This window comes from Clostridium estertheticum subsp. estertheticum (assembly GCF_001877035.1).
Lineage (GTDB): Bacteria > Bacillota > Clostridia > Clostridiales > Clostridiaceae > Clostridium_AD > Clostridium_AD estertheticum.
The window spans coordinates 3,574,821-3,805,506 of sequence record NZ_CP015756.1; the positions used below are offsets into that span (position 1 = coordinate 3,574,821).

Below are 230,686 nucleotides of genomic sequence, written 5' to 3' on the forward strand. Positions count from 1 at the left end.
TACCTATTTCAGCTACAAGATAATCTACCTTCACAAGCAATCACACTCCTTTTATTCTTCCTCTTCTTCATTATCAGGAAGACCCATTAACCTTTTAATTATGAATGAGGCAACAGAGGTGCCGTTTGATCCACGTCCAAAACCAACATCCATTCCGTTTGCTTTAGCTATTTCATCTGTTACTTGTGTACCACCTGAAACAAGTATAATCTTATCTCTTACTCCCTTTTCTATACAAAGATCACTAAGTTTTTTCATATTCTTTGTATGAACATCATTATGACTAATTATTGTACTACATAGTATCGCCTGAGCTTTTGACTCTATAGCTGCATCTACAAGTTTTTCTATTGGGCATGAAGTTCCAAGAAAAATTGCTTCTATACCAAATTTTTCAACTCCACCATGTTTAATATCAATGACTTCACGAACTCCAACTGAATGTTCATCTTCCCCAACAGTTGCTGCAACAACCTTTATTGGATGCTGCTTTACATAATCTTTCATTTGTTGATCTGATAGTGATTTTCTTCTCTTTGGAAGAACTAACTCATCACGTTTTATAGGTGTAAAATCACATACTCCTTTTATTTCAATGAGGGTTCCTTCAGCCTTTTGTAACACTTGTTTATGAACAATTTCTACATTTTTCAAATTCATTCTCTTGCCCATTTCAAGGGCTGCCGCCTCACTAATCTGTTCATTTTCCGGTATACATAAAGTGATTTTTACGTACCCATCTTTTGCCCATTGAACTTCAGGAATTATAGTACCATCTTCTTTAACTTTTTCCATTCTCTTAAATACATTATCGTTATCATCTAATTCATCGATGTATACAATTTTAGAATGATTACACAAGGTACATTCGTCAATAGCATCACAAGGTTTTTTATACTCTTTAGGAATATTATTATATCCAAAATGACCACAAACCGGTGCAAAATAATCTGATTCTCTCTTAACTATTGTTCCGACTGCATCTCCACCTAAAATTTTTCTTGCAATACCATCATCATTTCTTTCTGGGTACTGACCTGAGTCAATAAAAAATCCAGAATCTACAGCTTTAAAGTATCCACCAACCTCTAATATTTCCTCAAAGAACAAAACAGCTCTTTCCTGAATTTCTCTTGCCTTTTCTGGTAAATATCCTGTTTTCTTAAGCTCTATCATGTCCATTAATCCATCCATACCTATAAATGCCTGTTTAGCTGTATTAATAGCATGAATATTATTATAATGCCAAGGAACATTACGTCCTTCATCAGGAGTTATTGTACTTTGAATATCTGCTGATGTTAACTCAGATATTAAAAGATTCAAAGTATGTCCTACTGTAGCTTCTCTTTCACAAGATTCTATATATTTAGTATTCATTTGAGCTCTCATTTTATATTTTTTGAAAAACTCCCTTAGAGCAACTGCATAAGGCAAGTCATATCTCATACAAGGTGCTGGTGCTGATGTTGGAGGTACTGTCGATAAAGAAATATTTTCTGGTTTCATTCCAACAAGCTGCGAAAAACAAGAATTTATAGCATGTTGCACCATAAGTTCTGGCATTACCTTATAACCCTTCATAGCTGTTGCATTTGCATTATGCGCACCATCTATTTGAAGCATTCCAGCATGTGCCATGATGCCTTTTGCAACTGCAGCATCAACAAAAGATCTAACCATATTAATATTTCTATAAAGTACATTGTATTGTGGATCTTGATGGGCTCCATTAACCCCTTCTTCTGCAAACATAACTGCTACATCTGGACCTGCAACGCCAGACACATAGGAATGAAAATTAATCTTTCTACCCACTTCTTCTTCTATTAAATCTATAGCTTTTCTTGTTGCTCTAATTTCTTTTCTAGTTATTGGTACCCCACCAAACCCTTCTGGGCTTCCTTCAAGTAAACCATCAAAATGACTTTGTCCCATTGTCCTAATAACCATTAGATGATCCGCACCGTGCCATGCTGCCATTCTCATTCTTCTTATATCATCTTCAAATCTACCTGAAGCAATTTCTGTGGTAATAGTAGCTCTTGGTTGTGGGTCTATATTTCCAAAGCTCCTTGCTGCTGGAAGAGGTTGACTCTTCTTTAAAGGCGATGATATTTCATGATATGTGAATTCACCAACTTTTCCAGTTTCATTTTTTTCTCTCCAATGCCATCCTCTCCATTTAGGCTCATACTTATCTAGATCCTTTAATATTTCTTCTACATTAAGTTTTGTATTTTCCTCTAGCTTTTCCTGCATTAATTGTCACTTCCTTTCATTTTTTCAGATACGACATCCCAGCCTATTCCTTTAGAAAGTTCCACTCCTGCTTTAATATAATCAATATTTTTAAGCTTTGCATAAGTTAAAATTACATTTCCTATCCCCTTGCCAAGTAAGTTCCATTTAGTTCCATAAGATATTATGGGCTGAGCTTGCAAACTAGAAAAGCCCATTCTAAGTACTACAGAACGTTCAATAGCTGGTGACGTATGAGTATATGCTAAATCAACCATAGGTTTTACTACTTGATTTGTAAGACTCCAAAACCTGTCATACAATTGATCATTTGTTAAATTTTTTAAATGTTCTCGTCTTTTCTCGAAATCATCTTCTCTTTTCATAAATTAAATACCCCTTCCTAACATATTTCGACGTTATGTTGTTTTAATATTTCTACAATTTTTTCTTTGGGCAACTTTGTTTCCAATGACAAAAATTCAATATCAACCTGCTGCGCTTTATTCTCACCTAATTTCTTAATTACATTTTTCATATATGATTTTTTTAACACTTCCATATCGATATCAGTGACTTTCACCTTTGATGGATGAGATGGAATTACTATATTCTCACCTGGTATTTGCTCCTTTGGATCACCAACATAAACTTTAATTCCATTTTCTTTAGCAAAATTAAGTTGAGGTAATAAATGTTTCCCAGCTCCCGTATATTCAGTCTCTTGAACAACTATGATAGCATCATCATCATATTCTTGAGCAATTGCAAACGCCGCTACTAAGGATACATTTCCTGCTGGTCCTCGCTCGAGTCCTTCAAGCTGTGCTAATATTTCAGTCATCCAAAATACATCACCCTGAGTAGTTGTTACATATCTATCTAAATATCTTAAAGGTCTAGCCGCACTTCTAGGTACATCTGACCTATCAGGATTCGTCATAAATGGAATCCCAAATCCTGTATGACCTGTAGTAAACGATTTCTTGTTGAAGTCTATATCAGATGCCATATGAAGACCCGAAAGATCAACTGATGCTCCTATTATCTTTGTCTTTGTAGAACCAGCTCTAATAAGCCCTCTTGCCGTACCAGTAACATTGCCACCACCTGCATGAGTTATAATAACAGCATCCGGTTCTTTCCCTAATTTTTCTCTGCACTGCTCAGCTATTTCATAGCCTAATGTTTCAATTCCTGCTACTCCATAAGATGAATATAATGAAGCATTATAATAACCTGTATCTTCAAGTATTTTTAGGTAAGTATAAAACAATTCAGGACCTACAGAAAGTCTAACAACTTCTGCTCCAAATCCTTCACATTTTCTTCCTTTTTCTAATATCTCTGGTTGCCCTACTTTTCTTGAATCATAACATTCGTTTGCTATTATACATTTAAGTCCTCTTATATTTGCTTGAGATGCAACTGCGGCTCCATAATTACCTGAAGTAGCTGCTCCTACGCCAGTATATCCTCTCTTCATTGCATCAAATACAGATACACACGCCCTTCTATCTTTAAAACTTCCGGATGGGTTAGCGCTTTCATCTTTTACAAATATTCTAGCCGCATGTCCAGTCGTTGAAACCTTTCTTGCAAGTTTTGTTAAATTTCTTAATTCTAGAAGTGGAGTATTTCCTACTCCCACCTCGTTTTGAATTCTTTTAACTTCTTCAAACGAATATTCAACATCTCTCATCAAAGCCTCATAATCAAATGAAATCTTGCCAGTTTCATATTTACTATAATCTATCCCTATAGATTTTAGAATTATATCATTCTTTCTAGACATAAGCTTTTCATATTTATTCACAATGTATAACCTCCTATTAAAATAGATTTAAATTCATTATTTTACTGAGATATAATCTCTCTAGCTTGTTTTCCTATATTACTTATTTCATCAACATACTTACCATATGTGTGGTAATATCCTGGTTCTATTTGAACGACTATTCCTCTAGCGATTCTACCTACATTAGTTTCAACATGTACCTCATTTCCTAATTCACAATCACTGAGACACTTTCCACGTATCCAGCATTTAAGAGGAGTTTTCTTTGTCTCATCTGGAATATTTTTTGCTCTATCTTTTGGTGTTAAAACGATCTCTTCTACTTCAACCCAGGTGCCTTTTTTAATCATAATTTTACCTCCCTAAATCAAAATTATTATTAAGGTATTTTATTAATATGCTTATTTTAGTAGTAGCAATTATCATGCCAAATAAAAACGCACGTATTTAAGCCATTGCTTAAATACGTGCGTTTTTTATTTGCAAAATATTCTGCATGTTTGATTATAATAAAAAGTTTCAACTAATAATTCCCAGTAGATTCAGTGTCTTCTCAAGTTAACTATACATGCAAAATGTTTTGCATGTATAGCAAATAATCTTGCTTATTTTAATAATCTTATATTATTTTATGTATTTTTATTTTATATTGAAGATTTTGTCTTGAAATACTAAGTTCTCTAGCTGTTTTACTAACATTATAATTATTCTTTTTTAATATTTTTTCGATTATTTCTTTTTCAATATTACTCATATAACATTCTAAATTAAATCTTCCATCTAAATTTGATAAAACATCACAAGTATTTTGGTTATTTTCATATACAATCCTAGAATCAAAATAATTTTCTGTTAGGATCGAATTATTATCTGCCATATTCATTGCAGCTTCAATAACATTTGTTAATTCACGAATATTTCCTGGCCAACTATATTCTTTAAGTTTTCTCAGCATATTATCATCTATACCTTTTATATTTTTACCTAAGATTTTATTATATTTTTCAATTAGTTTTTCTACAAATAAAATAATATCATCTTTTCTTTCTCTTAACGGAGGAATATCTATTCTCAGCACACTTAACCTATAATAAAAATCCTTTCTTAATTTACCACTTTCTATAAGTTTCTGTGGTTCCTCATTTAATGTGGCTATTATTCTTACATCAATGTATATACTTTTAGTGCTCCCAATAGGCCTTATATACCCGTCTTGAAGTACTCTTAGAAGTTTAGATTGAAGATACGGTTCCAGCGAATTAACTTCATCTAACAAAATGGTTCCATGATTTGCTTCTTCAAACAATCCTTTTTTATTCTCAGCTCCTGTAAAACTTCCCTTTTCTGTACCAAAAAGCATTCCTTCTAACAATAGGGCAGGAATAGCTGCACAATTTATAGGAATAAACGGCTTATCTTTTCTTAAACCACAATAATGAATACTTTGAGAAAAAACTTCTTTTCCTGAACCAGTTTCAGCATATAATAGTACGGATGAACTTGACATACTAGCCTTTTTAGCCTTTTCTATAATACTTTTCATAACAGAATTATCACTATAAATATCACTAAATATATAATGTCTATTCATCTTTTTATCTAAATTTTGTAATTTACAAATGTTTTCCGTTAACTCTTTTAACTGAGTCATGTCTTTAGCTATTTCAATTACTGCTATAACCTTATTTTCTAAAGTTACTGGAATAGTGGTATTTATAGTAGTCACTTTCTTCTTGTATCCATTACCATAATGTTGTATTAAATCTACTATTTTTTCACCAGACTTTAATACGTTCATAAGTGTAGACTCATCCTCTTTTACATCCTCTAGATACTCATTAACCTTTTTACCTATTACCTCTATAGGTTCTACACCTTCTACTTTTCCCATAACACTATTGTAATATATAGTTCTGCCTTCACAGTCTATTACATGAATTCCTTCCTCCAAATTTTCTAATAAACAGCCCAATATTTTCTCAGCATTTGGAAATTCATTATCCATTTTTTAGATTTAGTGAGCATTGTATTATAAGTATACAAACACACTAAATACTCACTTCCTTTCTATATTCCGTATATATTATGTTAAAGCTTTCTTTTATATATTTATTTAATTTATATTGAATTTCACATGTAAAGCATATCATACAAATTATAGAAATGCTACATTACATTGGAACTTATACAAAAAGTAAAAAGTGAATTTCACCCTCTCATATGGGGTGAAATTCACTTTCAATAAAAAAATATTCTTACCTTACTGAAAATTTGTATATTGTTTTATGATTGTAATTTTGTTTTGCTTTAAGTATTGGTGAATCAAAATTCTTAGTATTAATAGCATTAGGAAAATATTGCGTTTCAAGGCATAAAGCATCTCTTTTATTATATGTTGCGCCACCTTTTCCTAGCTCTAGTCCCGTAAGAAAGTTTGCTGTATAAAACTGTACTCCTGGTTTAGTTGTATAAACTTCCATAACACGCCCACTTTTTTCATCGTAAACTTCGGCTGCCTTTTCAAGTTTTTTACCAGTAGTATTAATTATATAGTTATGATCATAACCATTACCGAACACAATTTGTTCATAACTACTTGATATATTCTCCCCAACATATGTTAACTCTCTAAAATCCATTGGAGTATCCTTTACATCGGCTATTTCACCCGTAGGTATAGCATTTTTATTGTTCTTTGTAAATTTATCAGCATTAATCATAACCTTATGTTTTAAAATATCTCCTGAGCCCTGACCTGATAGGTTAAAATAAGAATGATTAGTAAGATTTACTATAGTATCTTTATCAGAGATAGCATTATACTCTATTTTTAATTCATTATCCTCAGAAACCGTAAACTTAACAGATACATTAAGATTTCCTGGATATCCTTCCTCACCGTCAACGCTAAGGTAAGATAATTCTATACTATCACTCGTATCTTTTGATCCGAGTTTTTCTTCCCACACCTTTTTATCAAATCCAACTATTCCACCATGTATATGATTTTCGCCTTCATTTTTAGCTACATTATACTTAGTTCCATTGATCTCAAAACTTGCAGTTCTTATTCTATTAGCAACTCGACCAATTGTTGCTCCAAAGAAATAGTTGTACTTTCTATAATCTTCTAATGTATCGTAGCCTAAAACTACATCATCAAATTTGCCATTACTTCCTTGAACCTTTAATGATACTAATGTTCCTCCATAATTACTAACCTGCGCAACCATACCTTTGGAGTTTTTTATAGTGAAAAGATATACTTCCTTTCCATCTATTATACCAAAATTTCTTTTTATACTCATAACCCACTCTTCCCTTCTTATATACTATATGTCCATCAAATAACTTTTCATATTTATTTGTATAAAACAATTTATTTTATTATATACCATATAATTGTTATACATAATATAAAGTTACATAAATGTAGTATTTATATTATTTTTTTACTTGTAAAAAATATTTCTTGCATGGTCATTAACGAAGCCCCCAATATAGATGCGTTTTCTTTTAATTTTGAAAATGATAACTGGCATTCTTCTTTAGTGTAAAAACTATTTTTTTCAAAAACCTTTTTCATCAAAAGTTCTTTAAAATACTCTTCATAGTAGGCAATTTTTCCTCCTATAATAATTTCTTCAGGGTCCGTTATTAAAATAATATTTTTAATTCCTTCTGCAAGATAATCAATATAACTATAGAGAATTTCTTTTGCCTTTTCATCCGCTTTAGTTAGCCTAAAAAATTCTTTTAAATTTTTATCCTTTACATTAAATCCCTCGTTATACTTGTTTATTAATGCTTTTTCAGAAGCATATAGTTCAAAGCATCCTTTTTTGCCACAATTACATTGTTTTCCATCTTTTACTATAGTCATATGACCAAACTCACCAGCACGCTTATTATTTCCCTTGTAAAGATTGTCATTTATCATTACTCCTGCACCTATTCCCTCTGTTATAGAAACAAAAACTAGATTTTTTATAACTTTATCAGGATTCAAAAATGTTTCAGCATAAGCTGCTGCATTTGCTTCATTCTCTATAAAAAATTTATAATTATATAGTTTTTCATATTTTTTAAAATCTATATTGTTTAATTTTAAATTTGGTGCATTTACCAAAAGCAGTTCCTCTTCATTCACAGTACCCGGAAGCGAAAAACCTACACCAATTATCTTATCCTTTGGTATATTAAAACCATTAACTAATTCATCCACACATTCTTTAATCTTATCCATTATTGTATCTATACTCTCAATGTCTTCTGATAATTTAAATTCATCTTCTTTAATTATCTCGAGATTAAGGTTAATTAATGCGATTCTTATTTTACTAGGAGTTATACAAACTCCAAATGAATATCTAGCATCTGGTAAAAATCTTACAATAATTGGCTTTCTTCCCCCTGTAGATTCAGCTACTCCTGCCTCATCCAAGTATCCCTCTTCTATAAGCTCATTTACATTACTAATAACAGTAGGGATGCTTATATGAAGTTCTTTTGCTATTTCCTGTTTTGTAATCTGACTTTTATTATATAAAAGTTGTATTATATTCTTTTTATTTATTTGTTTAATAGTTTCTTGATCTAAAATTTTAAACTTTTTCAAAAAATCACCCATCCTACCTAGTCTTCCTTAGAATCTAACTCGCTTAGTTCTTTAAATTTATCTTTTAAGCAGCCATAAAGTGAAGCATAAACCTTATATGTTTTATCATATTTATCAACATCTTTTTCTATTGGCATTATAATATCTGTTATCTTGATTAATGAATTACAAGCATCATCAACATTATCATAAAGTCCACAACCTACTGCAGCCAAAATTGCTGCTCCATATGCAGGCCCTTCCTTAGAATTTATTGAACTAACTTTTAAATTAAATACACTTGCTAATATTTGCTTCCAAAGCGTGCTTTTTGAACCACCACCACTTACTCTTACTTCTTTTACTTCTACGCCCATACTCTTTAAAATCTCTAAAGAATCCCGAAGACCAAAACATACTCCTTCAAGAACAGAACGTGTCATATCACCCCTGGTATGAGTTATATTTAAACCTATGAATGCCCCTTTTGCATCAGGATCACTATAAGGTGTCCTCTCTCCCATAAGATATGGTAGATAAATTAAGCCTTTAGAACCTGCAACTGAATTTTCAGCCTCTGTTAGTAAGACTTCAAAAGAATTCTCCATTGTATCTAAATTTATATTATCATTCCACCACTGCAAACATGATGCTGCTGAAAGCATGACTCCCATTTGATGATATCTACCATTTGCATGACAAAATGAATGCAATCTATTCTTACTATCTACTGAAAACTTTTTGTCACAAGCAAATACCACACCAGAAGTACCAAGTGCTACAGAAACTACACCACTATCAACGGTCCCTGTCCCAACAGCACCTGCTGCTTGATCTCCAGCCCCTGCAACCACTAGTGTTTCCGTAGAAAGTCCAGTAACCTTTGCAGCCTCAATACATACTCTTCCCGTTACTTGATATGATTCAAATACTTTAGGTAAAACTTCCTCATTTATTTCTAAAATCTTCAACATTTCCTTAGACCATTTTCTATTCTTAACATCAAACATTAAAGTTCCTGATGCATCAGACACATCTGTTGCAAACAACCCTGTAAGTTTAAATCTTATGTAGTCTTTTGGCAACATAATCTTATATATTTTATTATATATATCTGGTTTATGTTTTTTAACCCATAATACCTTAGGTGCGGTAAAACCGGTTAATGCCATGTTAGCCGTATATTTAGAAAGTTTATCCTGCCCTATAACATTATTTAGATATTCACATTCTTCTTGTGTTCTTTGATCACACCACAAAATTGCAGGCATTAATACCTTATTATCTTTATCCAAAAGCACTAAGCCATGCATTTGACCACTAAATCCTATTCCTTTTATTTCATCTGATTTTAAACCACTTAACTTAATAATTTCTTTAATGCCTTCTTTTGTGCCATCCCACCAGTCATCCGGATTTTGCTCTGCCCACCCTATATGTGGGTAACTTATTTCAAAATTTTTAGTAGCAGTGTTTACTACCTTGCCACTTTCATCCATAATTATAATTTTCACTGAAGAAGTACCTAAGTCAATCCCTAAAAAATACATATTTATCCCCCCAAGAGTTTAATTTGATCTCTATTTTATATCTATATTGTAATCGTTTCACTAAACTTTTTCAAGTGATTTTAAAAAGATTTTAGAAAATAAAAATGAACTATAGACCCAAAAATAATTCGTAAATATTGCATTGTTACATATTCCTTAATTCTTTATAATTGGATGCCACAATACCACTGTAGTACCTTCTCCATAAATACTATGATATTCCAATCCAAACTCTTCACCATATGTCAATTTTATTTTTTCATTTACATTGAAAATACCATATCCAATTACATCGTTTGAGGTTGTTTTACCTTTTAACATTTCATTTATCTTCATTAATTTTTCATCCTCTATGCCTATACCATTATCCTGAATTACAAAACAAATTTTTTCATTTTCAATCATGCCACTTATTTTAATATGACCACTACCTCTTTTTTCCTTAATACCATGATAAATTGCATTTTCTACAATTGGCTGCAATATTAATTTTATTACACTTAAATTTAATATTTCCTTCTGCATGTTAATTTCGTAATTAAGCTTATCCTCATACCTAATTTTTTGAATTAATAAATAGCTTTCCACATGTTTAATTTCTTGAGATATTTTAATGTTCTCCTCCCCAGCACTTAATCCAATTCTTAAAAGATTAGTTAAATTATAAGTTATATCAACTATATCTTGTGCATCATGTTCTTGCGCCATCCATTGAATTGTATCTAATGTGTTATATATAAAGTGTGGTTTTATTTGAGCATGTAATATACTTATCTCAGCTTTTCTCTTCTTTTTAGCTTCCGTTTCCACTAACATAATTAGATTTTTGATTTCTCTAACCATATTATTAAATGCATTTCCAAGTTCACCAATTTCATCATCGTATTTACTATTAAAAACCACATTGAAATTTCCTTCTTCAGTCTTTTTCATAAGCCTCTTAAGTTTTGAAATAGGCCCTACTATAGACCTTGTGAAAAATGTTGCTAATATTTCCGCGATAAGTAAAGTAATTATAGCAATTATTATGGAGTAATATACTAAAGAATCTATGACCTTTAAACTTTCATTTAGAGGAAATACTTCAACAGTTTTCCACCCTGTATAGGTTGAATTTCCATGAATTATTTTATAATCATTTTCCTTAATTCTCTTAATTAAAATTTCACCACTTAAGTTATCAGTCCACTCACTTTTTATTCTATATACTATTTTATTAACTGGTGAATATACTATTTCACCATTGTTATCTACAATATATACAAATCCATTTTTTGCAGGCTTAGCATGTTCAATTACACTTTTTATAATATCTAGTTTCATGTCTATGAGAATTACGCCAATACATTTACCCGTTTTCTTATCAACTACAGCCTTTGACATAGATACCACATCATCAGCACTGTATTGAAAAACATTATTAATATTTCTACCTACAGGTTTACTAAAAAGATGCATAGTAATGGGATTTTTCGCTGCATCCAAGTACCATTTTTCTTTTGTAAGTGCATCTCTTGAAATTCTGCCCATAACATCACTTACAAATGTATCATCTTGTTTAACTATCATTATCCCTGCTATCTCTGAATGAAATGTAGTGAAACTATTTATAGCCTTAGATGACTCCTCAACCCGCATACTATCACTATCTTTTTTGTTTATACTACTGTTAGTATTGTTGCAAAGAAAGCTTAGAATTCTTGGATCCTCAGATAAATAATTAATTATATTTTCTGTATCTTTTATATAAAAATCAATATTATTACTTATTTGACTTACCATTTGCCTTATATTTTCATTTTGTTGATTAGTAATTGAATTTTTATATAACAAATTCCCCAAAATCGAAATCGTAACTATCGGTATTAAAATTACTAGGGAGAAATAAAAAGACAATTTATATTTTATACTTTTATCAAAGAAAATTTTTACAAATTTATTCATCTTCTCTCCTCCTATTAGTTTCATTACCATCATAACCAAAAATTATAATTTGTACAATAATTACATAGATAGCAATTTTTGAATTAAAATCATTCTGTGTTAACTCTCTCTTACTCTTTAGACGCGACATGAAAAAGAAGTATCTAAAAATAAATTTTAAATACTTCTTTTGGTATTGATTACATCTAAACTTTCATTGTTATTGCTACGGTCTTTTTCTTTTCGTTACTTATTACAATTACCCTTTGAAGAACAATAAAGATAAATAACAGTAATCCAACTACAATTTTTGTCCACCATGAGTTCAAGGTTCCATCGAACATGATTAAACTTTGAATAATCCCAGTAGTTAGCACACCAAACATTGGCCCTATTGGGTATCCAGATCCTCCTGTTAATAGTATGCCCCCTATTACGCAAGCTGCTATGGCATCCATTTCAGTCCCATTACAATGTAGCCCATAACCTGAAAGCGTATATATTGTGAATAACAAGCCTCCTAATGAAGAGCAAAATCCAGATAGGGTGTATACCAAAATTTTAGTCCTTGCAACTGGAAGTCCCATAAGCATTGCAGAATTTTCACTTCCACCAATTGCATATATAGTCCTACCAAATTTTGTGTATTTAAGCATATATGCCGCTACCGCTACTATAAGTAAAGCTATTATTACATTAATAGAGATAAACGCCCCTGGTAAAACAGGCATTCTAAAAGCAGCAATCTTAGTAAAAACTGGATTAGTTATAGTTATAGTATCTATACTAATAAGGTAGCTTGAACCTCTAGCAAAAAACATACCTGCTAGTGTTACAATCCAAGGATGAAGTTTGAATTTTTGAATTAAATATCCTTGAACTGTACCAAAAACAACACCTATTAACAGAACAAAAATCATAACAATAAATGGATTTACACCTTTTCTTAGTAGGTCTGCACAAATCATACTTGTGAAAGCGATCATAGCACCCACCGAAAGATCAATTCCACCTGTGAGTATTGCGAATGTTTCTCCAATGGATATAACAATTAAATACGCATTATCAATAAATAAATTTGATAATACCTGTGCTGAGAAAAAACCATCATATAACACCGAACCAGTTAAAAACATAATTATGAATAGAGTTATCGTAGCATAAATAGAAATATACGCAGGGTTTAACTTAAAGTTTTCTTTTCTAATCTTAACTTGTTTCATATTCTTTCCACCTTCTTTGCATTCAGATTATTTTTATTATGAAACAATCTTCCGTTAAACATTTTCCTGAACTCTGTAGTTTGAATTAAGCACACCACAATTACGACAACAGCCTTTACAACTAAGGTAACTTCTGGTGGTACTCCCATACTATAAATTGTGGTTGTTAATGTTTGGATAAATAATGCCCCTATAACAGTTCCGCCTATATAAAACCTTCCCCCTGCCATCGAGGTTCCTCCAATAACTGTTGCAAGAATAGCATCCAATTCAAGCCACAACCCTGCATTGTTTGCATCTGCACATTTTATATTTGAACATATAATAATTCCAGCAATTCCAGACAAAATACCGCAAATTACATATAGAGAAAAAATTACTCTTTTAGAATTAATACCTGCAAATTTGCTGGCACTGTTATTCACTCCTATAGATTCAACAAATAATCCAAGAGCAGTCTTTCGCATTAAATAAAATACAATCCCTACAACTAAAACTGTTATATATACTGCAAAAGGTATAACCCAATAACCAGTACCTATAAAAATAAAAGTTTTATTTGTAAATGTTAATATTTGTCCACCTGTTACTAACTGTGCAATACCTCTACCCACTATATACAAAATCAAAGTAGCGACCATGGGTTGTACTCCTATATACGCTACTAGCATTCCATTCCACATACCACAAATAAGTCCAACAAATATACCCGCAAGTATAGCAAGAGGGACATTACCACTCATAACAATAACAGATGCTGAAACAGAAGCACTAATAGCGATGATAGATCCCACCGAAATATCTATCCCTTGCGTTGCAATAACAATGGTCATTCCAATGGATATAAGAATAAGTGGAGCCGCATGGTTAATTATGTCAATTAGGTTTCCATATAAATGACCATCCCTAATATTAATGCTTACGAAGCCAGGTCTAATTACAAAATTTAAAAATATTAATACAATTAAAGATGCTACTGGCCAAAAGATCTGCATTGCATAAAACTTTTTAAATATATCTTTAATTTTGTGCATTGTTTTTACCCTCTCCCTGCAATTGCTTGCATAATATTCTTTTCTTGTATATCTTCCCCAATTAGTTCTTTAATGATTTTTCTATCTCTGAGCACAAGCACTCTATCACAACTTCTTACTATTTCCTGAAGTTCTGAGGAAATAAATAAAATAGTTACCCCCTCACTCGCGAGCTTAGCAATAAGTTTTTCAATTTCATATTTTGCACCTACATCTATGCCTCTTGTAGGTTCATCCAAAATCAAAAGCTGGGGATCTGTAGCAAGCCACCTTGCTAATATTACTTTTTGCTGATTTCCACCACTTAAATTATCAATTCTTTGTTCCATACTAGGTGTTTTAATAGACAATAAATCTATATACTTTTTAGCTATTTCCTGTTGCTTTTTAATTGACAAATATTTAATTATCCCACGTCTAGACTGAATAGCTAGTATTATGTTTTCCCTAATAGTTAATTGTCCAACAATACCTTCTACCTTTCTATCTTCAGGACAGAAACCAAAACCATCTAAAATTGCTTTTTTAGGATAAATATAAGAGTATTTCTTTTTTTTAATCTCAATGGTACCATGATCTGATTTATCTATACCAAAAATCAGCCTTGCAATTTCGCTTCTCCCTGATCCTAAAAGACCAGCTAGTCCAAGCACTTCTCCTTTTCTAATATCTATATCAAAGGGTTCAATTGTACCCTTTTTCCCAAATTGATGTGTTTCGATTAATTTCTCTCCACTAAGTTTTCTAGTAGTATTTTTAAAAGTGTTATTTAGCTTTTCTACTTCACCAATATCTTTTCCAATCATCTTAGAAATCAAATCAATACGAGTAAGATTTTTAGCCTCATAAGTTCCAACAAATTCTCCATTTCGAAGTACCGTAATTCTATCTGAGATTTCATAAACTTGATCTAGGAAATGAGTTACAAATAAGATTGACATTCCTTCTGATTTCAATTTTTTCATTACAACAAACAATTGTTTTGCTTCATTTGCATCTAAACTTGATGTTGGTTCATCTAATATTAATATACCCCTTGAAATATCCACCGCACGTGCAATTGCAACCATTTGTTGTATAGCAACAGAATAAGTAGATAATGTTTTTTTGACATCAATTTTTAAATTCAATCTATCCTCTAATAGTTTTGTAGCATTTTTATTCATCTCATTCCAATTAATACTCTTATTCTTCATAGGTTCACGGCCAATATAAATATTTTCAGCTACAGTAAGATTGAAACACAAATTAACTTCTTGATACACTGTACTTATGCCATGTTCTTGTGCATCTCTAGTAGAAGAAATAAAAATTTCTTTTCCATTTAATATTATTTTTCCTTTATCTATTTTATACACACCAGTAAGTACTTTTATTAGTGTTGACTTTCCTGCTCCATTTTCTCCCATAAGAGTATGGATTTCACCCTTTGCAAGCTGAAAATTTACAGATGATAAAGCGTTTACACCAGGAAATGTCTTACATATATTTTCCATTTTCAAAACTACATTGTTATCTTCCATCTTTTTTTCCCCTCCTTTTAACCTGGATATAGAAAAATCTATTTATAATATAAGAGCAGGATATTGTATAACATTCCTGCTCTTATATTAAAATTTACAAGTTAATATTTTCTGTTTGGTAACTCTGCGGTAGCTTGAGCTGCGGTGAATACACCTTCTTTTGATTTAACCCATCTATCTATTGGTTTACCTGCTAAAATTAATTTTGCAGTATCTAATAATTGTGGTCCAAGTAGCGGATTACACTCAACAGTTGCATTTGCTTTTCCATCAACCATAAATTGGAAGTATTCTTTAATACCATCTACTGCTACTACATATATGTCTTTTCCAGGTTTCTTTCCAGCTTCTTCAATGGCCTGAATTGCTCCTATAGCCATATCATCATTATGTGAAAATAGAACATTGATGTTATTTCCATCTGATTTCATGAAAGCTTCCATAACTTCTTTACCCTTTGCACGTGTGAAATCACCAGTTTGTGATTTTACGATCTTATAATTCGGGCAATCTGCAATACCTTCCTTAAACCCTTTTTGACGTCCAACCATAGCACTTGATCCAACAGTTCCTTGGATTTCAGCTATATTTAATTTTGCTGCTTTCCCAAACTTGTCTACTAATATTTTTGCCACTTTTTTTCCTTCTGCTTCCATGTCTGATCCTAAGAATCCAGCATATAGAGATTGATCTGAAACCTTTACACCTCTATCTACTATAATTACTGGTATCTTTGCATCTTTTGCTTCTTTTAATACTGTGTCCCAACCATTTTCAACAACTGGATCTAAAGCAATAATATCAACTTTTTGTGCTATAAAAGATCTAATAGCTTTTATTTGATTTTCTTGTTTTTGTTGCCCATCTGAGAATTTTAATTCAAATGTTGGATCTAAAGTTGGAATCGTTTTTATTGAAGCAGTTTCTGCTGTTCTCCAGCCACTTTCCGCACCAACCTGAGCAAATCCAATAACTTTTTTCTTCGAAGTATCAGTTGCAGTTGGCGTCGCTTTAGCCCCATCAGTTGTAGCCTTCGTACCACATCCAGCAAACATTGTAGTCACTAGAATAGCTGCAGATAAAAATGCAATAATCTTTTTGTTTTTCATTAATAAACCCCCTCTAATATTATCATTGTATCGTTTACAAGTATTATATATCTATTTTACATTACTGTATTTACACTAATCGGCTATTTTTTACACTATTTGGAACAAAAAAATATAACTCTGCATTTGCAGAGCTATATTAATATTTCCTATTCTTAAATTCTTTTGCTGAATTTATTTTTGTAAAGACATCCTCAGCATTTACTATTTTCAATGGAACTTCAATACCTTCCATTATTTGCTGAGCAGTTTTCATTAATTGAGGCCCGAGTAGTGGGTTGCACTCTACAGTACTGTACATTTCTCCTTTTTTTATAGAAAGCAATGCTTGCTTAGTAGCATCTATTCCAATAACAATAATATCTTTTCCTGGAACAAGTCCAGCATCTTTTATAGCGTCAATAGCACCAAGTGCCATATCATCATTAAGAGCGAATACTATATTTATTTTTTTATTCTTTGAGTTAATAAATTTTTTCATTACTTCCTTTCCCTCATCAAGATTAAAGTTTCCAGTACCTTCTGCTACTATTTTATAATTATGATGGTCTTTAATTACTTCATTAAATCCCAATTCTCTTTCAATTTCAGGAGCTGAACCTATAGTTCCTTTAAGTTCGAAGATATTTGCTTCTTTATCCTTAAAGTGTTCTATTAATAATCTTGCAGCACGTCGTCCCTCCTCCTGAAAATCTGAACCAATATTACAAGTCCAGAGCGAATCATCTGAGTCAACACTTCTATCACATAAAATCACCGGAATACCTGCATTTTTTGCCTCAAATAAAACATCGTCCCACCCGGTCTTCACAAAAGGTGAAAATGCAATTATATCCACTCTCTTTTTTATTAGTTCTCTAATTAATTGTTTCTGATCCTTTTGGGTATATCCTTCTTCTCTAAAATCTAAATTAATACTGGCATCATTTGCTGCATTTTTAATTGATTTTGCATTTGCATCTCTCCATCTACTCTCTGACATCAATTGAGCATACCCTAGCACTATGTTTTTATTATCCACTAAATTCTTTGATTTATTATTTAAATATTGATTTACGTTTCCAATAGTAATTTTATCACTCTTTAATATTATTTTTTTTGGTATGTCACTCCTTTTATTTAAAATATCCATTGCATAATTTACAGCTTCGCTTCCACCCGTTTTACAGGTAAAAGTACCACTTAGAATTCCCTTAGAAACCAAATCTAATCCACTATTTTCTCCAGTAAGACCATCTACCCCAATAATTTTTATGTTTTTAAGCCCTAATTTGTAAACAGCTTTATAAGCCCCTAATGCCATATAGTCATTATGTGCAAAAATAACATTTACGTCTTTATCTCCTTGTAAAGCCTGCGTAACTTTATCTTCTGCTTCATCTCTTTGCCAATTACAAACTATGGTGTTAGATATTTCAATATTTTTATGATCTTTGAGAACCGATCTAAAGCCATTACTCCTCGATATAACAGGTGAAGAATCTGATAAACCCTGAACCTCGATAACTTTACCTTTACCTTGTCCAATTAAATTTATAACAAAATTTCCTGCTTTAGTACCTATTTTTTCATTGTCTGGTCCAATATATAATGAGTAATCATAGCCTTCAACAGCTCTATCAAGAACTATTACTGGCATTGATTTATATACTTGTCTCACTAATGGTGTCAATTTATTTGAATCATTTATAGATACAATTAATAAGTCCACCCCATCATCTACAAGTTCATTTATATCTTTTTTTTGTTTATCTGTATCTCCTCCAGCATCTTTATACACAATTTTTATATTTTTATATTTTTTTGACGCCTCTATTATTTCATCATTCATAGAAATTCTCCAAGGTTCTGTCAAATTTGCTTGAGACATTCCAATAACAAATTCTACGCCTCCAGATTTTTTTATGCAAATTGATTTAATAATAATTGCTGAACTAGCAATAATAAGGACTAACACAAATAAATATATACCTTTTGCTCTAATGTATTTAACCAATCACATACTCCTCCCCCTATATTCTGTTGGGGCAAACCCCATAACCTTCTTAAATGCCTTGCAAAAGTAATGTTGGTTACTATATCCTACAGCCTGCGCAATTTCATAAATCTTATATTTAGGATCATCCATCATACAAATAGATTTATTAATTCTATACTTTGTAAGATAATCAATAAAAGAAAGTCCCGCTTCTTTTTTTAATAATTTGCTTAAGTAAGAAGAACTTAAATTAAATTTATCTGCTACATCGCCTAAATTTAAATCGTTTACATTGTAATTGGTATCTATATATCTAGTAGCTAAAAGAACTATAGGTTTATAAGCAGCTATTTTATCTATACTAGCAATAATTTCATTATACGTGTTTTTTACTCCCGAGATACCACTTAGGCTCCTTTTGTGTTCTATAATTACAGTAAAGTGTAAATAATAATATATTTTATTTTCAATTTCATTTGCTATGTTTAACCAATCGTAAGCATTCATAACATTACTAATTATAACAATGTTATTATCTTCATCAGTATATGTTATTTCTGGCTTAACTTTGCTCATTAACTCAAGTGTAACATTAATTAACGCAAAATTTAATAGTTCTCTATCCCAGTTTTTTGAATATACCTCATGGTTTAACCTTTCTATTACTTTAATTACTACAACTTCTATGTCAGCATCGAAATTATATTTAAAAAATTTTAACTCATTTAATATTTCCGCGTATTCATAACTTCCATTTAACCAATTATTTAAAAAAGCTTGTTTTAACATATCAAAATTTTCGTCTAATCGTCTGTCCGCCCAATCTAAATATACTTTTTTCTCTTCATTCTTTCTTATTTCTTGTATTGCTTTATTTACTGTATCTATAAGCACTTCTTTTGGAACTGGTTTTAAAAGATAATCAAATGTTTTAAGCTTCAGTGCCTCATGCATATACTCAAACTCATCATATCCTGTTATTATTATTATAATACAATTTTGGTCTTTTTCATTCAATTTTCTAATAAGCTCCAAACCATTTAAAAATGGCATACATATGTCTAAAAAGATTATATCAGGTTTTAATTTTTCTGTTTGATTTAATGCTATTTCACCATCTTCAGCCTCACCAACCACTTCAATATTGAACTCATTCCAATTTAAGGCATTTCTTAACCCCTTCCTAATCCTTGGTTCATCGTCAGCAATTAAAAGCTTATACATAACCTTCACACTCCAGTAATTTTATAAGGTTTCTTACATATAATATACTACTAAATTTTGTAAGTGTAAATTTATTTCTCTACTCTCGTTATTACTTTAATTTTTTTATGGTATATTATTGGTATGATTAAAATAAAAGGTGGTTAAAAATATGAATGAAACAATAAATTTATTAAAAAATCACAAATCTATAAGAAAATATAAAGATCAACCTATCGAGAAAGAGAAGGTAAAAACCATTATTGAATGTGCTCAATGTGCCTCAACTTCTAGTTTTATTCAAGCCTACACAATTATAAATGTAGTTAATATGGATAATAGGAAAAACATAGCCCATCTTGCAGGGGATCAAAGTTATGTGGAGAAGTGCCCTTTATTTTTAATTTTCTGTGCGGATTTAAGCCGTAGTAAGAATTCATGTGAAATTAATGATAGAACTATGGCTGAGGTAAATACTGAAACTTTTATTTTAGCAACCGTGGATGCATCTCTTGCTGCTCAAAATGCTTTAATAGCTGCCGAATCCCTAGGCCTAGGTGGAGTTTATATAGGTGGAATTCGAAATAATCCAGGAGAAATATGCAAGATCTTAAACATTCCATCTGGTGTATACCCTGTATTTGGAATGTGTATTGGTTATCCGTGTGTTAATCCGGATAAAAAAGAGAGGTTACCTCAGGATGTAATATTTAAAACAGATGTATATAACATAAATGGTGATGCATCGTTAATAAAAAAATATGATACACATATTACTGATTATTATGAGAAAAGAACTAAAGGTAAAAGATTCGATACATGGACAAATCAAGTGTCTGGTTTAATGAGCAAACCTCAAAGGCCTCATATGAAAGATTTTTTAGACAAACAAGGATTTAAATTTAAATAACCTAAAATATCATGCCTCTAGGCTGCTATAATAGCACATTACTATATCATAAAAAAATATTCCCATACATAACCATTTTCAAACAAGCTTGAAAATAAATATGTATGGGAATATTTTTAAGTTACATTTTTTTGCCTTATGCTTAATTTTAATAATAATTATATATTGTTCTATTTGCACATATTTATGAAATATTTATGAATTTCTAAGTTATTTGTAAGTTCCGGATGGAAAGCTGTAACAAACATATTATTTTGTTTCACTGCTACAATTTTATCGAAAACTTTGCATATTATTTTAACATTACTTGTCACTTCTGTAATTACTGGCCCACGTATAAAAACTAGCGGCAAGGGTTCACCTGAAATCTCACTAATTATAACCTCTCTTTTAAAACTATTAATTTGGCTTCCATAGGCATTTCTTTTTACTTTAATATCCATAACTTTAAGATGTCCATCTATTTCGCCCTCAATAGCTTTAGCAAGTAAAATCATACCAGCGCAAGTTCCCCATACCGGTAATCCTGAAAGTATTTTATTCCTTAGAGGTATAAGCATTTTTGTCTCCCTTAAAAGTTTACCTATTGTTGTACTCTCACCACCAGGAAGTATTATTCCATTTATCCCTTCCATATCTTCAAGTTTTTTAACCTCTATCCCAACATGACCAAGTTTTGTAATATGATTTATATGCTCGATAACATCTCCTTGAAGTGATAAAACACCTATTTTCAACTTTACCAACCTCTCTTGGCAAACTTCTCTTTAATTTCACTTATCTCTATGCCACTCATTGCTTCCCCAAGATTTTCTGAAACTTTTGCAACAACTTTTGGATCATTGTAATATGTAGTTGCAAGTACTATTGCTTTTGCCCTAGCTTCCGGATTTTCTGCTTTAAAAATTCCTGAACCTACAAAAACTCCTTCTGATCCAAGTTGCATCATAAGTGCTGCATCAGCCGGGGTTGCTATTCCGCCTGCTGCAAAATTTACTACTGGAAGTTTACCATTTTTCCATACATATTCTATTAAATTAATAGGTGCCCCAAACTCTTTAGCAATTGTCATTAGTTCTTCTTTGGGAGCATTTTTAACTTTGCGAATTTCATCCATTATACATCTCATGTGCCTAACAGCTTCTACCACATTGCCTGTGCCTGCTTCACCTTTTGTTCTTATCATTGCAGCACCTTCTCCGATTCTTCTTAGTGCCTCACCTAAATTTCTTGCTCCGCAAACATAAGGAACTTTAAAATCCCACTTATTTATATGATACTGCTCATCTGCTGGAGTCAAAACTTCGCTCTCATCTATAAAATCCACCCCTATTTCTTGAAGAATTTGCGCTTCAACAAAATGGCCTATTCTACCCTTAGCCATTACTGGAATAGTTACCGCAGCCTTTATTTCTTTAATCATTTTAGGGTCAGACATTCTAGCTACTCCACCTTCTTTTCTAATATCTGAGGGCACTCTTTCTAATGCCATTACCGCGCAGGCCCCTGCATTCTCTGCTATTATTGCCTGCTCAACATTCACTACATCCATGATTACTCCACCCTTTAACATCTGAGCCAAGTTCTTGTTTATTTCATATCTTTCCATAATAAACCTCCCCTTAAAATATTTATTAGACGAAGTATATCATATGTTTATACAGTTTGAATAGTGTATCCATACAATATTTAAGTTGAATGAAAAATAAAAAAGACTTTACAAAGTGTTATTTTACTAATATACTTAAGGCAAATAATAACTAAATAAATTAAACAAGGGGAGCTCGCACCAAGAGCTGAGAAAGAGATATTATCGCTGACCCTCATAACCTGATTTGGGTAATTCCAACGTAGGGAGTTTATTACAATGTTTTTTGTTGCAAGCTCTTTATGAGCTTGCTTTTTTTTATTTCAAAAATAATATAACTGTAAGGGAGACTATAAAATGATGTATACAACTCAAATGGATGCTGCAAAAAAAGGTATTATAACTGAAGAGATGAAGATAGTTGCAAGGAAAGAAAATATGCCAGAAGAGGTTTTAAGAGAAAAAATATCAAGAGGCGTAGTCGCAATTCCTGCTAATAGAAATCATAAAATATTAAGCCCTGAGGGAGTTGGGGAGGGTTTAAAAACAAAAATCAATGTAAACCTAGGTATCTCAAAAGATTGCTGTGATATTGATGAAGAAATGAAAAAGGTACAGTTATCAATAGATATGAAAGCTGAAGCTGTTATGGATTTAAGCTCATTTGGTAAAACTGAAGAATTTAGAAAAAGGCTTATTTCAGATTCAACTGCTATGATAGGTACTGTTCCAATTTATGATGCCTTAGGTTTTTACGATAAAGAATTACAGGATATTACTTCAAAAGAATTAATAGATGTTGTAGAAAAACATGCAAAAGATGGAGTTGACTTTGTAACAATACACGCTGGTTTAAACACAGCTACTGCAAATGTATTTAAAAGAAACAAGAGAATAACTCATATTGTGTCTCGAGGAGGATCGCTCCTATATGCTTGGATGGAATTAAACCATAAAGAAAATCCTTTTTATGAACATTTTGATGAAATACTAGAAATATGTCAAAAATATGATTTAACTTTAAGCCTTGGTGATGCATGTAGACCCGGTTGCATTAATGATGCAACCGATGCTTGTCAAATTCATGAATTAATGGTACTTGGTGAATTAACCCTGAGAGCTTGGGAAAAGAATGTACAAGTTATCATAGAAGGACCAGGACATATGGCAATAAATGAAATAGAGGCAAATGTATTGCTTGCTAAGAAATTATGCCATGGTGCACCTTTTTATATTTTAGGACCCCTAGTTACAGACATTGCTCCAGGATATGACCATATTACAAGTGCCATAGGAGGTGCTTTAGCTGCAAGCGCAGGAGCTGATTTTCTTTGTTATGTAACTCCAGCAGAACATTTAAGACTTCCGAATGTTGATGATGTACGTGAAGGAATTATTGCATGTAAAATTGCAGCTCATGCTGGTGATATAGGCAAAAAAATTCCAGGTAGCCGCGACTGGGACAATGAAATGAGTACAGCTAGACAAGCTCTTAATTGGAAGAGAATGTTTGAACTTGCAATAGATCCAGAAAAAGCCATAAGATATAGGAAAGAATCAATGCCAGAAAATGCTGATAGTTGCACAATGTGTGGTAAAATGTGTTCTGCAAGAACTATGAACAAGATAATGCAAGGTAAAGATCTTAATATATTAAGAGATGATTCATAAATTTTTATGACCTTATTTTAAATAGAATAAAGAGTATGCAGAAATCTTTTCTGCATACTCAAAAAAATATGTGATCTTCATCACACACTTTTAAAATAACCACTTAACTTTTCTCTATCAACTATGAATTTTCTATGTTCTATCTTAACCATCCCCATGTTTTCTAGCTCTTTTACGGCCCTTGAAATAGTTTCCCGAGAGCTACCTAACATATCTGCCAAATAGGTTATACTTATTTTAACATCTATTAAAACACCTTTTGGAGTTTCTAATCCATAATCTCTAGACAACTTCCATAGCTTAGCAGCTACCCTTTTATCCATTTTAGTAGGAACAGTGTTTTTAATCTGCCTATACAATCGTCTTATTTTCTTGCTCATAGAGTATAATATAACCTCTGTAAGCTTAAAATCTTGCTGCATAATATTTAATAAATCTCCTTTTAATATGCTTATAATCTCACTGTCTTCAAACGCTTCACAACTAATCGAGCTTGTATAGTTATCAAAATTCACTTCATTTACAATCTCACCTTTATTCAAAATGTAAATAACCCTCTTTTGACCTTTTTCTGATAACCTGTACATTGATACCTTTCCTTCTAGCACTATATATATGTTATTTAAGCGTTCTCTTTCACCAAACAACATTTGTGATTTCTTAAAATTTTTTAATACAACTTTTTCTCTTATTAAATCTAAAGTTTTATCCTCAATACATTCTAACAAAGGAAGGTCTCTTAATTGCCTAATAGTTACTTGTGGCATTTTAACTTCTCCTTATGACCTCAGTATATTTATAAATATATATCATTTTACTAATCATTCTCTATTATACTATGATTACTGCAAATTGGATATAAACAAAATAAAAGCACCCTATAGGATGCTTTTATTTTTGTAATATATTATTTCTCTTTTGATATAAACCAATAGGCTGCTCCAATAAACACTGCTCCACCTACAAAATTACCTAACGTAACCCAAATTAAATTGTGTGCTAGTCCCACTATTGAAATCGCTGCGCTGTGAGGAATCATTAGGGCTGTCGTAAGTAATGTCATATTTGCAATACTATGTTCAAACCCTGTAGTTATAAATGCAAATAGGCACCAAAAAATCATTATAAGTTTAGCTGTTTCTTCCTTTAATTTAATAGAACACCAAACTGCTAAACAGACTAACATATTACAAAGTAATCCTTTTAAAAATAATTCTATACTTGGCGATGCCATTTTTATTTGTGATGTTTTTAGAATAAATTCTGCTGTACTTCCTTTTGCAAGTCCCGAACCTACAAACATTGCTGCAAGAGCTGCTGAACCCACAAAGTTACCTATAAAACTGTATATCCAAATATTTGTTGAGTCAAGCCACGAAACTTTCTTTTCTAAAGAACCTATTGTCATAGTCATGTTATTTCCTGTAAAAAGTTCAGAGCCAGCCATTATTACAAGACTTAAGGCAATCCCAAAAGAAGCTCCCATAACAATTTTTGTTGCTGGAGACGTTGCTTGTGATAATAATCCACCGATAGTAAATATTAATAAAATTCCAAATCCCACATATATACCGGCCAAGACCGAAGAAGTGAGGTACCTCATTTTGCTCTTTTTTAATAATTCAGACTTTTTTATCGCTGAGGCTGATACTTTGTTAATTTCTTCACTAAACACAATAAATCATCTCCTTAATAAAATATAGCCATACTATATCATTATAAAAAATGAAAGTATGTGACTAATATCACATACTTTCTAAATTTATTATTAATTTTTTTATATCTTAGGATTTTATCCAAGTATTTTTGCTAAATCGTCCTCTGGCGTGCTTATTGCTCTAAGGTCAAATGTATCAATTAAAAATTGTAATACATTTGGACTTAAGAACGCTGGAAGTGTTGGTCCAAGATAAATTCCTTTTACTCCAAGCGACAATAATGCTAATAAATCAGCTACAGCCTTTTGTTCATACCAAGTTATAATGAATGAAAGTGGCAACTCATTAATTGAGCATTCAAATGCATCAGATAGTGCATTAGCTATTCTAACAGCAGAATATGCATCGTTACATTGACCTACATCAAGTAACCTTGGAAGTCCTGCTACTTCACCAAATTCCAATTTATTAAAACGGTATTTCCCACAGGCTAATGTAAGAATAATACAGTCTTTTGGGACTTGCCTTGCAAATTCAGTATAATAATTTCTTCCTGGTCTTGCACCATCACATCCACCGATTAAGAAGAAGTGTCTAATCTTCCCTTCTTTAACAGCACTTACAATCTCGCCTGCATGACTCAAAGTTGCTTTATGGCCAAATCCTACTGTAATTTCCTTAACTTCCTCATCTTTTTCAAAGCCACCAAGTTCCAAAGCTTTATTTATTATTTCAGAAAAATCCTTATGCCCCTTCTCATCATTAGATATATGTTTTAATCCTTCCCATCCTACAACACTTGTAGAATAAATTCTATCTTTATAAGAATCTCTTGGTTTCATTAAGCAGTTTGTTGTCATTAAAATGCAACCCGGTATACCATCAAACTCCTTTTGTTGATTTTGCCATGCTCCTCCAAAGTTACCTACTAAATGTTTAAATTTATTAAGTTTTGGATATCCATGTGAAGGTAACATTTCACCATGAGTATAAATATTTATTCCCTTACCTTGTGTTTGCTCAAGTAACATTTCAAGGTCTCTTAAGTCATGACCCGAAACTATTATAAATGGTCCTTTCTTAATGTTTACATTTACTCTTGTAGGTGTTGGAGAATTGTATTTCTCATTATTTGCTTTATCCAATACCTCCATAACCTTAACACTCATCTCGCCAGTTTTAACTAAGTAAGCAATAAGATCTTTTAAATTTAAACTATCATCAGTAAGTACTGCTAAAGCTATAAAGTAAAATTCATCTACCTCATCACTTTGATATTTAATAAATCTGGCTTGATGTGCATACGCCGCAATTCCTTTTAATCCATATTTTATAGTTTCACGAACAGAGCGAATATCAGCATCTAAATCTTCATCATACATAATTCCTGCTTTTTTAGCATCTTCAAGTATTTGCTCTTTTGTATCACTTAAATTATATAGAGCCTCCTTGGTATTTACATTTTCTCCTGAAGCTTTTTTTCTAATCTCTTCTTTATTTATTTGTGATCTTCTGAGCATATCCATATGAGACTCAGGGTCAAAATTTACATTAGTTAATGTCATAAATAATGAATTCTCAACAAATGAGACCAATGACTTATCAATTTTTTCACCTTTAGCTAAAAGTTTGCTAGCGTAACAACTTATTCCTTTTAATTGATATATTAGCAGATCCTGCATTGCCGCAATCTCTGGTGTTTTACCACATACCCCTACTTTTGTGCAACCTTTACCACCGAAAGTTTGCTCACATTGAAAACAAAACATTTTTCCTTGCATATGTACGCCTCCTAATTAGTTGAAATAACCTTTTACTATTTTGCACATTTTTTACGTGAATATACCAAATAATAAGTAATAGTTATTTTACTATATTTATAGGTCTACCTTTTGCAAATTGAATCAAATTATCTACCGCTATATTCATAAGACGCTCCCTAGATTCTTTTGGTGCCCATGCTATATGTGGTGTAATTAAACAATTTTTAGCTCTCATAAGTGGATTATCCATTTGAACCGGCTCCACTGACATAACATCTAATCCAACACCTGCAACCTTACCACTATTTAGAGCTTGCGCTAGATCCTCTTCAACAATTAAAGGTCCTCTAGAAGTATTTATTATAATAACGCCATCTTTCATTTTCTTAATAGATTCCTTATTTATTATTCCCTTAGTTTCCTCAAACAAAGGACAGTGTAAACTTATAACATCAGCCCCTTCATATAACTGGTCTAATTCAACATATTTAAAAGTATCTGATATTAATGACTCCTTCTTAGATGGATTATATGCTAAAACATTCATACCAAAAGCTTGCGCAATTGTGGACGTAACAACACCAATCCGTCCCATACCTATAATACCCATTGTTTTGCCAGCAAGTTCAATCATAGGATAATTCCAAAAACAAAAATCCTTACTATTTGTCCAAGCACCTTTTCGAACGACTTCATTATGTTCCCCTACATGATGACATATTTCGAGTAACAGAGCAAAAACAAATTGCGCAACTGAATTAGTACCATAAGCTGGAGTATTGGTAACTATAATACCCATCTCCTTTGCGGCTTTTGCATCAACTACATTGTATCCTGTTGCAAGAACCCCGATATATTTTATTTTAGGTAACTTTTTTAAAGTATCCATACCTAATGGTGTTTTATTTGTAAGAATTATCTCGCAATCATAAGCTCTATCTACAATTTCATCAAAGCTTGTTCTATCATAAACTTTTAACTCACCTAATTTTTCAAACTCTTTCCAAGATAAATCTCCTGGATTTAAAGTGAATCCATCTAATACTACTATTTTCATATATTCCTCCTATAAACATATTTTTTGTTAATTAAATTAAAACAAGGTATAGCGTAAACACTATACCTCAAACATCATTTCAATACTTGCACCTGGCGGAACCATAGGAGATGCCATCTCATCTGGAGCGACCCTAAAATCAATTACAACAGGACCATCCCATGCTATTGCTTCTTTTAATGCATCTACGACCTGTCCATTATGATCAACCCTTATACCTTTAACTCCAAAACCCTCTGCTATTTTTACAAAATCAGTATCTCTCTCAAGTGTTGTACTAGAAAATCTTTTTGAGTAAAACACATTCTGCCATTGCCTAACCATACCCAAAACACCATTATTTAATAATATTATTTTAACTGGTATATTATATCTTGCAGCAGTTCCAAGCTCATTAAGATTCATTCTAAAACTCCCATCCCCTGCAATATCAAAAACCATTTCTTTCTTTCCTATACTTGCTCCTATTGCGGCTCCAAAGCCATATCCCATAGTACCTAGTCCCCCAGAGCTTATAAAAGTTCTTGGTTTCGTATAGGTGAATGCTTGAGTTGCCCAAATTTGATTTTGGCCTACCTCTGTAGTTATTATAGCATTACCTTTTGTAATTTCATAAAGTTTTTTAATTACATAAAGAGGAGTTACACTTTCAAATTCATTTATTTTTATGACTTTTTCCTTGTCCTTTTGAATTAGTTCCTTTGTACAAGTTGTCCATTCATTTGATTCCCGACCTTTTAGATTTTGTAGTAATTTTATTAATACATCGGCTACATTTCCAATTACCCAGCAATCCGCCTTAATATTTTTTGAAACTTCTGCTTCATCTATATCGATATGGATTACTTTAGTGTTTGCTGCAAAAGTAACCGGATCGCTAATAACTCTATCACTAAATCTTGCCCCAATTGCAATTATTAAATCACTTGAGGTTATGCACCTATTAGAGGCAAAAGTTCCATGCATGCCAAGCATCCCCGTGTACATAGGGTGTAATCCACTAAATGCACCTAGTCCCATCATAGTACTACATACTGGGCATTTTAATTTATCTTGAAATGATAATAATAACTCCTCAGCGCCAGATATATTACACCCACCACCGACTACAATTATTGGTTTTTTCGAGCTTTGAATTGCAGAAATAGCATCATCAAGTTGGCTTTCTTTTACGACTTTATGCTCGATTATCTTTGGAATTTCAGGAAAGTATTCGCACTCCATGCCAGTTATATCCTTAGGTATGTCTATAAGCACAGGTCCTGGCCTTCCACTCATTGCAATTCTAAATGCTTTTCTTATTGTAGGTGCTAATTCATTAATGTCTTTCACTAAAAAATTATGTTTTGTAATAGGCATTGTTATACCAACAATATCAACTTCCTGAAAAGAGTCTTTGCCTATTAATGTTGTTGCTACCTGCCCAGTAATTGCAATCATAGGTACAGAATCCATATAAGCAGTTGCAATCCCTGTAACAAGATTTGTAGCCCCAGGACCTGATGTTGCAAGGCATACGCCAACCTTTCCAGTTGCTCTAGCATATCCATCAGCAGCATGCGCTGCCCCTTGTTCATGAGAAACTAATATGTGAGTTATATCCTCAAAAGAATAAATTTCATCATATATATTTAATACTGCTCCACCTGGATACCCAAATATAGTATCGGTACCTTGCTCTTTAAGACACTCTAGCAAAATTTTTGCACCGCTGCACTTCATATTAATTCCCCCTTAATTCATATAATAAAGAGAACCAAGTTCATATTGAATTTTCAGAACTTGGTTCTCAAATATAATATTAGTAACTTTTATTTTTATTGCTCCATTTTAAATATTAAATCTATCTTATTTTTTATTCCAAGACATCATTTTTCTAAGCTCAGCACCAACTTTTTCTATTTGATGTTCGCTTTCTATTCTCTTTGTTGCATTAAAGAATGGTTTTCCAATTTGATTTTCTAAAAGCCAATCTCTAGCAAAAACTCCCTTTTGAATATCAGTTAATACGCCTTTCATAGCTTTCTTTGTATCCGCAGTTATTATTTTGTTTCCTGTAATGTAGTCACCATATTCTGCAGTATCACTTATTGAATATCTCATCATATTTAAACCACCTTGATTTATCAAATCTACGATAAGTTTCATTTCATGACAACATTCAAAGTACGCCATTTCTGGTTGGTATCCAGCTTCTACAAGAGTTTCAAAACCTGCTTTTATAAGTGCTGTAACACCACCACAGAGAACTGCTTGTTCTCCAAACAAATCTGTTTCAGTTTCTTCCTTGAAAGAAGTCTCCATAACACCAGCTCTTGCGCCGCCTATTCCTAAAGCGTAACCTAAAGCTACTTCTTTTGCATGTCCTGAAGCATCTTGATGTATAGCTATAAGACATGGTACTCCCTTGCCCTCTAAAAACTGACTTCTAACTGTATGTCCTGGTCCCTTTGGAGCTATAAGGAATACATCAATATCTGCTGGTGGAACTATTTGACCAAAATGAATTGCAAAACCATGAGCAAATACTAAAGCCTTATTTTTTGTAAGATTTGGCGCGATACTTTCTTTATACACTTGTCCCTGCTTTTCATCATTAACTAGGATCATTATAATATCTGCAGCTTTAGCTGCTTCTGCTGCAGTTAAAACAGTTAATCCTGCTTTTTCTGCCTTTTCCCAAGATTTACTTCCTACATAAAGACCAACTACAACATCTACACCATTTTCTTTTAAGTTTAGTGCATGTGCATGTCCTTGACTACCATATCCTATTACTGCAACCTTTTTTCCTTTTAAATTATCTAAATTACAATCACTTTCATAATACATCTTAGCCATTATTAATTCCCCCTAATTTTTATCTATATTTTTAGATTATTACGCCAGCGCCTCTTTGCATTGCAATAAATCCACTACCGACTATTTCTAAAATTCCAAACGGTTTAATTAAATTTTCAAAAGCACATAACTTGCCGTTATCACCTAAGATTTGAATAATTAATGTTGTCGGAGTTACATCTATAACAGAAACTCCAAATATTTTTCCTATATTAATAATTTCTTGCCTATTATTGCCTTCAGCTTTAACTTTTACAAACAACATTTGCTTACAAATAGAGTTTTCATTATCTAATTGCTCAACTTTATGAACATCCTCTAATTTCCTTATTTGTTTAATTATTTGGTCAATGCCTTCATCATCCCGAACTTTAGTTAATAAAGTTATTCGAGCTAATTTTTCATCTTCTGTGTGACCAGAGGAAACAGTATCAAGATTAAAACCTCGTCTATTAAATAATGAACATACTCTTGTTAATACTCCTGGGTTGTTGTCAACTAAAATTGACAATACATGTGAAATCAAAATATCGCCTCCCTTTCCACAAGTAAATAATTCCAAGTTGACTTGTAATTCGTACCAAACATTTTATGTATCGTACCATCTATAAATTGAATTGTCAACCAAATTCAGAATACTTTTTTTATTGACTTGTTGACATATTTTATTATTCGTAGTATATTATCTTTCAAGCATATTTTTAGAAAGATACTGTTTTTTTAAATCTTATTGATATAAAAATAGTCATTTATATATTTTATAAGAGCTTAATATATTGACAAGCAGTCATTTGTTTGATAAAATTATCGCTAATATAATAAAAACTTTGACAGGGACAAATAGGCATCAGGATGTTTTACAGAGAAGGGATAAAGCTGTGAACCCTAAATAATCAGATGTTGAAACTTACCCTCGAGTTGTGAACTTAAACTAAGTTACACTTAAAAGTGTATTCACTCTTAAAAGTGCGCTTATTAGTAGGTTTTACCGGTGTAATCCGTTATCTTAAAATAAGTTATAAATATGGGTGGTACCGCGACGGACTCTTCGCCCCAGTGAAGATGTCTGTTTTTTTGTACCCTTTTTTTAGTCCAAATTTATCAAAACATTCTGTTAATTTCATTTTAGAATATTCTTCAAGATAAATAACAACTTAGAAAAAGCTTTTAAATTTTATAAAGGAGGTTCAATTATATGGGAATGACGATGACGCAAAAAATACTAGCATCACACGCTTCAATGCAAGAGGTAAAGGCCGGCCAATTAGTTATGGCAAATCTTGATTTAGTTTTAGGTAATGATATAACAACACCTGTTGCAATAAATGAATTTAACAAAATGGGTGTTAATGAAGTTTTCGATAAAAAGAAAATTGCTATAGTTCCAGATCATTTTGCTCCAAATAAAGACATAAAATCTGCTGAGCAATGTAAGTGTACCCGTGAATTTGTATATGAAAAAGGGATTGAAAATTACTTTGAGGTAGGACAAATGGGGATAGAGCATGCATTATTACCAGAAAAAGGACTTGTAGTATCTGGAGATGTTGTAATAGGTGCTGATTCTCACACTTGTACTTATGGTGCTTTAGGCGCTTTTTCAACTGGAGTTGGCTCCACTGATATGGCAGCCGGAATGGCTAGTGGAAAATGTTGGTTTAAGATTCCGGAAGCAATACAATTTATTTTAACTGGCAAAATGCAAAAATGGGTTTGTGGTAAGGATGTAATTCTCCACATTATCGGAATGATTGGAGTGGATGGGGCACTGTATCAATCAATGGAATATACAGGACCTGGAGTTGCAAGCCTTTCTATGGATGACAGATTTACAATATCTAATATGGCCATTGAAGCAGGTGCCAAAAATGGAATATTTGAAGTTGATGATAAAACTTTAGAATATGTAAAAGAACATTCAACGAAAGTCCCTGTAACATTTAAGGCTGACGCTAATGCAAAATATTCAAGGATAATAAAGATTGATTTAAGTACTATAAGACCAACAATAGCCTTCCCTCACCTTCCAGATAACACCAGAACTATTGATGAGGTTGGCGAAGTTAAAATTGATCAAGTAGTTATTGGTTCTTGTACTAACGGAAGAATAGAAGACCTTAGAATGGCAGCAAGTATCTTCAAAGGTAAAAAAGTCGATCCTAAAATAAGAACACTAATCTTTCCTGCTACTCAAAAAATTTACCTTCAGGCCCTTCGCGAAGGTTTAATTGAAATATTTATAGAGGCTGGAGTTGCAGTAAGTACTCCAACTTGTGGACCTTGCCTTGGTGGATACATGGGGGTACTTGCAAATGGTGAGCGGGCTTTGTCTACTACAAACAGAAACTTTGTTGGCAGAATGGGACATCCCGGAAGTGAAGTATATCTTTGCAGTCCAGCAATAGCAGCATCATCAGCAATAACCGGAAAAATTTCGTCTCCAGAGGAGGTAATGTAATGTTTAAAGGAAAAGCTATAAAATATGGTAATAATGTAGATACTGATGTTATAATTCCTGCAAGATATCTTAATACCTCAGATGCAAAGGAACTTGCATCTCATTGCATGGAGGATATAGATAAAAATTTTACTAGCAAAGTTAAATATGGTGACATAATGGTTGCTGGTAAAAACTTTGGTTGTGGATCTTCAAGGGAGCATGCCCCTCTTGCTATAAAAACTTCAGGAATTAGTTGTATAATCGCTGAAAACTTTGCAAGAATATTCTACAGAAATTCAATTAATATAGGTTTACCAATACTCGAATGCACCGAGGCTGCCGAGGATATTGAAGAAGGAAATGAAATAACCGTTGATGTTATTTCTGGAGTTATTACAAATACCACAAAAGGAAAAACTTACATGGCAATACCATTTCCAGCATTTATGCAAGATATCATAGCTTCGCAGGGACTTATTAATTATCTTAAAGAAAGGACTGAGGATTAATGAAAAAAATAGCAGTAATTCGTGGTGATGGAATCGGACCAGAGATTGTTAATGGTGCAATTAAGGTACTAGATGTAATATCTAAGAAATATAATACCCCATTTGTTTATACACATCTTTTAATGGGTGGGGTAGCTATAGATGAAACTGGATTACCTCTTCCAAAGGAAACAATAGACATTTGTAAACGGAGTGATGCGGTTTTACTTGGTTCTGTCGGTGGTCCTAAGTGGGATAAACTTCCTGGTGATAAAAGGCCTGAAGCTGGACTACTCGGAATTAGAAAAGCCCTTGAGGTTTTTGCAAACCTAAGACCTGCTATTCTTTTTCCACAATTAAAGGAAGCTTCAGCTCTTAAACCAGAAGTTCTTAAAGGTAATATTGATATTATGGTTATACGCGAATTAACAGGTGGTATATATTTTGGTGAAAAATCTAGAATAGACCTACCATCTGGTGGCCAAAAAGCATGGGATACAATGGCTTACTCAACTTATGAAATAGAAAGAATAGCCCGTGTTGGTTTTGAAACTGCAAGAAAAAGGACCAAGAAGCTTACATTAGTTGATAAAGCAAATGTGCTTGAGACCTCAAGACTGTGGAGAGAAATTGTTCTAAAAATGTCTGCTGATTACCCAGATGTAACTCTTGAAGTACAATTAGTTGATAGTTGTGCAATGCAACTTATAAAAAATCCAGGACAATTTGATACTATTCTAACTGAAAACATGTTCGGTGATATCCTAAGTGATGAGGCTTCAATGCTTACTGGATCGCTTGGAATGTTACCTTCTGCAAGTTTAGGTAATGGCACTCTTGGTATATATGAACCAATACATGGCTCAGCACCAGATATTGCAGGTAAAGATATTGCTAACCCAATTGCAACTATAATGAGCGTAGCAATGATGCTTAGATATAGTTTTAATATGGAAAGTGCTGCAAAAGATATTGAAGATGCAGTATCTAAAGTTTTAGATACTAAATATAGAACAGTTGACATTATGGGCGCAGGCATGAAATGTGTTGGAACTATCGAAATGTCAAAACTTATTGCAAATGAAATAAAATAGACATATTTATTTTAATATTCTAAAGGGAGATGTTTAAATTGTCATATAAAAAATATAAACCCTATGGTGGTATAAATATTAAGGATCGTCAGTGGCCTAATAAACTAATTGAAAAGGCTCCAATTTGGTGTAGCGTTGATTTAAGAGATGGCAATCAATCTCTTCCTATTCCAATGAACGTTGATGAGAAAGTTAAATTATTTAAACTTCTTGTAGCTATTGGTTTTAAAGAAATAGAAGTAGGTTTCCCTTCCGCCTCAAATACTGAATATCAATTTTTAAGAACACTTATAGAAGATGATCTTATTCCAGAAGATGTAACTATTCAAGTTTTAACTCAATCAAGAGAACATTTAATCAAGAAAACCTTTGAAGCCCTCAAAGGAGCAAAAAAAGCAATTGTGCATCTTTATAATTCAACTTCAGTTTTACAGCGAAGAGTTGTTTTTCACAAAAGTAAACAAGAAATTATTGATATTGGAGTAACTGGTGCAAAACTTCTAATGAAATACAAAGATAAATACCCAGAAACAGATTTTTCTTTTGAATATTCTCCTGAAAGTTTTACTGGAACTGAGCTTGAATACTCGCTTCAAATTTGTGAAGCTATATTGGACGTCTGGAAGCCAACATCATCAAAGAAGGTTATTTTGAACTTACCATCAACAGTCGAAATGGCCACTCCTAATATTTATGCAGATCAAATTGAATGGTTCTGCAGGAATGTTAAAATGAGAGAAAACATTATTATAAGTCTTCATACTCATAATGATAGGGGTACTTGTACTGCGGCTTCCGAGCTTGGAATTCTTGCAGGGGCTGACAGAATTGAGGGTACACTGTTTGGGAATGGTGAACGAACTGGAAATCTTGATCTTATGACTATGGCTTTAAATATGCATGTTCAAGGAATAGATCCTAAATTAGATTTTTCAAATCTTTATGAGATTGTAGACATATATGAATTATGCACAAGGATGAAGGTACATGAGCGTCATCCATATGCTGGTAAACTTGTATACACAGCATTTTCTGGATCACACCAAGACGCAATCAAAAAAGGACTTAAGGCCCTTAAAGATGAGAATAATAATTATTGGGATGTTCCATATCTTCCAATTGACCCACATGATGTGGGACGAGATTACGAGGAAGTTATTCGTATTAACAGTCAATCCGGTAAAGGCGGAGCTGCATTTATAATGGAAAATGAATTTGGTTTTATATTACCTAAGGCTATGCAGGCTGACTTTGGCAATCTCGTGAAAAATAAGACCGACCTACTTGGTACAGAACTATTAGGAAATCAAATTTATGATTTATTTGAAGAGGAATACTTAAACTTAAAAAGTCCAAATTTATTGAAAAACTATACCATTCAATCAGTACAAAATGTTGAAACAGATGAAAATATAGTAAATATTAAGGCTCTAATTTCAGTAAACGGGAAAGAAATGAATATTTCCGGTGTAGGTAATGGTCCAGTAGATGCATTCTTTAATGCGCTACATAAATCAAATATTAATGGCTATAACTTTATATCTTATGATGAACATGCTCTAGGTAGTGGCTCAAATTCAAAAGCTGCCACTTATATACAAATAGAATACAATGACAAAAGGTATTTTGGAGTTGGTGTTTCTGCAAATATTGATACAGCTTCACTAAATGCTTTATTTAGTGCTATTAATAGAAAAAGCTAACATAATAAAAGGAGTTTGAGTATTACACTCAAACTCCCTTTATTATGTTTTTATAAGGTACTCTAATTATTGCTAATATTCTACTTTTTATTTAATCTATAACTTCTTAAAATTTGATCCATAATTTTGTTTGTTCGTGCACCACTAATTCCTGTACTTTTGCATACATCCAAACCGTTAATTTCGTTTACGATACTTTGAATTAATTGCGTCTGAATATGTACGGGTTTTTTAATATTAAATGAAGTAGTGCCGCCAATCGTTGTCAATAAAACCGGTTCCTCTTCAAAAGTTGAAAAAGATATCTTCCCTAAACTTCCAACAATCTCATTCATATCATAATTAGAAAAACTTGAGAAACACCAAGTCCCTGTTCCCTTGACACCAGACTCAAATGCTAGTGAAGCTGTCACAATATCTTCCGCCTCATATAATTTGGCTTGATTATCAGCATAACCGCAGGCTTCCTTAATTGGTCCCAAGATATAATCTAAAACATCTAATGTATGAGAAGCAAGGTCCATAAACTCTCCTCCTCCTGAAATCTCAGGAATAACTCTCCACGGAAATTCACCAGACTTTGAATCTATTTTTAATGCTTTTTTATATAATACAACTGTAACGAAACGTATTTCTCCAATTTCACCTGAATCAATTAATTCTTTAACCTTATTAAAACGATCTAAAGCCCTCCTGTAATATGCAACAAATAATGGGACTCCAGCATTCTCACACGCCTGTATCATATCAGTGCATTCTTCAAAATTGCGAGCCATAGGTTTTTCAACATAAACTGGCTTTCCAGCCTCTGCACATTTTAATGTATATTCTTTATGAAATGCAGGTGGCGTAGCTATATAAACAACATCAACATCAGGGTCATTTATTAATTCTTCTGCATTATCATACCACTTTGGCACATTGTGGCGAGTCGCATAATCCTTTGCAAGTTCGCCATTACGCCTCATAACAGCTACCAATTGTGAATTTTTTGCCAGTTGAAATCCTGGACCACTTTTAACCTCAGTAACATCTCCACATCCAATGATTCCCCAACGTATTGTCTTCATAGCAATCTATCTCCTTTTTCATTATATTCATTTAAAACTTTATTTCAGCTACATAATCTTTATTACTTATATATTTTAATATAAGTATATCAAAAATATATAGTATTAGTAAAGATTTTCAATTCAATATTTATATAAATTTAAAAAGATATTACTGAAAGTATTTTCTTATAATATTAACAAAACAAAAACACCAAGTAAACTTAGTGTTTTTTTGTAACCTAACGACAACCTACTCTTCCAAAAGGTCACCCCTGAAGTACCATGTTTGCATTGAAGCTTAACCGACTTGTTCAGTATGGGAACGAATGTTACCTTCAGGCCATAATCACCAGATGAAAATACAAATATTCTTTAAAATTAAGTTTTATTTAAACTTGAACAAAATAAAAACACTAAGTAAACTTAGTGTTTTTTTATAACCTGGCGACAACCTACTCTTCCACAAGGTCACCCCTGCAGTACCATCGGCGCATTGAAGCTTAACCTTCGTGTTCGGTATGGGAACGGGTGTTACCTTCAGGCCATAATCACCAGATGAGAATATAAATATTCTCTCAAAATTGCACAGTATTATCGCATTATTAATATTAATTGTTACTTATGTTATCTTGGTCAAGCCCTCGACTTATTAGTATTAGTCAGCTGAACATGTTACCATGCTTACACCTCTAACCTATCAACCTGGTGGTCTTCCAGGAGTCTTACTTGCACCACACTTACGTGTGGACAATGGGAAATCTCATCTTAGGGTGGGCTTCACGCTTAGATGCTTTCAGCGTTTATCCCTTCCAAACATAGCTACCCAGCGATGCCACTGGCGTGACAACTGGTGCACCAGAGGTTTGTCCATCCCGGTCCTCTCGTACTAAGGACAGCTCCCTTCAAATTTCCTACGCCCGCGACGGATAGGGACCGAACTGTCTCACGACGTTCTGAACCCAGCTCGCGTGCCGCTTTAATGGGCGAACAGCCCAACCCTTGGGACCTACTTCAGCCCCAGGATGCGACGAGCCGACATCGAGGTGCCAAACCTCCCCGTCGATGTGGACTCTTGGGGGAGATCAGCCTGTTATCCCCGAGGTAGCTTTTATCCGTTGAGCGATGGCCCTCCCACGAGGTACCACCGGATCACTAAGCCCGACTTTCGTCCCTGCTCCACTTGTAAGTGTCGCAGTCAGGCTCCCTTCTGCCTTTGCACTCTTCGCGCGATTTCCAACCGCGCTGAGGGAACCTTTGGGCGCCTCCGTTACTCTTTCGGAGGCGACCGCCCCAGTCAAACTGCCCACCTAACAATGTCCTGTGACCAGATTCATGGCCTCCAGTTAGAACCTCAGTACTGTCAGGGTGGTATCCCAAGGATGACTCCACACAGGCTGACGCCCATGTATCGTAGTCTCCCACCTATCCTGTACAGACAATACCGAAATTCAATGCTAAGCTACAGTAAAGCTCTACGGGGTCTTTCCGTCCAATCGCGGGTATCCAGCATCTTCACTGGAACTACAATTTCGCCGGATGTACTGTTGAGACAGTGCCCAAATCATTACGCCATTCGTGCGGGTCGGAACTTACCCGACAAGGAATTTCGCTACCTTAGGACCGTTATAGTTACGGCCGCCGTTTACTGGGGCTTAAGTTCATAGCCTCGCCGAGAGCAAGCTCTCAGCTAACTAATCCCCTTAACCTTCCAGCACCGGGCAGGCGTCAGCCCCTATACATCAGCTTTCGCTTTAGCAGAGACCTGTGTTTTTGCTAAACAGTTGCTTGGGCCTATTCTCTGCGACCTACTTACGTAGGCACCCCTTCTCCCGAAGTTACGGGGTCAATTTGCCGAGTTCCTTAACAGTAATTCTTCCGATGGTCTTAGGATTCTCTCCTCACCTACCTGTGTCGGTTTGCGGTACGGGCACCAATATCCTCGATAGAGACTTTTCTTGGCAGCGTGGAATCAGATACTTCAGCAATAAATTGCCTTCCCCATTACATCTCAGCGTTAAGAGCAAACGGATTTGCCTGCTTGCTCCGCCTAAATGCTTAGACACACATCCAATAGTGTGCACATCTTATCCTCCTGCGTCATCCCATTTCTAATAACGTCCATTGGTGGTATCGGAATATCAACCGATTGTCCATCACCTACGCCTTTCGGCCTCGGCTTAGGTCCCGACTAACCCTGAGAGGACGAGCCTTCCTCAGGAAACCTTAGGTTTTCGACCGTTAAGATTCTCACTTAACTCTCGCTACTCATGCCAACATTCTCACTTCTGTACCGTCCACCACTCCTTACGGTATGACTTCAGCCAGTACAGAAAGCTCCTCTACCGCTTACACAATTGTGTAAACCCATAGCTTCGGTGGTAAGTTTTAGCCCCGGACATCTTCGGCGCAGGATCTCTTGACTAGTGAGCTATTACGCACTCTTTGAATGAGTGGCTGCTTCTGAGCCAACATCCTAGTTGTCTTAGAAATCCCACATCCTTTTCCACTTAACTTACACTTTGGGACCTTAGCTGATGGTCTGGGCTGTTTCCCTTTTGACTACGGATCTTATCATTCGCAGTCTGACTGCCGAAATAAAAGTATATGGCATTCGGAGTTTGATAGGGTTCAGTAACTGTTGTCAGCCCCTAGCCCATTCAGTGCTCTACCTCCATTACTCAATTAATCGACGCTAGCCCTAAAGCTATTTCGAGGAGAACCAGCTATCTCCGAGTTCGATTGGAATTTCTCCGCTATCCACAGCTCATCCCATGGTTTTTCAACACCAACGTGGTTCGGACCTCCACGGAATTTTACTTCCGCTTCATCCTGGCCATGGATAGGTCACCCGGTTTCGGGTCTACGACATGCAACTAGAACGCCCTATTCAGACTCGGTTTCCCTTCGGCTCCGTACCTTAAGTACTTAACCTTGCTACATATCGTAACTCGTTGGCTCGTTCTACAAAAAGCACGCCGTCACACATAAAAAGTGCTTCGACCGGTTGTAGGCACACGGTTTCAGGTTCTATTTCACTCCCCTTCCGGGGTTCTTTTCACCTTTCCCTCACGGTACTTCTTCACTATCGGTCACTAGGTAGTATTTAGCCTTGGGAGGTGGTCCTCCCAGCTTCCCACAAGGTTTCACGTGTCTCGTGGTACTCTGGATTAGATCTGACTGTTCTTCCTTTTCATTTACAGGCCTATTACCTTCTGCGGAGCAGCTTTCCAGCTATCTTCAATTAAAGAATTACAGTATTTATGATCTATCCTCAACCCCTAAGTCAAAGACTTAGGTTTGGGCTCATTCCCTTTCGCTCGCCGCTACTTAGGAAATCGATATTTCTTTCTCTTCCTCCGGGTACTTAGATGTTTCAGTTCCCCGGGTGTACCTCTGCATACCTATTTATTCAGTATGCAGTACATAGTTGTTACTATGTGGGTTCCCCCATTCGGAAATCTTTGGATCACAGGCTATTTGCGCCTACCCAAAGCTTATCGCAGCTTAACGCGTCCTTCTTCGGCTCCTAGTGCCAAGGCATTCGCCATGCGCCCTTTGTAGCTTGACCTATGATTTCGTCTATTACTAGACGCGTCTATTTACATAAACGTTTTGTTTCTTAATATTAATTTTGCGAAATCATAATAAATTAACCTATAACCACTTACTCGTATTTTACAATACGCAAGGTGGATCTAAATCTTTTTAAAATAACTTTATACACTGTGCAATTTTCAAAGAACATTTTAAGAAAAACTATCAATTAATTAACTCCTAAGAGTTAATATAATTAGTCTCTCAAAATTAAACAGAGAAATAGGAACGAGTAATTACAATAGATATTTTGAAGAATAATTAAATTCTTCTATTGCATCGACCGAAGTCAATACATCTACTCCCTAGAAAGGAGGTGATCCAGCCGCAGGTTCTCCTACGGCTACCTTGTTACGACTTCACCCCAATCATCGATCCCACCTTCGGCCGCTGGCTCCTTACGGTTACCTCACGGACTTCGGGTGTTACCAACTCTCATGGTGTGACGGGCGGTGTGTACAAGGCCCGGGAACGTATTCACCGCGACATGCTGATTCGCGATTACTAGCAACTCCGGCTTCATGTAGGCGAGTTGCAGCCTACAATCCGAACTGGGATGAGTTTTTGAGTTTGGCTCCACCTTGCGGTCTTGCATCTCTTTGTACTCACCATTGTAGCACGTGTGTAGCCCTAGACATAAGGGGCATGATGATTTGACGTCATCCCCACCTTCCTCCCGGTTAACCCGGGCAGTCTCACTAGAGTGCTCAACTTAATGGTAGCAACTAATGATAAGGGTTGCGCTCGTTGCGGGACTTAACCCAACATCTCACGACACGAGCTGACGACAACCATGCACCACCTGTCACCTTGTCCCGAAGGACTTCACTCATCTCTGAGTTATGCAAGGGATGTCAAGTCTAGGTAAGGTTCTTCGCGTTGCTTCGAATTAAACCACATGCTCCGCTGCTTGTGCGGGCCCCCGTCAATTCCTTTGAGTTTTAATCTTGCGATCGTACTCCCCAGGCGGAATACTTAATGTGTTAACGGCGGCACCGAGGTTCGACCCCCGACACCTAGTATTCATCGTTTACGGCGTGGACTACCAGGGTATCTAATCCTGTTTGCTCCCCACGCTTTCATGCCTCAGCGTCAGTTACAGTCCAGTAAGTCGCCTTCGCCACTGGTGTTCTTCCTAATCTCTACGCATTTCACCGCTACACTAGGAATTCCACTTACCTCTCCTGCACTCTAGACACCCAGTTTCAAATGCAGCACCCAAGTTAAGCTCGGGTATTTCACATCTGACTTAAATGTCCGCCTACGCATCCTTTACGCCCAGTAAATCCGGACAACGCTTGCCACCTACGTATTACCGCGGCTGCTGGCACGTAGTTAGCCGTGGCTTCCTCCTCTGGTACCGTCATTATCGTCCCAGAAGACAGAACTTTACAACCCGAAGGCCTTCATCATTCACGCGGCGTTGCTGCGTCAGGGTTTCCCCCATTGCGCAATATTCCCCACTGCTGCCTCCCGTAGGAGTCTGGACCGTGTCTCAGTTCCAATGTGGCCGATCACCCTCTCAGGTCGGCTACGCATCGTTGCCTTGGTGGGCCTTTACCTCACCAACTAGCTAATGCGCCGCGGGTCCATCTCAAAGTGAAATTCCGAAAAATTCCTTTGATGTTAAGATCATGCGATCAAAACATATTATGCGGTATTAATCTCCCTTTCGGGAGGCTATTCCCCTCTTTGAGGCAGGTTACCCACGTGTTACTCACCCGTCCGCCGCTAATTGATCCCGAAAGATCGCATCGCTCGACTTGCATGTGTTAGGCACGCCGCCAGCGTTCGTCCTGAGCCAGGATCAAACTCTCAATTTAAAAGTTTACACTTTTTTAGTTGAAATAATTAATCTGCGACAACTGTTAAGTTGTTACGCAAGCTCATTACATACTTTTTAGTCTTACGACTAAAATATTACTTTTACTAAAGTAATTGACTGGTTAAAATAAAATATTATTTCATTTCTTTACCTATTTCTCTGTTTAATTTTCAAAGACCAATTTGCTTTGTCATCATGTGACGACTTCTACTATGATACTAGGTTTTTCTTGTTTTGTCAACTACTTCTTTAAAATAAATTAAATTGTAATTAACAGTTAGTTTAGTGTGCCACTTCTATGTGACGACAAGGAGTATTCTATCATAAATATATAAGGTAACTTTTCAAATAAATAGATTCTAATAAGATTAACTCTATATTTCTACATATAGGTCTAAATAATTCAATATACCACATTCGGATACGCATGGATAAGTTACACAAAAATAGAGACTGTCAACATTATTGCCAATCTCCTAGACCTATATTTCTAAACACTTTTCTGATACTTAGCTACGTACTCATAAGATAAGAAATATGCTCTCAAATCTTCCCCAACAATGCTACAAATACTATTTAATAACTTATTATCTTCTTGTGTTAATTCATTACTATAATGAAATATAAATTGATTACTATATCCGCACTCATTGAAAATTTTGCATATGTCTGGTAATGTAAAAAATTTATTATTACTTCTATTTATAATAGAATTTTCATTGTACATAAAACTTCCCTTTAATAACTCTTTTATAACTGAGTGATGCATTAGGTTAGGAATAGTCGCAATTACATATCCACCTGGTTTTAAAAATCTTTTTATTTCATTCAATAGTCTCCAGGGATCTTTACTTAACTGAAGTCTATTCCCAAGTATAATATAATCAAAAAAATTTATCTTATCTTCTTTAAACCTCATACAATAATCTACTTCAAAATCAGACTCCATTAACTCTAGAACCTTCCCACCTAATTTTGCCAGACTCTCATTTGTTTCAATTCCATATATCTCAGAATTAGGATACATATATTTAAGCTTAAGTAATGTAGCTCCGAGTCCACAATCAAACTCAAGAATATTTAGCCTTTTTCCTTTCGGCTCATTTACACGCTCTATTATGTCAAATTTTAATGTGCTGGCTACATTAGGATTAAATCCCCACTTATCCTCAATTTTTTTACGATTTTCCTTTAGGAGATTGTTAAATTTAGTAGAATCTTTATTAAACGATGAACTACCAAAATGATGTATAAAGCTGTCATTACAAAGTATCATCTTATATCCGGCTTCTATAATTCTCATGCATAGATCATCATCTTCGAAATTTCCTGGTGTAAATCTCTCATCCATATGTCCAATTATATTGAGAACATCTCTCTTTACAATCATACAAAATGCCACAAGTCTCGTTTTCTCTTCCCATTTATTTGGGTCTGAAATATTATTGTCATCAGCAAATGGAATCATATCCTTAACATCAATATAAGGCACCATTACAGACTGATAATTAGAACAATTATTAGTTATAGATGCGGCTGCTCCAAATTTTTCATCACTGTAAAGAGCTATTTTAAGATTGTCAAGCCACCGTGGAGTAACTACAGTATCATTATTTAAAAATAAAATATCATTTTCTTTGTCCGATGCAGCTATTCCAATATTGCATCCCTTTGGGAAGCCTACATTTTCATCATTTAAAATAACTTTTATATCCTTTTGCTCTTTAAGCCATTCCCTCGTTCCATCACTAGAATTATTATCAACTACAATTATCTCATAAGTGTTTTCTTTAGTATATTTCCTTATGCTATCAATACATATGTGGTTATAAATAAGATTGTTGTAAGTTAAAATTATTATTGAAGTTTTTCTGCTTTCAATCATTACTTTATCACTTCCTCTAACACTTAGTGCAACGAATTAAACCTCAATTACATACTATTCTTAGCGTTAAAAAGTGTACCTGCTATTTATAAAATACACAACTTATATTACTGTTTTTTATAAACAGGTTTCCTATTTTAAACCATAGCATATTATATACTGTAGATTTTTTTAGGAGGCTTATATGATAACTATTAGTTTATGTATGATTGTAAAAAATGAAGAGGACGTTTTAGGTAGGTGCCTAGAATGTGTTAAAGATATCGTTGACGAAATTATTATAGTAGATACTGGTTCCACAGATAATACGAAAAAAATTGCTTTAGAATATACAGACAAAATATTTGATTTCCAGTGGATTGATGACTTTTCTGCGGCTAGAAACAATGCTTTTTCTAAAGCAACTAAGGATTATATTCTTTGGCTAGATGCTGATGATATGATTCTTGAAGAAGATATAAAGAAATTTAAAGAGCTTAAGCAAACTTTAACTCTAGATGTTGATAATGTAATGATGATGTATAATGTGGGCTTTGATGAAACTGGAGCCGTTACCTTATCATATTTTAGAGAGCGTTTATCAAAGAGGTCAAATAATAGTCAATGGATGGAGCCTGTACATGAATGTTTACTAATTGGAGGAAATACTATAAATACAGACATCTGCATAACACATAGAAAAGAACATGCAGCAGTACAAGGTAGAAATATATCCATCTACAAAAAAATACTAGCACAAGGAACCCCCTTAACACCAAGAGGACTTTTCTATTATTCTAGGGAGTTATATCAAAATGGATTTATTGAAGAAGCAATAAAATATTTTAATGAATTTTTAGATACTGAACATGGCTGGGTAGAAGATAATATAAGCTCATGTTTTGATCTTTCTAAATGTTATAACATTATAGGTGATAAAAAAAGTATGCTTAAAATATTACTTCGAAGTTTTGAATATGATACTCCAAGGGCTGAAATATGTTGTAACATTGGAACTTATTATTTTGAATCTTTAGATTATAACAAAGCTATCTTTTGGTATAAACTCGCAGCAAATCTTGATAAACCAGTTAATAGCTGGGGCTTTATATCTCATGATTTTTGGGGATATATACCCAATATACAGCTCTCTGTCTGCTATGATAGGTTAGGTGATAGAGAAAATTCCATAAAATTTAATGATAAAGCAGCTGAGTATAAGCCTAATTCTCAAGCTGTACAACAAAATAGAGATTATTTTAAAAGAACTGCCGTATAACTCATTGATACTTTAAATTTAATTGAGAATATATTATTAAAAATTTTCTTAACCATATTCTCTAATGGGAGATAATTAAATGGAAAACAAAAAAATATTTCTAACTGGAGGCGCTGGTTTTATTGGCTCTCGCATAATCGAAATGCTTCGAAACAATAACGAAATCTTAATTTATGATAATTTAACAAGAAATTCTATTAAATACACATCACTACTAGGTAAGAAAAATATAAATTTAATAAAAGGAGATATTTTAGATTATCTCTCTCTAAAAAAAGCTGTAGATGATTTTAAACCCAATGTTATAATTCATCTTGCTGCAATAGCAGGTATAGAAACCGTTATTAAAAATCCAGTAAACACTATGAAAGTTAATATGATAGGAACTGCGAATATTTTAGAGGCATTAAAGGACTATGCAAACTATATAGATAAATTTATTGATTTCTCTACAAGTGAAGTTTTTGGTACTTATGCCTATAAAGTAGATGAGAAATGTACAACAAACCTGGCACCCGTTGGTGAGGCTAGATGGACTTATTCAGTAAGTAAACTTGCAGCGGAGCATTTAACACACAGTTATTATAAAGAATACGGCCTTAAGGTTGTTACCATTAGACCATTTAATATATATGGTCCAGGTCAAGTTGGCGAAGGTGCTGTCCATCAATTTATAATGAGAGCAATTAGAAATGAACAGATACAAATACATGGTGATGGTGATCAGATTAGATCCTGGTGTTATATTGAAGATTTTGTTAATGGAATATCATTGTGTCTTGAGAAGGAAGAAGCGGTAGGTAATTCCTTTAACATTGGAAATCCTAGAGGAACTATAACTATTGGAATGCTAGCACAATTAATAAAGCAAATTGCGGGCTCTAAATCAGAAATTATTTATGTTCCCAAAAATTATGTAGATGTTGAATTAAGAGTACCAAATATAGACAAAGCTGTAGACTTATTAGATTATAGTCCCAAGTATGATTTAACTTCAGGCTTAACAAAAACTATTGAATGGTATAGGAATTTAGAAAAATAGCCTGGCCCTGATACACATGATTATTTTATATGTAGTATAGCAATGTTAATCATTACTATACTATATTTCCTTGTGCATACAATTAACATAATTATTTTTTATTCTCTTGTTTTTTTTACTTTTGCAGGTACACCTACTGCAATAGATAATGCTGGTATATTTTGATTTACTACTGCATTTGCACCTATTATACTTCCCTCTCCAATTGTTACCCCAGGAAGAATTACAGCTCCTATTCCAATATTACAATTATCTTTTATATTTATTGGTAAATATTCTAATTCTGAAAATAAAATTAAAGCATCACCTTTTGTTTCTTTATGCTTTGCTCCATGAATTTTTACCATTGGTCCAATCCCAACATTTTTACCAATAATAATACCTGCTGCGCCATGAATAAAACATTGTTGACCAATCCATGTGTTAGACCCAATCTTTAGAATGGAGTTGTAATATCCTTTTAATATAGTATCATGACCTACATAAACATTATCGCCTATTTCAATATTTTCAGGAAAAATTATTCTCACACCATCCTCAATTATAACATTTTCCCCACACTTTTTAAGCTTAGTCTTGTCTGGGATTCCTGCTCCTTCGCTTTTCCATAATTTGTACTTCATCTCAAATTTGTCCTTCTTTCTTTAATGACATGAAAAATAATTCAAGTCCCTCATTTAAATTCATCTGCATATTATAATTCAATGACCTACATATTTTTTTACCACTTCCCATTAAATTATCTATATCATTGTGACAATATATAAACTTAGGCTCATGAACGTTTATTATAAATGCAATTTTTCTACAAATCTCTTCTATAGAAATAAACTCATTACCACAAATATTAAATGTCCCCTCCAAATCATTTTCAATAATATTTTCCATTATATTTACAACATCAAAAATATGAATTGGATTAATTATTGGCAGCCCCTTTTTGTTCAACATAATCTCATTTTTCTCTAAAATATCATTAAATAAGTTACCGATTAATCTACCCTTTTGTCCGTCACCATACGGAAAAAACAATCTTAAAATTACAATAGATAATTTACCTTTATATAATTCACATATTTCTTCAGAAAAATATTTACTTAATGAATATATTTCCTTTGCATTACAAATATCATTTTCATCCAATATATTTTTTCTAAATCCATATACACCTCCAGTTGATACTAGAATAAATTTCTTTATTTTATTTCTTACGCCAAATTCTAATAATTCCAAAGTCGATTTTACATTAATATCTATATAGTCAGATTTGTTTATATTATCATTGCCTACTATTGACGCACAATGAATAATAACATCTACATTATCGATGAATAAATCATCTAAATTATCCTGTAAATTCCAAAATATATTATCACACATTAAATTTTTATTTCTTCCAATATTTATAATATAGTTTTCGTTATTTATAGAATTTATTATGTTTTTCCCTATAAATCCTGTTCCACCGGTTATTAATATTTTCTTAGACATAATTATTAAAAATCCCTTCAAAATATATTCAGATAATTCTAAGTTTATATTATTTGTAATATGCAAACTTAGAATCTCTGTTAATAATATTTTATTACTCTCAATTATAGAATATTCCTTAAATCATTTAGTATTGATTGAAACCATACACTAACTCATTCTGATATAAAACATGTATAAAAATAATCACAAAATACTATCAATAGAATATTATATGTTAAGTTAAGTTATGTTAATGAAGTATAAGGATGTGCTAAAATGACAAGTATTATAATACCATCAACTAAAAGTCTTACAGTAACAACCAAAATTCCTAATGGAAATATTAATGAAAAAAACATAACTGTAGGAAGTGATGGATTATATACTTATTCAAGCTTTTTATTTTTTGATATTTCGAAAGTACCAAGTAATGCTGAAATATCCAATGCAGAACTTGTATTATTTAAAACTGATAATTTCTATAATGACAACAAAAAATGCATTTATATATATCCATTGTTTGACTACTTTAGTACTTTCACCACTTACAATAATCCTCCTGAAGTTAACCATATTATTCAAGGCAGTCTGTATCCCCTAACATCTAAAATATCAGTTACGTCTAATCTCACGAAGATTGTTTCATTATGGTTTAGGAATGCATTATCCAATAAGGGGATAATTCTGTGTAAAAAAAACAATGATTTTATCACAACCTTTGGTTCAGCAATATGTAGTGATAAATATCTAACTCCATTTATAAAAGTTGTTTATAGAATTAAGAATACTATTATAATACATGAAAATAGAAACCCTATGAAGGTAATATATTCTCCTTGTCCCTGTAATTGCCCATCTTATCCAAACCCTCCGATACCACCAGTACCTCCAGTACCAACAATAAGAAAAGTTGAAGTTAAAGGCATAGTAGCTCCTTTTTCAATATATTTAATAATTGTAACTTTATCAGTAACTAGAATTGGTACTGGTCATATTGATAATTATTATGTGACTGATGAATATGATAATTCAGCAAGTAGCACTCCACTTGCAATCGACAAATTTTATGATATTGCGGTTATTCCACAAGAAAATCCAGGAGATACTGAAAATATCAGTCTTTCTGGATCTTATAAAGGATAGTTATAATTAGGGGGAAATACAATGAATGAAATAAGTCTGTGCATGATTGTAAAAAACGAAGAAAATTACTTGCCTAGGTGCCTTGAAAGTATTAAAGATATTGTTGATGAGATAATTATCGTTGACACAGGATCTACAGATAGAACTATAGAAATTGCTAAAAGTTATGGTGCTAAAGTTTATTACTATAAGTGGAATAATAATTTTAGTGAAGCTAGAAATGAATCATTAAAATATGCTACTAAAGACTGGATATTAATATTAGATGCAGATGATGAATTACATGATGACTATAAAGAAAATTTTAAGGTATTGTTAAATACCCAATTGAATGAAGATACACTTTATTTTTTTGAAACATTAAGCTACTATGGAGATATTGTTGATACCAATTGTATCACTGTTAATTTAAACCCAAGAATGTTTAAAAACAACCGTGGAATTCACTATGAGGGAAGAATTCATAATCAGTTAGTATATGTACAAGGTAAATCTGATACAATCTGTAGTTCTATAAAAATACATCATTATGGATATTTGAATAAAAGCATAATCTCTAAAAACAAAAGAGATCGGAATATTACCATTTTAAATGAACAAATAAAAAAAGAGCCCACTAATAAATTTAATTACTTTAATCTAGGCAATGAGTATACATCTTTAGGTGATGTAAAAAAAGCTCTTAAATATTATTATAAAGCCTATGAAAATTTTGATCCTAATACCGGATTCAGTTCAATATTACTTTTACGAATAATTATTTCAAATTATAATATACAAGAATACAATGAAGCACTAAGCTTTATAGATATTGCATGTGGATATTATCCAAAGTTTACCGACTTGTATTTTTATAAAGCTCTTGTCTATAAAGATTTAGGCAAACCTACACTTCAAATAAAAGCCCTAAAAAAATGCATTGAACTTGGTGAACCATCCTCTGAATTGAAGTTTTTTCATGGGACTGGAAGCTTCAAAGCTTATTATGAATTAGGTAATAGCTATATGAGCCTTAATGATTATGATGCTGCATATGATTATTATATTGAAGCTACAAAATCAAACCCTAATTTTATAGACCCTTTCTATTGCATTTGTCATATATTAAAGGAAAAACACACATCTATTGATGAATTTAAGTGCATTATGGAAAGTTTGTTTTTAGATTTTCCGACTTCTTATACTCTTATTGCAGATATATTCTATAATGAAGGATTCTATAAAATATCATTAGAGTATATTGAAAAATGCGTAAAATCAGGCATTATTACTGAAAATCTTACAATGTTAAAAGCTAAATGTTTTGTTAGAACTAATGACTTTGATGAATGCATTAATATAGATACTATAGATGAAACTTCTCCTACTCACGTGCATCTATCAATGTATAAGGCTTTAAGTAGCATATTAAACACTAACTATGATTTTGCATCATCCATAGTAGGTAGTTTTAAAGAAAACACTTTATCCCAATACAATAAAAAACTACTTAATGTATATTCTGAGTTAGTAAAATTATTCACAAATGAACCAACCGCTATGTTATCTGAAGATGAAAATGAAAAAGATTATATTATTATTATACTAGAGATTTGTGAAATACTGCTTATAAACAATAAGTTTGATGAATTAAAGATAGCCGTAAACTTGCTTAATTTAATAAATAATAACTTTGCGCTTCTTTACCTTGGGAAACTTTATAATAATTATGGATATATAGATATCGCTAAAAAGGAAATAATACGTTCCATAAAGGAATTTGATATATATGATTCAGTTGGACTAGATATACTAAAAAAATAGATTTAATAAAAATTGTGAGGTACACTTCTGTGCCCCATTTTTTCTATCTCATATAGATTAATATTATAGCTTTTTAATAACAAAACATGGAATCAATGACCCCATGTTTCTTTATCTTTAATCTTTAATTTTTAATTTTAGTAACCAAAGTTTACAACAGTCGCTACGGTTTCATTACCATGCAATTTAGGTGAGATAGCCATACGAACTGTAGTTGAAATTGCTAATGCTGTTGATGTTGCTGTATTATTATAATTCATTTCTCTATAAAAAACTTGTTGAGTTGCAGTTCTTGCCGCATTAGTACCACTAACTGTGAGTGTAACCATAACACGAGCGGTAGACCACCCAGCAACGGTTCCTGTAGTTGCTACGTCATAATTAGTACTAGATGATGGTGTATCAAAACTTACTGCCAATCAAAACATCTCCCTGGATCTGATTTTGGGGATTTCTCATCCCTCTATAATATATGTAATTTTTGCTTTATTGTGTCAATAATATATTAAAAGTATCTTAATAACGTATAACACCTTCTTCCTGAATAAGAACATTCCTAAAAAAGGAACATATTATATTACAAGAGTTAAATGTAATTATATAACTTTTTACTATCTTTTAAAGGGAGACGTCATGATGGAGAATATAAAAGTTATCCATGGAACCATGGAAATTGCCAATCAAATGCATACTATTACAAAAGCATTACAAGGATGCAACATAGAAGCAAAATCTGTTAATTACTATCCTAGTTACTTAGATTACAAATCAGATTATACTCTAAATCTATTTTCGATAGACATTAATGAGGCTGACAGATTGAGTAAAGAATTAGCTATAAATTTAATAAATGAAAATAATATCTTTCATTTTCATTTTGGAACAAGTCTTACTTTGGATTATTCTGATTTGCCGATACTAAAAAATTTAAACAAAAAAATGTTTATGCAACATTGGGGCTCAGATGTAAGGCTTTATTCTGTAGCATCAAAATACAACCCTTACGTAAAGGTAAAAGCTACAGATGAAAAAGAAATAATAAACAAACTTGAGTTTTTGGGGAAATATATTGATAACTGCATAGTTTCTGATGCTGAATTATATGAGTATGTCAAAAACTTTTATAAAAATGTGTATTTAATAAAACAAGCTATAGATATTAAAGACTATACCATAAAGAGCAAAAAAATTAATCATGAATTATGCATTGTGCATGCTCCTACCTCACCAGAGATAAAGGGCACTGATTCAGTACTTAAAGTCATAGAAGCATTAAAGGATAAGTATTCTTTTAATTTTAAATTAGTACAGGGAATGTCTCATTCAGAGGCGATAAAAATATACGAAGATGCAGATATAATAATCGACCAATTGCGAATCGGATCTTATGGTTTACTCGCCATTGAGGCTATGGCAATGGGTAAGACAGTCATAACCTTTATTAGTGATCCTATGAAGGATAAATACCCTAAGGAATTACCTATTATTTCAGCAAATCCGGATACCTTAAAGGATACTCTTGAATATTTAATTATAAATAAAGATATGCTAAAAAAAATAGGGGAGGATGGTAGAACTTTTGTAGAAAAGTATCATGATTCAAACCTAATAGGCAAAAATCTCTTAGAATTATATAAAGGGTGCTAATTATATTAACCCAGCTTAACTGCTGCACCCTTTGTCAAATTTCTACCTCTTTACCACTGATTTAGAACATCTATAACATAATTAATTTCTTCCTCACTCATTCCATACCACATTGGTAAACTTAACACAGTATTTGAAATCTCTTCTGCTATTGGAAAATCACCCAGCTTATAACCTAAATCCTTATAAGCCTGTTGAAGATGCAATGGTATTGGATAATGAATTAAAGTTCCTATTCCTTTCTCTTTCAAATACTGCTGTAATTCATTTCTATACTCTGTCCTCACAGGAAATACATGCCATACTGAATCCTTAACTAGATTTATATTTGGAAGAATTAATTTACTATTATTTATTCTTTCAATATATAGCCTTGCGATTCTTTGTCTATCATTGTTCCATTTATAAAGATACCTTAGCTTTACTATTAAAATTTCTGCTTGTATTTCATCAAGTCTTGAATTGACGCCCCTATATTCATTGTGATATTTAATGTCTGAACCATAGTTTCTTAATGCTTGAACCTTTTGTGCTAAATTAATGTCATTGGTGAGAATAGCTCCGCCGTCACCTAATGCTCCCAAATTTTTTCCTGGATAAAAACTATAACCAGCTGCATCGCCAAGACTTCCTATTTTTTCGTCCTTGTACATCGCTCCATGAGCTTGCGCTGCATCTTCGATAAATTTCAAATTAAATTTTTTACATATCTCTCTCACTTTATCAGCCTCTACAGGCCTACCATATAAATGAACAGCAATAACTGCTTTTGTTCTTTCGGTTATAGCTGCTTCAATTTTATTTACATCTATATTAAATGTTTTAATATCAGGCTCCACTAAAACTACCTTGGCTCCGACACTCGAAACTGCTAAAGCAGTAGCTATATAAGTATTAGATGGTACAATTACCTCATCACCCTTACCTATGTCATAGCCCCTCAATATAAGGCAAAGTGCATCTAATCCATTCCCACAACTTATACAATAATTAGTATTACAATACTTTGAAAAATCCTTTTCAAAATCTTCTACGCTCTGGCCTAATATAAACCAATTTCTATCATATACTCTTTTAAACGCTTCTATAATCTCATCTCTTATTTCACTATGCATTGGTTCAAAGTTTAAAAATGGTACCATCACTAAAATCACTCCCTAATATCTTTTAACTGCCTCTTGCATATAAAAATCAAAATTCCTTATATAATCATTTTCATTATAATAATCCGATGCAAGTACTAAAAGAACCGCACCCTCACTAAAATCACACATTTGTCTCCATATATATGGTCCAATATACAGACCAACTGATGCATTGTCTAATATAAATTCACTCTCTTCTTTTGGGTTTTTAACCTTAATTTTCACAGAACCATTAAGACATATGAGCACTTGATGAAGTTTTCTATGTGCATGGAAACCTCTTTCAATCCCTTGCGGTACTTTTGTAATATAATAGATACGTTTTATATCAAAAGGTACATCCACCATTTGCTCTATAGGTGTTAAATCACCATATTTACTATTTATATTTATAAATTTAAGCAATGAACAATTATACATGTTGTTTCTCCTAAATATTAGTGTTAAATACATTTTAAAAATAAATAAATTATTTTAAATTCTCACCTTTTAACCATTGCTCATATCCCAACTTCTCCCAAGGCATTCCCCTAGCAAAGGTATATTTCCATGGATAAACTTGCTCCCCAGTCTGCCTATTTTTTATATTTTGTATTGTAGAATTCCTCTTTGCTGGATTACCAACTACCAATGTTTCTTTTTCTACATTTTTACTTACAACGCTGCCTGCTCCAACTAATGAATCCTCACCTATATTTACTCCGGGTAAAATTATACTACCAGCAGCAATTGCTGCATAAGCTTCTACTGTAACTCCTAACAATGTTTGTGATGGTGGAGTAGGATCATTAGTTAATATAACATGTGGGAAAATCCATACATAATCCTTTATTACACTTTTTTCTCCAACAAATACATTACTATGCAGACTAACATAATTCCCTATACTACACTCTTCTTGTATATCAGACAAAGTTCCAACTCTAACGTTATCACCTATCCTTGACCTTTCTCTTATAGTTACTCTATGACCAGTCTGAAAATTATTTCCTACAATTGTTTCACCATATACAATTGTATCGCTCCTAATTAGTGCATTTTCTCCAATAACTAGAGGATGTCCCTTATTCAACCTGTCAGCATAAAAATCCATTAAGTATTCTCCAAGAATACATCTGACTCCAATATAACTTCCTTTTTTTATATGAACATTATCCCTTATTATTACTCCATAATCTATATAACAATTCTCTTCTATTATTACGTTATCACCAATAATTACATTCTCTTTAATTATTGCACTATCTGAAATCATACAATTATTCATTCAATCCCCCCTATTAATAAGTAGTGAATTCGGAAACCCTTAAGTCCCCTATATATCTCAGTCCCAGAGGGACAACTTTTATGCTTTCCCCCCAGAATTTCGAACAAAATTTAAAAAATATTATATTTAATTGAAAAACACTTGACATATTTGGTAAAATTTAAAAACCATTTTATATGGTACTAATTACCTAGTAGATTGTGAGGTGTTTTTTAAGTTAGGTATCTGGCGTTCTCATGCCTAATATCAATTATTTCTTATTAACAATACGTTACCATTTTATATCAGTAATAAAATTACCGTGGAGTTTTATTCTAAAGCTTTGAGCAAACTCTATATCCTGGATTTAGATATCCTTAAATCACTACTTAAACCACGTTTTTCTACTACTGGCAAACCTTCAAATCAACAACCCGAGATATCTCGTTCTTTTATTTTAACGTCTGAACTCCATTTTAGCAACATTTCAAAGTGGATAGAATTTCTCAAAGCTACCCCAATTTTATCTTATGCCGTAGGCGGTTCACCCAGTAATATACCTGGTGTAGGTAGTCATTATGATTTTATCACTAGGTTATGGCTTGAGAATTATGACGTTGAACAAGAACGGCAAAACTCTCTTCATCCATTTAAGAAAAAGCCACGTAAGAAATTTGGTAAAAACCGTTGGTCTTGGTGGACTACCTTGCATTCTACTAATATTCACTTGGATGCAAGAATTAAAGTTTCAAAGTTTAACTTTATATCTATTTTAGAAAAATTAGCTTTACAAGTAGCTCAATTTAAATAACTACCACCTTTTTTCATATAAATACATTTTATAGGTTAGCTTTACTATGCTCATTTTTATCAATTTACATTTTAAATACCAACAAATGAGCAAGTCTAATGAACCTACGGTTTAAAACACTTTTTCTTTAGCCTTTGTTAAATTAGCGATTAGTTTCCGAATTCACTAAACGTTTGATAATATAATATGCTGGAAAATCCATACATAATCTTTCATTACACTTTTCTCCAACAAATACATTACTATGCAGACTAACATTCTTCTATTATTACATTATCCTTAATAGTACCAGTATCCCAAATTAGGCAATTATTCATTGACACCCCTCATATTAATATCTTCTCACTCATTACTACACATGTTACCTTACAACAAATAGTGATATATTTATTCTTAATTATACGTGCTAAATTAACTTAATAAACATATCCATTTTTAATTAAAAGGCTCCAAAATAGGTCATAATCTTCTACCTCATTTTTTATCGTAAGTTCCTTATTTACTTTATGATTATTTACCATATTATATATATTGATAATTTTATCTTGAGTATCCAATATATGATTTTTTCTTATGCTATTGTTAATATCTGTATACTTATTGTATGTTTCTATGCTACCGTTTTTTATCTCCTTAATTTCCTGTATAATTTCATTTATATTGTTATAACTACATGTTTTAAACTCTTCATCAAATTCAGTTAAAATAGGACAATGATAATTTGTAAACTTTATTATATATAATCCATATATTGCTGCATCTAATAGTGATGTCATACTTCCCATCATAAAACAATCTAAATAAACATCTGCTATTTTATAAAAATCTTCTATTTCTGTTAATAACCCTAAAGCTTTTATTTTTCCATTGGTTTCAACACCTATATCATGCCATTTTCCTTCATCTGTAGGCCCAATTATATAGGCTCTACAATTATCTGTCTTGTCAACTACCTGTTTTAAAATGTTAATATAATTATTATCGTTAATGCTTCTAAATTTATAATTTGATGCAATAGTTAAAATAACAGTTTCCTTTTCTCCAATATTATATTTTTGCCTTATAATATTTCGATCAAAAGTTTTTTTAGTTTGCAGTGGTATTGGTAATATACAAGAGTTAATACAACTCCTTCTGCTTAAAGTCAGTTCTTGGCCCGAAGTTCTCATATCTACCACCAAATCGGCAATACTCGCACCAAGCCAGAAACAATGATCACCATGATTCATATAAATTATTGGTGGTCCCCCCTCTACACCAAAAGCCATTACTGGAATTGGATCCATCATATGCATATGAAGTACCACTATGTCTGCCCATTCATATGCAAGTTTTCTAAGTTTTGCTGCCCTATCAACATATTTATTACCAACATCTGCAAGAGAATAGGTCCATCCTCCTGCCTTTTCAATCTTTTCTAAAACCCATTGTGGAGTGGTTTCTATTTGCCATGTAGTTACTAAAGAATGAATGGAATCAGCATCTGCTTCTATCCAATTACTTAATAATCTTGTATGCCCTCCTGTAGGGTAACCCTCACTCAAAACGTGCAGCACTTTTCTTTTTCCAATATTTTTATCCTTTATTACATAATTATTCTGTTGTAAATTATTTGCACATACTAAAAGCATATTCTCTATTTCAGGAGACATATAAAAACCGGGATGATACAATGAAGCCTTCTCTGCAAAACCATAGGCATTTCTTGATGCACTCTCATAATCACCAAGTAATAAACTATTTTTCATCCACAAAACATAATTTTCTAAAATCTTTTTATTCTCAACCAACACATTCATAGCATCTTCTCTTTTAAAGTCGAATAAGTCCTCAGATTCACGAATGTTTCTATTTGATATAATTGAATATTCTTTTAAAAATTTTTTCCCTTGTTCTTCGAGACTATCTTCAGTGCCATAATCATGTATACACCATGTTTTTTCCTGTCTTGGAACTACAATCTTTAATCCACTTTTTTTAAATTCCATACACTCAGAAATATCATAAAAATGTAACCCATCAAATATATCCTCTCGCCATGGTATATCATTTTGAGTCACCATTATAAGCCCATCAATTGCTTCAACAACATCATATTTTTCTATAATATTGTTGAATTTTAAAAGTTCAATAGACCCACTTCTGGAAATACATACTTCACCTACTTTTCCAACATCCTCCCACCATAAACCACTATCTGGCAATCTTTTTGCCCCAACAACACCTATTAAACCAATATTATTATTATCAATAAAAATATTCAAAACATCAGCTATAAAACTTTTATTTACAATATAAGTATTGCTATGAAGAAATACCTTATATTTAGCATCTGTTAGCTTTACTCCTCTGTTATATGCCTCCGCATAACTATCAGTATCGCTTATACTAATTACTTGTAATTCGAATCCTAAAGGGACTTCTAAATTATTAATATTTGAAACACATTTTTTATACTGTTTTTTATTTAATACAAAACTTATAAATGCAATTTTATTACTATTCATAAATCGCCCCTCAATTATTTTTATTTATCTCCACAACCTCTGTTTAATTTTTTATCCATACTCATGAAATATTTTGTGTATATTTGTGTATATATGATAAAGTAAAGAACTTATTATTTCTCTCATTAAAAATTATCACTAATAATTACATTCCCCTTAATCATAATGTTATCCATAATTAGTAAACAGTTTATTTAATATTTGTCACATTAATAAATAGAAAAAACATTTCTTTTTCTTCTATAAACCTATATTCTTCATCATACTAAGCTACATATCCAGCCAATACAAGATAATTTGATTCTCAAAAACACTTTACAATATTGCTTATAACCTCCCCATCAAAAAGTAAATAATCACCAGTAGCTAAACTAATTGCAATATTTAGATTCTTAACTGTTCCTAAATTATTAGTATTCATAAATCAATCTCCTCTCGCTTAAACTATTCATTCAAAATTTGATCATTTTCATTTAAAAAAGAATTAATTTTGTTACATAGTTTTGTCCATTCAAAATTCTCTTTTGTATAAATTTGAATATCCTTGCACACTGTTTCTAATCTTTCTTCATTGGAGCAAACTGTTATAAGCTCATTTGCAAGAGAAACATAATCATTTATAGGAAATATACTTCCATATTTTTTGTCATCTGTAATATCCCATGCAGGATCTATATCTGACGAAATTATATAACAGCCTTTGTTAGCCGCTTCTGAGAATACGTTTGGGAATCCTTCACACCTTGAGGTAAGGCAGAATATTTTTGCTTTCCTATATTCTTCTTCAATTAATTCTCTATCGTTAATTCTTCCAGTAAAAATAATTCTATCTTTTAGTTCAGGATTAATATTCATAAAATTGTCAACATAAATTTGAAAATTTGGGTCTATACCACCTATAAGTTTTAGCTTCCAATTAATTAGCTCTTTTGCCGCTATTTTAAATGCCTGAAGCAAAATCTCTGTAGCCTTTTCATATATTCCTAATCTTCCTACCGTAATGATAGTGTTTTCTTTCTCTTTGTATTCTATATTTTTATTTAAACCAACGTTATAATAACCATTTGGTATATACTCAATTTTTAATGGCCACTTTTCATGAAGTGTTTTTTTAAGATTTCTACATTCCACAGAAATGAGAGAACACTGATTTAACAATTCAAGAGTATCCTGACCGAATACAATTCTCCCTAGCCAGTGAACATTTAAATCAAGTTTCAAATAAACTTTTCCCTTTGGATTAATAGATTTAAATCTTTGTATCATTAGTAAATTAAAATCATAAAATCCTATAAGCAATAGGATATCAGTATTTTCCAAAACATTGTTAATTGTATCGTCATCAATGGTATAGTGCATTGTTATGCCTTCCCTTGTTACTTCATCGTAATTTTCTTGATTCTTCCTACATAAAATGTGACTGTTATAATTCAGATGCTTATTGAAAATCATAGTAATTACGCCTAAGTCTTTACATAATTCTGCATTTACAAAACTGGGCCAGTATAAAGTGAAATTTTTTTTCATTTTAATTATCATTCCTTTCCCTAAGCTTTCTAATATCCATTCGGATTATTTATTTGCCAGCGCCAAGCATCAAGGCACATATCTTGAATGTTTTTTTCTGCACTCCACTTTAAAATAGTTTTTGCTTTTATAGGATTTGCATAACACTCAGCTATATCTCCCAATCTAGGCTCCGATATCACATATGGTATCTTTTTATTCGTCGCCTTTTCAAAGTTTTTAATTACATCTAAAACACTATATCCCACTCCAGTTCCAAGGTTATAAGGCTCGATACCTCTAGTTTTCATGATTTTTTCTAAAGCTTTTAAATGTCCCTTAGCAATGTCTACAACATGAATATAATCTCTAACTCCTGTGCCGTCATGTGTAGCATAATTAGCACCAAATATACTTAATTTATCTCTTTTGCCCACTGCAACCTGAGTTATAAATGGCATCAAATTATTTGGTGTTCCATTTGGATCTTCACCTATTCTTCCACTTTCATGAGCACCTATAGGATTAAAATATCTTAATATAGCTACACTCCACTCCTTATCTGATGCATATATATCTTGAAGAATTGTTTCTATCATTAACTTAGTTCTACCATAGGGGTTAGTAGCACTGAGAGGAAATTTCTCACTAATCGGCACACTTTTGGGCATTCCATATACAGTTGCAGAAGAACTAAATACTAATTTTTTCACATTATACTTTCTCATTTCTTCACAAAGTATAAGTGTTCCTGTAATATTATTATGATAATATAGTATTGGCATTTTTATAGATTCCCCTACAGCCTTAAATCCAGCAAAATGAATTACAGCCTCTATATTATTTTCAGAAAAAGCCTTTTCTAAAGAAACTTTTTCTAAAATATCTATCTCATAAAATTTCAAATGTTTTCCTGTTATTTCTTGAACTCTTTTTAGTGATTCCCGTTTGCTATTAGAAAGATTATCCACAACTATAACTTCATATCCTGAATTTAATAATTCTACACAAGTATGACTTCCAATATAACCTGCTCCCCCTGTTACTAATATCTCCATATATGATTTTCTCCTTTTTAATTACAATTTTCATACAATTTTCATACAATTTATCATATGGAAAATTGGAAGTAATAGTTCCAAATCATATTATTCACCTTTCAAAATTTATGCACTATAAACTCTTCTGGAACTTAGCTACATACTCATAAGATAAAAAATGTCCTTTCATATTAGCACCCACAATACTGCAAATATTATTTAATAGTTCATCATCTTCTGGCGTTAATTCAGTATAGTAATGAAACACAAATGGATTAATATATCCACACTCATTAAATAATTTGTGTATATCTGTTAAAGTGAAAAATTTTTTATTACTTTTATCTAAAATTGAATTCTCATTGTACATAAAACTTCCATTTAATAACCCTTTTACAACTGAGTGGTGCATTACGTTAGGAATCGTTGCAATTACATATCCTCCAGGCTTTAAAATTTTTTTCACTTCACTTAATAGTTTCCAAGGGTCTTTACTTTGTTGAATTCTATTCCCAAGAATTATATAGTCAAAAAAATTCGACTTATCTTTTTTAAAATTCATTTTATAATTTTCTTCAAACTCCCCTGACATTACTTCTAGAATTTTCTCACTCAGCTTTGCTATATTGGGATTTGTCTCTATTCCATATACCTTAGCGTTAGGATACTGATACTTTAATTTAAGTAGCGTTGCCCCGAGTCCACAATCAAATTCAAGTATATTTAATTCATTCTCTTTTGGCTCATTTATACGATCTATTATGTCAAATTTTAATGTGCTACTGACGTTAGAATTAAAACCCCATTTATCCTCAAGTTTTTTACGGTTCGTTGATAACACATTACTAAATTTAATATAATCTTTACTAAAAGATGAACTTCCAAAATGATGTATGAAACTGTCATTACAAAGCATCATCTTGTATCCTGCCTCTATAATTCTCATACATAAATCATCATCTTCAAAATTTCCAGGTGTGAACCTTTCATCCATAATGCCAATCTTATTAAGAACATCTCTTTTTATAAGCATACAAAATGCTACAAGCCTAACTTTTTGTTCCCATTTGTTAGGGTTTGATATATTAGTAGCTTCAGTAAATGGAATCATATCATTAACATCAATATAAGGCACACTTATAGACTGATAATTAGAACAATTGTTAGTTATAGATCCAGTTGATCCAACTTTATCATCACTATATAAACATTCTTTAAGGTTATCAAGCCACCTAGGCGTAACTACAGTATCATTATTTAATAATAAAATATCATTTTCTTTATCAGATGATTCTATTCCAATATTACATCCCTTTGGAAATCCAACATTTTCATCATTTAAAATAGCCTTTATATCCTTTTGCTCTTTAAGCCATTCTCTTGTTCCATCAGTAGAATTATTATCCACAACGATTATTTCGTAGGTATTCTCTTTAGTGTATTTTCTTATGCTATCAACGCAAATGCGATTATAAACAAGATTGTTGTAAGTCAAAATTATTATTGAAGTTTTTCTATTTGCGATCATTACCTTATCCCATCCTTTAACACTTAATGCTACAAAATATGCTCCACTTACATATTATTCTTAGTATTGAAAAATGTACCTACGTGTTTCTAAATTCATATTTAACGTTGCTTGCAATAACGGGAGTCTACTTAATTACTTTTTATTTATAAATTTGTTTCCTATTTTAAACCATAGCATATTATATACTGTAGATTTTTTTTAGGATGTTTATATGGTAACTATTAGTTTATGTATGATTGTAAAAAATGAGGAAGATGTTTTGGGCAGGTGCCTTAAGTGCGTTAAAGATATTGTTGACGAAATAATTATAGTAGACACAGGTTCTACAGATAATACAAAAAAAATTGCGCAAGAATATACAGACAAAATATTTGATTTTCAATAGATTGATGATTTTTCTGCTGCTAGAAATTTTTCTTATTCTAAAACAAAAATGGATTTTATCCTCTGGCTAGATGCAGATGATATTATTTTAGAAGAAGATATAAAAAAGTTCAAACAACTTAAGCAAGACTTAACTCTAGATGTAGATAATGTAATGTTGATGTATAACGTAGGCTTTGATGCAAATGGGACAGTTACCCTATCATATTTTAGAGAACGTTTATCAAAAAGAACAAATAATTCTAAATGGTCAGAACCTGTTCACGAATGACTAGTAATGGGATGAACTATTAAAAACATGGATATTTGCATAACACATAGAAAAGAACATGCAGCCATAAAAGGTAGAAATATTTCCATCTATAAAAAATTACTTGCAGAGAAAAAACTTTGAGTCCAAGATGGCTCTTCTACTATTCCAGGGAATTATTTTAAAATGGATTTATTGAAGATGCGATTAAATATTTAAATAAATTTTCATATACAGAAAAAGGCTGGGTAGAAGATAATATAAGTTCCTGTTTTGATCCTTCTAAGTGTTATAACCTTGTAGGTGATAAAAAAAGTATGCTTAAGATACTACTTAGAAGCTTTGAATATGATACTCCAAGAGCTGAGATATGCTGATATTCTATGATTTATGTACTTGTATCCTGATTGTTTTAAAATATTTTCATCAAATACACGCCCTGCATAATTTACCTTTGTTTGGCCAGCTATAAATTTTTCATTTATTTTTCTTAAACCATATATCTCTTTAACCCGTTCGAATATTTCCTCGCGTATATTTTCTTCAGTTCTCATAATTATAGATCCTCCTATATAATTCTATTGTTTCTTTTAAGCCACTATATATATCTACCTTTGGCTCCCATTCTATAATTTCTTTAGTTTTATCATTATCTCCAACAATCTTCCATATTTCCTGCCTTCTATCTTCTAACGCTCCAATATTAACTCTAAGATTTGGATTTTCTATACTCTTTACAATTTCTACCATTCCCTTAAGAGTCACTTCATTATTAGTACTAATATTTATTATTTCGTTTTTTCTATTTAAATTATTATAGGAGCAAATATATGAATTTACTATATCATTTATAAATACATAATCCCTAACTTGCTTGCATGAAGTCAGGTTAACCTCTTTATTACTTAATGAACAATCTACTATATATGGAATAAATCTATTCTTATTTTCTATCCCACCATAGATACTAAACAGCCGTAAATTCATACCCTCTTTAAATGTAACTTGTCTATAGCCATATTCAAACTCTGACCCAGTATTTATAAAAACTTTAAAGTTTTTAAAGTTTTTAATATTTTTAATAGATTCTATTGAATTAATAGTACCGTTTATATTAATATCAATAGCTTTTATATATCTGTCTGCGCTTTGTGTAACTCCATATGCTGCCGCATGAAAAATAGCATGAGGTTGTATTTTATTTGTTACAGTTGAAACTTCTTTGGAATCAGATATATCACAACTATATACCTCTGTATTTTTATTGAATCTTAATATTTTTCTACCTATACCAAACACTATTGCTTCACGTTTCACTAATTCTTCTACTAGATGTCTACCCACATAGCCATTATACCCTATAACAATTACTCTCTTACCTTTTAAACTTCTTTTCATTATTTATCTAGTATCCTCCTAATTCATATACACACTTTTCATAAAAACTAATTTGGTTTTTACAAAAGTCGTACATATTATTATGCTCAGAAAATCTTTTATACCAATCAACCGTCATCTGAATACATTTAGCCATATCCCAAACTGATTTCCAATTCAGATAAGTTTTGGCCTTGGATATATCTAATAATAAATTTGCTTCATGAAACTCTTCACTACTAGATAAATCCACCCACTTACCAACACCCCAATTTTTTATAATAGCACTTATAACCTCTTCTACCTTAACTATAGAATGATCTTCTGGCCCAAAATTCCAGCCACCACAATACCTTTCCTTTTGAACATCTTTGATAGTATCTATAGCAACCCAGAATCCATTATGCTCATAAACCGCAAGTTGATTATCTTTTGCAAGATTTCTTATAGGTTCTTGTTCAAAGAAACAATCTTCACTCCCTAAATATTTAAATACTTCTTTATCATTTCTCCTTTCTAGCCAATGCATAAAATAAAATCATTAAATCCATAACTCGAATATATTTTCATTATGTACCATAAAATCGGTTTACCACCTATCTCAACTAATGGTTTAGACCGGTATTCTGTTTCTTCGCGCATACGTTTTCTCTTACCACCACAAAGTATTACTACTTTCATCCATGCTCACCACCATAATCATTTTTTATATTTCTATATTTCTACATAACTTATGAATACTACAAATAGTAAGTGCATAATTCTAGATAAATTTTTCATTTTTATAATTATTAGTTCAAATAGGTCACATGAATCTAAGGTATTAACTATACTAATGTATTATGATTATTTTTACGCTTTTAATATATTGTTTTTTATAAAAATGTATTATTAAGTATAAATTTCTTAAGGAGGCAAAGTATGAAAGGTATTATTTTAGCAGGGGGATCTGGAACACGTCTTTACCCAATTACAAAATCAATATCTAAACAGATATTACCTATATATGATAAACCAATGATATATTACCCATTATCAGTGTTGATGCTATCAGGTATAAAAGACATATTAATTATTTCAACGCCTAGAGATATAACTTCATTTGAGGAGTTGCTTTCTGACGGTAGTTTTCTAGGTATTAATATACAATATGCTATTCAAACATATCCTCGTGGACTAGCTGATGCATTTATTATAGGGGAACAATTTATAGGACATGATAGGGTGGCTTTAATCCTTGGAGATAATATATTTCACGGTTATGGTTTTACTAAGAGGTTAAAAAATGCTGCAAACAGGGAAGTAGGAGCTACTATTTTTGGGTACCATGTAATCAATCCAAAGGATTTTGGAGTAGTCGAATTCGATGAAAATAATAATATATTATCAATTGAGGAAAAACCTGAAAATCCAAAATCAAATTATGCAGTTTGTGGTTTATATTTTTATGATAATGATGTAATCGACATTGCTAAAAATGTTAAACCATCTAATAGAGGTGAGCTAGAAATCACTTCAATAAATAATGAATATCTAAAAAGAAAAAATTTAAAAGTAGAATTGCTTGGAAGAGGCATGGCTTGGCTTGATACAGGAACCCATAGAGGACTTTTAGATGCTGCAAATTTTGTGGAAACGGTGCAAACAAGGCAAGGATTGTATGTCGCTTGCATTGAAGAAATTGCTTATTTAAATGGTTTTATAGATAGGGATCAACTCTTAGAAATATCCGAGCCATTAATAAAAACACAATACGGAAAATATTTAATAAATGTAGCTCATGAGAATAACATTACTAATTTTTAATATAAAGGAGCGTTAATGTAGATAAAAACTTATTTAGTAACTGTTGAAGAATTTAATTAGGAGGTACTTACTTTTTTAGTAAGTCCTCCTTAATTTCATTTCTAGTTTCTCATGAAGTATGAGATTGAATAATCAGGTAAAGCTTGTTTCTTAATATTAGGATAATATTGCTTTAAAACACTATTTATTGCTTACTGCAAATAGTCTTTTCTATTAAAACTTTGAATAATAATACTCACCTTATCTAGTTTTTAATATCCACTTAAAATAACAACGTTATTCTTCTCGCTACTACCAATAAGCTTCTTCATTAAATTTATTTCCAAGCATATATCATCAATAAACTTTTCAACTTTTATATCTAAAGTATTTAAGTATTTAACAAAAACTTTTCCCTTAATTTCATCATTTAAATAAGAAATCATTTCGCATACAAACTGTCCACCATAATTATAAATCTGTTGAAGTAACTCACCTCTTTTTTTCATATAAACAAAAGCATCCTTCACATTAAAAATATCATTTTTAATGCAATAATAATTTCCAACACATTGTGATATCAATCCTAATGCTAGTTTTTTTCATTTATTGTTTTACTTAAGGTATCGCCATTAATTCTTCTAACATGAACATAATTATTTAAAACTACTACTTTTTTGCCTGAATCATTAGAAAACAGTCTTATTAAAGTAATACAATCTTCTGCTGCTATAAACATGCTATTGGGCCTACATTGTATTAATTGCTTTGTATTTGCAATTGAACCTGTTAAAAGCGCCTTCATCTCTGATGTTATTATAATATCTTTGCGCGATTAAATAAAGTAATTAATAAAGTACAATCATCCAAATTAACTTCATTTAGTTTTTTACTATTTAAGAATTCTTTAACAATATTTATTATGCTATCTTTTTTTAATGCCTTTAATTACATTCTCAATTGAAGTTATTTGTTTTTCTAATGAATAGTTTTTAGCAATATACTCTTTGTATTCTTTAGAGTTATATTCATTTGAAACTACCATTTCAACGCATAAGTTATAGTTCCTAGTCATATCTTTCACCTATACGTTTCCCTCTACCACTATAATTAATTAAGAAAATTTTGTTTATACATACTATATAACTTATGTGTATAATTTTGGATAGATTTTCAAATGCCATAGATTCACTGTAAATATTTTAATAAGTCTAAAATCCCTTCTGATTAATAAAAAATATCCCAACAAAAGTTGGGATATTCTACATTTCGTGCTTGTAAGCTCTGGATAACTTGATTAATTTATATAACCCTAATACTTAAACCATAGTCATGACCAGCCATTATTTAATTGTCTTATTTAGATTATATTTAGTGCCCTAGTAAGTGCCACAGATGGGGATACAATATTAGTTCCAGAAACTGTGACATCAATCCTATACGTGTGAGGTAAAGCATCTATAACTATATCAACCCATGTCAAATTTGGAATTTCTCCCGAAATACGTGTTGCAGCACTAGCAAAATCCTTATCTTTTTCAATTGTCACAGAAGCAATAGAAGTTCCATCCTTTAACAGACTATATAAAATCGTATACTGAGAAGTAGCACTAGCTGTAGTAGTTATCTCAACTTCTGCCATAGAATCTATTTTTAATAATTGACCAGCAGTACTGGTTATTGACGTAGAAAGAATAGTAACAGGAGTTCCTGTTGGAAGATTTACGGAGGTACCATTTGTTTGTGTAAACCCAATTGTTCCTCCAGTGGCTCCTGTTGCCCCAGTTACACCAGTGGCTCCTGTTTCACCAGTAGTTCCAGTGTCTCCTGTAACTCCAGTTACACCTGTTACACCAGTTGCACCAGTAACTCCCGTAACTCCAGTAACTCCAGTTACCCCTGTTGCTCCGGTATCACCTGTAACCCCTGTTGCACCAGTATCTCCGGTTACTCCAGTTGCTCCTGTGTCACCAGTAACACCAGTAACTCCAGTTACTCCAGTTACTCCAGTGGCACCAGTATCACCAGTAGATCCTGTAACTCCTGTTACCCCTGTTGCTCCGGTATCACCTGTAGTTCCAGTTGCCCCAGCATCACCAGTTGCTCCTGTTACTCCAGTATCTCCGGTTACACCAGTTGCTCCTGTTACTCCAGTATCACCTGTAACCCCTGTTGCACCAGTATCTCCGGTTACTCCAGTTGCTCCTGTGTCACCAGTAACTCCCGTAACTCCAGTTACTCCAGTGGCACCAGTATCACCAGTAGATCCTGTAACTCCAGTAGATCCAGTAACTCCAGTTACACCTGTTGCTCCGGTATCACCTGTAGTTCCAGTTGCCCCAGTATCACCAGTTGCTCCTGTTACTCCAGTATCTCCAGTTACCCCTGTTGCTCCGGTATCACCTGTAATTCCAGTTGCCCCAGTGTCTCCGGTTGCTCCAGTGTCTCCCGTAGTTCCTGTTACTCCAGTATCTCCAGTTACACCAGTCGCTCCGGTATCACCTGTAACTCCTGTTGCACCAGTATCTCCGGTTACACCAGTTGCTCCTGTGTCACCAGTTACTCCAGTATCACCAGTAGATCCTGTAACTCCCGTAACTCCAGTTACTCCAATGGCACCAGTATCACCAGTAGATCCTGTAACTCCAGTAGATCCAGTAACTCCAGTTACACCTGTTGCTCCGGTATCACCTGTAATTCCAGTTGCCCCAGTGTCTCCGGTTGCTCCAGTGTCTCCCGTAGTTCCTGTTACTCCAGTATCTCCAGTTACACCAGTCGCTCCGGTATCACCTGTAACTCCTGTTGCACCAGTATCTCCGGTTACACCAGTTGCTCCTGTGTCACCAGTTACTCCAGTGGCACCAGTAGATCCTGTAACTCCAGTTACCCCTGTTGCTCCGGTATCACCTGTAATTCCAGTTGCCCCAGTATCACCAGTTGCTCCTGTTACTCCAGTATCTCCAGTTACCCCTGTTGCTCCGGTATCACCTGTAACTCCAGTTGCTCCTGTGTCACCAGTAACTCCCGTAACTCCAGTTACTCCAGTGGCACCAGTATCACCAGTAGATCCTGTAACTCCAGTTACCCCTGTTGCTCCGGTATCACCTGTAGTTCCAGTTGCCCCAGTATCACCAGTTGCTCCTGTTACTCCAGTATCTCCAGTTACCCCTGTTGCTCCGGTATCACCTGTAATTCCAGTATCACCAGTTGCTCCTGTTACTCCAGTATCTCCAGTTACCCCTGTTGCTCCGGTATCACCTGTAACTCCAGTTGCTCCTGTGTCACCAGTAACTCCCGTAACTCCAGTTACTCCAGTGGCACCAGTATCACCAGTAGATCCTGTAACTCCAGTTACCCCTGTTGCTCCGGTATCACCTGTAGTTCCAGTTGCCCCAGTATCACCAGTTGCTCCTGTTACTCCAGTATCTCCAGTTACCCCTGTTGCTCCGGTATCACCTGTAATTCCAGTTGCCCCAGTGTCTCCGGTTGCTCCAGTGTCTCCCGTAGTTCCTGTTACTCCAGTATCTCCAGTTACACCAGTCGCTCCGGTATCACCTGTAACTCCTGTTGCACCAGTATCTCCGGTTACACCAGTTACTCCAGTGGCACCAGTATCACCAGTAGATCCTGTAACTCCAGTTACCCCTGTTGCTCCGGTATCACCTGTAACTCCAGTAGATCCAGTAACTCCAGTTACCCCTGTTGCTCCGGTATCACCTGTAACTCCAGTTGCTCCTGTGTCACCAGTAACTCCCGTAACTCCAGTTACTCCAGTGGCACCAGTATCACCAGTAGATCCTGTAACTCCAGTAGATCCAGTAACTCCAGTTACACCTGTTGCTCCGGTATCACCTGTAATTCCAGTTGCCCCAGTGTCTCCGGTTGCTCCAGTGTCTCCCGTAGTTCCTGTTACTCCAGTATCTCCAGTTACACCAGTCGCTCCGGTATCACCTGTAACTCCTGTGTCACCAGTTACTCCAGTGGCACCAGTAGATCCTGTAACTCCAGTTACCCCTGTTGCTCCGGTATCACCTGTAACTCCAGTTGCTCCTGTGTCACCAGTAACTCCCGTAACTCCAGTTACTCCAGTGGCACCAGTATCACCAGTAGATCCTGTAACTCCAGTTACCCCTGTTGCTCCGGTATCACCTGTAGTTCCAGTTGCCCCAGTATCACCAGTTGCTCCTGTTACTCCAGTATCTCCAGTTACCCCTGTTGCTCCGGTATCACCTGTAATTCCAGTTGCCCCAGTGTCTCCGGTTGCTCCAGTGTCTCCCGTAGTTCCTGTTACTCCAGTATCTCCAGTTACACCAGTCGCTCCGGTATCACCTGTAACTCCTGTTGCACCAGTATCTCCGGTTACACCAGTTGCTCCTGTGTCACCAGTTACTCCAGTATCACCAGTAGATCCTGTAACTCCAGTTACCCCTGTTGCTCCGGTATCACCTGTAACTCCAGTTGCTCCTGTGTCACCAGTAACTCCCGTAACTCCCGTAACTCCAGTTACTCCAATGGCACCAGTATCACCAGTAGATCCTGTAACTCCAGTAGATCCAGTAACTCCAGTTACACCTGTTGCTCCGGTATCACCTGTAATTCCAGTTGCCCCAGTGTCTCCGGTTGCTCCAGTGTCTCCCGTAGTTCCTGTTACTCCAGTATCTCCAGTTACACCAGTCGCTCCGGTATCACCTGTAACTCCTGTTGCACCAGTATCTCCGGTTACACCAGTTGCTCCTGTTACTCCAGTATCTCCAGTTACCCCTGTTGCTCCGGTATCACCTGTAACTCCAGTTGCTCCTGTGTCACCAGTAACTCCCGTAACTCCAGTTACTCCAGTGGCACCAGTATCACCAGTAGATCCTGTAACTCCAGTTACCCCTGTTGCTCCGGTATCACCTGTAATTCCAGTTGCCCCAGTGTCTCCGGTTGCTCCAGTGTCTCCCGTAGTTCCTGTTACTCCAGTATCTCCAGTTACACCAGTCGCTCCGGTATCACCTGTAACTCCTGTTGCACCAGTATCTCCGGTTACACCAGTTACTCCAGTGGCACCAGTATCACCAGTAGATCCTGTAACTCCAGTTACCCCTGTTGCTCCGGTATCACCTGTAACTCCAGTAGATCCAGTAACTCCAGTTACACCTGTTGCTCCGGTATCACCTGTAGTTCCAGTTGCCCCAGCATCACCAGTAACTCCCGTAACTCCAGTTACTCCAGTGGCACCAGTATCACCAGTAGATCCTGTAACTCCAGTAGATCCAGTAACTCCAGTTACACCTGTTGCTCCGGTATCACCTGTAATTCCAGTTGCCCCAGTGTCTCCGGTTGCTCCAGTGTCTCCCGTAGTTCCTGTTACTCCAGTATCTCCAGTTACACCAGTCGCTCCGGTATCACCTGTAACTCCTGTTGCACCAGTATCTCCGGTTACACCAGTTGCTCCTGTGTCACCAGTTACTCCAGTGGCACCAGTAGATCCTGTAACTCCAGTTACCCCTGTTGCTCCGGTATCACCTGTAATTCCAGTTGCCCCAGTATCACCAGTTGCTCCTGTTACTCCAGTATCTCCAGTTACCCCTGTTGCTCCGGTATCACCTGTAACTCCAGTTGCTCCTGTGTCACCAGTAACTCCCGTAACTCCAGTTACTCCAGTGGCACCAGTATCACCAGTAGATCCTGTAACTCCAGTAGATCCAGTAACTCCAGTTACACCTGTTGCTCCGGTATCACCTGTAATTCCAGTTGCCCCAGTGTCTCCGGTTGCTCCAGTGTCTCCCGTAGTTCCTGTTACTCCAGTATCTCCAGTTACACCAGTCGCTCCGGTATCACCTGTAACTCCTGTTGCACCAGTATCTCCGGTTACACCAGTTACTCCAGTGGCACCAGTATCACCAGTAGATCCTGTAACTCCAGTTACCCCTGTTGCTCCGGTATCACCTGTAGTTCCAGTTGCCCCAGTATCACCAGTTGCTCCTGTTACTCCAGTATCTCCAGTTACCCCTGTTGCTCCGGTATCACCTGTAACTCCAGTTGCTCCTGTGTCACCAGTAACTCCCGTAACTCCCGTAACTCCCGTAACTCCAGTTACTCCAGTGGCACCAGTGGCACCAGTGGCACCAGTATCACCAGTAGATCCTGTAACTCCAGTAGATCCAGTAACTCCAGTTACACCTGTTGCTCCGGTATCACCTGTAGTTCCAGTTTCCCCAGTATCACCAGTTGCTCCTGTTACTCCAGTATCTCCAGTTACACCTGTTGCTCCGGTATCACCTGTAGTTCCAGTTGCCCCAGCATCACCAGTTGCTCCTGTGTCACCAGTAACTCCCGTAACTCCAGTTACTCCAGTTACTCCAGTGGCACCAGTATCACCAGTAGATCCTGTAACTCCAGTAGATCCAGTAACTCCAGTTACTCCTGTTGCTCCGGTATCACCAGTTACACCTGCTGTTCCGGTATCTCCTGTAACCCCGGTTGCTCCGGTATCTCCAGTTACTCCTGTTGCTCCAGTTACTCCAGTTACTCCAGTTGCTCCGGTTGCTCCTGTAACCCCAGTTGCTCCGGTTGCTCCTGTCGCCCCTGTTATACTTCCTACTTCTTCGGTAATTTCACCTAACACTAAATTTGCTTTTACCGATACTAAAGAAGAGTAAAATACGGTATTAGAAGTTAAATTAATTAACCTTAATGCTATTGGTGCTGCATCAACTTGTATAATAGCATACCCCACAACCTCAGTATTTTTAATAGGTGAATTCCCTATTAAATCATCTCCTTGAGATGTTTGAATTGAAAAAGTTACATTACTTGCGCCTATAGATGCCTGAGTTGCTACCCACCAGTTGATAAAATATCTTCCTGGCTTATTTATTACTATTTCACCAGTTAGTGCGTTATAAACTACATCTCCATAACTGTTTACCACAGTTTCAAATATTACATTAGAGTTTGTACTTACCGATCCAGCTAATTGTCTTTGAATTTGAAGACCTATTGTATCCAAACCGTTCCCTCCTTAATTGCAATAACTTTGAGTGTTATTGCTCTTTCATATTATGCCGTTGCATCATAATGTGCGATTAGATATTTAACACATATTTAATTAACTTATCCTTTAGACCAACATAGAATTGTTGACATTAATCCGACTTCCTTTTACTTAACATTATAAAATTATTCCAGTTACACTAATATGCTTTCTTTCACATAGATAAAAAATCACCTAACCTTATGATAGACTTACTTGAGGTTCTCCATATATAAAATCATTAACAAGCTTGTTTTTCGTTCTAACAAATAGTAATATAATGGCCCATAGCTGAGTACGGTCTCACTCATCCATGGGCCTAAATTTAAAATGTTACATTAAAAATTGTTAAATCCGCTCTAATTGGAGTTATACCGAAGCCTATTGTACCATCAGTTACATTTACAAGTTGTAATGTTACTGGACTTGCGATCACCTCAATTAGGGCATTTCCACTAATTGGTCCAGTTTGGAGAGGACTTGACGCTTGTATATCATCACCCTGTGAAGTAGTAATTGAGAATGTAATTACTGTATCCGCTCCACCGACTATACCATCTGTAGAAACCCACCAATTAATATAAAATACGCCTATTTGTGAAATTGTTATCTCACCTGTTCCAGCATTATAAGAAAGAAATGCTGATAGGTCATTTATAACTGTATCAAATATGACCGGTGCTCCAGGACCAACAGATACTGTGTCCGGATCTTGTAGCTGAACCTGCAGTCCTCTAAGCTGAGTTGTAAAACCAGTTGCTCCAGTAGCTCCAGTAGCTCCTGTTACTCCAGTAGCTCCTGTTACTCCAGTAGCCCCTGTTATTCCTGGGTCACCTGTTGCTCCTGTAACTCCTGTTACTCCGGTAGCCCCTGTTATTCCTGGGTCACCTGTTGCTCCAGTAACTCCTGTTACTCCAGTAGCCCCTGTTATTCCTGGGTCACCTGTTGCTCCTGTAACTCCTGTTACTCCAGTAGCCCCTGTTATTCCTGGGTCACCTGTTGCTCCTGTAACTCCTGTTACTCCAGTAGCCCCTGTTATTCCTGGGTCACCTGTTGCTCCTGTAACTCCTGTTACTCCGGTAGCCCCTGTTATTCCTGGGTCACCTGTTGCTCCAGTAACTCCTGTTACTCCAGTAGCCCCTGTTATTCCTGGGTCACCTGTTGCTCCTGTAACTCCTGTTACTCCAGTAGCCCCTGTTATTCCTGGGTCACCTGTTGCTCCTGTAACTCCTGTTACTCCAGTAGCCCCTGTTATTCCTGGGTCACCTGTTGCTCCAGTAACTCCTGTTACTCCGGTAGCTCCGGTAGCTCCGGTAGCTCCTGTTGCTCCTGTTGCTCCTGTTGCTCCTGTAACTCCTGTTACTCCGGTAGCTCCGGTAGCTCCGGTAGCTCCTGTTGCTCCTGTTGCTCCTGTTGCTCCTGTTGCTCCTGTTGCTCCTGTTGAACATACGACACAACAGTGACATCTATCACACTCATTACATCTATCACATCTATCACATCTATTACATCTATCACATCTATTACATCTATCACATCTATCACATCTATCACATCTATCACATCTATCACACTCATTACATTTTGAGTCACAATTATATCTGTAAGACCTACTTGAACTATACTTTCTACTATAATAGTCATCAGTCACACCATCATCAAGAGCATGCCAATAATAATTCTTTTTACTTTCACTATAATCTCTTTCATCAATTTTATCTTTATTCATAGTTGTCCTCCTAGCAGTAACAATTTTATATAAACTGCTTATATATGTTATTCCAATAAAGACAAACTGCTACATAATATTCTTATAAATGTATAAAATACACTTATAATGTTAGTGATGCAATTCTTGTCACTTAATTCACATTTTCTTTAATAAGAATAAAATAACTATTCAACAAGCTTTCGCTTCCTCTGTTGATATTCCTCACGACATCAAATAAAAGAAATAAAATCACCCCAATTATAATTGTATATAATTGGGGATCATTTCACTAATTCATTTCGCAAATTACAACTTGCAACATTCACTCTATTTAATAAATTTGAAGTTCTATTGAAAATATATTTTCATAAACTTCCGTTGTAATTTTCAGAAAAGTTTTTATTTAATACTATAATAATCAACATGATTATCAAATTATACTATTGTAATACCAGCACTAGCATAACCAGTTACAGTATTGATAAGTGACAAACCTGCAGCAGTTGAAGAAAACACCATTAGTAATCGTGTTTGTGCAGTAACAGGTATTGAGAGGCCCGTGGTAATCCCATTACTAGTTCCTCCTAATCCAACAATTCCTGTAAGAGGTGGGGCTAAGGTTGCTACTGCACCTGGTATTGGTGTGAAAGTATTATCTGGTGTAGTAGAACTATACAATTGTGCGGTAATAGTTACTGTTGACCCTACTAACGCTAATGCAAGTACATTACTATAGTAAGCTGCTACTGATGTTATAGTTCCATCTCTTGGAACAGAAAAAGCGAAATTAAGCAGTATGCCCGCACCACCTGTAAGGTCTATGGTTCCACCAAGTAGTGAGACACCTGGAGCTGAACTTCCGAACCCAACAACTCCACCAGTACCTACTAATCCTCCTAAAATTGTTGTCATTACAATAGGAATTCCTGATGCAAATGGTATAATAGCTCCTAATCCTGTCGCTCCAGTTACTCCAGTAGTTCCTGTATCACCTGTTGCCCCCGTTATTCCAGTAGCACCAGTTACTCCAGTAATTCCAGTTGCTCCCGTTATTCCAGTGTCACCTGTTACTCCGGTAGCTCCAGTAGCCCCAGTTGCTCCTGTTATTCCAGTGTCACCTGTTACTCCTGTAGCTCCGATAGCACCCGTTACTCCAGTTGCTCCTGTTATTCCAGGGTCACCTGTTACTCCTGTAGCTCCGGTAGCACCCGTTACTCCAGTTGTTCCTGTTACTCCTGTTGCACCGATAGCACCCGTTACTCCAGTTGCTCCTGTTATTCCAGGGTCACCTGTTACTCCTGTAGCTCCGGTAGCACCCGTTACTCCAGTTGCTCCTGTTATTCCAGGGTCACCTGTTACTCCTGTAGCTCCGGTAGCACCCGTTACTCCAGTTGCTCCTGTTATTCCAGGGTCACCTGTTACTCCTGTAGCTCCGGTAGCACCCGTTACTCCAGTTGCTCCTGTTATTCCAGGGTCACCTGTTACTCCTGTAGCTCCGGTAGCACCCGTTACTCCAGTTGCTCCTGTTATTCCTGTAGCTCCAGTAGCACCCGTTACTCCAGTTGCTCCCGTTATTCCAGGATCACCTGTTATTCCTGTAGCTCCCGTTGCTCCTCCAGCAGCTCCTGTTGCTCCAGTAGCCCCAGTAGTTCCCGTTGCCCCTGTTATTCCAGGATCACCTGTTACTCCGGTAGCTCCGGTTGCTCCGGTTGCTCCGGTTGCTCCTGTTGCTCCCGTTGGGCACACTTTACAGTGATGTCTGTGACATCTGTCACATTTGTCACATCTGTCACATCTGTCACCTCTGTCACATTGGGAATCGCAATGATCTCTACACTTTTTTGAATTACGCTCTCTACTGTAATCAGGGTCACGCTCATCACGAGCATGCCAATAATTCTTTCCACTTTCAATATAATCTATCTCATTAATATAATTAAATTCGTCTTTATGCATAATTTACCCTCCTAGCAGTATCATTTTTGAAAACTGCTACTATATATTATTCCAATAAATATTTCATGCTACATATTTATAATAATTACAATTATCTTATGGGAATTATAATAATAGGAGAACAACTACAGTTACACACTCAGTGCAATTGTTTTAAAACTATTACTTAATATTATGTCAAAAAAATTTTATTAAAATGTAAAGTAAAAACACCCTAACTTTAATATTAGAGTGTTTTTAGACCATTAAATATATAGTATTTATATTATCTTCATAATTTTACCTTTAAAGCAATAAACACAAATGTAATTGCTATAGAAACATTTGCAATATCTTGAGTAACACCCGAATTTTATTGAGTTCCAGCCGCAGAATCATAACTACTACCATCATGAAATAAAGTATCCTTATTTGCTTCCGCACTTGAAATTATAAACAATGCAAACGGAGATGTTTCAACCGTCTACCATTCTATCAAAGATTACATCCATATCTAAAGGTAAAAGCTGAGACACATCAGTGTTTTAGCGTTATGGCAGCCGATAGATATGCACCTATGCGGCTTTTTGCATTACTTTGAAATTTGCTAACATAAAATTTTCTTGATATATATCATTCTAAGCCATCTAATTGACCTAAATTTAATTTTTACCCTATCAATACAACCGTCATAGAAGCATTAGCATTAGTTTGAGTACCACCTGCAAGTGTTTGTAACGTAACTGCTGCAGCGCTAGTATGATTTCTTAGAGCTAATATATCACCAACACCAGCTTGAATAATTACACCACCTGGATTTTGTTGAGTTCCAGCCCCAGATCCAAACGTTCCACCATTAACTGGAGCACCATTTTGAAATAGAGTGAACTGGTTTGGTTCCACAGTAGAAACAATAAACAATACAGAATAGAAACCAGCAGTAATAATAACTAATGAAGCTGTTCCAGCTACATGGTTAACTCCTTGCAAAATTCCATTATTATCAAAATTAACATCAGTTTCTAATGCTACAACCTGTGCACCTTCATTAAATATTGTACCAAATACGCCTGCTAATCCGCCAGTAGCACCAGTCCCTCCAGTAGCTCCTGTTGCTCCAGTAGCCCCATTTGGCCCAGTTGCCCCAGTAGCTCCATTTGGCCCTATTGCTCCAGCGGGTCCAGTTGCTCCTGTAGGACCCGTCGGTCCAACCCCTGGCCCTGTTGCTCCAGTATTTCCCGTTACTCCAGTTGCCCCAGTATCGCCAGTGGGACCAGTTATTCCTGCAACCCCAGTAGCTCCATTTGCTCCTGTTGGGCCTGTAGGACCAATTAATCCAACTCCAGTATCACCCGTAGGACCTGTTACTCCAGTTATTCCTGTAACCCCGGTAGCTCCATTTGCTCCTGTTGGACCTGTAGGACCAGTTAATCCAACTCCAGTAGCTCCGGTTACACCGGTTGCTCCAGTATCACCCGTAGGACCTGTTAATCCAGTTATTCCTGTAACCCCAGTAGCTCCATTTGCTCCTGTTGGCCCTGTTGGACCTGTTGCTCCAACTCCAGTAACCCCGGTTACTCCCGTTGCTCCAGTAGTTCCTGTTACTCCAGTTGCACCAGTTATTCCCGTTGCTCCTGTTAGACCAGTAGTTCCAGTTACTCCCGTTGCTCCGGTAGCCCCAGTACCTGGTCCTGTTACGCCAGTACTACCTGTTGCTCCTGTTGCTCCTGTTGCTCCTGTTGGACACACTTTACAACAATTTTTATTACATCTATCACACTCATCACATCTGTCACACTCACAACATCTATCACACTCATCACATCTGTCACACTCATCACATCTGTTACATTTACTAGATTCATCATGTCTATGCCAATAATGATTCCTTTTACCCTCAATATAATCTATTTCATTAATATAATTAAATTCATCCTTATGCATAACTTAACCTCCTAGCAGTATCCTCATTAAAAACTGCTACTATATTGTATTCAAACAAATGTATACTGCTACAAATGTAAAATTGATATTTAAAATAAATAAATTGAAAGAGGATATAATAGATTTTCTCTAACTATGTCTATATTTAATATTAATATATATTTATAGAAAATTAAGTATAGAATAATGCAATTAATTTAACGCAAAAAAGACACTAAGTAAACTTAGTGTCTTTTTCTATTACCTGGCGACAACCTACTCTTCCACAAGGTCACCCCTGCAGTACCATCGGCGCATTGAAGCTTAACCTTCGTGTTCGGTATGGGAACGGGTGTTACCTTCAGGCCATAATCACCAGATGAGAATATAAATATTCTCTCAAAATTGCACAGTATTGTCGCATTATTAATATTAATTGTTACTTATGTTATCTTGGTCAAGCCCTCGACTTATTAGTATTAGTCAGCTGAACATGTTACCATGCTTACACCTCTAACCTATCAACCTGGTGGTCTTCCAGGAGTCTTACTTGCACCACACTTACGTGTGGACAATGGGAAATCTCATCTTAGGGTGGGCTTCACGCTTAGATGCTTTCAGCGTTTATCCCTTCCAAACATAGCTACCCAGCGATGCCACTGGCGTGACAACTGGTGCACCAGAGGTTTGTCCATCCCGGTCCTCTCGTACTAAGGACAGCTCCCTTCAAATTTCCTACGCCCGCGACGGATAGGGACCGAACTGTCTCACGACGTTCTGAACCCAGCTCGCGTGCCGCTTTAATGGGCGAACAGCCCAACCCTTGGGACCTACTTCAGCCCCAGGATGCGACGAGCCGACATCGAGGTGCCAAACCTCCCCGTCGATGTGGACTCTTGGGGGAGATCAGCCTGTTATCCCCGAGGTAGCTTTTATCCGTTGAGCGATGGCCCTCCCACGAGGTACCACCGGATCACTAAGCCCGACTTTCGTCCCTGCTCCACTTGTAAGTGTCGCAGTCAGGCTCCCTTCTGCCTTTGCACTCTTCGCGCGATTTCCAACCGCGCTGAGGGAACCTTTGGGCGCCTCCGTTACTCTTTCGGAGGCGACCGCCCCAGTCAAACTGCCCACCTAACAATGTCCTGTGACCAGATTCATGGCCTCCAGTTAGAACCTCAGTACTGTCAGGGTGGTATCCCAAGGATGACTCCACACAGGCTGACGCCCATGTATCGTAGTCTCCCACCTATCCTGTACAGACAATACCGAAATTCAATGCTAAGCTACAGTAAAGCTCTACGGGGTCTTTCCGTCCAATCGCGGGTATCCAGCATCTTCACTGGAACTACAATTTCGCCGGATGTACTGTTGAGACAGTGCCCAAATCATTACGCCATTCGTGCGGGTCGGAACTTACCCGACAAGGAATTTCGCTACCTTAGGACCGTTATAGTTACGGCCGCCGTTTACTGGGGCTTAAGTTCATAGCCTCGCCGAGAGCAAGCTCTCAGCTAACTAATCCCCTTAACCTTCCAGCACCGGGCAGGCGTCAGCCCCTATACATCAGCTTTCGCTTTAGCAGAGACCTGTGTTTTTGCTAAACAGTTGCTTGGGCCTATTCTCTGCGACCTACTTACGTAGGCACCCCTTCTCCCGAAGTTACGGGGTCAATTTGCCGAGTTCCTTAACAGTAATTCTTCCGATGGTCTTAGGATTCTCTCCTCACCTACCTGTGTCGGTTTGCGGTACGGGCACCAATATCCTCGATAGAGACTTTTCTTGGCAGCGTGGAATCAGATACTTCAGCAATAAATTGCCTTCCCCATTACATCTCAGCGTTAAGAGCAAACGGATTTGCCTGCTTGCTCCGCCTAAATGCTTAGACACACATCCAATAGTGTGCACATCTTATCCTCCTGCGTCATCCCATTTCTAATAACGTCCATTGGTGGTATCGGAATATCAACCGATTGTCCATCACCTACGCCTTTCGGCCTCGGCTTAGGTCCCGACTAACCCTGAGAGGACGAGCCTTCCTCAGGAAACCTTAGGTTTTCGACCGTTAAGATTCTCACTTAACTCTCGCTACTCATGCCAACATTCTCACTTCTGTACCGTCCACCACTCCTTACGGTATGACTTCAGCCAGTACAGAAAGCTCCTCTACCGCTTACACAATTGTGTAAACCCATAGCTTCGGTGGTAAGTTTTAGCCCCGGACATCTTCGGCGCAGGATCTCTTGACTAGTGAGCTATTACGCACTCTTTGAATGAGTGGCTGCTTCTGAGCCAACATCCTAGTTGTCTTAGAAATCCCACATCCTTTTCCACTTAACTTACACTTTGGGACCTTAGCTGATGGTCTGGGCTGTTTCCCTTTTGACTACGGATCTTATCATTCGCAGTCTGACTGCCGAAATAAAAGTATATGGCATTCGGAGTTTGATAGGGTTCAGTAACTGTTGTCAGCCCCTAGCCCATTCAGTGCTCTACCTCCATTACTCAATTAATCGACGCTAGCCCTAAAGCTATTTCGAGGAGAACCAGCTATCTCCGAGTTCGATTGGAATTTCTCCGCTATCCACAGCTCATCCCATGGTTTTTCAACACCAACGTGGTTCGGACCTCCACGGAATTTTACTTCCGCTTCATCCTGGCCATGGATAGGTCACCCGGTTTCGGGTCTACGACATGCAACTAGAACGCCCTATTCAGACTCGGTTTCCCTTCGGCTCCGTACCTTAAGTACTTAACCTTGCTACATATCGTAACTCGTTGGCTCGTTCTACAAAAAGCACGCCGTCACACATAAAAAGTGCTTCGACCGGTTGTAGGCACACGGTTTCAGGTTCTATTTCACTCCCCTTCCGGGGTTCTTTTCACCTTTCCCTCACGGTACTTCTTCACTATCGGTCACTAGGTAGTATTTAGCCTTGGGAGGTGGTCCTCCCAGCTTCCCACAAGGTTTCACGTGTCTCGTGGTACTCTGGATTAGATCTGACTGTTCTTCCTTTTCATTTACAGGCCTATTACCTTCTGCGGAGCAGCTTTCCAGCTATCTTCAATTAAAGAATTGCAGTATTTATGATCTATCCTCAACCCCTAAGTCAAAGACTTAGGTTTGGGCTCATTCCCTTTCGCTCGCCGCTACTTAGGAAATCGATATTTCTTTCTCTTCCTCCGGGTACTTAGATGTTTCAGTTCCCCGGGTGTACCTCTGCATACCTATTTATTCAGTATGCAGTACATAGTTGTTACTATGTGGGTTCCCCCATTCGGAAATCTTTGGATCACAGGCTATTTGCGCCTACCCAAAGCTTATCGCAGCTTAACGCGTCCTTCTTCGGCTCCTAGTGCCAAGGCATTCGCCATGCGCCCTTTGTAGCTTGACCTATGATTTCGTCTATTACTAGACGCGTCTATTTTCATAAACGTTTTGTTTCTTAATATTAATTTTGCGAAATCATAATAAATTAACCTATAACCACTTACTCGTATTTTACAATACGCAAGGTGGATCTAAATCTTTTTAAAATAATTTTATACACTGTGCAATTTTCAAAGAACATTTTAAGAAAAACTATTAATTAATTAACTCCTAAGAGTTAATATAATTAGTCTCTCAAAATTAAACAGAGAAATAGGAACGAGTAATTACAATAGATATTTTGAAGAATAATTGAATTCTTCTATTGCATCGACCGAAGTCAATACATCTACTCCCTAGAAAGGAGGTGATCCAGCCGCAGGTTCTCCTACGGCTACCTTGTTACGACTTCACCCCAATCATCGATCCCACCTTCGGCCGCTGGCTCCTTACGGTTACCTCACGGACTTCGGGTGTTACCAACTCTCATGGTGTGACGGGCGGTGTGTACAAGGCCCGGGAACGTATTCACCGCGACATGCTGATTCGCGATTACTAGCAACTCCGGCTTCATGTAGGCGAGTTGCAGCCTACAATCCGAACTGGGATGAGTTTTTGAGTTTGGCTCCACCTTGCGGTCTTGCATCTCTTTGTACTCACCATTGTAGCACGTGTGTAGCCCTAGACATAAGGGGCATGATGATTTGACGTCATCCCCACCTTCCTCCCGGTTAACCCGGGCAGTCTCACTAGAGTGCTCAACTTAATGGTAGCAACTAATGATAAGGGTTGCGCTCGTTGCGGGACTTAACCCAACATCTCACGACACGAGCTGACGACAACCATGCACCACCTGTCACCTTGTCCCGAAGGACTTCACTCATCTCTGAGTTATGCAAGGGATGTCAAGTCTAGGTAAGGTTCTTCGCGTTGCTTCGAATTAAACCACATGCTCCGCTGCTTGTGCGGGCCCCCGTCAATTCCTTTGAGTTTTAATCTTGCGATCGTACTCCCCAGGCGGAATACTTAATGTGTTAACGGCGGCACCGAGGTTCGACCCCCGACACCTAGTATTCATCGTTTACGGCGTGGACTACCAGGGTATCTAATCCTGTTTGCTCCCCACGCTTTCATGCCTCAGCGTCAGTTACAGTCCAGTAAGTCGCCTTCGCCACTGGTGTTCTTCCTAATCTCTACGCATTTCACCGCTACACTAGGAATTCCACTTACCTCTCCTGCACTCTAGACACCCAGTTTCAAATGCAGCACCCAAGTTAAGCTCGGGTATTTCACATCTGACTTAAATGTCCGCCTACGCATCCTTTACGCCCAGTAAATCCGGACAACGCTTGCCACCTACGTATTACCGCGGCTGCTGGCACGTAGTTAGCCGTGGCTTCCTCCTCTGGTACCGTCATTATCGTCCCAGAAGACAGAACTTTACAACCCGAAGGCCTTCATCATTCACGCGGCGTTGCTGCGTCAGGGTTTCCCCCATTGCGCAATATTCCCCACTGCTGCCTCCCGTAGGAGTCTGGACCGTGTCTCAGTTCCAATGTGGCCGATCACCCTCTCAGGTCGGCTACGCATCGTTGCCTTGGTGGGCCTTTACCTCACCAACTAGCTAATGCGCCGCGGGTCCATCTCAAAGTGAAATTCCGAAAAATTCCTTTGATGTTAAGATCATGCGATCAAAACATATTATGCGGTATTAATCTCCCTTTCGGGAGGCTATTCCCCTCTTTGAGGCAGGTTACCCACGTGTTACTCACCCGTCCGCCGCTAATTGATCCCGAAGGATCGCATCGCTCGACTTGCATGTGTTAGGCACGCCGCCAGCGTTCGTCCTGAGCCAGGATCAAACTCTCAATTTAAAAGTTTACACTTTTTTAGTTGAAATAATTAATCTGCGACAACTGTTAAGTTGTTACGCAAGCTCATTACATACTTTTTAGTCTTACGACTAAAATATTACTTTTACTAAAGTAATTGACTGGTTAAAATAAAATATTATTTCATTTCTTTACCTATTTCTCTGTTTAATTTTCAAAGACCAATTTGCTTTGTCATCATGTGACGACTTCTACTATAATACTAGGTTTTTCTTATTTTGTCAACTACTTCTTTAAAATAAATTAAATTGTAATTAACAGTTAGTTTAGTGTGCCACTTCTATGTGACGACAAGGATTATTCTATCATATATATAATAGGTAACTTTTCAAATAAATAGATTGTAATAAGATTAACTCTATCTTTCTACATATAGGTCTAAATAATTCAATATACCGCATTCGGATACGCACGGTAAAATGATTTAAATATTTGTAATATTTAAAATATATTATAACTAATATATTTTATATGCCAATGGTCAACAAAAAGGTTGCAATGAATTATCATTGCAACCTTTTGTTAATCTACATTATAATTAAAGACTATATAATTAAAAACTATTTTTCGTGTTGTATTGGCTCTGTACTAAAACTAGCTTCTTTTAGATTCACAACCTTAGTTTTATACTTCACCTTATATCCTATCCATAAAGCTAAAAATAAAGGTAATCCAATATAAGATGCAATAACATTTTTCCAATCTATTGAATTAGCTGTAAAATAAGTTACGCCTTGTCCTAATATAACAATAACACATAATATTAGTGCAAGAATTGGTCCAAACGGGAAAAATTTTGCTTTATATTTTAATAAATTCATATCTTTTTCTTGTGCTACAAATGCTTTACGAAAGCGATAGTGACATACTGCAATTCCTACCCATGCTATAAATCCAGCGAGTCCCGAAGCTGCAACTAACCACATGTATACTGTTTCTTGAGCATATAAACCTACTAAAAAAGATGCAGATGCTACTAATGTAGTAAGTAATAATGCATTTATAGGAACGCCGCGAGAATTTACCTTAGAAAGAGCCTTTGGTGCCCTTCCTTCCCTTGCCATTGCATATAACATACGGCTAGCCGCATACATTCCAGAGTTACCACATGAAAGCACCGATGTTAAAACCACAGCATTCATTATACTTGCAGCTCCAGCAATACCTGCTCTTTCAAAAATAGTGGTAAAAGAGCTTGTTGTAACTCCCGCCTGTGTAAAAGGTATCAATGCACTGATAATAAATATTGCACCTAAATAGAATATTATAATTCTCCAAAATACACTATTAATTGCTTTAGGTACATTTTTTTCTGGATCTTCACTTTCTCCAGCAGCAATACCAACAAGTTCTGTTCCCTGAAAAGAGAACCCAGCAATTAAGAAAACCATTAATATACCTTTAAATCCAAATGGGAATGGTCCTTTAAGACCACTTTTAGGATCTAAAAACGTAAAATTTGAAAGCCCAATATGATGTCCCCCAATTATTCCAAAAATCATTGCGACACCAACTGCCAAAAACACTAAAACTGCTACAACTTTGATACCTGCAAACCAAAATTCTGATTCTCCATAAGCCTTAGCCGAAAGCATATTTAACCCGAATAATAACACTAGGAAAGAAATACTCCAAACAAGTGCCGGCACCCCTGGAAACCAGTATTTCATAATCATAGCTCCTGCGACCATTTCAACCGCAACAGTAATTGCCCAGTTATACCAATAATTCCAACCTAACGCAAATCCTAATGCTGGATCAACGAATCTTGATGCATATGTTTCAAACGAACCAGTAACCGGCATAAATGTAGCCATCTCACCAAGCCCTGTCATTAAAAAATATACCATTATTCCTATAACGGTGTATGCTACTAACGCTCCACCAGGACCTGCTTCACTTACTGTTCCGCCTGAAGCCAAAAACAGTCCTGTTCCTATTGCTCCACCAATAGCAATCATGTTAAGGTGACGAGACTTTAATCCTCTTTTTAATTCATTTGTCTTTACTTCACTCATTATAACCTCCCTTAATTTATTGCTATCTAATTCTTAAATATTATTCAACGAAGTAACAAACTTCGCTAATTTAATCATTCCAACGCTAACATCATTCAATATATTTTACACCATTACTATAGCTATTAGCAATAAATAAAATCCATATTAAGATATTTTATTATTCTCTTTACGACTATTGATTTTTTGTCCGATATGGTATAACGTAAAGAATCATAATCAAACAAAATTTAGGGGTGCACAATATGTTTTTAATACCAAGTCCAAAACATTTAGATATAAAAGAAGGTACATTACAGCTTAAAAGAGACACAGAGATAGTCTTAGATTATCAATGTGGTTTCGATGACTTAAATGCTGCTATTTTATTACAAGATGAAATTAAGCAGCAATTGGGCTTCAATTTATTAATAAATAAATCTTTTGACTGTAATAGCAATAAAGTTATAATTACATTTAAAAAAACATCAGGTCCGAAAGAAGCTTATAGCTTAACTATTGATGGTAACAGCATCGAAATATGTGGTGCTACTTCCATAGGCATATTTTATGGAGTACAGACATTAAGACAACTTATAAGACAAAACGGGGCTTTACTCCCAAAACTTAAAATTGATGATGAACCCTACTTTTCTAATCGTGGATTCTATCATGATGTTACAAGGGGCAAAGTACCAACACTTAAAATGCTTATGGAGCTAGTTGATAGGGCGTCTTTTTATAAAATAAATCAGTTACAACTATATATAGAGCACACTTTTGCATTCAAGGGCATGAGTGAAATTTGGATGGACAAAGATCCACTAACATCTGAAGAAATTTTAATACTAGACCAGTATTGTAACAAAAGACATGTCGAGCTAATTCCTTCATTATCTACATTCGGTCACATGTACGAAGTGCTTAGATCAAAATCTTTCAATGAATTTTGTGAACTAGAAAACAGCGAGGGAGAGGAATATTCCTTTGAGCATAGAATGAATTCACACACACTTGATACAACTAACGAAGGTAGCATAAAGCTTGTTGAAAAAATGTTAATGCAGTATATCCCTCTATTTAGTTCAAACACATTCAATATATGTTGTGATGAAACTTTTGAATTAGGTAAGGGAAAAAGCAAAGCCCGCGCTGATGAGGTTGGAGTTGGAATGTTATACGTTGGATTTTTAAACAAAGTAATAGACATAGTAAAGAAAAAAGGCAAGCGAGTTATGTTTTGGGGGGATGTGATTTTACATCATCCAGAACTTTTAAGTAATATAAGTAAGGATGCCATTTGTCTTAATTGGGATTACAATGAAAATGCCAAAGAAGATGGAACAAAGACAATAACTGAATCAGGTATGGAGCAATACGTATGCCCAGGTGTATGGGGTTGGAATCAACTAGTGAATAAAGTTGATAAAGGTTTTGAAAATATAAAAAGAATGGTAGCCTATGGTGTAAAATATGGTGCAACTGGCGTTTTAAATACTGACTGGGGTGACTTTGGTCATATAAATTTTTTAAGTACCTCAATTCCTGGCATGGCTTACGCAGCCTCTTTATCATGGAATCCAGAAGGAGAAAAAGACTTTGAAAATGTATATAAAGCCATATCTATAATAGAGTATGGCGATGACTCACTTAAACTTGTTTCACTACTTAATCAATTATCAAAGAATCAAGTTGTGGGATGGTATGAACTAGTTGAATGGAAAGAACATTTTAAGAATGATTTAGATATTAAAAAGAGTTTGCGCGATCTTGATTGGGAAAAAATTTTAGAGGGGTATAACCTAGCTTGCGAAATAGAAGATAAGTTCACTAGATTATCTAATAAGGTACGCATAAACACATTTGATCTACAAGAATTTATTGTCTCAGCAAGAGCAATTCAGTTAGTAGATAGCTTTTTCTTAAACTTACTAAAGAATGAATATGCTATGAATGAAATAAATACAGTATTCACGCCAAGAGATCTCGCTGAAAATCTTGAAGTGTGGTTCTATGATTTTACAAAAATATGGAGAACACGCAATAAAGAAAGTGAATTATATAGAATTCGCGATATTATATCCTACACTTGTAAATATTTAAGAGGTATACGCCTCCTTGCTTGTTAACAAATTTCATTTTCAATATAAAATAATAAATAATTTTATTGTTTTTTTATCCTAACTAAGAATAATATATTTTAAAATGGGCATATTTGAAATAAAAAGAACTTTATAAAAAAATTTATGCACCCATAATAAATTAATTATTTTAATAGGAGGATAACAATGAAGCAGATATTTATAAGGATTAAAAAAGGCGATAATTTTTACAATAAAGATATGATGGACTCAACTTGCGTTGAAAGAATGGATTGGTATAACACATTAAGCAAAGGACAAATAATGAGTGTATTAGAGGAATTTGTAAATAATAACATCTCAAAAGAAAATAATTTTCATTAATCTATAAATATAAAGCTGACACCGTAAAAATGATGTCAGCTTTTATATGTCATTTTTAATTTACGACATTAATTGGTTTTCCCTTTATAAACGATTCTATATTACCCGCCATGAGTTCAATCAATCTTTGCCTAGACTCAAAACGTCTCCACCCTATATGTGGAGTTAAAATTACATTTTCCATATCAAACAAGGGATTATTAATTTCTGGTGGCTCCGGGTCCTGAACATCTAACGCAGCTCCTGCAATATCACCATTTTGCAGAGATTTTATTAAATCAGTTTCTTTTATTATCGCTCCCCTTGATGTGTTTATTATAAAAGCAGAAGGCTTCATTAACTTAAGCCTCTCCTTATTAATTAGGTGTAATGTATCTTTTGTTAAAGGGCAGTTAATCGATACAAAATCACTCTGTTTGAGCAATTCTTCAAGTGAAGCAAAGTGTACATTTGGGTTCTCCCATGATTTCTCTGATCGACTATATATAATAATATTCATCCCTATTGCTAAGGCAATTTTTATAACCTCACGTCCAATGGCACCATATCCACCTATTACTCCAAGTGTTTTGTTTTGAAGTTCAAAATGTGGCAACTGTAAATGTTTATTATAATTATCAAAGTTTTTTTCTTTGAGCATAATTTGTTGTTGTATTAATGAAGAACTAAAGTTCAGTATGTAGGTAATTACTAGATTTGCAACTGCTTGTGTGCTATAGCTAGGAACATTGCAAACTGTAATACCTTTTTTTCTTGCGCAAGCTATATCAATATTGTTATAGCCTGTCCCAGCTTCGCATATAAGTTTAACAGAGGACGGGAACTCTGATATTAATTTACCACTCAAAGGTAATTCCTTCGTAATTATAATAGTTTGACCTTTAACTCGCTCTAAAATTTTTTCATTTATATTTTCATCATATTTTGTGAAAGTGCTTAGTTTAGTTATCGACGAAAAATCTAGTTTATTGTCAAAGTTAAGTTTTGCTAAATTCAAAAATACAGTGTTTACCATGTATGTGCCTCCTAGATAATTAATTTTTATAACTAATACTACTACTGTTTGCTTAAAAAATATAGTCTTTATACAAAATGAACTATTTGAAATAGGATTTTCAAACAAAACCCTATATATGTCTTCTCAGATGTTTTAATGCATTTTTTTCTATCATAGCTACTTGTTCTTTTGATATACCTACCTCACTCGCTGCCTCCATTTGAGTTTTTCCATTAACAAATCTTAAATTTGCAATTAATTTTTCCATAGAATTTAATTTTTTCATTGATTCTCTAATCGATATATTCTTTTGAAAACTATCCTCTAAATTTTTGTTGTCTTGTTTTTTATCCATTTCATAAATTTCATCCACGTCTTGATAATAAATTGGATTAATTAACGATATAGGATCTTGGATAATATCTAAAGCTAATACTATGTCCTCGCTAGTTAATTCAAGTTCTTTAGCTATTTTAGATATAGTAGGCTCTTTATTGTCTTGTTTCACTAATCTGTCTCTAACTTGTAACACTTTATATGCAATGTCTTTTAAATATTCACTTACTCTTATTGAATTATTGTCTTTTAAGTACTTTTTTATTTCTTCGATGATCATTGAAACTGCATATGTTGAAAACCTATCATCTCGATTTAGGTCGTAATTATCAATAGACTTCATTAAACCTATACAACCTACATGAAATAATTTTTCTACCTTTTCACCTCTGTTGCTAAAATGCTTTATCACACTTAACACTAATTTAAAATTTCCTTCAATAAATTTTTCTCTACATTCATATTCTCCATTTTGTATCCTAAATAGTAACTCATGTATTTGTTCTTCTTCCAATACCGGTAATTTTAAAGTATTTACCCCACATATTTCTATTTTATCTAACATCATAAGGCTTTCATTCCCTTCAGAGTATTTGTTTTTAAATTATGTCCTTATGATGTATTTATTATACTAAAGACAAGCTATAATATTTTGTAAATATCATGTTATATAAAAAATAGAAATATAGCAGTACTAACCTCAGCGTATATATAATAACAACAAAAATAACGCCATGTAAATATCACTCCTTTTAAGTTAATATTTGCATGACGTTTTTAACGATATTTCAGAAGGAAAGTCCCCAACTTCAATAAGTGGGGGACTTTCCTTCTGAAGTCGTTAATCTGCAGCTCCGCAGGAGATGATTTAATTAGATGTCAGTTATAATTTACATTTAGTCTTATATTTTCGAGTCCTTTATAACTTCCTTGAGTACCTTCGAAGATTCAAAGAGTTCTGTCTTCTCTTCCTCATTAAGATTAACCTCTAATATTTTTTTTACTCCATCTCTACCTACAACTGTTGGCACTCCCATATAAATGTCATTAATTCCATATTCACCTTTTAATAAAGATGATACTGTAAGAATAGAATTCTCATTACTTAATATTGCTTCAACTATCCTTTTAATAGCTAGAGCAACAGCATAATAAGTTGCACCCTTCTTTTGGATAATAGTATAAGCCGCTTCCTTTACTTCCTTATATATATTATACTTAAGCTCTCCATCACATTTATTAGGACATGTAGAACAGAACTCCTCAACATTCATACCTGCAATACTAGTTATACTCCATGCTGCAATTTCTGAATCCCCATGTTCACCCATTATATAGGTATGAATATTTCTTGCATCAATTTCAAAATGTTTACTAAGCAAGTATTTAAATCTTGATGTGTCAAGGACAGTACCAGAACCAATTACCCTATTACTTGGAAAACCTGATAACTTATAAGTTATATAAGTTAATATATCAACAGGGTTTGACACTACTAATAATATAGAATTCGGGCTAAATTTTACAACTTCCGGGACTATGCTTTTAAATATTTTTAAATTTTTAGAAATACAATTAAGCCTTGTTTCACCAGGCTTTTGACCAATCCCCGCTGTAATAATTACTATATCTGAATCTTTAGTATCCGAGTACTCTCCAGAAGTTATCTCTATTGGCCTTACGAAGGAAACACCATGTGATAAATCCATTGCCTCTCCTTCAGCTTTATTTTTATTTATATCTACAATTACAATTTCAGTTGCAAGTCCTCCATTCATTAGAGCAAATGCTGTAGTTGATCCTACAAATCCAGCTCCAATAATTGATATCTTATTTCCTTTTGTTCTCATAAAAAGACTTCCTTTCTTTACTAACATTATATACTAATTAATAATTAATATCAACTAGGTTTGTTTTATTAATAAATTAAAATTATTGTTTTCTTTAAAAGTAATATCCTCACAACCATATATACGTATATTATATTCATCTAGTATTCCCTTTAAAATGTCACTAAATACATTTCGTGTAATGCTAATATTTTTTATATTATATAATAATAATGGTGTTTTATAAATATTGTTATCCGAAACATAATTAAATCCATTATCTTTTATAACTATATTGTTACTTATCATTTTATTAGGATTATATATCTCTAGCCCACCAAATAATTGTGAGTTTTGAATTGTTATATTAGTGCAATTCTGAACTATATAAACTTCACCGCTCTCATCAAAATGACAACCATCAATTATAATTTTATAACAACCAATATTTTCTGAGGACACATTACATATTAAATGTACCTTTCTACCTTGTGCATTATACCCAGACTCTCTTTCTATGACATTTATCGCTAAGCAATTAATCATCCTAGCATTAAATATATTACTATCCTTTATTGCACTAAGCCTAAATGAATGTTTTTTACTATTTCTTGATATACAACTATCCAATATTACATTATCAATTATTAAATTTTTATTATTAATGGAAGATGAAACAATAGCATAAGCTGTTTGTGGTGCATTTGTAACTATAATATTTTGAAGAATTATATTTTTAGCATTACATACTCCTATCCCATTTATATAGGTAGAACTAGAAATTTTCTCTACGCAATAGATACTTAAATCTCTAATAACAATGCTTTGCGCAGGAATTATATTGCCTGTATACTTTCCAAGTAATGGATAGCTTAAATTAGGTGTTAACCCATATACACTTAACACATCTCCAAAAACACCCTTAAAATCTTTAGTTCTCTTAATTATTGAGTTGTTACCATCAACAATTAAATTTTTACCGTATAACACAATCTCTTTATTACATAGATATACTTTTTCATTTTCAAAATTTAATCTATCTATATTATTATCGAAACAATATTTTATTGCACTTTGAATGGCTAACGCATCATCTATTACTCCATTTCCTATAGCTCCAAATTCATAAACATTTAATTCTATCAATTTATCACCTCTATAGATAATTAGTTGTTGTATCCTTTACATTGCAAAAAATTTACATTAACTATTTAGTACTACCTATGCTCTTCATAATAATTAACGCTGTATCCTCTATAGCTCTTTTAGTAACATCTATAGTTAAACACCTTGTCTTTTTCATTATTTTTTCGGCAAAATCTAATTCATCGAGTATTCTTGCGTCATTAGAATATTGAAAACTAGAATTAAGTCCACTAAATTTGTCCATTCTATGTTTTCTAATTTCAATAAGCTCAAAAGGATTTATTGTAAGCCCTATAATCTTTCTTCCTGGAATATTATACAATTCTTCTGGAACAGGGACTTCAGGCACTAACGGTATATTTATAGCCTTTACTCCCTTATTAGCTAAGTACATACATAATGGTGTTTTTGAAGTTCTTGAGACACCAATGAGAACTACGTCCGCAAGCTTTATTCCATTATAATCACGACTATCATCAAACTGAATAGCAAATTCCATAGCTTCTATTCTTTTATAATATTCCTTATCCATATTCCATATTGCCCCGGGAATATATTCTGGCTGTTTGTTTAATAACTTAGATGCAAGACCTATAACTGGTCCTAAAATATTTGATATAAATACCCCTTTTTCTACACATCTTTGGACTAGGAATTCCTTCACATCTACCATAATAATAGTTGAAATAATCATTGCTTTCGAATTGTCTTCTATTTTACTAATAAATTTATTAACATCTTCAGCTGTTTTAATATATGGTACTCTTTTTATTATAATACTACCTGGAAACTGACTTTCTACTGATTTCGCTACAAGTTCTGCTGTTTCTCCTATAGAATCCGATACCGCATATATTGTTAACACCTTAACATCATCTACCTTCCTAATTTAGGTATTCATCTTATACTATTATTATGATAATTATATTAAATTATCCTTCCTTAATAGATCATATAATGTTGGTTTTAAATTAAATGAAGTCATTAAATCATTAACCTCGGACAAAGCCTTTTCTTTTATCTCATTTGGTATATTAGCTTTTATTGCTCTAATTAATATGTTTTTTGGAGACTGGTCTATATCTATAAATTCTAAAAGTTGTGTTTTGTATCCGGAGTACTCAAGAATATTCGCACGCGCTGCATCTGTCATAAGTGCTGAAACTCTTTCCTTTACTATTCCATACTTTGTTAGTATAGCTAATGATTCCGTTTTAATTTGACTATTAAATTCATGTTGGCAGCAAGGAACAGAGAAAATCATTCCACTATTCCACTTTATTGCATTATATAAAGCATAATCAGTAGCGGTATCACATGCATGTAATGTAATTACCATATCAACCTTATTTTCATATTTAAAGCCATTTATATCTCCTAGCTCGAACCTCAAATTTTCATAATTATATCTTTTTGCTATCTCGTTACATTTTCCGATTACATCTTCTTTAAGATCAAGTCCTATCATTTTTACATTAATTTTCTTAATTTCAACAAAGTAATAATATAATACAAATGTTAAATAAGACTTACCGCATCCAAAATCTATTATAGTAAGTTCTTTATAATCGTTATTTTTAATTTCATCATCAATAACTTCAACAAATCTATTTATTTGCTTATATTTGTCATATTTAGAATTAACAACCTTGCCCTCTTTTGTGAAGATCCCTAAATCTATAAGAGGCTCGATTATCATACCCTCTTTAAGAATATAATTTTTTTCTTTATTATGACCCTTACTTGTAAGCTTTTCATTATCACTCATTTTGTGACCTAAATGAACCTTACCTTTTTTTGATATTTTCAAATCGAAGGTTGTAGTACCAGCCCAAGCATCAAGTTGTTTATATTTCCCTTGTACGTATTCCAAAAGTTTTTCCTCTAAAATATCAACATTAATGTTTTCATGAAAAACCTGTTTATCAGTCGTTTTTTCTATTTGGTAATATTGTTTTTCATCATCTTCCTTCAATACAAATATGATTTTATTATATTCTACGTCCTTATTAATTTTATTGCTAATAACTACCTTTATAATATCTTGTTTAACTATTTCTTCAATTGCTTTCTTTAAGTCTTCCATTTTTAGCACTCCTAGTAATTTATTTTAACTAATTCTCTATCTAATAAGATTATTATATACCAAGTTAATTAATACTAACACTTTAAATACCCTATTTATATTAAATAAAATTAAGGTACAGCTTCTAATAAAAACTGTACCTTAATTTTGTACTAAACATTACTCAGTGATTTCTTTTTTATTCATTACATCCTTGTTCTTTTTTAATTCTACAATCCATACTTTAACGCTTTCAACTAATATTATTGCAAGCATAATAACTAATATAGTTGACATAACTGCAAGTACTATTTTGTTTTGCGGAATATAATTATTGAATATATTTTCTATAGCTGCTGTAAATGTAGTAACCGATATAAATATAAGTGGCAAAACTGTAATCAGCATATACTTTTGTTTACCATTTTTTATTAAAAATGTAGTACCAATTGCAAATGCTATTGCTGCGAGTGTCTGGTTTGCAACACCAAATAATGGCCAAATGGTTGATACATTTCCTGTATAAAGAAGATATCCCCATGAAAATGACATTAGAGCACTAAATAATATTATATTACCCCAAGAATTCTTTTTAGCAAACGGTTTATATACCGAAGCTGCTAAATCTTGTAATAAGTATCTTCCAATTCTAGTTCCAGCATCTATTGTTGTTAATATAAATAGTGCCTCGAACATAATGCAGAAATGATACCAATAAGCCATTAATTTAGTTAATCCTGGAATTTTATAAAATACATATGACATACCTACTGCAAGTGATACCGATCCACCTGGTCTTCCTGCTAACTGCTCTCCAACCATTCCTGAGAGCATTGGAAGTTCCTTTGGTATCATGTTAAGTTTATCAAATACTGCAGGTAATGAGTTTATTGCAAAATAATCTGCTGTTGGAAGTACTGAAGCTGCAATTAAAGCCATTAAAGCTATAAAAGCTTCTATTAGCATACACCCATATCCTATTGGGAGTATATCTTTCTCATTTTTTATAAGCTTTGGCGTAGTTCCTGAGCTAATTAGTGCATGAAATCCTGATAAAGCACCGCAAGCTATTGTTATAAACAGGAATGGGAATACTTTTCCTGGAATAATTGGACCACCACCATGAACATATTGAGTTATTGCTGGCATTTGGAGTACTGGTCTTACTATAATTATTCCGAGTGCAAGTGCACCTATAACTCCGAGTTTCATATAAGTACTTAAATAATCCCTTGGTAACAATAAAAGCCAAACCGGAAGTGCCGCTGCGAAGAAACCGTATACAGCAAGTATAATAGACATTTGTTTAGCATCAAAAGTTAAAAATTGTCCAAATGCTGTATGTTGAATAAATGGTCCTCCAACAACCCCTACCATAATGAGAGCCATTCCAATTACTGTAGCCTCTGCTATTTTTCCTGGCCTTATATATTTCATATAGATTCCTATAAACATAGCTACTGGTATTGTGAACCCAACTGTAAATGTACCCCATGGGCTGTTAAACAATGAATTGACAACGGGTATTCCAAGACCTGCCATTGTTATTATAAGTATAAATAGAACTGCAATAGAGGTAACCAAACCCATTTTCTTACCAAAGTAAATTTTAGCAAGCTGCGCTATTGATTGACCATCATGTCTAACAGATGCAAATAGTACCACCATATCATGAACACCACCGCCAACTACTGCGCCGATCAATATCCATAAAGTTCCTGGTAAGTATCCAAACTGTGCTGCAAGGACTGGTCCTATAAGTGGCCCTGCACCTGCAATAGCCGCAAAATGATGTCCTAGCAGCACCCATTTATTGGTTGGTATAAAATCTCTCCCATCATTATGTACCTCTGATGGAACTTTGTTTTTTTCATTCAGAACCAAAACCTTAGCGGCTATAAAAGCACCATAGGTTCTGTAAGCAATAATAAGAACAAGAGCGGCAACGATTACTAATACAATAGAATTCATAACACTTACTCCTCTCAAAATATATTTATAAGTCAAATAACTAGTGTAACTATATTATATTGCTACACTTATTCACCGTAAATATATTTGCGGTGAAGTGTAACATTTAATGGTCTAAGTGTACAATAGTTGCTTTGAATAGTATTCATAAAATCGTTATCATTTAATTTGTATTTTATTTTTTTTCAGCTATAATTTAATTATAAGATAAAATAAGGATGTGAATTTATATGTTATATTTACAACTAATGGAGGGAATGTCACTTGTTGCTCTAACCGCATATATATTCAGCCATTCGAACACATTCAAGAAATTAATTAAAAATAGTATAAATTTAAGGGATAAAGTAATTATGATAATTTCCTTTACTATATTATCAATACTTGGAACCTATATTGGTGTTGATATTCAGCCTCACGCTATTGCAAATACTAGGCCTATTGGAGCTATTGTCGCAGGAATGATGGGCGGACCTATTGTTGGAATTATAGTTGGTGCCATTGCAGGATTTCATCGTTACACTTTAGGTGGCTTTACTGCCGTTGCCTGTGGAATTGCAACTGTTATCGAGGGCCTTACAGGTGGACTTATTAGACTATATTTAAAGGATAAAAATTTTAGCATTAAGACAGCATTTATTGGTGGATCTATTGCTGAAACATTTCAGATGTTATTAATACTATTAATAGCAAAACCTTTTTATCAAAGTCTCGCCTTAGAAAAAGTAATAGCACTGCCTATGATATTAGTAAATTCTCTTGGTGTTGCAATCTTTTTGGACATAATAAACAGAATAAAAATTGAAAATGCAAAAACCGGAGCAATACAAGCACAAAGAGTACTTGCGATTTCTAAACAGACTCTATTTTACATGAGATTAGGCTTAAGTAAAAACACCGCAGATAAAATAGTGAAAATAATATATAAAATTGGTATTGTGCAAGGTGTATTTATAGCTGATAAAAAGACACTTCTCTCTTACTGTGGAGAGTCTTTATCCGAAATTTTATTATCGCATAATTTAGGTTCTGTATTTTCGCAAAATAGCTCTAAAATTATTAAATTTAAGGATAAATTTAAAGATGAAGTGTTTTACTGTGTTCCACTACTGATAAATGAAAATAAATTTGAAGGTATACTAGGATTAAAAGTGAAAAGTGAAAAGGATTTAGACTCTTATTTTATTGAATTCTGCCAGGAACTAGGAAGCCTACTTTCCATGCAAATTGAACTTTACACGTTAAATAAATTAGCAGAAGGGGTCCAAGCGGCTGAGCTTAAATCACTAAGAGCTCAAATACATCCACATTTTTTCTTTAATGCGTTAAATACTATATCCTGCTTTTGTAGAACAGATCCAATGAAAGCAAAAGATTTAATTCTAGACTTATCAAACTACTTTAGGAAAACTCTAAAAAGGGATGATGATTTTGTAACATTAAATGAAGAAATTGAATTAATTAAGTCATACCTTCATATAGAACAAGCAAGGTTCGGACCGAGACTTAAGGTGTATTTTAACATTCCTATGGAAATATTAAATTTTAAAATACCTGTATTCTTACTTCAGCCCCTAGTAGAAAACTCAATAAAACATGGAATTCATGGTAAAAAAGATGGTGGCTCTGTTTTTATAAATGCTGAAGATACATCTGACGATATTATCTTTGAAGTAACCGATACTGGTGTCGGAATGAATCCTCAAAAGTATAAAGAAGTAATAACGAAATGGCCTGGTATTGGTCTTAAAAATGTAAACGATAGACTTATACTTTTGTATGGCCCACAGTATGGAGTAGATATTAAAAGTGTTTACAATGAAGGAACAAGAATAAAAATAATAATACCAAAGGGGTGATGAAAGTGGGTAAAATAAAGTGCATTATTGTTGAAGATGAAATGCCCTCAGCATCGGAGCTTGAATATCTTCTTTCACAGTATAACTTTATTGAGGTTATCGGCACTGCGTACGATAATATTGAGGCAATAGATTTAATAAATGATGTTACCTTTGACGTTGCATTTTTGGACATAAATATTCCCCTTGGAAGTGGCATGGAACTTGCAAGACATATAAAGGATGAGAATAAAGCAATAGACATTGTATTTGTGACTGCCTACAACATGCATGCCATAGAAGCTTTTGAAATACAGGCATTTGATTATATACTCAAACCCTTTGATGAAGATCGCATCGCAACAACTATTAATCATTTAAAAGAAAAATATATGGTTAATAAACAAGATCAAAATGATGTTGTCAATATAATTAGTGAACTGATCAATAACTTAAATAAAGTTGATATAAATTTAAAAAAGATTCCTTGCGTAGAAAATGGCGTTATTAAACTAATAGATGTTAACACTATATATTATTGTTATACAGAAGATGAAAGAACCTATGTTAAGACATATGATAAAAGCTACTTTACAAATTATACCCTTTGCAAAATTGAGGCCAGAACTAATTTCTTCAGAGTTCACAGAAGTTATCTTGTTAATATAGATAAAATCAATGAATTGTACTCATGGTTTCACGGGACTTATAAATTAGTTATTAATGATATAAAAAAAACTGAAGTCCCCGTAAGTAGAAGCAATGTTCACAAACTAAAGCACCTACTTGGTATATAGAAAAATTTAGTTTATAAATTTTTCTATTCCTACTGCTATTCCATCATTTATAACATCGCATGTTACCTTTTTAGCATGACTTTTAACTTTTTCGCTTGCATTTCCCATAGCAATACCACATCCAACTGACTCTAACATTTCTATATCATTTATACCATCCCCAAATGCATAACTATTTTCTACAGGAATATTTAAATGATTGAGTACTCTCATTATTCCAGATGCTTTTGTTTCCCTACTAGAATAAACTTCAAAAATATTACTTGATATATTATGGTTACAATCAAATTCATCCCCTTGTAATGATAGACAATATTCTTCTGCCTCTTTGCTTTTACATAACATCTCCATTTTATAAATATCAATATCACTAATATTGTACTCGCTCTTTATATACTTCCTTGATATATTAAAACTATCATAATATGCATATAGATCTTCACATTCACTCTTCATATATGAATATTTTTCACCTTCCAATATATACTCAATATTAAATTTCTCAAAATTATTTACTATTGTTTTTACAACATCTTTCTTAATTTCTTGTTTGTAAATTAATTCTTCTCTAACTACTACTTGTGCACCATTAGTAAAAACAAAACCGTCAAAACCAAATTTTAATAATTCTTCACTTATAAACGCATATGGTCTACCAGTTGCAATAAAGATATAATTACCCTCAGTTTGTAATTTTCTAATAGATTTTTCAACTTCTTTCGTAATTTTTGTAATTCCTCTTGTACAATCAATTAATGTACCATCTATGTCAAAAAATATTACCTTTTTCATGTTTTAATCTCCTCTTTAGTTCTTATTTAATAAAAAATTTTATGTTCTATCTATATGATAAAACATCAGTTACAACTTGTCCAATATTTAAGCTAAAATAAGTCATGGGATATTTCTTATTTTGAAATACCCCATGACTTTTTTAAGTTGTTTTTATATAAATATAAGTGATCAATTAAAGTTATTGTTTTATCTATTTATTTGTGTCCTCAAATAACATATTTCCATGTATTCGTCCCTCTCGAGTTGCCTTATGTATTCATATTCTTTTATATACATAAATCTAATCTTTATTTCCTTTTGGTCTAAAATTTGATCCTCCTCATTATCGATATTTCTTGTAATTTTTTCTGCCTCAATTAACCTATCATTCCCATTATTAATTCTAAGCTTATATATACTTATATCGCTCTTATCCCAATATTCTAAATGCATAGCCTGTAGTATTATACTCCCACAATTAGAGCATTTTATGTATAGTTGTTGTCTAACTTTTTCAATAGTTACTTTGTTATTATCACAATTTTTACATACGATAGTTCTAAACATATATATCACCTCCACTATTTTTATGTTATAAATCAGAAATTTATAACATAAAAATAACACCCATTTCTGAGTGCCTTTAATTCTCTTATATCATTTTCATACTATCATTTTTATTAATTCGTCATATTGTTCTCTTGTTAACGATATAATTGTACCTCGGACTTTTATACCATTCAAAAACTTATCTTTAAAAATATCATTTTGCTTTACTTCTTCAATACTTATGGGGAACTGAATATCTTTAGTTTTTATTACATCGATTACCTGTATTCCATCTTTATTTAAATGCCTTTCTCCCGTTATTTTACCGAGTGCCACAAGTTCCCTCTGTTTTCCTGAATTATATCCAATGACTAAATCTCCAACCTTTACCTTTGAAAAATATTTTCTAGTCCCTCCTTGTTCGTTTTTTGAATTCCATTCTTCCATCTGACCAATTCCTAAACTTTTTGTCCAGCTCCAAGGATTTTTATCATCATGAGGGTTCGCATTTATCCACCAATAATTCATTTTAACAACTCCTAATTATTTTTTAATGTGTAATAATTACTTTATTGATTATTAAAATCACTTTTCGCCATTTGTATAGTAGGTAAAATAAGCTCCAAGGCTATACCCCAGAGCATCATTAACTTCTCTTTAATTTACAAAGTATTTTCATTTTGTTAGCCCTGCTAAGTTGCTTGCTCGACTCATTATACCATAATTTGGAAATAAATCTAGCTATTATTTTACTTTTATAGAGTATTATATAAAACTTTTAACATTTTCATTATTTTTCATCTTATACATACCTATTAGAAAAAATGCTAGTGCAAATGCTACAATTATTCCAAGTAGTGGAATAATTGCTACAAACGTTTTTCCGTTTTGTAACTGCCTAATGGCTTCTAATGCCCAAGTTTGTGGTAAAAAATTTGCTATTTGCTGCATATTAGGCATCATATCAATTGGCCAAAAACATCCAGATAACATACAAGTTGGTGTTATTATTAAAGTAGCCATAGCCCCTGCTTGCTTTGTCGTGGTTGAAAAAGCAACTAATAAAATACCTAATGTTACGCAAACAAATCCAAACAAAACAAGTATGCAAAGTAGCTGCAAATCAGGTATCCCAGTAGTTAATTTTAGAATGTACTTCGATACAAATATTACTAAAATTGATTGCGCTACAATTATACACATATTCGCAAGTATATTTGCTCCAATATATATTCTGCTACTAACCGGAGTCGTAAATATTCTAAAGTAAGTCTTGTCTTTTTTCTCCTTCAAAATAAGACCTGAAGTTGCAGTGGCACCTTGAAGCATTAACATTATTAAAAGCCCTATACTCTGAACGGTCTTTAATTTATCCCTAGATTCATCCTTAACTATATTTTTATGCACTGTAAGGGTCTGAACCTTAAAACCTTCATAAAGTTTATTAAAGGTAGCTTTATCTTTACGTGATGCCTTTCCAATCAATATTATACTTTTAACATAATAATTCACGTAGTTTTGAACCCAAGCGGTAGCCTCCTCACCTTTAATTGAAGTTATTTGTATTTTTTCCATTGTTCCATTTGAAATATCTTTGTCAAAGTTTGAAGGCATTGTAATTACACAATCAACTTTACCTTCTGTAACTAAGTTATTTATGTCACTTTCATTAACTTCTTGGATTTTGAATTTATCCTGACTATTTAAAGCAGCAACAAAATCTTTAGATATTACTCCATTTTGTGCCTTATTACTTATTCCTACTTTTATCTTTGAATCCATTGATGAATAAGCAGCCATAACAAACATAACAATTATAACTGGGAGAATTAAGTAAACTATAATACTAGATTTTTTTCTAAACGTAATCTTTAATGTATTAAATGTCAATAAAAATAAATTTCTCAAATTAAACATTCTCCTTTCTAAATAACAAGGAATAGATAGCAAGAAAGACTACTGCTATACCTATATTAATCAAAATTGCATATGAAACCTTACTATAATTATTATTATAAATCACATCAAATATGGATCTATTAGTCCACCTCACAGGTGATAAATAGGTTATAACTTGGAATGTCTTGCTTCCAAAACTATCTACACTCATATAACTTCCTCCGAGGAATACCATTACGGGTATCATGAAATTTAACACTCCATTTGCCACATTTTCGTTTTTAAAAATAAAAACAAGTCCTACACCTATGCTTATTGCCATTATTATCTGGGAAATAAAAATTAATAACACAGTAAAAATATCATTTCCCCAATTTGAATGAAGAACAAACTTACTAAATATAATAACAATAGCAATTTGAAGACTTGTACCTATAACTCCCCCTATTGTTTTTCCTATAAGAAACTCATATTTTTTAACTGGACTTATTAAAATTCTATCTCTAGTTTTTGAATTTTTTTCACTGGCAATTCCAAAAAGTCCAGTCATTCCTGCATACATAATTATCAGTGCTATTTCTGCTATTGTATAATAATCTAATGAGGATGGCGCATCCCCTTTATTAACAGAAGTTATTGTAGAATAATCCGTTTTTTTATCACTTATCAAGCTATTAATTATACTTGGATTTACCTTGCTAACATCCATAATCACATTAAATTCTTGTACATATGTGGATAAAATACTTTCAACCACACCAGCCTTAAGGTTTTCTTGTCCACTCTTATAAAACTCTATTTTATTATTACTTTTCATTTCTATAATTGCGTCATACTCTTTAGATACTAATTTTTTCTTAGCAGAATCTATATCATTCATTTTTGTAAATTTTATTTTAAACTCTTTTCCTTTTTCAATAAAGCCACTTCTAAAATTATCAGAGATATCACCAGTTCCTTCAATGTTATATAAAACTTTAGGTGTACCAATATCAATAGAACTATTAAAACTTGAGTTAAATGCGGCGCTAAGCACAACTATTAATGCCATTGGGAATAATATCATCATTGCCATTGATTTTTTGTCTCTAAAACTGTGTTTTACTTCCTTTATAATTATAAAAATAATATTCATCTTATCACCTCTAATCCCTTAACTTTCTACCGGTCAATGTTAAAAATACAGTTTCAAGATCAGGTACTTTATTTTCGATATTTCTAATAGGAATAACATTATCTGTGAAATATAAAATTATCTTATCCAAATTATTAATTTCCTTTAAACTGTCAATCTTAATTTTGTTTTCATTAACTATAACACCTGTAACTCCCTTTATTTCCTTTAACTCTTCTTCCTTTATTACCTTGCCATCAATAACTGTAACCTCAACAGTATTTTTGTCTGTAACAATAGATTTGAGTTCTTCTTTTGTGCCAGAAACAATAACCTTTCCGTGATCAATAATGCTTATCATTGTTGAAATCGCTTCTATTTCTTCCATATAATGCGTTGTATAAATAATTGTACATCCAAGCTTATTTAATTTGACTACAGATTCAAGTATATGATTCCTTGATTGTGGATCTATACCTACTGTTGGCTCATCCATTATTAAAAGCTTAGGTGTATGAGCAATTGCACATGCTATATTTAATCTTCTTTTCATTCCCCCAGAAAAACTCGCAGGGAAACTCTTAGCTTTATCTGTAAGACCTACAAATTCTAAAGCATCTATTGCTTTTTTATTTAATTCTTTACCTCTAATTCCATAAAGACTTGCAAAGAACTTTACATTCTCAAAGCAAGTTAGATCTTCATAAACTGCTATATCTTGAGGTACTACCCCAATATTCATCTTTGCACTACTTGAATTTTTTTTATTATCTATTCCAAGTATGTCAATAGAACCTTTTGTTGTTGTTATCAGTCCACAAATCATATTTATAATAGTACTCTTACCTGCACCATTAGGCCCAAGTAAACCGTATATTTCTCCTTTTTTTATGGAAAGGTCAATATTATCAACTGCCGTAAAGTCTCCAAACTTTTTAGTCAATCCAACTATTTTTACAATATCCAAAATAATACCCCCTTAAAACTCTCTATATTTAATCACTTCTATGCTTTTATTATATAAAAAAAAGACTTCCACTATAAGTATAGAAAGTCACTTTTTTGGTATGACAAAAGTCATATTCTAATTATTCCCACCTTTTAAATAATAAATAGCAATCTGCGTTCTATGTTCAGGGCTAGTTTTATTTAAAATTGATGTAATATAATTTTTTACAGTACCTTCTGAAATAAACAACCTTGCTGATATCTTTCTATTAGATAATCCATCAGCAATTGCCTGCATTATCTCCATCTCTCTAATAGTAAATAGATCCTTATTTAACTTACTACTATTATCACTATCTATTCCTTTTAATACCTTATCTATTATGCCTTCTTGCATAACCATATTTCCACTGTTTACTACCTTTATTGCAGCTTTAATTTTATCTGGAGAATTATTTTTAAGAATATACCCCTTCGCACCATAACGAATTGCTGCATTTATATATTCATCTTCATCAAAAGTAGTAAGAATAAGGCATTTAGTTTTCGTCTTTAAAGAAATTTCCTTTATGGCCTCTACACCATTGAATATTGGCATTCTTATATCCAAAAGTGCAACATCTACTTGATTGTTCAAACAATATTCTACTGCCTCTAGTCCATTTTCAACGCATCCCATTACAATAAATTCTTCATCCAACCCAATTATTATTTTTAGACCTTCCCTAATCAATGAATCATCATCAGCAATTAAAATCTTAATTGGCAATTTAACACCATCCTTCCACACTCTTTGTTCTTTATATAGGGAACAGCATAATTACTGAAAACCCACTATAACCATCAAAAATAACTTTCCCATTTAGATTCATAGTTCTTTCTTCTATCCCAGATAACCCAAGTCCTTTCTCTATTCTTAAACATCCTATTCCATCATCCTTTATTTCTACCTTTATTAAAGTATTAAGAACCTCCACATTTACCTTAACATTATTAGCTTGTGAATATTTAATTATATTTGTAAAAACTTCTTGAATGTTGTCGCAAATAACCTTCCACTCAATGTATGTTATTTTATCTAGCTCATTACTATAATACAATTTCGCATTAATTTTCCCTTTATTTTTAAACTCATCTACAAGTAACTTAAGCTTATTTATACCTAATTGTTCAACTTCAGGTTTAATATTTTTAAGCGTAAATCTTATGCTCTCCATACCCTCTCTAAGTACATTTGTTATATTTTGAATAATAAGTTTGCTTTTATTACTATCCTTGTCCACAAGAAGTTTAGCCGCCTCTAGTTGCATTAAACTGCCTGAAATACTATGACCTAATTTGTCATGTATTTCTTGAGCAATATTATTTCTTTCTTGCAATTGTGATGTATATATAATTTGTTTTTTATATTCTATTTGATCATTTAATTTTGCTCGCAACTTATAGTTTTTCTCTTTAAGAGAATCATTACATATAGTGAGTTTTACTATCGTCCTTTCACTTTCTAAAATGAAATAGTATGCTACTAGGCTAATCAAAGATGATCCGAGATATTCGTATATCATAATCTTATCATTAATAATAAGAACAGACATTATTAAACCACTCAAAATATATACAAATTTTATTTTACCCATAAATATTTCATAAAAGTTTATTGGTAATAATATTAGAAATATAGGGGTAACAAAATAACTACAAAGTAAAAGTACAAAAACAGATATACATAAAAAAATAAGTTTATGTACTCTACTTGAAGCTAAAGCCTTGCATACATTAATAATCACATAAATTAGTAAGGATATAACCACTATATAATTACTACAAAGAGAATTAAAGTTCCCTTTTACAGATAAACTACTCACATAAATTAGTATTATTAATTTATTTATCAATATCCAACTTTCCATAATCTCACCTCTACCTAGTACATAATAACATAAAAAACTCCGAGTTATTCTCAGAGTTACTTTAGTTATACATATTTTCTATTAATTTCTCCCTGTGCTTTATTTGCGATAATTAACTCTGCTGCCCTAAATACGTTTCTCATGTTCATCCTCCTCCATTTGTGCTAATAATTAAATCATAAAAATATTTTAATTTAACGACATTTCATAAGGAAAATCTCCCACTTCTATTTGCTAAACCCTAATTTTTTATCCACTCTTAATTGCTCCAAATAAAAGTTTTAGCTGGAATATAATCATATATAAATTTAGCATTTTTTAAAGCTAATCTTACACATCCGTGAGATACAGGAACTCCAAGTGTGTTATCTATAATATAATTTCCACCTCTATCATATAGTACACTGTGAAATAAATAATTACCCCTTATTTGAGTATAGTATTTACACCTAGCACCTCCAGACGATATAAAATACTTACCCTTAATTCCCACAGCAAAATTACCTTTAATTGTAGGGGTGCTTGTCTTTCCAGTAGAACAAACCATAGATGTGACAAGATGCCATTTCTTATAAGACCCCTTAAATATATTTACCCTTTGATGATATATATCAATCCATATAAAATAGGAAGTAGCGCTCCAAATATTCTTACTGTTTATAACTTTTTCTAGTTGATTATTTGTAGTTACCGATGAATATACAGGTTTTGGTACATTTGTTTTTATAATATTATTTTTCATTAATATATCATTGTTTTGATATATATTTACTTGAGTAAGAGGATTTTTTACAGTTGCATCAGCTTTATAATCTAAAGTAAATACAATTAAAATAATTATAAATATAAAAAGAATACATGATAAATGACTTTTATTCATACTAATACCCCACTTTTTTAAAAAATCTATCCATTTTCTAACAGTATATTCCCTTATAATTTAAGTGCTACTAAAATCTAAAATCACAAAAAATAAAGAATTTGCTACAAATGCATCTCGCATATGTAACAAATCCTTATATAATTCAATAACCTTTTCAACTTAGGTATCTACCACTTTTGGGTAGATATCTTTTATAAATTCTATTATATTTTGAATTTCTTTATTTCATTATCTAATTTCTCAGATAATGCTTGAAGTTCACTAGAGTGTTTTGCAAACTCCTCCATTGTCGCTGTTATTTCTTCAGTCGAAGCGGATACTTGCTCTGACGCAGCTGCCGTTTGTTCTGATATAGATGAAATATTCTCAATTTCTAATACTGTAGATTGTTTTTTCTCATTTACATCAACAATAGATATCTTTATCTCTTCAACCTTAGTAATCATGATATTAATTGATTTTAATATTTCACTAAATATATTTTTAGTCTCACCTACCGCCAACTCCTGTTCATCTACTACTGTTTGAGTTGATTTAATTGCCTCTACCGCTGTATTTGACTTTTTCTGAATATTAGCAATAATCCCTTTAATATCCTCTGTTGAATTTTTTGATTGTTCCGCAAGTTTTCTTATTTCTCCAGCAACTACGGCAAATCCCTTACCTGCTTCACCGGCCCGTGCAGATTCTATGCTTGCATTTAACGATAGAAGACCCGTTTGCTCTGTAATACTTACTAATGTTTCAGAAATAGCATTTATTTGCTTAGTGCTCTCATTCATATCCTGAATTATTTCATTAACTTCTTTAGTTGATGATTTAGTTTTATTTGATTTTTCAATTAAGGTGTCCATCATTGACAGTCCTTTTGTTCCTAAATCTTTAGTCCCAGTCGAAATTTTATCCATTTCATTTGAATTGTTACTAATTTTATCTAATCTATTTGACAAATCCTCCATCTCTAAAGCACCATCTTGAGCACTTTGAGCTTGCTGAGTTGCACCTATTGACACTTGCTCTATTGCACTTGAAACTTCACCTATAGAAACTGTCACCTCCTCCGACATACTTGCAAGAGTCGTTGATGTTTCAGCTACCGTCTTTGATGAATTTGTAACATTGTTCATAATTCCAGATATATTTTTCATCATAGAATTAAATGATATAGCTAAATCTTCAAACTCATCTTTTGTTGATGCTTTAATAGATACCGTTAAGTCTCCCTTCGAAGCCTTTGCAAAAACATCTTTTAGATTATGAATATTATAAGCTATTCCCTTACTTAACACTAAAGACATACCTATAGAGATTAATGCCATTATCAATATAATTAATATAGTTGTATGTATTATAGACTTCGTGTCATTTGATAGTTCACTTTGATCTAATGTAGCCACTAACTTCCAACCTGTTAATTCATTTGTTTGATATACTCCAAATTTCTTTGAACCATTATCATCATAATTAACGAAACCACTATTTTGCGACTTTGCGTTATTCCAAAACGGTAACTTAGAAGCCATATCTGTGTTAATAAGTTTCTTTACAGGGTGAGCTAAAACCTTACCTGAAACCTCAGAAATAAACACATATCCTGTATTCCCTAATTTCTTTGTGGATATTTGCTCTGCAAGTGTGTTTAATGTTAAATCTATTTCTACAACGCCAACTACTTTACCATCTTTCTCCACTGTTTTTGCAAGCGTAATAATACTCTTTTTAGTTCCATCATCTATATATTCTGGAGTTATTATAACTTGACCTTTGTGCTCTAAAGCTTGTTTATACCAAGAGCTTTTAGTTGCATCGTAACCAGGAGACATTGTAGCATTCGGATATGTTTTAAACTTGCCTGTGGTTGTTCCGTAAGATATATCAAGTATATCTTTGTTACTTTCTGCTACACCTTTTAATAAATCGGGTATATAATTTATATTATTACCTGTATCAACATTAATAATATTATAATTATTAGATGTCAATGAAAGCATATTTGAAAATCCATTTAAGTAATTAGATAACCCATTATTTATTTCTGTAAGAGTTTGTGTGCTTGTTACCGTTAATTTATTATTAAGAATTGATTTCGACTGTCTATAAGAACCAATACCTAGTATAATTAATGGAATTATACAAATTGATACTAGACTAATAATTAATTTAGTCCGAATACTGTTTAGTTTTAACTTTTTAGATTTAATTTTAATTACCCCCAAGCCATTCTTATTTTGATCCACTTACAATATTCTTCATAAATATAAATAAACCTCTATATTTGTATTAATTTATATAAAAAGTACAAAGTTATCTATTATGATTTTTTTTTATTGACTTTTTTGATCTTTAATGTTAAACTTTCTCTTAAATTAAGAATATTGTTGATGCGAAGATGGAGAGTATAATTTTATCAACTTAAGTTACAGAGAGTCGATGTTTGCTGAGAGTCGATACTAAGTAAAAGTTACAAATCACTCCAGAGCTGCTTGCCAGAACAAAGTAAGGGAAGCCGGTTAGCCCCGATAGAAGGCTTAGGTTTTAACGAACCGAAAATAGAGGTATCTTTTTTTAAGATACAATTAAGGTGGTACCGCGATTAACACTCGTCCTTGGATTTATATCCAAGGACGAGTTTTTTTATTATAAAATAATATAACTAAAAACATAGGAGGCTTATATATGCAAAAATCAGCATTAAAATCATTATCAAATCGTACATTAGAAGATCATTTTTTAGAAATTCAAAAGGCGCAGGCAAATTTAAATGGTGTAACTTTAAAAACGGGCCTTATATACAGTGACGTATTTAGTAATGAATCTGGGAATTCCGTTTATATTAAACCTGAAAATCTACAAATAACTGGTGCCTTTAAACTTCGTGGAGCCTATAATAAGTTGTGTAGCTTAACATCTTCGGAAAGAGAAAGAGGGGTAATTGCATCATCTGCTGGAAATCATGCACAAGGAGTTGCATATTCTGCTCAAAAGTTAGGTATTTTAGCTACCATAGTAATGCCTAAAACAACCCCTCTTATTAAAGTTGAAGCCACGAAAAGCTATGGCGCAACTGTAGTTTTATTTGGAGATTGTTATGACGAAGCTTATACAGAAGCAAAAAGATTAGAGAAAGAACATAATTATGTTTTTGTACACCCATTTGATGATTTGGATGTAATGTATGGCCAAGGTACCATAGCCTGCGAAATAGTGGAAGAAATAAAAGACATCGATTGTATTCTTGTGCCTGTTGGTGGTGGTGGGTTAATTGCAGGAATTGCACTTGCAGCAAAGGCCTTGAACCCAAGCATTAAAATAATAGGTGTAGAACCTGAAGGTGCAAAAGCAATGAAGGATTCTATTGACTGTAAAAAAGTCGTACACCTTGAAACAGTTTGCACTATAGCTGATGGTGTGGCTGTAAAAAAACCTGGAGACCTATCCTTTGAGATCATCAGAAATTACGTAGATGAAATTGTAACTGTTTCAGACTTTGATATAATGGAATCCTTTCTTCTTCTTTTAGAAAAGCACAAACTTATTGCAGAAGCTTCTGGTGCCTTATCATTTGCAGGACTTAAGAAAATAAAAGAAAAAGGTAAAAAAGTAGCCTGCGTTTTAAGCGGTGGAAATATTGACGTTGTTACAATATCCTCGATGATAGATAAAGGTTTAGTTTCAAGGGGAAGACTCTTCTGCTTCAGTTTAGAAATGTCAGATATTCCTGGAGAATTAGTCAAAGTTTCAACTATCCTTGCAAACGCATGTGCCAATGTAGTTAAACTAGACCATAATCAATTTAAAACTAATGATCGTTTTATGCAAGTTCAACTTGAAATTACTGTAGAAACAAATGGTCATGATCATGTTAATGCCATTATAAATGCATTAGGTAAAGAAGGATATAAAGTTAATAAAATATATTAATTCATTGTTTATAAAAATAGAGATAGTAACCGCTACCTCTATTTCTTATATTATCATATTCCCACCAGATGAGAATATATATACTCTCAAAATCTGACTTCATTTAAATTTGGACAAAATAAAAAACACTAAGATAAACTTAGTGTTTTTTTTAATAACCTGGCGACAACCTACTCTTCCACAAGGTCACCCCTGCAGTACCATCGGCGCATTGAAGCTTAACCTTCGTGTTCGGTATGGGAACGGGTGTTACCTTCAGGCCATAATCACCAGATGAGAATATAAATATTCTCTGAAAATTGCACAGTGTTTTCGCATTTTTATTATTATATCTTGGTCAAGCCCTCGACTTATTAGTATTAGTCAGCTGAACATGTTACCATGCTTACACCTCTAACCTATCAACCTGGTGGTCTTCCAGGAGTCTTACTTGCACCACACTTACGTGTGGACAATGGGAAATCTCATCTTAGGGTGGGCTTCACGCTTAGATGCTTTCAGCGTTTATCCCTTCCAAACATAGCTACCCAGCGATGCCACTGGCGTGACAACTGGTGCACCAGAGGTTTGTCCATCCCGGTCCTCTCGTACTAAGGACAGCTCCCTTCAAATTTCCTACGCCCGCGACGGATAGGGACCGAACTGTCTCACGACGTTCTGAACCCAGCTCGCGTGCCGCTTTAATGGGCGAACAGCCCAACCCTTGGGACCTACTTCAGCCCCAGGATGCGACGAGCCGACATCGAGGTGCCAAACCTCCCCGTCGATGTGGACTCTTGGGGGAGATCAGCCTGTTATCCCCGAGGTAGCTTTTATCCGTTGAGCGATGGCCCTCCCACGAGGTACCACCGGATCACTAAGCCCGACTTTCGTCCCTGCTCCACTTGTAAGTGTCGCAGTCAGGCTCCCTTCTGCCTTTGCACTCTTCGCGCGATTTCCAACCGCGCTGAGGGAACCTTTGGGCGCCTCCGTTACTCTTTCGGAGGCGACCGCCCCAGTCAAACTGCCCACCTAACAATGTCCTGTGACCAGATTCATGGCCTCCAGTTAGAACCTCAGTACTGTCAGGGTGGTATCCCAAGGATGACTCCACACAGGCTGACGCCCATGTATCTTAGTCTCCCACCTATCCTGTACAGACAATACCGAAATTCAATGCTAAGCTACAGTAAAGCTCTACGGGGTCTTTCCGTCCAATCGCGGGTATCCAGCATCTTCACTGGAACTACAATTTCGCCGGATGTACTGTTGAGACAGTGCCCAAATCATTACGCCATTCGTGCGGGTCGGAACTTACCCGACAAGGAATTTCGCTACCTTAGGACCGTTATAGTTACGGCCGCCGTTTACTGGGGCTTAAGTTCATAGCCTCGCCAAGAGCAAGCTCTCAGCTAACTAATCCCCTTAACCTTCCAGCACCGGGCAGGCGTCAGCCCCTATACATCAGCTTTCGCTTTAGCAGAGACCTGTGTTTTTGCTAAACAGTTGCTTGGGCCTATTCTCTGCGACCTACTTACGTAGGCACCCCTTCTCCCGAAGTTACGGGGTCAATTTGCCGAGTTCCTTAACAGTAATTCTTCCGATGGTCTTAGGATTCTCTCCTCACCTACCTGTGTCGGTTTGCGGTACGGGCACCAATATCCTCGATAGAGACTTTTCTTGGCAGCGTGGAATCAGATACTTCAGCAATAAATTGCCTTCCCCATTACATCTCAGCGTTAAGAGCAAACGGATTTGCCTGCTTGCTCCGCCTAAATGCTTAGACACACATCCAATAGTGTGCACATCTTATCCTCCTGCGTCATCCCATTTCTAATAACGTCCATTGGTGGTATCGGAATATCAACCGATTGTCCATCACCTACGCCTTTCGGCCTCGGCTTAGGTCCCGACTAACCCTGAGAGGACGAGCCTTCCTCAGGAAACCTTAGGTTTTCGACCGTTAAGATTCTCACTTAACTCTCGCTACTCATGCCAACATTCTCACTTCTGTACCGTCCACCACTCCTTACGGTATGACTTCAGCCAGTACAGAAAGCTCCTCTACCGCTTACACAATTGTGTAAACCCATAGCTTCGGTGGTAAGTTTTAGCCCCGGACATCTTCGGCGCAGGATCTCTTGACTAGTGAGCTATTACGCACTCTTTGAATGAGTGGCTGCTTCTGAGCCAACATCCTAGTTGTCTTAGAAATCCCACATCCTTTTCCACTTAACTTACACTTTGGGACCTTAGCTGATGGTCTGGGCTGTTTCCCTTTTGACTACGGATCTTATCATTCGCAGTCTGACTGCCGAAATAAAAGTATATGGCATTCGGAGTTTGATAGGGTTCAGTAACTGTTGTCAGCCCCTAGCCCATTCAGTGCTCTACCTCCATTACTCAATTAATCGACGCTAGCCCTAAAGCTATTTCGAGGAGAACCAGCTATCTCCGAGTTCGATTGGAATTTCTCCGCTATCCACAGCTCATCCCATGGTTTTTCAACACCAACGTGGTTCGGACCTCCACGGAATTTTACTTCCGCTTCATCCTGGCCATGGATAGGTCACCCGGTTTCGGGTCTACGACATGCAACTAGAACGCCCTATTCAGACTCGGTTTCCCTTCGGCTCCGTACCTTAAGTACTTAACCTTGCTACATATCGTAACTCGTTGGCTCGTTCTACAAAAAGCACGCCGTCACACATAAAAAGTGCTTCGACCGGTTGTAGGCACACGGTTTCAGGTTCTATTTCACTCCCCTTCCGGGGTTCTTTTCACCTTTCCCTCACGGTACTTCTTCACTATCGGTCACTAGGTAGTATTTAGCCTTGGGAGGTGGTCCTCCCAGCTTCCCACAAGGTTTCACGTGTCTCGTGGTACTCTGGATTAGATCTGACTGTTCTTCCTTTTCATTTACAGGCCTATTACCTTCTGCGGAGCAGCTTTCCAGCTATCTTCAATTAAAGAATTGCAGTATTTATGATCTATCCTCAACCCCTAAGTCAAAGACTTAGGTTTGGGCTCATTCCCTTTCGCTCGCCGCTACTTAGGAAATCGATATTTCTTTCTCTTCCTCCGGGTACTTAGATGTTTCAGTTCCCCGGGTGTACCTCTGCATACCTATTTATTCAGTATGCAGTACATAGTTGTTACTATGTGGGTTCCCCCATTCGGAAATCTTTGGATCACAGGCTATTTGCGCCTACCCAAAGCTTATCGCAGCTTAACGCGTCCTTCTTCGGCTCCTAGTGCCAAGGCATTCGCCATGCGCCCTTTGTAGCTTGACCTTTGATTCTGTCTATTTACATAGACTATTTTACTACTTAATATTAATTTTGCGAAATCATAATAAATTAACCTATAACCACTTACTCGTATTTTACAATACGCAAGGTGGATCTAAATCTTTTTAAAATAATTTTATACACTGTGCAATTTTCAAAGAACATTTTAAGAAAAACTATTAATTAACTCCTAAGAGTTAATATAATTAGTCTCTCAAAATTAAACAGAGAAATAGGAACGAGTAATTACAATAGATATTTTGAAGAATAATTAAATTCTTCTATTGCATCGACCGAGGTCAATACATCTACTCCCTAGAAAGGAGGTGATCCAGCCGCAGGTTCTCCTACGGCTACCTTGTTACGACTTCACCCCAATCATCGATCCCACCTTCGGCCGCTGGCTCCTTACGGTTACCTCACGGACTTCGGGTGTTACCAACTCTCATGGTGTGACGGGCGGTGTGTACAAGGCCCGGGAACGTATTCACCGCGACATGCTGATTCGCGATTACTAGCAACTCCGGCTTCATGTAGGCGAGTTGCAGCCTACAATCCGAACTGGGATGAGTTTTTGAGTTTGGCTCCACCTTGCGGTCTTGCATCTCTTTGTACTCACCATTGTAGCACGTGTGTAGCCCTAGACATAAGGGGCATGATGATTTGACGTCATCCCCACCTTCCTCCCGGTTAACCCGGGCAGTCTCACTAGAGTGCTCAACTTAATGGTAGCAACTAATGATAAGGGTTGCGCTCGTTGCGGGACTTAACCCAACATCTCACGACACGAGCTGACGACAACCATGCACCACCTGTCACCTTGTCCCGAAGGACTTCACTCATCTCTGAGTTATGCAAGGGATGTCAAGTCTAGGTAAGGTTCTTCGCGTTGCTTCGAATTAAACCACATGCTCCGCTGCTTGTGCGGGCCCCCGTCAATTCCTTTGAGTTTTAATCTTGCGATCGTACTCCCCAGGCGGAATACTTAATGTGTTAACGGCGGCACCGAGGTTCGACCCCCGACACCTAGTATTCATCGTTTACGGCGTGGACTACCAGGGTATCTAATCCTGTTTGCTCCCCACGCTTTCATGCCTCAGCGTCAGTTACAGTCCAGTAAGTCGCCTTCGCCACTGGTGTTCTTCCTAATCTCTACGCATTTCACCGCTACACTAGGAATTCCACTTACCTCTCCTGCACTCTAGACACCCAGTTTCAAATGCAGCACCCAAGTTAAGCTCGGGTATTTCACATCTGACTTAAATGTCCGCCTACGCATCCTTTACGCCCAGTAAATCCGGACAACGCTTGCCACCTACGTATTACCGCGGCTGCTGGCACGTAGTTAGCCGTGGCTTCCTCCTCTGGTACCGTCATTATCGTCCCAGAAGACAGAACTTTACAACCCGAAGGCCTTCATCATTCACGCGGCGTTGCTGCGTCAGGGTTTCCCCCATTGCGCAATATTCCCCACTGCTGCCTCCCGTAGGAGTCTGGACCGTGTCTCAGTTCCAATGTGGCCGATCACCCTCTCAGGTCGGCTACGCATCGTTGCCTTGGTGGGCCTTTACCTCACCAACTAGCTAATGCGCCGCGGGTCCATCTCAAAGCGAAATTCCGAAAAATTCCTTTGATGTTAAGATCATGCGATCAAAACATATTATGCGGTATTAATCTCCCTTTCGGGAGGCTATTCCCCTCTTTGAGGCAGGTTACCCACGTGTTACTCACCCGTCCGCCGCTAATTGACCCCGAAGGATCGCATCGCTCGACTTGCATGTGTTAGGCACGCCGCCAGCGTTCGTCCTGAGCCAGGATCAAACTCTCAATTTAAAAGTTTACACTTTTTTAGTTGAAATAATTAATCTGAGACAACTGTTAAGTTGTTACTCAAGCTCATTACATACTTTTAGTCTTACGACTAAATATTACTTTTACTAAAGTAATTGACTGGTTAAAATAAAATATTATTTCATTTCTTTACCTATTTCTCTGTTTAATTTTCAAAGACCAATTTGCTTTGTCATCATGTGACGACTTCTACTATAATACTAGGTTTTTCTTATTTTGTCAACTACTTCTTTAAAATAAATTTTTATTTAAAATCTATTAAATTGTAATTAACAGTTAGTTTAGTGTGCCACTTCTATGTGACGACAAGGAGTATTCTATCATATATATATAAGGTCACCTTTACCATAAGTATATTCTAATAAGATTAACTCTATATTTCTACATATAGGTCTAAATAATTAAGTATTCCGCATTCGGATACGCACGGTAAAATGATTTAAATATTTGTAATATTGCTAATGTTTAATAATTAGTATCTATTAAAGATAACTTAACATACCATAACTACTTTTAATGTCTAAAGTTAAAATCCATCAGATTTCTCTTATGGATTTTAACATAGACATAGTATCCTTTTGCAATCATCAATGTTGTATGTTTTTACAAATTATTTTCTATTTATAAACTTGCATATGCTCCATCCCAAACTATATTCTTATAACTAATCGGATCAGTATCTCCTTCTGTACTTATAACAAGTATTTTTGAATCCTTATTTAATTTTAATTTTTCAGATATTTCTTTTAAATTATCATCACCTAAAATCAAGCTCACCATTCCCAAACAAACTGCGCCAGATTCTCCAGAAATAACTTTAGGATCTCCCTTTAATGGATTCCCAAGTATTCTCATACCCCTTGCCGTTACATAATCAGGACAGGATATATACATATCAGCATAATCTCTTAAGATTCCAAAGCTAACAATATTGGGTTCTCCACATGCAAGTCCCGCCATTATTGTTGGCATATATCCTGTCACTACATGGGGTTTTCCATCTTTTTCTTTAATAGAGTTAAATATACATGCTGCCTCATTTGGTTCAACTATAGTGGTTATTGGTCTGTCTGCGCCAAATTCAGCTGCTAAATATCCTTGTATACTTCCAGCGAAAGAACCTACACCTACTTGTAGAAATACATGAGTAAGAATATCTCCTTCCTCCTTTATCTGCTCTATTGCTTCATCTATAAGTGTTGCATATCCTTGCATGATCCAAGTTGGAATATCAGTATAACCTTCCCAGGCGCTATCTTGAACCATTACTCCATTATGCTCATCTGCATACTTATTTGCGAGTCTTACAGCATCATCATAATTTAAATCTGTTATTGAAGCTTCTGCTCCCTCTTTTCTTATATTATTTAATCTTACCTCCGAAGATCCTTTTGGCATAAATACTACTGATTTTTGTCCTAACTGCTTAGCTGCCCAAGCAATCCCTCTACCATGATTACCGTCAGTTGCCGTAACAAAAGTAATATCTCCAAGCTTTTCTTTAATCTCTTTAGATCTTAGTTTTTCAAAAGAGAGCTCTGAAATGTCCATATTTAATTTATCAGCAAGGTATTTACCAACAGCATATGAACCACCCAGTACTTTAAAAGCATTTAGTCCAAATCTATAAGATTCGTCTTTTACCCATATGTTACTGACTCCTAATTCTTTAGACAATTCCTTTAAACTATGAAGTGGCGTTACTTTATATTCTAAAAAGCTTTTATGGAAACTCCTAACCTTTTTAACTTCTTTCTTATCAATAAATTCTACAGATGCTTTCTTATTATCTACTTTTCTCGAATCTTCATTAGTAATGTATTTTATTGATTCTACATCTCTCATAACAACCTCTCCTATATAATGTATTTTATTATAAAATCATTTTCTTATAATTTTACCAAATATCATTTTTTCTGCTAAATTAAAATATTCATCTAGATCAAATTTGCCCTCATCAATAAGATATTGCAAAGAAGCTCCTAACATTAAGGACACAGTTAAATATGGCAACATGTCCAAATACTTTTGATCCTTTTCTTCTATTTGCTCACCTTTACTTAAAACCTCTCGAATACTCTCACGCCAAATTTCAAACGTATTTTGAAACTTTAATCTTATTTCTTCATTCACTGTTCCTTGAACCCAATAATCAATTTGTGTATAATCAAATTTTTTCTTGTTGAGAATATCATTTTTTTTCTGATCAAAAAAGCCTCTAATATTTTGGTTTACAGTTTTATTTTCCAAACTAATATAATTTTTACGATCATTAGAAAATTCTTCTTGCATCTTATCTAAAAGAGAAATCAATATATCATTTTTTGATGTGAAATGATAATGTAAATTTGATTGACTCATATTAGCCTCCTGCGCAATCATACGCATACGAGTACCACTAATCTTCTCTTTCGACACGATTTCCATTGCAGCATCAAGTATCTTTTGTTTAACATCATTAGACATAAAATAATATCCTCTCTCTCTTGTAATATTTAAAATCGCAAACAAATTTATAATTTTTCTTGCTTTAAATGTTTCAATATTATTATATAATTTTACACAAAAGGAAGTAAAATATATCTTAGAAGGAACAATACGGCAAGTATATATACAATTGGACTCAGTTCCTTTTGCCTACCTGTGGCTATTTTCATTATTGGGTAGAAAATCATAGCAGCTGCAATTCCATTAGCTATACTATAAGTAAAAGGCATTAGTGCTATAGTAAAAAACGCTGGAAGTGCTTCTGTAAAGTCATCGAAATTTATATTTTTAATGGTAGACATCATTAAAACGCCTACTATCACAAGTGCTGGTGCTGTTGCCTGCCCAGGAACCAATCCAACAAGGCCTGAGAAAAATAGTGATAGAATAAACAATACTCCTACTGTTACTGAAGTAAGTCCAGTTCTTCCTCCTTCTGAAACGCCAGCTGTAGATTCAACATATGTTGAAACTGTACTTGTTCCTAAGAAAGCACCTGCAGTTGTTGCTACTGCATCACACAAAAGGGCTTTTTTCATTCTTAGCACCTTACCAGTCTCGTCAAGCATCCCTGCTTTTGTAGCAGTTCCAACAAGTGTTCCAATAGTATCAAAAAGATCAACTAAACAAATTGTTATAACAACCATAAAAACACTAAGAATAGCACCACCTACCGAAGTACCTCCTTTTGATAAGAGACCACTAAAATCAAATGCTGCAAATGTAGGAGCAAGTGATGGAGGTGCACTGAAAACATGTATATTTGCAAGGGATGTAATTCCAAGTGGAATACCTATTATTGTGGTTGAAATTATTCCAATAAGAATTGAACCCTTAACCCCTCTAGCCATCAATATACCCGTTATTGTAATTCCTATTATAGTAAGAAGCGTCCCTGCCTTTGTAAAGTTTCCAAAACCAACTAATGTTGCTTGATTTGCAACTATTACGCCACCAGATTTAAGTCCAATAAGAGCTATATATAATCCAATACCTCCAGATATTGCATACTTTAGATTCTGAGGTATCGCATCAACTATCTTCTCTCGTATCGAAGTTACTGTAATAATTATGAATAATATTCCTGACATTAATACACATGATAACGCCTGATGCCAAGTGAATCCTAGTGTTAGACATACTGTATAAGTGAAAAACGCATTAAGACCCATCCCTGGAGCCTGAGCAAAAGGCAAATTAGCATAAAATCCCATTATAAATGTACCAATAGCTGCTGCAATGCAAGTAGCTACAAAAACAGCAGATACTATTGGATCAGTACCTACAGTAAACTTTGTAGCCGCATCACCTATTGCGTTTGCTGAGTTCATACCAGCTAGTTTTAGAATATTAGGATTGACAAATATAATGTATGCCATTGTAACAAAAGTAGTGATTCCAGCAAGTATTTCTGTCTTTACATTCGATTTATTTTCCTTCAAATGAAAATAAGATTCCAAAAATGAAGATTTTTCTTTAATTATATCGATTTTCATAAAATAACCCCCAAAATTATATTGATTATCGATTTTTAAAAACAAAATTCTGGTTCTTCTATTTCTCTGCCAGCTACATATCTTACTTTTATATTTCTATCATCCCCAGTATAAATAAACCTTTGAAACCTTTCTTCTATTGAAAATGTTTTAAAAGTTGGCATACTACTGTCATCAATGACTAGAGCATCAAATTCGTATCCCTCTTCAAAGCTCCCCACTTTTTCAAAGAATTCACCTCCACCTTTTGTTGCAAGATAAAATAATTCTGATAAATTTAAAGGTTTGTCTACCCTCCCACTTTCAATCCATTTTATATTTGAAACTTGAGCAGCATTTACTATGATATCCATCATTGATAATGAATTTCCTGCTGATATATCACTTCCAAGGCCTACTTTAACTCCTTTTTCAAGCAATTTTCTAATAGGCGCATTGCCACTTGCTAAATTACAATTTGAACTAGGACAATGTGCTATAAATACCTTTTTTCTTGCCAAAAGTTCTATTTCATCTGCGTCAACCAAAACACAATGAGCCATTATAGTAGGTACATCTCCAAGTAATCCAACTTCATTATAGACACTCGTATAGTTTTTACAATTTGGGTGAAGTTCTTTAACAAAACTTATTTCGCTATAATTCTCACTCAAATGTGACTGTATAGGAGCATTATATTCTTTCGCAAGAATTCCAAGATTTTTTAAAAGATCAAAACTACAACTTGGAACAAATCTCGGTGTTACTATAGGTTTTACTAACTCATATTTGTTTGTGTATTCTTTAAGTATTTCCTCTGTATCACGAATTGAGTCCACTGCTGTTTCTGTTAAATCTTGTGGAGAATTTCTGTCCATATTAACTTTCCCTACATATGCTGATAGGCCAGCTCGCGCAAACATATCCATTAGTAACTTTGTTGACTCTTTATGGATTGTAGCAAAAACACATGACCTTGTTGTTCCAAATTTCCACAAATCTCTTATTAAAGATGAGTATACTTTTTTAGCATAACTAATATCTACATATTTAGCTTCCTCAGGAAAAGTATACTCTTCAAGCCATGGCATTAGTTCCATATCTAGCCCGAGTCCCAAATTTGCAAACTGTGATGCATGCAAATGTATATCTACAAATCCAGGTATTATCATTGCATTCCCATAATCTATTACTTTTAAATCTCTAAACTCTTCAGTAAGTTTTTTATAAACACCTTTGACAAGATTTCCTTGCACTACTATATATCCATTCCTAATTACCTCATATTCACCAAATACTTTAGTAAATATGATATTTCCTTTAACTGCATAATCAATGCGCATTAAAAGCCCCCCACTTTTACTACTACTTAAATAGTGTATTCCCTACTTATTTATCTTTCTAAAAATATATTTACCAAGAGGTTCTTTTTCAACCAATTCCCCATTAGAAATTACTTTATTTCCTCTTAAAAACTCATGTAGTACTCTACCCTGTTGCTCAAATCCTTCAAAAAGATTGTAATCTACCTTTTGAGTTTGATTAACAGCTGTAATATATGATTTAAAATTAGGATCCCAAACTACTATATCTGCATCACTTCCAATAGCGATTGTTCCTTTTTGTGGAAACATTCCAAATGTTTTTGCTGCATTAGTTGAAGTTATTGCAACCATTTCATTTATACTTATCTTGCCACTTACTACTCCATAAGTATAAATTAGCCCCATTCTATTCTCCACACCTGGCGCTCCATTTGGAATTTTTGTGAAGTCGTTAATTCCAATATCCTTTTGCCCTTTGTAATTAAAAGAACAATGATCTGATCCAATAGTTTTTATTTCTCCCTGGCTTATGCCTTTCCACAATGCTTCCTGATCATAATCTTTTCTAAGTGGAGGTGAGATCACAGATTTTGCTCCCTCAAAACTATCACTCTTTTCTTCTCCATAACATGAATCATTTAAAAGTAAATACTGAGGGCAAGTTTCAACAAAAACTTTTACTCCTCTTTTTTTAGCATCAAGAATACTTAGTAAACCTTCTCTTGAACTTAAATGCACAATATATACCGGTGTATCCATAATCTCTGAAAAATTTAAAAGTCTTGTTATAGCTTCTCTTTCAGCTTCAACTGGTCTAGTCCTAACATGATAATATGGAGAAATATGACCCTTAGTTTTTGCCTCATTTATAAGTTCATCAATTACATCCCCATTTTCACAGTGAAAGCATAACAATGTTTTGGTTTCTCTGCTTTTTTTAAGTGCTTTTAATATTACTCCATCATCCACTTGAAGATTACCCTTGTAAGCCATATATAGCTTAAATGAAGTTACTCCTTCTTTGATCATTTCTTCCATTTCAAGTGCTACTTCATCATTCCAGTCGGTGATACCCATATGGAAACCATAATCACAGTAACAAACTCCAGCAGATTTTTCATGTTGTGCATGAAGAGCCTCTTTTAAAGACCCTCCCTTATTTTGAGTTGCATAATCGATTATTGTAGTAGTTCCACCAACAATTGCAGCTTTTGTTCCACTTTTGAAATCATCTGCTGTTGTCATAGTGCCCACATTTAAAGCAAAATGTGTATGAGTATCTATTCCACCAGGTATAATATAACAACCATGAGCATCTATTATTTCGTCATCTGTTTTTCCTAAATCACTACCAATTGATCTAATTTTATCGTTTTCTATTCGCACATCTGCATAATAAGCATCCACTGCAGTTACGACTTTACCGCCAATGAGCAAAATACCCAAAGATAAGACTCCCTTCTTAAATATATATATTAATTAATAAAATATCTACATTATTTTCCAATTGTTTTGTTCATATAAATTTTGGGTATTAATGCATACATCGCTGCACATTTAACCAATTCATCTTTCCATGTTTTTTCATTTGGTGCATGTGCTTGATCTTCATGTCCTGGTCCAAATCCAATACAAGGTATATTGTATCTACCCATTATTGACACTGCATTTGTGGAAAATGTCCATTTATCAACTAATGGCTCCTTGTTAAAAAGGCCAATATATGATTCTACAAGTGTTTGGCAAGCAACATGCTGCTCAGGCAAAACCCAAGTTGGGAAATAGCACTCCGTTGGATAAATAAGCCCGGTGTATGATGGTCTTTCATAATTGTACATTTCCACTTCAGCTTTTGCTTCTTTTACAGAAGGTAGATCTTTTATTTGCGCAATGGCATATTCCCATGTTTCTTTATCAGTAAGTCTTCTGTCTATTGAAACTGAACATCCATCTGCCACAGCGCACCTTGAAGGTGATGAAAAAAAGATTTCAGATACTGTTAACGTTCCTTTTCCAAGGAAAGCATTATCAATTAGTCTCTCATTTAACTCCTTTAATTCATTAAGTATAGGTGCCATTTTAAATATAGCATTATCTCCTCTTTCTGGTGCGGATCCGTGACAGCTAATACCATGTGTTGTAACTTTTATTTCCATGCGTCCTCTATGCCCTCTATATATATTACAAGAAGTTGGCTCAGTAATTACTACAAATTCAGGTATTATTTTGCTCTCATTTATTATATACTGCCATGGCAATCCATCACAATCTTCCTCTTGAACTGTACCTGTAACTATTAATGTATAATCATCCTCAAGATGAAGTTCCTTAATAATTTTTCCTGCATAAACCATAGAAGCCATTCCGCCTTCTTGATCAGATCCACCTCTACCACCTATCACTTCATCGTCCTCATACCCTTTATATGGATCATTTTCCCATAAATTTATATCACCTATTGAAACTGTATCGATATGTGCATCCATAGCAATAATATGTTTTCCATGTCCTATATAACCGAGTATATTTCCCATAGGATCTATGTCTACCTTATCAAATCCAACCTTTAACATTTCTTCTTTAATTCTCTCAATTACCTTTTTTTCATTAGAGCTTTCACTTGGAATTGCTATCATATCTCTTAAAAACTTAAACATATCCGATTTATTTCTTTCTGCTCTCTTTAAAATCTCTGCCTTATTTATAATTGCTCCCATTGATAACCTCCAATATTTTTTTATATTTCAACTATTTTAATCAATAATTATATTGCTTTCCATGCCTTAAAAGCGCTTCCAGACATCACTTGCAAGTTCTCTACTTCTTGCCATAATTTTTTCTTCATCAATGTTAACTAATTTTCTATTTTCCATAACAACCCTGCCGTTAATTATTGTTGTATCAACAGATCGTCCATTAATACCAAAGATCAAATGACTATTAATATTATTTTCATTGATTGGTGTTGGAGGATTGTAATCTACTATTATGATATCTGCCAATGCTCCTTCTTTTAAAATACCAACTTTTCCATCAATAAATCTCTCAGTAATTATTCTATTATTATTAAATAGCATATCTGGAATTTCATTCCACGCAACTGTAGAGTCGCCTTTTACGTGTTTATGAATAATATTGGCTACTTTATAAGATTCCATCATGTCTGTCGTATATCCATCTGTACCAAGCCCTAATAATATACCCTTCTTGTACATTTCAAGAATAGGAGCAACGCCTACTGCATTTCCCATATTAGATTCAGGGTTATGAACAACTATTGTATTTTTTTCTTTTAACAAATCCATTTCTTTTTCTTTAATGTGAATACAATGTACTGCTATTGTCTTATCACATAAAGCGCCAGCATCATACCACCGCTCTACAATGCCTTTGCCATACTTTTGCATGCAGTCCTTTGCATCTTCAATACCTTCACCAGTATGAACATGAAATCCAGTATTTAAATTTACAATTGAATCTAAACATTTATATAAAGTTTTGTCTGATATCGTCATTGAGGCATGAAGCCCAAACATTCCTTTGATCATATCATCATTTTTATTATTACAATATTTAATGAATGCTACATTTTCTTCAATACCTTCATCGCATTTTTTTTCTCCATCTCTATCTGAAGTTTCATAACATAAATTACTTCTAATTCCTATTTCTTTTGCTGCATCTGCAATTTTAAATAAACTTCCAGTAACTGCACTCGGACTTGCATGATGATCGAAAACAGTTGTAACTCCATTTCTAACTTGATCAATCATAGGTACAAGCGCACTATAATATACATCCTCTAAAGTCAATGTTTTATCAAGTCTCCACCATAAACCTTTCAGTATTTCAGATAATTTTGTAGCTTTAGGACTGTCACTGGCCATTCCCCTAGCAAAAGTACTATAATAGTGCATATGAGTGTTTATAAAACCTGGCATAATAAGTTTGCCCTCCGCATTAATAAACTCTGCATCGCTATATTTGTTTTTAAGGTCCTTCGTTATTCCAATCTCTACAATCTTATTTTCAATAACAGCAATACATCCATCATCAATAATTGGTTTAAAATTATCCCTTGTTATAACTTTTCCGTTCCCGATTAATAACATACTTTTCCACCCCCAGTATATAAAATCTATTACTAAAGTATATACTCATAATTATTTATATAAGTTTTTATAATACTAGACATTTCCTTAGAAATAGATGTTTTCTGTCCTATAGTATGGCTTATAATATTGCCTTCCTCAGTCCTTATAAGACAAATACCCTTTTTTATATCTTCAATAAAAAATCCTTTGTTTTCACTATTCTCAAAGTCTTCTTTGCTCCAGAAAACCGTTATTTTATCCTTGTATGGCTTTCCCTTGTGGGGACAAAATATGCCACAGTTACCACACTCATTACACATACCATCTAAATGTATAATTTGATGAGTCGAAGCAAAATCCCCTTCTACCTTAACAACTAAATTTGCTCTGTTAGGGCAAACATCCACGCACAACTCACATATACTATTACAAGATAAACATCTTTTTGCATCATCTTCATCTAATTTTGGATCTATTAATATACCCTTCCTACTATATATAGCTTTTTTATCAACAAAAGAATTACTCAACTTAAAATCTGAGCTTAACCCTTCTTTTATAAGAATATCTTTTGCAACTGTTTTTGCATCTGCTATTGACTTAACAATTGTAGCTGGACCTTTTTTTAGATCACCAATAACATATACATCTGAAATATTTGTTTCTAATGATTCGTTAACAATTGGGAAATTTTTAGCATCCAAGTTTATGTCATTTTCTCTTAACAAATCACTATCAATTTTTTCACCTGTTGCTATAATAACTGTATCTGCATCTATCATTATCATTTCTCCAGTACCAACAGGGGCTCTTCTTCCCGAATTATCCATATTACCTAACTTCATTTTTTCACAAGAAAGTAGACCATCCTTAATAGAAATTGGTGAAAGGAGTTCTTCAAGTAAAATACCTTCTGAAATAGCAAGTTCTATTTCCACCTTATCAGCCGGCATATATTCTTTAGTCCTTCTATAAATAATTGAAACCTTTTCTACACCAGCCACTCTTTTAGCTACTCTAACTGCATCCATTGCAACATCTCCGCCGCCAATGACACAAACATTTTTGCCTATTGAGACATTTCCATTTTCTTTCTTACATTTTTCTAAAAATGAAATAGCATTAATTGCTTTATTTCCCTTATCGTCTAGTGAATTTTTCCCAGGTTTCCATGCCCCTATAGCAAGCACTACATAATCATAATCTTTTTTCAGTTTCTCTAATCTAAAGTTTTCATCAATGCTAAATTCAAATTTAACACCTTGACTTTTAATCATTTCAAAGTCTTTTTTTATCATTTCAGAAGAAATTCTAAACTCAGGTATAACATAAGTAACTGCTCCTAATGCGCTTTCCCTTTTATCCCTAACAGTTACGTCCACGCCATTTCTTCTAAGAAAAAGCGCTGTAGAAAGTCCTGCTGGACCGGCTCCAATGATCACAACTTTTTTGTTAGTTTTTATATCTGCTGGCTTAATATCTGCTGTAAATTTATCCTGAGCATTTAAAACAGCAACCTTTTTCAAATCTCTAATTGAAACAGATTCGTCATAATCAAGTCTAGTACATTTATTCTGACACTTATGATTACAAATAGTCGCTGTAATTGCTGGCAGGGCATTATCTATAGCAATTACTGAAAAAGCCTCATCATATTTTTTCTCTCCCACCAAGTCTACATATTGTGGAATTTGCTGATTAATCGGACACCCTATACTGCAAGGTGCTATTGCACAATCATAAATCGGAAGTTCAGATGTAAGTTTCCTACTCTTTACAATACGTAATTCTTTACGATAGTGCTTATCATTTAATGCTTGCTTAGCTAAATTCTCCAGCAGTTTTATATTGATTCCTGAGAATTCACCATCAATGTACTTTTCCACTTTATTAGCCATTTGTGTTATTCGATAGTAACCACCTGGCTTCAAAATGGAAGTTGCAAACGTTATTGGTCTAATCCCTGTAGACAAAATTTTATCTAAATTAAAAAAGTCTGCTCCACCTGAATAAGAAATCTGTAAATCGCCATCAAATTCTATAGCTAATTTACTTGCTAAAGAAATAGATAATGGAAATAGCGCACGCCCTGACATATACATTTCCTCTCCTGGCAATTCATTATTATTAATGTTAGCCGGAAGTGTATTGGTTAGTTTAACCCCTATTTCTAAATTTAGTTCTTTTGCAAGCGTTTTTAAACGCCTTAACATTGAGACGCCATCTAAGTACTGCAGGTCATTTGTAAAATGTTCTCCATTTAGAGATATATAATCATAACCCATAGTATTTAAGGTTTCACGAACAAACTTTTCGCCAAGAAGTGTTGGATTCATTTTTATATAAGTATAGAGCCCCTTGTCTTTAAGAAAATAAGTAGCAATCCCCTCTATCTCGCTGGCAGGGCATCCATGCATAGTAGATATTGTAATAGATTTACAAATAGTATGTGAAATTCTGTCCAAATCTTCCTTTTTAAATTCTGAAAACATGTCCATATGAAAAAGAAGGGTTTGTACGCATTCCTTCCAAATCTTTGTAGAAGATGCATCACGCATCCCTTCAATATAAGCATCTATTTTAGCTGATTTTATTCCACTTAAATTATATCCTACACTCATATTAAACATGAAATCTCTTTCGCCTGAAAATTTAAGTTCTTTCATCAAAACATGAAGTAAAAACCATGCTTTCACATATTCGTCAAATGCTTCTGATACTTTTAGTTCCGTAGACCACTCTACATTGTATCCCTCATCTTGTGCGTTGATACATGGTTTAGCTACTGTTATATCTTCACCATCAATAACCTGTACCGTTTTTAATTCAATAAACCGACTTCCAGTTAAATATGCACAAACAATATTTTGTGCTAATTGAGAGTTTGGACCTGCTGCAGGGCCAATTGGTGAGGTAAGCTTTTCATTAAATAACGTAATTGTCTTTCCCGTTTCATTATAATAAAATTTATCTTTACGCACGCCGAAAATAGATCCCTTTGTCTCTAATTCTTTTGGAATCCAAGTAAGCATTTTTTCAAAAGGAATTAATCTCATCTTATCACTCATAAAAACACTCCCCTAATACATTTTTATTATGTTACCTTACCCCAAAAATCTTCCGTTCTTTGAATTTATAAGTGTATCAAGTGTTTTCTGTGGGCTTTTAACCTTACTTAGGAATATCATAGCCGCTATTATATAAGGTTTATAGCTAGCTTCTTTATAAAGTGGTGTGCGGTAACGATCAAATACGGAAGCTTCAACTTCTCCAACTTCGCAACTAACTCCAGAGATATCAGCTGGTAGACAGTGAAGATAAAGTGCTTCTCCATTCTTTGTTGTGCTCATAAGTTCCTCAGTGCATTGCCAATCACTATGGTTAGCATTTTGTGCAAGTAATTCTTTTTCAAGTAAATCTATACCAGCCTGGTCACCCTTTGAATATAAATCTGTACGTTTTTCCATAGCAACAAAAGGAGCCCAGCTTTTAGGATATACTATGTCCGCGTCTTTAAATGCTTCCTCCATAGAATTTGTTTTTGTAAATGAACCACCAGATTTTATTGCATTTTTCATTGCAATTTCTTCGACTTCACTCATAACTTCATAACCTTCTGGGTGTGCAAGAACTACGTCCATTCCAAAACGAGTTAATAATCCAATTACACCTTGAGGAACTGAAAGTGGCTTACCATAGGATGGAGAATATGCCCAAGACATAGCTATTTTTTTGCCTTTTAAATTTTCAATACCTCCAAATTTATTTATAATATGAAGAGCATCAGCCATACATTGAGTAGGGTGATCTATATCACATTGTAAACTAACAAGCGTTGGGCGTTGCTCTAAAATGCCGTCTTTATAACCATCTTGTACAGCACTCGCCACTTCACGCATATAAGCATTGCCTTTTCCAATATACATATCATCACGGATACCAATAACGTCAGCCATGAAAGAAATCATGTTAGCAGTTTCTCTTACTGTCTCACCATGAGCAACTTGAGATTTTCCTTCATCAAGATCTTGAACTTCAAGGCCTAAAAGATTACAAGCAGAAGCAAAACTAAATCTTGTACGAGTAGAATTGTCACGGAATAACGAAATTCCAAGTCCACTATCAAAAATCCGTGTTGAAATATTTTCTTCTCTCATTTCACGAAGTATATCAGACACAGTAAATACTGCCTTAATCTCATCGTCTGTTTTTTCCCAGGTCAATAAGAAATCATTATTGTACATGTTTTGATAATCTAATTTTTCTAAACCTTCCATTAACACTTTGATGTCTACCATAAATATCACTCCCTATTATTAATAAATAATCCAAAGTTGTAATTTAAAACCAACTGACTAGTTGATCTAATTTTATTATATAGCGCCCCCTTTTGTCAACGATCAATTGACTATATATTATGAATCTTTGTGCTAATCATACCTAATCACTTCTATTACGATTATTAATCCTTTAATTGACTTTTAATTACTTTTATAACTTTTAATACCTCAAACAACTACGATACTATCCTCAGTATAATTTCTAGAATATTCCTTGAAATCTTTGGCAATTTATATTACAATTTATAAATAAAATAAGGGGGTGTCAATCTTGACAATACCTACACAGAGTGATAATTCTGAAAAAAGACAAAAGACAACAGGTGGCATAATTGTTGCAACAGGTTGGTCATCAGGAGAAAATGAACCACATCCATTACTAAAAATGGGTTCAATCACTGCAGTAAAAAGGATTGTTCTAACCTTTCAACAAGTTGGAATATCCCCAATTGTGATTGTTATTGGGTACGAGGCTGAAAAAATTGAACATGACCTGGCTGATTATGGCGTTATATTTTTGCTAGATGAGAAGTATGAAACTTCACAAATGTTTGATTCTGCAAAAATCGGACTATCTTATTTACTAAATAAATGTGATCAGATAATATTTAATCCTGTAAGCATTCTTATGTTTACACCTGAGACCATTAAAAAAATGATGGAATGTGGAAAAAATTTACTTTCACCATCTTATCATGGAAAAACTGGCCATCCCCTTTTAATATCTTCAGAATTAATTCCAAAAATATTAAAATACAATGGAAATACTGGAATGCGAGGTGCCATTAAAAATATTGGGGTTGAAAGGCAATGGATTGATATAGACGATGAAGGTATTCTTCATGATGCGGATGATATTGATCGCTCAAATGAACTTTTAAAAAAACATAATCAACTTATCTTGCATCCTTTTGTTAGAATAAGCATTGAAAAAGAATTTATGTTTTTTAATTCTAAAACAAAATTACTTTTGATTTTAATAGAGGATACACAATCTGTACGGAATGCATGCAAACATATTGCATTGTCTTATAGTAAAGCATGGAATATGCTAAATGAGCTTGAACAGGAATTAGGTTATACCGTAGTTGAAAGAAAACAAGGTGGCAGAAATGGTGGAAAAACATATTTGACAAAAGAGGGCACTGAATTTTTAAAAAAGTATCAGCAATTTGAGCAAAATGTACGCAAGTACGCAAAAGATGAATTTATCAGATTATTTTAGATTTTAGAATTTTATAAAAACCAAGTTCTTTTCACAAACAATTTGATAAAAAACAACCTCTGCTTTATAATGAATCTAATAACAAATTAGTAATTTATTGTAAATGGGAGGTTATTTATGTTTACCTTAAATGTCAATGGCAAAGATTCAGTTTGTAATACTGACAAACCTTTATTATCTTATTTAAGAGATGATTTAAGAATTACTTCTGCAAAAGATGGATGCAGTGAAGGCGTATGTGGAACATGTACTGTTTTAATAGATGGAAAAGCGGTGAAAGCTTGTGTACAAAAGGTTTCTAAATTTGTAGGAAAACATATTTTAACAGTTGAAGGCTTAACTCCTCGCGAAAAAGAAGTTTATGAACATTGTTTTGCAGAGGCTGGTGCAGTTCAGTGTGGTTTTTGCATTCCTGGAATGATAATTTGTGCAAAAGCATTACTTGATACCAATTTAAGTCCAACAAGAATAGATGTGAAAGGAGCAATTAATGGCAACATTTGTCGTTGTACTGGTTATAAGAAAATTGAAGAAGCTATTTTAATGGCAGCAAAATATATAAGAGATAATCTTCAAATACCAGCCTCTCCAAGTGAATTGAAAATGGCACAAAGATTTAAACGTGTTGATGCAGCTGAAAAAATAAATGGAACAGGCATTTTTGTAGATGACATTGAATTACCTGGTATGATTTATGCAAAAGCCGTTCATTCTAAATATCCAAGAGCTATTATAAACAAAATTGATATTAGCAAAGCCGCGGCTCACCCAGACTGTGTGAAAATTTTACTAGCTAACGATGTTCCGATTAATGTTATTGGGCATATAAAACAAGACTGGGATGTACTTATGGCTGAAGGTGAAACTACCAGGTATGTAGGAGATGCACTGGCCCTGGTAGCAACATACCATAAAGATAAACTGGATGAAGTATGCCAATTGGTTGAAGTTGACTACACTGAATTGAAACCGATTACGTCACCAACTGATGCTTTAAAGGCGGATTCACCTTTAATTCATGCTGATGGAAACATTATGAGCCGTGCTATCCTTCAACGTGGAAATGCAGCAGAGGCAATTAAAAATTCTAAATATGTAGTAACAAAAAAATATCGAACGCCACCTCAAGAACATGGATTTATGGAACCTGAGTGTGCAATCGCTATGCCTGAAGGAAAAAATGGAATCTTGCTATACTCAGGTTCACAGTCTGTGTATGATGAACAACGTGAAATATCAAATATGCTTCAAATCCCTAAAGATAAAGTACATTGTCATTCCCAACTTGTCGGAGGTGGCTTTGGTGGCAAGGAAGACATGAGTGTTCAACACCATGCAGCATTAATGGCATGGCATACTAAAAAACCAGTTAAAGTCAAATTCACAAGACAAGAAAGTTTAGATTATCATACTAAGCGTCATCCAATGGACATTGAGTTTACTCTAGCCTGCGATGAGAACGGTTATTTAACAGCAATGAAAGGTTTTATTATAGCGGATACAGGTGCATATGCATCTCTCGGTGGACCTGTATTAGAGAGAGCATGCACACATGCAGCTGGACCATACAATTACCAAAATATTGACATTCTAGGAATGTCAGTTTATACCAATAACGTTGTTAGTGGAGCTTTCAGAGGATTTGGCGCAACACAAAGTTGCTTCGCTACTGAAAATAATATTAACCTACTGGCAGAAATGGTAGGTATTACGCCTTGGGAAATCCGTTATCGTAATGCAATACGTCCTGGTCAAATATTACCAAATGGTCAAGTAGCAGATGAAAGTGTCGCTATGGCAGAATGTTTGGAGGCTATTAAAGATGTATACGAATCAAGTCCATATGCAGGTCTTGCTATAGCATTAAAAAATAGTGGAACAGGTGTAGGTAACAAGGACATTGGGCGTTGCATTTTATCCATCGAGGACGGTAAAGTTCATATTCGAACATCTGCTGCATGTATGGGTCAAGGTATTGCAATAATGTGCACTACTGTGCTTTGTGAAACAACTGGTTTAGACCCTGCTCTTATTATCCACGAAAGAGCCGATACTGTTCGTACACCTAATGCAGGAACTAGTACTGCTTCTAGGCAGACCGTAATTACTGGAGAAGCTATAAGGCGAGGGTCTGAAAAATTGAAAGTAGAATTAGATAAGGGATTAACGCTTAGTGATTTAGAGGGACAAGAATTTTATGGAGAATATTCTGCTAAAACAGATCGTATGGGTGCTATAAAAGAGAATCCGATTAGCCATGTAAGTTATAGTTATGGAGCTCAAGTTGTTATCCTAAATAAGGACGGAAAAGTTGAAAAAGTGGTTGCGGCATTTGATGTTGGAACACCAGTTAATATCCAATCTGTTGAAGGACAAATTGAAGGTGGCATAGTCATGGGACTTGGATATGCAATGACTGAGGAATTTAAAGTTGAAGAAGGTTATCCTAAAACAAAACTAGGTACATTAGGGCTTATGAGAGCAAAGGATGCTCCAAAGCTTGAGGTTATTCTTGTACATGCTAAAGGAAAAATCCCTGAAACTTATGGAGCCAAAGGTTGTGGTGAACTATGTTTGATTCCAACAGCTCCAGCATGTTCCCATGCTTATTACAGATTAGATGGCAAATTACGTACACAACTACCATTAAAAGATACATTTTATAAAAAGTCGAAGAATAAATAATATAGAATAAAGAATATAAATAAGCATAGTATTTAGAAAGTGAGGTATGCAATTGGAAACTAATGGTATCATACTTGTTGCTGGTTTATCAAGTCGTATGGGAGAATTCAAACCACTTTTAAAGATAGATGGTAAAACTATGATTGAGCACAGCGTTGATAGTATGCTCTATTCTGGTGTAAATCAAGTCATTGTTGTATTAGGATATCGAGGTGAAGAAATTGAAGTTCTACTGAAAAGTAAATATGATACCTCTAGGTTAGTATTTACACATAACCTAAGATATGCAAAAACAGACATGTTAGCCTCTGTAAAAATTGGAATTGCGGCGCTTAATAACTGTGATGCATTTTATCTCCTTCCAGGAGATATGCCAGCAATTGACACTAAAACCTTTCTTAAGGTGAAGGAAACCATGATAAATAGTAATGCTATGATAGTATTTCCTACTATTGATGGGAACCGTAAACATCCACCCTTGGTTTCACAAAGTTGTATAAATTATATACTTCAGTTTCAAGGAGAAGGCGGTCTTCGCGAAGTTTGGAAATTTTTCAAAAATAAAATAGAAACAATTCCTGTAGATGACTACGGTTGCACCATTGATGCGGATACAAAAGCAGATTATCATAGGATTGTTAATTACATGGAGAGTAAGAGTAATTATAAAGTTTGAGGTGTTTATACAAATGCCTATTAATTAAATCTATACGAGGAGGAACTAAATGGAATCTATTAGTAATTCTGTAAAGAAAAAAGACCATGATACAAAAATAAGCGGTCGTGCACTTTATGTAGATGATCAAGTTATGGAGGATATGAATTATGGTAGACTATTACACTCCGCAAAAGCAAAGGCACGTATAACAAATATTATTCTTCCTCAATTACCAAAGGGTTATTTTATTGTTGACAAAAATGACGTACCAGGTATAAACCTCGTTCACATTGTTCTTGATGATACTCCTGTTTTTGCCAACGATACAGTAGAATATGTTGGTGATCCGATTTTGATGGTTGTCGGTCCAGATTTAAAAAAAGTAGATAAAATATTAAATGAAATTGTTGTTGTTTACGAAGAACTAGTACCAATTCTTGACATGCTTAAATCTGACACTGTTTTTTTTAACTATAACTTTGAAAAAGGAGATATAGATAAGGCCTTAAAAGAAGCTGATCATGTTTTCATAGAAACTTTTCAAACCGGTTACCAAGAACAGGCATATCTTGAAACACAAGGCATGATTGCTTATCCTCATGATGGACGAATTACCGTACGTGGTTCTATGCAGTGCCCCTACTATATAAAAGGTGCAGTTTCCAAAGCAATGGGTTATGAAGACAAGGATGTCCAAATTATTCAAGATGTTACTGGTGGTGGATTTGGTGGCAAAGAAGCCTTCCCATCAATTCTAGCCTGTCAAATTGCTGTAGCCGCAAAAAAAGCAAACAAACCAGTTAAAATAATTTTTGATAGACGAGAAGATATGGAATACACTTCAAAACGGCATCCATCTATTAGCACATATAAAGTAGCTATTAAGGACAATAGAATTACTGGAATGGATATTGATGTTATGTTTAATGGTGGAGCATATACCACACTTTCGGCTGTTGTTTTGCAGCGTGGTTTAATTTGTGCAAATGGTGTATATCGCATAGATAATCTTCGCGTTGCTGGGCGTGCTATGAAGACAAATACTGTGCCTTGCGGCGCATATCGTGGTTTTGGTGCACCTCAAACTTTCTTTGCAGTAGAAATGATCATGGATCATATCTCAAAAAAAATGGAGATCGATTCACTAGAACTTAAAGAAAAGTATATGGTTAAACAATATGATTCTACTTCTACAAGTGGAAAATATCATTTCCATGTGCCACTACCTGAAATGATAGATCGAATTGATGTTCTTACTGATTACCGTGCAAAACGAGAATTATATAAGAATCAAACTGGCAGATATCGCAAAGGTATCGGTCTGTCTATGTATTATCATGGATGTGGTTTTACTGGTAGTGGGGAGAGAGACCTCATTAAGGCTGTAGCAAAAATCAGGAAAAACAAGGATGATACAGTAGACATTCTCGCAAGCAACGCAGATATTGGTCAAGGCTTAAAAACTACCTTCTGTAAGATTGTTGCGGATACCCTCGGAATTTCTTACGATAAGGTATCAAATATTAATCCAGATACAGATCTTGTTCCAGACTCAGGTCCAACTGTTGCAAGCCGCTCGCTAATGACCGTTGGAGAATTACTTAAGCGTGCAGCGAAGAGGCTTAAGAAGGAATGGAAATCTGGAGAAGAACAAATTATAGAAGAACATTTTGTTGAACCTGATTTTGTAATCCCTTTTAATATAGAAAAATTCAGAGGAGATGCATATCCAACCTATTCATGGTCTGTAAATGTTATTGAAGTAGAATTAGACACACTTACAGCCACTACAAAAATTCTTGGAGCATGGGGCATTTTTGATGTTGGCGTTCCAATAGATATGAATATAATACGAGGACAGATGCAAGGTGGATTCCTTCAAGGTATTGGTTATGCCTCTATGGAACAAATGGATTACAATGATAAAGGCATGATTCGTAATAATAATTTAAGTGATTATACAATACCAACATCCGTTGATGTACCAAATCTTGTGACTGAAATAATGAATAATCCATATACCCACGGCCCATATGGAGCCAAAGGTGCAGGAGAACTTCCTCTCGTTGGAGCGGCTCCAGCTTATGTTGAAGCAATGGAAAATGCGCTTTGTGAAAACCTATATAAAGCTCCATTTACAACAGAAGATACCATGAAAGTACTACAAAGGGGGCTTAAATAATGATAAAGTTTATACTTAATGGAAAAGGTATTACATCCATTGCCAATGCAAATCATAGATTGCTGGATGTACTTCGAAATGAGTTTCACATAACTGGAGTAAAATGTGGCTGTAAAGAGGGAGAATGCGGTGCCTGCTCTGTCATTCTTGATGGAAAATTAGTTAACTCTTGCATGGTAGCTATGGGTAGCATAGAAGGAAGTACTGTTATTACCATTGAAGGTTATCGCGAAACGAAGCGTTTTGATGTTCTTAGTAGCGCATATTCATCTGTTAGTGTTGTCCAATGTGGATTTTGTATTCCTGGGATGATACTAGCGTCTGAATGTATCCTTGTCAAGAATCCAAATCCCACTGAAGCAGATATTCGTGATGGAATTTCTGGAAATCTTTGTAGATGCACCGGATATAATTCAATAGTTAATGCAATTGGTATTGCAGCAAAGGAGGGTAAAGGATTATGGTAAATAAATATCTGCCAACATCGCTTACTAAAGCATTAGATATCCTTGCAACTGAAGTCGTCACTCCTTACGCTGGAGGTACGGATTTAATGATTAAACCAGATGAAAATGTAAAATATTTGTTTCTTAATAAAGTAACTGAGATGAAAAACATTGTAGAAGATGATAAGTATATCCGTATTGGTGCTGCCTGCAGCTTTACTGATATTATTGAAAATAAACTTATACCTAGCATTCTAAAAGAAGCATCCGCAGAGATTGCAGCGCCAGCAATCCGTAACTTAGGTACTGTAGGTGGTAATATTTGCAATGGATCTGCTAAGGCTGATAGTGCATTAATCTTTTTCTTGGCGAACTGTAAATTACGCCTTGTAAGTAACAACAGTGAGCGTGTAATTCCAATTACTGAGTTCTACCTAGGTAAAAAAAAGACTTGCATTCATTCTGATGAACTACTAGTTGAAATTCTTATGAGTAAAACAGGTCTTAATAATTATTATTATAAGAAGGTCGGTGCAAGAAATGCTTTGGCTATCGCGAGAGTATCTTTTGCCGGAGTTCTTAATGTAGAAAATGGTAAAATTTCTAACTGCTCTACTGCATTTGGTGCAGTAAGTGATATTATCATAAGACGGGCTGATATCGATGTTATGCTTGTTGGCAAAACTATTGAAGAAGCTAAAATTGTAAAAGAAGATTATTTTAAAAAATATGATCAGGCGATTTTACCTATTAAAGGTAGAATTTCTGCTGAATACAGGAAAACTGTATGTATGAATTTACTTCGTGACTTTCTTGAAAGCAATGGAATTTAATTCGTAATATTAATAACCTTAGCACATTTAAACACAAATTCAGTTTACAAATATATTCATTTTATTAATTAATTGTAAACTGAATGTTGCTTTACTATAATAAAACCAGCCTAATTAATTAGAATGAAGGTGGAGAGATTAACGTTTTTGTTATTGCCATGTAGTTAATGTGTAAACAATACACTCTTTTAACATTAAAAATTCATATCTTTTTAGGGGGTTATATCCATGTCGAAATCAAAAAATGTAGACATTGTAAAGATAGACAAAATAAATGAAATGCTTCCAATTGCTCAACTTGCTACGCTAGGCCTTCAGCATGTCCTTGCAATGTATGCAGGCGCAGTTGCTGTGCCTCTAATTATTGGTGGTGCTGTGGGTTTAACACCAGCCCAACTTTCACTTCTAGTGGCTGCTGACTTATTCACTTGTGGTATTGCGACACTATTACAAGCAATTGGAATAGGATCCTATGTAGGAATTAGGCTACCCGCAATTTTAGGTTGTACATTTGCAGCTGTTGGCCCACTAATCATTATAGGAAAAAGTTTAGGAATGCAAACTGCCTATGGCTCAATAATGGTCGCCGCAATCATAGTTATACTTATTGCACCATTATATGGTAAGATACTAAAGTTTTTTCCGACTATAGTTACGGGCACTGTTGTTACAATGATTGGTCTTTCCTTAATTAATGTTGGTGTGACTAGTATTGGTGGCGGTTCTCAACTTCTAGGATCAAAAGATTTCGCAAGTCCAAGAAATCTTCTACTTGCAGGCTTTGTAATAATCGTAGTTCTTCTTTCAAATAAATATTTCAAAGGATTTTTTCAGGCGATTTCTATTCTAAATGGAATAGTTTTAGGAACTATAGCCGCATCATTTATGGGAATGGTCGATTTTTCCCAGGTTGCAAATGCAAAGTGGATAAGTTTAGTACATCCTTTTAACTTTGGTTTGCCTAAATTTGATTTAGGTTCAACAATTATGATGAGTTTTGTAATGCTTGTAGTAATGATTGAATCAACAGGAACATACCTTGGTATAGGTAAAGTCTGTGGTAAGGATATTACACAAAAAGATATTGTACGTGGACTTCGTGCAGAAGGAATTGCAACATTTTTAGGTGGCATATTTAATTCCTTTCCTTATACCACATTCAATCAAAATTTAGGACTTTTGGCACTTAGCAAAGTAGTAAGCCGTTTTGTTGTTATCGCTTCTGGTATCATACTTATTGCGCTTGGCTTGATTCCTAAATTTGCAGCCTTAGCGACAATTGTTCCTCAACCAGTTATTGGTGGAGCTACAACTATAATGTTTGCAATGGTTGCAGTAGCTGGAATACAAATGCTTGCAAAAGTAGATTTTAATAGAAATTCAAATATGTTAGTTGTTGCCTGTTCTATTGGGATAGGCCTGGGAATAACTGCTGTACCTACCTTGTTTGATCAAACACCTACAATTTTTAAATCAATATTTGGTAGTGGCATAGTTTCTGCTTCAGTAGTTGCAGTGTTACTTAATGCTTTCATGAATCACGATGATAAAAATGCTCACACCGATATAAAACTCTCTGAAACAAATTTGGATGCATGATTCTAAAATTTTAGTATTAGTAGCCCAGAGATATGGATAACTTATATTAATAAGTTATCCTCTAAAATGAAGTTTGAAATATTAACTAACAAGTATTATTCTATTATAGATATCTTATAACTATATTTAAATTCATGTCCACTAGTTAATAAAACAGACCCCTCCTTCTCCTTAAATTCACCAGTAAAATCTTCATAATCAGCATGTCCAAACCAGGGTTCAATACATAAAAATGGTGCCCCCCCTTTTGGTGCCCATATTCCCATATAAGGAAATCCTTTAAATTCTACTGATACGGACTTCTCATGATTTTTTGACTTTATAGTTATTTTATCAGATTTTAAATCGTCAAATACTAAAGCATCATCTTTAAATAACTCTTTTGATAAAACCATGATATCAGTATCATTTAAAGCCTCTTTTCTCTTATGTGAAAAATACCCCTCTTTAGTTATTTCCATTCTATCGCTTGTTTCTTTCTCATTAAATTCAAGATAATAGTCTTCTATTTTTTCATTTTTTTCAATAGGACACATAAAAGCGGGATGTGCACCTATTGAAAATGTTATATCCTTATTATCTAAATTTTTAACATTGTATGTTACCTTAACAACATTTTCTTCAATTTTATAATTAACAAACAAAGAAAATTTATATGGATATATTTTCATAGTATCCTCAGAATATTTTAATTCAAAGGTAATTGAATCATTAGTTTGTGATACAAATTTAAAATCTGATATCCTACCAAATCCATGAGATGGTAGCTCATATATATTCTCATCAATCCTATATTTTGAACCTACTAGATTTCCGACTATTGGAAACAAAATTGGTGAATGATACTTCCAATATTTCGAGTCTCCATTCCAAAGGTACTGCGTTCCTTCTTTCTTCCCAGTTATAGAATGTAGTTCTGCTCCCTGAGTACTGGCTGTTATTTTAATTATTGAATTTTCTAAAGAATAAATCATCAGATACTTCCTTCCTAATACACTTTAAATTCTTATGTTAGCGGTCTTGCTTTTACACGATTTTTACTGGAGTACCTACAGGTACTAAATTATAAAGTTCAATTATATTACTATTATAAGTTCTGATACATCCATTAGAAACAGACTTACCAATAGAACTTGGGTTATTAGTACCGTGAATTCCATAATCTCCACCAGGAACATTTAGACCAAGCCATCTTGCACCAAATGGTCCTCCTGGGTTAGAGGCTTTATTTATAATTTTAAAATTTCCCTTAGGTGTAGGCGTGGTAATTTTACCTGTTGCTATAGGATATGTCTTAAATAACTTTCCTGCCTTAAACAAATTTAACTTTTTAGCATCAACATTAACTATAATATTATATCTAATAGCACGATAAAGAGTTTGTTCATCATAATTATAATAACGTATAAACATATTTCCTCCAATTATAAAGTAATCTTTTTATAATATGCTTAAAAATATAAATTGCACCAAAAATATAGATTATACTAATTTATTATGTTTAATAGATATAACAGTCTACCTAACGCTATTCTTTATTTATAAACTTTATATTCTTCCCATATATTTTCTAGAGTAGAAAATGTACTTGAAATCTTTTCTTTTTCTCTTAGTCCAACAGCTATGATTAAAGCATTCATTACACTAAATGGCGCTACTAAGGAATCAACAAAGGAAGTCATATTACTTTGTGCTATTAGGGTATAGTTAGCCTTCTCTGCTAATGGGGATAATAAACTATCTGTAATTACAATAATATTGGCATTCTTGCTTTTAGCAAAGTCTAAAGCTTCTATTGTCCTCATTGTATATCTAGGAAACCCTATCCCAATCACTATGTCTTGTTCATCAACATTAAGCAGCTGCTCGAATATGTCACTAACGCCATAGGCAACTACCTTAACATTATCTAATATAAAATTTAAATAAAAGCCTAAGAATTCAGCTAATGAAGATGAATCCCTTAGCCCAATTATATATATTTTTTTAGCTTTAAATAGTGAATTAACTATCTCATCAAAAGTTTCATAATTTATATTTTCTAAAGTAGTTTTAATATTTTCCATATCAGCTTTTAATACACTTCTTAGTGCATTTTCTTGGGTCATGTAATCATTAGATAATTCAATTCTTTGCACAGTGGTTAATTTATTTCTAATTAACTGTTGAAGAGATTTTTGTAGTTTAGGATAACCACTAAATCCTAACTCGCTTGCAAATCTTACAACAGTTGATTCACTCACTCCTATACTTTCACCTAATTTATCAGCTGTCATAAACGCTGCCTTATCATAATGTTTTAAAATATATTCGGCTATCAGTTTTTGACCTTTACTTAAACGTGGAAGTTTAAGTTGAATAGTTCTCATCAAATCTTGTTTACTATTTTCCATAATCAGTTCAACCCTTTCTATATCAATTCCAACTAACTAAAATAAAAATATTCAACAGATGATAGCATGGAATTTTTATTTCATTTTATCACCTATTGAACTCGGTTTCAATAAATTATTCATTTTATGTAATCCTTATGTATTTATTGTTATAAATAGCTAAAGACATTAAAACTATTGCTACTTCATCCTCTAGTATTGTTAAAATAATTTTACTATGCTAAAATTACATTGGCAATAATTTAATAAAAAAAAGAGGTGAATTCCATATGTTATACTCAACTGGTGAAAAGCCTGGTAATGGAAAATATGTTTGTAAAATTTGCGGGCAAAAGGTAATATTAGATGATACTACTGATACTTTACCTCCCTGTCCTAAATGTAAAAAAACAAAATATAGAAAGTCTTAATATAAATGTTTTTGTTTTTTATAGATTTGGAGAAGCATCTTTTCGATGAAATCTTCTCCTTTTAATTTTGCTAAAAACAAATGTTAAATTACTCCTTGATTAGTTCGCATTACATTCAAATTTAATATTCTTTTAATATTATTATTTTTTCCTCTTCAATAAAATTACATACGAATGAAATTATTTCTTTTTTTTCATAATTTTTTATTCTATATTTACAATCCAATTTTTTTATGGATTTATCAGCTTGTATATTTAAAATAAACTTGCCTTTCTCATATTCCAAAAAAGTTAAACTTTCAACTTTTTTATATGTGACAAGTTGTGCATGTTCAATGATTTTATTAGAAAAGGCACCTGTATTAATAAAAATACCACTTTCATAAAAATTAAGATATTTATTTGCCAAATAATCCAAAGGCAAATCAATTACTAATATAATAATAATGAAAATATCACTTATGAACTCAAGTTTTGAGGCACTCTGGTGCATAGTTATAGACTGAAACGTAAGTATTATAAGAAATATAAGATTATATGTTCCTGCATACTTTACTTTTATTGATATACTCTTTAGTCTCGAGTAATTCCTTTTTAAAAGGAATGATTTTATATCTTTAATTATAACAAACACAAATAACATTAAAAATAATGAGAATAAAAAATATTCAAATTTCTTAAACTTTAAAGACAACACGGAAAGCCCTAAAAATCCAATCATTGCTAAAACAGCTATTATTCCATCTCTTATTTTAGTTTTGCTTTTTTCTATTTCAGATCTCATCATTGTGGAAACAAATGCAATAATAATTAAACATATAACTATAATAGCAACATCATATTTAGACCCACTATACATATTAATAGATTCCCCCTAAATTTTTTATTTTAATTGAAATATATACCATAAACCATATTTTATCATATATCTAACTATAAATGAGTGTAAAAGATTAAACAATATAAAAAAAAGCCATACTCAAGTATAGCTTTATGTTTTACTATTAAATTATTTCTAGAGGTTTACCAAGCTCAACATTTTTAACTATACTTGCAAATAGTCTACATTAAGTACTATAAATCTATAGTTAAGTAAATATTAAAAAATAAAAATCCTGAATTAATCCAAGACTTTTATTTTTATGCAACTATTCTATTTTATAAGTGTTAAAGCATTTAAAAGACCTAAAAGTCTAGTTGCTAAAGTAGTTAACTCTGTGTTCTTTTTTGTATATTGTTCAAATACACTATCTAATCTTTCATTTAATTTTTCAAGGTGAGTTTTTTCTACGGGTACTACAGGCATTACAACGACACTAGTTGGTACAACTGCTGTAATTACTGGTTTTACACAAACTTTCTTAGTAGTGATATCTTTTACCGATAACAAAACTGAATCAGCTTCAGTTTTTACTAATGGATCTAATGCTATCTTACTATCTTCAATTCTTTTTAATTCTACCTTAACTGCTTGTGCATTTTTAACAATTGTAGTCTTCAAAACCTTATTAGCATCTTTAACTGTTTCTATTTTATCCATTTTAACTTTTAGAGCTGCTTTATCTTCTACACTAATAACTGGCTTAATTTTATCACATTTATTTTTATTTCCAGTTTTGAGTTCTTTATGACTCTTATATGTATGATTTTTAACAGATTTTACATCACCTTGCTGAGTTTTTTCATTTTTTAAATCTAATTTTTGTGCTACAGCCATTGTTTTTACGCAATTTGCATCTTTATTTCGTTCACTAGCATAAACCCCAGATGATATACCTATCGATAATGTTAAAGTGAGTACAAATAAACCTAAATTTGCATGTTTCATGTTAATTCCTCCTCATATCATTTTAATGTAAATAACAATTATTAATCGTTATCCCATATTTATCAATTCTCTTTTATATACGATATATGTATGATTTATTAGAGGGTTTTTAAATTTTACTTGAAGTTAATTTTATTACGGTTTACGATTCTACTAAAATAAACACTCTTACTGTTTTATTGTTTTGGTAAGTTTTAGTCGACTTTAGTTGACATTTAGTTGATTTAGTTGTATGATAAGATTATCAAATAAATTATAGGAGGGTTTGTATTGTTAATTTTTGATGACTTATGGTTGGTAAGAACCAATCCTGAAAACATTAATAGATTAAAAGAGTTTTTGGAAAATGACATAATTGCAATAGGTTGGAGTAACTTAATTGACTTAACAGGTATGCCTAAAAACACTCTTCTTAAGGAGCTTGCTAGGAATAACTATTCTTGTTCAAATGTAAAGCTCGGTGTTATCAATCAGTTTGTAAACAATATTCAGGTTGGTGATCTATGTATTATCCCTAATGGAGATAAAATATATCTTGCAAAAGTTACAAGTCCATATTATTATGATTCAACTAAAGTAACTGAGGGTTATCCTCATCAAAGAAAAGTTGAATTTATTAACAAGGACAACCCTATTAGTAGATCTAGCTTACCACAAGCTGTTCGAAAATCATTAGGCGCACAAAATTATGTTGCACATCTAAAACATCGTATAGGTGAATTTAAGGCGTTTTTAACTGAAATTGAAACTACTACTGACAATATTGATTTACATGAAAGCTTGATAAAGTTGTTACCATTGGCAATAGAAACTATAAAGAATGCTATGGAAAGTGATGATGCTGAGCGAAGGTTTGATGCATCCATTGAAGTGCTTAGATTAATGCAGAAATATGAATAACTTTTTTAAAATTACTAACAAAAGAAAAATAATATACGCGAGGAGACAAAAATTTTGAAACTTATTTGGAAGAGAATGTGGAAGAAAAAGTCCCTAAAAATGGAACTTAAAGCTGCCAAAAAAACTGATTTAAAAAAGAATCTTACATCAACTGACCTTGCAGCACTTGGAATAGGAGCAGTTCTTGGCACGGGAATTTTTGTATCAACAGGTGTTGGTGCCCATATGGCAGGCCCGGCAGTTGTATTATCATTTATTGTAGCTGCAATTACAAGCGGACTTTGTGCCCTTACCTATGCAGAACTCGCTACAATGTTTCCAGTAGCAGGTAGTACTTATACATATTCATATATTGCTTTTGGTGAAATTATAGCCTGGATTATAGGATGGGATCTAATGCTTGAATATTTAGTCTCCTCCGCTGCAGTTGCATCCGGTTGGTCAGGAACATTTGTAGGGCTGTTAAACTCTGCTGGACTTGATTTACCTAAAGCAATCTCTGTTGGACCATCGGCCGGTGGAATTATTGATTTACCAGCCGTTCTAATAGTTGGCCTTGTAACATGGATATTATTTATTGGCATAAAAGAAAGTGCTAAGCTAAATAACGTCATAGTCTTAATTAAAATTGGTGTAATTGTTTTATTTATAGTACTTGGTGTATTTCATATTAGTGTAGCTAACTATAGACCATTTTCTCCTTTTGGATGGAAGGGTGTAATGGCAGGGGCTTCAATAATGTTCTTTGCATATATTGGTTTTGATGCAGTATCAACAGCAGCTGAAGAAACTATAAATCCAAAGAGAGATGTACCCCGTGGACTTGCTATTTGCCTAGGAGTTGTAATTGTGCTTTATGTTGCAGTTGCAGTTGTTATAACAGGCATGGTTCCATTTAAAGAAATTAGTCAGAATAATGCTATTCCAGATGCATTGAAACAGTTTGGTATTAACTGGGGAGCTGCTCTAGTTGGAACAGGTGCGGTTATAGGAATGATTTCCACATTACTTGTAATGCTTTATGGTCAGATTAGAGTATTTATGGTTATGTCAAGAGATGGACTACTTCCAAAGGTATTTTCAAAAGTTCACCCAGTTCACAAAACACCTACACTTTGCACAATAATTACAGGTAGTATAGCTGCTATTATGACAGGACTTTTGCCCTTAGAGGAGATAATAAAACTATGTAATATAGGTACATTATTTGCCTTCATTCTTGTATCTATCGGTGTTATAGTACTAAGGAAAACTATGCCAGATGCTGAAAGAAAGTTTAGATGTCCTTGGGTACCTTTTATACCTATCCTAACTATAGTTGCTTGCGTTTATTTAATGACAGCATTACCTCTAGAAACATGGATTAGATTTATAATTTGGTTATCACTTGGGCTATTAATTTACTTTGTATATGGTAGGCATCATAGCATACTTCAACATAGTAAACCAAGACAATATAGTGATACAAATTCATAATATTAAAATCTACATTTATTAAAAAATAATAAGTATTTAAAATTTGAAGGAGGAAATAATTATGGTATTTTCAAGTTGGTTTAAGAATAGGAAAATAGAAATGAAAAAACAAGCAAGAATTAGGACTGCTAAAAAAGTGGCTATTGGTACTGTAGCAGGAAGTCTTAGTGGCTTATTAGGTGGTTTACTTTTTTCACCAAAATCTGGTAAGGAAACTAGAGATGATATTGTTAAGTCATCAAAAGATATTACAAACAATATAAAAGAGAAAACTACAGAACTTAAAGACACTATAGACAATAAAGTTACAGATGTTAAAAGCAGTGTAACAGAATCTAAAACAAAAATCTCTGAATACTTAAATGGTAAAAAAAACTCAAAAGATAATGCTACTGATGACGAAATTCCATCTAAATAATATTATAAAGTAGGTATTTAAGTAAAAGATTATATAAATATTAAAGCACCACATTCTTTATGAGTGTGGTGTTTTTATATTATCTATTTTGATATTATCTCTATACCATCCTCAGTCACAAGAATTGTATTCTCCCATTGTGCTGAAAGAGATCCATCAGATGTATATGTAGTCCATCCATTATCTTCATCAATGAATATTTTATGGCTTCCAACATTTATCATTGGTTCAATTGTAAATACCATCCCTGGTGCTAAAATCATACCTGTTCCTTTACTCCCACAGTGAGATACAAATGGGTCCTCATGAATATCTAGTCCAACTCCGTGTCCTCCAAAATCTCTAACTACTGAGTATCCATTACTCTGTGCATATTTTTGTATAGCTGCTCCTATATCTCCTAAAAAGCCCCAAGGTTTCACTGCTTCTAGACCCTTATTTAGACACTCCTTTGTAATTTCTACTAACTTCCTAGCTTCATCACTTACTTCTCCAATCATAAACATTCTTGATGCATCTGAATAATATCCATTAAGGATAGTAGTTACATCAACATTTATAATATCACCATTTTTAAGTATTACATCTTTACTTGGTATTCCATGACATACTTCATCATTTATTGATGTACAAAGACTTTTGGGAAATCCCTCATAATTAAGAGTAGCTGGAATTCCACCTCGAGATATTGTATATTCATGAGCTAGTGTATTAATATCTTCTGTGGTCATTCCTGCTTTAATAGTCTCACTAACTAAATCTAAAATGCCATTATTAATTTCAGCACTCTTTCTTATTCCCTCAATTTGCTCTTTATTCTTAATAAGCTTTCTTTTGGGAACTGTGCAGCATTGTTTCTTCAAAACCTGTAATTTTTTATCAAAATCTAAATGGCACTCATTATATTTTAGTCCACTTTTACACCAACATTTATCATCGTTACTTAAAATCATTATACACTCTCCTATATTAATATTTTAACTATGGGTATGATTATTAATAAATCTTATCCAATTAATCTATCATTTAATAATTCTACCATGAAAAAGCAATCATATACCGTCCTATCATCAAAAAAACTTCTTAGTTAGCGAGTACCATTCTCTTACTACTCATCACTATTATTATATTGATTAAAATACATGTTATAATATTTGCCTTTTTTATTTATAAGCTCCGCGTGGTTTCCCATCTCTATAATTTGACCATCATCTATAACCATTATTTTGTTTGCATCTCTTATAGTACTTAGCCTGTGAGCTATAATAAAACTCGTTTTACCCTTCATTAGTTTGATCATAGCTTCCTGTATCCTAAGTTCAGTTCTAGTATCAACACTACTAGTAGCTTCATCCAATATTAATATAGATGGATTCGTAAGTATTGCTCTTGCAATAGCTAAAAGTTGTCTTTGTCCTTGGCTAAGATTACTTCCACTCTCAGAAAGTAATGTCTCATACCCCCTTGGAAGCCTCCTTATAAATCCATGTGCATTTGCCATTTTAGCTGCATTTTCAATTTCTATATCCGAGGAATTTAGATTGCCATATTTTATGTTTTCTTTGATAGTTCCTGTAAAAAGATAGGTATCTTGAAGCACTATACCAAAACATCTTCTAAGGCTATCTCTTGTATATTCCCTTATGTCAACGCCATCAATATATATTACTCCACCTGTTACATCATAAAATCTTGTAAGCAAATTTACAATTGTAGTCTTACCTGCCCCTGTTGGACCCACAAGCGCTATGCTCTCACCAGGATGTGCTTCAAAACTAATTTCTTTAAGAATGTTCACATCTTTTCTATACCCGAAATACACGTTACTAAATTTAACATGTCCCTTGGATTTATTAAGCTCCTTTGGCTCTTTTACATCTTCTGTTTCTTCCCCCGTATCTAGTATTTCAAATACTCTTTCAGCTCCAGCTAAAGCCGATTGCAGTGTATTAAACATATTTGCCAAATTATTAAGTGGCCGTACAAATTGCCTTGAATAACTTAAAAAGCTGGCAATTACACCTACTGTAATTATGCCATCTACTGCTAGAACCCCACCCACTCCAGCTACTGCCGCAAAGCCAATATTGTTTATAACATTCATAATTGGCATTAGGAATCCAGAATATATTTGAGCTTTTAATCCAACCTTGCACAATCTCTGATTTATTTCATCAAATTCTTTCACTGTTTTATCTTCATGATTAAAAGCTTTTACTATATAAACTCCAGATATAGTTTCTTCAATTTGTCCATTTAGTTTTCCGAGTTCCATTTGTTGAGATTTAAAAAGCTTTCCTGTCTTTTTAGTAATGGAGCGAGTTAACAAAAATACTAAAGGCACTGTAATTAAACTTGCTAGGGTTAATATAGGGCTTAAAATTATCATCATAATAAATGACCCGAGTATAGTTATAACGCCTGACATTAATACAACCGCAGATTGAGAAATAGTAGAGCTAACATTATCAATATCATTTGACAATCTACTCATAATATCCCCATGACTATTTGAATCAAAGAAAGCCATTGGGAGCTTTTGGAGTTTTAAAAACAAGTTATTTCTTATAGTTTTAACTATTCTTTGACTAGAACTTGCCATGGCAAATCCCTGAAATAAACTTATAGCCGCATCTGCCAAATAGGATACTAGTAATACAACTACTATTATGCTTAGTAGATTAAAATCTACTTTTCCATTATTAGATGACATAGCATTCACGGCTTGCCCTATAAGAAATGGACCTATTAGTACAATAGCCGAATCTATTATTATAAATATAAATATTATTATTAATGTTTTTCTTTCACTTCCAAAATAACTCCACAGTCTTCTTAAAGTTTTCCTGAAATTTTTCGGTTTTACTACAGGTGCCCTATTCCTTGTGCCTCTAACACCATTAAATGGCATAGAAACGTTTTTATTATCATCTTTATATTTATTACCTGACATCTACATCATCTCCTTTCCAATTTGAGAAAGAAAGATATCATTGTATATTTCACAATTCTTTAAAAGTTCTGAGTGACTTCCAATCGCTTTTATTTCCCCATTGTCTATCACTATTATTTTGTCAGCGCTCATTACAGAAGTTATTCTGTGAGCTATTAAAATGCACGTTAAATCCTTAGAATATTTTTTTAAGCTATTCCTTATCTTCATTTCTGTATCTGTATCAACCGCACTAGTTGCATCATCAAGTATTAGAATTTCAGCTCCTTTCACTAGTGCTCTTGCTATAGATATCCGTTGCTTTTGTCCTCCAGAAAAATTAACACCACCTTGGCCAATTTTTTCATTATACCCTTCTGGAAGTTTATCAATAAAATCAAAAGCCTCTGCCACTTTTAGTGCTTCCTTAATTTCATCGATACTTGCCTTCTCACTTCCCCATTTCATATTATCTAATATGCTTCCAGAAAACAGAAGTGCTTTTTGTGGCACTATTGCAATCTTCTCTCTTAATGACTTTATATCTAACTCCTTAATATTTACACCATTAATTTTTATTTCTCCACTTATTACATCATAAAACCTAGGTATTAAATTCACAAGAGTACTTTTCCCTGAACCAGTTGATCCTATTATTCCAACAGTTTCTCCCGGGTGGCAACTAAATGATATGTCCTTTAATATGGGCTCTTTATCCTTATTATATGAAAAATATACATGCTTAAAATCAACCCTTCCTCTATCTTTAGAATTATCTATAATTTTCTTTCCATTAACCATACTATTTTTTTCGCAGAACACTTCGCTAATACGATCTGTTGATGCTCTAGCGCGTACAAACATTGTAAAAACATTAGTTACCATCATAAGTGAGAATAATATTTGTGTCATATAATTTGTAAATGCTATTATTTCTCCTACATGCATACTGCCTTTGTTTACATATATGCCGCCTATCCAAATCACCAATATAATACCAACGTTTACTATAAGTCCAATTATAGGACTGAAAACCGATGTTATTTTCATAGCTTTAGTAGAAGACTTCGTAAGCAAAGTATTTTTGTCCTTGAACCTTTCTATTTCATATTCAAATCTATTAAAAGCTTTAACTACTCTTACTCCTGATAAATACTCCCTCATAACTCCATTAACGCTATCAAGAGATTCCTGAACTTTAATAAAATATGGGAGTCCTATTTTCATATTAAAATATATAAGAATAGCTGCAATTGGTACAATAGCAAATAAAATCACAGATAACTTTAAGTTTAGTCTTGTTGCCATTATAATACTTCCTATGCCCACAATTGGTGCTTTAACAAATATCCTCATAAGTCCATTAATAAAATTTTGAACCTGAGTTACATCATTTGTAAGCCTTGTAACTAGAGTACCTCCTTCAAATCTATCAACATTTTCAAAAGAGAATCCTTGAATTTTTTTAAATAGATCAGATCTAAGTTCTGCTCCAAGTTTTTGTGATACATTACTTGCCATAACATTACGTATACTTGCAAATATTGCTCCAAATCCAGCAATTATAAGCATAATAATTCCCATTTTAATTACATAATTCAAATCTTTATTTGCAACTCCTGTATCCACTATTTTGGACATAATCATTGGTTGCATCAAATCACAGAATGCCTCGAGTATTACAAAAAATACTGCTATGCAAAATCCTATACCATACTTATGAGCATATGCTTTTAAATATCCCAAAGTAACTTCCCCCTCCTTGCGACATGGCTTCAAACACCTTATTGGTTTTGACTATTAAATTAATTCTCCCACTCAGCAATCCGAGACCTGTATAAATTATACAGCATATTATTATAGATTCCCACTGTATTATAAATCATGTTTGCATTATTATCACATTAATCAGCTCCGCAGGAGATGATTTAACAGCTCTGCAGGAGATGATTTAACTAAAGCTTAATTCATTGCATTTAGTATAGCTACATAAAAACCCGCAATATCCATTTCTGAATTTTACGGGTTTTAGAATTACTTCTAATTGACTTTGTCATAAATGAATTTATTTATTTATTAGTTTTATTGTATTTCTCAATAGCACTATTTGCTGTTTTTGCTGCATTGTCTAAGGCTTCTTGTGGTGTTTGTTTTCCTCCAAGCATAGATTCGATATTTATTTCAGTTGCAGCTCTTGCTTCTGGGAATACACCGAGTAATGCTCCTTTTGAATCAGGAGTAGATGCATGTAATTGGTTTATAGCTGTTTGAAATTGTGGGTATTTGACTAAATTATCCTTAACCTCTTTAAGATTATAAGCCTGTTTATTAACAGGAAAATATCCAGTATTTGCATTCCAATACGCTTGCTCTTTAGCTGATACCATGAACTTTAGAAATTCCCATGATGCTTGCTGTTTTGCTTCATCTTTTTTATCCATTATCCAAAGAGACGCTCCTCCTATAGAAACTCCACCTTTGTCCGTACTATTAACTTTAGGTAAAAATCCTGTTCCTACCTCAAACTTCTTATTTACACCATTTAAAACTGAACTTAGAGATGCCGTTGAATCTAAGTACATTGCTGTATTACCAGCCATAAATGCATTCTGAGTATCCTGGGTTTTACGTCCGAAATTTCCTACATCACCTGAGTCAACTAACTTTTTCCATTCATTTAGCACAGTTAGTCCACCACCATTTTTGTTGTATTCAACTGTTGTTGCAGCTACGGTTCTTCCGTTACCATTGTTTGCATAATTTTTACCTTGCTTAATCATAAATTGTTCAAAAAACCAAGCATATATAGGCATTGCATATCCATATTGAGTTACTTTACCCGATGCATCCTTTTTTAAAAGTTTTTTTGCCATAGTTTCAACTTCTGTTAAAGTTTTAGGTGGAGTATTTGGGTCAAGTCCCGCAGCTTTAAATGCAGTTTTATTATAGTAAAGTATTGGTGTTGAAGAATTAAAAGGCATAGAATTCAATTTTTTATCTACTGTATAATATGCTAGGAGGTTTGGCTCAAGAGTAGAGGTATCATATTTTTCCTTATCAATAAAATTCTGAACTGGAACTATAGCCTTACTATCAATCATATATCTTGTTCCTATATCATAAGACTGCATAACATCGGGGCCCGAATTACTTAACTGAGAACTTTTCAATTTATTAAGCGCTGAATCATAATCACCTTGGAATTGAGCAGTAACCGTGATGGTTTTTTGAGAATCATTAAAATCTTTTACCAATTTATTAAGTGAAACTCCTAGGTTTCCACCCATCCCATGCCAAAATGTTATGTTAACATGTTCTGCTTTGGCGCCCGTTACTGTTTTAGAACTTGATTGCTTAGCTTCGCTACCACACCCACTTAGCATTGAAGCTGAAATCATAACTGCAAGCATTGTTGAAACCAGTCTTTTTTTCATTAATAAATCCCCCTTAAAACATATGTTTTTTATTATTAACCTTTAACTGACCCTGACGTCATTCCATCAATTAATTGTTTTTGACCAATTATAAATATAAATATAGATGGAATTATGATTATTATAATTCCTGCGAGCATCATACCAAATGATTGTACTTCTGAAGATTGAAGCATCGTCATTCCAATTTGAACTGTCCTCATCTCTGGTTTACTTGTTATAAGTAAAGGCCACATATATTGATTCCAAGTTAATAGGAACATATAAATTCCTAGTGACCCAATTATAGGTTTTGAAATAGGCATAAGGATTTTAGTTAAAAACTGAAGCCCAGTGCATCCATCTATGATTGAAGCTTCTTTAAGTTCTATAGGAACTGTTAAAAAATATTGTCTCATCATGAAAATCCCCATAGCTGATGTTAAATATGGTAATATGAGCCCTGTATATGTATCTAGTAAATTCAATGAACTTATTGTCAAATAGTTAGAGATAATAATTGCCTCTCCAGGGACCATTACTGTAGCAATTATTATTATGAATAAAACTTTTTTCCCTTTAAATTCATAAAATGCAAAAGCATAAGCACTAAGACAAGAAGTTATTATTTGCCCAATAGTTACAGCTGTTGAGACTAAAAAGCTGTTAAATATAAACCTAAATATAGGAATCGCCGCTACTACCTCTTTATAGTTACCAAGGAAAAAACTCTTAGGTAAAAATTTTGGTGGCATAGTATGAATTTGATCTGTCGTCATAAATGTTACTGATAGTGCATATAAAATTGGAGAAATAATAAGTAACCCCACAGCAATATTTGTTATAAGCAAAATTATATTATTTTTTTTATTTTCCATTAAGAGTAATGCACTCCTTTCTTTTCATAACTAAATTGAAACATTGCTATAACAAACATAAAAATGAATAATATAATTGACTGAGCAGATGCGGTATCAAACCTACCATTAAAAAATGCTTCTCTATAAATAGAAAATACCAATACATTTGTTGAATTTCCAGGTCCACCATTCGTTAATATATTTACTTGTCCAAATGATTGAAATGCATTCATAATATCCATAAATACCATAAAAAATAATGTAGGTGATATCATTGGAATAATAATCTTAAATAATTTTCTAAAATATCTTGCCCCATCAATAGATGAACTTTCAAGTATTTCCTTTGGAACATTCTTTAGACCAGCTAAAATAAATATGAAGTTTACTCCTATATTCATCCAAATGGTTACAAACGCAACAGAAAATAGTGCCCAATGTGGATCTATTAACCACCCAATGCTTGTTTTTAAAATATTATTTAGCATTCCTATACTTGGGTGGAAAATTATCCCCCAAATAATTGATGCAGATGCTGATGATACTGCTATTGGAACAGCAAACATTACCTTTGATATTCCAATTCCTTTTACTTTGTTGTTTGCAAGTAGTGCTAAAAAAAGACCAATAATTACGGATGGAATAGTTGTAATAACAACAAATTTCATTGTCACAACTAGACTATTTATAAAATCTGCTGAAGTAAATATCTCTACATAATTTTGAATACCAATAAATTCTTGAAATCCTCCATGAGCATTTGTTAAACTAAAACTCATATATAAAGTTTTTAAAAATGGATAATAAACAAACAATCCAAATAATAATAAACTGGGAAATAAAAATGCATATGGTTCTAATTTTCTTTTTAAACCTATCCTAGTCTCTTTTAACTCCAGTTTGATTACTTCTTTTTTCGTTGAAATAATTTCACTCACTGTATTCTCCCTTCTAATTCATATATTAATTTATTACAATTACTATTGTAGATGCTATATGTTAAGGAAAAAGGTAATTATTGTTAAGGTTAAGTTAAGTGAATTTTTGCAAACTTTAATCTATATTGCTCAAAAAATAATGAACCCCATTGTTTTATTAAACAATGGGGTTCATTATTTTAGTTAAATTAGTATTTATTTTTTAAGATTAATTAATACATTCTTTAATTTATCCGGATAATTAGTAATTATTCCACTAACACCAGCTTCAATTAACTTTTTCATAGCTTCTTCACTATTTACTGTAAAAGGATTTACTAAAAGGCCCTCTTTTTTTGCGTCATCAATAATTTCCTTATTAATAGAAATATAATATGGATGCAACGCATCTGCCCCAGTATATTTACAATATGCTTCAGGATGATAAAGTCCAGCCATGTATAAAAGCCCTGTTTTTATTTCTTTAGAAATCTCTTTGCAATGTACCATAGAGTAGTGATTAAAACTAGATAATATTACCTTGTCTCCATAATTATATTTATAAATCATCTCTATAAGTTTTTCTTCAATGCCTGGATATATAACTTCACCATTTTTTATCTCTAAGTTTAATAATATGTTATTTTCTTTAGCTAAAATAATTAACTGCTCAGCAGTAGGTATCGTTTCATTATTATAATTATCATTAAACCAAGAACCAGCATCCAATTTATTTAAATCAACAAATCTAAAATCTTTTACAAGTCCCGTTCCATTTGTGGTTCGGTCTACATTCTCATCATGAATAAGCACAAGTACTCCATCCGAAGTCATCTGAATATCAGTTTCAATGCCAGTAGCCCCGAGTTCAATTGCTTTTCTAAAAGAAAGCATTGTGTTTTCAGGAAAATAGCCACTAGCACCCCTATGTGCATAATTAATTACCATATAAATACCTCCCATTATATTCTACTCTCTTAGTATAAGAAACTGCTAGAATAAATATTACTATTTTAAATCCACTTATAATTACATTATAAATTAACATTGTTATTAGCAGATTAAAACAATGTTAATTAACAACATACTTTGTTAAGTTTCAAGCAATAGGAGTAATAAAACGCCAAACAGATTCATAGATCTTTTTCCACAAACCACGCTTAGAATAAGTTTCTATATCAAATATCGTACAATCTTTGATATCATTTAAAAATGTATCACGACATTTAATAGCAAATTCATTATTATAAACAAATGCATTAATTTCATAATTAAGACTAAAACTTCTAATATCAATATTTGCAGTTCCTACTGTTGAAACGTGGTCATCTATAACAAGTGTTTTTGCATGAAGAAAACCTGAATGCAGATATACCTTTACTCCATACTTTAAGAGTTTTGCCACATTTAATAATGAAACAGCATAAATAGGTTTTTTATCTGGTATACCAGGAAGCATTATTCTAACATCAACGCCACCAGCAGCTGCCATCCTTAGCGCATCTAATATAGTTTTATCTGGAATAAAATATGGTGTTTGAATATATAAATATTTTTTGGCAGTTGTAATCATCTTAACGTAACTATCTTTTATAGAGTCATTTCTACTACTAGGCCCACTTGAGAGTATTTGAACTCCTATGTTTCCTTCTTCAATAGGATCATAAAAACTTTTTAGTAACCTTTCATCAAACTTTAATTTAGCCCTATTTATCTTTCTAAAGCTTTGATTTTGCAAAAAAACTAAATCAGACCAAAATCTTGTTTGAAATGAAAGTACACTGTAACCAGTCAAACGTATAGTTGTATCCCTCCAAGGTTTATTTATTTTTTTCAAACCAAAATATTCGTCACCCACATTAATTCCACCAGTATGAGCAATTTTACCATCTAAAATAACTATTTTTCTATGTAATCTGTAATTTACAAGCAACAAGCTTTTTATAATAGATGGCAAAAATCTGTACACATGCCCACCAGCTTTCTTTAACTCCTTAAAATCACTCATATGAGTATGTAAAGACCCAATTCCATCATATATTAAAGTTACTTTTACTCCCTGGCTTGCCTTTTCTTCTAAAAGAGATATAAATTTTTTACCAATTTTATCTTTTGCTTTAAAAATATAATACATTACTTCAATGCTTATTTTAGCATTTTTAATATCTTCAAAAACCATAGAAAATGTTTCCTTAGCATTTAATAAAAGCTCTACTTCATTATTTTGAGTAAAATAACACATTATATTTTTTGAGTTCATGGTAATCAAATCTCTATATTTTTTAGTTTCTACCTCTCTAAATTGTATTTTATCCGTATCAATATTATGAATGTGTTTCTCTAGCACTTTATTATACTTTTCTTCTATTTCCCTCATACCATACTTTTTTGACATGATACGCATTTTATATTTACTACCAATCAAGAAATAAAAAATAAAACCAATATAAGGTAAAAAAAAGAATACTAAAAGCCATGCAAATATAACTCTCGTATCACTTCGTTTTATAAAAATCAGTTTCAAAACGGACATTATATTAAACACATATATAAATATTAAAAAAATAGTTGATAAATCCATGTTGTGTCCCCCATAAGTATTATATTTTAGGTGATTAAGTGCAACCTACACAATCACTATTATACTTCAACTAACATTATAAATATTAGTTATATTAAAAAAAAATTCAAAATAAGCCACTTATGGTATGAAGTGGCTTATTTATAAAATAAAAATTTATATATATTAAATATTACTGACAATCATTATTTCACTCTAATACTAATTCCTTTATAGATTTCCCCGGCGGCACGATTGGGTATACGCCTTCCTCTTTATCTATTACACAATCTATAAGCATAGGCCTTTTTTCTTTCGTTACTATTTCGAGTACATTCTTTAATTGATCCCTACTTGTAACTCTATATGCTTCAATACCATAAGCCTGTGCAAGCTTTACATAGTTTACCTCATCACCAATATCTGTTTCACTATATCTTTCATTGCTAAACATTCTCTGCCACTGTCTTACCATTCCTAAGGTATGATTATTCATAATCACAGTAATTATAGGAAGTTTATATTTTGATATAGTTTGAAGTTCATTGCAGCTCATTCTAAAACTTCCATCACCAGTTACTAGTAGAACCCTTTTGTCTAAATTACCCATCTGACTTCCAATTGCAGCCCCTAATCCAAACCCCATTGTTCCAAGGCCTCCTGAAGTTATAAATGTTCTAGGATACTTGAATTTCCACATTTGGGCAGTCCACATTTGATGTTGTCCTACATCAGTTACAACAATTGTATCTTCCTCAAGAGCTCCATTCAAACATTTGAGCACATCAACATGCGTAAAACTATTTTGTTTTATATTTGTATTATTTGTTACCTTGAGGTTCTCTATCTCCTCACGCCATACCTTTCTATCCTTTTGATCCATATTAGAAATTAAACCTTCTAGTATCGTATTCATATCTCCAACTAAAGATAAGTCTATGCTCTTATTTTTATCTATCTCAGTCTCATCAATATCAATCTGAATGATTTTTGCAGCTGGTGCAAATTCATCTGCTTTTCCAATTACTCTATCACTAAATCGTGCACCAATTGCTATAATTAAATCACTCCTTGTCACTGCTAAATTTGTTTCGCGAAATCCATGCATTCCTACCATTCCAAGAGATAATTTATGATCTCTTGGAATGGTACCAAGTCCCATTAATGTATTTGCCACAGGAATATCGCAAAGTTTCGCAAACTCACAAAATTTCTTTGAAGCATTAGCTGTTTTAATTCCACCACCAGCATAAATTATAGGTTTCTTTGAAGACTTAATCATAAGAACTGCCTCTTGTATTTTTTTCATCTCTATATTAATAGTTGGTGTTTGTATTTTATCTTCTTTTTCTACCATTTTATATTCCGTTTCACTTAAGAATATATCCTTTGGGATATCAATAAGTACTGGCCCCGGTCTTCCACTTTTGGCTATTTCAAATGCTTTTCTTATAATACCTGTTAATTCTTTTTCATCTTTTACAATGCAACTGTGCTTTGTAATAGATAAAGTTATTCCCATTATATCTATTTCCTGAAAAGAATCACGTCCAAGCAAACTCCGTGCAACCTGCCCAGTAATTACAACCATTGGAATCGAATCCATATAAGCCGTTGCTATTCCAGTTATAGTATTCGTTGCACCAGGACCTGAAGTTACAAAACATACACCAACCTTTCCTGTGGACCTTGCATACCCATCTGCTGCATGAACTGCCGCTTGTTCATGAGCTGTTCTAATGTGAGTGAAATAATCAAGTTCATCATATAGTGCATCATAGAGTGGAATCACAGCTCCACCTGGATATCCAAATATAATATTTGACTCTTGCTCTTTTAGACACTTAAGTACTATTTGAGCTCCATTAAGTAACATATTATCACCTTCTTTTTAGTTTTTTAATTAAATCATCACCTGCGGTGCTGCGATCTCAACCTTAACTTCTTCAATTTCATATACATTTATAATTTTTCTAAGCTGCATCATCGCTTGTTCTATCCCTAAATTAGAATATTCCTCTATTGTTATCCTTAAATCTGAATATCCATCAATTTCAACTTCTGTCATTACTAATCCTTTTATTTTAAATTCTTTTCTCCTTAAAGTGTTTGTAACTCTTACTAATGCGTCTATACCATGTTCCACCTTTGCACTTATAGTTTTATACATTACAACTCCCCCTTTTACTTTCAAATAAAAAATCTTCCATCCCTATAAGCATAATTAATTATGTTTATAGGGACGAAAGATTCGTGGTACCACCCTAGTTCGTAATTCAAATTAATGAATTACCTCATTATTTTTACAGCTCAGGAGTGATTATTACATATCCTTAAAACATCAACTCTCAGCAACCGTTGACTCTCTGTAGTTTTAAATGTGATATTTTTATCTCCTTCATAGCTTTATTCATTATTTTATTATATTTTTTATACCAGTAAAATTTAAAACTAAAACTTCTTGTATTGACAATTATACTTATCTAAGAAAACTATTTCTTAAAATAAAAAGTTTTCATCCCTATAAACACATATATATATGTTTATAGGGACGAAAACTTTCGTGGTACCACCCTAGTTTATAATTCAAATCAATGAATTACCTTATTATCAGCTCCAAGAAATCAAATTTAAATCACAAAATCTCTTTAAAACCTAGCCTTATAACGGTGGCATCCGTCCATGTTTACTTTATTTCAACTAAGAAGCTCTAGAGTGATATATTTGTTCCCACATAACACCAATTCTCAAAAATTATTGGTTCTCTGTAGTTATGCCTTGGAATTTTTTTCTCCATCATCGCTTTATAAATTTTATTTTAAAACCAATCTTAATACATATAATATTCTAAATTCACACAATTGTCAAACAATTTCATATGTTTTTATAAAATTCTTTTATTCTTATTACCTTTAAAACAAACAGCCAGTTAATATCATTTTAACTGGTCATTTTGACGTGTTTATTATTTGTTATTTTTAATTGGAAAATAAACTTCAGGTGTTTTATCATTAATAATTTTAAATTCATATCCATGATCTTTATAAAACTTTATTACTCTAGGTAATGCCTTACACGTGTTTTTATGCATATAGTCACAATGCATAAGCAGCATTATAGGATGCTCCCTAACTGTTGTTTTAGTTGCTTCTCTATATAACTTGTCAGGAGGAGTATTACAATTAACTCCATCGGACATAACAGCATTCCAATCATATACTTTAAAATTATACCCATGAAGTTCTTCTAAAAAACCTTTAGTTAAATGTTTGCTACTACCCGAAGGAAATCTTATTATTGTTGGTTTAACTCCTATAATAGAATTAATTTCATCCTGAGATTTAAGCATCTCAGATATAAATCCTTTTCTACTTGAATATATCTTATTATATGTGTGGGTATAAGTATGCAGACCTATACCATTACCCTGCGTATATATTCTTTTTACCATATCCTCATAACCTTTTATTTGATTTCCTATAAGAAAAAAAGTAGCATTTACACCATTTGCTTTAAGTATATCCAGAACCTTATCTGTCATAACACTTGGTCCATCATCAAAGGTTAAATAAATTACTTTTTCATCATTTTTACTTAGTGTAGAATAAGCCATTGCTGTTTGGCTCCCTAAGAAACAACCTAAAAATAAAAAAATTGTGAACATAGTTAAACTTTTTCTCTTCATATTATACCTCCATAAATATAGTTAATCTTAAATATATATACATTCTTAAATTATTGTTACCTAATCTATACAAAATTAAAATACTTTTTTATTAGAAATAAAGTAACAAGATAGTGTATAATATCTTGTAAGATTCAAAACAATATATACTTAAAATAAAAATAGGTGGTGTTAATAAATGAAACCTGTATTAATGTTTATAACCGACTGGTGTCCTTACTGTAAACAAGCACATTCTATTATTACAGACTTAAAGAATACTAATCCAGAATATGCAAACATTGAAGTTAAAGTAATTGATGAAGAACTCCAACCAGAAATAGCTAAACAATACGATTACTATTATGTCCCTACATTCTATGTAGACGGGGTTAAGATACATGAAGGCGTGCCATCCAAAGATATTATTCGTAAAGTATTCGACGAAGCTTGCAAGTAGTTCTATGTTATTAGTAGCCAGAGGTAGGTAACGTAGTTACCTACCTCTGGCTACTAATAGTATTAACTAATATTTTTAAACTATCAATATTTATTTCTCCAAATACTGATTTATCATTTCTTACTGCAGTTCCAAAATGATACGCAGGTGCCTTTGTTTTTTCATTAACATCTTTAATATTTTCAGCATTTAAACCGCCCCCAACTATTACGTTAATATGTTTTGATTTCTCTACCATATTTTTGATAACTGGAATGTTTTTGAGTATATCCCCTTTTCCACCTGATGTAAGAACGTTTTTAATTTGGCCATAATTCGCTAAAACTTCTATACCTTTAACTGGGTCTAACAGCTCATCAATAGCCCTATGAAAGGTTACATCAATGCCATGACATGCTTTTAAAAGCTTCTCTAAAGAAGGCTCACATATCTCATTTTTTCTATTTAAAACACCAAATACCACACCATTTACATTTAGTTCTTTTGCAATTATAATATCTTCTACCATAAGCTCAATTTCCTCATCTGTATATGTAAATGATTTTCCATGTGGTCTTATCATAACATTTACTGGTATCTTAACACTTTGCACTGCTCTTTTTATTAGAGCATAGCTGGGCGTCAAACCGCCCTCGGATAATGCACTAACAAGTTCTATTCTATCAGCACCACTTTCTTCAATTCTTTTTACATCTCCTATTGTCGCTGCAATAATTTCAATCATTTTTAAGTCTCCTTTGTGAAAATATACTCTAGATTATATCTATTTGTTATTTTACCATATATAATATATTATTAAGTTAATATTTCTATAAACGACACTTCATTAAAGGGAGAGATTTTATTGATTACATATATTAATAATAAAGCACATGAATTTAATGACTTAGAACAAGCATTTTCTGAAGATCCAGATACAAAAGAAATGTTTTGGCTTAATATTAGCAATCCAACTGCTAATGATTTTAAATTTCTTAAAAACAAATTTAATTTCCACCATCTCACTATTGAAGACTGTATGCATAAAGCTAAGAGGTCTAAAATAAACGATTATAATGATTATCACTTTCTAATCATTTCCACAACAGATAATAATGTTAGCAATGCCTTTTCTTATAACAATATATATATATACATTAGTTTGAATTATATTATAACAATACATTATGGTGAAAATAAATCCATAAAAAAGATTATAAATGACATAAACAACGGACTCTCTATTGTATCTAATGGAAGTGATTTTGTTTTATATAATATACTTGATGATGCAATAGACCAATTGTTTATTGTAACCGATAAAGTCGAAGAGAAAATCAATTTTTTAGAAGAAGAATCCATGAACAACCCTGTTCAAAGTACACTTAACAATATTATGAAAATTAAAAAAACCGTAATTAAGCTTAGGCGAGTTGTTTCTCCACTACGAGAGGTTTTAAATACTCTCCTTCGCCATGATGATATTATAACTGAAAAATATAGAGTATATTTCACTGATATATATGACCATGCACTTAGAATATATGACTTAATTGAATCTGACCATGAAATGGTTACATCTTGCCTTGAGCTTTATTCTTCCCAGCTATCAAATTCCATGAATAAAGTTATGAAAGTCTTAACAATAATTACTACTATTATGATGCCCCTTACAATAATCACAGGGATTTATGGAATGAACTTTCAAGATATGCCCGAATTACATTACAAATACGGCTATTTTATTACTATATTTATAATGTTTTTCATTTCTTTTTGTGAAATTATATATTTCAATAAGAAGAAATGGTTATAGTAAAAAATTGGTACAAGCAATTAAATAAATTTATTGTTTGTACCAATTTTACACTTGACTTCTTTATTAAGATTTTTATTCTTTTCTACCGCTAGGCCATCCAATATAGATAATAATTTCTAATATGAGACAGCCCATAATTATCTATATTAAAATTCACTTTCCTCTACCTTCTCAATAAACTCAACACCTTCTAATTCAGCTAAAGCATCCTGAGTGGCAATATCGTCTACAACTTTAGCATAAAGAATTACGCCTTTGTTTATATCTTCATCCCACTCAAAATCAGTCATCACGCTATTAATGCCTAAATATTCACCCATAGTACTTGCACTAATATTCGAGCCCCTATAAGTATCAAGACCCTCCTGGGTAATTATAATTTCATAAGTCTTATCATTAACTGACAATTTTTTGCCTCCTTAAATATATTTTTATATACTTAATATAATATTCTACATAAATCTAAAAATATACATCCACCTTTTGCACTTGCCTGACGAGGTTACTATACTTCCTTATAACACCGCTGTCATCAACATATGTTACTAAATTAGTTTTTTACTATATGAACTTAACTGTGTTTTTGTTTCCTCCAATTGCCTCTCTACAACACTGGCTTCCTCTATATGATTTACTATAGCATCAGATGTGATTTTTAAGATTTTATCAACATCTATTATTTCTTTGCTCATATTTTCAATGTGTTGTTTTTGATTTGTTAAAATATCTATTACACCCTTTACTTCCTGTTCCACTTTCGCTACGGAAGAAAGACTACCCTCTATTTTTTCTACAGCATTATCAGAAGCTTTAACGCCCTTAGCAATAACCTCATTAGATTTATCCGAATTATTTAGAACTATCTTTGTTTCATTCTCAATACTTCCTATTAAGTCTGAAATATCTTTAGTGCTTTGTTTCGTCATTTCAGCCAGTTTTTTTATCTCACCTGCCACTACTGCAAAACCTTTTCCCTGCTCTCCCGCTCTTGCTGCTTCAATTGCTGCATTTAAAGCCAAGAGATTAGTTTGGCTTGCAATGCTGGTTATTAACTTAACAACTTCATTGACTTGGCTAAACTTTCTAGCCAAGTCATTTATACTATCAGTAGTAGTCTTATTCTCTTTTTCTAAAGATTTTATTATTGTTACCATTTCTTCAATAGCCACTTTGCCCTCGTGAGATTTCTTAACTGTATCCTCCGTAATCTCAATGAGTTTATCACCTTCTAAGTGTAAGCTATCGGTTAATGCATTAGTATTTTTTGTTAAGTTAGAAATCTCATTCATATGTACTTTTACTTTATCTGCAAGTTCACCCAAAACATTATGATCACTATCTACAATATGGTGTTGCTTTACAGTTTCCGATAACAACTTACTCATATCCTTAATAAAGCTTGTAGTTTCATTATCAAACTGAACTTCCTTTTGCACTGTTTCATCTGAAGACTCACTAAGTCTACCTTCTATTACAACAGACTCTCTGTTTTTAAATAATTTCATTTCTTTTCCCCCAATTTTCATTATTAACACCCCGTAACTGATCTTCACAATGATATTATCGTATAAACATGATAAAAAGATAGGTTTCTCCACAAAAAATCATATAATAAACTCCTTGTGAAAATCAGAGGCCACCATCGGTTTTCCTATTAGATACCCTTGAATATACTGACATCCAAGTTCTTTTAATGTAAGGAGTTCCGTTTCTGTTTCAATTCCTTCTGCAATAACTTTAATATCTAAACTATCTGCAACCGCTATTATAGCTTTAATTATAACTATATTTTTGGAGTTGTTGTCTAAATTTATTATAAGTGACCTATCTATTTTTATTGTATCAATAGGAAGTTTGCTTAACCAACTAAGAGATGAATAACCTGTGCCAAAATCATCCATTGAAATTTTTATTCCGCAGGATTTTAACTCTAAAAGGACTTTTATTATTAAATTAATGTCCTCCATAGCCTCATCCTCAGTAATTTCAAGATTTAAATATTTAGGATCTAATGATTGATTGCGACATATATTCATTACTATTTGAACAAAGTTTGCTTGTATTAATTGTTTATATGAGGTATTTACGGATATACTAAAATTCTTTGAGCCTGAATTTTGCCATTTTTTACATTGAGTGCATGCATTAAGCAACATCCAATTATCGATTTCTACCATTTCACCTATTTTCTTTGCTATTGGAATAAATTCTATAGGCTGAATAATTTTATCTCCACATTTCCACCTTATAAGAGATTCTGCACTTAATACTTCCATTAATTTCAAATCTATAATAGGCTGATAGTACGTTATAAATTCATTCCTCTCCATAGCGCTTTTTAAGTCCTTTTCCATTTGTAACATGCGATTATTATTATAATTCATGATGTTGTTATATAGACGATACCCATGTCCTCCACTATTTTTAACTTCATACATAGCTAAGTCAGCATTTCTTATTAAAGCATCTACATCATTTCCATGCTGTGGAAATAAACTAATACCAACACTTGCACCAATATATAGTGATTCGTCATTATATATATAAGCGCCACTTAATGTTTTTACAATTTTTTCTGCAATTTCTGTTGCATCTGCTGCTGAAATTAAATTCCTTATAATTACAATGAATTCATCCCCACCAATTCTACTTACCACATCCTTTGATTTTGCGATATTATTCTCAAGCCTTTCTGCCACCTTTGCAAGAACTATATCTCCTACTTGATGACCAAAACTTTCATTTATAGCCTTGAATTTATCTAGAGTTATAAAGAAAACTGCTAAATTTTCATTTTTATTTTTGAGCAAATCTGTAATGTTCTCTAGCAATTTTTTTCTATTTGTAAGCCCTGTAAGAGCGTCATAATTTGCAAGTGATACAATAGTTTCATCCGATTTCTTTAGCCTTTGGAACATATCGTTAAATTTAGATCCAAGTTCAGATATTTCATCGTTTCCTTTTAAGATTATACTTGGAAATACATCATAATAATTATGTACATTCTCAACTACTTCGTTTATAATTTTAATTTTTCTTACAACAAACACATGTATTAATATAAAAACACTTAAAGAAAAAATTATTAAAGCAACAAGCACAATTAAAAAGTAGAAATCCATTGTATTTTGCGCCTTTTTAAAGACATTTCTTTCTGATGTAATCTTCACGAAAAAAGAAGGTTTTGAAAATATATCGTTAATTAAGCCATAACCAATAATAAGTTTTTCATTACTTACTTTAACAAATTCATTTTTTCTTATAAATTCGTTGTTTAAAATTAATTCTTTATCATAATACGCTATTTCTGTTTTAAGTCCCGTATTTTGGTTAAGCGTATCCATTTCCTCTTTATCATAATACTTCGCGAAAATCAAAAAACCAGGGCTATGACCTAAACCGTCACCTTTTGTAATTCTTTGTGCAGATATTAAAATTGGGTATTTACCATATAAAAAAGTTCCCTTAACGTTTTTTATGTTATTATTACTTAATAGTTTAGAGATATTTGAGGTTACATTTTTAGCAAAAGCCAACGTAAACATTTCCTTTGTATCTTCTTTCATATTTTTTTTATAAACTATGTTCCCCTGATTATCAGTGATGAAAATAAAGTTTATTTTTACCCCACCCATAGAAGTTGTATCGTCAAAATTATCTTCTATATACTTATTATTTCTGTTATTCATATAATTATAAGTTTCATCCCATCTTGAATAATCTAAATTTGCATCATTTATATTATTCAGATCATTTTGAATATAATTAAGGACAACCTTAGTATCCTTAAAAGCTTTATCAATTTCCATATCAGTGAAGCTCTTTACTAAAAACGATTTTGAAATTATATAAAGAAAACAAATTAAAACTAAACTTACCAATAATACTATTTTAAATAATTTCGCTGAAAGTTTCATATTTATCACCCATTCCATAGTTATTGCCTATTAACATAGTTTTAATCTTTTCTCCACGAGCCATTACATATCACATGTAATCACTTAAAACCTTTTATAATTGTTATATCGGTTATATAAGACAAAACTTTATGTATTACGCCCACATGTGACTTTAATAACTCTAATATTATTTATTATGCAATTCTGCTGCTTAAAATAATTCAAAATAATTTAAAATAAATTTAATTACTTGTGGTAATAATAATAAATATATATTATATTTTACTAGGAGATGATAAAATTGAAAGCAAATGAACTTTTAATTTATAAAAACTGGGTTGTAGTTGGGGATGTATTAAATCAATCAAAATATGCCTCTAAAATATTACTTTCTTTAAAAACAGATGGATTTAATGTAGTCGGCGTAAATCCATCTGTTGAAAATAAAAGCGTTTATAACAATCTAAGCGATGTACCCTACAATGTAGAAGTTTTAGATTTATGCATTAACCCCTATAAAGGCATTAAAATCCTTAAGGAAGCTCACTCGTTAAAAATAAATAAAGTACTCATTCAACCAGGGGCTGGAAGTCCTGAAATACTTGAGTTTTGCAAAATAAATGGAATAGACGCAATAGAGGGATGTGCATTAATAGAATTATCAAAAAAATAAATTATACAATAAAGGAAGTGAGCATTTAGTGGAAGTGTCTATTTACAATAATCACACTTTCACTAAAATAATACATGGAGATAAAAAAAATCAAGGGAAATACATTCTGTATTACTGCCGGTATGACATATATACCATTTTATAAAATTAATGAAAAAGAAATAATTATGTTGGATTCTGGATGGGCAAAAGGACAAAGACAAGGAATTGATGAACTACTAGAAAAGAACAACTTTAAGGTAGTAGCTATAATATGCAGTCATGCTCATGTTGACCATATAGGCAACAATACTTTTTTAAAAAATAAATTCAATTGTATAATTGCAATGCCAGTCTACGAAGCCCTTGTTTGTAGTTCAGTTATAAATCTAAAGCTTTATTACAGTAACCAAACATTATCTGATGTTGCATTGCATTTTGGACATATGGTTTGCCAAACAGACATGATGATTTATGATAATCAAAACTCGATATATGTATGTGGAGTTGAATTCAAAATCCTTCATACGCCAGGACATAGTCCTGCACATATATGCATAACCACTCCAGATGATGTTGCCTATATTGGAGACACACTTATAAGTCATGAAGTCATGAATGGCTCTAAAATGCCCTATGCCTATATACTCACAGAAGATTTATTAAGCAAATCAAAACTTTATGACTTAAAATGTTCTAAATACATAGTTGCACATAAAGGTATATATAACGAAATTACAGGACTTATAACTGATAATATAAATTTCTATAAAAATAGAGCAAAAGCAATATATATTCTCATAGTAGGTTCTATGACAATGCAAGATATTCTAAAGACTGTTATTGAAAATTTTAATATTAATATAAGCAATAGATATAAATATACACTTATCGAGCGAATGTTAAGGTCGTACGTTGAATATTTAAATGAAACAGGACTTATAGTTTTAAATATGGATAATGGATTTCTTAAATACTCAAAAGTAAATGTATAGTTAATATTCTAGTTGGAAAGTTTCTCCTTTTACTTCAAAAAAAACACTTTTTCACAACTGTACCTGTAAGTTCAGCACTTCTATCGTCTGGCTGACTTCCTCCCACGAAAACCTCAAACACCCCTGGTTCAAGAATGCAATTTCCATCGTTGTCTATTAGTGCCATTTGTCTTGGTGTTAATTCAAACTCTAATTGCCTTTCTTGTCCAGGCTTTAAATTAATCTTTTTGATTCCCTTTAACTCATATTTTGATGATGTACCAAAATAATTCCCAGTTAATGCATCGCGACTATTCGCATTTGGTCCAATTACTGCTATAGAATTAATATTATCTTTATTAATTGGTAATATATAATTTTCATTCTTTAATAGAGCCATTGTTTTTTCTGAGACCCTTAAAGCAAATTCTCTATGCTCCCTTGAGTCATTTTCTTCATAAGGGATACTTGCATAAGGAACCTTTACTTCGTCATCAAACATACCAAGTTTCATTCTGGTAGTTATAAGCCTTTCAACAGACTTGCTAATGGTTTCTTCAGACACTAGTCCTTCTTTGTTAGCAAGTAAAACATTCAAATACATATTACCACAATTTAAATCACAACCATTATTTACAGCAAGAGCAACTGATTCTACAGCACTACTAGTAATCCTATGATACGCTTTTCAAAACTTAAATTTTCATTTTTATACATTGGCACTTCTTTCATATAAATCATCATTCCTTTCAATTAAACTGATTTTTAAAAAGTACACTTACACACTATTACCCTTTAACGGCACCAGTCATTAAACTCTTTTGTACTTGATTGCTTAGAGGTATATATATAAGAATAGATGGTAATGTTGCAATAACAAGACCAGCTAGAATTGGTCCCCATTCAGTGGCATGCTGCCCTGCCATTGACATAATACCAACAGGTAATGTTGCAAACTTTGGATTATTAAGGAAAGTGTTTGCGAACATTAATTCATTCCAACTTGATAAGTACGTAAATATGGCAACAGTTGCAAGAGACGGTTTTAATAATGGTAAAACAATCTTATAGAAAATTTGATATATGTTACATCCATCAACACAAGCAGCTTCTTCAAGTTCCTTAGGTATTCCTTCAAGAAAACTTGTCATTACAAATATACCCATTGGAAGAGCAAATGCCACATATGGTATTATTAAAGCCATATATGTATTTAATATGTGTAGTTTCGTTAATATTAAAAATAACGGCAATAATGTGGAGTGTATTGGTACCATCATTCCTAATAGGAATATAACTAATGTTAGTTTACTAAACTTCCACCTCATACGAGTTATAGCATATGATGATGTTGCTATAAGAATACTCGATATAATAATAGTTGAACCAGTAACAATTATACTGTTTATAAGATATCTTCCTACATTTCCGCTTGTAAGTGCACTCATATAGTTTGATATCTTCCATACTTTAGGCAATCCAAGGACATTTCCTCCAAAAATCTCCGCATTATTCTTAAATGAAACTAGTACTAACCAAATTAATGGATATAACTGAATTATAGTAACTATAACTAAAAAGATAACTAGTATTATACTTTTAATATTCATTTTTTTCTTCTTAGTTTCTAGATTTAGTTTACTAAATATGTCTCTTTTTATTCTCTGGTCTTTAACTTCTCCCATAAAAGCTCCTCCTTTTTTTTATTTAATTTAAACTTCCTTGATTTTTTTATCTTTAAATAACTTATAGATTATTAATGTAAATACTAGACATTCTACTATAATAAATGTGGACATAGCACTTCCATATCCATACATGTACTTATTAAAAATGGTACTGTACATTATTGTACTTGGAACTTCACTTGCGTGTAGTGGTCCTCCATTTGTTAAAACATAAATTAGATCAAAAGCTTTAAAAGAGCCTACAACTGCAAATACTGTGCATACCTGCAATATTGGTTTAATAAGAGGAATGGTTATATGGGTAGCCATAGTGAAAGCAGATGCTCCATCTATTTTTGCTGCCTCGTATATATCCCCTGAAACAGATTTAATTGCAGCATACATTAAAAGCATATGGTAACCAACGTATTGCCAAATAATTGGTATAAAAGTTGCAAATAATGCTGTTTTCGTATCTGCTAACCAAGCATTTTCATATTTACCCAGACCAATATTCTTAAGAATAATATTTAACATTCCGTAATCTGGATTATATATTTTCATAAAAAGTTGACCAATAACAACAGTTGATATTATTACTGGTATAAAGTAAACAGTTCTAAAGAATCCCTCACCCTTAATCCCTCTAGCTAAAATCAAAGCCAATATAAGTGCTAAGGGTAATTGTATAACTACTGATAGAATAGCTAGAATAAATGAGTTTTGAACTGATTTTATAAAGCCATCCGTATTATTCACAAATAAACTTGTATAATTTTTTAATCCAACAAATGATGCTTTTCCAATTCCATTCCAATCCAGCAGACTATAGTACGTTGAAATTATAATAGGAAGTATAACCGCTATAATAAACAATAACATAGCTGGAAAAACAAATATAAATATTGCTTTTTTATTATTTAGAATTTTATCCATGTATCGTTTCCTCCTTAACATTTTATGATATTTCAATTTAATACTCCTCCCAATTGCATTTACTTCTGTAATTAGGAGGAGTTTATCTTTATCTACTTCTTATTGATAGCCTGCATTTGCTTAGCAAATTTTGCAGGTGTTATTTGTTTACCAAAAATCTGTGCAACTAAGTCCTTATGAACTTCTGCATCTGCACCACTAAGGTAAGTATCCCACCAAACAACATTTCCTGTAGATTTTTTAGCTATAACTGATATTTGTTTAGTTAAAGGAGCAATCTTTGATTCATCAACATCAACCTTCCAAGTCGGTATTCCAGCACCTGTGGTATATAGTTTCTTTGATATATTTTCTGCTATAAATTTAACAGCTTTAGCTGCCTCTGCCTTGTGCTCTGTATTTGCATTAACCACAAATCCATTAATAGCACCACCTAGAACCTCATCTGCTCCACCCTTACCATCACTTAAAGCCGGAAAGTTCATAGCAACAACTTTGCCTTTAACCACTGATTTACCCTGATCAATAGTACCTGCGAGCCAACTTCCGTTATAATACATCGGAATCTTTCCTTGAAGGAATGGTACTTCAGACTCATCACGAGTAAGTCCAAGAGCCGCAGAATTAAAAGCACCTGCATCCACAAGTTTACTTAATTTAGATGATGCATTTACAAAAGTAGGATCTTCAAAAGAAGATTTTTTAGCCAAAGCACTATTACTGAGCTTAGCTCCGCCTTCACGAAGTGCTAAGGCATCATAATAAAACATTCCTGGCCATTTATCTTTTTCTCCAACAGCCATAGGAGTTATTCCCTTAGATTTAAATGCCTTAATCGCAACTAATAACTCATCATAGGTTGTAGGTATCTTTATATTATTCTTATCAAATAATTCTTTATTAACATAGAAAATACCGATATCATTTGCATAAGGTAATCCATAAACTTTTTTATTATATGTTAAATAAGTAAGTGCTCCATTTAATAACTTTTCTTTAGTTCCATCCTTTAAGTAATCATCTAAAGGTAGGAGCTTTCCAGCATCAACAAATGGTTGAGAGAAACCAGCTCCCCAAGTTACAAATATATCTGGAGCTTCGTTAGCTGATATAGCCGTCTTTATTTTTGTTTTGTATGCCTCATTTTCAGTACCCTCTGCTTCAATTTGCACATTAGGATTTGCAGTATTCCATTCTTTTATTACAGCTTCCACATTTTGCTTATTTGAGTCAGTATCGGATGTCCAAATGTGCCAAAGTTTCAATGTTATTTTTTGATTTGAACCCGTTTGGGTAGTTGACGTAGTCTTATTTCCACAAGCCATAAGAGTTGAAGTTAATGCAATTGTTAATAGCAGTGATGAGATTTTCATAAATTTTCTATTCATTTAGTTCCCCCTCGATATATATTATTACATTGTGTAACCGAATAAGTTAATAATATACTTTAAACGTTTTCATATGAATTAAAAATCTTTACTTTTTCTTTAGATATCTTTACCTTAATGTTTAACTTTTCTATATTCACTAACTGAAATTCCGGTATATTTTTTAAAACTTGTACTAAAATAACTAGGATCTGCGATACCAACTTTATCACCAATCTCATATGCCTTTAAATCTGTGCTATTTAGCAGCATTATGGCCTTATCAATTCTAAGTTTGACTATGTATTCCATAAAATTCACTTCCATTTCTTTTTTAAACATCCTACTTAAGTAACTTGGATTAATAAAAAATATTTGAGCCACCTTCGATAAAGACAGTTCACTATTTCCCAGGTTTAACTTCAAATATTTAGTTATATCATCAATAAGCTTATTTGATTTTCTATTCTTGTGATAACTTATTACCTTTATTGCATCATAACTCATCTCTATTATATATTTCTTAATATCCGGAATTGTATCAAGTTTATATATATCATTATATATATCAAATTTACCTGAATGAAGCTCTTTTATATCAATATTAAGTTCCTTTAAGGCTTCAAAAATTGTAGATACATAACTAAAAGCATATTCCTTCACCTTATTTATTGACGTATTGATAATAATATCTTTATTCTTGAAGATATCATCAATAGTTTTTTGTATCATTTCTCCTGATCCAGCCAAGAAGTATAATTCAAGTTTATCATCAATTTTAATTATAGTATTCTTTACTGTTTCCTTCTTGAAATTAATATCATCATATTTAATCACAGAATCTTTTCCAAGAATCGTTCTGTAATTTAAAGCCGTCACTGCTTCATTATACGATTTTTCTATGCTTTCAATTTTATATTTTGTTGTTCCAATACCAACACTATAATTCCATTTAATCTTTTTTAATATATTACCCTCAACATTCTCTAAAGCATTTTTGAAACTAATTTCATCACCATTATTTATAATCGCTATATTGTAATTATCATCAAAAAAAATATATATATCCGTATACTTTTGAAAATATTCTTCTAGTTTATCCACTATTTTAGTATCATATATCTTTTCTTTTTTTGTATAATTGTCCTCATTTCCGAGTATTATTTCTATAACTGCTAATTGAAAATTTTCATGTCCAAATTTAAAATTTAAATAATCCATCTGCCTCTCTACTTCAACAATATTTATGTTTGGATGAATGAGTCTATTAAAAAGTCTTTCTTCTAAAAAAGGCAGGTTTTCAATAAACTGTTTTTTAATAATATTATTTTCGGACATCACTTCACGTTCTTCTTCTATTTCCACTTTCATTTTTAATGCAGTTTTTAATACAACCTCATCATCAATAGGTTTTAATAAATATTCTTTTATTCCTGCTCTGATACCCCTCTGAGCATACTTAAAATCATCATAACCTGAAATAACAACTATCTTAACATTAGAATATGATTTCATTACAAAATCAGCAAATTCAATGCCATCAGTACCTGGCATACAAATGTCTGTAAAAACCAAATCTGGCTGATACTTATTTACTAATTCTATTGCATCCTCTCCTGATGTCGCTTCTCCTATAATTTCCATACCGATGGAGTTCCAATCTATGCATCTTCTAAGTAGAGTCCTTACTAAATGTTCATCATCAACAATTAAAACTTTTATAATTTTATTACCCATATGTTTTCCTCCTATTTTATAGGTATTCGAATTGTCACCTTCGTACCAAATCCTAGCTTACTCTCCACTTCTAATTTGCTTTTTCCATTATAAAAAATATTCAATCTCTCCATTGTACCACGAAGACCTATTCCTGCTGTATTTAGTTTCCTTATGCTATTAAGTTTATCCTCACTTATTCCGACACCATCATCTCCAACAATAAGCTCAACATAATCATTTTTAAGATATGTACTTATAAATATATTACCCATTCTCCTAGAAGGCTTTATTCCGTGATAAATTGAATTTTCAACTATTGGTTGCAGAACTAATTTTAATATTTTATATTCATCACAACGGTCATCTATATCCATATTAATTACAAATAAATTCTCATATCTTATTTGTAATATTGTAAGATAACTTTTGACTGTCTGAAGTTCCTCCCTTACAGATATTACTTCACGTCCATTACTAAGACTCGTTCTATAAAAATTACCCAATGCCTTTATAATTTTATATACATCATCATTCTTACCCTCTAACGCTAAACAACTTATTGCATCAAATGAATTATATAAGAAATGCGGCTTTATTTGAGCCTGGAGAACATTTAGTTCAGCCTTCCGCTTTATTTTCTGTTCCAGCATAATTTGTTCTATTAAATTTTCTATTTTACAAATCATAGTATTATACACATTTTTTAATTTTGCTATTTCGTCATTTCCAGTGCCTACACTTACTTTTTTAAATTCTCCATTTTCAACGGCTCTCATAGATTTTATTAATTTATCTATAGGTTTTGTTATACTAGAAGATACTAATATCAACCCAAGAAAGCTCATAATACCACTTAACAAAAGCATTCCAAGTATAACAAGCATATATATATTAGATTGCTTTGAAATCTCACTAAATGGAACTTTACTAATTATTGTCCAATTTAAATTAGTTTTTAAATAAGAGATAATATAATTATTGCCATTTACCCTTTCAGTAAAGTAATAATGATCACCCTTTCCTTCATTCTTAAGATTTTTCTTAAGATTTTTCTTAATATCTTCACTAATACTATATTCTGTCAACTCCTTTGAATGGATAATATCATTATCATTCTCGTCCTTTAACATAATATCTACGTCATTATTTCCAGTAATATTTTTAAACGAATTAGATATTGCATCTTCTGGAATATTTATTACCATTATTCCAGTAGGCTTCTGACTTTCTAAATCATTTATAATCCTAATAAATGATACAAATTTCTGATCTGCTTGATTAAATAGTCCCCCACCATTAAATTTTATTATATATCCACCCTGTGCTTTTTGAAGCTCGTCGTACCAGTAAGTATTCTTTATATCATTAAGACTAAAAGACTTATAAACCTTTTTATCCACAAAATATCTGTTACCATAGTTATCAAAAACATAAACAGATGATATAGACATATTTGATTGTATAAATTCTGTCAAATATCTATTAACCGCAGTTTGACTATTATAATTAAACCGTTCATCGCCATTTTTTAAAATGTTTTGAAAATGCAGATTAGACAAAAGAATTTTAGATTCATTATTAACTGTATATATTAGTAATTTTAAATTAGAATCAATTGTTTGTAATGTTTGTACCGCCATCTCACTAACCTTTTTCGTCATTATCCTTTTATTTATATTTTGATATATAAAAGTACTAAGAGTTATTGATATTACAGAAATTATAAAATAATATATTATTATCTTTGTACCTATTTTGCAATCTTTAAATTTCTCCATTATTTTATATCTCATACAATCACCTCATGTCTTTCATCTTTAGGTTTTTCAAATTTATAAATCAAAATACAAATTTTTTCTATATTCATATAAATACCTAAAACTTTTACGGTCATTTAATCTATATATGGATTTTACACCATTTTCTTCTATATTTCAAATATTTTGTAAATTGCGTCAATTATATTTATCTCTCATGCTTAATCTATTTGTAAAAGTTTAATATTAAACAATATTTAGATGCCTATATCTATGATATAATTCAATGTATGATAAATGAGTATAAAAGGTTTGGTGATAAGAATGTATACTTTTGAAATGATATACTGATATTATATGTTTATACAATAAAAACTTAACAAAATATGGAGGAATAATAAAACTTATGAGAAAAAGTATAAAAATAATGATAATCTTACTATTAATAGTCGCTTTGGGAACTAGTGGACTTTATGCATATGTTAATTATAATACAAAAAAATGGACAAGCCTTGTATACCCAGGTATTAAAATCGGTGAATTAGATATATCCGGGAAAACACTTGTGCAAGCAAAAGATATGGTAACTCAGAAATATCAATCTACTATGTTAAAGAAAAACGTAAATATTAAAACACCGCAGAAGACATATTCGTTAAATTTTGCAAAGATGAATGCAAAATATAATATTGATGAGGTAGTTAATGAGGCTTTTAATTACGGTAAAAACTTATCGCTGTACGAAAAATATAAATTGATTAGAAAATCTGAAGGCAAGGTAATTACAATGAAATTCACCTATGATTCCAAACCTCTAACAGATCTAATTTCTAATATGAAAAAAGAAATTAATAGCACTCCTAAAAACGCAAGCATTTATATGAATGGTGATACCTTCATTGTTACACCCGACACAAAAGGATCTACACTTATGGATGATAAACTAAAAAAGGAAATCTTAAGTAAACTAAATGGTGACGTAAGCCCTGCGGATATTAGTGTAAGCGCAGAGATTAAAACTACTTTAGCAACTGTAACGAAAGAAAAGCTTCAAACTGTCAACACAAAACTTTCAAGTTTCTCTTCTGATTTTAGTACTTCAGCATATGGCAGATCCACTAATATAACCCTTGCAACAAAAAGTATTAACGGAACTATTCTAATGCCTGGAGAAAGTTTTAGTTTCAACGACACTGTAGGTGAAAGAACAGCCGACAAAGGTTATCAGCCAGCACCCGTTGATATTGGTACCAAAGTAAGTTCCGATTATGGTGGCGGAATATGTCAAGTATCTACATCATTATATAATGCCATACTCAGGTCAAACATTAATTCTACTGAGAGGAACCATCATTCCATACCCTCAACTTATATACCACTAGGTATGGATGCAACAGTAGATTGGGGTAATTTAGACTACAAATTTACTAATACCTTAGGATATCCTGTTTTTATTGAGAGTATTGTGAACAATAAGATATTAACTTTTAATGTTTATTCTAATTCAAGTTTAGCCAATAAGTCTTATACTCTTGTGAATGATATATATGCTGCTGTTCAGCCTGGCCCTACTCAGTATATAGATGATGCTACTCTTCCAGTTGGTAGTATTGTCCAAGAACAATTTCCTTTGATTGGATATAAAGTAAGAACATATAAGAATACAATCCAAAATGGTAATGTTATTAATCGTGAATTAATTTCAAATGATAGCTATCAGTTAAAAGCTGAAGTAATTAGAGTAGGTATAAAAAAAGTTAAGTGATCACCTATATAGCGCCTTAACAGATAATGATTTAAGTATTTAATTATTTATTTCTCCTAAAAAGAGGAACTTGGAAATATTTGGAGAATATTTCTTATATATAATTAGGAGGCGCATACTATGATTTATGATGCATTTAAAATTGCTAAGCATTTAAATATAAGTAAAGTAACTGCATATGCTAAAATGAAACTACCTGAAGTAAAACCTTTTTTAATAACACACAATGGCAAAACCTGTGTAGATGAGAAAGGACTAGAAGCAATTAAACAATGTCTAAAATATAATCAAACCGCCGAATCAGAAGTAGCAGCTACTGTAGTTGCATCTAACGTAGTAAATTTATTAAAAGAAGATATGATTGAAACACTTAAAAATGACATTGAATTTATTAAACAACAATTAAATGTAAAAGACGGACAACTCTATGATATTAATAAATTATTAGAAAATACACAGATCCTTTTTAAACAAGAACAAGAGAAAAATAAAATTGTATTATCCCTGCCTCAAACCATTAAAGAACACGATATCCAATTAATCAATACACTAAACCAGTCTCTTGAAAAACAAAGGAATAAAGCATTAGCCGAAGAAGTTCTCCATAGAAAAAAAGGAATTCTCCAAAGAATATTTAATAAATAAAATATATATGACCTTCCTCTATGATAAGAGTATAATGTACATATACGGTATGCTTTTACAAAAAAAATTTGTAATCATACTAAATCATTAGGAGGTAAATGCATATGTTAAAACAAACAATAAAAGACGATATTATTAAATATATGAAAAGTAGGGATAAGATAAGACTAACTACTTTAAGAACTTTAATGGCTGACGTTAAAACTAAAGAAATGGATTCAAAGAAAGAAATTGAAGAAATCGACCTCGTGAGTATTATTGAAAAAACAATTAAACAATTACATGAAACTCTCGACTATGCAAAACAAGCTAATAACACAGAAATCATATCTGAATCAGAAATATCTATTGAAATGCTTTCTGTTTATATGCCAAAGCAATTCACTGAAGATGAAGCAAAAGCAATAATCGCAGAGGTTATTGCTGAAAATAGTTTCAAGGGTAAAGGTGACATGGGAAAAGTTATGAAGGCTATTATGCCAAAGCTCAAAGGTAAATATGATAGTAGAAAAGTAAATCCACTTGTAATTCAGTTACTTTCATAACTAATTTAGGGTAGTAATATTAATATTACTACCCTAATATTATTGTGTAAACTCATTTATTCTAGAATATTATTACCTAATTCCTTATTCAACTTCTTAAGTACTCTCTTTTCAATTCTAGATATATATGACCTCGAAATCCCGAGTATTAATGCTATTTCTCTTTGAGTTCGAGGTTTACCATCAAGTAATCCATAACGCATTTGAATTATTACTTTTTCCCTCTCCTTCAAAACTACATTTATCTTACTATAAAGCCTTTTAATTTGTATTTTATTCTCTACTATATCGGTGATAGAGTCTTCCTCACTACGTAATACATCCATAAGTGATACCTCTTTTCCCTCTTTATCCTTGCCAATAGGGTCTTGCAGATACACTTCCCTTTTTATTTTCTTGTTACTGCGAATTAACATGAGTATCTCGTTTTCTATGCACCTTGCAGCATAAGTAGCGAGTCTTATTCCCTTATTCATATTAAAGGAATCAATAGCTTTTATAAGTCCCACCGTTCCAATAGATATGAGATCATCTACATCCTTTCCCGGGTAGGAATATTTTTTTACTATATGTGCAACCAGTCTCAAATTTCGTTCAACGAGTGTTCCTTTAGCTAATAAATCACCCTCCGCAAACTTTGTTAAATAATATTTTTCCTCTTCCTCACTTAGTGGTTGAGGAAATGAATTAGTACCAGTTATATAAGCTGTTAAAAATGTAATATTTCCTATCATATCTAATAAACTATTTATGGAAAACACAGTGTTCCTCCTACTAGAGCTTATAGATATAATATGATTAATTATTTGTTTTCATGTTTTTAATATTTAAATTTCGTTCTTTAATAAGCTTATCTAAAGTTATTTATACTTGTAATGTCGCGAGCAAATTGTTTTGCAAGCTCTAGATCATCAGCATTTGGTCTTCCTTTATGAAGTTTTAAGAATTCTCCCTTACAATGAAATTCATTATCATATACAAAAATATTTTTAGCCCTTAGTAATTTCTTTATTTCTGGGTAAGCAGATTTTACAACTGCTGTTGTACTAAATATTGCCACCTTCTTTACTGAACAATCTAATCCAAGTATAAACTTTTTTAATTTGTTATCAACTCCTGCCCAGTACATAGCTCCTCCTAAAAACAAAATATCTGTATCACCAGGCACTGCTTTTTCAATCGTCTCTGCAACGACTCCTACTTCTTTAGCTATAGCATCTGCAACTTTTTTTGTATTTCCTGATTTCGATAAATATCTTATTTGTATATTCATTATAAAACTCCTTTTTATAATATTATAATTCTTAAAGCAAAAAAAATACACTAAAACATTGCAACATCCTTATCTTTCTCTGGACTATATGCATTTCTATGAAAAACTCTAAAATAAGTAATTGCTTGTATATTATAAACTTATTCATTTTTTACACTGATTGTATTTATTGATTAACTTTGGTAATATAGTATGTGGTCTTGCTTGTATAAGCTTGCCTGTAAAAATGCGAATAATTATATTAAATTTTCGCCACAAAATGTGGGGTTATATTTATCGAGGTCTATCCCTTAGATAAAATTGTTGTAATTATATCACTTTTTTAAATAAAAGAAATGAGATGATGTTTACGAATGAAAGCTCAAAGAAAGATTTTATTATTATCACTAATTGTACTAGTTTTATCATTTACAGCTTGTTCTAAAAAAGTTGCAAATAAAACAGTACCTGCTACAACTGTAGACAATAAAAAAGCAGTAGCTACCGCAAAACCAGCTTCCGTAGCCATATCCAATGATTTATATCAATATCAGGTATTAATAAATGGTATCTCATATTCTCTTCCAGCTGCATTTTCTACCTTTGAAAAAAACGGATGGGTAGGCGAAGATTTTCTTAAAAGTACGTTGGCACCAAATAAGTATAAGATAGTATCCTTGAAAAAGGGCGAACAAACAATGATGATAAGTATAGCAAATTTTGGGACAGATGTATTACCACTTTCAAAATGTCTTGTTGGTGCAATTACAATAGATTCAGAAAATATAAAAAAGGGAACAACTATCTCCATTGCAAAAGGAATTACAATCGGTTCTACAAACGCTGAAGTACTTGCAGCATTTGGTAAAGCTTCAAGCCAATATAATGGAGATACACGGATTAAACTAACCTATAAATCAGGTACCTATTCAAATTATGAGATTTCAATAGATACTAAAACTAAGAAGGTATATTCTATTAAGTTAGAAAATTTAGCACCACCTGCAAAAGCAGCAGCTAAATCAACTGATACAAACATTCCTGAAGCTGTTAAAAATTATAAGGCACCTTCAAGTGTAGGCAAAGATTTATTATCTTTTCAAGTTAAGTATGGCGGCAAATTCTATAAATTACCAGTACCTATTACTGAGCTAATAAAAAATGGTTGGGTACTTCAATCAACTAGTTCTAAAGTTATTCCAGCAAAATCTAGTACCGTTGGCGTTAAATTAAGAAAAGACAATCAGGTGCTAAGAACTCAAATTAAAAACTATAGCGACAAGGGACAACCTCTAAAATACTGTTTTGCAACTTATATTGAGTACTACAATAACGGTGCAGTGATTGATCTAGAATTACCAAAAGGAATTTCCCAGAAATCTACTCTAGCTCAAGTTACTGCCGCTTATGGCAAGCCTACTAAAGTAGATTCAAGCTCACTCTTCAAATATTATACATACGGAAAAATATTTGAGCAAGTTGTCTTTATGACTAAAGACGGTAAAATCGAAAAAATCGAAGTAAATTATGCACCAAAAAATCTTAATTAGTATGAATAACAAGAAATATTAAAAGCACATATATAACGGGGGTAGTTCACAATTTGAACTACCCCCACTCTTTTTATATTATCCCTACTATTAATATTTTTATTTCTCCATAGGTAACGTAAATATAAAATTACTCCCCTTATCAACTTCACTTTCACAATAAATTGTTCCATCATGTGCTTCTACAATTCCCTTTGCTATAGAAAGCCCAATCCCCGAACTCAAAAATTCTGTATCATAGGCACTTATCTTAACAAACTTTTCAAATATTTTCTCATGATATTCTCTAGGAATTCCCTTACCGTTGTCTTTAACAAAAACTTTCATTTTTTCTCCATCTATAAATGCACCTATAGTTATTTTCCCACCTGAATTCGTATATTTAATAGCATTAGAAACTAGATTATTTAATACCCATGTTATTTTCTCTTTATCTACAATTACATTATATAAATCAACTTCTACACTATTATATAAAGTAATTCCTATATTTCTTGCCTGTACCTCATAATTTTTAACACAATCATTTGCAATTTCAGCTATCGAATATGCTTTTATATTATATACAGCTTGATCCGACTGTATCTTTGAAAGTCTTAGAAGATCACTAACTAGATCTGTAAGCTTTTCAGTCTCTTCTTTTATTGTATCTAAAAGCTCTTCCTGTTTTTTATTTATAGATCCTAAATTTTTCTCAAGTATTAAGCCTACACCCATCATAATCGAAGTAAGTGGAGTTTTAAATTCATGAGAAATTGTAGCTATAAAATCTGTACGCACCTTTTCAAGTTCCTTATATTCTGTTATATTTTTTAAAAGTATCACTATAGCATTAATTTTATTCTCTTTATCATAAACTACAGTTACTATAATATTAAAAAAACAAGTTCTATCATTTACCTTGAGGCTTATTATCTTTTCAGTAATCGGAACTTTATTGTCTACCACACAAAAAATATAATCATATAATTCCATATTTCTAATGGTCTCTAAAAAATGACTATTAATTACATTTTGTTCTAATACTCCGAAAATATTTTCGCAAGACTCATTTAATAATTGAATTTTATAACTAGCATCAAGTACTATTAATGGATCTGTTATACTTTTTACAATTGCAATAGATTTATTTCTCTCTGAAAGTAACTTCCCGGTAGTACTCTGCTCAAATTCGTAAAGCCTATTTGTCATATTATTAAATTCCATTGCAAGCATTCCAATTTCATCCTCATTTATCACAGGTGCTTGTTTATTAATTTCTCCTTGTTTAACTGATTTTATAGTTTCAGTGAGTAGATATATAGGTTTTAAAGACTTATTTGTAAATATAAGCGATATTATTAATCCTATAATTGCAGCTATGGATGAAATTAGTAATATAAAATGCATTGCATTTAATGCATTACTTTTTGCATTATCCCTCCCTTTAAACATAGCTTTCTCATTAAGTTTCGCTAAAATTCCCAAATCGGCTTTAACCTTAACTACAGAGGGATAAATTTTAGAATTGTAAAATTTCATATTCTCTTGGTTTGTGTGAGAAGTTTGATATTCGTGAAATTTTGAGAAAGATTTAACAAACAGAAGATAGTCCTCACTTATTTTATTAGTGTTACTCGCTTCACCAACTTCAGTTATATTAGTTTTTGCAATATTAAGCCACTTATAAAATTCTTCATTGTTATTATAAATAATATCTATTGCACTTTTATTTTCAAAAGCAATATATCTAAGAATTGTCTTATCTTGAGTTTCAATAACCTCAGTCATTTTAGTTGAAGCATCGATACTCTTGTAATTATTTGTTATTAATCCATCTATCTTTCCACCTACTCTGTATATGTTAAAGCTTGAGAGCAGTCCAATCATTACTATAACTAAAACTAAAAACACATTAATAGTTACAATTTTGCTTTTTAATGTTTTAATAAAACACACCCCCTTAAATTCAATATACCCCTTAATTGTATTCTAGTGAACGGGATCTGCAACCACAAGCACATCAATATATTTGGTATCTCTCATTATTGTCCTAACAATTGAACCCCTTAAAATCTCATGAAATCTAGTTCTAGCAGATGGGCCTATAATTATCTGAGTTATATTATTATTTGTTGCAAACTCAATAATAGGTCTTTCACGATGTTTTGATCTTTCCACCTTAAGTTCCACATCAAGCTTCTCACATAACTTTTTTAATTCTTCTAATTTCTTTGACTCTTCTATTCCATAATTATAATGTTTACTTACAGTTAGAACATAAAATTCTGCTTTTAGCATTTTTGCCATTCTATAACCGCGCCTAATTAAGTATTCTGCATTAAAATTAAGATTAACACATACCAATATTTTTTCTTGCGCTCCTATTAATCCAGCTACCTTCTTTTTATTCTTGTATATTACAAGTTTTTCATCCACTTCATTTGCAACTTCTCTTAAGGTAAGTTCTCTTAATGCGGTTAGATTTCCTATTCTAAAAAAGTTATGCAATGCAGCCTCAATTTTATCCTCTGAATAAACTTTCCCATCCTGTATTCGCCCGCGGAGTGCATCAGGCGATACATCTACAACTTCAATTTCATCTGCGATGTCAATAATTTTATCTGGCAACGTTTCTTTAACCTTAACTCCAGTCATTCTACTAACATGATTATTTAGACTTTCTAAATGCTGAATATTAACCGCCGTCATTACATTTATGCCATTATCTAATATTTCTAGAACATCTTCAAAACGCTTTTTATTTCTAGATGTAGGCACATTAGTATGTGCTAACTCATCTATTATAACAAACTCTGGCTTTCGTGCTATAACTCCATCGATATCAAGTTCTTTTAGATTAATTCCTTTATATTTTATTTCTTTTAAAGGAAGAATCTCTAAATGTTTTATTTGTTCTTCTGTTCCCACTCTTCCATAAGTTTCTATTATACCTATTATAATATCTATATTGCTTTTTTTCATATCATTAGCATCATGGAGCATTTGATAACTCTTGCCCACACCTGGAGCACCACCAATATATATTTTTAACTTTCCTCTGCTTTCTTTTTCATAAGCCTCCATCTACTATCACATCCTAAACATATTTTCATTATCAATATAATTTCTGTATAATCATTATATTATGTTTAAATATGTGAATCATTAAATAGTTCATAAATATTATTAAATAATTCTGCTTCATCAAATTTATTTAAGTTCTTATTTACCTCACTTATTAAATTATAAATTTCTTTGTTATAAGGGTTTGTTCCGAGTACTATTTTTAAAGTATTATGTGCTTCTTCAAATTTTCCCTCTTCAAGCAACTTCTTTGATTTTGCTATTAATATCTCTTCTTCTAAATCTTTCGAACTTTCAACAAAACTTTTATCAAGGTTTTCGTTTGAAGTAAATATTTCTTCTAAAACAGAAGTAACTCTATCTGGCGAAAATGGTTTCTGAAGGTAAGCTGCAGCTCCAAGTTTTGTACAATCAACAGCATTTTTTACCGTAGCAAATGCAGTCATAATAATAACGGGACAATTAAAACCCATATCGCGGATTATCTTTAATACCTCAGTTCCGCTCATTTCCGGCATTCTTATATCCAAAAATATTATATCAATACTTTGCTTTTCTTCTTTTAATATATCTATAGCTGATTTACCGGAATCCGCAGTAAGAACTTTGTAACCTTTTAGTTCAAGACATGTGGTTAATAACATTCTTATATTTTTTGTATCGTCTATTACCAAAACCTTTTTCATATTATTCACCTACCTCATTAATTTTATTGTTCACATAAATCTAAGATTGTACTAAAATAATTACATTATATAATAAATATTTTCCTTTTTAAAGTGTGCCTTTGCTTTTTAATATATTAGCTATATCTAAATTAGCTTTTAATACATTCACTCTTGGTTCCCCAAATATGCCTAAAGTTCTTCCTTGTGTATTGTTTAATATAATATTATTTAAATCTGTTGAGCTAATATTAGTAGCCTTTGCAACAGCTGATACCTGTATCTTAGCAGACTGGGGACTAATATTAGGATCAAGTCCTGAAGCAGAACTTGTTAACAAATCAGTAGGTACATCTCCTGCTTTTAACCCAGGATGACTTTTTAAAAAATCACCCATATCTTTTCTTACTCTATCTATTAAAACAGGATTTGATGGGCCAAGATTAGACGACCCAGAAGTTACACCTGTATATGCAATATTACCTTTACTATCAGGCTTCAAATCTGCTTTTGTATAGGTATTATAATTAGAATTTGAAACTCTAGAGCGAAAAAACCTTTTATCAGTAAAACTTTGCCCTATAAGCCCTGAGCCAACCTCTTTCCCATTAAAACTAACAATACTTCCATTAGCCTTTTTATTAAATAACACTTGGCTTATTCCAGTCATAGCTAGGGGGTATATTAAACCACATATAACAAAGAGTACCACACTTAATAATACCGATTTTTTTAACATATCTTTCATTTCTATCTCTCCTCATATAAAACCTCAGATTATCCTAGGTTTAGAATTCTAAGTAACGGCGTAACTGCTAAATCTAATAGTTTAATTCCTACAAATGGAGCAATAAGTCCACCTAATCCATAAATTAATAGATTTCTGCGAAGTAAGGCTTCTGATTTCATTGGTGTATATTTTACACCTTTCATTGTTATAGGAATTAAAGCTGGAATTATTATAGCATTAAATATTAAAGCTGATAGTATAGCACTATGAGGCGTTGATAATCCCATAATATTTAGTACATTCATCCGTGCTATTCCTACTGCAAACATAGCAGGAATAATTGCAAAGTATTTTGCTACATCATTTGCTATACTAAAAGTAGTGAGCGCTCCTCTTGTTATAAGGAGTTGTTTACCAATTTCTACAACCTCTAATATTTTTGTAGGATCTGAATCAAGATCAACCATATTTGCGGCTTCTTTAGCTGCTGTAGTTCCACTATTCATTGCAATTCCTACATCTGCCATAGCTAGTGCTGGGGCATCATTTGTTCCATCCCCTGTCATAGCAACAAGCTTACCTAAATCCTGCTCTTTTTTAATTACAGCGATTTTATCTTCTGGCTTGCATTCTGCTACAAAATCATCTACACCAGCCTCCCTTGCTATAGTTGCTGCAGTAAGAGGATTATCTCCAGTACACATAATAGTTTTAATACCCATTTCGCGAAGTCTTGCAAACCTTGCTGTAAGACCAGGTTTTACGGTATCTTTTAAGTAAATAACACCAAATATCTCATTTCCAACGCAAACAGTAAGTGGTGTACCACCGGCACTAGCAACTCTTATTACAGCAGCTTCTAAATCTGTAGGAGCTTTTCCATTGATTTTCTCCACATATTTAATTATAGAATCTGATGCGCCTTTTCGAATTTGGACTCCATTTGATAGGTTCATACCGCTCATTCTTGTCTGCGCCGTAAACTCTACAAATTCAGCATCTTTATAATCATCTTCATTAATTGAAACTCCTTGTTTCTTTGCAAGTTCAATTACTGACTTGCCTTCTGGAGTTGTATCTTTTATAGATGAAATTAAAGCTTCAGTCCTAAGCTCTTCTAAAGTATGTCTTCCCACCGGTATAAATTCAGCTGCAAGTCTGTTACCATAAGTTATTGTTCCAGTTTTATCAAGAATCATTGTATCTACATCTCCACAAGCCTCGACAGCTTTACCTGACATTGCAATTACATTAAATCTTGTTACTCTATCCATTCCTGCTATTCCGATTGCTGAGAGAAGTCCTCCGATAGTTGTAGGAATAAGACAAACAAGTAGTGCTATAAGTGTGGATACCTGAATAGTAACTTTAGAGTAGTTAGCCATAGGATATAAAGTTACTATAACAATTAAAAATATTATTGTTAAAGCTACAAGTAGCGTACTTAACGCAATTTCATTTGGCGATTTTTTCCTTGAAGCACCTTCAACCAATTTAATCATCTTATCTAAAAATGATTCTCCCGGAGTTACTGTTATTTCAACTTTAAGCCAATCACTAACAACCTTTGTTCCACCTGTTACAGATCCAAAATCACCACCTGATTCCTTAAGTACAGGGGCCGATTCTCCAGTAATTGCAGATTCATCAACTGATGCAAGTCCTTCAATTACCTCCCCATCATTAGGAATAAAATCACCAGTCTCAACAAGAACTATATCTCCCTTTTTTAGCTTAGCAGCATTTATTAATTTAAAATTCCCTTTTGAATCTAATAATTTTGCAATTGCATCCGTTCGGGACTTTTTTAAACTTTCGGCTTGAGCTTTTCCTCTTCCTTCAGCCACTGCTTCAGCAAAATTTGCAAACAGAACTGTAATAAGTAATATAAATGATACAAGTCCATTGTATCCTCTAATATTTTCACCTTTATCACCAAATACATATGGGAAAAAGGTTAGAAATAAAGTTATTACAAACCCAATTTCAACTACAAACATTACAGGATTTTTCATCATGTATTTAGGATTTAATTTTATAAAAGCACCCTTAATAGCATCTTTGAGTATATCCCCAGTTATAATTTTTTTCTTACTCATAATATATCCAAGCCCCTTTCTAATGACCTAGCATTAAATGTTCTGCTATAGGTCCGAGTGTAAGTGCTGGCAAGAATGTCAAAGCACCTATTATTATTACAACACTAATTAAAATCACTACAAATATGCTATTATCTGTTCTAAATGTAGCCATAGTTTCAGCAGCAGCATGTTTAGATGCAAGAGAACCTGCAACAGCCAGTAGTATTATTATTGATAAATATCTTCCAAGGAGCATCACAATACCAGTTGTAGTATTCGCAAACATTGTGTTTCCATTGAAACCTGCAAATACTGAACCGTTATTGGCCGCCGCCGATGTAAATTGATAAACTGTTTCAGTTAGTCCATGAAAGCCCGAATTTGTTATTGAGCTAAGTCCCATTTTTGTTGAAAGTGCCACAGCCGATGGAAATAATATTATAAATGGATGCACTAGTATTGCAAGTGCAATCAGTTTTATCTCTTTACCTTCTATTTTCTTACCTAAAAATTCAGGTGTCCGTCCAACCATTAACCCTGCAATAAATACTGTGATTATTGCATACATCATCATATTCATAAAACCTACACCTTTACCACCAAAGACTACATTGAGCATCATATTCCATAATGGTACAATTCCTCCCAGTGGCATTAGTGAATCATGCATAGTATTCACAGTTCCAGTGGTAAAAGCAGTTGTAATAGTAGTAAATAATGCTGATGCTGCGATTCCAAATCTAACCTCTTTACCTTCCATATTACCCATAACTTGACTTAGCCCAACATGGGCTAAATTCGGATTTCCAGCTTTTTCTGACATGTATATAATAGGAATCATCATTACAAGTAGGACCCCCATTGTAATAAAAATCATTAAGCTTTGTTTTTTATTTTTAAGCATTAATCCAAAGGCAATAACTAATGCTCCAGGTAATGCCATCATTGAAAGTAATTCAACTAAATTTGAAAAGGCCGTTGGATTTTCAAAAGGATGTGCAGAGTTTGCATTAAAGAACCCTCCACCATTTGTTCCTATATGCTTTATTGATTCAAGGGATGCAACTGGTCCCATTGCAATATCTTGATATTTACTTTCTATTGTTGTTATAGTTTTATTAGGGGCAAGAGTTTGAGGTACTCCTTGCGATACTAAAATCACTGTAACAAATATTGATAATGGAAGTAAAATTCTTGTAATTATTCTTGTCATATCTACGAAAAAATTGCCAAGTGTCCTTTTTTTGCCAATAATTCCTCTCATAAATGCACTTGCAGCAGCAAAACCAGTAGATGCAGATGTAAACATTAAAAAGGTCATTACTCCCATCTGACTTAAATAAGATACTCCTGATTCTCCAGCATAACCTTGTAGATTAGTGTTTGTTATAAAACTTATAGCTGTATTAAATGATAAATCTGGTTTCATTGCTGTTATATTATTAGGATTTAGAAAGAGTAAATTTTGTATTCTTAAAATAATATAAGCACATAAGCACATTATTGCATTTGATATTATTATTGCGAGGATATATGTTTTCCAGTTCATTTCCTCATTCTTTATTCCAGTTACTTTAAAAATTAAATTATCAACTTTGTTAAGCAATGGATCTACAAAACTTTTTTCTCCACTTAGAACATAGTAGACATATCTTCCTAAAGGAATAATAATTAAAACGAAAATAATTAACGGTATAATAATTTGTATAACATCCATTTAATAGACCTCCTTGTGAAATGTCGTTAAACTTTTTCTGGATTTAAAAGTGCATAAAACAAATAAAGAAACAGCAATATTATAATTATTATTAACCCAACCATATACATCCTCCCTTAATAAAACTAAATCTTTTAATTTTTGCTATTTACTGCAATATCGCATAAAGAGATTATAATCCCTATTAGGATTTTACTACAGCTTCGATAAAGCTCGCTTAAAATGTTCTTGCATCCATTTTTGCTCATTATAACAAACTATATGCTCCGCTCATACTTCTACCTCTATTATTGACGCTTCTCCTTGCTATTACGTTTATTATTTAATTTTGAAATTAACTTAATGTAATTAATAAAAAAATAAGACAGGCAAGAGATTTCTCTTTTGCCTGTCTATTTAATATATTTATGTATAAAATACATTTTTTAATAATTCTACACTAACTGAGATTATATAACATCATATATGATAACTATCAAACATTACATATCTTCGTTTTTTTGTTATACTATTATTGGAGCTGTACAAACTAACTCTACAATAAGCTTATGAGGAGATTAATAAAATGAAAGATTTTGCATTTATATCCGATTTTGATGGAACCCTTACTAAAAAAGATTTTTATAAAATATTATCTGATACATACTATAAAGAAGAACTTTCACCCATATTTAAGTCTTGGAAAAATGGAGAAATGAAGGACAGAGAATATTTGAACTATGTTTTTAATAACGTTAATAGAAATGAAGAAGAGCTTCTCGAAGATATTTTAAATATTGCCTTTGATCCTACCGCTATTGCTTTCATTGATAAGGTTAAAGCTGCTGGTGGAGATTTTATTATTATAAGTGCAGGAACAAATTATTACATAGATAAGGTACTTGAAAAAAATCATATAGAAGGGGTAGATGTTTATTCAAATAAGAGTGTTTTCAAAGACAATGGAATTCACTTTGATTTAAATGAACATGATGAATTTTACTCAGACTTATATGGCATTGATAAATTAATTGTTGTTGAAAAATTAAAAGTTAATTATAAAAAAATTTTTTATGCCGGTGATAGTACCCCTGATCTTAAACCTGCATTAATTTCTGACGCTGTTTTCGCTAAAGGAAAATTAGTAAATCTTTTGAAAGAAAAAAACAAAGATTTTATAGAATTTGAAAATTTCTCAGAAGTTTGGGATAAGTTAAAGATACACTTATAAAAAATACACTTATTTACCTAACATTTTGCTTAAGTAAATAAGTGCATTTTATTTTAAATTTTCTACATTATTAGTCTATGTAAACTTCTCTTAACATCTTAATTTCTTTTGCATGTCCTTCTAATTCATTAGGTGTTTCTAAATAAAATGGTAAATGTCGCAGCTTCGGATGGTTAATAATTCTAGTAATCGCCTCTATTCCGATAGATCCTTCGCCTATTGTTTCATGACGATCTTTATGACTTTCAAATGGATTTTTGCTATCATTTAAATGAATTGCATATAACTTATCAAGACCTATAATTTTATCAAATTCATTTATGACTCCATCTAGATTATTAACTATGTCATAACCAGCATCATATACATGACAAGTATCAAAGCATACACCCATTTTCCCATCTAGTGTAACTCCATCAAGTATTTGTTTTAATTCTTCAAAAGTCCTACCTACTTCTGTTCCTTTACCAGCCATTGTTTCAAGAAGTACAGTAGTTGTTTGTTCTGGCTTTAGTATAGAATTTAGCATATTTATAATATATTCTATTCCAATCTGCGTACCTTGTTTTACATGACTTCCTGGATGGAAATTATAAAAGCTGTTTGGAAAAAATTCCATCCTTTTTAAATCATCTTCCATAATCATTCTTGCAAAATCTCTTGTTTTCACATCAGCAGAGCATGCATTTAATGTGTATGGAGCATGTGCTAGAATTGTAGCAAATTTGTTTTCTTTTAGTATTTCGAGAAGCGCCACTACATCATTTGGATCAATATCTTTTGCTTTACTACCACGAGGATTTCTAGTAAAAAACTGGAATGTATTTGCTCCTATGCTAAGAGCATCTTCCCCCATAGCCTTATAACCTTTAGATACCGATAAATGACAACCTATATTTAACATACTTATTCCTCCAATAAAAACTTATAAATATATCTTACCCTATTCTACAATAATTAAGTCTTTTGTATAATGGTTTAATACCTCACAACCATCCTTAGTAACTATTACTAAATCTTCAATACGAACCCCAACGTCACCTGGTAGATAAATACCTGGTTCAATTGAAAAAATTTGTCCTACCTGAACTTTATCAGTATTCGAAGCGGAAACATCTCCAAAGTCATGTACTTCTATTCCTATTGAATGTCCTAATCTATGTGTGAAATATTTTCCATAACCTTTCTCTGTAATATACTCTCTAGCCGCAGCATCGATATCACAAAATCTAACTCCCGCTTTAACTTTGGCAATTCCTCTTTTATTTGCTTCCTTAACAATGTTGTAAACTTCTCTACTGTGGTCTGATACTGTTTTATAAAAAACAGTCCTAGTCATATCTGAGCAATATGAATCTTTTTTGCATCCGATATCAATAACTATACTGTCACCTTCTTTAACTTTTGACTCATCCATTTCATGATGAGGGTCAGCAGCATTTGCACCATAACCTATAATTGGGTCAAACGAATGTCCCTGAGTGCCCATATCATCCCATATATCTGAAAGTAACTTTCCCATCTTTTTTTCAGAATATTTTTTAGGAATGAGTTTTATCATTTTATCAACAGCAATATCATTTAGTTTTGACGCCGCTCTCATTAAATCTTTTTCATTCTCATCCTTACACATTCTCACCCTATCTAAAATCTCAGATCCATTAACAAATGTGCTACCGCCTTTGAGCTTCATTAACTTTATTAAGAAATGAGCTGGCCAATTTTTATCTATACCCATTGGCGCATCTTTATCAATGTTTTTTGCAAGAATTTCTACTGGATTCTGAGTATCATTAAACCATATTTTTTCTACACCTAAATCTTCATTTATAGGGAATAACTCATTAATAAACAATTTATTTTGTCCATCTAAATTAATATAGAGCACAATCATTCTCTCTCCAGATAAAATCCATTTCCCTGTAAGATAGAATATAGCCGCAGGATCAGAAACTATCATTTGAGGTATTTTATCTTTTGCCATAATTTTCAAAACTTTGTTAAGTCTTTCCTTTAACATTAAAATCCCTCCTAATATATTGTGTTATCCTACTTTCAATCTATCATAAAATTTAAATAATGTACATGGTTTTTCATATATTTAAATGAACTCAACATTTAAAACAAAAAAGGCCCCACTAAGCCTTCTCTACTTTTAGTGAATTTATATTAAGATAATTTAATATTTATTTTAATTTCTCCATTTACCAAACAGTAGGCTGTATCCTCTTCAACCTTTATATATACATCTAAAGTCTTAAGTTCTGTAATCTTATGAGATTTTGTCCATTCTTTATATACTTCTTCTAGTATTGTTCCTTTTGAAATCTCTTTACCCTGATATTGCACATATAAACCAACATCAATTTTCTTAGATATTGTTCTTTTAGCTGCTGTCTTTTTTACAGCAGTAGTTACCTTCTTGGCTTTTGATTTAACATTTTTTGCAACATCTTTTACCCCGTTAATAGTCTTTTCAACATTTTCTTTTGTGACATCAGACACTATTGTTATTGCCTCTTCTGTTCCCTCACTAGTAGCTTTTTTATCAGAAGCTAGAGTATTATCTTTTTCCATATTATTTACCTCCATTTATAAAAATTTTATATGCTACTTACTATATTCTATATTTATTTTATAAACCCTTTTTTTAGGATAATATTGTAAATATCATAGTATTAATTTATGTTATTCTTTACTTTAAACTATAAAATTTTATGATTAATTTGCTTAAGATTTACATTCACACTTGATAAGCTGTGGAATATATTAAAGTACACCTATAACTTAATTAATTTCACAAATATGCATTAGGAATTACATTGCCTCTATGTGATCCTATAATGCTAAGCTAGCCTAATACTTAAGTTAAAGTATAAGATTCTTATTAGAGTGCCCGATTAATTTACTTTAGTAAACTCTTAAACTTTTACTTACTAAATAAGGAGGTTGTTTATATGAGTCATAGACATAACAATAATTGTTGCTGTAAACCTGTTAGTTGCTGTAAACCAGTTTGCAACTGTGAAAATAACTGTGGAAATGGATGTGGTGGTGGCTTCGGTAATTGCGGAGCTGGCAGTGGCATTTGGATACTTCTATTACTATTAGGTTGTGGCGGCATCGGCGGGCGTGGTGGACGTGGCTGCGGCGGTGGCTTTGGCGGATTCTTTTAGTTAGTTTAAAAAGGCACTTCTAATAATATTATTAGAAGTGCCTTCATTCATTTATTTATTTATTTATTTATTTATTTATACATAAGTTCCAATTCTTTTTGAACTTCATCATTTTCTACGAATTCATCATAGGTCATTATTTTATCCATTAATCCCTTAGGAGTAATTTCTATTATTCTATTTGCAACTGTTGCAATTAGCTGTGAGTCATGAGAAGTTAGTAGCATGGTTCCAGTATAGCTAGTTAATCCATTGTTTAAAGCGGTTATAGACTCTAAGTCTAAATGGTTAGTAGGTTCATCAAGAATTAATACATTAGCATTACTAAGCATCATTTTAGATAACATACATCTAACCTTTTCTCCACCAGACAACACACTAGCTTTTTTAAGAGCTTCTTCTCCTGAGAAAAGCATTCTACCTAGGAAACCTCTAATAAAGCTTTCAGCCTTATCCTCAGAGTACTGACGAAGCCAATCAACTAATGTACAATCTACTCCATTAAAATATTCAGTGTTATCTTTTGGTAAATAGGCTTGAGTTGTAGTAATTCCCCATTTAACTTCACCACTATCAGGCTCCATCTCTCCCATTAATATCTTAAATAATGTAGTTTTAGCTATTTCATCAGCTCCTGTAAATGCAATCTTATCTCCCTTACTAACTATAAAAGATACGTTATCAAGGAGAATTTCTCCATCCACAGTTTTACTTAAATTTTCAACTGTTAATAAATCATTTCCAGCTTCTCTTTCCGGTTTAAAACCAACAAACGGATATTTACGAGAAGAAGGTTTTATATCATCTAAAGTCAATTTATCTAATTGCTTTTTACGAGAAGTAGCTTGCTTTGCTTTAGACGCATTAGAACTAAATCTTGCAATAAAGTTCTGAAGTTCTGCAATTTTTTCCTCTTTTTTCTTATTTTGATCCTTAGCCATTTGAAGGGCTAACTGACTAGACTCATACCAAAAATCATAATTTCCAACAAATAATTGAATTTTACTAAAATCTATATCCGCAACATGAGTACATATTTTATTTAAAAAATGTCTATCATGAGAAACAACTATGACAGTACTCTCGAAATTTAGCAAGAAACTTTCAAGCCAATTTTTAGATTTTATATCCAAGTTATTTGTAGGCTCATCTAGTAATAGAATATCAGGTTTTCCAAATAGTGTTTGGGCAAGAAGAACCTTGACCTTTTCTGATCCTGTTAGTTCCTTCATTTTTTTATTTTGAAGATCTTCATTTATTCCAAGTCCCATGAGTAGTGTTGAAGCTTCTGATTCTGCTTCCCATCCATTAAGTTCTGCAAATTCACCTTCTAGTACTGAAGCTCTAATTCCATCTTCATCCGTAAAATCTGATTTAGCATATAATTCATCCTTCTCTTTCATTATCTCAAACAATCTTACATGTCCCATCATTACTGTATTAAGAACTTCATTTTCATCAAATTCAAAATGATCCTGTTTTAAAACTGCAAGTCTTTCTCCTGGTGTTATGAAAACTTCACCTGTATTTGCTTCAATTTCGCCTGATAATATCTTAAGAAATGTTGATTTACCAGAACCATTAGCGCCAATTAATCCATAACAATTACCAGGATTAAATTTTATATTAACATTATCAAATAATTTACGTGCACCATATCTTAAACTTATATTATTTGTACTAATCATATATTTATATATACCTCCATATTAACTGAAAATTCCACACATACCATATGTAGTCTTTTCACAAAAAATTTTAATTTAATTATATCATAAACCACTAAGTTATTATACCACATGCAAGGAAACTAGGCTATTGCTATTTATTATCAGTTCTAGTATTATGGCTTGCATTCCTATCTTTAGCTATAATTTGGGGTTCAGTAATCTCCCCCCTATGGATTTCTTTTTGAGTAATTTCTATATTAAAATCTCTTTCATAGTTTTTAATAAGATCTAGTTCTCTCTCTACAGCTATTGATAGTGCTAGGCCATACTCTCCCATTCTTCCTGTTCTACCTACTCTATGCAAATAGTCTTTCGAGTTTTCTGGTATATCAAGATTAAATATATGGGATACTCCTACTATATCAAGACCCCTAGCTGCTAGATCAGAAGCCACTAAGAGTTGGATTTTGCCTTCATTGAAATCTTCAAGTGCTTTCTTTCTATTTTCTTTTTCAGATGATCCATGTATTCCCTCTACTTTTAAATTATGATATCTAAGTTTTGAAGTTGTAATCTCTACCTCATCACTTTTATTTATAAATATTATTGCCTTAGAAGGTTTAGTAGCACTTATAAGTTTCCGTAGAAGCTCAATTTTATCTCTTCTTTCTACTACAAAATATATGTGCTCTATATTTGGGTTTACAACACTTTTATCTCCTACTTTAATAACCTCGGGATTCTTCATTAAAGTTTTAGCAATTTCAACTACTTTAAGTGAAATCGTAGCAGAAAATAGCATTATCTGTCTATCACGAAGTGTAGTTTTTATTATGGCCTTTACTCCATCTATGTTATTCTCATCTATCATCCTGTCGCCTTCATCTATTACTATAGTTTTGACAAAGTGTGATTTTAGTTTCTTCATTGTTATAAGTTCTAAAATTCTTCCAGCAGAGCCTACTAATATATGAGGTTTTTGCTTAAGGGACTCGAGTTGCCTTTTAATATTAACATTTCCTATTATACTAGTTGATCTAACTTCACTCCTTGAGTTAACTGATAACAATTCCACCTGCTTATATATTTGCATTGCAAGCTCATGAGTTGGCGCAAGTATAATTGCTTGAATATCCTTTGATGTTACATCTATTTTTTGAAATATAGGTAATAAGTAAGCTAAAGTTTTGCCAGTACCGGTTTCTGACTCTCCTATGATGTCCGCGCCATCAAGTCCCATTGGTATAGCCTTTACTTGGATCTCTGTAGGACTTTCAATGCCTTGTTTAATAAGACCTTCTATAAGATTTTGTTCTAATCCTAGTTCATTAAATAATTTTTCCATGTTTTCTCCTTTTCTCTAAGAAATCTTATTGTTAGCGTATTTAAATATTGTTGCTTTTATAGCTAGATAATCTATTTCTTCTGGTAATTCTTCTTTAATAGGTCTGAGCTTTGCTGCTCCGATTTTCGCTATAACCTCAAGGATAAGTGCTTCCTGGTTTTTTGGAATAAAATCATCTAAATTAACATCAAAACCCTCAGCTGCACATTTAAATATATGTTCTTGCACTGTCAGGCTTTTAAGTTTCCTCTCGCTTATTATCTCCTCTATGCTTTTACCATCCTTATACATGTTATATGTAATAATATAACTTGGCACCTTGTCTTCATTTTTAGGGTCTCGCTCAATCGCACTCTCCGTTTTACCGCCATCCTCTTCATTATATAGTATTTCTGTCTTAATTTCTATATTGTTTTCATTCATATATTTTTTAATAACTTGAATAAATTCCTCTCCATACTTATTAAGTTTAGATTCCCCTACACCTTTTATGTTTAGCATTTCTTTTTCATTTACTGGGAAATATTCGCTCATCTCTCTTAGTGCACTGTCTGCAAATACAATATATGGTGGAACTTTTTCACGTTCAGAAATTTCCTTACGCAAGCTGCGCAATATTTCAAATAAACCAGTGTCCTTAACAACTTTTGCTTTCTTTTTATCAACTTTTTGATATACTTTTTCTTTGTTTTTAAGTACGAGTACTGCTCTTTCTTTTAAATGAACCACTGGGAACTGCCCATCTGCAAGTGACAAATATTCTTCTGCTGTAAGCACATTTATAAGATCTCTTATCTCTTTCACCGTATATTGCTTTATTATCCCATAGGTCGATAATTTATCAAATCCAAGTTCCAAGACCTTTTTATTTTTAGATCCACGCAGAACATCTGCAATTAATGAAGTACCATACCTCTCCTTCATGCGAAGGATGCAAGAGAATATTTTTTGTGCCTCTATAGTTATATCTACAAGTTCACTCTCATCATTGCAGGTACTACAATTATCACATTTATCTTGAACATTTTCTTCCCCAAAATACTCTAAAATAAACTTTCGTAAACATCTTGTCGTATGTGAATAATCCACCATAGCTTGAAGTTTTTTATATTCATTTACTTTTCTTTCAGGTGCTACTGTGCTTTGTTCTATAAAAAACTTTTGGAGTAGGACATCCGCCGCTGAAAATAACAATACACATTCACTTGGCTCACCATCACGCCCGGAGCGTCCTGCTTCTTGGTAATATGCTTCCATGCTTTTTGTTAAATTATAATGGATTACATATCTAACGTTTGATTTATCTATTCCCATACCAAAAGCATTAGTAGCTATAATTATGTTGATATCATCATACAAAAACTTTTCCTGATTTTGCTTTCGCTCTTCGTCGTTTAGTCCTGCATGATATTTACCTACATTATATCCTTTTTTATGTAGCAGCTCATAAAGATTATTTGTTTCCTTCCTTGTAGCTGTGTAAATTATCCCCACTTTGTCTTTATTGTCCTCAATGTATTTCATTACAAAATCTCTTTTATTTTCACCACGGATAACCGTAAAGCTTAAATTTTCTCTATTAAAACCAGTTACATAGACATCAGGCTCTCTTAATTTTAATAGCCTTATAACATCTATTCTTACGTCCTGCGTTGCCGTGGCCGTAAATGCTGCTATAATTGGTCTTTGTGATAATTTATCAATCAAACTAGAAATTGCTGCATAACTAGGCCTAAAATCATGTCCCCATTGTGATACACAATGAGCTTCATCCACTGCTAAAAGCGATATTTTTAATCTATTTAACATATTACAGAAAAAGTCTGACTCTAGTCTTTCTGGTGCAACATAAAGGAGTTTAAACTCGCCGCTTGCTACCTTATCAATTCTTTCATTCACTTCATTAATACTTAATGAGCTATTTATATATGTTGCAGCTATCCCTATACTATTTAAGGTATCCACTTGATCCTTCATAAGCGATATAAGTGGTGATATAACAAGTGTTACCCCTTCTAGCATTAAAGCAGGTATTTGATAACACACTGATTTTCCTGCTCCTGTAGGCATTACAGCAAATGTATCTTTCCCATTTAATATGCTATCTATTACATCTTCTTGTCCTTTTCTGAAATTATCATATCCATAATACTTTTTTAATTTTTCTTGTGCTTCACGCAACATATATTTCTTCCTCTCATACGTAATAATTGCTTACAACAGTATAACATTATTTTAAGGATTTTGTACCCTTATGATGATGAACTTTGAATTTGACTTATATATAAATGTAAAAATAGACTTACTCTTTTATTTTAAAAACATAAGAGTAAATCTATAAAATTTTTATCCCCAAAACATTTTCAGCTATAGCTAAAACTTCATTAAAGTGAAAAGGTTTAGTAATGTACTTATCGCACATTACTTGTCTTCCTCTATATTTGTCATCTTCTCGCCCTTTGGCTGTTAAAAGCACTATATATATACCTTGTAGCTTTAATTCTTTTTTCACTATATTACATACCTCATATCCATTTATTGTAGGCATCATAATATCTAAAAATACCAAGCTAGGCATCTCTCTTTTAATAATATCCAAAGCTTGCTTTCCATCTTCGGCTAAAAGTATTTCTACATCTCTCTCTTTAAAATCTTCGAGTATCTCCTCTAGTAATAATCTATTATTAACTTCATCATCTACTATTAATATTTTCTTCATTTATACCTCTCATCTCTTATCATAAATAACAATAATCACATATTAAGTATTCTTCTAAACTCTTTAACGTAGTGTCTACTTACAGGAACTTCCTCTTTCCAGTCTTCTATTTGAAGTACAAAAGTACTATTAAACCATGGTACTATTTTATAAATTCTATCTAGATTTACCAAATAACTTTTATGACTTCTAAAAAAGTTCTGATTAATCAACTTATTTCCTAATTGGTTTAACGTATAATTTGTTGTATACGTGGCCTTTCTAGTAAATGCAAACACTTCTCTATTAATTACTGTGCAATATAATATGTCTTGTGGATGTACAAGAAAAATACATTCATCCTTCCAAAGTGCTAACTTTACCATACCTGCATTTGATATTTTTTCTAAAAGAACTCTTTGTTCTAAAAGCACTCTTTGTTCTAAACGTATATTTTTACTACAATTATGACTTCCCTCTATCTTATCCATAGTGAGAGCTAATCTTTTCTCTGAAAATGGTTTCAAAACATAATCAATAACATTAATTTCAAAAGCTTTTATAGCATATTTATCAAATACTGTGGCAAATATAATATTCACTGAAAAATCCAAATTACATATCTCCTTAGCCAATGTAATACCATCAATTTCTGGCATTTCTATATCTAAAAAAATAATTTCGGGTTTAGATTTCTTTATGAATTCTAAAGCTGTTAAGGGACTTAAAAACTTACCTATAATTTCTATTTCACTCCTTCTACTTAGAATGAAACTTAATTCATCCAAAGATAATTGTTCATCATCTACTAAAACTACTCTTAACATATAAACCTCCACCCATACTAAAATTTCATCATACTCGTAATAATGCATTGTTACAATTTTACTTCGCTATAAAAATATTGTCAATTCAATGCTATAATTAATTTTTTTGTCAAGATATATAATAATAAATCAAACAAATTTTATATATTCAATAGGTATATACAAGGTTGTATATGTTCCAATTAGCAATGTACTAATCACTTCCAACTTGGCATTATATAAATCTTTATATAATGAATTTAGGTTTGAAGTAGATCCCTGATTTTCACCATTTAATATTTGTTCTATTTGAAACTGATCCATTCCAACACCATCGTCTTTAACTCTTATTACTATTTCTTCCATTTGCCTTTTAATCATAAAAGTTATAGTACCACCATGAGTTTTTTTTAAAATTCCATGTTTAATTGAGTTATCTATTAAATTGTATAATGAGTCTTTAGGTATTAAAAAATTTATATCTTCTTCTATGTAATACTCACAATTCAATCTATCTCCAAATCTGACCTTTTGAATATATAAATATGATTTTATGTATTCTACTTCTTCCTGCAATAGTATACTTTCATCTGTTACATTAAAATTAAATCTCAAATAATTACTAAGTTCTAGAACAACATTCCTAGCTTCTTCAGGATTTTGCCTACAAAGTGATAATATACTATTTAATGTATTAAAGATGAAATGTTGGTTAATATAAGGTACTTTTGGTTTCATTTCCTTTTCATCTTCAATATTCTTTAATTTGCTAGGCTTCTTTGTTTTATTTACTTCCATTGATTTTTCTCCTTATAAATATTTATAAAAACATTATTTTCTATTCATTAAATATATCGTTGATTTATATATATACCTTAGTTACATAGCCCTAATATTAAAAATTTAATCTTTACTCATTAACTACTGGACATTTACAAACTATTAACCTACTATTAATTAAGAGATTCGAATTAAGTTACATAAATTTAGAGGAGGTTTTTAATTATGGCAACTGCACATTCATTTGACGTAGTATCCGATGTAGATATGCAAGAAGTAGATAATGCAATAAATCAAGCATTAAAGGAAATTAAACAAAGATATGATTTTAAAAACACTATTACTGAAATCAAGTTAGGTAAAGAAGATATTAAAATAATTTCTGATGATGATTTTAAATTAAAGTCCGTTATAGAAGTTCTTATAGCGAAATTGATTAAAAGAGGAATATCTGGAAAAGCATTAGACCTTGGTAAACAAGATGTTGCTACTTTAGGTTCTGCAAGACAAACAGCTAAAATTATAAAAGGAATTTCCACAGAAAAAGCTAAAAAGATAATTGCAGAAATTAAATCTAGTAAAATTAAAGTTCAAGCACAAATTATGGATAACCAACTAAGGATTAGTGGTAAGAATCTTGATGATTTACAAGAAGTGATGGCTTTAATAAAATCAAAGGATTTTGATATTGCATTACAATTTACCAATTTTAGATAGTTATATTTAAAAAGACTATCTCAAAGTGATTAAAAATTACTTTGAGATAGTCTTTTTTTTACCCATAAAATCTTACACTAATTGAAAACTATTATGAATATTGTAATAATTAAACTATTTTGTATGTTGTATAAGATAGTATAATAATGTTTAAAATGACATAGCATTATATTTTTTTTGCATAATACGTAAATGATTGCTAATTTTTATTATTTTTTTTAAATATTTTCATAAACCTATTGACGTTTTATGTATTATTTGCTACAATTTAATTATAAATAAGTCGAAAGATGTTCGAGGAGGAAATTAAATGAAATCAACAGGTATTGTAAGAAAAGTGGATGAACTTGGAAGAATTGTTATTCCTATAGAATTAAGAAGAACTTTAGATATAGATATCAAGGACGCTTTAGAAATCTATGTAGATGGTGATCAAATCATTCTTAAAAAATATGAACCAGCTTGTATTTTCTGTCAAAATGCAAGAGATGTTGTAAACTATAAAGGCAAAAACATTTGTAAAGATTGTCTTGCTGAATTAGGTTCAGGTAAATAATTTAGGATATTTTTTCCTAAACTAGGTACAAGCCTAATAAAAAATAATATAAAAAAAGATATCCCTTATAAGGATATCTTTTTTTATGTTCTTAACCTAAACTCGCTACTACACTTTGAGCAAGTTACAATAATTTTGCCCTTGCGTTTTGGCACTCTTAATTTCTGTCTACATTTGGGACAATAAGTTATCATATAATTTCTTTTTTCTTTTAATTGCTCTAATGGCTTATATTTTTTAATTTTAATCTTAAAATTTTTTATATTTTGTTTAAAACTTTGTCTAAAATTTTTAATTTTATAATGAAAATTTCTTTCTATATTTTCATAAACAAATTTTTCATTATTTCTTCCAGACATGTTAGTTGACCTACTTCTCCAAATTGAATAGATAATAAGTGTCGATGCTAAAATCCAAGACCTAGCTACAATCAAAAATATTCCTAGCAATAAGGTTACTTTTGAAAATCTATCCCAACCATAAAGTTCTTTAGAAGATTTAACAAACATTTATACTATTCCTCCTTATTATACTTTTAAATAGATAACAATCTCTAAATTGCCACTCTCATATAGTCTATCACTATAAAGCTTTAATCATTATTAATTTTCTGTAAAAGATACTTGCTGACAACTAATTGCTTATTTAAATTCTATATTCCTTATATTTTGTCGAATGTTTTCGTTATTTTCAGTTTTAAATTTGTTTAAATTAAACTTTTAATAATTCTATTGACTATTTGTGTAATCCATGGTATTCTTAAATCAAGAAATAAGTCGAAACATATTATTAATATACACACAAAAGATAGTTCTTATTTCGACATTAATTGCAAAACTTAAGTACCCCCATAATAAAAGGAAACTATTTATGTCCTATTAATGAACTATTATCGTATTCATGGATATAAATATTTTATGTAGATGTATTTGTAGCTGTTATAAATAAATTAGGTTTCCTTTCTTTATCCCCCCCCAATATATTAATAGATAAACTTTAAGTATAAAAAAAACTTGAGCATTCGCTCAAGTTTTTTTATTTTAAAATGTATTATTTCCAAAAATGACAAATTTCTTCACTTACATGAATATTATTACTAATTATTTGATAATTATTCCATTCTTTTGGAAATAGTCTTCTATACCTTTGATTAAGAAATCTATCATCTATTAAAAGTACAGTTCCTCTATCCTCTTCTGTTCTAATCACTCTTCCTGCTGCTTGTAGTACCTTATTCATACCTGGGTACATATAAGAATATTCATACCCACAATTGCTTTTATTATTAAAGTAATCTTTAATAATTTCACGTTCAAAGCAAATCATAGGATGCCCTACCCCAATGATTATAACGCCAATCAATGCGTCACCTTTTAAATCAATTCCTTCTGAGAAAATACCACCTAAAACTCCAAACCCTAGAATATTATCTTTACTATCTCTATTAAAATCCTTAAGGAACTCTTCCCTAGCCTCTTCAGTCATTGCATTAACTTGAATACTAACTTTCACACTTGGATACATCTTCGAAAACCTATTAAAAACAACTTCCATATATTTATATGACGGAAAAAACACCATGTAATTTCCCTTTTTAGCTATTATAACAGAATATATATATTCTACTATTTTGGGGTAACTATTTTCTCTCCTATTATATTTAGTAGAAATATCCTTAGCTATCATAACTTTAAGTTTGTTTTTATCAAATGGGGAATTTAGCGTTAAATTGTAATCCTCGCTTTGTCCACCTAAAATTTCTTTAAAATATGATAGAGGAAGTAGTGTTGCTGAGAAATATATCACCGATCGCCCTCTTTTGGATGCTTCTCTTAGAAGCTTAGATGGATCTAGGCAAAATATTTTTAACACTACATCATCATCAAAACTTTCTACATAAGTTATATATTTATCATCGTATAGTTCAGCTATTCTTATAAAACTGAGTGAATTAAAATATAACTCTAAAAAGTTATCATATATTTCAGATTTTTCATTTTTAGTTAGCCATATTTCTAATATCTTAGTAAGCCTTGTAAGAAGATTATACACTTCTACGGGTTCAGATTCTTGTTTATAATACCCATCTTCATTGCACATTTTTTTCATGTTTAACATAAAAGAATTTAACTTACTTAATATTTTATACATTTGGTCATTTTTTCCTTTTATATCTTTTTTCAATTGTAGAAGTAACTTTTTATGAATTTGGGATGAAAACATCTCTCTTGCCCTATCTACTAGGTTGTGAGCTTCATCAACCAATATAGTATAATCGCCCTTGTTATCAGTAAAGAATCTCTTTAAGTAGACCCTAGGGTCAAATACATAATTATAATCGCATATAACACAATCAGCCCATATTGTTAAATCTAATGAAAATTCAAAAGGACATACATTATGTTTATTCGAATACATCTCAATTATATCTCTACTAAACGTATTTTCATTCTTCAATATATCAAAAATGGCATCATTAACCCTATCGAAATGTCCTTTTGCAAATTTACATTGTTCTGGATTACATGCACTGCCCTTACTAAAACATACTTTATCCTTTGCAGTTATTGTAATGGTCTTAAACTCAAGGCCTCTCTCCTTCATTTTATCAAATGCATCCTCTGCAACTTGTCTTGTTATAGTTTTTGCAGTTAAGTAAAAAATTTTTGAGGTATGCCCCTCTCCAATGGCCTTAATGCTTGGGAATAATGTAGATATAGTTTTACCTATTCCAGTGGGAGCTTGCACAAATATTTTTTTGCCTTCTACTATTGTTTTGTATACAGAAACTGCTAGTTCTCTTTGTCCCTCCCTATAACTATCAAAAGGAAACTTTAAATCTTTTATAGTCATGTCACGCTTCATATTCCACTCATTTGTAATATTCGCCCATATAAAATAATTAGAAATAATTTCATCAAAGAACTCTTTGAGTTTATTAATTGAAAAAGCTTTAATAAATCGCTTAGTTTTCTCACTACTTATTTCATAATATGTTAATTGAACATTAATAAGAGTAAGATCGTTTTGTATCCCATATATATATGCATAACACTTAGCTTGAGCCCAGTGGAGATTATTGTAGTCTTCTTTTATAAATTCTATATCTTTAGTAACTGTTTTAATTTCATCTATGGTGACTTTTCCATCTTTTATAAGAATACCATCGGCTCGTCCATCAATTACAATAGTAATATCATTATGTATTGTTATATGTTTTAAACTTACCTCAGATAAATATTCCTCGGAAAGCAAGACAGAATACTTTTCACTATTTTCTTTTTGAATCTTTTGATGTGCTTTGGTACCCTCTACAGCCCTGCTGCTTCCCATAAACCGCATATCCAAATCCCCAGCTCTTAGTACAAACTCTACTAAGTTACGCACAGATATTTTTATGTCTCTACTTTTATCCACAGGTTATACCTTCTTTATTATTTTAGCGACATTTCAGAAGGTAAATCTCACCCTTCTACAAGTGTGAGATTTACCTTCTGAAGTCATTAATATTCAACTCCGAAAGAGATGATTTAACTATTTTTCTGAGATTCTATTTTTTCTACTAATTCATTTAAATATGTCCAACGCTTCATTAAATATTCAGTCTCTACTTTAATAGTTTTTTGAAGCTTAACTAGTTCTTCCAAATATTCAAAGTCACTACTACCAGCGTTAATTTTTTTATTAACATCTACAAGTTCTGATTCCTTCTGCTCAATTGCAGCGTCTATTTCATCAAATTCTTTTTTTTCTTTAAACGTAAACTTCAAAGGCTTATCATTTTTAATGTCTTGATTATCATCCATAGCAACTTCTTTATTATCAAGCTCCTTTTTTTCTTCTATATTCACCTCATTATTACCTTCTAGCACCTCGGGATTTTTTTCTATATATTCTTGATAATCAGTATAGTTTCCAACAAATTGTACTATTTTTGCATTGCCCTCAAAACTAAATATTTTATCAGATACTCTGTCTAAAAAGTATCTATCATGTGATACAGTTATAACAACACCATTAAATCCGTCTAAATAATCTTCGAGTACCGCTAGTGTTTGAATATCAAAGTCATTAGTTGGCTCGTCTAAAAATAATACATTTGGAGCTTCCATAAGAATTCTTAATAAATACAACCTTCGTTTTTCTCCACCTGATAAGCTAGAAATAAAGGAATGTTTCGTATTTTTATCAAATAAAAATCTCTCAAGCATTTGCGATGCTGTAATCTTTTCTCCACTACCTGTAGATATGTATTCTGCACCTTCTCTTATGTATTCAATTGCACGAAGTTTTTCATTCATCTCACCATTTTCCTGATGGAAAAATCCAATTTTCACTGTTTCGCCCCATTCAACGAGCCCTGCATCTTGTTTTAGTACTCCACTTAAAATATTCATTAGAGTAGATTTCCCCATTCCATTAGGCCCTATAATTCCAACCTTATCTCTCCTTGTGAATATATGACTAAAATCTTCAATTAATTTTTTTTCACCAAATGCCTTATATATATGTTCAACATTCATAATTTTTTTACCAAGCCTTGTAGATGCCGAAGATAGTTCTAAGTTGTCACTTGAAGTATCTACTTTTCCATCTTTGAGTTCATCAAAACGGTCAATCCTAGCCTTTTGCTTTGTGCTTCTAGCTTTTGCTCCACGTCTTATCCACGCTAGTTCCTTTTTAAACAAACTCTGCCTTTTTCTCTCTAGTGTATCCACTAAAGCCATTCTCTCAACTTTCTTTTCTAAGTATACAGAATAATTACCATCGTAACTATATAAATTACCCTTGTCTAGTTCAAGAATTTTATTTGTTATTCTATCTAAAAAATACCTATCATGAGTAATCATAAGTAGAGCACCTTTTCTTTTGTTTAAAAATTTCTCTAACCAATCAATTATTTTATTATCCATATGATTTGTAGGCTCATCTAAGATGAGTAGATCTGATGGAGTAATAAGTGCACTACATAAAGCTACTCTCTTTCTTTGCCCACCTGAAAGTTCACCTATACGTTGCTTAAAATCAGTTATCCCGAGCTTTGTTAAAATAATTTTAGCATCATCTTGCACTTGCCATCCATTACATGCATCCATTTTATCATTTAGCCTCATTAATGCATTTAGAGTAGATTCACTTTCTGGATTCTCTTGTAATTTTTCTAAAACTACCTCATATTCCCTTATGACTTTCATAACATCAGTATCACTCTTGAAAATCTGCTCAAGTACTGTAGCTTCTGAATCAAACTCAGGATTTTGAGATAAATACTCTATATTAACCCTATTGCCCTTTATAATTCTGCCCCCATCTGGGACTTCATAGCCAGCTATTATTTTTAAAAAAGTTGATTTTCCAGTACCATTAACACCTATTAATCCCATTTTATCTCCATCACTTATACCTAGTGATACTTTATCAATGAGTATTCTCTCACTATAACTTTTACTCACTTCTTCTATTGTTAACAAATTCATATATGTACCATCCTTTTCATGGCATAACACCATGCTTTAATTATAACTAAATAAATAGCTAAGGTATAGTGGAAATTTTTTTAAAAATTATTCCTCTATCCAAAGATATAAATTGTTTGTGTATTCTTAGTCCCTATCATTAAAAAAGTCGCCTTGCGGCGACACCTTAAACATAATCTTAAATAAAATTTATTTTTTACGTGTAACTAAAAGAGGATTGTTTATTTTCTTTTGTTTAGCCAAACTAATTTGATATTCTATCAACTTGTTTTGAGAATCAATTATCTTATACTTATAAGACTGAAGCTTAAATTTCATTTCTTTATTTTCTGTTTTAATGCTTCTATTTTCTTCACTAGAAATTTTATTGATCTCTTTCATACCTTCTAATTGATGTTGCATATCTATATTTTCCTGCTCTAGGGTTTTTACATATTCAGTTTTTTCTATATGTTTACATTTATTAAGCAATTCCTGATTGTAATCTTCCATATGGCTTAACTGTTTTTTTAAATCTTCCAACTTAACTGTCAATTCCTTATCATGTTTATCTAATTCTTCACCCTTAGCTGATAGTTCCTTGCAAAGTGAATTGCTTTTAAACATATCATCACCTAAATTTAAAGCCGTTAAAATTGCTGCAGAAGAGGTACTAAGTTTTTCATTATTTCCCATTATATTCTTTATCTTTTTATCAACATAACTGGCTACCATATGTAAATATTCTTCTCTTTCATCACCCTTTAAATTATATTCAATACCATTTATTTTTATTGTTACAACGTTCATCTAAAACACCCTCTTAGACAGATTAGTTAATCCCATTGTACCACAATATAACTTTTAATAAAACCAATATTTTGAAATTAATCATACAAATCAAACAATTAATAACTTAGTATACTTAATAAGAAATATGCATTACATAATTAAAACTCCCTTACTTTAAGGGAGTTTTAATTATTTGCTATTCTCTAAGTTCTGCACCAACTTTATTTTCTAAAGTTCTTAATATTTTCTCATGTACTTTATTTACCTCATCGTCAGTTAATGTCTTATCTGCCCTTCTGTAAACTATAGCATAGGCTATACTTTTTTTACCCTCTGCTATCTGCTTACCCTTATATACATCAAATAACTTAACACTTTCTAAAATATTACCACCTTGCTTTACAATTACATCCTCAATGTCTTGAACTAAAACTTCATCATCAACTAAAAGAGCAATATCTCTTGTAACAGCAGGAAATTTTGGAAGTGATTTATACTTATTATTTAAATCTGTATGTTTATATAATATATCCAAGTTTAATTCTGCGACATAACATCTTGGTAACACCTCATAGTTCTCTGAAACACTCGGATGAATTTCTCCAACCACGCCTACAAATTCTCTCTTCACATACAAATTTGATGTTTTTCCTGGATGATAAGTATGATTTTCACTTTCCCTTTTATATGATGCATTTTTTATTCCCAAATTATCCAATACATTTTCAACGACACCCTTTAAATCCAAATAATCAACATTTCCATACATTCCTATTGTTAATATATTTCTTTCCTCTGGGAGCTTATCTAAATCAGCACTAGGTATATAAACCTTACCTATCTCAAACAACCTAACTTCTTCATTATTTCTTGAATAATTTCTTGATAAGCAGTCCATCATAGATGCTATAGTCGTAGTTCTCATTATGCTATAATCTTCACCTAGTGGATTCTTTATAGTAACTACCTTCCTTAATTCACTCTCTTCTGGTACTAAAAGCTTATCAAATATTTTAGGACTTACGAAAGAATAACTTATTGATTGATTAAGTGAACTTGCAGTTAAAGAAAGAACTACTCTATCTTCTAACTTTTGCTTCTCACTTTTCCCACTTTTTGAAGTTTCGCAATTAGGTAATGTAGATGGTATATTATCGTAACCATATATTCTAGCTATTTCTTCTGCAATGTCCTCTCTAATGTTAATATCAGATCTATGTGTTGGCGCCTGTACAATTAAAAAATTACCTATTATCTCAGTAGTAAGTTCTAATCTATCGAGATATGATTTCATATCATATTTAGATATATTTGTTCCGAGGAAAGTATTAATCCAATTTATATCCACTTCTAAAGTATGAGATTTAATTATTTTAGGATATACATCTATGCACCCCTGCATTATTTCACCAGCACCTAATTCTTCTACTAAATGACAAGCCCTATTAATTGCCATTTCAGCCATATTAGGATCCAAATCTTTTTCAAATTTTGAAGATGCATCAGTTCTTAACAATAATTTTTTCGATGCAAGTCTTATATTAACTCCATCAAAATTTGCACCCTCAAATATTACACTTGTGGTGTCTTCTTTAATTTCTGAATTAAGACCTCCCATTATACCTGCAAGTCCTATAGTTCTATCTCCATCTTTTATGGTTAATATACTGTCATCTAACTCTCTTTCTTTTTCATCCAATGTTATAAATTTTTCACCATTACTCGCTCTTTCGATGGCTATGTTATTAGTAGTAATTTGCCTAGCGTCAAATGCATGCATAGGTTGACCAAGCTCAACCATAACAAAGTTTGTAATATCTACTATGTTATTAATAGGTCTGATTTCAGCTTCTATAAGTCTTTCTTGCATCCACTGCGGTGATGGCTCAATTTTTACATTTTTTATACCCTTTAACATATATCTTTTGCATAACTCATCTTTAACTTCTACCTTATAGATATCCTCTACATTCTCCCCTGCAGTAGCTTTATAATCAAGAGCTGGCTTTCTATATTCTGTGCCTAATGTTGCGGCCGTCTCTCTAGCTATTCCTATAATACTAAGACAATCTGCTCTATTAGAAGTTATCTCAAAATCTATTAGAACGCTTTGAAGATTTAATACTTCTTTTATATCTTTACCAAGTGGTGTATCCTTTGGTAGTATCATTAACCCCTCTACAGGTTCATCCACAGCTATTCCAAGTTCTTCCTCAGAACAGAACATACCATTGGATAATATACCACGAAGTTTGCCTTTCTTTATTTTTGCTCCTCCATGTAGCGTTGATTGATGAAGTGCTACCGGTACAATATCATTTTCTTTCATATTGGTAGCTGCTGTAACAATTTGTGTTGGTGCACTAAGTCCTATATCTACCTGACATACAACTAATTTATCAGCATCTGGATGACTCACAATTTCTATTATTTTTCCTGTAACAACATTTTGAATTTCAGCACCCGAAATAATAACTTCCTCAACTTTTGAACCAGACAAAGTTAATTTGTCACCGAGCTCCTGTGGTGAAATATCTATATCGACATAATCTTTAAGCCATTTAACTGGAACTTTCATAATATATCCTCCTAGCATTTGTGTTAGTACAAAACAAGTATTAATTGTTTCGCCCCTTGTAACTATATAATTACCAAATAATTATTAATTTAGAATTGTTTTAAAAATTTCATATCACTTTCATAAAGTGCGCGAATATCGTCTATTCCGTAATTAAGCATTGTAATTCTATCAAGCCCAAATCCAAAAGCAAAACCACTATAAACTTCTGGATCAATTCCACAATTTCTTAAAACATCTGGATGAACCATTCCACAACCCAAAAGTTCTATCCAACCGCTTCCACTACAAACCTTGCATCCTTTACCCTTGCACACAAAACAAGTAGCATCCATCTCAGCTGAAGGCTCTGTAAATGGAAAGTGATGTGGTCTAAACTTTGTTTCCATCTTATCTCCAAACATCTTTTGCGTAAATAATTCTAACGTTCCCTTTAAATCAGCAAATGTAATTCCCTTATCTACTACTAATCCTTCAATTTGATAAAAAATTGGCGAATGAGTAGCATCTGCTGCATCTGACCTGTAAACTTTACCTGGTGAAATCATTTTTATAGGTGGTTTCTGCAATTCCATAGTTCTTATTTGTACTGGTGATGTTTGAGTTCTTAAAACCACACTATCATTTATGTAAAAAGTATCTTGCTCTCCCCTTGCAGGGTGGTTTTTAGGTATATTTAATGCTTCAAAATTATAGTAATCTGTTTCTACCTCAGGACCCTCTTCTATTACAAATCCCATAGATAAAAATATGTCATTAATTTTTTCAAGTGTTAGCTCAAGTGGATGTCTTTTACCTATTGTTTGTTTTTTTCCTGGCATAGATATATCTATAACTTCACTTTTTAGCTTTAATTCGTTTTCTGCTTGCTTTAATTTGTCTGAGGCTTTAGTTATAATTGATTCAATATCCTCACGAACCTGATTTGCTAGTTTCCCAATGACTGGTCTTTCTTCATTTGATAGCTTACCCATACCCCTTAATATTTGCGTAAGTTCACCCTTTTTCCCTAAATACTTAACCCTAACATTTTCTAATTCTGTTTTAATATCTGCTCCTTTTAATTCTTCTAAAACTGCAGCTTTTATCATTTCCAACTTTTCTTTCATAATGAAAACTCCCTTCATATTTGTGTAATATATTTACATTTTTTTATAAAACAAAAAAAACCATCCCCAATAAAGGGACGGAATATCCGCGTTACCACCCTAATTGACTAATAAATAGTCCTCTTAGATAAATTTATCGGTTCTACCCGCTAGCAGTTACTTTATTTCACTGTTAGAACTCCAGAGTGAACTTCAATATAAAAATTATTTTCGAAGCTCTCAATCTAAGGCTTCTTATCCCTGTAAACATTTTTATATTTACTATCTCCATCACAGTTTATTATTCTTCGTTAATTTATGAAAGTATACAAAACATTATAACCATAACTACATAAAATTTCAACTATGAATTTATAACTATATAATATTTTTTTGTCTTACAACTTCATACATCATAATCGATGATGCTACTGCTACATTTAATGATTCTGCACCACCAGGCATAGGAATTTTAATTTTCAAATCACATATCTCATAAACTTCATCACTAATTCCATTTCCTTCATTTCCAACTGATATAATAATTTTGCCTTTTAAGTCTATATCATAAAAGTTTTTATCAGTATCGAGTGAACTAGTTACTAATTTAAATCCACTCTTTTTAAGTTTTTTAACTAGTGATAAATCATTATCATAAATAATAGGTATTTTAAAAATAGAACCCATTGTAGCCCTTAATGTTTTCTCATTATAAATATCCACAGTTCCCTTTGTAAGTATAACTCCCAGGGCCCCTGCAGCATGGGCAGTTCTAATTATAGTTCCCATATTTCCTGGATCTTGAATCCTATCTGCTAACATATAAAATCCATTGTCATACTTGATTTCTACAGGTTTATTTCTAACCGATGCAATAATCCCTTGTGGATTATCTGTATCGCAAATATTTTTAAATAAACTATCACTAACACCATAAACTTTAGTATTTACCTGCAGCTTATTTTTCATACTGGAGTTCTCAAATTTAACCTCGCCTCTAGCACTTATAAATATATGTACCACTTCAAACCCTGAGTCCAGAGCCTCTTCTACAAATCTAAAACCCTCAACTAAAAACATATTACTACTTACTCTATACCTTTTTTCCTTTAATTTCCTAATATCTTTAATCAATAAATTATCCTTACTCTGAATATATTCCAAACGAAGTACCCCTTATTTAACTAAATTTTCTAATGCATTTAATTCTTCAATGCTACCTATAGCCACAATAATATCTCCAGGTTCAATAATATTATCGGCTGATAGAGAAACATCAACATCATTATTTCTTTTTATAGCCATTACATTTATTCCATATTTAGCTCTTATATTTAATTCTCTAAGTGTCTTGTTATGCCATTCTATCGGACTCACAACCTCAGCAATACTATAATCAGGCGATAATTCTATATAATCTAATATATTTGATGACACTAAATTATGAGCAACACGTTCACCCATATCTCGCTCTGGGAAAACAACTCTATCTGCACCTATTTTATATAATACTTTAGCATGTAATGCATTTGTTGCCTTTGTAATTACATATTTTACTCCCAATTCTTTAGCCAATACTGTTGCCAAAATACTAGATTGAATATTATCACCTATACCAATAACCGCACAATCGAAATTACGAATACCAAGGGCTCTCAAACTATTTTCATCATTTGCATCAACTTGAACTGAATGAGTAACTGAATCTGAAATATTTTGAACTACCTCCTCATCAGAATCAACTGCTAAAACATCGTTTCCCAAAGCATATAATGTTTCAGCAACTGCTGTTCCAAATCTTCCAAGTCCTATAACAATAAACTGTTTTTTATTCATTACTTCCACTCCTATCCAATTAAAATTTTACCTTCCGGATATTTTATAGTTCCAGATTTACCGCTTCTTCTTTTAGCTAATGCGAGTATTATAGTAAGCGGTCCCACTCTTCCAGCATACATGGTAAGCGTTATTATTATCTTCCCGACTATTGTTAGTTTTGTAGTTAATCCAAGGGTTAATCCAACTGTAGCAAATGCTGAAGTGGCCTCATATAAAAAATATTCAAAAGGAATATTGGATGGCTCCGTAATTGATAACACCATTGTAACTGCTATTACAATTCCCAGTCCAAGAACAGTTATTACTAAGGATTTGTACACAACTTCTTTATTTATACGTCTCTTAAGTATTTCAGTATCTTCACGTCCACGAACTACAGATACTACCGTCATAAAAAGCACAATTGCAGTAGTCGTTTTTATTCCACCAGCCGTTGAACCAGGAGACCCACCGATAAACATTAATATTATCGTTAGAAAATTTCCTGCACTAGTCATCTTGTCTAATGGAATAGAATTAAACCCAGCTGTTCTAGGTGATACTGATGCAAATATTGAAGATAAAATTTTACCCTTCAAAGACATTCCTTTCATAGTGCCCGGATTATTCATTTCAAAAATGAACATGAGAATTGCACCGGAGACAATTAGCACTATTGTTGAATAAATAACTACTTTAGAATGAAGTGATAACCTTTTGTTTCCCTTAGAATTATAAATTTCTACCCAAACATAAAACCCTAATCCACCTACTGCAATTAATGCTGAAATTGTAAGTATTATTACAGAATTATTAGCATAAGCAGTAACACTTTTAAAATTCCCCATCAAATCAAACCCAGCATTGCAAAATGCAGAAACCGCATGAAATACACTATAATAAATCCCCTTGACAATTCCAAATTCAGGAATGAATTGTGTTGCAAATAGCACGGCTCCTACTCCTTCAATTGAGAATGTAAATATCAATACATATTTGATCATTTTTACTAACCCCTGTAATGAATTTACATTCATAGCTTCCTGCATTACTAGCCTTTCCTTTAATGTTATTCTCCTTCCCAAAAAGAAAAAAGCTAAAGTTGCAACCGACATAAATCCAAGTCCGCCGGTTTCTATTAAGAGCATTATTACAGTTTTCCCAAAATAAGTCCAATATGTTCCCGTATCTAGGGTTATAAGACCTGTAACACACACAGCAGATGTAGAAGTGAATATACAATCTATAAATGGTGTAATTTCACCACTTTGAGACGATATCGGCAAGCTAAGTAGTATCGCACCTACAAGTATTACTATAGCGAAACCTAATGAAAGTATCTGAACTGGAGTATATTTTTTTTTATTTTTTAAATTTTTAAGATCTAATTCCAAATTAGCCACCTCTACACCTTTAATTATTCAAAATAGTATTTTTTATAATTACATTTCATTAATTATAGCACTTAACATATTTTTGTCAAAATACAATAAAAAATGCAGCCATAAGGCTACATTTTCAGATAAATAATTTTAAAGTTTTAATTGTTTTTTTGCAACTTCTACTAATTCAGCAAAAGCTTTTGGATCATTTATAGCAATTTCAGAAAGCATTTTTCTGTTAATATCTATGCCTGCAAGTTTCATACCATTCATAAATCTTGAATATGAAAGATCGCTTAATCTTGTAGCAGCATTTATTCTAGCTATCCAAAGTGTTCTAAAATCTCTTTTCTTTCTCTTTCTACCTATATATCCGTTTCTTAAACCTCTCATTACTGCTTCATTTGCTGTTTTAAATAACTTACTTCTTCCACCGTAGTAGCCTTTAGCGAGTTTTAATACTTTCTTATGGTTTTTACGAGAGTTAACTGCTCGTTTAATTCTTGCCATTTAATATACCTCCTAATCACCATTTTTTATAAGTATGGTAATAATTTTCTCATGTTTTTTATTTGAGTTGTTGAAACATATGCTGTTTTTCTAAGATTTCTTTTTCTTTTAGGACTCTTTTTTGTTAATATATGACTTGTAAAAGCCTTTGCTCTTTTTAGCTTTCCTGACCCTGTCTTCTTAAATCTTTTTGCTGCGCCTCTATGTGTTTTCATTTTAGGCATGTAAAATTCCTCCTCTCGGTTATGCTTTTTTGGGAGCTAAAATCATTATCATATTTCTTCCCTCTTGTCTCGCTGGTTTTTCAACAATATAAACATCACCGATTTTTTCTACAAAAGATCTTAATATCTTATGCCCCGCTTTTGAATTTTCAATTTCTCTTCCTCTAAATCTTACAGTTATCTTTACTTTGTCTTCATCTAATAAGAACTTTTTAGCATTGCTAGCCTTAATAGAAATATCATGGTCTTGTATTGTTGCACTCAATCGTATTTCTTTAAGAGTTACAACCTTTTGTTTCTTTTTAGCTTCTTTTTCTTTCTTTTGTTTTTCATATTCAAACTTACCAATATCCATTATTCTACATACTGGTGGTTTTGCAGTTGGTGACATCATAACAAGGTCTAAATCACTATCTTCTGCAAGCTTTATTGCATCCCTAGTATCTAAAATGCCAAGTGCAGAACCATCTGCTGCAATAACTCTTATCTCTTTATCTCTTATTTCTTCATTCATCATAAAATTTTTGTTTTTACTAATAATTTTCACCTCCTAGGTGTACTTGCTTAAATTTTTTATATTATTCAATAATAAAAAGGACGACACGAATGCCGTCCTTAATAGTAACAATTTAAATTACTAATTAACCTAACTAGCTATGCTGTAAGGTGAGAAACGGCTGTTTCTTCTTGTTAAAATAATTCTATTATATAAAATATTACTTCAAAATATTTATTTATATTTCATTCACAACAATTTATACTTTACTATAATATTGTTTAATTGTCAACTATAATTTATCTATCATTGAATTGTTTATACTGATATGGTTTAATTGTTTCACACATATACAACCTTTTTTACTATAATATCATAATTACCTCATACTAACACTCCATTTTTTATCTTCTCACATTCACTACACGTATCACAATAATAAACTTTGTCTGTAAAAACTTTGCTTATTGTTTCAATTAACTCCTTATTTTTACAATGCTGGACGCAGTGTATAATCACCTTTTTAGGAGCACTAGATATCATGGTGCTAATTATAAGTTCTTCTTGATTTTTTATTGAATCAAATTTAACATCTGGTAACTCACCCATCATACTTTCTACTAAATTATTACCTTCTTTATCTCTTAAATAATAATTGCCATCTTTTTCAATTAGGATATTAACTTCATCTACCTTGCTCTCTTGAATATCAACGAAGTATTTAAGAAGTTTTATAAACTCATTATATTCTTTTTCCACCATATAATCCTCTACAACTTTGTCAACTATACTCTCTAGATCCGCATTTAGCTCTTTTGACCTGAATGTTAAAAATCCACTTATATTAATTTCATTATTTTCCTCTATACATCTTGTTATTTTATCAATAATAACATTTTTTCTATTTATACAATATACCATATTAGGACCAGATATTTCACCCTCATTAAACAATGCTTTTTGTATCCGAGGTTTAACTTGTTTTATTTCATCATTTTGTAGAAAGAAATATGTTTCAGTAAGGAAATCATTTATTCCTTTTTTGCAAAACTCTATTGTTACTATTTTATATAACATATTTGCAACATTCAAATTAAATGCTTTGATACTACTATCACATATATTGTTATCACTACAAAAGAACTTAATAAAATGCATATCTTCTACTATGCTTTCAGATACACCTAAAATTGTTTTTTTATATTCAAAACATTTTTTTATCGCATTTATCTCGTCAATAATGTATTCCATACTCCTATTATATACAACGGTTAATAAAAGCATTTCGCACACTCCCTTCTTATTACGGTAGTATGTGTGTAATATTAATGTATATGCAAAATAAATTAAACAATTATCGACATATTGCAATTCATAATAACTTTGTGTTATAAAATATATATAATAAAATATATATTAAATAGGGGTTCACAATGAAAAATATTATTGTAGATTTTAGAATTCATAATGATGAAAAAAAATGTTTAATTTCTAAAGGATATAACTTGCTTATTTGCCCTCCGAATAATCTTTTATATGATGCTGTATGTGGTCACCCCGATATGCTTTTACATATTTGTGGAAATGCTATTGTAGTACATAAAGATATGAATAGTAACTTTATAGAAACCCTAGTTTTACAAAATTACAAGGTTTGTAAATCAAAATCAGCTTTAAAAACAAATTATCCTTATAATATATGTCTAAATTCATTAAGCATACGTAATCTTTTTGTTCACTCCATTAATTTTACTGACGAGAATCTTTTATTGGTTTCAAAAGATAAAAAATTAGTGAATGTAAAACAAGGTTATACAAAATGTTCTACTTGTATTGTAAATGATCATGCAATTATAACTAGCGATGTTACTATTGCCAAAGCTCTAAACATTGAAAAGATAGATGTATTATTAATTCCTCCTGGCGATATTCTTCTTCCAGGGCTTAATTACGGTTTTATCGGCGGCGCAACAGGTCTTATCGAAGATAATGTTTTAGCTTTTTATGGTCACTTAGATTATTATTTATACGGAAAAGAGGTCTTAGCTTTTTTAAACAAACACAAGGTAGAACCTGTGTTTTTAAGAGATGGCAAGCTTGTTGATCGTGGCAGCATTTTTAGGATTTAATAAAAAATAAAAGTGCATCCGTAAGAACTTTCTCCTGCACTGCTCCAAATATGAGATTAAAACGCGAACTAAATGTTTCCTAGTTGGATGCTAAAACAAAAAGTATATATTGTTCTAAGGCTTTCACTTCGCTAAGTAGTTCAAATGCCTTTTACACAATATATACTTTTGTTAACATCCTATAAGAAAATTATTTATCATAGTCAATCTAGTATTCCATATTATTGTTTTGAGATTCTTCAAGAAAAAATAAGGAATAACATGTTACAGCAATCCTAATGATTAAGAGCATCATTGCCTATTACAAATTTCCCAAATCTCTTAAATGGGTATGTAATAAACTGTGCTTTCCCTTTTATATCCTTCCCATCTATATATGGATTCTGCCATTTTCTAGCATCCAATGAACTTGCTCTATTATCACCGAAAAACAAATATTTATTTTCTGGAACTTTAAATTTTATATCTAAATCTTCCTTATTTACTACATACGGCTCAGCAATTTCACTTCCATTTATAAATACACGCCCTTTATCTTTCACAACAACCTCATCTCCAGGAAGTCCTATTAATCTCTTTATCATTACTTCTTTTAGTTCATCAGATTTGAAAACTATTATATCTCCACTTTTCAATTTCGCTTTATTATAAACTTTTGTAACAAGAATTCTATCTCCTACCTTTATAGTTGGATACATTGATCCCGATGGAACCTTAACTTGGAAAAATAGTAGGTTATTTATTAAAACCACCAAAATTATTACTGCAAGTATTGGTAATAGCCACTCTTTGATAATATTTTTTAAACTCTTCATTAATTTAACCCCCTTGTAAATATTAGTTTGTAATAATTGGAGTGAAAACAGTCATATATATGTATAACAAAATCCATAATTGAATCGCTAATTTAAAAATCTTTTCAGGAATCCAAGAAAGACGAGATAAATAACAAAAGCTGCCTTGATATGAATTATAACAAAGTTTTTGATATATTCTTTCTTTTGTTCCCTCTGGTGGATCAATTTCTACATCTATTGATTTAAACATTTTTTTAAAAATTTCATCCTCTTTTATCATATAATTCATCCCCTTCTATCATGTTATATTCTTTTTTAAAACTGATTTTCGCTCTTTGTAATATGCCATCAATAGATTTTGGAGTTTTGCATAAGTATTTTGAAATATCTTTTACACTATAGTCATCTATATATTTGAGAATAAGAACATACTTATAAATAGGCTTTAATTTATTTAAGGTTTCTAAAATCACCTTTCTAGTTTCCAAATTGATAACCATAAATTCAACATCTTGGTTATCTACTAGATAATTCAGTTCTTCTGCATAATTAGGCCCCTCCTTCCTAATATTATCTCTATAATAATTCATTATTTTATTTTTTGCTATTCCACAAAGCCAAGTTTTATATGAACTTGTAGCTTTGTAGTTTATAAGTCCTTTCATAGCACTGATAAATGTCTCTTGAACTATATCTTCAGTAGCCTCTCTATTTGCTGCTAGTCTTAAAAATACAAAAGAATAAACATAATTAAAATTTTTTTCATATATTTCCTTAAAATTTTCTTTATTCATTTTAAAAATATTTTTTATCATTTTTTCCACCTAACTACTTCTAATCCTAAAGTATATTTTCTATAACTATTCTTAATTTACCATATCTTCAAGTCCTTTCATATATTTAGTAACATAAAAATAGGAAATCCCCCGAAAAAGATTAAAAATATAATAAAAAATCTACAATACTTTCACATTCTATTTTATACAATAAAAAAAATAGCCTATATACTGAAATATCAGTATATAGACTACTTTTTAATATTTTGGAGGCGCCACCCGGATTTGAACCGGGGAATAAAGGTTTTGCAGACCTTGACCTTACCGCTTGGCTATAGCGCCATTTTATGAGATCCTTAAATAATTGGAGCGGAAGACGAGATTCGAACTCGCGACGTCCACCTTGGCAAGGTGGCACTCTACCACTGAGCTACTTCCGCAACACTGGTGGCTAAACCCGGAATCGAACCAGGGACACGAGGATTTTCAGTCCTCTGCTCTACCGACTGAGCTATTTAGCCATAATGCTTTTTAAAATTTATTAAATTTTAATGGCGACTCAAAAGGGACTCGGACCCTCGACCTCCGCCGTGACAGGGCGGCACTCTAACCAACTGAGCTATTGAGCCATATGTGGTGGGAACAATAGGGTTCGAACCTATGACCCTCTGCTTGTAAGGCAGATGCTCTCCCAGCTGAGCTATGCTCCCACATGTATTAATGCAACTATTGTATTGTATATCATTTCATAAAACTTGTCAACACTTTTATGTGTTAATTGTTTTATATACTTGATTACTTGCAACTTCGTCGATCATTACTTTACTATATTATAAAATTTCCTTGGAACTGTCAACCCCAAATATAGTCTCTATCTAGGATTATATCAATTAAAATCGTAGATAATTGAATTATCTCCAGTTATCTACGATTTTCAATATATTTTCCTATATCACCATTTAAAAACATAATTATTATTTAAGATTTAGCCTCTTTAAGTAATTTCCCAATATCCTCATGATTAAACTCATAATTTTTGTTACAAAAATGACATTTAAGCTCTTCTGTTTTATCATCGTTATATATTTCTTCTAAATCCTTTTTGCCTATGCTTATTAATGCCCTCTCAACTCTTTCTCTAGAACAATCACATTTATACATCGGCTTAACCTCTTCATGTATTTTTAATTCCATATCTTCAAAAATAAATTCCAAAATTTCGCAAATGCTCATACCTTTTGCTATAAAATCAGTTATAGATGGGATTTCTTCAAGTCTATATGTTATCATATCAGCCAAAAATTCGTCGGCATCAGGCATCATTTGAATTATAAACCCTCCTGCAGCTTTAATGCTCATATCTGTGTCAACTAAAACACCTAGTCCAACAGCAGAGGGTGTTTGCTCTGAAACAGTAAAGTAATATGCTAAATCATCTCCAATTTCGCCTGTGCGTATTGGTACTTGACCTATGTATGGTTCCTTTAACCCCATATCTCTTATAACTCTTAAATAACCATCTTTACCCACTGCGCCACCTACGTCAAGTTTTCCTAGAGTGTTTGCAGGTAAATCCACATTCGGATTTCCTATGTACCCTTTTACACTTGAATCAGCATGGGCTGTTACGACTACTCCCTTCGCCTGGCCACCTCCATCAATTTGGAGTGTTAAACTGTCTTTCTCAGACTTTAGAAGTGTGCCCATAAGTGTACCCGCTGTTAGCATTCTACCAAACGCAGCGGCTGCTGTAGGAGCACATTGATGCATGGTCACTCCCTCATTTACTAATTCCGTAGTTATTGCTGCAACTATTCTAACTTGACCTTCCTTTGCAGTAGCTCTAACTAAATTATCCATATACTAGCCTCCCATAAAATCATTTTTTTAGTACATAACATATTCTTTCTGTTTTATCATTTACTACTTTATCTTCATAACTATCCATTTTCTTAATTATTTTAAACCCAATTTCTTTTATAAGGGTTTCCACATATTCTTCTTTATAAGCCCTCTCTAAGTGCGTCTCATCAAACCGTCTATATACTTGTCCTTCTTTAGCAAAAAAGGTTAAATTCATTTCCACTATATCATTTTCTAAATAATTTTCCCAAATATAGACTACATCATCACTATCGTAATTATAAATATTATTGCCGAGCACCGTAGTCAGCTTATAATAAGAATTAAGATCAAAAATAAATAACCCATCATTTTGTAATAAATTATAAACTCCTGATAAATATTTTTTAAAATTTTCTTCTTCTAATATGTAATTGCTAGAATCTAAACAACAAGTTATAAGATTAAACTTATTATTTAAATTAAGTAAACAAATATTTTGACATACAAATTTTGCCTTTATGAGTTCTTCCCTCATTTTTTTCTCTGCTTGGCTTAACATATCACTAGATAAATCAACTGCCCATATATTTTTAAATGAATTTGCAATTTCTATAGTAAGATTTCCTGTACCACAGGCTAAATCTAAATAACTCTCCATATTTAGGTCATATTCTTTGCAAATACATAATATGTTAGTTGCCCATTTTTTATAATCAATATCAGCATTGATTAATTCATCATATATGCGAGCAAACTCTTTATAACAGTCCATATTAACATTTCTCCTTTTCCAAAAACTTCTTCTTTAAATCATCTCCTGCGGAGCTGCATATTAACGACTTCAGAAGGAGATTTATACTCCCACTGAAGTTTTATTCCGCTAAGGTAGTTAATTCCACTTATTAAAATGGGAAACTTTCCTTCTGAAATGTCGTTAAAACTATATTGGTATATAATATACTACCCTATACACCAAATATTGTCCAAAGTATTTTATTAAATATCTTTAAAAATCTTTGTTTTTAGGTAAATTTATACTCTTTTTTCTTTTTGTCATTAATCCTCCAATTCTGCCTGTTTCTTCTGCTGTTAATCCACTCCAACCACATTCATGTATTTTACTAGTTAACCCTAGTTCTTCTGCTATTTCATATTTTAACGTCTCTCTAAGCATTTCATTCTTAGTTAACTCTTTATTTGTTTTTAATTTAGCTTTTATAACTTTTTTTAAAGGTGTCTTTCCCATAATGTGCCTCCCAATTATAATTGTAATATACTATATTTTTTACAATTCAGAGGTTTTTTATTCATAATAGATAAAAAAGCAAATATTATTTCTTTAATATTATCAATTTTTATTTGTTAAAATGGGTGATTTTCATCTTTTTTAAAAAAAGTATATATATTTTCACATATGGGCTATATAATATAATAAAGAAAAATATTTTAGTGAGTATTCGTATCTTCTTTAAATTTATTATGAGTTAACAAAACGAAATGTTTCACTAAAAGCGATCTAAATTAATAGATATATAGTAGTAAATATAAAATAGTTATATAGTTAATGATTATTATTTTCCATATAACTATGAGGAGGTAATCTTATGAGTATTTTTAAAGGTTCTGGCGTTGCACTAATCACTCCATTTAACGAAAGAGGAGTTGATTTTAAGAAACTTGAAGAATTAATAGAATGGCACATTACCAGCAAGACAGATGCTATTATAGTATGTGGCACTACTGGTGAAGCTTCTACAATGACTGAACAAGAAAAAAAAGAAACTATAAAATTTGTAGTTGATTTAGTTAATAAGAGGATCCCAGTAATTGCGGGTACGGGTAGCAACAGCACTGCCGATGCAATAAGTATGAGTAGATGGGCAGAGAAAATAGGAGTAGACGGATTACTTGTTATTACACCTTACTACAATAAAACTACTCAAAAGGGCTTAATTGAACATTTCAAAGCAATTGCAAACAGTGTCACTTCACCAATCGTTATCTATAATGTTCCTTCAAGAACAGGTATGAATATTAATCCAACCACACTTTTAGAATTATGCGTAATACCAAATATTGTAGCAATTAAAGAAGCAAGTGGGAATATAAGTCAGATAGCTCAAATTAAAGCACTATGTAGGGATAACTTAGATGTATATTCAGGTAACGATGACCAAGTTATACCTATACTTTCCTTAGGCGCTATTGGAGTTATATCTGTTCTCGCAAATATAATTCCTACAGACATGCATAATATGTGCGAGTTATATTTTAATGGTGAACATGAAAAAGCTTTAGAAATTCAGCTTGGGTACCTTCCTCTTAACAACGCAGTATTTATAGAAACTAATCCTATCCCTGTGAAAACAGCTATGAATCTTATGGGAATGTGTGTTGGGCCTTTAAGACTACCTTTATGTGAAATGTACGAAAATAATTTAGAATTTCTAAAAAAAGAATTAAAATCATATAATATCCCTTTAAAGGAGGAAAACTAATGATTAAAATGCTTTTAAACGGTTGCAATGGAAAAATGGGAAAAGTTATTTCTCAAATGGCTAAAGATTCTGCTACAATATCAATTGTTGCGGGTGTTGATAGAGATTCATCTAATTTAGACTACCCATGTTATGACAGTATATTAAAATGTAAAGTTGATGTAGATGTAATTCTAGATTTTTCAAGACCGGATGCTTTAGATAGTTTGTGCACGTATTCTAAAGAAAAAAATATTCCTATTGTATTTTGTACTACCGGGTTCTCTCCAGAGCAATTATCAAGGATTGATTCTCTAAGTAAAGAAATCCCCGTATTTCATTCTGCAAATATGTCTATAGGTATAAATATCGTTAATAATTTACTCAAGAATATTAGTAAAATGCTTTATAAAGATTTTGATATTGAAATTATAGAAAAACACCATAACCAGAAAGTTGACGCACCAAGTGGTACTGCTCTACTTCTTGCAAATACTATTAAGGATTCTATAAATGATGACATGTTCTACGTTAAAGGCAGAGATGGCTCAAGCAAAAGACAACCTAAAGAAATAGGTATTCATGCTATTCGTGGTGGAAACATTATAGGTGATCATGAAGTTATATTTGCAGGAAAAGGCGAATGTATTGAAATCAAGCATACTGCCATATCAAGAGATGTTTTCGCTATAGGTTCACTTAAAGCATGTGAATTTATATATGGAAAAGATAAAGGTCTATACAACATGGATGATGTTGTTAATATGTCACTTTAGCCCTTAATAAATAAAGCCTTGAAACGGATACTTCTCCGCTCCAAGGCTTTTTTATATGTATAACCTACCTACATAAATCACTGTGATAACGTTGCAATCCATTTTTCCATTCTATCTAAAGCCTCTTTTAACACCTCTAAACTATAAGAATATGAAATTCTTATAAACCCCTCTCCGCCTGTGCCAAAAGCTGAACCAGGCACAACAGCAACCTTCCCTTCATATAACAATCTATTGCAAAATTCTTCACTGCTCATAGAAAATCTAGTTATAGATGGAAATATATAAAAGGCACCTCTAGGAAGCGTTATATCCATCCCCATTTGCTTTAATCTTTTATATACATATTCCTTTCGTTTTTCAAACTCTAATTTCATATTATCCACATCATGTTTACAAGAAAGTAATCCTTCATATGCGCCCCATTGAGATATTGAAGTGGCACATGAAACATTATACTGATGTACTTTCATTATATTATCCATAATATATTTACTTGCACAAACATAGCCTACGCGAAGCCCTGTCATTGAAAACATCTTAGAAAATCCACCTACTAGAATTACTTTGTTTTTTAATTCATCAATTTGAGCTAAAGAATAATATTTTTCATAACATAATGAGCTATACATTTCATCACTTATTATATAAATATCTTTCTCTTTTAATATTTTAACAAGTTTATCACGCTCGGAGCATGATAATATTGCCCCAGTCGGGTTCGATGGATGAGACATAACTAAAAGCTTAGGATTTTCCTCCTCAATAAGTTTAGTTATTTGATCAAAATTAATGGTAAAATCTTCATTAAGATTATAATTAATTACTTCTCCACCAAAAATCTTAACACAACTCTCATAGGCCGGGTAAGCTGGAGTAGGCACTAAAACCTTATCGCCAGCATTTAAAAATGCTGCAAATATACATAAAAGCGCTTCACTTCCACCTACAGTTACCGTTATTTCATCAGCTAAATAGTTAATATCCATTTCTTTCAAAAAATTAGAAATTTCATTTCGAAGTTCTGGAATACCAGCATTAGTTGTGTATCCAGTTTTATTATCATCTATAGCTTTAATCATGGCATTTTTAATATTTTTAGGAACCGGAAAATCAGGTTGCCCAAGTGTAAGTGAAATTGCTCCCTGTACTTTTGTAACCTTGTTGGAAAATTTTCTAATTCCAGAGATTTCTACTCTATTTACGTTGTTTGAAAATAAATTATTCATTATATCATCCTTTTCTAGTGTTTGCATTATAAGTATTTTACTATATAATAGAATAAAAATCAGTATTTTTTTAATTATTCTGATATATTGATAACATTTTGTTTATTTAATGTAGATTTTGTTATATCATTTACATTATGTATAACAAAATAAAATGCATAAAAAAAATAATTTGGCTTAATACTTATAATACGAAAGGAGAGTTACTATGATGAATTATGATTTAACAGACCCTTATGAAATTGCAAGATACATAAAAGAAGCTAAGAAGGCTACCCCAATTAAACTTTATGTTGATGGGGACTTATCACAATGTGAGTTTGGAAATATAGAAAACTTTGGTAGTGGAGATTTCTATATACTTTTTGGAGAAAGTGAAGAGGTGTCAGACTTTCTAATAAAGTATAAAAACAGGATTAAAAAATCCAAACTAGAACAAGACAGACGAAACTCTGCCATTCCTTTAATAGACCTTAAAAATATAGATGCAAGAATTGAACCAGGTGCAATTATACGTGATAAGGTTACTATAGGTAAAAATGCTGTTATTATGATGGGCGCTGTAATTAATATAGGTGCTGAAATTGGTGATGAAACTATGGTAGATATGAATGCTGTGGTTGGTGCACGTGGGAAACTAGGTAAAAGAGTTCATTTAGGTGCAGGCGCAGTAGTCGCAGGAGTCCTTGAACCACCAAGCAAAAGTCCATGTGAGATCGGAGACAATGTTTTAATTGGAGCAAATTCCGTAATACTCGAAGGAGTAAAAATTGGTAAAAACTCTATAGTTGCAGCCGGATCCGTAGTTGTAAATGATGTCCCTGAAAATGTTGTAGTTGCTGGAACTCCAGCAAAAATAATAAAAAATGTAGACAGTAAAACTAAAGAC

The 230,686-nt window shown here is 32.7% G+C and carries 184 protein-coding genes, 5 tRNA genes, 10 rRNA genes, 3 pseudogenes, 1 riboswitch and 6 other annotated features (2 of these 209 only partly in view); of the genes and pseudogenes, 46 read left to right on the top strand and 156 right to left on the bottom strand.

Features of this window, described 5'->3' with window-relative positions; translation table 11 throughout:
* From A7L45_RS16855 to A7L45_RS16930, 17 genes are all read right to left on the bottom strand, one after another.
* Positions 1-34 carry the start of a GlmL-related ornithine degradation protein gene (locus A7L45_RS16855; RefSeq protein ID WP_071613870.1) on the bottom strand. 1,334 nt of this gene lie to the left of the window's left edge, so 34 of the gene's 1,368 nt are visible here — the first part of the coding sequence; the start codon lies at positions 32-34; its stop codon lies off the left edge, out of view.
* 17 nt (positions 35-51) lie between these two features.
* Positions 52-2,262, bottom strand: a complete 2,211-nt coding sequence (gene oraE / locus A7L45_RS16860; protein ID WP_071613871.1) for a D-ornithine 4,5-aminomutase subunit OraE — start codon at positions 2,260-2,262, stop codon at positions 52-54.
* On the bottom strand, positions 2,262-2,627 hold the full coding sequence (locus A7L45_RS16865; protein WP_071613872.1) for an ornithine aminomutase subunit alpha: 366 nt from the start codon (positions 2,625-2,627) through the stop codon (positions 2,262-2,264). Before A7L45_RS16865 ends, oraE begins: the two co-directional genes overlap by 1 nt.
* A 17-nt stretch (positions 2,628-2,644) precedes the next feature.
* On the bottom strand, positions 2,645-4,057 hold the full coding sequence (ortB, locus tag A7L45_RS16870; RefSeq protein ID WP_071613873.1) for a 2-amino-4-oxopentanoate thiolase subunit OrtB: 1,413 nt from the start codon (positions 4,055-4,057) through the stop codon (positions 2,645-2,647).
* Positions 4,058-4,098: 41 nt separating this feature from the next.
* Positions 4,099-4,389 carry a 2-amino-4-oxopentanoate thiolase subunit OrtA gene (gene ortA / locus A7L45_RS16875; protein ID WP_071613874.1) on the bottom strand — a complete coding sequence of 97 codons (291 nt, stop codon included), beginning with the start codon at positions 4,387-4,389 and terminating at the stop codon, positions 4,099-4,101.
* Positions 4,390-4,658: 269 nt separating this feature from the next.
* Positions 4,659-6,044, bottom strand: coding sequence for a sigma-54 interaction domain-containing protein (locus A7L45_RS16880; RefSeq protein WP_071613875.1), 1,386 nt, complete (start codon positions 6,042-6,044; stop codon positions 4,659-4,661).
* Between the two features lie 250 nt (positions 6,045-6,294).
* Positions 6,295-7,347 carry an aldose epimerase family protein gene (locus tag A7L45_RS16885; RefSeq protein WP_071613876.1) on the bottom strand — a complete coding sequence of 351 codons (1,053 nt, stop codon included), beginning with the start codon at positions 7,345-7,347 and terminating at the stop codon, positions 6,295-6,297.
* 131 nt (positions 7,348-7,478) lie between these two features.
* Positions 7,479-8,657 carry an ROK family transcriptional regulator gene (locus A7L45_RS16890; RefSeq protein ID WP_071615024.1) on the bottom strand — a complete coding sequence of 393 codons (1,179 nt, stop codon included), beginning with the start codon at positions 8,655-8,657 and terminating at the stop codon, positions 7,479-7,481.
* A 17-nt stretch (positions 8,658-8,674) separates the two neighbouring features.
* Complete coding sequence (gene xylB, locus A7L45_RS16895) at positions 8,675-10,186, bottom strand: xylulokinase (protein ID WP_071613877.1); 1,512 nt, start codon at positions 10,184-10,186, stop codon at positions 8,675-8,677.
* A gap of 156 nt (positions 10,187-10,342) precedes the next feature.
* Positions 10,343-12,130, bottom strand: a complete 1,788-nt coding sequence (locus tag A7L45_RS16900; RefSeq protein WP_071613878.1) for a cache domain-containing sensor histidine kinase — start codon at positions 12,128-12,130, stop codon at positions 10,343-10,345.
* Positions 12,123-12,260 (bottom strand): hypothetical protein, encoded by a 138-nt coding sequence (locus A7L45_RS23585; RefSeq protein ID WP_170288011.1) that lies wholly within the window; start codon positions 12,258-12,260, stop codon positions 12,123-12,125. Before A7L45_RS23585 ends, A7L45_RS16900 begins: the two co-directional genes overlap by 8 nt.
* A gap of 55 nt (positions 12,261-12,315) precedes the next feature.
* Positions 12,316-13,332 carry a galactofuranose ABC transporter, permease protein YjfF gene (yjfF, locus tag A7L45_RS16905; protein ID WP_071613879.1) on the bottom strand — a complete coding sequence of 339 codons (1,017 nt, stop codon included), beginning with the start codon at positions 13,330-13,332 and terminating at the stop codon, positions 12,316-12,318.
* The gene (locus A7L45_RS16910; protein WP_071613880.1) at positions 13,329-14,366 is read right to left on the bottom strand and encodes an ABC transporter permease; all 1,038 of its coding nucleotides are present in this window, start codon (positions 14,364-14,366) and stop codon (positions 13,329-13,331) included. Before A7L45_RS16910 ends, yjfF begins: the two co-directional genes overlap by 4 nt.
* A 5-nt stretch (positions 14,367-14,371) precedes the next feature.
* Positions 14,372-15,889, bottom strand: a complete 1,518-nt coding sequence (locus A7L45_RS16915; RefSeq protein ID WP_071613881.1) for a sugar ABC transporter ATP-binding protein — start codon at positions 15,887-15,889, stop codon at positions 14,372-14,374.
* Between the two features lie 101 nt (positions 15,890-15,990).
* On the bottom strand, positions 15,991-16,998 hold the full coding sequence (locus tag A7L45_RS16920) for an ABC transporter substrate-binding protein (RefSeq protein ID WP_071613882.1): 1,008 nt from the start codon (positions 16,996-16,998) through the stop codon (positions 15,991-15,993).
* A 139-nt stretch (positions 16,999-17,137) separates the two neighbouring features.
* Positions 17,138-18,994: a substrate-binding domain-containing protein gene (locus A7L45_RS16925; RefSeq protein ID WP_071613883.1), complete on the bottom strand. Its 1,857-nt coding sequence runs from the start codon at positions 18,992-18,994 to the stop codon at positions 17,138-17,140.
* Positions 18,995-20,200, bottom strand: a complete 1,206-nt coding sequence (locus A7L45_RS16930) for a response regulator transcription factor (RefSeq protein ID WP_071613884.1) — start codon at positions 20,198-20,200, stop codon at positions 18,995-18,997. It lies immediately after the preceding gene.
* 151 nt (positions 20,201-20,351) lie between these two features.
* Between A7L45_RS16930 and nfsA the strand changes: the two genes are divergently transcribed.
* The gene (nfsA, locus tag A7L45_RS16935) at positions 20,352-21,089 is read left to right on the top strand and encodes an oxygen-insensitive NADPH nitroreductase (protein WP_071613885.1); all 738 of its coding nucleotides are present in this window, start codon (positions 20,352-20,354) and stop codon (positions 21,087-21,089) included.
* Positions 21,090-21,259: 170 nt separating this feature from the next.
* Here the strand turns inward: nfsA and pdxT are convergent, their stop codons facing one another.
* Both pdxT and pdxS read right to left on the bottom strand, forming a co-directional pair.
* Complete coding sequence (pdxT, locus tag A7L45_RS16940; protein WP_071613886.1) at positions 21,260-21,826, bottom strand: pyridoxal 5'-phosphate synthase glutaminase subunit PdxT; 567 nt, start codon at positions 21,824-21,826, stop codon at positions 21,260-21,262.
* Positions 21,827-21,828: 2 nt separating this feature from the next.
* Positions 21,829-22,698 carry a pyridoxal 5'-phosphate synthase lyase subunit PdxS gene (gene pdxS / locus A7L45_RS16945; protein ID WP_071613887.1) on the bottom strand — a complete coding sequence of 290 codons (870 nt, stop codon included), beginning with the start codon at positions 22,696-22,698 and terminating at the stop codon, positions 21,829-21,831.
* Positions 22,699-22,855: 157 nt separating this feature from the next.
* Positions 22,856-22,962, top strand: a riboswitch (TPP riboswitch).
* A 72-nt stretch (positions 22,963-23,034) separates the two neighbouring features.
* Between pdxS and thiC the strand changes: the two genes are divergently transcribed.
* Entirely contained in the window at positions 23,035-24,348 is a 1,314-nt protein-coding gene (gene thiC, locus A7L45_RS16950; RefSeq protein ID WP_071613888.1) for a phosphomethylpyrimidine synthase ThiC, read from the top strand.
* Positions 24,349-24,428: 80 nt separating this feature from the next.
* On the opposite strand, the gene A7L45_RS16955 is transcribed toward thiC, so the two are convergent.
* From A7L45_RS16955 to ilvN, 7 genes are all read right to left on the bottom strand, one after another.
* The gene (locus tag A7L45_RS16955; protein ID WP_071613889.1) at positions 24,429-25,115 is read right to left on the bottom strand and encodes a Crp/Fnr family transcriptional regulator; all 687 of its coding nucleotides are present in this window, start codon (positions 25,113-25,115) and stop codon (positions 24,429-24,431) included.
* 140 nt (positions 25,116-25,255) lie between these two features.
* Positions 25,256-26,023, bottom strand: a complete 768-nt coding sequence (locus A7L45_RS16960) for a formate/nitrite transporter family protein (protein ID WP_071613890.1) — start codon at positions 26,021-26,023, stop codon at positions 25,256-25,258.
* 117 nt (positions 26,024-26,140) lie between these two features.
* Complete coding sequence (gene hcp, locus A7L45_RS16965) at positions 26,141-27,787, bottom strand: hydroxylamine reductase (RefSeq protein WP_071613891.1); 1,647 nt, start codon at positions 27,785-27,787, stop codon at positions 26,141-26,143.
* An 82-nt stretch (positions 27,788-27,869) separates the two neighbouring features.
* On the bottom strand, positions 27,870-28,826 hold the full coding sequence (locus A7L45_RS16970; RefSeq protein WP_071613892.1) for a D-2-hydroxyacid dehydrogenase: 957 nt from the start codon (positions 28,824-28,826) through the stop codon (positions 27,870-27,872).
* Positions 28,827-28,886: 60 nt separating this feature from the next.
* Entirely contained in the window at positions 28,887-30,548 is a 1,662-nt protein-coding gene (ilvB, locus tag A7L45_RS16975) for a biosynthetic-type acetolactate synthase large subunit (protein ID WP_071613893.1), read from the bottom strand.
* 126 nt (positions 30,549-30,674) lie between these two features.
* Positions 30,675-31,667, bottom strand: a complete 993-nt coding sequence (ilvC, locus tag A7L45_RS16980) for a ketol-acid reductoisomerase (RefSeq protein ID WP_071613894.1) — start codon at positions 31,665-31,667, stop codon at positions 30,675-30,677.
* 31 nt (positions 31,668-31,698) lie between these two features.
* Positions 31,699-32,193 (bottom strand): acetolactate synthase small subunit, encoded by a 495-nt coding sequence (gene ilvN / locus A7L45_RS16985; RefSeq protein WP_084647497.1) that lies wholly within the window; start codon positions 32,191-32,193, stop codon positions 31,699-31,701.
* A gap of 292 nt (positions 32,194-32,485) precedes the next feature.
* Positions 32,486-32,726 (top strand) — a binding site (T-box leader).
* Positions 32,727-32,862: 136 nt separating this feature from the next.
* On the opposite strand from ilvN, the gene leuC reads away from it, so the two are divergent.
* The 4 genes from leuC to leuA are packed head-to-tail and all read left to right on the top strand — an operon-like array spanning position 32,863 to position 37,392.
* Positions 32,863-34,125, top strand: coding sequence for a 3-isopropylmalate dehydratase large subunit (gene leuC / locus A7L45_RS16990; RefSeq protein WP_071613895.1), 1,263 nt, complete (start codon positions 32,863-32,865; stop codon positions 34,123-34,125).
* On the top strand, positions 34,125-34,616 hold the full coding sequence (gene leuD / locus A7L45_RS16995) for a 3-isopropylmalate dehydratase small subunit (RefSeq protein ID WP_071613896.1): 492 nt from the start codon (positions 34,125-34,127) through the stop codon (positions 34,614-34,616). The genes leuC and leuD overlap by 1 nt, the downstream gene beginning before the upstream one ends.
* Complete coding sequence (gene leuB, locus A7L45_RS17000) at positions 34,616-35,689, top strand: 3-isopropylmalate dehydrogenase (protein WP_071613897.1); 1,074 nt, start codon at positions 34,616-34,618, stop codon at positions 35,687-35,689. Before leuD ends, leuB begins: the two co-directional genes overlap by 1 nt.
* A 38-nt stretch (positions 35,690-35,727) precedes the next feature.
* A complete protein-coding gene (gene leuA / locus A7L45_RS17005) occupies positions 35,728-37,392 on the top strand; it encodes a 2-isopropylmalate synthase (protein WP_071613898.1) in 1,665 nt (554 codons plus the stop codon).
* Between the two features lie 80 nt (positions 37,393-37,472).
* On the opposite strand, the gene A7L45_RS17010 is transcribed toward leuA, so the two are convergent.
* From A7L45_RS17010 to A7L45_RS17035, 6 genes are all read right to left on the bottom strand, one after another.
* Positions 37,473-38,462 (bottom strand): Gfo/Idh/MocA family protein, encoded by a 990-nt coding sequence (locus tag A7L45_RS17010; RefSeq protein ID WP_071613899.1) that lies wholly within the window; start codon positions 38,460-38,462, stop codon positions 37,473-37,475.
* Between the two features lie 219 nt (positions 38,463-38,681).
* A 5S ribosomal RNA gene (gene rrf / locus A7L45_RS17015) occupies positions 38,682-38,798 on the bottom strand.
* 85 nt (positions 38,799-38,883) lie between these two features.
* A 5S ribosomal RNA gene (rrf, locus tag A7L45_RS17020) occupies positions 38,884-39,000 on the bottom strand.
* A 73-nt stretch (positions 39,001-39,073) separates the two neighbouring features.
* A 23S ribosomal RNA gene (locus tag A7L45_RS17025) occupies positions 39,074-42,012 on the bottom strand.
* Between the two features lie 335 nt (positions 42,013-42,347).
* Positions 42,348-43,861: ribosomal RNA gene (locus tag A7L45_RS17030) — 16S ribosomal RNA — on the bottom strand.
* The 16S, 23S and 5S rRNA genes sit together here, the layout of an rRNA operon.
* 492 nt (positions 43,862-44,353) lie before the next feature.
* Positions 44,354-45,748 carry a glycosyltransferase gene (locus A7L45_RS17035; protein ID WP_071613900.1) on the bottom strand — a complete coding sequence of 465 codons (1,395 nt, stop codon included), beginning with the start codon at positions 45,746-45,748 and terminating at the stop codon, positions 44,354-44,356.
* A 184-nt stretch (positions 45,749-45,932) separates the two neighbouring features.
* Here A7L45_RS17035 and A7L45_RS17040 point away from each other — a divergent pair, with 184 nt between their 5' ends.
* Positions 45,933-47,006 (top strand): tetratricopeptide repeat-containing glycosyltransferase family 2 protein, encoded by a 1,074-nt coding sequence (locus A7L45_RS17040; RefSeq protein ID WP_071613901.1) that lies wholly within the window; start codon positions 45,933-45,935, stop codon positions 47,004-47,006.
* Between the two features lie 79 nt (positions 47,007-47,085).
* A complete protein-coding gene (locus tag A7L45_RS17045) occupies positions 47,086-48,048 on the top strand; it encodes an NAD-dependent epimerase/dehydratase family protein (protein WP_071613902.1) in 963 nt (320 codons plus the stop codon).
* Positions 48,049-48,146: 98 nt separating this feature from the next.
* On the opposite strand, the gene A7L45_RS17050 is transcribed toward A7L45_RS17045, so the two are convergent.
* A complete protein-coding gene (locus A7L45_RS17050) occupies positions 48,147-48,671 on the bottom strand; it encodes an acyltransferase (protein WP_071613903.1) in 525 nt (174 codons plus the stop codon).
* Position 48,672: 1 nt separating this feature from the next.
* Complete coding sequence (locus A7L45_RS17055; protein ID WP_071615026.1) at positions 48,673-49,539, bottom strand: NAD-dependent epimerase/dehydratase family protein; 867 nt, start codon at positions 49,537-49,539, stop codon at positions 48,673-48,675.
* A gap of 258 nt (positions 49,540-49,797) precedes the next feature.
* Between A7L45_RS17055 and A7L45_RS17060 the strand changes: the two genes are divergently transcribed.
* Both A7L45_RS17060 and A7L45_RS17065 read left to right on the top strand, forming a co-directional pair.
* Positions 49,798-50,664, top strand: a complete 867-nt coding sequence (locus A7L45_RS17060; RefSeq protein WP_071613904.1) for a DNRLRE domain-containing protein — start codon at positions 49,798-49,800, stop codon at positions 50,662-50,664.
* A gap of 21 nt (positions 50,665-50,685) precedes the next feature.
* Positions 50,686-52,467 (top strand): tetratricopeptide repeat-containing glycosyltransferase family 2 protein, encoded by a 1,782-nt coding sequence (locus A7L45_RS17065; RefSeq protein WP_071613905.1) that lies wholly within the window; start codon positions 50,686-50,688, stop codon positions 52,465-52,467.
* Positions 52,468-52,604: 137 nt separating this feature from the next.
* On the opposite strand, the gene A7L45_RS17070 is transcribed toward A7L45_RS17065, so the two are convergent.
* The gene (locus A7L45_RS17070) at positions 52,605-52,886 is read right to left on the bottom strand and encodes a hypothetical protein (protein WP_071613906.1); all 282 of its coding nucleotides are present in this window, start codon (positions 52,884-52,886) and stop codon (positions 52,605-52,607) included.
* A gap of 217 nt (positions 52,887-53,103) precedes the next feature.
* Here A7L45_RS17070 and A7L45_RS17075 point away from each other — a divergent pair, with 217 nt between their 5' ends.
* Positions 53,104-54,114, top strand: a complete 1,011-nt coding sequence (locus A7L45_RS17075; protein WP_224616883.1) for a glycosyltransferase — start codon at positions 53,104-53,106, stop codon at positions 54,112-54,114.
* Positions 54,115-54,164: 50 nt separating this feature from the next.
* On the opposite strand, the gene A7L45_RS17080 is transcribed toward A7L45_RS17075, so the two are convergent.
* Genes A7L45_RS17080 through A7L45_RS17090 form a run of 3 tightly spaced genes read right to left on the bottom strand, consistent with a single transcriptional unit; the run spans position 54,165 to position 56,526 of the window.
* Positions 54,165-55,259 carry a DegT/DnrJ/EryC1/StrS family aminotransferase gene (locus A7L45_RS17080; protein WP_071613907.1) on the bottom strand — a complete coding sequence of 365 codons (1,095 nt, stop codon included), beginning with the start codon at positions 55,257-55,259 and terminating at the stop codon, positions 54,165-54,167.
* Between the two features lie 12 nt (positions 55,260-55,271).
* A complete protein-coding gene (locus A7L45_RS17085; protein ID WP_071613908.1) occupies positions 55,272-55,679 on the bottom strand; it encodes a sugar 3,4-ketoisomerase in 408 nt (135 codons plus the stop codon).
* A gap of 49 nt (positions 55,680-55,728) precedes the next feature.
* Positions 55,729-56,526: an N-acetyltransferase gene (locus A7L45_RS17090; RefSeq protein WP_084647499.1), complete on the bottom strand. Its 798-nt coding sequence runs from the start codon at positions 56,524-56,526 to the stop codon at positions 55,729-55,731.
* Positions 56,527-56,827: 301 nt separating this feature from the next.
* Between A7L45_RS17090 and A7L45_RS17095 the strand changes: the two genes are divergently transcribed.
* Positions 56,828-57,316 carry a hypothetical protein gene (locus tag A7L45_RS17095; protein WP_170288113.1) on the top strand — a complete coding sequence of 163 codons (489 nt, stop codon included), beginning with the start codon at positions 56,828-56,830 and terminating at the stop codon, positions 57,314-57,316.
* A gap of 416 nt (positions 57,317-57,732) precedes the next feature.
* Here the strand turns inward: A7L45_RS17095 and A7L45_RS17100 are convergent, their stop codons facing one another.
* The 5 genes from A7L45_RS17100 to A7L45_RS17115 all read right to left on the bottom strand — a co-directional run bounded on the left by A7L45_RS17100 (position 57,733) and on the right by A7L45_RS17115 (position 63,897).
* Positions 57,733-59,823 (bottom strand): glycosyltransferase family protein, encoded by a 2,091-nt coding sequence (locus A7L45_RS17100; RefSeq protein ID WP_071613910.1) that lies wholly within the window; start codon positions 59,821-59,823, stop codon positions 57,733-57,735.
* A gap of 304 nt (positions 59,824-60,127) precedes the next feature.
* Positions 60,128-60,244 (bottom strand): glycosyltransferase, encoded by a 117-nt coding sequence (locus tag A7L45_RS23955; RefSeq protein WP_224616882.1) that lies wholly within the window; start codon positions 60,242-60,244, stop codon positions 60,128-60,130.
* A gap of 23 nt (positions 60,245-60,267) precedes the next feature.
* Positions 60,268-61,350, bottom strand: coding sequence for a glycosyltransferase family 4 protein (locus A7L45_RS17105; protein WP_071615029.1), 1,083 nt, complete (start codon positions 61,348-61,350; stop codon positions 60,268-60,270).
* Positions 61,351-61,379: 29 nt separating this feature from the next.
* Positions 61,380-62,387: a UDP-glucose 4-epimerase GalE gene (gene galE / locus A7L45_RS17110; RefSeq protein WP_071613911.1), complete on the bottom strand. Its 1,008-nt coding sequence runs from the start codon at positions 62,385-62,387 to the stop codon at positions 61,380-61,382.
* 115 nt (positions 62,388-62,502) lie between these two features.
* Positions 62,503-63,897, bottom strand: coding sequence for a glycosyltransferase (locus A7L45_RS17115; protein WP_071613912.1), 1,395 nt, complete (start codon positions 63,895-63,897; stop codon positions 62,503-62,505).
* A gap of 235 nt (positions 63,898-64,132) precedes the next feature.
* Between A7L45_RS17115 and A7L45_RS24250 the strand changes: the two are divergent.
* Positions 64,133-64,555, top strand: a pseudogene (locus tag A7L45_RS24250) (glycosyltransferase family 2 protein).
* Positions 64,556-64,863: 308 nt separating this feature from the next.
* On the opposite strand, the gene A7L45_RS17130 reads toward A7L45_RS24250, so the two are convergent.
* The 4 genes and pseudogenes from A7L45_RS17130 to A7L45_RS17145 form a co-directional block, all read right to left on the bottom strand.
* Positions 64,864-65,088: a hypothetical protein gene (locus tag A7L45_RS17130; RefSeq protein ID WP_071613914.1), complete on the bottom strand. Its 225-nt coding sequence runs from the start codon at positions 65,086-65,088 to the stop codon at positions 64,864-64,866.
* Positions 65,078-65,932, bottom strand: coding sequence for an NAD-dependent epimerase/dehydratase family protein (locus A7L45_RS17135; RefSeq protein WP_071613915.1), 855 nt, complete (start codon positions 65,930-65,932; stop codon positions 65,078-65,080). Before A7L45_RS17135 ends, A7L45_RS17130 begins: the two co-directional genes overlap by 11 nt.
* Before the next feature lie 7 nt (positions 65,933-65,939).
* The gene (locus A7L45_RS17140) at positions 65,940-66,440 is read right to left on the bottom strand and encodes a CDP-glucose 4,6-dehydratase (RefSeq protein ID WP_071613916.1); all 501 of its coding nucleotides are present in this window, start codon (positions 66,438-66,440) and stop codon (positions 65,940-65,942) included.
* Positions 66,431-66,592 (bottom strand): annotated as a pseudogene (locus tag A7L45_RS17145) (NTP transferase domain-containing protein); the annotation flags it as partial. The gene A7L45_RS17140 and the pseudogene A7L45_RS17145, both read right to left, overlap by 10 nt.
* A gap of 240 nt (positions 66,593-66,832) precedes the next feature.
* Here A7L45_RS17145 and rfbA point away from each other — a divergent pair.
* Positions 66,833-67,717 (top strand): glucose-1-phosphate thymidylyltransferase RfbA, encoded by an 885-nt coding sequence (gene rfbA, locus A7L45_RS17150; protein WP_071613917.1) that lies wholly within the window; start codon positions 66,833-66,835, stop codon positions 67,715-67,717.
* 251 nt (positions 67,718-67,968) lie between these two features.
* Here the strand turns inward: rfbA and A7L45_RS17155 are convergent, their stop codons facing one another.
* From A7L45_RS17155 to A7L45_RS17195, 11 genes and pseudogenes are all read right to left on the bottom strand, one after another.
* The gene (locus A7L45_RS17155) at positions 67,969-68,205 is read right to left on the bottom strand and encodes a hypothetical protein (protein ID WP_071613918.1); all 237 of its coding nucleotides are present in this window, start codon (positions 68,203-68,205) and stop codon (positions 67,969-67,971) included.
* An 83-nt stretch (positions 68,206-68,288) separates the two neighbouring features.
* The gene (locus A7L45_RS23365) at positions 68,289-68,501 is read right to left on the bottom strand and encodes a hypothetical protein (protein ID WP_170288114.1); all 213 of its coding nucleotides are present in this window, start codon (positions 68,499-68,501) and stop codon (positions 68,289-68,291) included.
* 120 nt (positions 68,502-68,621) lie between these two features.
* A complete protein-coding gene (locus A7L45_RS23370; protein WP_169829618.1) occupies positions 68,622-68,771 on the bottom strand; it encodes a hypothetical protein in 150 nt (49 codons plus the stop codon).
* 285 nt (positions 68,772-69,056) lie between these two features.
* Positions 69,057-74,690 carry a beta strand repeat-containing protein gene (locus A7L45_RS17160; RefSeq protein ID WP_084647500.1) on the bottom strand — a complete coding sequence of 1,878 codons (5,634 nt, stop codon included), beginning with the start codon at positions 74,688-74,690 and terminating at the stop codon, positions 69,057-69,059.
* Positions 74,691-75,039: 349 nt separating this feature from the next.
* Positions 75,040-76,443, bottom strand: a complete 1,404-nt coding sequence (locus A7L45_RS23590; protein ID WP_207647744.1) for a collagen-like protein — start codon at positions 76,441-76,443, stop codon at positions 75,040-75,042.
* A gap of 417 nt (positions 76,444-76,860) precedes the next feature.
* A complete protein-coding gene (locus tag A7L45_RS17170; RefSeq protein ID WP_084647501.1) occupies positions 76,861-78,381 on the bottom strand; it encodes an exosporium glycoprotein BclB-related protein in 1,521 nt (506 codons plus the stop codon).
* 1,050 nt (positions 78,382-79,431) lie between these two features.
* Positions 79,432-80,100, bottom strand: a pseudogene (locus A7L45_RS23595) (collagen-like protein); the annotation flags it as partial.
* Positions 80,101-80,546: 446 nt separating this feature from the next.
* Positions 80,547-80,663, bottom strand: a 5S ribosomal RNA gene (gene rrf, locus A7L45_RS17180).
* 73 nt (positions 80,664-80,736) lie between these two features.
* Positions 80,737-83,675 (bottom strand): 23S ribosomal RNA (locus A7L45_RS17185).
* Positions 83,676-84,010: 335 nt separating this feature from the next.
* A 16S ribosomal RNA gene (locus tag A7L45_RS17190) occupies positions 84,011-85,524 on the bottom strand.
* Positions 85,525-86,102: 578 nt separating this feature from the next.
* Positions 86,103-87,560, bottom strand: coding sequence for an amino acid permease (locus A7L45_RS17195; RefSeq protein ID WP_071613919.1), 1,458 nt, complete (start codon positions 87,558-87,560; stop codon positions 86,103-86,105).
* 245 nt (positions 87,561-87,805) lie between these two features.
* On the opposite strand from A7L45_RS17195, the gene A7L45_RS17200 reads away from it, so the two are divergent.
* Positions 87,806-89,668 (top strand): glycoside hydrolase family 20 zincin-like fold domain-containing protein, encoded by a 1,863-nt coding sequence (locus A7L45_RS17200; protein ID WP_071613920.1) that lies wholly within the window; start codon positions 87,806-87,808, stop codon positions 89,666-89,668.
* Positions 89,669-89,827: 159 nt separating this feature from the next.
* Positions 89,828-90,004, top strand: coding sequence for a hypothetical protein (locus A7L45_RS23375; protein WP_153882483.1), 177 nt, complete (start codon positions 89,828-89,830; stop codon positions 90,002-90,004).
* Positions 90,005-90,059: 55 nt separating this feature from the next.
* Here the strand turns inward: A7L45_RS23375 and A7L45_RS17205 are convergent, their stop codons facing one another.
* The 7 genes from A7L45_RS17205 to A7L45_RS17235 all read right to left on the bottom strand — a co-directional run bounded on the left by A7L45_RS17205 (position 90,060) and on the right by A7L45_RS17235 (position 98,348).
* Entirely contained in the window at positions 90,060-91,019 is a 960-nt protein-coding gene (locus A7L45_RS17205) for a 2-hydroxyacid dehydrogenase (protein WP_071613921.1), read from the bottom strand.
* Positions 91,020-91,131: 112 nt separating this feature from the next.
* Complete coding sequence (locus A7L45_RS17210; protein ID WP_071613922.1) at positions 91,132-91,905, bottom strand: sigma-70 family RNA polymerase sigma factor; 774 nt, start codon at positions 91,903-91,905, stop codon at positions 91,132-91,134.
* A gap of 334 nt (positions 91,906-92,239) precedes the next feature.
* Entirely contained in the window at positions 92,240-93,187 is a 948-nt protein-coding gene (locus tag A7L45_RS17215) for an L-lactate dehydrogenase (RefSeq protein ID WP_071613923.1), read from the bottom strand.
* 54 nt (positions 93,188-93,241) lie between these two features.
* Complete coding sequence (locus A7L45_RS17220) at positions 93,242-94,312, bottom strand: pectate lyase family protein (RefSeq protein WP_071613924.1); 1,071 nt, start codon at positions 94,310-94,312, stop codon at positions 93,242-93,244.
* A 61-nt stretch (positions 94,313-94,373) separates the two neighbouring features.
* The gene (locus A7L45_RS17225; RefSeq protein WP_071613925.1) at positions 94,374-95,177 is read right to left on the bottom strand and encodes a pyruvate, water dikinase regulatory protein; all 804 of its coding nucleotides are present in this window, start codon (positions 95,175-95,177) and stop codon (positions 94,374-94,376) included.
* Positions 95,178-95,234: 57 nt separating this feature from the next.
* Complete coding sequence (locus A7L45_RS17230) at positions 95,235-96,398, bottom strand: class I SAM-dependent methyltransferase (protein WP_071613926.1); 1,164 nt, start codon at positions 96,396-96,398, stop codon at positions 95,235-95,237.
* Between the two features lie 159 nt (positions 96,399-96,557).
* The gene (locus A7L45_RS17235) at positions 96,558-98,348 is read right to left on the bottom strand and encodes a carbon starvation CstA family protein (RefSeq protein WP_071613927.1); all 1,791 of its coding nucleotides are present in this window, start codon (positions 98,346-98,348) and stop codon (positions 96,558-96,560) included.
* A 230-nt stretch (positions 98,349-98,578) separates the two neighbouring features.
* Here A7L45_RS17235 and A7L45_RS17240 point away from each other — a divergent pair, with 230 nt between their 5' ends.
* Both A7L45_RS17240 and A7L45_RS17245 read left to right on the top strand, forming a co-directional pair.
* Positions 98,579-100,207 carry a LytS/YhcK type 5TM receptor domain-containing protein gene (locus A7L45_RS17240; protein ID WP_071613928.1) on the top strand — a complete coding sequence of 543 codons (1,629 nt, stop codon included), beginning with the start codon at positions 98,579-98,581 and terminating at the stop codon, positions 100,205-100,207.
* A gap of 5 nt (positions 100,208-100,212) precedes the next feature.
* Complete coding sequence (locus A7L45_RS17245; RefSeq protein ID WP_071613929.1) at positions 100,213-100,983, top strand: LytR/AlgR family response regulator transcription factor; 771 nt, start codon at positions 100,213-100,215, stop codon at positions 100,981-100,983.
* Positions 100,984-100,989: 6 nt separating this feature from the next.
* On the opposite strand, the gene A7L45_RS17250 is transcribed toward A7L45_RS17245, so the two are convergent.
* The 10 genes from A7L45_RS17250 to A7L45_RS17295 all read right to left on the bottom strand — a co-directional run bounded on the left by A7L45_RS17250 (position 100,990) and on the right by A7L45_RS17295 (position 111,261).
* Complete coding sequence (locus A7L45_RS17250; protein WP_071613930.1) at positions 100,990-101,775, bottom strand: HAD family hydrolase; 786 nt, start codon at positions 101,773-101,775, stop codon at positions 100,990-100,992.
* A 189-nt stretch (positions 101,776-101,964) separates the two neighbouring features.
* Positions 101,965-102,324 (bottom strand): hypothetical protein, encoded by a 360-nt coding sequence (locus tag A7L45_RS17255; protein WP_071613931.1) that lies wholly within the window; start codon positions 102,322-102,324, stop codon positions 101,965-101,967.
* Positions 102,325-102,420: 96 nt separating this feature from the next.
* Entirely contained in the window at positions 102,421-102,834 is a 414-nt protein-coding gene (locus A7L45_RS17260) for an EVE domain-containing protein (protein ID WP_071613932.1), read from the bottom strand.
* 237 nt (positions 102,835-103,071) lie between these two features.
* Positions 103,072-104,214 (bottom strand): ABC transporter permease, encoded by a 1,143-nt coding sequence (locus A7L45_RS17265; protein WP_071613933.1) that lies wholly within the window; start codon positions 104,212-104,214, stop codon positions 103,072-103,074.
* Between the two features lies 1 nt (position 104,215).
* The gene (locus A7L45_RS17270) at positions 104,216-105,340 is read right to left on the bottom strand and encodes an ABC transporter permease (protein ID WP_071613934.1); all 1,125 of its coding nucleotides are present in this window, start codon (positions 105,338-105,340) and stop codon (positions 104,216-104,218) included.
* Between the two features lie 10 nt (positions 105,341-105,350).
* Entirely contained in the window at positions 105,351-106,286 is a 936-nt protein-coding gene (locus tag A7L45_RS17275; protein WP_071613935.1) for an ABC transporter ATP-binding protein, read from the bottom strand.
* A gap of 117 nt (positions 106,287-106,403) precedes the next feature.
* Positions 106,404-107,036 carry a response regulator transcription factor gene (locus A7L45_RS17280; protein ID WP_071613936.1) on the bottom strand — a complete coding sequence of 211 codons (633 nt, stop codon included), beginning with the start codon at positions 107,034-107,036 and terminating at the stop codon, positions 106,404-106,406.
* A gap of 31 nt (positions 107,037-107,067) precedes the next feature.
* Complete coding sequence (locus A7L45_RS17285; protein WP_071613937.1) at positions 107,068-108,177, bottom strand: sensor histidine kinase; 1,110 nt, start codon at positions 108,175-108,177, stop codon at positions 107,068-107,070.
* Positions 108,178-108,436: 259 nt separating this feature from the next.
* Positions 108,437-109,057 (bottom strand): L,D-transpeptidase, encoded by a 621-nt coding sequence (locus A7L45_RS17290; RefSeq protein WP_071613938.1) that lies wholly within the window; start codon positions 109,055-109,057, stop codon positions 108,437-108,439.
* Between the two features lie 206 nt (positions 109,058-109,263).
* Complete coding sequence (locus tag A7L45_RS17295) at positions 109,264-111,261, bottom strand: methyl-accepting chemotaxis protein (RefSeq protein ID WP_071615031.1); 1,998 nt, start codon at positions 111,259-111,261, stop codon at positions 109,264-109,266.
* 176 nt (positions 111,262-111,437) lie between these two features.
* Positions 111,438-111,671, top strand: a binding site (T-box leader).
* 65 nt (positions 111,672-111,736) lie between these two features.
* Between A7L45_RS17295 and ilvA the strand changes: the two genes are divergently transcribed.
* Positions 111,737-112,981: a threonine ammonia-lyase gene (gene ilvA / locus A7L45_RS17300; RefSeq protein WP_071613939.1), complete on the top strand. Its 1,245-nt coding sequence runs from the start codon at positions 111,737-111,739 to the stop codon at positions 112,979-112,981.
* A 157-nt stretch (positions 112,982-113,138) separates the two neighbouring features.
* On the opposite strand, the gene rrf (A7L45_RS17305) is transcribed toward ilvA, so the two are convergent.
* From rrf (A7L45_RS17305) to ygeW, 12 genes are all read right to left on the bottom strand, one after another.
* Positions 113,139-113,255 (bottom strand): 5S ribosomal RNA (gene rrf / locus A7L45_RS17305).
* A 59-nt stretch (positions 113,256-113,314) separates the two neighbouring features.
* Positions 113,315-116,253, bottom strand: a 23S ribosomal RNA gene (locus A7L45_RS17310).
* 316 nt (positions 116,254-116,569) lie between these two features.
* Positions 116,570-118,083: ribosomal RNA gene (locus A7L45_RS17315) — 16S ribosomal RNA — on the bottom strand.
* 639 nt (positions 118,084-118,722) lie between these two features.
* The gene (gene dpaL / locus A7L45_RS17320) at positions 118,723-119,946 is read right to left on the bottom strand and encodes a diaminopropionate ammonia-lyase (RefSeq protein WP_071613940.1); all 1,224 of its coding nucleotides are present in this window, start codon (positions 119,944-119,946) and stop codon (positions 118,723-118,725) included.
* Between the two features lie 36 nt (positions 119,947-119,982).
* A complete protein-coding gene (locus A7L45_RS17325; protein WP_071613941.1) occupies positions 119,983-120,567 on the bottom strand; it encodes a TetR/AcrR family transcriptional regulator in 585 nt (194 codons plus the stop codon).
* Positions 120,568-120,659: 92 nt separating this feature from the next.
* Positions 120,660-122,084 (bottom strand): NCS2 family permease, encoded by a 1,425-nt coding sequence (locus A7L45_RS17330; protein ID WP_071613942.1) that lies wholly within the window; start codon positions 122,082-122,084, stop codon positions 120,660-120,662.
* Positions 122,085-122,119: 35 nt separating this feature from the next.
* On the bottom strand, positions 122,120-123,406 hold the full coding sequence (gene guaD / locus A7L45_RS17335) for a guanine deaminase (protein ID WP_071613943.1): 1,287 nt from the start codon (positions 123,404-123,406) through the stop codon (positions 122,120-122,122).
* 42 nt (positions 123,407-123,448) lie between these two features.
* Complete coding sequence (hydA, locus tag A7L45_RS17340) at positions 123,449-124,834, bottom strand: dihydropyrimidinase (RefSeq protein ID WP_071613944.1); 1,386 nt, start codon at positions 124,832-124,834, stop codon at positions 123,449-123,451.
* Positions 124,835-124,884: 50 nt separating this feature from the next.
* Complete coding sequence (locus A7L45_RS17345; RefSeq protein WP_071613945.1) at positions 124,885-126,105, bottom strand: YgeY family selenium metabolism-linked hydrolase; 1,221 nt, start codon at positions 126,103-126,105, stop codon at positions 124,885-124,887.
* 66 nt (positions 126,106-126,171) lie between these two features.
* A complete protein-coding gene (gene ssnA, locus A7L45_RS17350) occupies positions 126,172-127,500 on the bottom strand; it encodes a putative aminohydrolase SsnA (protein ID WP_071613946.1) in 1,329 nt (442 codons plus the stop codon).
* Positions 127,501-127,532: 32 nt separating this feature from the next.
* Positions 127,533-130,550 carry a putative selenate reductase subunit YgfK gene (ygfK, locus tag A7L45_RS17355; RefSeq protein ID WP_071613947.1) on the bottom strand — a complete coding sequence of 1,006 codons (3,018 nt, stop codon included), beginning with the start codon at positions 130,548-130,550 and terminating at the stop codon, positions 127,533-127,535.
* 36 nt (positions 130,551-130,586) lie between these two features.
* Complete coding sequence (ygeW, locus tag A7L45_RS17360; RefSeq protein ID WP_071613948.1) at positions 130,587-131,780, bottom strand: knotted carbamoyltransferase YgeW; 1,194 nt, start codon at positions 131,778-131,780, stop codon at positions 130,587-130,589.
* A 313-nt stretch (positions 131,781-132,093) separates the two neighbouring features.
* On the opposite strand from ygeW, the gene A7L45_RS17365 reads away from it, so the two are divergent.
* The 7 genes from A7L45_RS17365 to A7L45_RS17395 all read left to right on the top strand — a co-directional run bounded on the left by A7L45_RS17365 (position 132,094) and on the right by A7L45_RS17395 (position 141,450).
* A complete protein-coding gene (locus tag A7L45_RS17365) occupies positions 132,094-133,047 on the top strand; it encodes an NTP transferase domain-containing protein (protein ID WP_071613949.1) in 954 nt (317 codons plus the stop codon).
* 117 nt (positions 133,048-133,164) lie between these two features.
* Positions 133,165-135,732 (top strand): selenium-dependent xanthine dehydrogenase, encoded by a 2,568-nt coding sequence (xdh, locus tag A7L45_RS17370; protein WP_071613950.1) that lies wholly within the window; start codon positions 133,165-133,167, stop codon positions 135,730-135,732.
* Positions 135,733-135,784: 52 nt separating this feature from the next.
* Positions 135,785-136,408: a nucleotidyltransferase family protein gene (locus tag A7L45_RS17375; RefSeq protein ID WP_071613951.1), complete on the top strand. Its 624-nt coding sequence runs from the start codon at positions 135,785-135,787 to the stop codon at positions 136,406-136,408.
* Positions 136,409-136,457: 49 nt separating this feature from the next.
* The gene (locus tag A7L45_RS17380; RefSeq protein WP_071613952.1) at positions 136,458-138,572 is read left to right on the top strand and encodes a xanthine dehydrogenase family protein molybdopterin-binding subunit; all 2,115 of its coding nucleotides are present in this window, start codon (positions 136,458-136,460) and stop codon (positions 138,570-138,572) included.
* Positions 138,572-139,039 (top strand): (2Fe-2S)-binding protein, encoded by a 468-nt coding sequence (locus A7L45_RS17385; RefSeq protein ID WP_071613953.1) that lies wholly within the window; start codon positions 138,572-138,574, stop codon positions 139,037-139,039. Before A7L45_RS17380 ends, A7L45_RS17385 begins: the two co-directional genes overlap by 1 nt.
* Positions 139,033-139,851, top strand: a complete 819-nt coding sequence (locus tag A7L45_RS17390) for an FAD binding domain-containing protein (RefSeq protein ID WP_071613954.1) — start codon at positions 139,033-139,035, stop codon at positions 139,849-139,851. The genes A7L45_RS17385 and A7L45_RS17390 overlap by 7 nt, the downstream gene beginning before the upstream one ends.
* Positions 139,852-140,079: 228 nt before the next feature.
* Complete coding sequence (locus A7L45_RS17395) at positions 140,080-141,450, top strand: nucleobase:cation symporter-2 family protein (RefSeq protein WP_071613955.1); 1,371 nt, start codon at positions 140,080-140,082, stop codon at positions 141,448-141,450.
* A 95-nt stretch (positions 141,451-141,545) separates the two neighbouring features.
* On the opposite strand, the gene A7L45_RS17400 is transcribed toward A7L45_RS17395, so the two are convergent.
* The 3 genes from A7L45_RS17400 to A7L45_RS17410 all read right to left on the bottom strand — a co-directional run bounded on the left by A7L45_RS17400 (position 141,546) and on the right by A7L45_RS17410 (position 143,843).
* Complete coding sequence (locus A7L45_RS17400; RefSeq protein WP_071613956.1) at positions 141,546-142,424, bottom strand: aldose 1-epimerase family protein; 879 nt, start codon at positions 142,422-142,424, stop codon at positions 141,546-141,548.
* 52 nt (positions 142,425-142,476) lie between these two features.
* On the bottom strand, positions 142,477-142,857 hold the full coding sequence (locus A7L45_RS17405; RefSeq protein ID WP_372445196.1) for a L,D-transpeptidase: 381 nt from the start codon (positions 142,855-142,857) through the stop codon (positions 142,477-142,479).
* 128 nt (positions 142,858-142,985) lie between these two features.
* Positions 142,986-143,843, bottom strand: a complete 858-nt coding sequence (locus A7L45_RS17410) for a MurR/RpiR family transcriptional regulator (protein WP_071613958.1) — start codon at positions 143,841-143,843, stop codon at positions 142,986-142,988.
* Between the two features lie 245 nt (positions 143,844-144,088).
* Here A7L45_RS17410 and A7L45_RS17415 point away from each other — a divergent pair, with 245 nt between their 5' ends.
* The gene (locus A7L45_RS17415) at positions 144,089-144,253 is read left to right on the top strand and encodes a zinc ribbon-containing protein (protein ID WP_224617039.1); all 165 of its coding nucleotides are present in this window, start codon (positions 144,089-144,091) and stop codon (positions 144,251-144,253) included.
* A 121-nt stretch (positions 144,254-144,374) separates the two neighbouring features.
* Here A7L45_RS17415 and A7L45_RS17420 read toward each other — a convergent pair whose 3' ends face one another.
* Positions 144,375-145,112, bottom strand: a complete 738-nt coding sequence (locus A7L45_RS17420) for a hypothetical protein (protein WP_071613960.1) — start codon at positions 145,110-145,112, stop codon at positions 144,375-144,377.
* A 294-nt stretch (positions 145,113-145,406) separates the two neighbouring features.
* The gene (locus A7L45_RS17425) at positions 145,407-146,081 is read right to left on the bottom strand and encodes a hypothetical protein (RefSeq protein ID WP_071613961.1); all 675 of its coding nucleotides are present in this window, start codon (positions 146,079-146,081) and stop codon (positions 145,407-145,409) included.
* 270 nt (positions 146,082-146,351) lie between these two features.
* Here A7L45_RS17425 and A7L45_RS17430 point away from each other — a divergent pair, with 270 nt between their 5' ends.
* From A7L45_RS17430 to A7L45_RS17440, 3 genes are all read left to right on the top strand, one after another.
* Positions 146,352-146,981, top strand: coding sequence for a hypothetical protein (locus tag A7L45_RS17430; RefSeq protein WP_071613962.1), 630 nt, complete (start codon positions 146,352-146,354; stop codon positions 146,979-146,981).
* A 75-nt stretch (positions 146,982-147,056) separates the two neighbouring features.
* Entirely contained in the window at positions 147,057-148,457 is a 1,401-nt protein-coding gene (locus A7L45_RS17435) for an amino acid permease (protein ID WP_071615032.1), read from the top strand.
* Between the two features lie 61 nt (positions 148,458-148,518).
* A complete protein-coding gene (locus A7L45_RS17440) occupies positions 148,519-148,875 on the top strand; it encodes a YtxH domain-containing protein (protein WP_071613963.1) in 357 nt (118 codons plus the stop codon).
* 83 nt (positions 148,876-148,958) lie between these two features.
* On the opposite strand, the gene A7L45_RS17445 is transcribed toward A7L45_RS17440, so the two are convergent.
* The 11 genes from A7L45_RS17445 to A7L45_RS17495 all read right to left on the bottom strand — a co-directional run bounded on the left by A7L45_RS17445 (position 148,959) and on the right by A7L45_RS17495 (position 163,242).
* The gene (locus A7L45_RS17445) at positions 148,959-149,828 is read right to left on the bottom strand and encodes a methionyl aminopeptidase (protein WP_071613964.1); all 870 of its coding nucleotides are present in this window, start codon (positions 149,826-149,828) and stop codon (positions 148,959-148,961) included.
* A gap of 155 nt (positions 149,829-149,983) precedes the next feature.
* Complete coding sequence (locus A7L45_RS22950; RefSeq protein WP_071613965.1) at positions 149,984-151,828, bottom strand: ABC transporter ATP-binding protein; 1,845 nt, start codon at positions 151,826-151,828, stop codon at positions 149,984-149,986.
* Positions 151,829-153,553, bottom strand: coding sequence for an ABC transporter ATP-binding protein (locus A7L45_RS22955; protein ID WP_071613966.1), 1,725 nt, complete (start codon positions 153,551-153,553; stop codon positions 151,829-151,831). It lies immediately after the preceding gene.
* Between the two features lie 323 nt (positions 153,554-153,876).
* The gene (locus A7L45_RS17460; RefSeq protein WP_071613967.1) at positions 153,877-155,241 is read right to left on the bottom strand and encodes an ABC transporter substrate-binding protein; all 1,365 of its coding nucleotides are present in this window, start codon (positions 155,239-155,241) and stop codon (positions 153,877-153,879) included.
* 35 nt (positions 155,242-155,276) lie between these two features.
* The gene (locus A7L45_RS17465; RefSeq protein ID WP_071613968.1) at positions 155,277-156,098 is read right to left on the bottom strand and encodes a carbohydrate ABC transporter permease; all 822 of its coding nucleotides are present in this window, start codon (positions 156,096-156,098) and stop codon (positions 155,277-155,279) included.
* A complete protein-coding gene (locus A7L45_RS17470; protein ID WP_224616874.1) occupies positions 156,098-157,018 on the bottom strand; it encodes a carbohydrate ABC transporter permease in 921 nt (306 codons plus the stop codon). Before A7L45_RS17470 ends, A7L45_RS17465 begins: the two co-directional genes overlap by 1 nt.
* Positions 157,019-157,213: 195 nt before the next feature.
* Positions 157,214-157,945, bottom strand: coding sequence for a glycerophosphodiester phosphodiesterase (locus A7L45_RS17475; protein ID WP_071613969.1), 732 nt, complete (start codon positions 157,943-157,945; stop codon positions 157,214-157,216).
* 151 nt (positions 157,946-158,096) lie between these two features.
* A complete protein-coding gene (cls, locus tag A7L45_RS17480; RefSeq protein WP_071613970.1) occupies positions 158,097-159,578 on the bottom strand; it encodes a cardiolipin synthase in 1,482 nt (493 codons plus the stop codon).
* A 190-nt stretch (positions 159,579-159,768) separates the two neighbouring features.
* The gene (ilvB, locus tag A7L45_RS17485) at positions 159,769-161,433 is read right to left on the bottom strand and encodes a biosynthetic-type acetolactate synthase large subunit (RefSeq protein WP_071613971.1); all 1,665 of its coding nucleotides are present in this window, start codon (positions 161,431-161,433) and stop codon (positions 159,769-159,771) included.
* 27 nt (positions 161,434-161,460) lie between these two features.
* Positions 161,461-161,727: an ACT domain-containing protein gene (locus tag A7L45_RS17490; RefSeq protein ID WP_071613972.1), complete on the bottom strand. Its 267-nt coding sequence runs from the start codon at positions 161,725-161,727 to the stop codon at positions 161,461-161,463.
* Positions 161,728-161,792: 65 nt separating this feature from the next.
* Positions 161,793-161,968: a binding site (T-box leader), on the bottom strand.
* A 133-nt stretch (positions 161,969-162,101) separates the two neighbouring features.
* Positions 162,102-162,366: a binding site (T-box leader), on the bottom strand.
* 156 nt (positions 162,367-162,522) lie between these two features.
* Positions 162,523-163,242: a polysaccharide deacetylase family protein gene (locus A7L45_RS17495; protein WP_071613973.1), complete on the bottom strand. Its 720-nt coding sequence runs from the start codon at positions 163,240-163,242 to the stop codon at positions 162,523-162,525.
* A gap of 178 nt (positions 163,243-163,420) precedes the next feature.
* Here A7L45_RS17495 and A7L45_RS17500 point away from each other — a divergent pair, with 178 nt between their 5' ends.
* Complete coding sequence (locus A7L45_RS17500; protein ID WP_071613974.1) at positions 163,421-163,681, top strand: thioredoxin family protein; 261 nt, start codon at positions 163,421-163,423, stop codon at positions 163,679-163,681.
* Between the two features lie 40 nt (positions 163,682-163,721).
* On the opposite strand, the gene A7L45_RS17505 is transcribed toward A7L45_RS17500, so the two are convergent.
* Positions 163,722-164,405: a copper homeostasis protein CutC gene (locus A7L45_RS17505; protein ID WP_071613975.1), complete on the bottom strand. Its 684-nt coding sequence runs from the start codon at positions 164,403-164,405 to the stop codon at positions 163,722-163,724.
* A gap of 120 nt (positions 164,406-164,525) precedes the next feature.
* Between A7L45_RS17505 and corA the strand changes: the two genes are divergently transcribed.
* A complete protein-coding gene (corA, locus tag A7L45_RS17510) occupies positions 164,526-165,476 on the top strand; it encodes a magnesium/cobalt transporter CorA (RefSeq protein ID WP_071613976.1) in 951 nt (316 codons plus the stop codon).
* 149 nt (positions 165,477-165,625) lie between these two features.
* Here corA and A7L45_RS17515 read toward each other — a convergent pair whose 3' ends face one another.
* The 3 genes from A7L45_RS17515 to A7L45_RS17525 form a co-directional block, all read right to left on the bottom strand.
* Positions 165,626-165,886 (bottom strand): hypothetical protein, encoded by a 261-nt coding sequence (locus A7L45_RS17515; RefSeq protein WP_071613977.1) that lies wholly within the window; start codon positions 165,884-165,886, stop codon positions 165,626-165,628.
* A 138-nt stretch (positions 165,887-166,024) separates the two neighbouring features.
* Complete coding sequence (locus A7L45_RS17520) at positions 166,025-166,984, bottom strand: methyl-accepting chemotaxis protein (RefSeq protein WP_071615034.1); 960 nt, start codon at positions 166,982-166,984, stop codon at positions 166,025-166,027.
* A 99-nt stretch (positions 166,985-167,083) separates the two neighbouring features.
* A complete protein-coding gene (locus A7L45_RS17525; RefSeq protein ID WP_071613978.1) occupies positions 167,084-169,396 on the bottom strand; it encodes an EAL domain-containing protein in 2,313 nt (770 codons plus the stop codon).
* Positions 169,397-169,679: 283 nt separating this feature from the next.
* On the opposite strand from A7L45_RS17525, the gene A7L45_RS17530 reads away from it, so the two are divergent.
* Positions 169,680-170,051, top strand: coding sequence for a CoA-binding protein (locus tag A7L45_RS17530; protein ID WP_071613979.1), 372 nt, complete (start codon positions 169,680-169,682; stop codon positions 170,049-170,051).
* Between the two features lie 74 nt (positions 170,052-170,125).
* On the top strand, positions 170,126-171,025 hold the full coding sequence (locus A7L45_RS17535) for an MBL fold metallo-hydrolase (protein ID WP_071613980.1): 900 nt from the start codon (positions 170,126-170,128) through the stop codon (positions 171,023-171,025).
* A 34-nt stretch (positions 171,026-171,059) separates the two neighbouring features.
* Here the strand turns inward: A7L45_RS17535 and A7L45_RS17540 are convergent, their stop codons facing one another.
* The 6 genes from A7L45_RS17540 to A7L45_RS17565 form a co-directional block, all read right to left on the bottom strand.
* Complete coding sequence (locus A7L45_RS17540; protein ID WP_071613981.1) at positions 171,060-171,608, bottom strand: fibronectin type III-like domain-contianing protein; 549 nt, start codon at positions 171,606-171,608, stop codon at positions 171,060-171,062.
* A 184-nt stretch (positions 171,609-171,792) separates the two neighbouring features.
* Entirely contained in the window at positions 171,793-172,614 is an 822-nt protein-coding gene (locus A7L45_RS17545; protein WP_071615035.1) for a carbohydrate ABC transporter permease, read from the bottom strand.
* A 102-nt stretch (positions 172,615-172,716) separates the two neighbouring features.
* The gene (locus A7L45_RS17550) at positions 172,717-173,607 is read right to left on the bottom strand and encodes a carbohydrate ABC transporter permease (RefSeq protein ID WP_071613982.1); all 891 of its coding nucleotides are present in this window, start codon (positions 173,605-173,607) and stop codon (positions 172,717-172,719) included.
* A gap of 92 nt (positions 173,608-173,699) precedes the next feature.
* The gene (locus A7L45_RS17555) at positions 173,700-174,995 is read right to left on the bottom strand and encodes an extracellular solute-binding protein (protein ID WP_071613983.1); all 1,296 of its coding nucleotides are present in this window, start codon (positions 174,993-174,995) and stop codon (positions 173,700-173,702) included.
* Between the two features lie 114 nt (positions 174,996-175,109).
* Positions 175,110-176,711 (bottom strand): response regulator, encoded by a 1,602-nt coding sequence (locus A7L45_RS17560; RefSeq protein WP_071613984.1) that lies wholly within the window; start codon positions 176,709-176,711, stop codon positions 175,110-175,112.
* A gap of 11 nt (positions 176,712-176,722) precedes the next feature.
* A complete protein-coding gene (locus A7L45_RS17565) occupies positions 176,723-178,486 on the bottom strand; it encodes a sensor histidine kinase (RefSeq protein ID WP_071613985.1) in 1,764 nt (587 codons plus the stop codon).
* Between the two features lie 370 nt (positions 178,487-178,856).
* Here A7L45_RS17565 and A7L45_RS17570 point away from each other — a divergent pair, with 370 nt between their 5' ends.
* From A7L45_RS17570 to A7L45_RS17580, 3 genes are all read left to right on the top strand, one after another.
* Positions 178,857-180,215, top strand: coding sequence for a VanW family protein (locus tag A7L45_RS17570; RefSeq protein WP_071613986.1), 1,359 nt, complete (start codon positions 178,857-178,859; stop codon positions 180,213-180,215).
* A 120-nt stretch (positions 180,216-180,335) separates the two neighbouring features.
* Positions 180,336-180,860, top strand: a complete 525-nt coding sequence (locus A7L45_RS17575; protein WP_071613987.1) for a hypothetical protein — start codon at positions 180,336-180,338, stop codon at positions 180,858-180,860.
* Between the two features lie 104 nt (positions 180,861-180,964).
* Positions 180,965-181,405, top strand: a complete 441-nt coding sequence (locus A7L45_RS17580; RefSeq protein ID WP_071613988.1) for a GatB/YqeY domain-containing protein — start codon at positions 180,965-180,967, stop codon at positions 181,403-181,405.
* A 56-nt stretch (positions 181,406-181,461) separates the two neighbouring features.
* On the opposite strand, the gene sigK is transcribed toward A7L45_RS17580, so the two are convergent.
* Complete coding sequence (sigK, locus tag A7L45_RS17585; RefSeq protein WP_071613989.1) at positions 181,462-182,166, bottom strand: RNA polymerase sporulation sigma factor SigK; 705 nt, start codon at positions 182,164-182,166, stop codon at positions 181,462-181,464.
* 89 nt (positions 182,167-182,255) lie between these two features.
* Positions 182,256-182,678 (bottom strand): flavodoxin domain-containing protein, encoded by a 423-nt coding sequence (locus tag A7L45_RS17590; protein ID WP_071613990.1) that lies wholly within the window; start codon positions 182,676-182,678, stop codon positions 182,256-182,258.
* Between the two features lie 353 nt (positions 182,679-183,031).
* Between A7L45_RS17590 and A7L45_RS17595 the strand changes: the two genes are divergently transcribed.
* The gene (locus tag A7L45_RS17595) at positions 183,032-184,207 is read left to right on the top strand and encodes a hypothetical protein (protein ID WP_071613991.1); all 1,176 of its coding nucleotides are present in this window, start codon (positions 183,032-183,034) and stop codon (positions 184,205-184,207) included.
* 99 nt (positions 184,208-184,306) lie between these two features.
* Here the strand turns inward: A7L45_RS17595 and A7L45_RS17600 are convergent, their stop codons facing one another.
* From A7L45_RS17600 to kdpF, 7 genes are all read right to left on the bottom strand, one after another.
* Complete coding sequence (locus A7L45_RS17600; protein ID WP_207647745.1) at positions 184,307-186,100, bottom strand: ATP-binding protein; 1,794 nt, start codon at positions 186,098-186,100, stop codon at positions 184,307-184,309.
* A gap of 78 nt (positions 186,101-186,178) precedes the next feature.
* A complete protein-coding gene (locus A7L45_RS17605) occupies positions 186,179-187,273 on the bottom strand; it encodes a universal stress protein (protein WP_071613993.1) in 1,095 nt (364 codons plus the stop codon).
* Between the two features lie 65 nt (positions 187,274-187,338).
* Entirely contained in the window at positions 187,339-187,959 is a 621-nt protein-coding gene (locus tag A7L45_RS17610) for a response regulator (protein WP_071613994.1), read from the bottom strand.
* An 88-nt stretch (positions 187,960-188,047) separates the two neighbouring features.
* Positions 188,048-188,686, bottom strand: a complete 639-nt coding sequence (gene kdpC, locus A7L45_RS17615; RefSeq protein WP_071613995.1) for a potassium-transporting ATPase subunit KdpC — start codon at positions 188,684-188,686, stop codon at positions 188,048-188,050.
* 29 nt (positions 188,687-188,715) lie between these two features.
* Positions 188,716-190,770: a potassium-transporting ATPase subunit KdpB gene (gene kdpB / locus A7L45_RS17620; protein WP_151553969.1), complete on the bottom strand. Its 2,055-nt coding sequence runs from the start codon at positions 190,768-190,770 to the stop codon at positions 188,716-188,718.
* Between the two features lie 16 nt (positions 190,771-190,786).
* A complete protein-coding gene (gene kdpA / locus A7L45_RS17625; RefSeq protein WP_071613997.1) occupies positions 190,787-192,466 on the bottom strand; it encodes a potassium-transporting ATPase subunit KdpA in 1,680 nt (559 codons plus the stop codon).
* A 26-nt stretch (positions 192,467-192,492) separates the two neighbouring features.
* Positions 192,493-192,576 carry a K(+)-transporting ATPase subunit F gene (gene kdpF / locus A7L45_RS24320; protein ID WP_071613998.1) on the bottom strand — a complete coding sequence of 28 codons (84 nt, stop codon included), beginning with the start codon at positions 192,574-192,576 and terminating at the stop codon, positions 192,493-192,495.
* 455 nt (positions 192,577-193,031) lie between these two features.
* On the opposite strand from kdpF, the gene A7L45_RS17635 reads away from it, so the two are divergent.
* The gene (locus A7L45_RS17635) at positions 193,032-193,676 is read left to right on the top strand and encodes an MtnX-like HAD-IB family phosphatase (RefSeq protein ID WP_071613999.1); all 645 of its coding nucleotides are present in this window, start codon (positions 193,032-193,034) and stop codon (positions 193,674-193,676) included.
* Between the two features lie 70 nt (positions 193,677-193,746).
* On the opposite strand, the gene A7L45_RS17640 is transcribed toward A7L45_RS17635, so the two are convergent.
* The 3 genes from A7L45_RS17640 to A7L45_RS17650 all read right to left on the bottom strand — a co-directional run bounded on the left by A7L45_RS17640 (position 193,747) and on the right by A7L45_RS17650 (position 196,253).
* On the bottom strand, positions 193,747-194,580 hold the full coding sequence (locus A7L45_RS17640) for a deoxyribonuclease IV (RefSeq protein ID WP_071614000.1): 834 nt from the start codon (positions 194,578-194,580) through the stop codon (positions 193,747-193,749).
* 39 nt (positions 194,581-194,619) lie between these two features.
* Positions 194,620-195,696 (bottom strand): M24 family metallopeptidase, encoded by a 1,077-nt coding sequence (locus A7L45_RS17645; protein ID WP_071614001.1) that lies wholly within the window; start codon positions 195,694-195,696, stop codon positions 194,620-194,622.
* Between the two features lie 149 nt (positions 195,697-195,845).
* Positions 195,846-196,253 carry a DUF6465 family protein gene (locus A7L45_RS17650; protein WP_071614002.1) on the bottom strand — a complete coding sequence of 136 codons (408 nt, stop codon included), beginning with the start codon at positions 196,251-196,253 and terminating at the stop codon, positions 195,846-195,848.
* 380 nt (positions 196,254-196,633) lie between these two features.
* Here A7L45_RS17650 and A7L45_RS17655 point away from each other — a divergent pair, with 380 nt between their 5' ends.
* The gene (locus A7L45_RS17655) at positions 196,634-196,852 is read left to right on the top strand and encodes a hypothetical protein (RefSeq protein ID WP_071614003.1); all 219 of its coding nucleotides are present in this window, start codon (positions 196,634-196,636) and stop codon (positions 196,850-196,852) included.
* 71 nt (positions 196,853-196,923) lie between these two features.
* On the opposite strand, the gene A7L45_RS17660 is transcribed toward A7L45_RS17655, so the two are convergent.
* The 6 genes from A7L45_RS17660 to A7L45_RS17685 form a co-directional block, all read right to left on the bottom strand.
* The gene (locus A7L45_RS17660; RefSeq protein WP_071614004.1) at positions 196,924-198,540 is read right to left on the bottom strand and encodes an ABC-F family ATP-binding cassette domain-containing protein; all 1,617 of its coding nucleotides are present in this window, start codon (positions 198,538-198,540) and stop codon (positions 196,924-196,926) included.
* Between the two features lie 133 nt (positions 198,541-198,673).
* The gene (locus A7L45_RS17665) at positions 198,674-199,867 is read right to left on the bottom strand and encodes a DEAD/DEAH box helicase (RefSeq protein ID WP_071614005.1); all 1,194 of its coding nucleotides are present in this window, start codon (positions 199,865-199,867) and stop codon (positions 198,674-198,676) included.
* Positions 199,868-199,882: 15 nt separating this feature from the next.
* Positions 199,883-202,051: a DNA helicase RecQ gene (recQ, locus tag A7L45_RS17670; protein ID WP_071614006.1), complete on the bottom strand. Its 2,169-nt coding sequence runs from the start codon at positions 202,049-202,051 to the stop codon at positions 199,883-199,885.
* Positions 202,052-202,202: 151 nt separating this feature from the next.
* Positions 202,203-202,586 (bottom strand): response regulator, encoded by a 384-nt coding sequence (locus A7L45_RS17675; protein ID WP_071614007.1) that lies wholly within the window; start codon positions 202,584-202,586, stop codon positions 202,203-202,205.
* Between the two features lie 35 nt (positions 202,587-202,621).
* Positions 202,622-203,392: a LytR/AlgR family response regulator transcription factor gene (locus A7L45_RS17680; RefSeq protein WP_071614008.1), complete on the bottom strand. Its 771-nt coding sequence runs from the start codon at positions 203,390-203,392 to the stop codon at positions 202,622-202,624.
* Positions 203,393-203,521: 129 nt separating this feature from the next.
* Complete coding sequence (locus tag A7L45_RS17685) at positions 203,522-204,169, bottom strand: sensor histidine kinase (protein ID WP_071614009.1); 648 nt, start codon at positions 204,167-204,169, stop codon at positions 203,522-203,524.
* 207 nt (positions 204,170-204,376) lie between these two features.
* Here A7L45_RS17685 and A7L45_RS17690 point away from each other — a divergent pair, with 207 nt between their 5' ends.
* Positions 204,377-204,868 carry a YajQ family cyclic di-GMP-binding protein gene (locus A7L45_RS17690; RefSeq protein ID WP_071614010.1) on the top strand — a complete coding sequence of 164 codons (492 nt, stop codon included), beginning with the start codon at positions 204,377-204,379 and terminating at the stop codon, positions 204,866-204,868.
* A 310-nt stretch (positions 204,869-205,178) separates the two neighbouring features.
* Positions 205,179-205,424 (top strand): AbrB/MazE/SpoVT family DNA-binding domain-containing protein, encoded by a 246-nt coding sequence (locus A7L45_RS17695; protein WP_071614011.1) that lies wholly within the window; start codon positions 205,179-205,181, stop codon positions 205,422-205,424.
* Positions 205,425-205,507: 83 nt separating this feature from the next.
* Here the strand turns inward: A7L45_RS17695 and A7L45_RS17700 are convergent, their stop codons facing one another.
* From A7L45_RS17700 to ytxC, 13 genes are all read right to left on the bottom strand, one after another.
* Positions 205,508-205,933 (bottom strand): zinc ribbon domain-containing protein, encoded by a 426-nt coding sequence (locus A7L45_RS17700; RefSeq protein WP_071614012.1) that lies wholly within the window; start codon positions 205,931-205,933, stop codon positions 205,508-205,510.
* Between the two features lie 541 nt (positions 205,934-206,474).
* Positions 206,475-208,841 carry an ATP-dependent DNA helicase gene (locus A7L45_RS17705; RefSeq protein WP_071614013.1) on the bottom strand — a complete coding sequence of 789 codons (2,367 nt, stop codon included), beginning with the start codon at positions 208,839-208,841 and terminating at the stop codon, positions 206,475-206,477.
* Between the two features lie 113 nt (positions 208,842-208,954).
* Entirely contained in the window at positions 208,955-210,901 is a 1,947-nt protein-coding gene (locus A7L45_RS17710) for an ABC-F family ATP-binding cassette domain-containing protein (protein WP_071614014.1), read from the bottom strand.
* Between the two features lie 189 nt (positions 210,902-211,090).
* Positions 211,091-211,690 carry a cell division protein ZapA gene (locus A7L45_RS17715; RefSeq protein WP_071614015.1) on the bottom strand — a complete coding sequence of 200 codons (600 nt, stop codon included), beginning with the start codon at positions 211,688-211,690 and terminating at the stop codon, positions 211,091-211,093.
* A 178-nt stretch (positions 211,691-211,868) separates the two neighbouring features.
* Complete coding sequence (gene pheT / locus A7L45_RS17720; protein ID WP_071614016.1) at positions 211,869-214,250, bottom strand: phenylalanine--tRNA ligase subunit beta; 2,382 nt, start codon at positions 214,248-214,250, stop codon at positions 211,869-211,871.
* An 89-nt stretch (positions 214,251-214,339) separates the two neighbouring features.
* Positions 214,340-215,359, bottom strand: coding sequence for a phenylalanine--tRNA ligase subunit alpha (gene pheS / locus A7L45_RS17725; RefSeq protein WP_071614017.1), 1,020 nt, complete (start codon positions 215,357-215,359; stop codon positions 214,340-214,342).
* 70 nt (positions 215,360-215,429) lie between these two features.
* Positions 215,430-215,642 (bottom strand) — a binding site (T-box leader).
* Positions 215,643-215,716: 74 nt separating this feature from the next.
* Entirely contained in the window at positions 215,717-216,502 is a 786-nt protein-coding gene (locus A7L45_RS17730) for a TrmH family RNA methyltransferase (protein ID WP_071614018.1), read from the bottom strand.
* A gap of 12 nt (positions 216,503-216,514) precedes the next feature.
* On the bottom strand, positions 216,515-217,174 hold the full coding sequence (locus A7L45_RS17735; RefSeq protein WP_071614019.1) for a potassium channel family protein: 660 nt from the start codon (positions 217,172-217,174) through the stop codon (positions 216,515-216,517).
* Positions 217,175-217,185: 11 nt separating this feature from the next.
* Positions 217,186-218,550 carry a TrkH family potassium uptake protein gene (locus tag A7L45_RS17740; protein ID WP_071614020.1) on the bottom strand — a complete coding sequence of 455 codons (1,365 nt, stop codon included), beginning with the start codon at positions 218,548-218,550 and terminating at the stop codon, positions 217,186-217,188.
* Between the two features lie 138 nt (positions 218,551-218,688).
* Positions 218,689-219,048, bottom strand: coding sequence for a 50S ribosomal protein L20 (gene rplT / locus A7L45_RS17745; protein WP_071614021.1), 360 nt, complete (start codon positions 219,046-219,048; stop codon positions 218,689-218,691).
* A gap of 26 nt (positions 219,049-219,074) precedes the next feature.
* Positions 219,075-219,272, bottom strand: a complete 198-nt coding sequence (gene rpmI / locus A7L45_RS17750) for a 50S ribosomal protein L35 (protein ID WP_071614022.1) — start codon at positions 219,270-219,272, stop codon at positions 219,075-219,077.
* A gap of 19 nt (positions 219,273-219,291) precedes the next feature.
* The gene (gene infC, locus A7L45_RS17755) at positions 219,292-219,819 is read right to left on the bottom strand and encodes a translation initiation factor IF-3 (protein ID WP_071614023.1); all 528 of its coding nucleotides are present in this window, start codon (positions 219,817-219,819) and stop codon (positions 219,292-219,294) included.
* 36 nt (positions 219,820-219,855) lie between these two features.
* Positions 219,856-219,967 (bottom strand) — a sequence feature (ribosomal protein L20 leader region).
* 185 nt (positions 219,968-220,152) lie between these two features.
* Positions 220,153-221,052 carry a putative sporulation protein YtxC gene (gene ytxC / locus A7L45_RS17760; protein WP_071614024.1) on the bottom strand — a complete coding sequence of 300 codons (900 nt, stop codon included), beginning with the start codon at positions 221,050-221,052 and terminating at the stop codon, positions 220,153-220,155.
* Positions 221,053-221,201: 149 nt separating this feature from the next.
* Between ytxC and A7L45_RS17765 the strand changes: the two genes are divergently transcribed.
* Positions 221,202-221,897, top strand: coding sequence for a DUF6873 family GME fold protein (locus tag A7L45_RS17765; protein ID WP_071614025.1), 696 nt, complete (start codon positions 221,202-221,204; stop codon positions 221,895-221,897).
* A gap of 275 nt (positions 221,898-222,172) precedes the next feature.
* Here the strand turns inward: A7L45_RS17765 and lepB are convergent, their stop codons facing one another.
* The 11 genes from lepB to A7L45_RS17820 form a co-directional block, all read right to left on the bottom strand.
* On the bottom strand, positions 222,173-222,712 hold the full coding sequence (gene lepB / locus A7L45_RS17770) for a signal peptidase I (RefSeq protein WP_071614026.1): 540 nt from the start codon (positions 222,710-222,712) through the stop codon (positions 222,173-222,175).
* Positions 222,713-222,734: 22 nt separating this feature from the next.
* Entirely contained in the window at positions 222,735-222,974 is a 240-nt protein-coding gene (locus A7L45_RS17775; RefSeq protein ID WP_071614027.1) for a hypothetical protein, read from the bottom strand.
* On the bottom strand, positions 222,958-223,509 hold the full coding sequence (locus A7L45_RS17780; protein ID WP_071614028.1) for an RNA polymerase sigma factor: 552 nt from the start codon (positions 223,507-223,509) through the stop codon (positions 222,958-222,960). The genes A7L45_RS17775 and A7L45_RS17780 overlap by 17 nt, the downstream gene beginning before the upstream one ends.
* Before the next feature lie 228 nt (positions 223,510-223,737).
* Positions 223,738-223,812: transfer RNA gene (locus tag A7L45_RS17785), tRNA-Cys, on the bottom strand.
* 23 nt (positions 223,813-223,835) lie between these two features.
* Positions 223,836-223,910, bottom strand: a tRNA-Gly gene (locus A7L45_RS17790).
* A 5-nt stretch (positions 223,911-223,915) separates the two neighbouring features.
* A tRNA-Phe gene (locus tag A7L45_RS17795) sits at positions 223,916-223,991 on the bottom strand.
* 31 nt (positions 223,992-224,022) lie between these two features.
* A tRNA-Asp gene (locus A7L45_RS17800) sits at positions 224,023-224,099 on the bottom strand.
* Between the two features lie 5 nt (positions 224,100-224,104).
* Positions 224,105-224,180, bottom strand: a tRNA-Val gene (locus A7L45_RS17805).
* Positions 224,181-224,448: 268 nt separating this feature from the next.
* Entirely contained in the window at positions 224,449-225,330 is an 882-nt protein-coding gene (gene hslO, locus A7L45_RS17810) for an Hsp33 family molecular chaperone HslO (protein WP_071614029.1), read from the bottom strand.
* A 19-nt stretch (positions 225,331-225,349) separates the two neighbouring features.
* Complete coding sequence (locus A7L45_RS17815) at positions 225,350-226,087, bottom strand: class I SAM-dependent DNA methyltransferase (RefSeq protein WP_071614030.1); 738 nt, start codon at positions 226,085-226,087, stop codon at positions 225,350-225,352.
* Positions 226,088-226,321: 234 nt separating this feature from the next.
* Positions 226,322-226,561 carry an alpha/beta-type small acid-soluble spore protein gene (locus A7L45_RS17820; protein ID WP_071614031.1) on the bottom strand — a complete coding sequence of 80 codons (240 nt, stop codon included), beginning with the start codon at positions 226,559-226,561 and terminating at the stop codon, positions 226,322-226,324.
* 358 nt (positions 226,562-226,919) lie between these two features.
* Here A7L45_RS17820 and dapA point away from each other — a divergent pair, with 358 nt between their 5' ends.
* Positions 226,920-227,813 (top strand): 4-hydroxy-tetrahydrodipicolinate synthase, encoded by an 894-nt coding sequence (dapA, locus tag A7L45_RS17825; RefSeq protein ID WP_071614032.1) that lies wholly within the window; start codon positions 226,920-226,922, stop codon positions 227,811-227,813.
* A complete protein-coding gene (gene dapB, locus A7L45_RS17830) occupies positions 227,813-228,568 on the top strand; it encodes a 4-hydroxy-tetrahydrodipicolinate reductase (protein ID WP_071614033.1) in 756 nt (251 codons plus the stop codon). Before dapA ends, dapB begins: the two co-directional genes overlap by 1 nt.
* A 77-nt stretch (positions 228,569-228,645) precedes the next feature.
* Here the strand turns inward: dapB and A7L45_RS17835 are convergent, their stop codons facing one another.
* Complete coding sequence (locus tag A7L45_RS17835) at positions 228,646-229,797, bottom strand: pyridoxal phosphate-dependent aminotransferase (protein WP_071614034.1); 1,152 nt, start codon at positions 229,795-229,797, stop codon at positions 228,646-228,648.
* Between the two features lie 211 nt (positions 229,798-230,008).
* On the opposite strand from A7L45_RS17835, the gene dapD reads away from it, so the two are divergent.
* Positions 230,009-230,686, top strand: the 5' portion of a protein-coding gene (dapD, locus tag A7L45_RS17840; protein ID WP_071615036.1) for a 2,3,4,5-tetrahydropyridine-2,6-dicarboxylate N-acetyltransferase. 33 nt of this gene lie beyond the right edge of the window; only the first 678 of its 711 coding nucleotides appear in the window; the start codon lies at positions 230,009-230,011; its stop codon lies beyond the right edge, outside the window.

What these genes read in the sequence shown, in the direction of transcription:
- A7L45_RS17660 (WP_071614004.1), bottom strand. Translation starts at nt 198,540, where the DNA reads ATGATTAGTACAAATAATATAAGTTTAAGATATGGTGCACGTAAATTA.
- A7L45_RS17655 (WP_071614003.1), top strand. Translation starts at nt 196,634, where the DNA reads ATGAGTCATAGACATAACAATAATTGTTGCTGTAAACCTGTTAGTTGC.
- ssnA (WP_071613946.1), bottom strand. Translation starts at nt 127,500, where the DNA reads ATGTTATTAATCGGGAACGGAAAAGTTATAACAAGGGATAATTTTAAA.
- lepB (WP_071614026.1), bottom strand. Translation starts at nt 222,712, where the DNA reads ATGAAGAGTTTAAAAAATATTATCAAAGAGTGGCTATTACCAATACTT.
- A7L45_RS17290 (WP_071613938.1), bottom strand. Translation starts at nt 109,057, where the DNA reads ATGAATAAAAGTCATTTATCATGTATTCTTTTTATATTTATAATTATT.
- A7L45_RS17100 (WP_071613910.1), bottom strand. Translation starts at nt 59,823, where the DNA reads ATGAATAGTAATAAAATTGCATTTATAAGTTTTGTATTAAATAAAAAA.
- A7L45_RS17490 (WP_071613972.1), bottom strand. Translation starts at nt 161,727, where the DNA reads ATGTATAAAACTATAAGTGCAAAGGTGGAACATGGTATAGACGCATTA.
- A7L45_RS17130 (WP_071613914.1), bottom strand. Translation starts at nt 65,088, where the DNA reads ATGAGAACTGAAGAAAATATACGCGAGGAAATATTCGAACGGGTTAAA.
- A7L45_RS17465 (WP_071613968.1), bottom strand. Translation starts at nt 156,098, where the DNA reads ATGGAAAATAAAAAAAATAATATAATTTTGCTTATAACAAATATTGCT.
- A7L45_RS17395 (WP_071613955.1), top strand. Translation starts at nt 140,080, where the DNA reads ATGTCGAAATCAAAAAATGTAGACATTGTAAAGATAGACAAAATAAAT.
- ygeW (WP_071613948.1), bottom strand. Translation starts at nt 131,780, where the DNA reads ATGGTAGACATCAAAGTGTTAATGGAAGGTTTAGAAAAATTAGATTAT.
- A7L45_RS16920 (WP_071613882.1), bottom strand. Translation starts at nt 16,998, where the DNA reads ATGAAAAACAAAAAGATTATTGCATTTTTATCTGCAGCTATTCTAGTG.
- A7L45_RS17520 (WP_071615034.1), bottom strand. Translation starts at nt 166,984, where the DNA reads ATGAAATTATTTAAAAACAGAGAGTCTGTTGTAATAGAAGGTAGACTT.
- A7L45_RS17040 (WP_071613901.1), top strand. Translation starts at nt 45,933, where the DNA reads ATGATAACTATTAGTTTATGTATGATTGTAAAAAATGAAGAGGACGTT.
- xylB (WP_071613877.1), bottom strand. Translation starts at nt 10,186, where the DNA reads ATGTATTTTTTAGGGATTGACTTAGGTACTTCTTCAGTGAAAATTATA.
- A7L45_RS17420 (WP_071613960.1), bottom strand. Translation starts at nt 145,112, where the DNA reads ATGTATAGTGGGTCTAAATATGATGTTGCTATTATAGTTATATGTTTA.
- A7L45_RS17690 (WP_071614010.1), top strand. Translation starts at nt 204,377, where the DNA reads ATGGCAACTGCACATTCATTTGACGTAGTATCCGATGTAGATATGCAA.
- A7L45_RS17650 (WP_071614002.1), bottom strand. Translation starts at nt 196,253, where the DNA reads ATGGAAAAAGATAATACTCTAGCTTCTGATAAAAAAGCTACTAGTGAG.
- yjfF (WP_071613879.1), bottom strand. Translation starts at nt 13,332, where the DNA reads ATGAAACAAGTTAAGATTAGAAAAGAAAACTTTAAGTTAAACCCTGCG.
- dapB (WP_071614033.1), top strand. Translation starts at nt 227,813, where the DNA reads ATGATTAAAATGCTTTTAAACGGTTGCAATGGAAAAATGGGAAAAGTT.
- pheT (WP_071614016.1), bottom strand. Translation starts at nt 214,250, where the DNA reads ATGAAAGTTCCAGTTAAATGGCTTAAAGATTATGTCGATATAGATATT.
- A7L45_RS17270 (WP_071613934.1), bottom strand. Translation starts at nt 105,340, where the DNA reads ATGAATATTATTTTTATAATTATAAAGGAAGTAAAACACAGTTTTAGA.
- ilvB (WP_071613893.1), bottom strand. Translation starts at nt 30,548, where the DNA reads ATGAAGTGCAGCGGTGCAAAAATTTTGCTAGAGTGTCTTAAAGAGCAA.
- A7L45_RS17560 (WP_071613984.1), bottom strand. Translation starts at nt 176,711, where the DNA reads ATGGGTAATAAAATTATAAAAGTTTTAATTGTTGATGATGAACATTTA.
- A7L45_RS17240 (WP_071613928.1), top strand. Translation starts at nt 98,579, where the DNA reads ATGTTATATTTACAACTAATGGAGGGAATGTCACTTGTTGCTCTAACC.
- A7L45_RS17195 (WP_071613919.1), bottom strand. Translation starts at nt 87,560, where the DNA reads ATGAGTGAAGTAAAGACAAATGAATTAAAAAGAGGATTAAAGTCTCGT.
- kdpC (WP_071613995.1), bottom strand. Translation starts at nt 188,686, where the DNA reads ATGAAAGATATGTTAAAAAAATCGGTATTATTAAGTGTGGTACTCTTT.
- A7L45_RS17640 (WP_071614000.1), bottom strand. Translation starts at nt 194,580, where the DNA reads ATGTTAAATATAGGTTGTCATTTATCGGTATCTAAAGGTTATAAGGCT.
- A7L45_RS17595 (WP_071613991.1), top strand. Translation starts at nt 183,032, where the DNA reads ATGAAAGCTCAAAGAAAGATTTTATTATTATCACTAATTGTACTAGTT.
- A7L45_RS17675 (WP_071614007.1), bottom strand. Translation starts at nt 202,586, where the DNA reads ATGAAGAAAATATTAATAGTAGATGATGAAGTTAATAATAGATTATTA.
- A7L45_RS17055 (WP_071615026.1), bottom strand. Translation starts at nt 49,539, where the DNA reads ATGTCTAAGAAAATATTAATAACCGGTGGAACAGGATTTATAGGGAAA.
- A7L45_RS23590 (WP_207647744.1), bottom strand. Translation starts at nt 76,443, where the DNA reads ATGAATAAAGATAAAATTGATGAAAGAGATTATAGTGAAAGTAAAAAG.
- A7L45_RS17695 (WP_071614011.1), top strand. Translation starts at nt 205,179, where the DNA reads ATGAAATCAACAGGTATTGTAAGAAAAGTGGATGAACTTGGAAGAATT.
- A7L45_RS17385 (WP_071613953.1), top strand. Translation starts at nt 138,572, where the DNA reads ATGATAAAGTTTATACTTAATGGAAAAGGTATTACATCCATTGCCAAT.
- guaD (WP_071613943.1), bottom strand. Translation starts at nt 123,406, where the DNA reads ATGCGCATTGATTATGCAGTTAAAGGAAATATCATATTTACTAAAGTA.
- A7L45_RS17710 (WP_071614014.1), bottom strand. Translation starts at nt 210,901, where the DNA reads ATGAATTTGTTAACAATAGAAGAAGTGAGTAAAAGTTATAGTGAGAGA.
- A7L45_RS16915 (WP_071613881.1), bottom strand. Translation starts at nt 15,889, where the DNA reads ATGGAAGATAACAATGTAGTTTTGAAAATGGAAAATATATGTAAGACA.
- ilvC (WP_071613894.1), bottom strand. Translation starts at nt 31,667, where the DNA reads ATGGCTAAGATGTATTATGAAAGTGATTGTAATTTAGATAATTTAAAA.
- A7L45_RS16930 (WP_071613884.1), bottom strand. Translation starts at nt 20,200, where the DNA reads ATGTATAAGCTTTTAATTGCTGACGATGAACCAAGGATTAGGAAGGGG.
- rplT (WP_071614021.1), bottom strand. Translation starts at nt 219,048, where the DNA reads ATGGCAAGAATTAAACGAGCAGTTAACTCTCGTAAAAACCATAAGAAA.
- A7L45_RS17115 (WP_071613912.1), bottom strand. Translation starts at nt 63,897, where the DNA reads ATGATCGCAAATAGAAAAACTTCAATAATAATTTTGACTTACAACAAT.
- A7L45_RS17580 (WP_071613988.1), top strand. Translation starts at nt 180,965, where the DNA reads ATGTTAAAACAAACAATAAAAGACGATATTATTAAATATATGAAAAGT.
- rpmI (WP_071614022.1), bottom strand. Translation starts at nt 219,272, where the DNA reads ATGCCTAAAATGAAAACACATAGAGGCGCAGCAAAAAGATTTAAGAAG.
- A7L45_RS17440 (WP_071613963.1), top strand. Translation starts at nt 148,519, where the DNA reads ATGGTATTTTCAAGTTGGTTTAAGAATAGGAAAATAGAAATGAAAAAA.
- A7L45_RS17210 (WP_071613922.1), bottom strand. Translation starts at nt 91,905, where the DNA reads ATGATGTTAGATAAAATAGAAATATGTGGGGTAAATACTTTAAAATTA.
- A7L45_RS16865 (WP_071613872.1), bottom strand. Translation starts at nt 2,627, where the DNA reads ATGAAAAGAGAAGATGATTTCGAGAAAAGACGAGAACATTTAAAAAAT.
- A7L45_RS17610 (WP_071613994.1), bottom strand. Translation starts at nt 187,959, where the DNA reads ATGAAAAAGGTTTTGGTAATAGACGATACAAAAAATATAAGAATGTTA.
- leuC (WP_071613895.1), top strand. Translation starts at nt 32,863, where the DNA reads ATGGGAATGACGATGACGCAAAAAATACTAGCATCACACGCTTCAATG.
- rfbA (WP_071613917.1), top strand. Translation starts at nt 66,833, where the DNA reads ATGAAAGGTATTATTTTAGCAGGGGGATCTGGAACACGTCTTTACCCA.
- A7L45_RS17085 (WP_071613908.1), bottom strand. Translation starts at nt 55,679, where the DNA reads ATGTATAATTGTTCATTGCTTAAATTTATAAATATAAATAGTAAATAT.
- A7L45_RS23955 (WP_224616882.1), bottom strand. Translation starts at nt 60,244, where the DNA reads ATGAATACTAATAATTTAGGAACAGTTAAGAATCTAAATATTGCAATT.
- pheS (WP_071614017.1), bottom strand. Translation starts at nt 215,359, where the DNA reads ATGAAAGAAAAGTTGGAAATGATAAAAGCTGCAGTTTTAGAAGAATTA.
- A7L45_RS17215 (WP_071613923.1), bottom strand. Translation starts at nt 93,187, where the DNA reads ATGAGAACAAAAGGAAATAAGATATCAATTATTGGAGCTGGATTTGTA.
- ygfK (WP_071613947.1), bottom strand. Translation starts at nt 130,550, where the DNA reads ATGAGTGATAAGATGAGATTAATTCCTTTTGAAAAAATGCTTACTTGG.
- A7L45_RS17010 (WP_071613899.1), bottom strand. Translation starts at nt 38,462, where the DNA reads ATGAAGACAATACGTTGGGGAATCATTGGATGTGGAGATGTTACTGAG.
- A7L45_RS17555 (WP_071613983.1), bottom strand. Translation starts at nt 174,995, where the DNA reads ATGAATAGAAAATTTATGAAAATCTCATCACTGCTATTAACAATTGCA.
- A7L45_RS17500 (WP_071613974.1), top strand. Translation starts at nt 163,421, where the DNA reads ATGAAACCTGTATTAATGTTTATAACCGACTGGTGTCCTTACTGTAAA.
- A7L45_RS17535 (WP_071613980.1), top strand. Translation starts at nt 170,126, where the DNA reads ATGGAGATAAAAAAAATCAAGGGAAATACATTCTGTATTACTGCCGGT.
- A7L45_RS17645 (WP_071614001.1), bottom strand. Translation starts at nt 195,696, where the DNA reads ATGTTAAAGGAAAGACTTAACAAAGTTTTGAAAATTATGGCAAAAGAT.
- A7L45_RS17765 (WP_071614025.1), top strand. Translation starts at nt 221,202, where the DNA reads ATGAAAAATATTATTGTAGATTTTAGAATTCATAATGATGAAAAAAAA.
- ilvB (WP_071613971.1), bottom strand. Translation starts at nt 161,433, where the DNA reads ATGTTACTTAATGGAGCTCAAATAGTACTTAAGTGTCTAAAAGAGCAA.
- A7L45_RS17715 (WP_071614015.1), bottom strand. Translation starts at nt 211,690, where the DNA reads ATGAACGTTGTAACAATAAAAATAAATGGTATTGAATATAATTTAAAG.
- A7L45_RS17780 (WP_071614028.1), bottom strand. Translation starts at nt 223,509, where the DNA reads ATGATAAAAAATATTTTTAAAATGAATAAAGAAAATTTTAAGGAAATA.
- A7L45_RS17255 (WP_071613931.1), bottom strand. Translation starts at nt 102,324, where the DNA reads ATGTTTAGAACTATCGTATGTAAAAATTGTGATAATAACAAAGTAACT.
- leuB (WP_071613897.1), top strand. Translation starts at nt 34,616, where the DNA reads ATGAAAAAAATAGCAGTAATTCGTGGTGATGGAATCGGACCAGAGATT.
- A7L45_RS17060 (WP_071613904.1), top strand. Translation starts at nt 49,798, where the DNA reads ATGACAAGTATTATAATACCATCAACTAAAAGTCTTACAGTAACAACC.
- A7L45_RS17460 (WP_071613967.1), bottom strand. Translation starts at nt 155,241, where the DNA reads ATGAAAAAAAGACTGGTTTCAACAATGCTTGCAGTTATGATTTCAGCT.
- A7L45_RS17260 (WP_071613932.1), bottom strand. Translation starts at nt 102,834, where the DNA reads ATGAATTATTGGTGGATAAATGCGAACCCTCATGATGATAAAAATCCT.
- A7L45_RS17685 (WP_071614009.1), bottom strand. Translation starts at nt 204,169, where the DNA reads ATGGAAGTAAATAAAACAAAGAAGCCTAGCAAATTAAAGAATATTGAA.
- A7L45_RS17700 (WP_071614012.1), bottom strand. Translation starts at nt 205,933, where the DNA reads ATGTTTGTTAAATCTTCTAAAGAACTTTATGGTTGGGATAGATTTTCA.
- A7L45_RS17075 (WP_224616883.1), top strand. Translation starts at nt 53,104, where the DNA reads ATGGAGAATATAAAAGTTATCCATGGAACCATGGAAATTGCCAATCAA.
- pdxS (WP_071613887.1), bottom strand. Translation starts at nt 22,698, where the DNA reads ATGGAAAGATATGAAATAAACAAGAACTTGGCTCAGATGTTAAAGGGT.
- A7L45_RS17205 (WP_071613921.1), bottom strand. Translation starts at nt 91,019, where the DNA reads ATGGTAAACACTGTATTTTTGAATTTAGCAAAACTTAACTTTGACAAT.
- A7L45_RS17680 (WP_071614008.1), bottom strand. Translation starts at nt 203,392, where the DNA reads ATGTTAAGAGTAGTTTTAGTAGATGATGAACAATTATCTTTGGATGAA.
- A7L45_RS17230 (WP_071613926.1), bottom strand. Translation starts at nt 96,398, where the DNA reads ATGGAAGACTTAAAGAAAGCAATTGAAGAAATAGTTAAACAAGATATT.
- A7L45_RS17170 (WP_084647501.1), bottom strand. Translation starts at nt 78,381, where the DNA reads ATGCATAAAGACGAATTTAATTATATTAATGAGATAGATTATATTGAA.
- A7L45_RS17635 (WP_071613999.1), top strand. Translation starts at nt 193,032, where the DNA reads ATGAAAGATTTTGCATTTATATCCGATTTTGATGGAACCCTTACTAAA.
- dapA (WP_071614032.1), top strand. Translation starts at nt 226,920, where the DNA reads ATGAGTATTTTTAAAGGTTCTGGCGTTGCACTAATCACTCCATTTAAC.
- A7L45_RS17525 (WP_071613978.1), bottom strand. Translation starts at nt 169,396, where the DNA reads ATGAAACTTTCAGCGAAATTATTTAAAATAGTATTATTGGTAAGTTTA.
- A7L45_RS17135 (WP_071613915.1), bottom strand. Translation starts at nt 65,932, where the DNA reads ATGAAAAGAAGTTTAAAAGGTAAGAGAGTAATTGTTATAGGGTATAAT.
- dpaL (WP_071613940.1), bottom strand. Translation starts at nt 119,946, where the DNA reads ATGAGAGATGTAGAATCAATAAAATACATTACTAATGAAGATTCGAGA.
- A7L45_RS17565 (WP_071613985.1), bottom strand. Translation starts at nt 178,486, where the DNA reads ATGAGATATAAAATAATGGAGAAATTTAAAGATTGCAAAATAGGTACA.
- A7L45_RS17200 (WP_071613920.1), top strand. Translation starts at nt 87,806, where the DNA reads ATGTTTTTAATACCAAGTCCAAAACATTTAGATATAAAAGAAGGTACA.
- A7L45_RS17570 (WP_071613986.1), top strand. Translation starts at nt 178,857, where the DNA reads ATGAGAAAAAGTATAAAAATAATGATAATCTTACTATTAATAGTCGCT.
- A7L45_RS16885 (WP_071613876.1), bottom strand. Translation starts at nt 7,347, where the DNA reads ATGAGTATAAAAAGAAATTTTGGTATAATAGATGGAAAGGAAGTATAT.
- recQ (WP_071614006.1), bottom strand. Translation starts at nt 202,051, where the DNA reads ATGTTGCGTGAAGCACAAGAAAAATTAAAAAAGTATTATGGATATGAT.
- A7L45_RS16910 (WP_071613880.1), bottom strand. Translation starts at nt 14,366, where the DNA reads ATGCACAAAATTAAAGATATATTTAAAAAGTTTTATGCAATGCAGATC.
- A7L45_RS17735 (WP_071614019.1), bottom strand. Translation starts at nt 217,174, where the DNA reads ATGAATAAAAAACAGTTTATTGTTATAGGACTTGGAAGATTTGGAACA.
- A7L45_RS16880 (WP_071613875.1), bottom strand. Translation starts at nt 6,044, where the DNA reads ATGGATAATGAATTTCCAAATGCTGAGAAAATATTGGGCTGTTTATTA.
- A7L45_RS17065 (WP_071613905.1), top strand. Translation starts at nt 50,686, where the DNA reads ATGAATGAAATAAGTCTGTGCATGATTGTAAAAAACGAAGAAAATTAC.
- A7L45_RS17330 (WP_071613942.1), bottom strand. Translation starts at nt 122,084, where the DNA reads ATGAAAATCGATATAATTAAAGAAAAATCTTCATTTTTGGAATCTTAT.
- A7L45_RS16900 (WP_071613878.1), bottom strand. Translation starts at nt 12,130, where the DNA reads ATGAATAAATTTGTAAAAATTTTCTTTGATAAAAGTATAAAATATAAA.
- A7L45_RS17105 (WP_071615029.1), bottom strand. Translation starts at nt 61,350, where the DNA reads ATGAAAAAAAATTTCACTTTATACTGGCCCAGTTTTGTAAATGCAGAA.
- leuD (WP_071613896.1), top strand. Translation starts at nt 34,125, where the DNA reads ATGTTTAAAGGAAAAGCTATAAAATATGGTAATAATGTAGATACTGAT.
- A7L45_RS22950 (WP_071613965.1), bottom strand. Translation starts at nt 151,828, where the DNA reads ATGTCAGGTAATAAATATAAAGATGATAATAAAAACGTTTCTATGCCA.
- A7L45_RS17410 (WP_071613958.1), bottom strand. Translation starts at nt 143,843, where the DNA reads ATGGAAAATAGTAAACAAGATTTGATGAGAACTATTCAACTTAAACTT.
- A7L45_RS17090 (WP_084647499.1), bottom strand. Translation starts at nt 56,526, where the DNA reads ATGAATAATTGTATGATTTCAGATAGTGCAATAATTAAAGAGAATGTA.
- A7L45_RS17820 (WP_071614031.1), bottom strand. Translation starts at nt 226,561, where the DNA reads ATGGGAAAGACACCTTTAAAAAAAGTTATAAAAGCTAAATTAAAAACA.
- A7L45_RS17540 (WP_071613981.1), bottom strand. Translation starts at nt 171,608, where the DNA reads ATGTATTTGAATGTTTTACTTGCTAACAAAGAAGGACTAGTGTCTGAA.
- hslO (WP_071614029.1), bottom strand. Translation starts at nt 225,330, where the DNA reads ATGGATAATTTAGTTAGAGCTACTGCAAAGGAAGGTCAAGTTAGAATA.
- A7L45_RS17550 (WP_071613982.1), bottom strand. Translation starts at nt 173,607, where the DNA reads ATGGATAAAATTCTAAATAATAAAAAAGCAATATTTATATTTGTTTTT.
- A7L45_RS17505 (WP_071613975.1), bottom strand. Translation starts at nt 164,405, where the DNA reads ATGATTGAAATTATTGCAGCGACAATAGGAGATGTAAAAAGAATTGAA.
- A7L45_RS17400 (WP_071613956.1), bottom strand. Translation starts at nt 142,424, where the DNA reads ATGATTTATTCTTTAGAAAATTCAATAATTAAAATAACAGCCAGTACT.
- A7L45_RS17425 (WP_071613961.1), bottom strand. Translation starts at nt 146,081, where the DNA reads ATGAAACATGCAAATTTAGGTTTATTTGTACTCACTTTAACATTATCG.
- ortA (WP_071613874.1), bottom strand. Translation starts at nt 4,389, where the DNA reads ATGATTAAAAAAGGCACCTGGGTTGAAGTAGAAGAGATCGTTTTAACA.
- A7L45_RS17590 (WP_071613990.1), bottom strand. Translation starts at nt 182,678, where the DNA reads ATGAATATACAAATAAGATATTTATCGAAATCAGGAAATACAAAAAAA.
- A7L45_RS17545 (WP_071615035.1), bottom strand. Translation starts at nt 172,614, where the DNA reads ATGAATATTAAAAGTATAATACTAGTTATCTTTTTAGTTATAGTTACT.
- kdpA (WP_071613997.1), bottom strand. Translation starts at nt 192,466, where the DNA reads ATGGATGTTATACAAATTATTATACCGTTAATTATTTTCGTTTTAATT.
- A7L45_RS17380 (WP_071613952.1), top strand. Translation starts at nt 136,458, where the DNA reads ATGGAATCTATTAGTAATTCTGTAAAGAAAAAAGACCATGATACAAAA.
- A7L45_RS23375 (WP_153882483.1), top strand. Translation starts at nt 89,828, where the DNA reads ATGAAGCAGATATTTATAAGGATTAAAAAAGGCGATAATTTTTACAAT.
- A7L45_RS17140 (WP_071613916.1), bottom strand. Translation starts at nt 66,440, where the DNA reads ATGCATTGGCTAGAAAGGAGAAATGATAAAGAAGTATTTAAATATTTA.
- galE (WP_071613911.1), bottom strand. Translation starts at nt 62,387, where the DNA reads ATGGAGATATTAGTAACAGGGGGAGCAGGTTATATTGGAAGTCATACT.
- A7L45_RS17035 (WP_071613900.1), bottom strand. Translation starts at nt 45,748, where the DNA reads ATGATTGAAAGCAGAAAAACTTCAATAATAATTTTAACTTACAACAAT.
- ytxC (WP_071614024.1), bottom strand. Translation starts at nt 221,052, where the DNA reads ATGCTTTTATTAACCGTTGTATATAATAGGAGTATGGAATACATTATT.
- A7L45_RS17345 (WP_071613945.1), bottom strand. Translation starts at nt 126,105, where the DNA reads ATGGGAGCAATTATAAATAAGGCAGAGATTTTAAAGAGAGCAGAAAGA.
- thiC (WP_071613888.1), top strand. Translation starts at nt 23,035, where the DNA reads ATGATGTATACAACTCAAATGGATGCTGCAAAAAAAGGTATTATAACT.
- A7L45_RS23365 (WP_170288114.1), bottom strand. Translation starts at nt 68,501, where the DNA reads ATGAAGGCGCTTTTAACAGGTTCAATTGCAAATACAAAGCAATTAATA.
- xdh (WP_071613950.1), top strand. Translation starts at nt 133,165, where the DNA reads ATGTTTACCTTAAATGTCAATGGCAAAGATTCAGTTTGTAATACTGAC.
- A7L45_RS17605 (WP_071613993.1), bottom strand. Translation starts at nt 187,273, where the DNA reads ATGGAGGCTTATGAAAAAGAAAGCAGAGGAAAGTTAAAAATATATATT.
- A7L45_RS17445 (WP_071613964.1), bottom strand. Translation starts at nt 149,828, where the DNA reads ATGATTTTAAGTAACGATGATAAATGTTGGTGTAAAAGTGGACTAAAA.
- A7L45_RS17390 (WP_071613954.1), top strand. Translation starts at nt 139,033, where the DNA reads ATGGTAAATAAATATCTGCCAACATCGCTTACTAAAGCATTAGATATC.
- A7L45_RS17050 (WP_071613903.1), bottom strand. Translation starts at nt 48,671, where the DNA reads ATGAAGTACAAATTATGGAAAAGCGAAGGAGCAGGAATCCCAGACAAG.
- oraE (WP_071613871.1), bottom strand. Translation starts at nt 2,262, where the DNA reads ATGCAGGAAAAGCTAGAGGAAAATACAAAACTTAATGTAGAAGAAATA.
- A7L45_RS16970 (WP_071613892.1), bottom strand. Translation starts at nt 28,826, where the DNA reads ATGAAAATAGTAGTATTAGATGGATTCACTTTAAATCCAGGAGATTTA.
- cls (WP_071613970.1), bottom strand. Translation starts at nt 159,578, where the DNA reads ATGGATTTATCAACTATTTTTTTAATATTTATATATGTGTTTAATATA.
- A7L45_RS16955 (WP_071613889.1), bottom strand. Translation starts at nt 25,115, where the DNA reads ATGCCACAAGTAACTATTAGGCAATTAAGAGACCTTCCTTTGTTAGAA.
- A7L45_RS17575 (WP_071613987.1), top strand. Translation starts at nt 180,336, where the DNA reads ATGATTTATGATGCATTTAAAATTGCTAAGCATTTAAATATAAGTAAA.
- nfsA (WP_071613885.1), top strand. Translation starts at nt 20,352, where the DNA reads ATGAATGAAACAATAAATTTATTAAAAAATCACAAATCTATAAGAAAA.
- A7L45_RS17665 (WP_071614005.1), bottom strand. Translation starts at nt 199,867, where the DNA reads ATGGAAAAATTATTTAATGAACTAGGATTAGAACAAAATCTTATAGAA.
- ilvA (WP_071613939.1), top strand. Translation starts at nt 111,737, where the DNA reads ATGCAAAAATCAGCATTAAAATCATTATCAAATCGTACATTAGAAGAT.
- A7L45_RS17495 (WP_071613973.1), bottom strand. Translation starts at nt 163,242, where the DNA reads ATGAAGAGAAAAAGTTTAACTATGTTCACAATTTTTTTATTTTTAGGT.
- kdpF (WP_071613998.1), bottom strand. Translation starts at nt 192,576, where the DNA reads ATGTATATGGTTGGGTTAATAATAATTATAATATTGCTGTTTCTTTAT.
- A7L45_RS17045 (WP_071613902.1), top strand. Translation starts at nt 47,086, where the DNA reads ATGGAAAACAAAAAAATATTTCTAACTGGAGGCGCTGGTTTTATTGGC.
- A7L45_RS17815 (WP_071614030.1), bottom strand. Translation starts at nt 226,087, where the DNA reads ATGGACTGTTATAAAGAGTTTGCTCGCATATATGATGAATTAATCAAT.
- hcp (WP_071613891.1), bottom strand. Translation starts at nt 27,787, where the DNA reads ATGCAAGGAAAAATGTTTTGTTTTCAATGTGAGCAAACTTTCGGTGGT.
- A7L45_RS17325 (WP_071613941.1), bottom strand. Translation starts at nt 120,567, where the DNA reads ATGTCTAATGATGTTAAACAAAAGATACTTGATGCTGCAATGGAAATC.
- A7L45_RS17775 (WP_071614027.1), bottom strand. Translation starts at nt 222,974, where the DNA reads ATGATAAAAGAGGATGAAATTTTTAAAAAAATGTTTAAATCAATAGAT.
- A7L45_RS17435 (WP_071615032.1), top strand. Translation starts at nt 147,057, where the DNA reads ATGTGGAAGAAAAAGTCCCTAAAAATGGAACTTAAAGCTGCCAAAAAA.
- A7L45_RS17475 (WP_071613969.1), bottom strand. Translation starts at nt 157,945, where the DNA reads ATGGTAATTAATTATGCACATAGGGGTGCTAGTGGCTATTTTCCTGAA.
- A7L45_RS17250 (WP_071613930.1), bottom strand. Translation starts at nt 101,775, where the DNA reads ATGAAAAAGGTAATATTTTTTGACATAGATGGTACATTAATTGATTGT.
- A7L45_RS23370 (WP_169829618.1), bottom strand. Translation starts at nt 68,771, where the DNA reads ATGACTAGGAACTATAACTTATGCGTTGAAATGGTAGTTTCAAATGAA.
- A7L45_RS17835 (WP_071614034.1), bottom strand. Translation starts at nt 229,797, where the DNA reads ATGAATAATTTATTTTCAAACAACGTAAATAGAGTAGAAATCTCTGGA.
- A7L45_RS17235 (WP_071613927.1), bottom strand. Translation starts at nt 98,348, where the DNA reads ATGAATTCTATTGTATTAGTAATCGTTGCCGCTCTTGTTCTTATTATT.
- A7L45_RS17155 (WP_071613918.1), bottom strand. Translation starts at nt 68,205, where the DNA reads ATGAAAAAAAGAGGTGAGTTACTTCAACAGATTTATAATTATGGTGGA.
- A7L45_RS23585 (WP_170288011.1), bottom strand. Translation starts at nt 12,260, where the DNA reads ATGTCGCGTCTAAAGAGTAAGAGAGAGTTAACACAGAATGATTTTAAT.
- A7L45_RS17285 (WP_071613937.1), bottom strand. Translation starts at nt 108,177, where the DNA reads ATGGAAAGTTGGATATTGATAAATAAATTAATAATACTAATTTATGTG.